The 208,496-nt window shown below is 71.8% G+C and carries 181 protein-coding genes, 5 tRNA genes, 1 pseudogene and 1 riboswitch; of the genes and pseudogenes, 125 read left to right on the top strand and 62 right to left on the bottom strand.

Going from position 1 to position 208,496, the window contains the following annotated elements; genetic code table 11:
- Window positions 1–88: 88 nt before the first annotated feature.
- On the bottom strand, window positions 89–694 hold the full coding sequence (locus AB0946_RS26315; RefSeq protein ID WP_366763111.1) for a YceI family protein: 606 nt from the start codon (window positions 692–694) through the stop codon (window positions 89–91).
- A 223-nt stretch (window positions 695–917) separates the two neighbouring features.
- On the opposite strand from AB0946_RS26315, the gene AB0946_RS26310 reads away from it, so the two are divergent.
- The 4 genes from AB0946_RS26310 (at window position 918) to AB0946_RS26295 (ending at window position 5,741) form a co-directional block, all read left to right on the top strand.
- Window positions 918–1,424, top strand: coding sequence for a hypothetical protein (locus AB0946_RS26310; protein WP_366763109.1), 507 nt, complete (start codon window positions 918–920; stop codon window positions 1,422–1,424).
- Window positions 1,425–1,460: 36 nt separating this feature from the next.
- A complete protein-coding gene (locus AB0946_RS26305) occupies window positions 1,461–3,764 on the top strand; it encodes a polysaccharide lyase 8 family protein (protein WP_366763108.1) in 2,304 nt (767 codons plus the stop codon).
- 154 nt (window positions 3,765–3,918) lie between these two features.
- A complete protein-coding gene (locus tag AB0946_RS26300; protein ID WP_366763107.1) occupies window positions 3,919–5,514 on the top strand; it encodes an acyl-CoA carboxylase subunit beta in 1,596 nt (531 codons plus the stop codon).
- Between the two features lie 35 nt (window positions 5,515–5,549).
- Window positions 5,550–5,741, top strand: a complete 192-nt coding sequence (locus AB0946_RS26295; protein WP_171152512.1) for an acyl-CoA carboxylase subunit epsilon — start codon at window positions 5,550–5,552, stop codon at window positions 5,739–5,741.
- Window positions 5,742–5,894: 153 nt separating this feature from the next.
- On the opposite strand, the gene AB0946_RS26290 is transcribed toward AB0946_RS26295, so the two are convergent.
- The 8 genes from AB0946_RS26290 to AB0946_RS26255 all read right to left on the bottom strand — a co-directional run bounded on the left by AB0946_RS26290 (window position 5,895) and on the right by AB0946_RS26255 (window position 16,577).
- Complete coding sequence (locus AB0946_RS26290) at window positions 5,895–6,476, bottom strand: ATP/GTP-binding protein (protein WP_014675207.1); 582 nt, start codon at window positions 6,474–6,476, stop codon at window positions 5,895–5,897.
- A complete protein-coding gene (locus AB0946_RS26285; protein ID WP_366763106.1) occupies window positions 6,457–7,026 on the bottom strand; it encodes a DUF742 domain-containing protein in 570 nt (189 codons plus the stop codon). The genes AB0946_RS26290 and AB0946_RS26285 overlap by 20 nt, the downstream gene beginning before the upstream one ends.
- Window positions 7,027–7,120: 94 nt before the next feature.
- Complete coding sequence (locus tag AB0946_RS26280) at window positions 7,121–7,534, bottom strand: roadblock/LC7 domain-containing protein (RefSeq protein WP_004983065.1); 414 nt, start codon at window positions 7,532–7,534, stop codon at window positions 7,121–7,123.
- 10 nt (window positions 7,535–7,544) lie between these two features.
- The gene (locus AB0946_RS26275) at window positions 7,545–10,784 is read right to left on the bottom strand and encodes a nitrate- and nitrite sensing domain-containing protein (protein WP_366763105.1); all 3,240 of its coding nucleotides are present in this window, start codon (window positions 10,782–10,784) and stop codon (window positions 7,545–7,547) included.
- A gap of 398 nt (window positions 10,785–11,182) precedes the next feature.
- Window positions 11,183–11,758, bottom strand: coding sequence for an ATP/GTP-binding protein (locus AB0946_RS26270; RefSeq protein WP_014675211.1), 576 nt, complete (start codon window positions 11,756–11,758; stop codon window positions 11,183–11,185).
- Entirely contained in the window at window positions 11,739–12,137 is a 399-nt protein-coding gene (locus AB0946_RS26265) for a DUF742 domain-containing protein (protein ID WP_009190816.1), read from the bottom strand. The genes AB0946_RS26270 and AB0946_RS26265 overlap by 20 nt, the downstream gene beginning before the upstream one ends.
- Window positions 12,138–12,248: 111 nt before the next feature.
- Window positions 12,249–12,662 carry a roadblock/LC7 domain-containing protein gene (locus tag AB0946_RS26260; RefSeq protein ID WP_014675212.1) on the bottom strand — a complete coding sequence of 138 codons (414 nt, stop codon included), beginning with the start codon at window positions 12,660–12,662 and terminating at the stop codon, window positions 12,249–12,251.
- A 9-nt stretch (window positions 12,663–12,671) separates the two neighbouring features.
- Window positions 12,672–16,577, bottom strand: a complete 3,906-nt coding sequence (locus AB0946_RS26255; RefSeq protein ID WP_366763104.1) for a nitrate- and nitrite sensing domain-containing protein — start codon at window positions 16,575–16,577, stop codon at window positions 12,672–12,674.
- Between the two features lie 566 nt (window positions 16,578–17,143).
- On the opposite strand from AB0946_RS26255, the gene AB0946_RS26250 reads away from it, so the two are divergent.
- From AB0946_RS26250 to AB0946_RS26205, 10 genes are all read left to right on the top strand, one after another.
- Complete coding sequence (locus tag AB0946_RS26250) at window positions 17,144–17,338, top strand: hypothetical protein (RefSeq protein ID WP_366763103.1); 195 nt, start codon at window positions 17,144–17,146, stop codon at window positions 17,336–17,338.
- A gap of 219 nt (window positions 17,339–17,557) precedes the next feature.
- A complete protein-coding gene (locus tag AB0946_RS26245; RefSeq protein WP_366763102.1) occupies window positions 17,558–18,343 on the top strand; it encodes a fumarylacetoacetate hydrolase family protein in 786 nt (261 codons plus the stop codon).
- Window positions 18,336–19,817 carry a glutamate--tRNA ligase gene (gene gltX, locus AB0946_RS26240; RefSeq protein WP_366763101.1) on the top strand — a complete coding sequence of 494 codons (1,482 nt, stop codon included), beginning with the start codon at window positions 18,336–18,338 and terminating at the stop codon, window positions 19,815–19,817. The genes AB0946_RS26245 and gltX overlap by 8 nt, the downstream gene beginning before the upstream one ends.
- Window positions 19,818–19,942: 125 nt before the next feature.
- Window positions 19,943–20,617 (top strand): DUF4241 domain-containing protein, encoded by a 675-nt coding sequence (locus tag AB0946_RS26235; protein WP_366763100.1) that lies wholly within the window; start codon window positions 19,943–19,945, stop codon window positions 20,615–20,617.
- Between the two features lie 66 nt (window positions 20,618–20,683).
- On the top strand, window positions 20,684–21,415 hold the full coding sequence (locus tag AB0946_RS26230) for an HAD family hydrolase (protein WP_366763099.1): 732 nt from the start codon (window positions 20,684–20,686) through the stop codon (window positions 21,413–21,415).
- A 90-nt stretch (window positions 21,416–21,505) separates the two neighbouring features.
- A tRNA-Gln gene (locus tag AB0946_RS26225) sits at window positions 21,506–21,577 on the top strand.
- A gap of 21 nt (window positions 21,578–21,598) precedes the next feature.
- Window positions 21,599–21,671, top strand: a tRNA-Glu gene (locus AB0946_RS26220).
- A 29-nt stretch (window positions 21,672–21,700) separates the two neighbouring features.
- Window positions 21,701–21,773 (top strand) — tRNA-Glu (locus AB0946_RS26215).
- Between the two features lie 21 nt (window positions 21,774–21,794).
- Window positions 21,795–21,866: transfer RNA gene (locus AB0946_RS26210), tRNA-Gln, on the top strand.
- 28 nt (window positions 21,867–21,894) lie between these two features.
- Window positions 21,895–21,967: transfer RNA gene (locus AB0946_RS26205), tRNA-Glu, on the top strand.
- Between the two features lie 51 nt (window positions 21,968–22,018).
- Here AB0946_RS26205 and AB0946_RS26200 read toward each other — a convergent pair.
- Complete coding sequence (locus tag AB0946_RS26200; RefSeq protein WP_366763098.1) at window positions 22,019–22,663, bottom strand: MerR family transcriptional regulator; 645 nt, start codon at window positions 22,661–22,663, stop codon at window positions 22,019–22,021.
- 80 nt (window positions 22,664–22,743) lie between these two features.
- On the opposite strand from AB0946_RS26200, the gene AB0946_RS26195 reads away from it, so the two are divergent.
- Entirely contained in the window at window positions 22,744–23,283 is a 540-nt protein-coding gene (locus tag AB0946_RS26195) for a DUF4188 domain-containing protein (RefSeq protein ID WP_366763117.1), read from the top strand.
- A 36-nt stretch (window positions 23,284–23,319) separates the two neighbouring features.
- On the opposite strand, the gene ndgR is transcribed toward AB0946_RS26195, so the two are convergent.
- Window positions 23,320–24,036 (bottom strand): IclR family transcriptional regulator NdgR, encoded by a 717-nt coding sequence (gene ndgR / locus AB0946_RS26190; RefSeq protein ID WP_014675221.1) that lies wholly within the window; start codon window positions 24,034–24,036, stop codon window positions 23,320–23,322.
- 208 nt (window positions 24,037–24,244) lie between these two features.
- Between ndgR and leuC the strand changes: the two genes are divergently transcribed.
- The 4 genes from leuC to AB0946_RS26170 all read left to right on the top strand — a co-directional run bounded on the left by leuC (window position 24,245) and on the right by AB0946_RS26170 (window position 27,565).
- Window positions 24,245–25,663 (top strand): 3-isopropylmalate dehydratase large subunit, encoded by a 1,419-nt coding sequence (gene leuC / locus AB0946_RS26185; RefSeq protein ID WP_366763097.1) that lies wholly within the window; start codon window positions 24,245–24,247, stop codon window positions 25,661–25,663.
- Window positions 25,664–25,668: 5 nt separating this feature from the next.
- Window positions 25,669–26,262 carry a 3-isopropylmalate dehydratase small subunit gene (leuD, locus tag AB0946_RS26180; protein ID WP_366763096.1) on the top strand — a complete coding sequence of 198 codons (594 nt, stop codon included), beginning with the start codon at window positions 25,669–25,671 and terminating at the stop codon, window positions 26,260–26,262.
- A 273-nt stretch (window positions 26,263–26,535) separates the two neighbouring features.
- The gene (locus tag AB0946_RS26175) at window positions 26,536–26,766 is read left to right on the top strand and encodes a hypothetical protein (protein ID WP_171152489.1); all 231 of its coding nucleotides are present in this window, start codon (window positions 26,536–26,538) and stop codon (window positions 26,764–26,766) included.
- Between the two features lie 136 nt (window positions 26,767–26,902).
- On the top strand, window positions 26,903–27,565 hold the full coding sequence (locus AB0946_RS26170) for an HU family DNA-binding protein (protein ID WP_366751074.1): 663 nt from the start codon (window positions 26,903–26,905) through the stop codon (window positions 27,563–27,565).
- 71 nt (window positions 27,566–27,636) lie between these two features.
- Here the strand turns inward: AB0946_RS26170 and AB0946_RS26165 are convergent, their stop codons facing one another.
- Entirely contained in the window at window positions 27,637–27,840 is a 204-nt protein-coding gene (locus AB0946_RS26165) for a hypothetical protein (protein ID WP_014675226.1), read from the bottom strand.
- A 136-nt stretch (window positions 27,841–27,976) separates the two neighbouring features.
- Window positions 27,977–28,615, bottom strand: a complete 639-nt coding sequence (gene cofC / locus AB0946_RS26160; RefSeq protein ID WP_366763095.1) for a 2-phospho-L-lactate guanylyltransferase — start codon at window positions 28,613–28,615, stop codon at window positions 27,977–27,979.
- A gap of 153 nt (window positions 28,616–28,768) precedes the next feature.
- Here cofC and AB0946_RS26155 point away from each other — a divergent pair, with 153 nt between their 5' ends.
- The 3 genes from AB0946_RS26155 (at window position 28,769) to AB0946_RS26145 (ending at window position 32,260) form a co-directional block, all read left to right on the top strand.
- Window positions 28,769–29,539, top strand: coding sequence for a lysophospholipid acyltransferase family protein (locus tag AB0946_RS26155; RefSeq protein ID WP_366763094.1), 771 nt, complete (start codon window positions 28,769–28,771; stop codon window positions 29,537–29,539).
- Window positions 29,536–30,546, top strand: coding sequence for an NAD(P)H-dependent glycerol-3-phosphate dehydrogenase (locus AB0946_RS26150; RefSeq protein WP_366763093.1), 1,011 nt, complete (start codon window positions 29,536–29,538; stop codon window positions 30,544–30,546). Before AB0946_RS26155 ends, AB0946_RS26150 begins: the two co-directional genes overlap by 4 nt.
- Before the next feature lie 556 nt (window positions 30,547–31,102).
- Complete coding sequence (locus tag AB0946_RS26145; protein WP_366763092.1) at window positions 31,103–32,260, top strand: D-alanine--D-alanine ligase family protein; 1,158 nt, start codon at window positions 31,103–31,105, stop codon at window positions 32,258–32,260.
- Window positions 32,261–32,272: 12 nt separating this feature from the next.
- On the opposite strand, the gene AB0946_RS26140 is transcribed toward AB0946_RS26145, so the two are convergent.
- Window positions 32,273–32,794, bottom strand: coding sequence for a DUF3515 domain-containing protein (locus AB0946_RS26140; RefSeq protein WP_366763091.1), 522 nt, complete (start codon window positions 32,792–32,794; stop codon window positions 32,273–32,275).
- A gap of 20 nt (window positions 32,795–32,814) precedes the next feature.
- The gene (locus AB0946_RS26135) at window positions 32,815–33,048 is read right to left on the bottom strand and encodes an Lrp/AsnC ligand binding domain-containing protein (protein WP_030649166.1); all 234 of its coding nucleotides are present in this window, start codon (window positions 33,046–33,048) and stop codon (window positions 32,815–32,817) included.
- A 204-nt stretch (window positions 33,049–33,252) separates the two neighbouring features.
- Here AB0946_RS26135 and AB0946_RS26130 point away from each other — a divergent pair, with 204 nt between their 5' ends.
- Together AB0946_RS26130 and thiD are read left to right on the top strand one after the other, a co-directional pair.
- A complete protein-coding gene (locus tag AB0946_RS26130; RefSeq protein ID WP_366763090.1) occupies window positions 33,253–34,218 on the top strand; it encodes a thiamine-phosphate kinase in 966 nt (321 codons plus the stop codon).
- Complete coding sequence (gene thiD / locus AB0946_RS26125) at window positions 34,215–35,009, top strand: bifunctional hydroxymethylpyrimidine kinase/phosphomethylpyrimidine kinase (protein WP_366763088.1); 795 nt, start codon at window positions 34,215–34,217, stop codon at window positions 35,007–35,009. The genes AB0946_RS26130 and thiD overlap by 4 nt, the downstream gene beginning before the upstream one ends.
- Before the next feature lie 352 nt (window positions 35,010–35,361).
- On the opposite strand, the gene rpmB is transcribed toward thiD, so the two are convergent.
- A complete protein-coding gene (rpmB, locus tag AB0946_RS26120; protein ID WP_004924906.1) occupies window positions 35,362–35,547 on the bottom strand; it encodes a 50S ribosomal protein L28 in 186 nt (61 codons plus the stop codon).
- Between the two features lie 258 nt (window positions 35,548–35,805).
- Between rpmB and AB0946_RS26115 the strand changes: the two genes are divergently transcribed.
- A complete protein-coding gene (locus tag AB0946_RS26115; protein WP_366763086.1) occupies window positions 35,806–37,581 on the top strand; it encodes a DAK2 domain-containing protein in 1,776 nt (591 codons plus the stop codon).
- 13 nt (window positions 37,582–37,594) lie between these two features.
- On the opposite strand, the gene AB0946_RS26110 is transcribed toward AB0946_RS26115, so the two are convergent.
- Both AB0946_RS26110 and AB0946_RS26105 read right to left on the bottom strand, forming a co-directional pair.
- Window positions 37,595–40,813, bottom strand: coding sequence for a tetratricopeptide repeat protein (locus tag AB0946_RS26110; protein ID WP_366763085.1), 3,219 nt, complete (start codon window positions 40,811–40,813; stop codon window positions 37,595–37,597).
- Window positions 40,810–42,648, bottom strand: coding sequence for an HSP90 family protein (locus AB0946_RS26105; RefSeq protein ID WP_366763084.1), 1,839 nt, complete (start codon window positions 42,646–42,648; stop codon window positions 40,810–40,812). Before AB0946_RS26105 ends, AB0946_RS26110 begins: the two co-directional genes overlap by 4 nt.
- A 198-nt stretch (window positions 42,649–42,846) precedes the next feature.
- Here AB0946_RS26105 and recG point away from each other — a divergent pair, with 198 nt between their 5' ends.
- The 8 genes from recG (at window position 42,847) to mutM (ending at window position 50,263) form a co-directional block, all read left to right on the top strand.
- A complete protein-coding gene (gene recG, locus AB0946_RS26100) occupies window positions 42,847–45,069 on the top strand; it encodes an ATP-dependent DNA helicase RecG (protein ID WP_366763083.1) in 2,223 nt (740 codons plus the stop codon).
- Between the two features lie 110 nt (window positions 45,070–45,179).
- Window positions 45,180–45,767, top strand: a complete 588-nt coding sequence (gene rsmD / locus AB0946_RS26095; RefSeq protein ID WP_366763082.1) for a 16S rRNA (guanine(966)-N(2))-methyltransferase RsmD — start codon at window positions 45,180–45,182, stop codon at window positions 45,765–45,767.
- Window positions 45,768–45,793: 26 nt separating this feature from the next.
- Entirely contained in the window at window positions 45,794–46,273 is a 480-nt protein-coding gene (coaD, locus tag AB0946_RS26090) for a pantetheine-phosphate adenylyltransferase (RefSeq protein WP_366751087.1), read from the top strand.
- A gap of 57 nt (window positions 46,274–46,330) precedes the next feature.
- On the top strand, window positions 46,331–47,449 hold the full coding sequence (locus AB0946_RS26085) for a cell division initiation protein (protein ID WP_366763081.1): 1,119 nt from the start codon (window positions 46,331–46,333) through the stop codon (window positions 47,447–47,449).
- A gap of 130 nt (window positions 47,450–47,579) precedes the next feature.
- Window positions 47,580–48,224 carry a DUF177 domain-containing protein gene (locus AB0946_RS26080; RefSeq protein ID WP_366763116.1) on the top strand — a complete coding sequence of 215 codons (645 nt, stop codon included), beginning with the start codon at window positions 47,580–47,582 and terminating at the stop codon, window positions 48,222–48,224.
- 2 nt (window positions 48,225–48,226) lie between these two features.
- Window positions 48,227–48,400: a 50S ribosomal protein L32 gene (rpmF, locus tag AB0946_RS26075; RefSeq protein WP_007493396.1), complete on the top strand. Its 174-nt coding sequence runs from the start codon at window positions 48,227–48,229 to the stop codon at window positions 48,398–48,400.
- A gap of 20 nt (window positions 48,401–48,420) precedes the next feature.
- On the top strand, window positions 48,421–49,245 hold the full coding sequence (gene rnc, locus AB0946_RS26070) for a ribonuclease III (RefSeq protein WP_366763080.1): 825 nt from the start codon (window positions 48,421–48,423) through the stop codon (window positions 49,243–49,245).
- 157 nt (window positions 49,246–49,402) lie between these two features.
- Window positions 49,403–50,263 carry a bifunctional DNA-formamidopyrimidine glycosylase/DNA-(apurinic or apyrimidinic site) lyase gene (mutM, locus tag AB0946_RS26065; RefSeq protein WP_366763079.1) on the top strand — a complete coding sequence of 287 codons (861 nt, stop codon included), beginning with the start codon at window positions 49,403–49,405 and terminating at the stop codon, window positions 50,261–50,263.
- Here mutM and AB0946_RS26060 read toward each other — a convergent pair.
- Window positions 50,236–50,631 (bottom strand): helix-turn-helix domain-containing protein, encoded by a 396-nt coding sequence (locus tag AB0946_RS26060; RefSeq protein WP_366763078.1) that lies wholly within the window; start codon window positions 50,629–50,631, stop codon window positions 50,236–50,238. The two genes, mutM and AB0946_RS26060, sit on opposite strands and share 28 nt — an antisense overlap.
- 138 nt (window positions 50,632–50,769) lie before the next feature.
- Here AB0946_RS26060 and AB0946_RS26055 point away from each other — a divergent pair, with 138 nt between their 5' ends.
- Complete coding sequence (locus AB0946_RS26055; RefSeq protein ID WP_366763076.1) at window positions 50,770–51,354, top strand: flavodoxin family protein; 585 nt, start codon at window positions 50,770–50,772, stop codon at window positions 51,352–51,354.
- A gap of 172 nt (window positions 51,355–51,526) precedes the next feature.
- Here the strand turns inward: AB0946_RS26055 and AB0946_RS26050 are convergent, their stop codons facing one another.
- Together AB0946_RS26050 and AB0946_RS26045 are read right to left on the bottom strand one after the other, a co-directional pair.
- Window positions 51,527–51,766, bottom strand: coding sequence for a hypothetical protein (locus tag AB0946_RS26050; RefSeq protein ID WP_366763075.1), 240 nt, complete (start codon window positions 51,764–51,766; stop codon window positions 51,527–51,529).
- Window positions 51,767–52,088: 322 nt separating this feature from the next.
- Window positions 52,089–53,531 carry a CAP domain-containing protein gene (locus tag AB0946_RS26045; protein ID WP_366763074.1) on the bottom strand — a complete coding sequence of 481 codons (1,443 nt, stop codon included), beginning with the start codon at window positions 53,529–53,531 and terminating at the stop codon, window positions 52,089–52,091.
- Window positions 53,532–53,726: 195 nt separating this feature from the next.
- Here AB0946_RS26045 and AB0946_RS26040 point away from each other — a divergent pair, with 195 nt between their 5' ends.
- The 4 genes from AB0946_RS26040 to AB0946_RS26025 all read left to right on the top strand — a co-directional run bounded on the left by AB0946_RS26040 (window position 53,727) and on the right by AB0946_RS26025 (window position 60,098).
- Window positions 53,727–54,008, top strand: a complete 282-nt coding sequence (locus AB0946_RS26040; protein ID WP_366763073.1) for an acylphosphatase — start codon at window positions 53,727–53,729, stop codon at window positions 54,006–54,008.
- 380 nt (window positions 54,009–54,388) lie between these two features.
- Window positions 54,389–54,592, top strand: coding sequence for a hypothetical protein (locus AB0946_RS26035; protein ID WP_030346494.1), 204 nt, complete (start codon window positions 54,389–54,391; stop codon window positions 54,590–54,592).
- A gap of 271 nt (window positions 54,593–54,863) precedes the next feature.
- Window positions 54,864–58,481 (top strand): chromosome segregation protein SMC, encoded by a 3,618-nt coding sequence (smc, locus tag AB0946_RS26030; protein WP_366763072.1) that lies wholly within the window; start codon window positions 54,864–54,866, stop codon window positions 58,479–58,481.
- A 198-nt stretch (window positions 58,482–58,679) separates the two neighbouring features.
- Complete coding sequence (locus AB0946_RS26025) at window positions 58,680–60,098, top strand: sugar porter family MFS transporter (protein ID WP_366763071.1); 1,419 nt, start codon at window positions 58,680–58,682, stop codon at window positions 60,096–60,098.
- 136 nt (window positions 60,099–60,234) lie between these two features.
- Here AB0946_RS26025 and AB0946_RS26020 read toward each other — a convergent pair whose 3' ends face one another.
- Together AB0946_RS26020 and AB0946_RS26015 are read right to left on the bottom strand one after the other, a co-directional pair.
- Complete coding sequence (locus AB0946_RS26020) at window positions 60,235–61,206, bottom strand: LLM class flavin-dependent oxidoreductase (RefSeq protein ID WP_366763070.1); 972 nt, start codon at window positions 61,204–61,206, stop codon at window positions 60,235–60,237.
- A gap of 239 nt (window positions 61,207–61,445) precedes the next feature.
- Entirely contained in the window at window positions 61,446–62,897 is a 1,452-nt protein-coding gene (locus AB0946_RS26015) for a cytosine permease (RefSeq protein ID WP_366763069.1), read from the bottom strand.
- Between the two features lie 168 nt (window positions 62,898–63,065).
- Here AB0946_RS26015 and ftsY point away from each other — a divergent pair, with 168 nt between their 5' ends.
- Window positions 63,066–64,268, top strand: a complete 1,203-nt coding sequence (gene ftsY / locus AB0946_RS26010; protein WP_366763068.1) for a signal recognition particle-docking protein FtsY — start codon at window positions 63,066–63,068, stop codon at window positions 64,266–64,268.
- Between the two features lie 94 nt (window positions 64,269–64,362).
- Here the strand turns inward: ftsY and AB0946_RS26005 are convergent, their stop codons facing one another.
- Window positions 64,363–65,025 (bottom strand): bifunctional DNA primase/polymerase, encoded by a 663-nt coding sequence (locus AB0946_RS26005; RefSeq protein ID WP_366763067.1) that lies wholly within the window; start codon window positions 65,023–65,025, stop codon window positions 64,363–64,365.
- Between the two features lie 458 nt (window positions 65,026–65,483).
- On the opposite strand from AB0946_RS26005, the gene AB0946_RS26000 reads away from it, so the two are divergent.
- From AB0946_RS26000 to ftsH, 6 genes are all read left to right on the top strand, one after another.
- On the top strand, window positions 65,484–66,962 hold the full coding sequence (locus AB0946_RS26000; RefSeq protein ID WP_366763066.1) for a hypothetical protein: 1,479 nt from the start codon (window positions 65,484–65,486) through the stop codon (window positions 66,960–66,962).
- A 343-nt stretch (window positions 66,963–67,305) separates the two neighbouring features.
- Window positions 67,306–68,646: an ammonium transporter gene (locus AB0946_RS25995; RefSeq protein WP_366763065.1), complete on the top strand. Its 1,341-nt coding sequence runs from the start codon at window positions 67,306–67,308 to the stop codon at window positions 68,644–68,646.
- Complete coding sequence (locus AB0946_RS25990) at window positions 68,643–68,981, top strand: P-II family nitrogen regulator (protein WP_171152440.1); 339 nt, start codon at window positions 68,643–68,645, stop codon at window positions 68,979–68,981. Before AB0946_RS25995 ends, AB0946_RS25990 begins: the two co-directional genes overlap by 4 nt.
- Before the next feature lie 55 nt (window positions 68,982–69,036).
- Window positions 69,037–71,487, top strand: coding sequence for a [protein-PII] uridylyltransferase (locus tag AB0946_RS25985; protein ID WP_366763064.1), 2,451 nt, complete (start codon window positions 69,037–69,039; stop codon window positions 71,485–71,487).
- A gap of 81 nt (window positions 71,488–71,568) precedes the next feature.
- Window positions 71,569–73,116, top strand: a complete 1,548-nt coding sequence (gene ffh / locus AB0946_RS25980; protein ID WP_366763063.1) for a signal recognition particle protein — start codon at window positions 71,569–71,571, stop codon at window positions 73,114–73,116.
- 110 nt (window positions 73,117–73,226) lie between these two features.
- The gene (gene ftsH, locus AB0946_RS25975) at window positions 73,227–75,161 is read left to right on the top strand and encodes an ATP-dependent zinc metalloprotease FtsH (RefSeq protein ID WP_366763062.1); all 1,935 of its coding nucleotides are present in this window, start codon (window positions 73,227–73,229) and stop codon (window positions 75,159–75,161) included.
- A gap of 46 nt (window positions 75,162–75,207) precedes the next feature.
- Here ftsH and AB0946_RS25970 read toward each other — a convergent pair whose 3' ends face one another.
- Window positions 75,208–76,092: an SAM-dependent methyltransferase gene (locus AB0946_RS25970; RefSeq protein ID WP_366763061.1), complete on the bottom strand. Its 885-nt coding sequence runs from the start codon at window positions 76,090–76,092 to the stop codon at window positions 75,208–75,210.
- A 521-nt stretch (window positions 76,093–76,613) separates the two neighbouring features.
- Here AB0946_RS25970 and AB0946_RS25965 point away from each other — a divergent pair.
- From AB0946_RS25965 to AB0946_RS25885, 17 genes are all read left to right on the top strand, one after another.
- Entirely contained in the window at window positions 76,614–77,210 is a 597-nt protein-coding gene (locus tag AB0946_RS25965; RefSeq protein WP_132788833.1) for a hypothetical protein, read from the top strand.
- Window positions 77,211–77,503: 293 nt separating this feature from the next.
- On the top strand, window positions 77,504–77,923 hold the full coding sequence (gene rpsP, locus AB0946_RS25960) for a 30S ribosomal protein S16 (RefSeq protein WP_171152431.1): 420 nt from the start codon (window positions 77,504–77,506) through the stop codon (window positions 77,921–77,923).
- A gap of 5 nt (window positions 77,924–77,928) precedes the next feature.
- Complete coding sequence (locus AB0946_RS25955; RefSeq protein WP_003973401.1) at window positions 77,929–78,168, top strand: RNA-binding protein; 240 nt, start codon at window positions 77,929–77,931, stop codon at window positions 78,166–78,168.
- An 82-nt stretch (window positions 78,169–78,250) separates the two neighbouring features.
- The gene (rimM, locus tag AB0946_RS25950) at window positions 78,251–78,820 is read left to right on the top strand and encodes a ribosome maturation factor RimM (protein WP_366763059.1); all 570 of its coding nucleotides are present in this window, start codon (window positions 78,251–78,253) and stop codon (window positions 78,818–78,820) included.
- Window positions 78,817–79,650, top strand: a complete 834-nt coding sequence (gene trmD / locus AB0946_RS25945; protein WP_366763057.1) for a tRNA (guanosine(37)-N1)-methyltransferase TrmD — start codon at window positions 78,817–78,819, stop codon at window positions 79,648–79,650. The genes rimM and trmD overlap by 4 nt, the downstream gene beginning before the upstream one ends.
- Window positions 79,651–79,784: 134 nt before the next feature.
- The gene (gene rplS, locus AB0946_RS25940; protein ID WP_055704359.1) at window positions 79,785–80,135 is read left to right on the top strand and encodes a 50S ribosomal protein L19; all 351 of its coding nucleotides are present in this window, start codon (window positions 79,785–79,787) and stop codon (window positions 80,133–80,135) included.
- 45 nt (window positions 80,136–80,180) lie between these two features.
- Window positions 80,181–80,882 (top strand): signal peptidase I, encoded by a 702-nt coding sequence (lepB, locus tag AB0946_RS25935; RefSeq protein WP_366763056.1) that lies wholly within the window; start codon window positions 80,181–80,183, stop codon window positions 80,880–80,882.
- Window positions 80,875–81,966: a signal peptidase I gene (gene lepB / locus AB0946_RS25930; protein WP_366763055.1), complete on the top strand. Its 1,092-nt coding sequence runs from the start codon at window positions 80,875–80,877 to the stop codon at window positions 81,964–81,966. Before lepB (AB0946_RS25935) ends, lepB (AB0946_RS25930) begins: the two co-directional genes overlap by 8 nt.
- A complete protein-coding gene (lepB, locus tag AB0946_RS25925; protein WP_366763054.1) occupies window positions 81,854–82,873 on the top strand; it encodes a signal peptidase I in 1,020 nt (339 codons plus the stop codon). The genes lepB (AB0946_RS25930) and lepB (AB0946_RS25925) overlap by 113 nt, the downstream gene beginning before the upstream one ends.
- Window positions 82,874–82,938: 65 nt before the next feature.
- A complete protein-coding gene (gene lepB / locus AB0946_RS25920) occupies window positions 82,939–83,727 on the top strand; it encodes a signal peptidase I (RefSeq protein ID WP_366763053.1) in 789 nt (262 codons plus the stop codon).
- Window positions 83,717–84,253: an NUDIX hydrolase gene (locus AB0946_RS25915; RefSeq protein WP_366763052.1), complete on the top strand. Its 537-nt coding sequence runs from the start codon at window positions 83,717–83,719 to the stop codon at window positions 84,251–84,253. The genes lepB (AB0946_RS25920) and AB0946_RS25915 overlap by 11 nt, the downstream gene beginning before the upstream one ends.
- Window positions 84,254–84,309: 56 nt before the next feature.
- Window positions 84,310–84,618: a DUF2469 domain-containing protein gene (locus AB0946_RS25910; protein WP_014675276.1), complete on the top strand. Its 309-nt coding sequence runs from the start codon at window positions 84,310–84,312 to the stop codon at window positions 84,616–84,618.
- A gap of 83 nt (window positions 84,619–84,701) precedes the next feature.
- Complete coding sequence (locus AB0946_RS25905) at window positions 84,702–85,097, top strand: YraN family protein (protein ID WP_366763051.1); 396 nt, start codon at window positions 84,702–84,704, stop codon at window positions 85,095–85,097.
- A complete protein-coding gene (locus AB0946_RS25900; protein ID WP_366763050.1) occupies window positions 85,098–86,723 on the top strand; it encodes a YifB family Mg chelatase-like AAA ATPase in 1,626 nt (541 codons plus the stop codon).
- Window positions 86,720–87,880: a DNA-processing protein DprA gene (gene dprA / locus AB0946_RS25895; protein ID WP_366763049.1), complete on the top strand. Its 1,161-nt coding sequence runs from the start codon at window positions 86,720–86,722 to the stop codon at window positions 87,878–87,880. Before AB0946_RS25900 ends, dprA begins: the two co-directional genes overlap by 4 nt.
- Window positions 87,881–88,203: 323 nt before the next feature.
- Entirely contained in the window at window positions 88,204–89,046 is an 843-nt protein-coding gene (gene whiG / locus AB0946_RS25890; protein WP_366763048.1) for an RNA polymerase sigma factor WhiG, read from the top strand.
- 64 nt (window positions 89,047–89,110) lie between these two features.
- The gene (locus AB0946_RS25885) at window positions 89,111–89,668 is read left to right on the top strand and encodes a helix-turn-helix domain-containing protein (RefSeq protein ID WP_366763115.1); all 558 of its coding nucleotides are present in this window, start codon (window positions 89,111–89,113) and stop codon (window positions 89,666–89,668) included.
- 81 nt (window positions 89,669–89,749) lie between these two features.
- On the opposite strand, the gene AB0946_RS25880 is transcribed toward AB0946_RS25885, so the two are convergent.
- On the bottom strand, window positions 89,750–90,400 hold the full coding sequence (locus tag AB0946_RS25880) for a M23 family metallopeptidase (protein ID WP_366763047.1): 651 nt from the start codon (window positions 90,398–90,400) through the stop codon (window positions 89,750–89,752).
- Between the two features lie 274 nt (window positions 90,401–90,674).
- Here AB0946_RS25880 and rpsB point away from each other — a divergent pair, with 274 nt between their 5' ends.
- From rpsB to AB0946_RS25825, 11 genes are all read left to right on the top strand, one after another.
- Window positions 90,675–91,562: a 30S ribosomal protein S2 gene (gene rpsB / locus AB0946_RS25875; RefSeq protein ID WP_366763046.1), complete on the top strand. Its 888-nt coding sequence runs from the start codon at window positions 90,675–90,677 to the stop codon at window positions 91,560–91,562.
- 150 nt (window positions 91,563–91,712) lie between these two features.
- Window positions 91,713–92,549, top strand: coding sequence for a translation elongation factor Ts (gene tsf / locus AB0946_RS25870; RefSeq protein WP_103811156.1), 837 nt, complete (start codon window positions 91,713–91,715; stop codon window positions 92,547–92,549).
- A 215-nt stretch (window positions 92,550–92,764) separates the two neighbouring features.
- The gene (pyrH, locus tag AB0946_RS25865) at window positions 92,765–93,523 is read left to right on the top strand and encodes a UMP kinase (RefSeq protein ID WP_171152412.1); all 759 of its coding nucleotides are present in this window, start codon (window positions 92,765–92,767) and stop codon (window positions 93,521–93,523) included.
- Between the two features lie 175 nt (window positions 93,524–93,698).
- Entirely contained in the window at window positions 93,699–94,256 is a 558-nt protein-coding gene (gene frr, locus AB0946_RS25860) for a ribosome recycling factor (protein WP_014675285.1), read from the top strand.
- A complete protein-coding gene (locus AB0946_RS25855; RefSeq protein ID WP_366763045.1) occupies window positions 94,256–95,401 on the top strand; it encodes a phosphatidate cytidylyltransferase in 1,146 nt (381 codons plus the stop codon). The genes frr and AB0946_RS25855 overlap by 1 nt, the downstream gene beginning before the upstream one ends.
- Before the next feature lie 469 nt (window positions 95,402–95,870).
- Window positions 95,871–97,082 carry a cytochrome P450 gene (locus AB0946_RS25850; RefSeq protein WP_366763044.1) on the top strand — a complete coding sequence of 404 codons (1,212 nt, stop codon included), beginning with the start codon at window positions 95,871–95,873 and terminating at the stop codon, window positions 97,080–97,082.
- 41 nt (window positions 97,083–97,123) lie between these two features.
- A complete protein-coding gene (locus AB0946_RS25845; protein ID WP_366763043.1) occupies window positions 97,124–97,312 on the top strand; it encodes a hypothetical protein in 189 nt (62 codons plus the stop codon).
- A 96-nt stretch (window positions 97,313–97,408) separates the two neighbouring features.
- Window positions 97,409–98,515 (top strand): 23S rRNA (adenine(2503)-C(2))-methyltransferase RlmN, encoded by a 1,107-nt coding sequence (gene rlmN, locus AB0946_RS25840; RefSeq protein WP_366763042.1) that lies wholly within the window; start codon window positions 97,409–97,411, stop codon window positions 98,513–98,515.
- 23 nt (window positions 98,516–98,538) lie between these two features.
- Window positions 98,539–98,645: riboswitch (TPP riboswitch) on the top strand.
- 81 nt (window positions 98,646–98,726) lie between these two features.
- The gene (locus AB0946_RS25835; RefSeq protein WP_366763041.1) at window positions 98,727–99,800 is read left to right on the top strand and encodes a thiamine ABC transporter substrate-binding protein; all 1,074 of its coding nucleotides are present in this window, start codon (window positions 98,727–98,729) and stop codon (window positions 99,798–99,800) included.
- A gap of 47 nt (window positions 99,801–99,847) precedes the next feature.
- Window positions 99,848–101,449, top strand: coding sequence for an iron ABC transporter permease (locus AB0946_RS25830; RefSeq protein ID WP_366763040.1), 1,602 nt, complete (start codon window positions 99,848–99,850; stop codon window positions 101,447–101,449).
- Complete coding sequence (locus AB0946_RS25825) at window positions 101,450–102,469, top strand: ABC transporter ATP-binding protein (RefSeq protein ID WP_366763039.1); 1,020 nt, start codon at window positions 101,450–101,452, stop codon at window positions 102,467–102,469.
- A gap of 46 nt (window positions 102,470–102,515) precedes the next feature.
- Here AB0946_RS25825 and AB0946_RS25820 read toward each other — a convergent pair whose 3' ends face one another.
- From AB0946_RS25820 to AB0946_RS25785, 8 genes are all read right to left on the bottom strand, one after another.
- Complete coding sequence (locus tag AB0946_RS25820; RefSeq protein ID WP_366763038.1) at window positions 102,516–102,950, bottom strand: hypothetical protein; 435 nt, start codon at window positions 102,948–102,950, stop codon at window positions 102,516–102,518.
- Between the two features lie 399 nt (window positions 102,951–103,349).
- Complete coding sequence (locus AB0946_RS25815; RefSeq protein WP_366763037.1) at window positions 103,350–104,054, bottom strand: LAETG motif-containing sortase-dependent surface protein; 705 nt, start codon at window positions 104,052–104,054, stop codon at window positions 103,350–103,352.
- A gap of 177 nt (window positions 104,055–104,231) precedes the next feature.
- Window positions 104,232–105,356: a Rossmann fold nucleotide-binding protein gene (locus tag AB0946_RS25810; protein ID WP_366763036.1), complete on the bottom strand. Its 1,125-nt coding sequence runs from the start codon at window positions 105,354–105,356 to the stop codon at window positions 104,232–104,234.
- A gap of 35 nt (window positions 105,357–105,391) precedes the next feature.
- Window positions 105,392–105,799 carry a VOC family protein gene (locus AB0946_RS25805; RefSeq protein WP_366763035.1) on the bottom strand — a complete coding sequence of 136 codons (408 nt, stop codon included), beginning with the start codon at window positions 105,797–105,799 and terminating at the stop codon, window positions 105,392–105,394.
- Between the two features lie 95 nt (window positions 105,800–105,894).
- Window positions 105,895–107,238: a hypothetical protein gene (locus AB0946_RS25800; protein WP_366763034.1), complete on the bottom strand. Its 1,344-nt coding sequence runs from the start codon at window positions 107,236–107,238 to the stop codon at window positions 105,895–105,897.
- Window positions 107,220–107,960 carry an ATP-binding cassette domain-containing protein gene (locus tag AB0946_RS25795; protein WP_366763033.1) on the bottom strand — a complete coding sequence of 247 codons (741 nt, stop codon included), beginning with the start codon at window positions 107,958–107,960 and terminating at the stop codon, window positions 107,220–107,222. The genes AB0946_RS25800 and AB0946_RS25795 overlap by 19 nt, the downstream gene beginning before the upstream one ends.
- Window positions 107,961–108,151: 191 nt before the next feature.
- Entirely contained in the window at window positions 108,152–109,516 is a 1,365-nt protein-coding gene (locus tag AB0946_RS25790; RefSeq protein ID WP_171152395.1) for an aspartate aminotransferase family protein, read from the bottom strand.
- A gap of 19 nt (window positions 109,517–109,535) precedes the next feature.
- Entirely contained in the window at window positions 109,536–110,057 is a 522-nt protein-coding gene (locus AB0946_RS25785) for an Lrp/AsnC family transcriptional regulator (RefSeq protein ID WP_132788813.1), read from the bottom strand.
- Window positions 110,058–110,227: 170 nt separating this feature from the next.
- On the opposite strand from AB0946_RS25785, the gene AB0946_RS25780 reads away from it, so the two are divergent.
- Window positions 110,228–111,667 carry a gamma-aminobutyraldehyde dehydrogenase gene (locus AB0946_RS25780; RefSeq protein ID WP_366763032.1) on the top strand — a complete coding sequence of 480 codons (1,440 nt, stop codon included), beginning with the start codon at window positions 110,228–110,230 and terminating at the stop codon, window positions 111,665–111,667.
- 52 nt (window positions 111,668–111,719) lie between these two features.
- Window positions 111,720–112,913 carry a spermidine/putrescine ABC transporter substrate-binding protein gene (locus AB0946_RS25775; protein ID WP_366763031.1) on the top strand — a complete coding sequence of 398 codons (1,194 nt, stop codon included), beginning with the start codon at window positions 111,720–111,722 and terminating at the stop codon, window positions 112,911–112,913.
- Between the two features lie 29 nt (window positions 112,914–112,942).
- On the opposite strand, the gene AB0946_RS25770 is transcribed toward AB0946_RS25775, so the two are convergent.
- The 6 genes from AB0946_RS25770 to AB0946_RS25745 all read right to left on the bottom strand — a co-directional run bounded on the left by AB0946_RS25770 (window position 112,943) and on the right by AB0946_RS25745 (window position 119,613).
- Window positions 112,943–113,830 (bottom strand): carbohydrate ABC transporter permease, encoded by an 888-nt coding sequence (locus AB0946_RS25770; protein ID WP_366763030.1) that lies wholly within the window; start codon window positions 113,828–113,830, stop codon window positions 112,943–112,945.
- Window positions 113,827–114,786 carry a sugar ABC transporter permease gene (locus tag AB0946_RS25765; RefSeq protein ID WP_366763029.1) on the bottom strand — a complete coding sequence of 320 codons (960 nt, stop codon included), beginning with the start codon at window positions 114,784–114,786 and terminating at the stop codon, window positions 113,827–113,829. Before AB0946_RS25765 ends, AB0946_RS25770 begins: the two co-directional genes overlap by 4 nt.
- On the bottom strand, window positions 114,780–116,165 hold the full coding sequence (locus AB0946_RS25760; protein ID WP_366763028.1) for an extracellular solute-binding protein: 1,386 nt from the start codon (window positions 116,163–116,165) through the stop codon (window positions 114,780–114,782). Before AB0946_RS25760 ends, AB0946_RS25765 begins: the two co-directional genes overlap by 7 nt.
- Entirely contained in the window at window positions 116,162–117,142 is a 981-nt protein-coding gene (locus tag AB0946_RS25755) for a GNAT family N-acetyltransferase (RefSeq protein WP_366763027.1), read from the bottom strand. Before AB0946_RS25755 ends, AB0946_RS25760 begins: the two co-directional genes overlap by 4 nt.
- A 102-nt stretch (window positions 117,143–117,244) precedes the next feature.
- Window positions 117,245–118,447, bottom strand: a complete 1,203-nt coding sequence (locus AB0946_RS25750; protein WP_366763026.1) for a DUF1343 domain-containing protein — start codon at window positions 118,445–118,447, stop codon at window positions 117,245–117,247.
- 410 nt (window positions 118,448–118,857) lie between these two features.
- A complete protein-coding gene (locus tag AB0946_RS25745; protein WP_366763025.1) occupies window positions 118,858–119,613 on the bottom strand; it encodes an IclR family transcriptional regulator C-terminal domain-containing protein in 756 nt (251 codons plus the stop codon).
- An 87-nt stretch (window positions 119,614–119,700) separates the two neighbouring features.
- On the opposite strand from AB0946_RS25745, the gene AB0946_RS25740 reads away from it, so the two are divergent.
- Complete coding sequence (locus AB0946_RS25740) at window positions 119,701–120,345, top strand: nitroreductase family protein (RefSeq protein ID WP_366763024.1); 645 nt, start codon at window positions 119,701–119,703, stop codon at window positions 120,343–120,345.
- Between the two features lie 31 nt (window positions 120,346–120,376).
- On the top strand, window positions 120,377–120,910 hold the full coding sequence (locus tag AB0946_RS25735; protein WP_366763023.1) for a hypothetical protein: 534 nt from the start codon (window positions 120,377–120,379) through the stop codon (window positions 120,908–120,910).
- Window positions 120,911–120,941: 31 nt separating this feature from the next.
- Here AB0946_RS25735 and AB0946_RS25730 read toward each other — a convergent pair whose 3' ends face one another.
- From AB0946_RS25730 to AB0946_RS25720, 3 genes are all read right to left on the bottom strand, one after another.
- Window positions 120,942–122,102: a serine hydrolase domain-containing protein gene (locus tag AB0946_RS25730; RefSeq protein ID WP_366763022.1), complete on the bottom strand. Its 1,161-nt coding sequence runs from the start codon at window positions 122,100–122,102 to the stop codon at window positions 120,942–120,944.
- A 187-nt stretch (window positions 122,103–122,289) separates the two neighbouring features.
- Window positions 122,290–123,033, bottom strand: coding sequence for a glycerophosphodiester phosphodiesterase (locus AB0946_RS25725; protein WP_366763021.1), 744 nt, complete (start codon window positions 123,031–123,033; stop codon window positions 122,290–122,292).
- Window positions 123,034–123,053: 20 nt separating this feature from the next.
- Window positions 123,054–124,121, bottom strand: a complete 1,068-nt coding sequence (locus tag AB0946_RS25720; RefSeq protein ID WP_366763020.1) for an adenosine deaminase — start codon at window positions 124,119–124,121, stop codon at window positions 123,054–123,056.
- 185 nt (window positions 124,122–124,306) lie between these two features.
- Between AB0946_RS25720 and AB0946_RS25715 the strand changes: the two genes are divergently transcribed.
- Window positions 124,307–125,131 (top strand): DUF4190 domain-containing protein, encoded by an 825-nt coding sequence (locus tag AB0946_RS25715; RefSeq protein WP_366763019.1) that lies wholly within the window; start codon window positions 124,307–124,309, stop codon window positions 125,129–125,131.
- 609 nt (window positions 125,132–125,740) lie between these two features.
- Here the strand turns inward: AB0946_RS25715 and AB0946_RS25710 are convergent.
- Window positions 125,741–126,304 (bottom strand): NADAR family protein, encoded by a 564-nt coding sequence (locus tag AB0946_RS25710; RefSeq protein WP_366763018.1) that lies wholly within the window; start codon window positions 126,302–126,304, stop codon window positions 125,741–125,743.
- Window positions 126,305–126,512: 208 nt separating this feature from the next.
- On the opposite strand from AB0946_RS25710, the gene AB0946_RS25705 reads away from it, so the two are divergent.
- From AB0946_RS25705 to AB0946_RS25670, 8 genes are all read left to right on the top strand, one after another.
- Window positions 126,513–128,048 carry a gamma-aminobutyraldehyde dehydrogenase gene (locus AB0946_RS25705; protein WP_366763016.1) on the top strand — a complete coding sequence of 512 codons (1,536 nt, stop codon included), beginning with the start codon at window positions 126,513–126,515 and terminating at the stop codon, window positions 128,046–128,048.
- Window positions 128,049–128,098: 50 nt separating this feature from the next.
- Window positions 128,099–129,346 (top strand): spermidine/putrescine ABC transporter substrate-binding protein, encoded by a 1,248-nt coding sequence (locus AB0946_RS25700; protein ID WP_366763015.1) that lies wholly within the window; start codon window positions 128,099–128,101, stop codon window positions 129,344–129,346.
- 2 nt (window positions 129,347–129,348) lie between these two features.
- On the top strand, window positions 129,349–130,500 hold the full coding sequence (locus AB0946_RS25695; protein ID WP_366763014.1) for an ABC transporter ATP-binding protein: 1,152 nt from the start codon (window positions 129,349–129,351) through the stop codon (window positions 130,498–130,500).
- The gene (locus AB0946_RS25690; protein ID WP_366763013.1) at window positions 130,500–131,429 is read left to right on the top strand and encodes an ABC transporter permease; all 930 of its coding nucleotides are present in this window, start codon (window positions 130,500–130,502) and stop codon (window positions 131,427–131,429) included. Before AB0946_RS25695 ends, AB0946_RS25690 begins: the two co-directional genes overlap by 1 nt.
- Complete coding sequence (locus tag AB0946_RS25685) at window positions 131,430–132,230, top strand: ABC transporter permease (protein ID WP_366763012.1); 801 nt, start codon at window positions 131,430–131,432, stop codon at window positions 132,228–132,230.
- Between the two features lie 38 nt (window positions 132,231–132,268).
- A complete protein-coding gene (locus AB0946_RS25680) occupies window positions 132,269–133,699 on the top strand; it encodes an FAD-dependent oxidoreductase (protein WP_366763011.1) in 1,431 nt (476 codons plus the stop codon).
- Between the two features lie 192 nt (window positions 133,700–133,891).
- Window positions 133,892–134,350, top strand: coding sequence for a hypothetical protein (locus tag AB0946_RS25675; protein ID WP_366763010.1), 459 nt, complete (start codon window positions 133,892–133,894; stop codon window positions 134,348–134,350).
- Between the two features lie 84 nt (window positions 134,351–134,434).
- Window positions 134,435–136,243 carry a glycoside hydrolase family 18 protein gene (locus tag AB0946_RS25670; RefSeq protein ID WP_366763009.1) on the top strand — a complete coding sequence of 603 codons (1,809 nt, stop codon included), beginning with the start codon at window positions 134,435–134,437 and terminating at the stop codon, window positions 136,241–136,243.
- 52 nt (window positions 136,244–136,295) lie between these two features.
- On the opposite strand, the pseudogene AB0946_RS25665 reads toward AB0946_RS25670, so the two are convergent.
- Both AB0946_RS25665 and gabT read right to left on the bottom strand, forming a co-directional pair.
- Window positions 136,296–136,559: pseudogene (locus tag AB0946_RS25665) on the bottom strand (phosphatase PAP2 family protein); the annotation flags it as partial.
- A 661-nt stretch (window positions 136,560–137,220) separates the two neighbouring features.
- Window positions 137,221–138,555 carry a 4-aminobutyrate--2-oxoglutarate transaminase gene (gene gabT, locus AB0946_RS25660; protein WP_366763008.1) on the bottom strand — a complete coding sequence of 445 codons (1,335 nt, stop codon included), beginning with the start codon at window positions 138,553–138,555 and terminating at the stop codon, window positions 137,221–137,223.
- A gap of 279 nt (window positions 138,556–138,834) precedes the next feature.
- Here gabT and AB0946_RS25655 point away from each other — a divergent pair, with 279 nt between their 5' ends.
- The 4 genes from AB0946_RS25655 (at window position 138,835) to AB0946_RS25640 (ending at window position 145,088) form a co-directional block, all read left to right on the top strand.
- Entirely contained in the window at window positions 138,835–141,327 is a 2,493-nt protein-coding gene (locus tag AB0946_RS25655) for an ATP/GTP-binding protein (RefSeq protein ID WP_366763007.1), read from the top strand.
- Window positions 141,328–141,434: 107 nt separating this feature from the next.
- A complete protein-coding gene (locus AB0946_RS25650) occupies window positions 141,435–143,012 on the top strand; it encodes a PucR family transcriptional regulator (protein WP_366763006.1) in 1,578 nt (525 codons plus the stop codon).
- Between the two features lie 166 nt (window positions 143,013–143,178).
- Complete coding sequence (locus tag AB0946_RS25645) at window positions 143,179–144,624, top strand: aldehyde dehydrogenase family protein (RefSeq protein WP_366763005.1); 1,446 nt, start codon at window positions 143,179–143,181, stop codon at window positions 144,622–144,624.
- 152 nt (window positions 144,625–144,776) lie between these two features.
- Window positions 144,777–145,088, top strand: coding sequence for a hypothetical protein (locus AB0946_RS25640; protein ID WP_366763004.1), 312 nt, complete (start codon window positions 144,777–144,779; stop codon window positions 145,086–145,088).
- 167 nt (window positions 145,089–145,255) lie between these two features.
- On the opposite strand, the gene AB0946_RS25635 is transcribed toward AB0946_RS25640, so the two are convergent.
- Window positions 145,256–146,269: a LacI family DNA-binding transcriptional regulator gene (locus AB0946_RS25635; RefSeq protein WP_366763003.1), complete on the bottom strand. Its 1,014-nt coding sequence runs from the start codon at window positions 146,267–146,269 to the stop codon at window positions 145,256–145,258.
- 256 nt (window positions 146,270–146,525) lie between these two features.
- On the opposite strand from AB0946_RS25635, the gene AB0946_RS25630 reads away from it, so the two are divergent.
- Window positions 146,526–148,463: an acyl-CoA dehydrogenase family protein gene (locus AB0946_RS25630; protein ID WP_366763002.1), complete on the top strand. Its 1,938-nt coding sequence runs from the start codon at window positions 146,526–146,528 to the stop codon at window positions 148,461–148,463.
- A 28-nt stretch (window positions 148,464–148,491) separates the two neighbouring features.
- Here the strand turns inward: AB0946_RS25630 and AB0946_RS25625 are convergent, their stop codons facing one another.
- Window positions 148,492–148,950 (bottom strand): lamin tail domain-containing protein, encoded by a 459-nt coding sequence (locus AB0946_RS25625; RefSeq protein WP_366763001.1) that lies wholly within the window; start codon window positions 148,948–148,950, stop codon window positions 148,492–148,494.
- A 172-nt stretch (window positions 148,951–149,122) separates the two neighbouring features.
- Here AB0946_RS25625 and dxr point away from each other — a divergent pair, with 172 nt between their 5' ends.
- The 6 genes from dxr to AB0946_RS25595 all read left to right on the top strand — a co-directional run bounded on the left by dxr (window position 149,123) and on the right by AB0946_RS25595 (window position 156,479).
- Window positions 149,123–150,394, top strand: a complete 1,272-nt coding sequence (gene dxr, locus AB0946_RS25620; RefSeq protein WP_366763000.1) for a 1-deoxy-D-xylulose-5-phosphate reductoisomerase — start codon at window positions 149,123–149,125, stop codon at window positions 150,392–150,394.
- Window positions 150,391–151,692, top strand: a complete 1,302-nt coding sequence (locus AB0946_RS25615; RefSeq protein ID WP_366762999.1) for a site-2 protease family protein — start codon at window positions 150,391–150,393, stop codon at window positions 151,690–151,692. Before dxr ends, AB0946_RS25615 begins: the two co-directional genes overlap by 4 nt.
- A 251-nt stretch (window positions 151,693–151,943) precedes the next feature.
- Window positions 151,944–153,101 (top strand): flavodoxin-dependent (E)-4-hydroxy-3-methylbut-2-enyl-diphosphate synthase, encoded by a 1,158-nt coding sequence (gene ispG, locus AB0946_RS25610; protein ID WP_171152349.1) that lies wholly within the window; start codon window positions 151,944–151,946, stop codon window positions 153,099–153,101.
- Between the two features lie 198 nt (window positions 153,102–153,299).
- On the top strand, window positions 153,300–154,148 hold the full coding sequence (locus tag AB0946_RS25605; RefSeq protein ID WP_366762997.1) for a GNAT family N-acetyltransferase: 849 nt from the start codon (window positions 153,300–153,302) through the stop codon (window positions 154,146–154,148).
- A gap of 20 nt (window positions 154,149–154,168) precedes the next feature.
- Window positions 154,169–154,699, top strand: a complete 531-nt coding sequence (locus AB0946_RS25600) for a GNAT family N-acetyltransferase (RefSeq protein ID WP_366762996.1) — start codon at window positions 154,169–154,171, stop codon at window positions 154,697–154,699.
- 73 nt (window positions 154,700–154,772) lie between these two features.
- Window positions 154,773–156,479, top strand: coding sequence for a proline--tRNA ligase (locus AB0946_RS25595; protein WP_366762994.1), 1,707 nt, complete (start codon window positions 154,773–154,775; stop codon window positions 156,477–156,479).
- 187 nt (window positions 156,480–156,666) lie between these two features.
- On the opposite strand, the gene AB0946_RS25590 is transcribed toward AB0946_RS25595, so the two are convergent.
- The 3 genes from AB0946_RS25590 to AB0946_RS25580 all read right to left on the bottom strand — a co-directional run bounded on the left by AB0946_RS25590 (window position 156,667) and on the right by AB0946_RS25580 (window position 158,678).
- Window positions 156,667–157,566 (bottom strand): aminoglycoside phosphotransferase family protein, encoded by a 900-nt coding sequence (locus tag AB0946_RS25590; protein WP_366762993.1) that lies wholly within the window; start codon window positions 157,564–157,566, stop codon window positions 156,667–156,669.
- A gap of 114 nt (window positions 157,567–157,680) precedes the next feature.
- Window positions 157,681–158,181 carry a ferritin-like domain-containing protein gene (locus tag AB0946_RS25585; protein WP_366762992.1) on the bottom strand — a complete coding sequence of 167 codons (501 nt, stop codon included), beginning with the start codon at window positions 158,179–158,181 and terminating at the stop codon, window positions 157,681–157,683.
- Complete coding sequence (locus tag AB0946_RS25580) at window positions 158,178–158,678, bottom strand: hypothetical protein (RefSeq protein ID WP_366762991.1); 501 nt, start codon at window positions 158,676–158,678, stop codon at window positions 158,178–158,180. The genes AB0946_RS25585 and AB0946_RS25580 overlap by 4 nt, the downstream gene beginning before the upstream one ends.
- A gap of 230 nt (window positions 158,679–158,908) precedes the next feature.
- Between AB0946_RS25580 and rimP the strand changes: the two genes are divergently transcribed.
- The 9 genes from rimP (at window position 158,909) to AB0946_RS25535 (ending at window position 171,531) form a co-directional block, all read left to right on the top strand.
- A complete protein-coding gene (rimP, locus tag AB0946_RS25575) occupies window positions 158,909–159,436 on the top strand; it encodes a ribosome maturation factor RimP (RefSeq protein WP_366762990.1) in 528 nt (175 codons plus the stop codon).
- A 2-nt stretch (window positions 159,437–159,438) separates the two neighbouring features.
- A complete protein-coding gene (gene nusA, locus AB0946_RS25570) occupies window positions 159,439–160,425 on the top strand; it encodes a transcription termination factor NusA (protein WP_103811098.1) in 987 nt (328 codons plus the stop codon).
- Between the two features lie 122 nt (window positions 160,426–160,547).
- Window positions 160,548–160,844 (top strand): YlxR family protein, encoded by a 297-nt coding sequence (locus tag AB0946_RS25565; RefSeq protein ID WP_366762989.1) that lies wholly within the window; start codon window positions 160,548–160,550, stop codon window positions 160,842–160,844.
- A 145-nt stretch (window positions 160,845–160,989) separates the two neighbouring features.
- Window positions 160,990–164,061, top strand: a complete 3,072-nt coding sequence (gene infB / locus AB0946_RS25560) for a translation initiation factor IF-2 (protein WP_366762988.1) — start codon at window positions 160,990–160,992, stop codon at window positions 164,059–164,061.
- A gap of 195 nt (window positions 164,062–164,256) precedes the next feature.
- Window positions 164,257–164,550, top strand: a complete 294-nt coding sequence (locus AB0946_RS25555; RefSeq protein ID WP_014675350.1) for a DUF503 domain-containing protein — start codon at window positions 164,257–164,259, stop codon at window positions 164,548–164,550.
- Window positions 164,551–164,590: 40 nt separating this feature from the next.
- Window positions 164,591–165,049 carry a 30S ribosome-binding factor RbfA gene (gene rbfA / locus AB0946_RS25550; protein ID WP_366762987.1) on the top strand — a complete coding sequence of 153 codons (459 nt, stop codon included), beginning with the start codon at window positions 164,591–164,593 and terminating at the stop codon, window positions 165,047–165,049.
- Window positions 165,046–165,951 (top strand): tRNA pseudouridine(55) synthase TruB, encoded by a 906-nt coding sequence (gene truB / locus AB0946_RS25545; protein WP_366762986.1) that lies wholly within the window; start codon window positions 165,046–165,048, stop codon window positions 165,949–165,951. Before rbfA ends, truB begins: the two co-directional genes overlap by 4 nt.
- 290 nt (window positions 165,952–166,241) lie before the next feature.
- Window positions 166,242–170,453 carry a trypsin-like peptidase domain-containing protein gene (locus AB0946_RS25540; protein WP_366762985.1) on the top strand — a complete coding sequence of 1,404 codons (4,212 nt, stop codon included), beginning with the start codon at window positions 166,242–166,244 and terminating at the stop codon, window positions 170,451–170,453.
- Window positions 170,454–170,583: 130 nt separating this feature from the next.
- Window positions 170,584–171,531, top strand: a complete 948-nt coding sequence (locus tag AB0946_RS25535) for a bifunctional riboflavin kinase/FAD synthetase (protein ID WP_366762984.1) — start codon at window positions 170,584–170,586, stop codon at window positions 171,529–171,531.
- 91 nt (window positions 171,532–171,622) lie between these two features.
- Here the strand turns inward: AB0946_RS25535 and AB0946_RS25530 are convergent, their stop codons facing one another.
- The 3 genes from AB0946_RS25530 to eccE all read right to left on the bottom strand — a co-directional run bounded on the left by AB0946_RS25530 (window position 171,623) and on the right by eccE (window position 177,601).
- Complete coding sequence (locus AB0946_RS25530; protein ID WP_366762983.1) at window positions 171,623–175,183, bottom strand: SCO5717 family growth-regulating ATPase; 3,561 nt, start codon at window positions 175,181–175,183, stop codon at window positions 171,623–171,625.
- Between the two features lie 301 nt (window positions 175,184–175,484).
- Window positions 175,485–176,231, bottom strand: coding sequence for a hypothetical protein (locus AB0946_RS25525; protein ID WP_366763114.1), 747 nt, complete (start codon window positions 176,229–176,231; stop codon window positions 175,485–175,487).
- 32 nt (window positions 176,232–176,263) lie between these two features.
- Entirely contained in the window at window positions 176,264–177,601 is a 1,338-nt protein-coding gene (eccE, locus tag AB0946_RS25520; RefSeq protein ID WP_366762982.1) for a type VII secretion protein EccE, read from the bottom strand.
- Between the two features lie 197 nt (window positions 177,602–177,798).
- Between eccE and eccB the strand changes: the two genes are divergently transcribed.
- The 3 genes from eccB to AB0946_RS25505 are packed head-to-tail and all read left to right on the top strand — an operon-like array spanning window position 177,799 to window position 181,177.
- Window positions 177,799–179,328: a type VII secretion protein EccB gene (gene eccB, locus AB0946_RS25515; protein ID WP_366762981.1), complete on the top strand. Its 1,530-nt coding sequence runs from the start codon at window positions 177,799–177,801 to the stop codon at window positions 179,326–179,328.
- An 11-nt stretch (window positions 179,329–179,339) separates the two neighbouring features.
- Complete coding sequence (gene mycP, locus AB0946_RS25510; RefSeq protein WP_366762980.1) at window positions 179,340–180,581, top strand: type VII secretion-associated serine protease mycosin; 1,242 nt, start codon at window positions 179,340–179,342, stop codon at window positions 180,579–180,581.
- Window positions 180,578–181,177: a hypothetical protein gene (locus AB0946_RS25505; RefSeq protein WP_366762979.1), complete on the top strand. Its 600-nt coding sequence runs from the start codon at window positions 180,578–180,580 to the stop codon at window positions 181,175–181,177. The genes mycP and AB0946_RS25505 overlap by 4 nt, the downstream gene beginning before the upstream one ends.
- Before the next feature lie 108 nt (window positions 181,178–181,285).
- On the opposite strand, the gene AB0946_RS25500 is transcribed toward AB0946_RS25505, so the two are convergent.
- The 4 genes from AB0946_RS25500 to AB0946_RS25485 all read right to left on the bottom strand — a co-directional run bounded on the left by AB0946_RS25500 (window position 181,286) and on the right by AB0946_RS25485 (window position 185,322).
- The gene (locus AB0946_RS25500; protein ID WP_366762978.1) at window positions 181,286–181,900 is read right to left on the bottom strand and encodes a hypothetical protein; all 615 of its coding nucleotides are present in this window, start codon (window positions 181,898–181,900) and stop codon (window positions 181,286–181,288) included.
- Entirely contained in the window at window positions 181,887–182,444 is a 558-nt protein-coding gene (locus AB0946_RS25495) for a hypothetical protein (protein WP_366762977.1), read from the bottom strand. The genes AB0946_RS25500 and AB0946_RS25495 overlap by 14 nt, the downstream gene beginning before the upstream one ends.
- Complete coding sequence (locus tag AB0946_RS25490) at window positions 182,444–184,738, bottom strand: hypothetical protein (protein WP_366762976.1); 2,295 nt, start codon at window positions 184,736–184,738, stop codon at window positions 182,444–182,446. Before AB0946_RS25490 ends, AB0946_RS25495 begins: the two co-directional genes overlap by 1 nt.
- A gap of 68 nt (window positions 184,739–184,806) precedes the next feature.
- Window positions 184,807–185,322, bottom strand: coding sequence for a hypothetical protein (locus AB0946_RS25485; RefSeq protein ID WP_366762975.1), 516 nt, complete (start codon window positions 185,320–185,322; stop codon window positions 184,807–184,809).
- A 536-nt stretch (window positions 185,323–185,858) separates the two neighbouring features.
- Between AB0946_RS25485 and AB0946_RS25480 the strand changes: the two genes are divergently transcribed.
- The 7 genes from AB0946_RS25480 to AB0946_RS25450 all read left to right on the top strand — a co-directional run bounded on the left by AB0946_RS25480 (window position 185,859) and on the right by AB0946_RS25450 (window position 191,292).
- Entirely contained in the window at window positions 185,859–186,302 is a 444-nt protein-coding gene (locus tag AB0946_RS25480) for a hypothetical protein (protein ID WP_366762974.1), read from the top strand.
- Window positions 186,265–188,130 (top strand): hypothetical protein, encoded by a 1,866-nt coding sequence (locus tag AB0946_RS25475; protein ID WP_366762973.1) that lies wholly within the window; start codon window positions 186,265–186,267, stop codon window positions 188,128–188,130. The genes AB0946_RS25480 and AB0946_RS25475 overlap by 38 nt, the downstream gene beginning before the upstream one ends.
- A gap of 155 nt (window positions 188,131–188,285) precedes the next feature.
- Entirely contained in the window at window positions 188,286–189,449 is a 1,164-nt protein-coding gene (locus AB0946_RS25470; protein WP_366763113.1) for a S8 family serine peptidase, read from the top strand.
- Between the two features lie 118 nt (window positions 189,450–189,567).
- Window positions 189,568–189,909: a WXG100 family type VII secretion target gene (locus AB0946_RS25465; protein WP_356130778.1), complete on the top strand. Its 342-nt coding sequence runs from the start codon at window positions 189,568–189,570 to the stop codon at window positions 189,907–189,909.
- 38 nt (window positions 189,910–189,947) lie between these two features.
- The gene (locus AB0946_RS25460) at window positions 189,948–190,250 is read left to right on the top strand and encodes a WXG100 family type VII secretion target (RefSeq protein ID WP_356130780.1); all 303 of its coding nucleotides are present in this window, start codon (window positions 189,948–189,950) and stop codon (window positions 190,248–190,250) included.
- A 125-nt stretch (window positions 190,251–190,375) separates the two neighbouring features.
- On the top strand, window positions 190,376–190,687 hold the full coding sequence (locus tag AB0946_RS25455; protein WP_366762972.1) for a hypothetical protein: 312 nt from the start codon (window positions 190,376–190,378) through the stop codon (window positions 190,685–190,687).
- Between the two features lie 23 nt (window positions 190,688–190,710).
- Window positions 190,711–191,292, top strand: a complete 582-nt coding sequence (locus tag AB0946_RS25450) for a PQQ-binding-like beta-propeller repeat protein (protein ID WP_366762971.1) — start codon at window positions 190,711–190,713, stop codon at window positions 191,290–191,292.
- Window positions 191,293–191,365: 73 nt separating this feature from the next.
- On the opposite strand, the gene eccCa is transcribed toward AB0946_RS25450, so the two are convergent.
- Window positions 191,366–195,331, bottom strand: a complete 3,966-nt coding sequence (gene eccCa, locus AB0946_RS25445; protein ID WP_366762970.1) for a type VII secretion protein EccCa — start codon at window positions 195,329–195,331, stop codon at window positions 191,366–191,368.
- A 300-nt stretch (window positions 195,332–195,631) separates the two neighbouring features.
- On the opposite strand from eccCa, the gene eccD reads away from it, so the two are divergent.
- Window positions 195,632–197,140: a type VII secretion integral membrane protein EccD gene (gene eccD, locus AB0946_RS25440; protein WP_366763112.1), complete on the top strand. Its 1,509-nt coding sequence runs from the start codon at window positions 195,632–195,634 to the stop codon at window positions 197,138–197,140.
- Window positions 197,141–197,232: 92 nt separating this feature from the next.
- On the opposite strand, the gene AB0946_RS25435 is transcribed toward eccD, so the two are convergent.
- Entirely contained in the window at window positions 197,233–197,523 is a 291-nt protein-coding gene (locus AB0946_RS25435) for a DUF397 domain-containing protein (protein ID WP_014675376.1), read from the bottom strand.
- 273 nt (window positions 197,524–197,796) lie between these two features.
- Between AB0946_RS25435 and rpsO the strand changes: the two genes are divergently transcribed.
- From rpsO to AB0946_RS25410, 5 genes are all read left to right on the top strand, one after another.
- Entirely contained in the window at window positions 197,797–198,084 is a 288-nt protein-coding gene (gene rpsO / locus AB0946_RS25430) for a 30S ribosomal protein S15 (RefSeq protein WP_171152312.1), read from the top strand.
- A 378-nt stretch (window positions 198,085–198,462) separates the two neighbouring features.
- Window positions 198,463–200,682, top strand: coding sequence for a polyribonucleotide nucleotidyltransferase (locus AB0946_RS25425; protein ID WP_366762969.1), 2,220 nt, complete (start codon window positions 198,463–198,465; stop codon window positions 200,680–200,682).
- Window positions 200,679–202,058, top strand: a complete 1,380-nt coding sequence (locus AB0946_RS25420) for a pitrilysin family protein (RefSeq protein WP_366762968.1) — start codon at window positions 200,679–200,681, stop codon at window positions 202,056–202,058. The genes AB0946_RS25425 and AB0946_RS25420 overlap by 4 nt, the downstream gene beginning before the upstream one ends.
- A 26-nt stretch (window positions 202,059–202,084) precedes the next feature.
- On the top strand, window positions 202,085–202,837 hold the full coding sequence (dapB, locus tag AB0946_RS25415; protein WP_366762966.1) for a 4-hydroxy-tetrahydrodipicolinate reductase: 753 nt from the start codon (window positions 202,085–202,087) through the stop codon (window positions 202,835–202,837).
- A 27-nt stretch (window positions 202,838–202,864) separates the two neighbouring features.
- Window positions 202,865–203,320, top strand: a complete 456-nt coding sequence (locus AB0946_RS25410; protein ID WP_366762965.1) for a tetratricopeptide repeat protein — start codon at window positions 202,865–202,867, stop codon at window positions 203,318–203,320.
- A 36-nt stretch (window positions 203,321–203,356) separates the two neighbouring features.
- On the opposite strand, the gene AB0946_RS25405 is transcribed toward AB0946_RS25410, so the two are convergent.
- Together AB0946_RS25405 and AB0946_RS25400 are read right to left on the bottom strand one after the other, a co-directional pair.
- Window positions 203,357–203,911, bottom strand: a complete 555-nt coding sequence (locus AB0946_RS25405) for a hypothetical protein (RefSeq protein WP_366762964.1) — start codon at window positions 203,909–203,911, stop codon at window positions 203,357–203,359.
- 102 nt (window positions 203,912–204,013) lie between these two features.
- The gene (locus AB0946_RS25400) at window positions 204,014–204,274 is read right to left on the bottom strand and encodes a hypothetical protein (RefSeq protein ID WP_366762963.1); all 261 of its coding nucleotides are present in this window, start codon (window positions 204,272–204,274) and stop codon (window positions 204,014–204,016) included.
- Window positions 204,275–204,449: 175 nt separating this feature from the next.
- Here AB0946_RS25400 and thyX point away from each other — a divergent pair, with 175 nt between their 5' ends.
- From thyX to AB0946_RS25385, 3 genes are all read left to right on the top strand, one after another.
- Complete coding sequence (thyX, locus tag AB0946_RS25395) at window positions 204,450–205,199, top strand: FAD-dependent thymidylate synthase (protein WP_366762962.1); 750 nt, start codon at window positions 204,450–204,452, stop codon at window positions 205,197–205,199.
- A 211-nt stretch (window positions 205,200–205,410) separates the two neighbouring features.
- Entirely contained in the window at window positions 205,411–206,310 is a 900-nt protein-coding gene (gene dapA / locus AB0946_RS25390; protein ID WP_366762961.1) for a 4-hydroxy-tetrahydrodipicolinate synthase, read from the top strand.
- Between the two features lie 155 nt (window positions 206,311–206,465).
- A complete protein-coding gene (locus AB0946_RS25385; RefSeq protein ID WP_366762960.1) occupies window positions 206,466–208,151 on the top strand; it encodes a ribonuclease J in 1,686 nt (561 codons plus the stop codon).
- The last annotated feature ends 345 nt before the right edge of the window (window positions 208,152–208,496 follow it).

The following is a 208,496-nucleotide window of genomic DNA, read 5'->3' as shown; positions in this document are numbered from 1 at the left end:
GTTCGGTGACGGACTCACCGAACGACCGGACCGACGGTCACCTGTGGCCGACGGGCCCCGTGCCCTCCCCCCGTCGGCTGCCGGAGGCTCACGCGTTCTTGATCGCCGAGATGTCGAAGACCAGCTTGATCTTGTCGGAGACCAGGACGCCGCCCGTCTCCAGCGCCGCGTTCCAGGTCAGGCCCCACTCCGAGCGCAGGATCTCGGCCTTGCCCTCGAAGCCGACGCGCTCGTTGCCGAACGGGTCCTTCGCGGCGCCGTTGAACTCCAGGTCGATGGTGAGCGGCTTGGTGACGCCGAGCAGGGACAGCTCGCCGGTGATGCGGTAGTCGTCGCCGCCCAGGGACTCGGCCTTGGTGGAGCGGAACGTCATGACCGGGTGCTCGTCGATCTTGAAGAAGTCGGACGACTTCAGGTGGCCGTCACGGTCGGCGTTGCCGGTCTCGATGCTGGCCATCTGGACGTCGAGCGTGGCGGTGGACCTGGTGGGGTCGGCACCGTCGAGGTGGAGCGTGCCCGTGAAGTCCTGGAAGCCGCCCTTGACGTTGGTGACCATGGCGTGCCGGGCGACGAAACCGATCGTGCTGTGGGACGGGTCGATCGTGTAGTCGCCGGTCAGCGCGGTCAGGTCGGGGCCGGCGGTGGCCTGCGCGGCGGGGGCGGGGGTGGTGTCCTTGCGGCTGAAGATTCCCATGGCGTGCTCCTTGCGATCCTTGTTGAACGTTAAACCAACCTGCGACTCAGACAGTAGACCCATTCGGTTCGGTTTTCAACATCATCCGCAGCGTGTTTCCGTGAACGCTCCGAGTAATCGATTCCGCCCTCTGGCGCACCGGCCGGGCGCTCGGGCACCATCTGGCTGCACCACCTGCACAGCCGACCCACAGGACGCACGGCCCACCGCAGGAAAGGTCCCCATGAAGCCGCTCACGACCCGCTCGCTGCTCACCGCGCTCGCCCTCGTCGTCGCCCCCGGCGTCGCCGTCCTCGGCACCGCCACCGACGCCTTCGCCGTCACCAAGATCAGCCACGCGACCGCCACCCAGATGTTCCGCGACGTCGGCATCACCTGGTCCTCCTCGGGCAACTGCTCCGACCGCTACAACTCCACCTGTACCTCCTTCGAGCAGCTCAACCTCGCCACCGCCCAGGGCGCCCAGACCCTCAAGCGGGCCAGCGGCTGCGCCCTCAACATCACCGGCGGCACCGAGACCGGCCACGCCTCCGGCACCTACTCCCACTGGAACGGCTACAAGCTCGACTACGGCAAGAACACCTGCGTGACGTCGTACATCAAGAACAACTTCGGCTACATCGGCCTGCGCGGCGACGGCGCCCCGCAGTACCAGTCCGGCTCCGGCAACATCTACGCCGACGAGGGCAGCCACTGGGACGTCCTCTACTACAACTGCGGCGGCTGCTGAGCCGGGAGCCGGCAGGAGAGGGCGGTGACCGGGCCCATGCGCACGACCCGACGCGCACTGCTGCTGGCCGCCGCCCTCGCCGCCGTCCCGGCGCCGGGCGCGCGGGCGGCCGGCGATCCGTACGACGCGCTGCGCCGCCGCTGGCTCGGCATCGCCCTGGGCGCCGGGTACGACCCGGCCGCCGAGCCGTACGCCTCCCGGCTCGCCCGACTCGGGCAGGACGCGCGGGAGTTCCAGGCCGGAATGGACCCCGCTCCCGGCTCGCTCTGGCCCGGGCACCCCTTCGACCCGCCCTCCGGGATCACCTTCAGCTACGGCCGCCTGTGGACCATGGCCCAGGCGTACGTCCAGGCCGGCACCGGTTCCACCGGCGATCCCGGTCTCCTCGCCGGCGTACTGCGCGGGCTCGACCACGTCTCCGCCACCGTCTACAGCCCCGCCACCACCCCCTACGGCAACTGGTGGGAGTGGCAGATCGGCAGCCCCCGGCTGCTGACGGACATCACGGCCGCCCTGTACGAGCAGGCAGGCCCCGCCCGGGTGGCGGCGGCCTGCGCGGCCGTCGACCACTTCGTCCCGGACACCGTGCTCACCGACTACTCGGGCACCTCCACCGGCGCCAACCGCGTCGACCTGTGCCGCTCGGTCGCCCTGCGCGGCATCCTGGGCCGCAGTCCGCAGAAGATCTCCCTGGCCCGTGACGCCCTCTCGCCCGTCTTCCCGTACGTGACGCGGGGCGACGGCCTCTACGCCGACGGCTCCTTCGTCCAGCACACCTGGGTCGCCTACTCCGGTACGTACGGCCAGGTCCTGCTCGACGGCCTCGGCCGGCTGTTCGCGCTGCTCGCCGGGTCCGAGTGGGAGGTCACCGACCCCGCCCGGCAGAACATCCTGGACAGCGTCGAGCACGCCTACGCGCCCCTGATCCACGACGGACTGGTGATGGACTGCGTCAACGGCCGTGCCATCAGCCGCGGTTACCTGCGCGGTGACGACCAGCACGTGCTGCGCGGCGACCACTACCACGGGCAGGCCCTCATCGCCGCCATCGCCCTCCTCGCGGGCGGCGCGAGCGCGGCCGAGCGGGAGCGGTGGCACGGCCGGATCAAAGGCTGGATCGAACGGGACACCGTCGTACCCGTGCTGACGTCGCCTCAGTTCGGTGTCGCCGACCTGGCGCGGCTGCACGCCATCGCCGCCTCGCCCGGACCCGCCGCCCCGGAACCCCTCGGCCACCGCCTCTTCCCGGCCATGGACCGCGCCGTCCACCGCACCCCCCGCTTCACCGCCGCCCTCGCGATGGCCAGCGACCGCATCGCCCACTACGAGTGCGGCAACGGCGAGAACCCGCGCGGCTGGCACACCGGGTCCGGCATGCTCTCCTGGTGGCCCCGGGGCCGCAGCGACCAGTACACCGACTGGTACTGGCCCACCGTCGACTGGTACCGGCTGCCGGGCACCACCGTCTCCACGAAGCGGCTGTCCGACCGGGCCGGCGGCGAGTGGGGCGCCCCCAAGCCGGACGTCCGCTGGGTCGGCGGGACCACCGACGGCACGTACGCGGCGGTCGGCCAGCACCTCAGGGGCCTCGGCTCCACCCTCCAGGCCCACACGTCCTGGTTCTTCCTCGACGACGCCGTGGTCTGCCTCGGCGCCGGGATCTCCTGCGCCGACGGCGTCCCCGTGGAGACGGTGGTGGACAGCCGCAACCTGGGCGAGAACGGCACCCAGGGCTTCGTACGCGGGCGGAACTGGGCCCACCTGGAGGAGCACGGCGGCTGGGTCCTGCCGCACGGCGGCGAGCTGCGCACCCTCCGCGAGGACCGCACCGGCGCCTGGTCGGACATCAACACCACCAGCACGGACGAGCGGCGCACCCGGCGATGGCAGACCCTCTGGCTCGACCACGGCACCGACCCCGAGGCCGCCCGCTACGCCTACGTCCTGCTGCCCGGCGCCTCCCGCGCCGAGACCGCCGCCCGGGCCGCCGACCGGCACTGGCTGTCCGTCCTCGCCAACGACGCCGGCCACCAGGCCGTCGCCGTCCCCCGGCTGGGCCTGGTGGCGTGCACCTTCTGGCGGGCCGGTACGGTGGGGGACCTGACCGTCTCGGCCGGCGCGAGCGTGCTCGTCGTACGCCGGGGCCGGACGGCCACCCTCTGTGTGAGCGAGCCGCCCCGCACCGGAGCCCCGCTGGAGCTGGTCTGGAACCGTCCGGTGCGTGCGGTGACCCGGGCCGGCGACGGCGTCGAGGTCCTTTCGGCTGACCGCCGTCTGAGGCTCCGTGTCACTCCGGGGATGGCATGTGCCACCTATGAATGTGAGCTGGCTCTCGGCTGACGGCTTTGTGGTCTCCCTACAACGGGACGCCCTCCTGAGCAGTCGGAATGCCTGCATGCCGCCATGGTTCTGTTCACTGGCACCAGGAAAACGGGCCGGAGACTGTACGGAGTCGACGGCTCGCTTTTCTTCGGGTCCTTCGTAAGGTCGCTACATGACCGTTTTGGAAGAGACGACGGGTGAGCCGACCGGTGAGCCGACGGACGCGCGCGGACGGGTCGCCGAACTGCACGAGATCCGTGCCCGGGCCCTGGCGGGCCCGAGCGAGAAGGCGACCGAGGCGCAGCACGCCAAGGGCAAGCTGACGGCGCGGGAGCGGATCGAGCTGCTCCTCGACCCCGGGTCCTTCCAGGAGGTCGAGCAGCTGCGCCGGCACCGGGCGACCGGCTTCGGCCTGGAGGCCAAGAAGCCGTACTCCGACGGTGTCATCACCGGCTGGGGCACGGTGGAGGGCCGTACGGTCTTCGTCTACGCCCACGACTTCCGGATCTTCGGCGGCGCCCTCGGCGAGGCCCACGCCACCAAGATCCACAAGATCATGGACATGGCCATCGCGGCCGGGGCCCCGCTGGTGTCGCTCAACGACGGCGCCGGCGCCCGCATCCAGGAGGGCGTCTCCGCCCTCGCCGGCTACGGCGGCATCTTCCAGCGCAACACCAAGGCGAGCGGTGTCATCCCGCAGATCTCCGTGATGCTCGGCCCGTGCGCGGGCGGCGCGGCGTACTCCCCGGCGCTGACGGACTTCGTCTTCATGGTCCGCGACACGTCCCAGATGTTCATCACGGGCCCCGACGTGGTCAAGGCCGTCACGGGCGAGGAGATCACCCAGAACGGCCTGGGCGGCGCGGACGTCCACGCCGAGACGAGCGGCGTCTGCCACTTCGCGTACGACGACGAGGAGACGTGCATCGCCGAGGTGCGCTACCTCCTGTCGCTGCTCCCGCAGAACAACCGCGAGAACCCGCCGCGGGTCGACTCCGCGGACCCGGCGGACCGCCGCGGCGACGTGCTGCTGGACCTGGTCCCGGCCGACGGCAACCGGCCCTACGACATGGCCAAGGTCATCGAGGAGATCGTCGACGACGGCGAGTACCTGGAGGTCCACGAGCGCTGGGCGCGCAACATCATCTGCGCTCTCGCCCGTCTGGACGGCCAGGTGGTCGGCATCATCGCCAACCAGCCGCAGGTCCTGGCGGGTGTGCTGGACATCGAGGCGAGCGAAAAAGCTGCGCGCTTTGTCCAGATGTGTGACGCTTTCAATATCCCGATCGTCACGTTCCTGGACGTCCCCGGGTTCCTCCCCGGTGTCGACCAGGAGCACGGCGGAATCATCCGGCACGGCGCGAAGCTGCTGTACGCGTACTGCAACGCGACCGTGCCGAGGATTTCGCTCATCCTGCGCAAGGCGTACGGAGGTGCCTACATCGTCATGGACTCCCAGTCGATCGGCGCCGACCTCACCTACGCCTGGCCGACGAACGAGATCGCCGTGATGGGCGCGGAGGGCGCGGCCAACGTCATCTTCCGCCGGCAGATCGCCGAGGCCGAGGACCCCGAGGCCATGCGGGCACGGATGGTCAAGGAGTACAAGTCCGAGCTGATGCACCCCTACTACGCGGCCGAGCGGGGCCTGGTCGACGACGTCATCGACCCCGCCGAGACCCGTGAGGTGCTGATCAAGTCCCTGGCGATGCTGCACACCAAGCACGCCGACCTGCCCTCCCGCAAGCACGGCAACCCTCCGCAGTAACCCGGCGGACACCTCTCCCAGGGAGACCGACACCCATGAGCACTGCTGACATCCGCGTCGAGAAGGGCCACGCCGAGCCCGAGGAAGTCGCCGCCATCACGGCGATCCTCCTGGCCCGCGCCGCCGCCCGCCCCGAGCCCACCGCGACCCACCGCGCCCGCCCGAAGGCAGGCTGGCGCCGCCTGGAGCGCGAGCCCGGCTTCCGGGCCCCGCACAGCTGGCACTGAGCCCCGGCACGCGACCGCAGCCCCGCCGCCCCTTGTGGGAGGCGGGGCTGCGGTGTGTCCGGCTCCCGGTCGCGCGCCAGGGGTCGCCGTACGGACCACGGGGTACGGCAAAGGGGCCCTCTCCGGACGGAAAGGGCCCCTCGCGGAGAACCGCTAGCGCAGGCGGGCCATCAGGGCGTGTTCCACCAGGGTGATCAGCGCGCTCTTGGCGTCCGCGCGGTGGCGGGCGTCCGTGGTGATGATCGGGGTGTCCGGGCCGATCTGGAGCGCCTCGCGGACCTCGTCCGGGGTGTAGGGCTGCTGGCCGTCGAAGCCGTTGAGGGCGATGACGAAGGGCAGGCCGCTGTTCTCGAAGTAGTCGACCGCGGGGAAGCAGTCGGCGAGGCGGCGGGTGTCGACGAGGACGATCGCGCCGATGGCGCCGCGGACCAGGTCGTCCCACATGAACCAGAAGCGGTCCTGGCCGGGGGTGCCGAACAGGTACAGGATCAGGTCCTGGTCCAGGGTGATGCGGCCGAAGTCCATGGCCACCGTGGTGGTGGTCTTGTCCCCGGTGTGGGTGAGGTCGTCGATGCCGGCCGAAGCGGACGTCATGACGGCCTCTGTGCGCAGCGGGTTGATCTCCGAGACGGCGCCGACGAACGTGGTCTTGCCCACGCCGAAGCCGCCCGCCACCACGATCTTCGCGGAGGTGGTGGAGCGGGAAGGACCGCCGCTAGAGCTTGCGAAGTCCACTGAGCACCCTTTCGAGCAGTGTCACGTCTGGCTGGCCACCGGCGTTCTCGTCGCCGCCGGGCTGATGGATGGCGACCAGGCCCGCCTCCGCCAAGTCGGCGACGAGGATCCTGGCCACGCCGAGAGGGATCGTGAGAAGGGCCGAGATCTCGGCCACCGACTTGATCTCCCGGCAGAGGTTGCAGATCCGCTGATGCTCGGGCAGCTGACCCTGCATCTGGTGCGGAGCGGCGGTGGTGTGCACCAGCGCCTCGATGGCGAGCTGGTAGCGCGGGCGGGTCCGGCCGCCGGTCATGGCGTACGGACGCACCAAGGGGTTGTTGGACGCCGAGGCCGGTGCCGGCTCGGGACGGCGCTGCGGCTGGACCGGCTGGATACGCGGCGCCGGAGGCTGGTCGTACGGCGACGGGCCCGGACCCTGGGGGGCGTACGGCTGCCGGTGACGGGGAGCGGAGGGGTAGGCGTACGGGTTCGCCGAGCCGTCGCCCGGGCCCTGTGCAGGGCCGTACGACCAGTTGCCCGAAGACGAACTGCCTGGGGGTGTTGCCACTTTCTCCTCCTCCGACTGCGCCGGGCACCCATTCCTGGGGAACCGCGTCCCGAAACCTTACGGCCCCGGGACGCGAATACGCACCGTCCGATTATTAGTTGAGAAGGCTTCCCTGGAGTTCCGCACGGAGATCCGGGGTGAGGACCGTGCCCGCGCGGTCCACCAGAAGGGCCATCTCGTACCCGATGAGGCCGATGTCCGCCTCCGGGTGGGCCAGGACCGCGAGCGAGGAACCGTCGGAGATGGACATGATGAAGAGGAATCCCCGCTCCATCTCCACAACCGTCTGATTCACGCTGCCCCCCTCGAAGATCCGGGAGGCGCCTGCCGTCAGAGACGTCAGACCGGAGGCGACGGCCGCGAGCTGGTCGGCGCGGTCGCGGGGAAAGCCTTCGGACATCGCCAGAAGGAGTCCGTCGGCGGAGACCACCACCGTGTGGGACACCCCCGGGGTGTTGTCCACGAAGTTGGTGATCAACCAGTTCAGGTTCTGTGCCGCCTGGCTCATCGGGCTCACACTAACGCTCCTGGTTGTAGGTGCTGTCAGGACCGAAGCCCTGGCCGTTCGTTTCACTGCCTGCGCTGCGTCCGCGCTGGACGCCCCGGCGCAGGTTGCTCAGCCTGCCCCGGACGTCCTCCGGGGCGCGGGAGACCTGTGGGCCTCCCTGGGGGGTGGTCTCGGCGGAACCCTCGACCAGATTGGCCTTGGGCACCCGCCGCGGCAGGCCCGAGGCGGTGACCCCGCCTGCCTTGGGCTTCCGGAGCTGTGCGGCCTGCTGCCACCGCTCGTCGTTCGCCGAACGCCAGTCGCTCTGGCCGCCCGTCCCCGGAGCGTTCCCCGGTGCGGGAGCCGGCGCTTCCTGCTGCACGCGGGCCGTGCCGTTGGCGGAGCCGGTGCCGTGGGAGCCGCCGCTCGCGGCACCACCGCGGCGGGGCAGCCCGGCGTCGGTCAGCGCCTGTGCGGCGGGAGAGGCCGTTCCCGGACGGTCGAAGCCTACGCGGTTCCGCTCACTCGCGTCAGCGGCCTGCGAGGATTCCGTTTCCGGAGCGTACTGGGCCGGATAGCCGTTCTGGTAGCCGTCCTGCTGGGGCCAGTCGTCCTGGTAGGACGGCGTCTGGGCAGGCTCCGCATAGGCTGCCGCGGACTCCGGGTAGCCGCCGCCCGCGGAGAAGCCGTCGTGCTGCGGCACCTCGCCGTTCGGCGCGTAGTACTGCTCGTCGTAGGGCTGCTCGTACTGCTGCCCGTACGACGCGTGCTGCGGCTGCTCCCCGTACGACTGCTGAGACTGCTCCTCGTACGCCGGAGCCTCGTACGACTGCTGCTGTTCCTGGTACGCCTGCTGCTGCCCGGTGAAGGGGTCCGTGTACCCGGCGGAGGTCTCGGCGGCCTCCTGCTGCGGCTCGGCGGGCTGCTGGCCGTGGTTCTGGGCCTCCAGGGCGGCGCGGCGCTCCTCGCGCATCAGCGAGCGGCCCACGGGGTCCAGATCGCGGATGTCGTCGGGGACCTGCGGGTACTGGCTGTCGTCGAAGCCCAGCTCGGCGGCGGTGCGCATCGGCTGCTGCTGGGCGAAGCTCTCACCCTGGAACTGCTGCTCCGGGATGATCTGCGAGACGGTGAACTCCTCGCGGTCCAGCGGGGCCTCGCCGCCACCGCCGTGCGTGATCGCGTCCGGCAGCATGACCAGGGACGTCGTGCCGGCCTGCTCGCCCGAGGGGCGCAGCTGGACCCGGATGCCGTGCCGGTCGGACAGCCGGCCGACCACGAACAGGCCCATGCGCTGCGAGATCGCGGCGTCCACGGTCGGCGGGTTGGCCAGCTTGTGGTTGATGTCCGCGAAGTCCTCGGCGGTCAGACCGATGCCCTTGTCGTGGATCTCGATCATCACGCGGCCGTCGGGGAGACGGGTCGCGGTGACGCGGACCTTGGTCTGCGGGGAGGAGAACGTGGTGGCGTTCTCCAGCAGCTCGGCCAGCAGGTGCACGAGGTCGGTGACCGCGCGGCCGTGGATCTCGGCCTCCGGCACGCCCGACAGCTCGATGCGCTCGTACTGCTCCACCTCGGAGGAGGCGGCGCGCAGCACGTCGATGAGCGGCACGGGCTGGTCCCAGCGGCGGCCGGGCTCCTCGCCCGCGAGGACCAGGAGGTTCTCGCCGTTGCGGCGCATACGGGTGGCCAGGTGGTCCAGCTTGAAGAGGTTCTCCAGCTGGTCCGGGTCGGCCTCGTTGTTCTCCAGGTCGGTGATGAGGGTCAGCTGGCCCTCGATCAGCGACTGGTTGCGGCGCGAGAGGTTGGTGAAGATCGCGTTGATGTTGCCCCGCAGCAGGGCCTGCTCGGAGGCCAGCCGGACCGCCTCGCGGTGGACCTGGTCGAAGGCGCGGGCGACCTCGCCGATCTCGTCCTTGGTGGTGATCGGGATCGGCGCGACCCGGGTGTCGACCCGGCCGGGGTCGGTGCGGGAGAGCTGGTCGACCAGCATCGGCAGCCGCTGCTCGGCGATGCCGAAGGCGGCGTTGCGGAGCTGGCGCATCGAGCGGCTCATCTGGCGCGCCACCGCACCGGCCAGGATGAAGGCCAGCAGCAGGGCGATCACGACGACGGCACCGGTGATGAACGCCGAGGTCTTGGCGTCGCCGGCGATGGCCGAGGCCTCGCTCACCGCCTTGTCGGCCATGTCCGACTCGATCTGGCGGTACGCCTTGTACTTCAGCGTGTTGACCGCCCACCAGTTGTCGGCGGTGATGCCGCCCGCGGCCAGCTGGTCACGGGTGGCGGTGCTGGTGTCCTTCATGGTGGCGACCGCGGTGACGATCCGGGTCGGGTCGGACGGCGGGGCGACGTACTGCGGGTTGCTCGCCTTGGCCTTCTGCACCAGGCCGGCGGCGTCCGTCTTGATCTTCTGTTCCGCGTCGCTCAGCTTCTGCGCGTCGGCCTCGGTGCCACCGCCGAGGTACTCCTCCCGGGCGATGCGCTCCAGGTAGGCGTACGAGGACAGGGAGACCCGCTGGGTCGCGAGGTTCGGGGCGTCCGGGCCGGGCTTGACCAGCAGGTGGGTGCCGATCGAACGCTCCAGCGACAGCGCCGCCTTGGTCAGCGAGATGGCGTAGACGGTACGGCCGTAGGAGGTGATGTTTCCGGTGCCCAGACCGAGTTCGTTGGCGAACTCCATCAGGGGGTGGCTGACCTCGACGTAGCCCTCTTCGGTCTGTACGCCGGTCACCTTGGAGGTGTAGGCGACCTGCCGCAGCTGCGCCAGCTTGGGCTCGGCCTCGCGGAACAGCTTCAGCCGGCGCTGGAGGCCCGACGTGGCGGGCATGCTCTTCGTCGCCTCGTCGAAGGCGTCGGCGGCCTGGTCCGTGGCCTTGCGGGCGTTGTCGACGACCGCCTTGCTGCCGGCGTCCTTCTTGTTCAGCAGCAGCGGTGCGGCGGTGACGTCGCGCTCGCTCTCCAGCGCGTCGGCGTAGGTGAGGGCGGCGCGCACCAGACGGGCGGTGTTCTCGGCGTCGCGGGCCTGCTGCCAGGTGTCGATCGAGCTCTTCACCTGGAAGCCGCCCATGACGAGGCCGACGGCCACGGGTATGAGCAGGATCGCGTTCAGCCGGGTCGGCACCCGCCAGTTCCGGGGGGAGAGGCGACCGCCGCTGGGCGCGGGAGTGGCCGCCGGTTCCGCAGCGGGAACGGGGGTGGGCGCCGCAGCGCGCGGCGGCGGGGTGAAGTTGCCCCGCGCCGACGGCTCGGGACCGTTCTTGCTTCGCCTCACTCGACCAACAACCTCTCGGCGGTCGGCACCTACGTCGTGCCGCAGTCTCTCAGAGCCCGGTTCGCCATCGACCACCAGTACGTACTCGGTACGTATGCAGTACGTCTTCGACCATTGGGCAGTTCAGGCATTCCAGCACGTGGACCAGTGCACTTCCAAACAGTGGGAACCCGGTGACGGAGCGGTTGTAAGCGCCAGATAAAACGGTCATAAAGAGCGAGCCCCGCCAAAAGGCGGGGCGTTCGTGCGCGCAGCGGCACCACGCGACCGCGTCGCGTGGTGATGCCGGGCGATTCCTCTGCCGAACTGTTATGAACACCGGAGCCGACCGTGTCAAAGGCCACAGTCGGCTCCGCACCCCGTACGGCAACTGCCGTACGGACCGTCGTACTTGGGTGCTACTTCAGCCGTGCCATCAGGGCGTGTTCCACCAGGGTGATCAGCGCGCTCTTGGCGTCCGCGCGGTGGCGGGCGTCCGTGGTGATGATCGGGGTGTCCGGGCCGATCTGGAGCGCCTCGCGGACCTCGTCCGGGGTGTAGGGCTGCTGGCCGTCGAAGCCGTTGAGGGCGATGACGAAGGGCAGGCCCGAGTTCTCGAAGTAGTCGACCGCGGGGAAGCAGTCGGCGAGGCGGCGGGTGTCGACGAGGACGACGGCGCCGATGGCGCCGCGGACCAGGTCGTCCCACATGAACCAGAAGCGGTCCTGGCCGGGGGTGCCGAACAGGTACAGGATCAGGTCCTGGTCCAGGGTGATGCGGCCGAAGTCCATGGCGACGGTGGTCGTCGTCTTGTCCCCGGTGTGGGTGAGGTCGTCGATGCCGGCCGAAGCGGACGTCATGACGGCCTCTGTGCGCAGCGGGTTGATCTCCGAGACGGCGCCGACGAACGTGGTCTTGCCCACGCCGAAGCCGCCCGCCACCACGATCTTCGCGGAGGTGGTGGCCCGGCCACCGTCAGAGCTTGCGAAGTCCACTGAGCACCCTTTCGAGCAGCGTCACGTCCGGAGCGCCGCCGTTGTTCTCGTCCCCACCCGGCTGGTGGATGGCGACCAGGCCGGCCTCGGCGAGGTCGGCCACCAGGATCCGGGCCACACCGAGCGGCATGGCCAGCAGCGCGGAGACCTCCGCGACCGACTTGACCTCGCGGCACAGGTGGCAGATGCGCTGGTGCTCCGGGAGCAGCCCCATGAGCGCTGCCGGGTCGGCCGTGGTGCTGATCAGCGCCTCGATGGCGAGCTGGTAGCGAGGCCTGGTCCGGCCGCCGGTCATGGCGTACGGCCTCACCAGCGGCTGGTCGCCCTCGTCCCCGTACGGCTCCGCGTACGGATCATGATGGGCGGTGGGCGGGGTCATGAATCCTCCGGGCGGGACAGCAAGTCGGTCAGTCAAGCCGTCTGAAGGGGCCGGTGGGGGGATTGTGGCGGCCGGACGGTGTTTTCGTGAGGTGGGTGGTGCCGGGGGCGGTCAGTGAAGCAGACTTCCCTGGAGTTCGGCGCGCAGGTCCGGGGTGAGGACCGCCCCTGCACGGTCGACGAGCAGTGCCATCTCGTAGCCGACGAGACCGATGTCCGCCTCGGGATGGGCCAGGACCGCGAGGGACGACCCGTCCGAGATGGACATCAGGAACAGGAACCCGCGTTCCATCTCGACGACCGTCTGTGCCACGGTGCCGCCCTCGAAGATCCGGGACGCCCCGGCCGTCAGCGAGGTCAGACCGGACGCGACGGCCGCCAGCTGGTCGGCGCGGTCCCGCGGGAAGCCTTCGGACATCGCCAGCAGAAGGCCGTCGGCGGAGACCACCACGGTGTGGGACACCCCAGGGGTGTTGTCCACGAAGTTGGTGATCAACCAGTTCAGGTTCTGTGCCGCCTGGCTCATCGGACTCAACTAACGCTCCTGCTGGTGAGTGGGGCTCGGGAAGCTGCCGGTCTGGCCGCTGCCGGCCTGACGGCCCTGAGCGATGCCCCGACGGAGATTGGTCAGCCGTCCGCGCACGTCGTCAGGCGCGCGCGAGACCTGCGGACCGCTTTGGTGCTGTTGCTGCTGTGCCGTGCCCGGGACGAGGTTCGCCCGGGGGACGCGACGCGGCAGGCCGGAGGTGGTGACCCCGCCGGCCGCGGGCTGACGGACGCGTTCGGCCTGCCGGACGAGTTCGTCGTTCGGCGAGGTACGCCAGGAACCGTTGGCGTTGGCGCCGCCGTTGTTGCCGGCGGGCGCGGGACGCTGCGCAGCGGGCGCCTGCGGCTGCCGCTGCGCGGGCGCGTTCTCCTGCTGCTGACCGTGGAACCAGTTGGTCTCCAGCGTGTCGTACAGCGGGGTACGGCCGTCACCCGGGCCGCTGGCCGGCGGCAGGGCCCATCCGTCACCCGGCGCCTGGGCGGCGCCCCGGTTGCCGGGATCCTGCTGGACCGGACGCTGCTGCGGGGCCTGCGGACGGGGGGCGCCGAAGTCGGCGCGGGCCGGCTGCGGGCGCTCGAACTGACCGGTGTGACCGGGGTTCTGGCGGCCGGGCAGAGCGTGCTGCCCGGTGGAGCCTCCGTCGTAGCCGGTGTCGTACCCCTGCGGGGACTGCTGGACCGGGAACTGACCGGTGTGCTGAGCGCCGTCGTCCTGCCGCCCGGGCGCCGGCGTGCCGAACACGTCGGAGCGGACGTACGAGCCGGTGCCCTGCTGGTCGCCGCCGTCGAAACGGCCCTGCTGCCGGCCGTCGTCGGGGAGCCCGAACTGGCCGGTGTCCTGGGGGTTCTCGGGCCGCGCGAACTGGCCGGTCTGCTGGAGGTTGTCGGGACGCGCGAACTGGCCGGTCTGCTGGAAGCTGTCGGGACGCGCGAACTGGCCCGTGTTCTGGGCGTCTTCCGGACGCCCGAACTGGCCGTTCTGCTGGGCGGAGTCCGGACGGGCGAACTGGCCCGTGTGCGAGCCGCCGTTCAGCTCGGCGCGCGGGAACTCGCCGGTCGCGGCCGGTCCCTGGGCGTCGATCCGAGGCATCTCCGCGGTCGAGCCCGGGCCCTGGCGGTCGTCCACGCGCGGCATGTGCGCGGTCTGCGCCGGGTCCTGCTGCTCGTCGTGGCCGCGCGGGGTGTCCAGCGAGGCACGCGACAGCGGGGCCTGGGCGTCGCCCCAGTCCGGCGTGCGGGACTGCGGGTCACCGCCGGGCAGTTCGGCGCGCGGGCCGCCGCGCGGCGGGAGCTGGGGCTGACGGCCCTGGTCGGGGGCGCCGCCGGACCGCTTCCGGCCGCGACCGCCGAAGAGGTCCTGCTGCGGCCCGCCCGGGTTCGCGGCCTGGAGGCCCTGCGGGGCGCCCGGCGCCTGGCCGCCGAAGCCGCCCGCACCGGCACCGGCCGGCGCCGGCCGGCCTCCCTGGGGACCGCGGGCGCCGGGGGCACCGGGACGGCCGCCCTGGCCCGTGCCGGGCAGCGCGGCCCGGGGACCCTGGGCGGAGCCGACCTGGCCACGCGGGCCCTGACCGGCACCGAGCAGACCGCCACCGCCCGGGGCGCCGCCGTTGCCGGCGGTCTGCCGCCGGGCCGCGGCCGCACCGGCGGCGGCCTGCGCGGCGGCGGGGCCACCGGTCGAGACGGGGGCACCGGGCTTGCCCGGAGCGGGCTTCTTGCCGCCCTGCGCGACGTCCACGGGCAGCATGACCAGCGCGGTCGTACCGCCGGAGTCGGACGGGCGGAGCTGGATGCGGATGCCGTGCCGCTGGGACAGCCGGCCGACCACGAACAGACCCATGCGGCGGGAGACGGAGACGTCCACGGTGGGCGGCGACGCGAGCCGCTCGTTGATCGCCGCGAGGTCCTCGGGGGAGAGGCCGATACCGGTGTCGTGGATCTCGATCAGGACGCGGCCGTCGGGCAGCGCGTGACCGGTGACCTTGACCTTGGTCTGCGGCGAGGAGAACGAGGTCGCGTTCTCCAGCAGCTCGGCGAGCAGGTGCACGAGGTCGTTGACGACCCGGCCGGCCACCTCGGTGGTGGGTACGGCGGCCAGCTCGATGCGCTCGTACTGCTCCACCTCGGACGCGGCGGCGCGCAGCACGTCGACCAGCGGGACCGGGCGGGTCCAGCGACGGCCGGGCTCCTCACCCGCGAGGACGAGGAGGTTCTCACCGTTACGGCGCATACGCGTCGCGAGGTGGTCGAGCTTGAAGAGCGAGGACAGCTGGTCCGGGTCGGCCTCGCGGGACTCCAGCTCGGAGATGAGCGAGAGCTGGCGCTGGATCAGACCCTGGGAGCGGCGCGAGAGGTTGGTGAACATCGCGTTGACGTTGCCCCGCAGCAGGGCCTGCTCGGCGGCGAGGCGGACCGCCTCGCGGTGCACGTGGTCGAAGGCCGCGGCCACCTGGCCGATCTCGTCCCGGGAGTGCACACCGACCGACTCGACCGAGGTGTCGACGTCCTGCGGGTCCGACTCCGACAGCTCCTTGACCAGCTCGGGCAGGCGGTCCTGGGCGACCCTGGTCGCGGTCTCCTGGAGCCGGCGCAGCGAGCGGATCATGGACCGGGCGACGACGAACGCGCCGACCAGCGAGACACCGAGCACGAGCAGGATCAGCGCACCGGAGATGATCGCGTCACGCTGGGTGGCGCTCTTGAGCTCGCGCGCCTTCTGCTCCATCTCCTCCAGGAGCGTGCGCTCGATCTTCTTCATCTGCTCGATCTTGGTCGAGCTGTCGTCCACCCAGTCCTTGTAGGACCGCGCCGGGAGCTGCTGGAGACCGTCCGGGGACTCGAACGAGCGCTTGGCGTAGGTGTCGGCGGACTCGATCGTCGGGTTGCCCTCGTCGATCGGCTTGAGCAGTTCCTCGGCGTTCTGGCTGGCGTAGATCTTCCGGAAGATCGCCAGCTCGGAGCCCTCGCTCTCGTACGCCGACTGGCCGTAGAGGCGGTCGTTCTCGGTGAGGTCGCCCTTGGTGCTGGTGGTCGCCGGCAGCGCGGCGGCGATCATCGCGCGCTGCACGGAGGCGTACTCCTTGGCGGTGGAGAAGGCCGCCAGGGCGCGGGTGCGCGAGATCATCTCCGGGTTGCTGGACGCCTCGGCCATGTCCTGGGAGAGGCCGATCAGCTGGGTGATGAGCCGGTGGTAGGACTCGACGGTCTGGGTCGCGTTGTCCTTGGACGCGTAGGCCGACTTGCGGATCTTGGCGAGGTCGTCCAGCTGGTTGGCGAGGCCGACCAGCGCGTCGCGGACGCCCTGGAGATTGCCGTCCTTGCTGGCCGCGTCGATCTGCTCGGAGGAGTCGAGGAAGTTCTCGCGGGCCCGGTCGGTCTTCTGCTGGTAGGCCTTGATCTGGTAGTCGTTCGCCTTCAGGCCGCCGTGCGACAGGGGACCGGCGGACTGGTCGCGCTCCTCCTGGAGCGCGTGGGCCAGCTCGGTGGCCTGCTTGGTCATCTCCGTCAGCAGCTTCATGTTGTCGAGCTGCTGGATGTCCTCGACGGACTGGTCGATGCGCAGCGCGCCGAGCGAGGTGGCCGCGACCACCGGCAGCGCGAGCAGCGACACCAGGCGGGTGGAGATGCGCCAGTTGCGCAGGGCGAGCCGCGAACCGGTGCCGGTCGGGCCCTGGGCGGGCTTCACCGGCGGCGCCGGGTCGCCCGAGGGCGTCGCGGTCGCGGAGGCCGACGAGGCCGACGCGCCCGGACGCCCGCCGCGCTCACCGCCGTCCGCGGCCTGGCCCGGGCCCGGGTTCTGGGCGTGCTGGGGCGAGGAGCTGACGGCCCTGGGGCCAGTCCCGCCGTGCGGCTCCGGCTCCGCCGAAGCGCTGCCATCCCTCTTGAAACGTCCCTGCACTAGCGTCGCAACCTCTGGACCAGGCGCCCCTCCGCGTGAACGGAGGGACACGGTGTCGGCGTTGTGGAGAGCGCCCTGAATACGCCCCCCGGTGGTCTTGAGTGACCGGCGCTGGTTCCCCCCTGTCTCGCCGCCGCTCGGCGCTGTGCGCGCCCCCTGCGCCGGTTCGTCCCGCGGCGGTCCGTGGAATTCCAGCACAGTGCAGGATCTCCAACAAGGGCAGTGAGCCGAGCTGTGACCTCCGTGACGGCCAGTGAGTGCCGGGTTACCAGCAGTGGAACCGGATCTTGGGCATAACGGACGTACCCGTGCGAGTCACCGCGCGGCGCCCTCTGTCCCAGTCGCCATGATCAGGAGCGGAATGGTGGCTTCAGTGGGTCAATGTCCGTTTCTCCAGGGCGGGTTGCGGGTCGGAATTGACCGGTTTGCCCGCGACTTCGTGAGCAAACTCACACGCGGCTCGTAGGGAGTTGGCGCCTTCGTCGGGGAATCGGATGTTTAGCCTGACGCTTTACAAGAGGGACGACTCTGCCAACCACTCGACCAGAGGGCACAGGACGACAACGGTGAAGACGACGATGATGTTCCGCAAGATCGCCAACCCGCGGCGCACGACGCTGGCGCACCTGAAGGACACCGGCGAACTCCACACGCCCGAGCTGCCGGAGCACTCCGTCGACCTGCCCGCCCAGACCGCCAACCCCAGGCGCACCGTCCTGATGGAGATCCCGGCCGGCGCGGGCGCCCCGGCCGGCGAGTGACCGACGGCTCCGCCGGGCGCGGCCGGAAGGACCACGACGGTCCCTTCCGGCCGCGTCCGTTTGCGGGCCCGGCGCACGGGCCGCGGCGGTCACGGCCACGCCCGCCCCGGTGACCCGCCTCTGACCTGCGGCGATGCCCCCGGAAGCGAACAACTTCGCATAGCTCCGATAACCTGAGGCGTCAGTACGCCGGTTCTCAGTGAGGGGCGCAAGGATCCCGTGCGCATCGCCAGGTTCTCCATCGACGGGAACGTAGCCTTCGGCGCGGTCGAGGGCGACAAGCAGGACGAACTCGTCCTCGACATCATCAAGGGCATCCCGTTCGCGGACTTCGAGCTGTCCGGGACGAAGGTGCCGCTGAGCAAGGTCAGGCTGCTCCCGCCGGTGCTCCCCAACAAGGTCGTGGCGTTCGGCCGCAACTACGCCGAGCACGCCCGCGAACTGGGCAACGACGTGCCCGAGGCACCCTTCGCCTTCTTCAAGCCGTCCACCTCCGTGATCGGCCCCGGCGACGACATCCAGTACCCCTCGTTCTCGCGGGAACTGCACCACGAGGCCGAGCTGGCCGTCGTCATCGGCCGCCTGTGCCGCGAGGTCCCGCGCGACCGCGTCAAGGACGTGGTCTTCGGCTACACCTGCGCCAACGACGTCACCGCCCGCGACGTGCAGAAGCGGGAGAAGCAGTGGGCCCGGGCCAAGGGCTTCGACACCTCCTGCCCGCTCGGCCCCTGGGTGGAGACCGACCTCACGGTGGACGCCGCGAACGACCTCACCGTCCAGCTCACGGTCAACGGCGAACAACGCCAGCTCGGCCGCACGAGCGAGATGATCCACCCCATCGAGGACCTGATCGTCAACATCTCCGAGGCCATGACGCTGCTCCCCGGCGACGTCATCCTCACCGGCACCCCCGCGGGGGTCGGCCCCCTGAGCGTCGGCGACGAGGTCGCCGTCACCATCGAAGGCATCGGCACTCTCACCAACAAGGTTGTCAAGCGTGGCTAGCGCACCCGGCTCCGTACGCGTCCGTTTCTGCCCCTCGCCCACCGGTAACCCCCACGTGGGCCTGGTCCGCACCGCCCTGTTCAACTGGGCGTTCGCCCGGCACCACCAGGGCACCCTGGTCTTCCGCATCGAGGACACCGACGCGGCCCGCGACTCCGAGGAGTCGTACAACCAGCTGCTCGACGCGATGCGCTGGCTCGGCTTCGACTGGGACGAGGGCCCCGAGGTCGGCGGCCCGCACGCGCCGTACCGCCAGTCGCAGCGCATGGACGTCTACGCCGACGTCGCGCAGAAGCTGCTGGACGGCGGCCACGCCTACCACTGCTACTGCTCCCAGGAGGAGCTGGACAGCCGCCGCGAGGCCGCCCGCGCCGCCGGCCGGCCCTCCGGCTACGACGGCCACTGCCGCGACCTGAGTGCCGAGCAGGTCGAGGAGTACAAGGCCCAGGGCCGCACCCCGATCGTCCGCTTCCGGATGCCCGACGAGACGATCACCTTCACCGACCTGGTCCGCGGCGAGCTGACCTTCACCCCGGAGAACGTGCCCGACTACGGCATCGTCCGCGCGAACGGCGCCCCGCTGTACACGCTGGTGAACCCGGTCGACGACGCGCTGATGGAGATCACCCACGTCCTGCGCGGCGAGGACCTGCTCTCCTCCACCCCGCGCCAGATCGCGCTGTACAAGGCACTGATCGAGCTGGGCATCGCGCAGCAGATCCCGCGGTTCGGCCACCTGCCGTACGTGATGGGCGAGGGCAACAAGAAGCTCTCCAAGCGCGACCCCCAGTCGTCCCTCAACCTCTACCGCGAGCGGGGCTTCCTGCCCGAGGGCCTGCTCAACTACCTCTCCCTGCTGGGCTGGTCGCTCTCGGCCGACCAGGACATCTTCTCGGTCGAGGAGATGGTCCGGGCCTTCGACATCGCCGATGTGAACCCCAACCCGGCGCGCTTCGACCTGAAGAAGTGCGAGGCGATCAACGCCGACCACATCCGCATGCTGGACGTGAAGGAGTTCACCGAGCGCTGCCGTCCCTGGCTGAAGGCACCGTTCGCGCCCTGGGCGCCGGAGGACTTCGACGAGGCCAAGTGGCAGGCGATCGCCCCGCACGCCCAGACCCGCCTGAAGGTCCTGTCCGAGATCACCGACAACGTCGACTTCCTGTTCCTGCCGGAGCCGGTCTTCGACGAGGCCTCGTGGACCAAGGCGATGAAGGAGGGCTCCGACGCCCTGCTGCGCACCGCCCGCGAGAAGCTTCAGGCGGCGGACTGGACCTCGGCCGAGTCGCTCAAGGAGGCCGTCCTGGCCGCGGGCGAGGCGCACGGCCTCAAGCTCGGCAAGGCCCAGGCCCCGGTCCGGGTGGCCGTCACCGGCCGCACCGTCGGCCTGCCGCTCTTCGAGTCCCTTCAGATCCTGGGCAAGGAGAAGACCCTGGCCCGCGTCGACGCGGCGCTGGCCAGGCTGACGGCGTAGGCGCGCGCGTTCCGAGGGGCGGTGGCCGTACGGCTGCCGCCCCTCGGGCGTTGCTGTCAGCGGGTCGCACTAGTGTTCCGGCTCACACGGCTCGCGCAGCGAGCGGGATCGAGGAGGGCGCCGCCATGCCGATGAGTCCGCGGGACTACACCTGGCTGTTCACCCCGGGCAGCACATTCGCCTACGAGTCCGGGACCACGGGTGTCATCCACGTGGCCGACGGCGGCGAGCTGGACCTGCCCACCGGCCGGGTCGTCGCGAGCGACCCGTTCGTCTACCTCGGCAGCGGCGACGTCGAGCCCTTCACGGCCACCGTCGAACCCGGCCGCTACCGCGTCGACGCGGCCGTCGCGACCCTCACCCGGCCCGGCGAGCCCCCGTCCGGCACACCCCACCTGCGCGTCGCCGCCGCCCGCCTCGTCATCCGCGACGAGCCGGCCGTCACCTGGGAACTGGCCCTGCTCCCCGGCCAGGACCCCGCCGGACTGGGGGACGACGAGTTCTACGGGTACGGCGTCGACGCCGGCACGGGCTGCTTCTACGACGCCTCGGCCGAGGAGGCGTTCCCGGGGACCCAGGAGGAGGAAGGGCCGCTGTGGGACGCGTTCGAGACCAGCGACTGGTCGGCGGGACCGCACCTGGTCAGGTCGGCGGACGGCGGACACACCCTGGCCGCGTTCACCTCCGGCTGGGGCGACGGCTGCTACCCCACCTGGACGGGCCGCTCGGCGTCGGGTGAGGTCACCTGCTTCGTGACGGACTTCTTCGTGGCCCCGGACCCGGTCTCCGAGCAGGCCTGACGGCGCCCGGCGGGCAACGGTCCGGTTCCCCGGCGCCCCGGCCGGCGCGGCGGTACCGTCGGTCGTATGACGATCAGAGCCGTGGTCTGGGACGTGGACGACACCCTGTTCGACTACACCACCGCCGACCGGGAGGGCATGCGGGCCCACCTCGCGGTGGAGGGGCTGCTCGCCGGACACGGCAGCGCCGAGGCCGCGCTGGCCCGGTGGCGGGAGATCACCGAGCAGCAGTGGGCGCGCTACGCGGCCGGCGAGACCACCTTCCAGGACCAGCGGCGCGACCGGGTCCGGGTCTTCCTGGACAAGGACCTGACCGACGCGGAGGCCGACGACTGGTTCGGGCGGTACGTCGGGCACTACGAGGCCGCCTGGAGCGTCTTCCCGGACGTCCTGCCCGCCCTGGAGGCCCTCGCGGCCAGCCACCGGCACGCGGTGCTGTCCAACTCCAGCGTCGCCGTCCAGGAGCACAAACTGCGCAGGCTCGGCCTGCTCCACCGGTTCGAGTCCGTGCTGTGCGCCGCCGAGCTGGGCGTCTCCAAGCCCCGGCCGGGCGCCTTCCTGGCCTCCTGCGAGGCGCTGGGGCTGCCTCCGCACGAGGTGGCGTACGTCGGCGACCACCCCGAGATCGACGGGCGGGGTGCCGCCGAGGCCGGGTTGCTGTCGGTGTGGATCGACCGCGGGACGGCCCATGCGCGGGCCGCCGGGGAGGTCGTGGCGCACCGGATCTCGACCCTCGCCGAACTTCCGGCGCTCGTCCGCGCGGATACCCGTTTTGGAGCCCCGTCCACCTTCGGGTAATGTTCTTCCTGCGCCGAGGGGAGCGGGCCGGAAGGCCGGAGCCCCGCGGAGCAAGCTAGAACGAGAACCCCGTAGGGGCTTGAGTTCCAGTGGCCTATGGTGTAATTGGCAGCACGACTGATTCTGGTTCAGTTAGTCTTGGTTCGAGTCCAGGTAGGCCAGCTCGCAGAGCTTATCTGCAAAGCCCCCGTTGTGTAGCGGCCTAGCACGCTGCCCTCTCAAGGCAGTAGCGCCGGTTCGAATCCGGTCGGGGGTACTGATCTCGGCCTCGTCGGGATCGCTAGGGCCCCCGTTGTGTAGCGGCCTAGCACGCCGCCCTCTCAAGGCGGTAGCGCCGGTTCGAATCCGGTCGGGGGTACTGACTGGTCTAAACCATCATTGGTCTATGGTGTAATTGGCAGCACGACTGATTCTGGTTCAGTTAGTCTTGGTTCGAGTCCAGGTAGACCAGCTCGGACCTGCGGAAACGCAGGGTCCACGCCCCCGTTGTGTAGCGGCCTAGCACGCCGCCCTCTCAAGGCGGTAGCGCCGGTTCGAATCCGGTCGGGGGTACGCACAGGGAAGGCCCTCCACTTCGGTGGGGGGCCTTCGCCGTGCCGGGCGCTACTCGAAGCCGTACCGCCGGGCCGACTCCTCCTCCTGGGCCAGCCGGCGCAGGGCCTGCAGGATCGGTTCGGTCAGCACCGCGCCGAGGACCGCCGTCTCGGCCTTCTCCGCCTCCGACGGACGGGTCTCCACGAAGTCCAGATCGAGTCCGGCCGTCCGGTGCATCAACTCGGCGTACGAGACGAGCAGTTCGCCGTCCCAGTCGTAACCGAGCCGGCGGAACGCGGCGACCGCCACCACCAGGGAGCGGTACGCGGGGGAGATCGTCGTCAGCAGCCTCGCGTTCGACCAGCCCAGCCGGTCCAGCAGCTCGTCCGCCTCCCGTCGCGCGGCCCGGACGTACTCGTCGTCCTCGTCCGGCTCCGGCACCTGCGGCAGCGCCCACAGGGCCGCGCCCAGCCGGATCGTGCGGCCCAGGGAGTCGTCGTCGACGTTGCGCAGCACCTCCCGGACCGTGGCCACCGGGAGCCCGCCGACCTGGATCATCGCGCGGACCAGCCGCAGCCGGCGCAGGTGCGTCTCGTCGTAGTCGGCCGTCGTCGTGTTGATCTGGCGGCCCGGCGGCAACAGGCCTTCGCGCAGGTAGTACTTGATCGTCGCGGTGGCCACACCGCTGCGTCTGCTCAGTTCGGCGAGCCGCATCTCTTGCGCTCCTCTTTGGATACCGCCACTATCCAAGCATCTGCCGTTGGATAGTGGCGCTCACCGACGAGGGGGCCGTCATGGTGTCCCGTACGACCGCCGACGCGAAGGGCGACGTCGTCGTCCTGCTGATCGGCATGCGCGTCAACCGCTTCCGGGCCGTCCACCTGTGGCTGCCGGTGATGCTCGCGATGCTGCGCATGCTGCGGGAACTGGAGAAGGACCCCGCGCGCGGGCTGCTCTCCAAGGTGCTGCTGACCGCGTCACCGCGCACGTACTACGTCGTGCAGTACTGGGAGTCCAAGGACAAGCTGTACGCCTACGCGACCGCGCCGGACGCCTTCCACCACGAGGTCTGGGCACGGATCAACCGCAAGGAGCGGGCCGGGAAGCTGCGCGGGCAGGTCGGGATCTGGCACGAGGCGTACGTCGTGCCGGAGGGGTCCTACGAGGCGGTCTACGCGGACATGCCGGCGTTCGGACTGGCCGCCGCACACGGGCAGGTGCCGCTGGAGAAGCGGGGACGGTACGCGAAGGACCGGTTCGCGTACCGGTCGGGCGGTGACGCGACCCAGGGTCTTTCGTCCGCTCCCGTCGGGAGGAAGCCGCCGCGGCGTTGAGGCGGCCCCTTCCCGGCCGGAGCGGTTCCGCCGCCCTCAGCCCGAGCGGCGCAGGGCCTCCGAGAGGCGGCCCGCCGCGTCGATGACCGCCTGGGCGTGCATGCGGCCCGGGTGGCGGGTCAGGCGCTCGATGGGACCCGAGACGGAGACGGCGGCCACCACCCGGTTGGAGGGCCCGCGCACGGGCGCGGAGACGGACGCGACGCCCGGCTCGCGTTCGCCGATGGACTGGGCCCAGCCGCGCCGCCGTACGCCCGACAGGGCCGTCGCCGTGAAGCGGGCGCCCTGCAGGCCCCGGTGCAGGCGCTCGGGCTCCTCCCAGGCGAGCAGGATCTGCGCCGAGGAGCCCGCCTTCATCGTGAGCGTGGAGCCGACCGGGACGGTGTCCCGCAGGCCGGACAGGCGTTCCGCAGCGGCCACACAGATCCGCATGTCGCCCTGGCGGCGGTAGAGCTGCGCGCTCTCGCCGGTGACATCACGGAGGTGGGTGAGCACGGGGCCCGCCGTCGCGAGCAGGCGGTCCTCGCCGGCCGCCGCCGCGAGCTCCGCGAGACGCGGGCCGAGGATGAACCGGCCCTGCATGTCGCGTGCCACCATGCGGTGGTGTTCCAGGGCCACGGCCAGGCGGTGGGCCGTGGGTCGTGCCAGTCCGGTCGCGCCGACCAGACCCGCGAGGGTGGCCGGACCGGACTCCAGAGCGCTCAGGACGAGGGCCGCCTTGTCCAGAACGCCGACGCCGCTACTGTTGTCCATGCAACGATACTCGCGTCTCACTCTGTGAAACGCAAGTTCAATTTTCCGTGGAACGCGCCACCCTTGAATCACACAGCGGCCCGCAGACAAACGGGCCTGGCGGTGGACGCCCGGAATCACGACGTTCAGGGGCCCCGAGACGGGCAGGCCACCGCTCCTCAAGATCTCTAGTTGGGTCGGTGAACGCTTGCCGGCCGGAGGGAAAGCGATGGGTAGGACACTCGCGGAGAAGGTCTGGGACGACCACGTCGTCCGGCGCGCCGAGGGCGAGCCCGACCTCCTCTACATCGATCTGCACCTGCTGCACGAGGTGACCAGCCCGCAGGCCTTCGACGGGCTCCGCAAGAACGGCCGCCGGGTGCGCCGCCTCGACCTCACCATCGCGACCGAGGACCACAACACCCCGACCCTCGACATCGACAAGCCCATCGCGGACCCCGTCTCGCGGGCCCAGCTGGAGACGCTGCGCAAGAACTGCGCCGAGTTCGGGGTGCGGCTGCACCCGCTGGGCGACGTCGAGCAGGGCGTCGTCCACGTCGTCGGCCCGCAGCTGGGTCTGACCCAGCCCGGCACCACCGTGGTCTGCGGTGACTCGCACACCTCCACGCACGGCGCGTTCGGCGCGCTGGCGTTCGGCATCGGCACCTCGCAGGTCGAGCACGTGCTGGCCACGCAGACGCTGCCGCTGGCCCGCCCGAAGACCATGGCGATCACGGTCGACGGCGAGCTGCCCGAGGGCGTCACCGCCAAGGACCTGATCCTGGCCATCATCGCGAAGATCGGCACCGGCGGCGGTCAGGGCTACATCCTGGAGTACCGCGGCTCCGCCATCGAGAAGCTCTCGATGGAGGCCCGGATGACCATCTGCAACATGTCGATCGAGGCCGGCGCCCGCGCGGGCATGATCGCCCCCGACGAGACCACCTTCGCCTACCTCAAGGGCCGCCCGCACGCCCCCGAGGGCGCCGACTGGGACGCGGCGGTCGCGTACTGGGAGACGCTGCGCACCGACGAGGACGCCGTCTTCGACGCCGAGGTCGTCATCGACGCCGCCGAGCTGTCGCCGTTCGTGACCTGGGGCACCAACCCCGGCCAGGGCGCGCCGCTTTCGGCGCACGTCCCCGACCCGGCTTCGTACGAAGACGCCTCGGAGCGCCTGGCCGCCGAAAAGGCCCTGGAATACATGGGGTTGGAGGCTGGGCAGCCGCTGCGGTCCATCACCGTGGACACCGTCTTCGTAGGCTCGTGCACCAACGGCCGCATCGAGGACCTGCGCGCCGCCGCCGACCTGCTGCGGGGCCGCAAAGTCGCCGACGGCGTACGGATGCTGGTCGTGCCCGGCTCGGCGCGGGTGGGCCTCCAGGCCGTCTCCGAGGGCCTGGACGTGGTCTTCAAGGAGGCCGGCGCCGAATGGCGGCACGCGGGCTGCTCGATGTGCCTGGGCATGAACCCCGACCAGCTGGCCCCCGGCGAGCGCTCCGCCTCCACCTCCAACCGCAACTTCGAGGGCCGGCAGGGCAAGGGCGGCCGTACCCACCTGGTGTCACCGCAGGTCGCGGCCGCCACCGCCGTCCTGGGCCACCTGGCGTCCCCGGCCGACCTGACCGACGTCCCCGCTGGAGTCTGAGAATCATGGAAGCCTTCACCACCCACACCGGCCGGGCCGTCCCGCTGCGCCGCGGCAACGTCGACACCGACCAGATCATCCCCGCTCACTGGCTCAAGAAGGTCACCCGGGACGGCTTCGAGGACGGGCTGTTCGAGGCCTGGCGCAAGGACCCGGAGTTCGTCCTCAACCGCCCCGAGCGCCAGGGCGCCACCGTCCTGGTCGCCGGCCCCGACTTCGGCACCGGCTCCTCCCGCGAGCACGCCGTCTGGGCGCTGCAGAACTACGGCTTCAAGGCCGTGATCTCCTCCCGCTTCGCCGACATCTTCCGCGGCAACTCGCTGAAGAACGGCCTGCTCACCGTCGTCCTGGACCAGAAGACCGTCGACGCGCTGTGGGAGCTCACCGAAGCGGATCCCACGGCTGAGGTCACTGTGGACCTTGAGGCGCGTGAGGTGCGGGCCGCGGGCATCACCGCCCCCTTCGAGCTGGACGAGAACTCCCGCTGGCGGCTGCTCAACGGCCTGGACGACATCTCCCTCACCCTCCGCAACGAGGACGAGATCGCCGCCTACGAGGCCGGACGGCCCGCCTACAAGCCGCGGACGCTCCAGGTCTGATCCGAGGCCGGCCGGCCTCCGCGAAGGTCGGCTTTCGGCCACCTCAACACCCCGCCTGTACCCCCGATCGCCACGATTGGGGGTACAGCCATGTCTGCACCCGAACGGCCCTGCGGGTCTGCCCAGGTCCGCTCAACTTCCCACGTTACGAGGGCTGTTGTCCGGGTAGGTGAGTGCTGTGTTCGCGTCTTCCGCAAGTGCCTGGAAGGCCAATTGAGGCGGTAGTTGCACCCTGCGCAGGCGACAACTCGCCCCAGATGGCACAATCTGTGCATGGAACACGACGGCCAACTGCAGCTCTATACGGCGGTCGCGAACCAGCTCAAGGAAGCGCACGCAAGGGTGCGCGCACTGCAAGTCCCGGAGGGCGTACGGATGGCGCTGACCCGGAAGCTGCTGGTCATTACGGCCGCGGCCAAGCACGATCTCGCCGACGCGGCAAGGCGGCTCGATCGGTTCACGGCGGATCTCGACGCGGGCCGGGTCCCCGAAGAGGACCGCTGAACCGTCCGGGACAGCCGAGTCCGTTGCGGCACAAGGGTGATAAGCCCGTTTCGTGTTTGATTTGCGGTATATATCTGCCTAACGTGCGAAAAAGCTTGAACACTTTCGTTCTGGCGATGTCTCCGAAGGGGAAGACGTGAACAAGGCGCAGCTCGTAGAAGCGATTGCCGACAAGTTGGGCGGCCGCCAGCAGGCCGCTGACGCTGTCGATCATGTTCTGGACGCCATCGTCCGCGCGGTCGTCGCGGGCGAGCGGGTCTCTGTCACCGGCTTCGGGTCCTTCGAGAAGGTGGACCGCCCCGCCCGCTACGCGCGCAACCCTCAGACGGGCGAGCGGGTTCGGGTCAAGAAGACCTCCGTGCCCCGCTTCCGCGCCGGTCAGGGCTTCAAGGACCTGGTGAGCGGTTCGAAGAAGCTCCCCCGCGGGGGCGAGGTCGCGGTGAAGAAGGCGCCGAAGGGCAGCCTGTCCGGCCCGCCGCCCACCATCGCGAAGGCCGTCGGCAAGAAGGCCGCCGCGAAGAAGACGGCGGGCGCGGCGAAGAAGACCGCGGGCACCGCGGCGAAGAAGACGGCGGCGAAGAAGACCACCGCCGCCGCGAAGAAGACCACGGCGAAGAAGGCTCCCGCCAAGAAGACCACGGCGACCGCCAAGACCGCCGCGACGAAGACCGCCGCCAAGAAGACGACGGCCCAGAAGGCTCCGGCGAAGAAGGTCACCGCCAAGAAGGCCCCGGCGAAGAAGTCGACGGCCCGCAAGACCACCGCCAAGAAGACCACCGCCCGCAAGGCGACGTCGTAAGGCCGCCAGGGCATTCACGCGCCGGGCCGGACTCCCCAGGGGAGCCCGGCCCGCGGTGTGTGTAAGGACGGTCAGAGGGTCTGGAGGGTTACGAGGGTGATCCGCAGGGCGCCGCCCTCGGACTCCGTCTCGATCCGCACCCGCTGTCCCGGCCGCAGCAGCCGCAGTCCGCCCCGGTCGAACGCCGCCGCGTCGAAGGGCACCGGGGTGCCGTCGTCGAGGAGCACCTGGCCGCTGCGGGTCTCGGGGTCGTAGGTGTACGCGGTCGCTTGCATGGCGGCCAGCGTAGTGCCTGCGGCGGCCTGCCGCCGGGGCGCCGGACGCCTGTCGGGGGCGGGCACGTTGTGGCTGGTCGCGCCCACCCGGCCGAGCCGCACGTCGATACGGCCCCCGCGCCCTTTCGGGAGCGCTTCAAGGACCCGGGATCAGCAAGCCCGCCGACGCCGCCGACGTGTGGCGGCCCACGCCCAGTGCGAGTGCAGCTCGCAGGTCCGCGGCCGTGTCGACGTCCTGGCGCACCGAATCCACCCCCGTGAGCGCGAGTTCCACCGCGCCGGAGGCCCGGTGGCGGGCACGCGAATCGATGCCGAACGACGGCCGCAATTCACGGTCACCCCCCGCGGCCAGCAAAGTCGTGCCCACTGCCGCCGCGTCCGCGAGAAAAGCGCGCGGGAATTGCGAGGCCGCCGCCAGCACCCGGGACAGTTCCGCCGGACGCAGGGCCGGCAGATCGGCGTTCAGGGCCGCCACCGCGGCGCCCGGACGGGCCGCGCGCACGACGGCCGCGCCGTGCGCCAGCGCCGCGTTCAGGCCGCTGCCGGGGGTGTCCGGCACGATCCGCGCGCCCAGCGCGGCCAGCTCCCGGCCGGCCAGCTCGTCGTCCGTGACGACCGCCACATCCGACACCGCCGCACAGGCCACCGCCGCGGCCACCGTGTCCTGCGCGAACGCCAGCGCCAGGCCCGGCCGCACCCCGTCGTCGGCGGTGTCCGCGAGCCTGCTCTTGGCCAGCGCCAGGGGCTTCAGGGGGATGACCAAGGTCCACTGCACCGGCGTACCGTCCCTCTCTAGTCGCGCTCATTGTCCCCCGCGCCCTCCGGCGCCGCCGGAGGCGGGGCGTACGGTGTTCTCGACAGACCGGCGGCCCGGGGCCACACTTGTGCGGCCCCCGCCGGGGTTGCAGCCCTAGAGGAAGGTGTCCTTGTGTCCCGCCGCAGAATCGGCTTCTGGTACCGCTTCGCCGCGGTGATCTGCAAACCGCCGCTGGTGGTTCTGATCAAGCGGGACTGGCGTGGAATGGAGCACATTCCGGCCGAGGGCGGATTTATCACCGCGGTGAACCACAATTCCCACGTGGACCCCTTCGCGTACGCGCACTATCAGTACAACACCGGGCGGGTTCCGCGATTCCTGGCGAAGAGCGGGCTTTTCAAGAAGGGATTCGTGGGCGCCGCCATGCGCGGCACCGGGCAGATCCCCGTCTACCGCGAGTCCACGGACGCCCTCAGCGCCTTCCGGGCCGCGATCGACGCCGTGGAGCGCGGCGAGTGCGTCGCGTTCTACCCCGAGGGCACCCTCACCCGCGACCCGAACGGCTGGCCCATGACCGGCAAGACCGGCGCCGCCCGGGTCGCCCTGCAGACCAAGTGCCCGGTCATCCCCGTCGCGCAGTGGGGCGCCAACGAACTGCTGCCGCCCTACGCCAAGAAGCCGAACCTCTTCCCGCGCAAGACGCACCACGTGCTCGCGGGACCCCCCGTGGACCTCTCCCGTTTCTACGACCAGGAGATGACCCCCGAGGTGCTGAAGGAGGCCACCGAGGTCATCATGGCGGCCATCACCCGCCAGCTGGAGGTGATCCGCGGCGAGAAGGCGCCCGAGACGCCCTACGACCCGCGCCGCGAGCGGATCGAGCAGCGCCGCCGCACCCAGGCGCAGACGGAGGGCCGGCAAGTGGAAGGGCAGAGCAAGTGAGCGCACCGGTAAGGGTGGCGGTCTTCAGCGCCGGCTCGTGGGGCACCGCCTTCGGCATGGTGCTCGCCGACGCCGGCTGCGAGGTCACCCTGTGGGCCCGCCGGCCGGAGGTCGCGGAGGCGATCAACACCACCCGGATCAACCCCGACTACCTGCCGGGCGTCGAACTCCCCGAGAACGTCAGGGCCACCACCGACCCGGCCGAGGCCGCGGCCGGCGCCGACTTCACGGTCCTGTCCATCCCCTCCCAGACCCTGCGCGCCAATCTCGCCGAGTGGGCCCCGCTGCTCGCTCCGGACACCGTCCTCGTCTCCTTGATGAAGGGCGTCGAACTCGGCTCCACCATGCGGATGAGCGAGGTCGTCGAGGACGTCGCCAAGGTCGGCGCGGACCGGATCGCGGTCGTCACCGGACCCAACCTGGCCCGCGAGATCGCCGCCCGCATGCCCGCCCTGGCCGTCGTGGCCTGCACCGACGAGCGGGTCGCCCAGCGGCTCCAGGCGGCCTGCCACACGCCGTACTTCCGGCCGTACACCAACACCGACGTGGTCGGCTGCGAACTCGCCGGCGCGGTCAAGAACGTCATCGGGCTCGCGGTGGGCATCGCCGACGGCATGGGGCTCGGCGACAACGCCAAGGGCTCGCTCATCACGCGCGGCCTCGCCGAGACCACCCGGCTCGGCCTCGCGATGGGCGCCGACCCGCTGACCTTCTCGGGACTCGCGGGCCTGGGCGACCTGGTGGCCACCTGCTCCTCGCCGCTGTCCCGCAACCACACCTTCGGCACCAACCTCGGCAAGGGCATGACGCTGGAGGAGACCATCGCGGTCACCAAGCAGACCGCCGAGGGCGTCAAGTCCTGCGAGTCCGTGCTGGATCTGGCCCGCCGGCACGGTGTCGACATGCCCATCACCGAGACGGTCGTCAGCATCGTGCACGAGGGCAAGTCGCCGGTCGTCGCGCTCAAGGAACTGATGGCCCGCAGCGCCAAGCCCGAGCGACGCTGAGCCTGCCCCGAACATGCGCCGGCGCCGGAAGGTGCCGGGCCCTGAACAGGCGCTGACGCCGGGATGCGTGGGGGCGGGCAGATGCTGCCGGGCCCGAGGGGGTGTCGAGACCGGAGGCCCTGCCTGGGGAAGCGGTAGGTCCGGGAGGCGTTGGGCGCTGGGGACGTGCCGGCGCCGGGATGCATCGGGCCCGGGAGGTGCCGAGGCCCGGAGGCGTTGCCTGGGGAGGCGGTCAGCCCAGGGGTGTCGAGGCCGTGAGGCGTTGTCCGGGGATGCGGGACGATGCGCCCCGTGGACGCGCCGGCGCCGGGAGACGCGGAGGTTCGGAGACGTCGGGCCCCGTAGACGTCGCGGCCTTGGGACGCGTCGCGCCGGGAGGGGCCGGAAGCGCGTGTCCGAGGAGGCGTCGGGACCGGGGCGCCGGACCCCGAGCACGCCCCCATGCCGGCTCGGGAGGCGTCGGGCACGACACTGAGCGACCGTCCGTGCGACGCTGAGCGACGGCCCGGGAGCGCGCGCTGACTTGGGCGCTACCTACAGGTACTCTCAACGCGATATGAGCACCGAGAACCTTCCCCAGAGCCCTGAGCAGCCGTCGCGCAAGCCGCGCGTGGCCGTCGTGTTCGGCGGGCGCAGTTCCGAACACGGGATCTCCGTGGTCACCGCCGGCGCCGTCCTCAAGGCCATCGACCGGACGAAGTACGACGTCCTGCCGATCGGCATCACCACGGACGGCCGCTGGGCGCTGACGGCCGACGAGCCGGAGCGGATGGCCATCACCGACCGCCGCACCCCCAGCGTGGCCGAGCTGGCGGAATCGCACGAGGGCGGCGTGGTGCTCCCCGTCGACCCGTCGAACCGCGAGGTCGTCTACAGCGAGCCCGGCTCCGTGCCCAAGGCGCTCGGCGAGGTCGACGTGGTCTTCCCGGTGCTCCACGGCCCCTACGGCGAGGACGGCACGCTCCAGGGCCTGCTGGAGCTGTCCGGGGTGCCGTACGTCGGCTCCGGCGTGCTCGCCTCGGCCGTCGGCCAGGACAAGGAGTACATGAAGCGGATCTTCACCTCCTACGGGCTCAAGGTCGGCCCGTACCTGGTGATCCGGCCCCGCGAGTGGGCCCAGGACGAGTCCGCCGCCCGCAAGCGGATCGTCGACTTCGCCGGCGAGCACGGCTGGCCGCTGTTCGTGAAGCCCGCGCGCGCGGGCTCGTCCATCGGCATCACGAAGGTCGACGACCTGTCCGGCCTGGACGAGGCGATCGCCGAGGCGCAGTCCCACGACCCGAAGATCCTGGTCGAGGCGGCCGTGCGCGGCCGTGAGATCGAGTGCGGCGTCCTGGAGTTCGAGGACGGCCCGCGTGCCTCCGTCCCGGCCGAGATCCCGCCGCCGGACGCGCACGCGTACTACGACTTCGAGGCCAAGTACATCGACTCCACGCCCGGCATCGTCCCGGCCCCGCTCACCGAGGAGCAGACCGCCGAGGTGCGCGGGCTCGCCGTCGAGGCGTTCGAGGCGGCCTCCTGCGAGGGCCTGGTCCGCGCGGACTTCTTCCTCACCGAGGACGGCGAGTTCGTGATCAACGAGATCAACACCATGCCCGGCTTCACGCCGATCTCGATGTACCCGCAGATGTGGCAGGCGAGCGGGATCAGCTATCCCGAGCTGGTGGACCGCCTGGTGCAGGCGGCGCTGCGCCGCTCGACGGGGCTGCGCTGACCCCCTCGGCTCTCATCCGCGCATGGAGGCGATCCCCTTCGGGATCGCCTTCTTCACGGCCGGCGCCAGGTCCGTCATCACCTGGGCGCTGTCGTCCGGCCCGGACAGCCTCTTCGGCAGGGTCACCTGCACGTACGCCCGGCGATTGGCCGTGGTGAACCGCCAGCTGCCGTCGCCCTGCTTCTCCATCAGCCACTCGACGCCGTTCACCCCGCCGGCGATCGCGTTCGGGTCCTCGCCCTGCGCCACCTTGGCATCGACCATCTTCGGCGGCCGGACGATGCCGCAGCGCAGTATGATCGCCGGGCTTCCCCAGCCCGCCGTGTAGGCGGACCGGGGCTCGGGGTCGGCGCGCGGCTGCCCGTCCACCCTCTGCGGCAGGACCTTGTCCAGGTCCCGGCAGAGCGGGGCGGTCCGCGCGTCAGGGGTGGGAACCGCCACGGTGCCGCTGTCGTCTGCCGTGGAACAGCCCGCGACCGCGACGAGCAGGGCCGGCGCGAACAGGGCGAGGGGCCGGTGACGGAAGATGTTCACCGGCCAAGCGTAGACGGGGGCTACAGATGCACCACCGGACAGGTCAGGGTGCGCGTGATGCCGTCCACTTGCTGGACCTTCGCGACCACCATGCGGCCGAGCTCGTCGACCGTCTCGGCCTGGGCCCGCACGATGACGTCGTACGGGCCGGTCACGTCCTCGGCCTGGAGCACTCCGGGAATCTTGCTGATCGTCTCGGCGACGGTCGACGCCTTGCCGACCTCCGTCTGGATCAGGATGTACGCCTGTACCACGGAACCTCCAGGGCGGCCACGAGGATCATGTGGGGAAAAGGAACGCCACGGTATCGCGTCGCCGCTCCCCGAGGGGAGACCTGCGGGAACCGGGCTTGCGCGCCAGGGTGCAGGCACGACGGAAGTTGACGGTCATCTCGACCGTATCGGGGACACTGGTGACGCGCGACCGGGCGTGGCAAGGCACAGAAGGGGCTTGAGGCAATGAAGGGCACAGTGGGTGAGCTAGGTGAGTTCGGGCTCATCCGGGAGCTGACCTCCCGTCTCACCACCACCCCGGCGGTCCGGGTCGGCCCCGGCGACGACGCCGCGGTGGTCGCCGCGCCCGACCGGCGGGTGGTGGCGAGCACCGACATCCTGCTGGAGGGCCGGCACTTCCGCCGCGACTGGTCCACGGCCTACGACGTCGGCCGCAAGGCCGCCGCGCAGAACCTCGCGGACATCGCCGCCATGGGCGCCGTGCCGACCGCGCTCCTGCTCGGTCTGGTCGTCCCCGCTGAACTGCCGGTCACCTGGCCGACCGAGCTGATGGACGGCCTGCGCGACGAGTGCCAGGTCGCCGGCGCCTCCGTGGTCGGCGGGGACGTCGTACGCGGCGACACGATCATGGTGTCGATCACCGCGCTCGGCGATCTGCGCAACCACGAACCCGTCACGCGCGCGGGTGCCCAGCCCGGCGACCTCGTGGCCGTCACCGGCTGGCTGGGCTGGTCCGCGGCCGGGTACGCGGTGCTCGCCCGCGGTTTCCGCTCGCCCCGCGCCTTCGTCGAGGCCCACCGGCGCCCCGAGCCGCCGTACCACGCGGGCCCGGCCGCCGCCGCGCTCGGCGCCACCGCGATGTGCGACGTCAGCGACGGCCTGATCGCCGACCTCGGGCACATCGCCGAGGCCAGCAAGGTCCGCATCGACATCCGCTCCGGCGCGATCGACATCCCGACGCAGATGAACGACATCGGGCAGGCCGTCGGCGTCGACCCGCTCCAGTGGGTGCTGAGCGGGGGAGAGGACCACGCGATCGTGGCGACCTTCCCGCCGGACGCCAAGCTCCCGGCCCGCTGGAAGGTCATCGGTGAGGTCCTCAACCCCTCCGCGCTGCCCCAGGTGACCGTCGACGGCGCCCCCTGGACCAGCAAGGGCGGCTGGGACCACTTCGGGGACATCGAGTCATGATCCCCCGGGTGCTCACCGTGGCCGGCTCGGACTCCGGCGGCGGCGCCGGCGTCCAGGCCGACCTGAAGACGATGCTCGCGCTCGGCGTGCACGGCATGAGCGTGCTCACCGCGGTGACCGCGCAGAACTCCGTGGGGGTGCAGGGCGCCTGGGAGCTGCCCGTGGAGGCGGTCCGGGCCCAGTACCGCAGCGTCGTGGACGACATCGGCGTCCAGGCCGTGAAGACCGGCATGCTGGCCTCCGCCGAACTGGTCGAGGCGGTCGCCGAGTTGATCTCCGGCACGGACGCACCGGCCGTGGTCGACCCGGTCGGCGTCTCCAAGCACGGCGACCCGCTGCTGGCCGCCTCCGCCCTGGAGTCCGTACGGACGAAGCTGCTGCCGGTGGCGACCGTGGCCACCCCGAACCTGGACGAGGTGGCCCAACTCACCGGCGTCCGCGTCACGTCGGAGGGCGATCTGCGACGGGCCGCCGCGGCCGTGCTGGAGTTCGGTCCCCGCTGGGTGCTGATCAAGGGCGGACACCTGGCGGGCGACGCCGTGGACCTGCTCACCGACGGCTCCGAGGTCCACCTGCTGCGGGCCCCCCGCCACGACAACCGGCACACGCACGGCACCGGCTGCACCCTCGCCTCCGCCATCGCCTGCGGCCTGGCCAGGGGCCGGTCCGTGCCGGAGGCCGTCGCCGCGGCCAAGGAGTACGTCACCGGGGCCATCGCCGCCGGGTTCGCGCTCGGCGCCGGGATCGGGCCCGTGGACCACGGGTGGGCGCTGCGGCGGGACACCCGCTGAGGGCTCGGGCGGGGTAGCCCGGCACCGCGACGGCGGTCGCCGCCTTCTCCGTCAGCCGTTCGAAGAAGCCGGCCGGCGGCCGGGAGCCGAGCAGCCCGGTACATCCGGTCCCGGTTGCGGACGCGCCGCTCGGTGGCCGGCGCGACCCGGTGATCGCCGCCCGCCAGGCCGGCTCACCGGCGAGGACATGGGCGCCGACGATCGCCACACCCGTGCCCGTGCCGCCCGTCGGGTACGGCAAAAAGCCGGCCCACCCGGAGGTGGACCGGCTCAGTGCAGCGAACCAGACAGTGGCCGCGCGCGGATGGGGGTCCCCCTCGCTCGAGCGGAGTCGAGAGTGGGGGAGGTTGCGTCAGCGCGAGACCTTGCCGGCCTTGATGCACGAGGTGCAAGCGTTCACGCGCTTCGGCGTCCCGCCGACCACGGTACGCACACGCTGGATGTTCGGGTTCCAGCGGCGCGGCGTACGGCGGTGCGAGTGCGAGATGTTGTTGCCGAAGCCCGGCCCCTTGCCGCAGACGTCGCAGTTGGCAGCCACGGGTCACTCCAAAGACTTCAGATGCACTTACGGTTGATCCCGGCATGCCGGGATCGAGATCCTATAAGACCTGAATCTTGAGTGGCGCTGCCAGGGGAATGGCCCGATCGGATCGGGCAACCGGAGCAGCATACAACGGCTGCGTCCGTACAACGAAACTACCATGGCAGCGCGGGCCCCCGGCCCGGCCCTCTTCCGGAGGGCACCGGTCCGGGGTCTACGCTGCGTCCCACGTCGAGCCAGCTCAAGGAGGCGCAGGTGACGCAGGTGCCGCAGACATTCCTCGATGCTCTCGCGGTGCGCACCTGGTGCGGTCTGGCGCTGCGGGCCCTTGGGAGGGCCCGGGAGGAGATCGACGCGATCAACGTCTATCCGGTGGCGGACGGCGACACCGGGACCAACCTGTACCTGACCGTGGAGTCGGCGGCGACGGCCGTCGAGGCGGTGTTCGCCGGGTACGAGACCGGCTCGGGGGAGCCCGCGCTGGCGGACGCCGTCCGGGCCATGGCCCACGGCGCGCTGATCGGGGCCCGGGGCAACTCGGGGACGATCCTCGCGCAGCTGCTGCGCGGGATGGCGCAGGTGCTCGCCGACGACGGTGACGCCTCTCACATCGACGGCCAGGGACTGCGGCTGGCCCTGCGCCGGGCCGCCGACTCCGCCCGGCAGGCCGTGGCCCGCCCCGTCGAGGGCACGGTGCTCACGGTCGCCTCGGCCGCCGCCGACGCCGCCGAGGGGGCCGACGGGGACTGCCGGACGGTCGCGCGGGCCGCCTACGAGGGAGCGCGGACGGCTCTCGCGGCGACCCCGGCCCAGCTGGCCGTGCTGGAGCGGGCCGGCGTGGTCGACGCGGGCGGCCGGGGGCTGGTGGCGGTGCTGGGGGCGCTGGTGGAGGCGTTCACGGGGGAGGCGGTACGGGAGCCGGTGCGCGAGCTTCCGCTCCGTGACGTTCCGGCCCGTGAGCTTGCGGCTCCCGACTCCCTGCTGCGGGAGATCCCGCAGCCCCACGGAGCCGTGTCCGTACCCGTGTCCGTGTCCGCTCCCGACGGCCACGCGCCCGCGCCCGCGCGCGTGGCGGCCCCCGAGCGGTGCGCCGACGCCGCCGCGCCCGGCGGACCGGCCTTCGAGGTGATCTATCTCCTGGAGGCCGACGACGCGGCCGTGACCCGGCTGCGCGCGCGGCTCGACGCCCTCGGGGACTCCCTGGTCGTGGTCGGCGGCGACGGGCTGTGGAACGTTCATGTGCACGTCGACGACGCCGGCGCCGCCGTGGAGGCCGGCGTGGAGGCCGGGCGGCCGTACCGGATCCGGATCACCCACTTCGGGCTCGGCGACGTGCGCACCGGCCGCGAGCGCCCGCCGCGCGAGCGGACCCAGCGGGCGGTCGTCGCCGTCGTACCGGGCGAGGGGCTGGCCGCGCTGTACGCCGAGTCGGGCGCCACCACCGTCCTCGCGCGCCCCGGCGAGCCGCCCGCCAGCGGAGAGCTGGTGCAGGCGGTACGGCGGGCCCACGCACGGGAGGTCGTGCTGCTGCCCAACGACGCCGACCTGCGGCACACGGCCGCCGCCGCGGCCGAACAGGCCCGCGCCGAGGGCATCCGCGTGGCCCTCATCCCGACCCGCTCGGCGGTCCAGGGCATCGCCGCGCTCGCGGTGCACGAGCCGGGGCGCCGGTTCGACGAGGACGTCGTCCAGATGACCTCGGCGGCGGGCGCCACCCGGTACGCCGAGGTCGTCGTGGCCGAGCGCCAGTCCTGGACGACGGCCGGCGTCTGCCAGGCAGGGGACGTGCTCGGCCTGATCGACGGCGACGTCGCGGTGATCGGCACGGACGTCACCGCCACCGCCCGCACCGTCCTCGACCGCATGCTCCAGGCCGGCGGCGAACTCGTCACGCTCGTCGTCGGCGACGAGGCGCCCGAGACCGCCGCCGCACAGCTGGAGGCACGGGTACGGGAGTCCTACCTGGCCGTGGACACGGTGGTGTACCGGGGCGGCCGGCAGGGGACCCTGCTGCTCATCGGCGTCGAGTGACGGCGGGGACGGCTCAGCCCCGTCCGGTGTCCTCCCCTTCCGGCTCTCGTGCCGCCTCCAGCAACTCGGCCGCCTCCTCCCGCCGGGCCCGGGCCGTCTCGTCCCCCTCGGCCGCGCCCTCGTAGACCGCGAGCACCTCACGCGCGCGTGCCGCCGCCCGCGCCGGACGGCCGAGGCCCGCCTCCAGCCGGCCCGCGGCCAGTTCTGCGCCGGTACGGTCGTGCAGTCCGGCCGCGCCGAGCGTCGCGAACACCGCCACGGCCCGGGTCATCTGCTCCAGCGCCGCCTCGAACGCGTCCCCGACCGCCGGATCCCCGGCGTCCCCGGCTGCCGAACGGGCCAGCAGCTCCGCGAACTGCCGGTACGTGCCGCCCAGTTCGGTGGCCAGCTCCTCCCGCTGCGCCGCCCCCTCGGCCGCCGCCAGCGCGGTCTCGCACTCCCGTACCGCCTGGCTCATCAGCGCGCGGGCGTCCGCGGCCCCCGGCCCGTCGTCGAGGGCGAGCCAGGCGCGGGCGCGCAGCGAGCGGACCAGGAACGGGGTGTTGCCGAGCGCGCGCCACAGGTCGCCCGCGCGCGCGTACGCACGGTCGGCCTCCGCCGCCAGCCCGGCGTTGCCCAGCGACTCGGCGGCGAGGTGGGCGAGCGTGGCGTGGTCCTGCTGCTCGGGCCAGTGCCGGGCGAGGTCGGCGGCCTTGAGCCGCTGTTCGGCGGCGGCCCGGTGCTCGCCCAGCTCGCCCAGGCAGTCCCCGAGCCACCAGCGGGCCTGGACGACCGCCCCGTCGCCGTGGGTGTCGGCGCCGAGGTCGGCCAGTGCGGACTCCAGCACCTCGGCTGCCTCCGCGTACCGGCCCCGGCGCAGCAGGAAACCGCCGAGCTGCTGCCGTGCCCAGGCCCCCAGGGTGCCGCTCTCACCGGCCTCGTCGGCCCAGTGCGCGGCCTCCAGCGCGTGCCCGGCCGCCTCACCGGGCGCGTCCCGGCCACCGAGCACCTCGGCGAGCTGAAGGTGCAACTGGGCCCGGCCGACCGGCTCCACGTACGGCGCGCCGTGCTCCAGGGCCGCCCGCAGCGCCCGCTCGGCCCCGGCCAGGTCACCGGCCTGGTGGGCCAGGGCGGCGACCTGCACCTGGTACTCCACCGCGAACCAGGCGAGCCCGGCGGCCACGTACGCGTCGGCGGCCCGCCGGAACGACTCCGCCGCCCGCCCGGCGTCGCCGGTCACCCCGGCCAACTCGCCGAGCATGGCCCACGCCTCCGCGCCCCGCGCAGCCAATCGCACGTCGTCGCCGCCACGCCCGTCGACGAGCGCCAGCACCTCCCGCACGGCGACCTCGGCCTCCGCGACGGCCCGCCCGACACCGACGGCGGCCGGCACCCGCCCGGCACCGGTCACCCCGGAGCCCGCGCCGGCGACGGCCTGCCGGCCGTCGGTGGCGTCCCGCGCCTCGCCGGCGACGGTCCGCCCGGCGTCCGCGATGCCGTCACCCCCGGTCTCCGCCCCGTTCCTCCCGGCCTCGCCGGCGTCCGCCCGGGTCTGCGTGCCACCCGCCCGGAAGTCCGCGACGGCCTGCCCGGCCTCTCCGGAGCCCGTCCCGGTGGGCTCCTCGAACTCCCCGCCGGCCCCGGCGCCGCCGCCCACCGCCTCGTGCACCCGGCGCATCAGTACCCGGGCCCGGCTCATCGCCACGGACGCCGCCTGGCGTACTCCGGTCGCCTCGCCGGCGTACAGGGCGAGCGCCTCGTCGTACAGGGACGTGACCGTGGTGAGGGCCGCGTCCAGCTCGCCCGTCAGGGCGCGGATGTGGGCCCCACGCGCGCGGGCCGCCAGGGCCTCGCCGGGGTCGCCCGCCTCCGCGTACAGCGCCGCGGCCCGCTCGAACAGCCCGATTCCCTCCGGCCCCCGGGCCATCGCCTCGTGGTCGGCGATCTCCGCCCGGTCGCGTGCCGTGAGGGCGGCGCCGTCCCCCGCGGCCCGTGCGACCGCCGCCCAAGCCTCCAGGGCCTGCGGCCGCAGGGTGTCCGACAGGAGCCGCGCCTCGGCGAGCAGGGCGGGCAGGTCCGGTTCGCCGGGGGCCGCCGGCGCCGAGGGGGCGACCGCGGGCGTCGGCGCCGGCGCGGTACGCACCGTGCGCACGCCCAGCGGGAGGCGGTCCACCAGCGGGCGCTGGGCCATCCGCGCGCGGACGCGGTCGCCGACGGCGGACGTGCCGTTGCGCCGGTCGAACCGCTCGGCGAGCTCCGTCGCCTCCGTGCGCGCGTGCACCGCAAGCTCCCGTGCCGTCCAGGTCCGCCCGGCCGGCCCCGGCACCCGCTGCCCGCCGTGCCCCAGCACGGTCAGCCGGTCCATCAGCAGCGTCACCACGGCCAGGAAGTCCAGCCGGCTGCGTGGCTGCCCGGTGTCCGTGAAGTACGCCGGCCGCTCCGCCAGCAGCTCCAGACCGCGCGCCTCGTTCCCGGTCAGCGCGCAGAACTCCACGTGGTCGGCGTACGCGCCCCGCATGCTCTCCATGGACCGCACCAGCCGGAAGCCCCGCAGATGGTGCGCGCGGGCCTCCTCGACGCGCCCCAGCCGCAGCAGCGGGGCCAGCGAGGAGGCGAGCACGTTGTGCGGCTCGTGGGCACACGCGAACTCGCCCTCCTGCACCGGCCGCCACAGTTCGAGCGCCTCGGCGTCGCGCCCGCACCGCACCTGCCAGACGCCCTGCCCGTGCAGCTCGCAGGCGTGACAGTCGGCCATCCGGTCCCGGTCGGCGGCCAGCCACGCCGTGTACGCCCGCTCCGCGCGCGCGAGGTCCCCGATGTGCGCGGCCACGCTGAACTCGGCGCTGCGCACGGCCCGTTCGGAGTGCCCCGCGAGCCGGTAGCGGTGCTCCATCTCGCCGAGCCACTTCTCCACCGACGCGAGCGGGACGTGCGGCTGGTCCAGCATGCCCGCCGACACCCACTTGAAGACCCAGTACAGCGAGTGCGTCTCGTACGCGTCGAAGTCCTCGGGCCGCTCGTCCCACATGCGCAGCAGCCGCGCGAACGGGACGAACATCTTGTCCTTCTCGGAGCTGTAGTTGTAGACCTTCAGCTGGTGCCCGAGCGCCTCGATCACGGCGAGCGGGACGTCCAGCTTCTCGGCCTCGGCGAGCAGCTGCTCCGCGCGCGCGTTGCGGGCCGGGCCCTCCGGCTGCTCGGAGTTCTCCGCCAGCGCCCGGCGCAGCGCGTCGAAGTCGGTGATCCCGCTCATCGTCCGTCCCCCTCTCCGTGGGTCGCCCATTCGAGCAGCCCGATGAACGCCCGGTTGAGCAGCGCCGAGTCGGCCGGCCTGAGCGGGCGCTGCGCCATCAGCAGGGCCTGCCCGTACAGCGACTCGGTCGCGGTGCCGATCAGCTCCGGGTCGCCGAGCGAACCGATCCGCCGGACCAGCGGGTTGAGATGGTTGAGCACCAGACGCGCGCGCGGGGCGCTGCCGCGCAGCGAGCCCAGGATGCCCGCCCACAGGTCGTCGGCCTGCTCCTCGGCCGCCGCGCGGGCCTGCTCGTGCCGGGCGGCCCGGTCGTCCAGGTGCAGCGCGGGCACGGTCAGCGGGTGGAAGGCCCGCAGGACGACGTCACAGCCGAGCGGGTCGAGCCGGTCCCGCGCGGCGGCCAGGAACCCGGACAGCGCCAGCTCCTCGGCCGGGTCCACCGCGTCCAGGTGCGCGGTCACGGTGTCCGCGTCCAGCTCGGCGACCACCGTCCCCGGCCGCACCCGCGGCAGCGCCTCGACCAGCTCGCTGTCGTACGTGTAACCGCCGTTGACCACGCCGACGCCCTGGGCGGCCGCGATCGGCGCGACCTGCCGGTACTCCTCGACCGTCCGCGTGAAGTGCACCACCGGGTGCCGCCGTGCGAACTCCTCCAGGGACAGCTGCCCGTCGGTCGTCTCGAACGGCAGCCACGGCAGCATCGTGCGCAGCATGTCGGCGTCGTGCCGGGCGAGGGACTTCACGCCCAGGTGGTGCACGGCGAGGAAGGCCGCGAGCCGCTCGGGATCACCGGCCGCGAGCCCGGTCAGCCAGGACCGGATCCGCGTCCCGAGCGCGTCCCGCACCGCGGCCAGCGTCTCGTCCTCGTACAGCGACTCGCGCGAGGCGGTCGGCCGCAGGCTGTCGGTGTCCAGCACGCAGCGCACGAAGAACGCCCAGTCCGGCAGCAGCTGTTCGGCCCGCTCGGTGAGCAGCATGCCCTTCAGGTGCACACGGTGGGTCGCCCGCTGGGCCGGGCTGACCGCCGACGGCAGCACGTACGCCACCCCGCGGACCCCGGCCACCGGCACGTCCAGGTCGATGGAGTCCAGCGGGGTGAACCCGAACAGCTCACGGCAGTGCCGGGCCAGCGCGACCCGGCGGGCGGCCGGACCGGGATGAGCGCGGTCCCAGGGCGCGGGCAGCTCGGTGACGGGCTCGTCGCCGACCCGGACGTCGTACGGCAGCAGGGAGCCGAAGTCCCGGGCCAGGTCGCGGACCCGCTCCGGGGCCAGCCACTCGGCCGCACCGGCCCGCGCGGTCAGGTACACGGTCGTGCCCGGCTCGGGCCGCTCGGCGTCGGGCAACGTGCGCACGGTGTACGAGCCGTCGTCCCGGGCGGTCCACTCCACCGGCGGGGCCCCGGGCGTCCGGGCGCTGCGGCTGACCACCCGGATCCGCTCGGCGACCACGAAACAGGCCAGCAGCCCGATGCCGAACTGCCCGAGGAAGTCCGACCGGGCCTCCTCCAGGCCCTCGGCCCGCTTGGAGCTGCGCCCGATGGTCGCCAGCAGGCCGTGCACGTCCGGTTCGGTGAGCCCGACACCGGTGTCCTCCACCCGCAGCCCGCCGTCCGCCGTATACAGCCGGATCCGCGCCGGGGCGTCCGGGTCGGCGGCCCGGCGGGCGGTGACGGCGTCCACGGCGTTCTGCAGCAGCTCGCGCAGATAGACCTTGGGGCTGGAGTAGAGGTGATGGGAGAGCAGGTCCACCAGACCACGCAGGTCGACCTGGAAGCTGTGAGGCGGACGGGGTGACTGGGATGGCTGGGATGCCGGAGAGGTCTGGGAGTCCATCGTCACTGCGCCGGAGGGGGCGTGCGTGCGGCGCGGGGTCGGGCGGTCCCGGCGGGGCGGTGACCGCGAAGGATGGCCGGAGCGCGCCATCCTAGGGCCGGAACAGCCCGCCTGACCAGGAGTTTCCCGGATGTTTACGGCATCCGGCCGGTAATCCGCGGGGCGGGGTGTACGGCATTGTCAGTGGCGTGGTGTGCAATGGATCTCGTGCCCGCACTGCAAGAACCGCTCAAGAAGGTGCTCGGCCCCGCCACCGCGAAGGTGATGGCCGAGCACCTCGGCCTGCACACCGTCGGCGACCTGCTCCACCACTACCCGCGCAGATACGAGGAGCGCGGCCAGCTCACGCACCTCGCGGACCTCCCCATGGACGAGCACGTCACGGTGGTCGCCCAGGTCGCCGACGCCCGGCTGCACACCTTCGCCTCGGCCAAGGCGCCCCGCGGCAAGGGCCAGCGCCTCGAGGTCACCATCACCGACGGCAGCGGCCGGCTCCAGCTCGTCTTCTTCGGCAACGGCGTGCACAAGCCCCACAAGGAGCTGCTGCCGGGCACCCGCGCGATGTTCGCCGGCAAGGTCTCCGTCTTCAACCGCCGCCTCCAGCTGGCCCACCCCGCCTACGAACTGCTGCGAGGCGACAGCGAGGAGGCCGTCGAGACCTGGGCGGGCACCCTGATCCCCATCTACCCGGCCACCGCCAAGTTGGAGTCCTGGAAGATCGGCAAAGCCGTGCAGACGGTGCTCCCGAGCGCCCAGGAAGCCCTCGACCCCCTGCCCGGCGCCCTCCGTGAGGGCCGCGGCCTGCTCCCGCTCCCCGAGGCCCTGCTCAAGATCCACCGCCCGCACACCAAGGCCGACATCGCCGACGCCCGCGCCCGCCTGAAGTGGGACGAGGCCTTCGTCCTCCAGGTCGCCCTGGCCCGCCGCCGGCACGCCGAGACCCAGCTCCCGGCCGTCCCCCGCGTCCCCGGCCCGGACGGCATCCTCGCGGCCTTCGACGACCGCCTCCCCTTCACCCTCACCGAGGGCCAGCGCAAGGTCACCGAGGAGATCTTCGCCGACCTCGCCACCGCCCACCCGATGCACCGCCTGCTGCAGGGCGAGGTCGGATCCGGCAAGACCCTGGTCGCCCTGCGCGCCATGCTCGCCGTGGTCGACGCCGGGGGCCAGGCGGCCATGCTCGCGCCCACCGAGGTCCTCGCCCAGCAGCACCACCGCTCGGTCACCGAGATGATGGGCGAACTGGCGGAGGGAGGGATGCTGGGCGGCGCCGAGCACGCCACCAAGGTCGTCCTGCTCACCGGCTCCATGGGCACGGCCGCCCGCCGTCAGGCGCTGCTGGACCTGGCCACCGGCGAGGCCGGGATCGTCATCGGCACCCACGCCCTGATCGAGGACAAGGTCCAGTTCCACGACCTCGGCCTGGTCGTGGTGGACGAACAGCACCGCTTCGGCGTGGAACAGCGCGACGCACTGCGCGGCAAGGCGCACTCCCAGGGGGAGAGGCGGTCCCCGCACCTCCTCGTCATGACCGCCACCCCCATCCCGCGCACGGTCGCCATGACGGTCTTCGGCGACCTGGAGACCTCCGTCCTCGACCAGCTCCCGGCCGGCCGCTCCCCGATCGCCAGCCATGTCGTCCCGGCCGCCGACAAGCCCCACTTCCTGGCCCGTGCCTGGGAACGGGTCCGCGAGGAGGTCGCAGGCGGCCACCAGGCGTACGTGGTCTGCCCGCGGATCGGGGACGAGGAGGACGACCCGGGGAAGTCCGGCAAGAAGAAGCCCCCGCAGGACGAGGCGGACAAACGCCCCCCGCTGGCCGTGCTCGACGTGGCCGACCAGCTCGCCCGCGGCCCCCTGAAGGGCCTGAAGGTGGAGGTGCTGCACGGCCGGATGCACCCCGACGAGAAGGACGCCGTGATGCGCCGCTTCGCCGCGGGCGAGACGGACGTCCTGGTCGCCACCACCGTCATCGAGGTCGGCGTCAACGTCCCCAACGCCACGGCCATGGTCATCATGGACGCCGACCGCTTCGGCGTCTCCCAGCTCCACCAGCTGCGCGGCCGGGTCGGCCGCGGCTCCGCCCCCGGCCTGTGCCTCCTGGTCACCGAGATGCCCGAGGCCAGCCCGGCCCGCCAGCGCCTGGGCGCCGTCGCCTCCACCCTCGACGGCTTCGAACTCTCCCGCATCGACCTCGAACAGCGCCGCGAGGGCGACGTCCTCGGCCAGGCCCAGTCCGGCGCCCGCTCCAGCCTGCGGGTCCTGGCGGTCATCGAGGACGAGGAGGTCATCGCCGAGGCGAGGCAGGAGGCGGCGGCGGTGGTCGCGGCCGACCCGGAGCTGCACCGGCTGCCCGGCCTGCGCACCGCGCTGGACGCCCTCCTGGACGAGGAGAGGGAGCAGTACCTGGAGAAGGGCTGAGACGGGAACGCCCCGGAGGGGCGCGGCCCCGTCGTCCGTATGCGGCTACCACCGCGCGGGCGCGACCAGCCACAATGAACCGTAAAGCCGCCCACGGAGAAGGACCCCCCATGACCCGCGTGATCGCCGGCGCCGCCGGCGGACGGCGCCTCTCGGTACCGCCCGGCACCGGAACCCGGCCGACCTCCGACCGCGCACGCGAGGGCCTCCTCTCCACCTGGCAGTCCCTCCTCGGCGGCCCCCTGGACGGCGAACGGGTCCTGGACCTCTACGCCGGCTCGGGCGCCGTGGGCCTGGAGGCCCTGTCCCGCGGCGCGCGCCACGTCCTGCTGGTCGAGGCGGACACCCGGGCCGCGCGGACCGTCCGGGAGAACGTGAGAAACCTGGGCCTGCCCGGCGCCGAGGTCAGAACGGGCAAAGCGGAACAGGTCATCAGGCAGGCCGCACCGGAAGAGCCCTACGACCTCGTCTTCCTCGACCCCCCGTACGCCGTCACGGATGACGATCTTCGGGAGATTCTGCTCACACTCCGCTCGGAACGCTGGCTCGCCGAAGAAGCCCTCGTCACCGTGGAGCGCAGCACCAGAGGCGGCGAATTCCACTGGCCGGACGGCTTCGAGGCCATTCGGTCCCGGCGTTACGGCGAGGGAACGTTTTGGTACGGTCGCGCCGCCTCTACGTGCGAAGACGCACGATGACCGGACCGGAGAGCGAGGGATCACAAGTGCGCCGCGCCGTCTGTCCCGGGTCGTTCGACCCGATCACCAACGGACACCTCGACATCATCGCCCGAGCCTCCCGTCTCTACGACGAGGTCTACGTCGCGGTGATGATCAACAAGTCCAAGAAGGGCCTGTTCGGGATCGAGGAGCGGATCGAGCTGATCCGCCAGGTCACCGCCGAGTACGCCAACGTCCGGGTGGAGGCGTTCCACGGCCTCCTCGTCGACTTCTGCAAGCAGCGCGACATCCCCGCCATCGTCAAGGGCCTGCGGGCCGTCAGCGACTTCGACTACGAACTGCAGATGGCGCAGATGAACAACGGGCTCACCGGTGTGGAGACGCTGTTCGTGCCCACCAACCCCACCTACAGCTTCCTCTCCTCCTCCCTCGTCAAGGAGGTCGCGGCCTGGGGCGGCGACGTCTCCCACCTGGTGCCGGCGGAGGTCCTCGAGGCGCTGAACAAGCGCCTCGCCAAGGGATGATGGGGCTACAGTCGTCCCGTCCGTCTCCAACCCGGCTGTAGAGAGTGGCGAGCACAGGTGGACGTGCAGAAGAAGCTCGACGAGATCGTCTCCGCGGTCTCCAGTGCCCGGGCCATGCCCATGTCGGCGTCGTGCGTGATCAACCGTGCCGATCTGCTCGCGATGCTCGAAGAGGTGCGCCAGGCGCTGCCCGGTTCCCTGGCCCAGGCCCAGGAGCTGATCGGCGACCGTGAGCAGATGGTCGAGCAGGCACGGCTGGAGGCCGAGCGGATCATCGAGAACGCGCACGCCGAGCGCGGCTCGCTGATCTCCGACACCGAGATCGCCCGCCGTTCCCAGGCCGAGGCCGACCGGATCCTCGCCGAGGCCCGCAAGGAGGCCGAGGAGATCCGCGCCGAGGCCGACGACTACGTCGACTCCAAGCTCGCCAACTTCGAGGTCGTGCTCACCAAGACCCTCGGCTCCGTCGGACGGGGCCGTGAGAAGCTCCTCGGCACCGGCCCGGGCCTGGACGAGAACGGCTACGAGGACGAGGACGCCCCCGAGCGCAGCCAGGACCCGGAGACCCTGCGCCACAACGCCGACGCCTACGTGGACGCCAAGCTCGGCGCCTTCGAGGCGGTCCTCGCCAAGACCCTGGAGGCCGTCGGCCGAGGCCGGCAGAAGCTGCACGGGCGGATCGCCACGGACGACCTCGGCGCCCTCGCCGACGACACCACGACCTTCCAGCACTCCAGCGACGCCGACTACCTCGCCGACCTCGCGGCCCTCGCGGACAGCGACCGCGCGGCACAGCGGCAGCCCGAGCCGCCCCAGCCGCCCCAGCCGTCGTACGAGCCGCAGCCGGCCTACGGCTACGAGCAGCAGCCGGACCCGTACGCGGGCTTCCCGCAGCAGCCGGAGTACGCCCCGCAACAGGACCCGTACGGCTACCAGCAGGCTGATCCGTACTCCGCCCCCTCCGGCTACGCTCCGGCGGGAGGTGACCCCTTCCAGGGCTACGACGCCCAGCAGGGCGGCTACGACCCCCAGCAGGCCCCGCACCCGCACCAGGCCCAGCAGCAGGCGCCCCACCAGGACCAGCAGGGTTACGCCCTCGACGAGACCAGCCTCTTCGACACAAGCATGATCAGCGCGGAGCAGCTCAGGGCGTACGAGCAGGGCCGGGGCCTGTAGCCCGGGGCGGATTGGGCGCTGAGCGAAAGGTCCAGTATCCTGGCTCTTCGGTCGCGCGTATGTCCGCGATCACCGCTGCCCGGAACACCGACGGGTGGCGTCCCTTCGAGTTCGAAGACCGAAAGCAGGAATGGCTCCCAACGCCCGCCTCGACCACCGCAACCCCCTCGTGTTCGACACGCACGAGCTGGGCCGGCGTCCTGGCGCGTTGCAGCGCCTGACCCGCCGGATCGACGCTCCCCGGGATCTCGGCATCCAGGGAGTCATCGGAGTGCCGGAAGGCACCCCGGTGGAACTCGAACTCCGTCTCGAGTCGGTCATGGAAGGTGTGCTTGTCACAGGCACCGCCCGTGCAACGGCCGAGGGGGAGTGCGTAAGGTGTCTTGAGCCGGTCGAGCTTGAGCTCGAAGCGGACTTCCAGGAACTGTTCTCGTACCCTGACGCCGACGACCGGGGCCGTGTGATCGCGGAACCGGGCGACGACGCCGAGGACGACGAGGACAGGTTCTTCCTCGAGGACGGCCTGTTCGACCTCGAACCCGTGCTGCGCGATGCGGTGGTGCTCGCACTGCCGATGCAGCCGGTGTGCCAGGACGACTGCCCGGGCCTGTGTTCCGAGTGCGGAGCACGGCTCGCGGACGACCCGGACCACCACCATGACGCCGTCGACATCCGTTGGGCGGCTTTGCAGGGACTCGCCGGTTCGACGACGGACGGCGAGAAGGACGAGATGAGCGGCGCCGAAGCGGGCGTCGACGAGAAGCAGGAGAAGTAGCCGTGGCTGTTCCGAAGCGGAAGATGTCGCGCAGCAACACGCGCCACCGCCGGTCGCAGTGGAAGGCTGCGGTCCCCACCCTGGTTGCGTGCGAGCGCTGCCACGAGCCCAAGCTGCAGCACATCGCGTGCCCGTCTTGCGGCACCTACAACAAGCGCCAGGTCCTCGAAGTCTGAGCGGGCTGGTGAGAGGCACTGTGTCCACACCGAAGAAAACCTCTGCGGACAACCAGGCCTCGTCCCATACGCTTCTGGAAGGGCGGCTCGGCTACCAGGTCGAGTCCGCCCTTCTGGTGCGAGCGCTGACCCACCGTTCCTACGCGTACGAGAACGGCGGTCTGCCGACGAACGAGCGCCTGGAGTTCCTCGGGGACTCCGTGCTGGGCCTCGTCGTCACGGACACGCTGTACCGCACCCACCCCGACCTGCCCGAAGGCCAGCTGGCCAAGCTGCGGGCCGCGGTGGTCAACTCGCGTGCGTTGGCGGAGGTCGGCCGCGGCCTCGACCTGGGCGCCTTCATCCGGCTCGGCCGGGGTGAAGAGGGCACGGGCGGCAGGGACAAGGCATCCATTCTCGCCGACACCCTCGAAGCGGTGATCGGCGCGGTCTATCTCGACCAGGGCCTCGACGCGGCCTCCGAACTGGTGCACCGCCTGTTCGACCCGCTGATCGAGAAGTCCTCCAACCTCGGTGCCGGCCTGGACTGGAAGACGTCCCTCCAGGAGCTCACCGCGATCGAGGGGCTCGGCGTGCCCGAGTACCTGGTCACGGAGACCGGCCCCGACCACGAGAAGACCTTCACTGCTGCCGCCCGCGTCGGGGGCGTCTCGTACGGCACCGGCACCGGCCGCAGCAAGAAGGAGGCGGAGCAGCAGGCCGCCGAGTCCGCCTGGCGGGCCATCCGGGCCGCCGCGGACGAGCGGGCCGAGGTGGCGAAGGAGCCCATCAAGGAGACGGCCGACGAGGCCGTCAAGGGCAGCCGGGCCGCCAAGGACGGCGACGCGTCGTCCGCCACCGCCTGACCGGAACAGCAGCACCACCCGAGCGCCCGTCCCGCCTCCCGCGGGCCGGGCGCTCGGCCGTCCGCGGCGGCTCCGGCGCGGGGGACCGGCCCGGTGGGCCGGCCGGGTGCCGGGATACCCTGCCCTCAGCTCTTCCGCAGTCGCCCGAAGGAGTGCCGTGCCCGAGTTGCCCGAGGTCGAAGTCGTCCGCAGGGGCCTGGAGCGCTGGGTCGCCCACCGGACCGTCGCCGAGACCGAGGTGCTGCACCCGCGGGCCGTACGCCGGCACGTCGCCGGGCCCGACGACTTCGCGCACCGGCTCAAGGGCCACCACATCGGCACGCCCCGGCGCCGCGGCAAGTACCTGTGGCTGCCGCTGGAGGAGACGAACCAGTCCGTCCTCGCCCACCTCGGCATGAGCGGCCAGCTGCTGGTCCAGCCGCATGACGCGGCGGACGAGAAGCACCTGCGCATCCGCGTGCGGTTCGCCGACTCCCTCGGCACCGAACTCCGCTTCGTCGACCAGCGCACCTTCGGCGGGCTGTCGTTGCACGACAACACCCCCGACGGCCTGCCCGACGTCATCGCGCACATCGCCCGCGACCCGCTGGACCCGCTCTTCGACGACGAGGCCTTCCACCAGGCGCTGCGCCGCAAGCGGACCACCATCAAACGGGCCCTGCTCGACCAGTCGCTGATCAGCGGCGTCGGCAACATCTACGCGGACGAGGCGCTGTGGCGCGCCCGCATCCACTACGAACGCCCCACGGCGAACTTCACCCGCCCGGTCACGGCGGAACTCCTCGGTCACATCCGCGACGTGATGAACGCGGCCCTCGCCGTCGGCGGCACCAGCTTCGACAGCCTGTACGTCAACGTCAACGGCGAGTCCGGCTACTTCGACCGCTCCCTGGACGCCTACGGCCGCGAGAACGAGCCCTGCCGCCGCTGCGGCACCCCCATGCGCCGGCGCGCCTGGATGAACCGGTCCAGCTACTTCTGCCCCAGGTGTCAGAGGGCGCCGCGCGTCTCGTCGTAACGCGCGCGGGACGCCAGGACGTCGTCCATCGCGCCCTCCACACAGTGGATGAGCGCCAGCAGCCGCTCGGCGACCTGGCGTCCCAGGGCCGTCAGTTCGTAGTCCACGCGCGGCGGATTCGTGGGCTGGGCCTCGCGGTGCACCAGGCCGTCGCGTTCCAGCGCGTGCAGCGTCTGGGACAGCATCTTCTCGCTCACCCCGTCCACACGCCGGCGCAGTTCGTTGAAGCGCAGCGGACCCTCGTACAGCGCGCCGAGCGTCAGTCCGCCCCAGCGGCCGGTGACGTGCTCCAGCGTGCCCCGTGACGGGCAGGCCTTGGCGAAGACGTTGTACGCGAGGTCCTCGTGGCCCTGGGTGGTGACGGTCATACCGGCAAGGGTACGCCCGCGCAGCGCTCTCCACCAGGTTGCACTAACTGATGGTTAGTGCTTTCCTTTGGTTATTGCTCGCGAGCTGCTCTCTTCCTTGAGCTGCCGCTTGACGCTGTCCCTTTTCGAGGAGTCCCCATGACCACACCCGTCGTTTCCATCGCCTACCACTCCGGCTACGGCCACACCGCCGTCCTCGCCGAGGCCGTCCGCGCCGGCGCCCGGGACGCCGGCGCCGAGGTCCACCTGATCAAGGTGGACGGGATCACCGACGAGCAGTGGGAGACGCTGGACCGCTCCGACGTGATCGTCTTCGGCTCGCCCACCTACATGGGCACCGCTTCCGGCGCCTTCCACGTCTTCGCCGAGGCGACCTCCAGCCGCTGGTCCGGCCAGGACTGGAAGGACAAGCTGGCCGCCGGCTTCACCAACTCCGCCTCCAAGAGCGGCGACAAGCTGCACACCCTGCAGTTCTTCCAGACGCTCGCCGCCCAGCACGGCATGCACTGGGTCAACCTCGGCCTGCTCCCCGGCTGGAACAGCAGCACCGCGTCCGAGAACGACCTCAACCGCCTCGGCTTCTTCGCCGGCGCCGCCGCCCAGAGCAACAACGACCAGGGCCCCGAGGGCGTCCACAAGGCCGACCTGGCCACCGCCGAACACCTGGGACGCCGGGTGACGGAGACGGCGAGGACCTTCACCCGCGGACGCGTCGCCGCGTAGCGCCTCCCTGGGGTCGGCGGGCTCTGTTCAGTAGAGGGCTGAGACAAGGACGACTGTGGGCCACTTAGCGTGCCCGACGGGTCGGCACGGTCCCTGCGACTCTCCCGGCTACGCTCGCGCGGGAACGCCCCGCAGCGTGTGGCTGCGGGGCGTGCCTGGCGCCTAGTGGGGTTTAGTCGACTGCCTGCCCGTTGCCCGTGCCGCCCCTACAGGTCCCGGTGTGGGGGTTGGCCGGGGTGGAGGTCCAATCGACCGTTCCGCCGCCGTCGATGCACTCACCCGGGGTGAGGGCGGCGCCGAAGCCCTGACTCGGGGTGAGGCTGGCGGCGGTGGCGGTGGCGGCACCTGTGAGGCCGAGTCCGGCGAGAGCTGCCGTGGCGATGCCGGCGGCGAGGATGCGTCGAATGCGCATTCGGTTCCCCTTTCACGGATTGCCTTGATTGGGGCACTAATCAGCTTGATGTTCACCCACGTGGGTGGCACGTCACGTTGGGCCGTTCGGGTGACATGGCTGTCGGGCGCGGGGTCGGTGGACGCGGGGGAGAGCATCAAAGCCCTGAGCGAGTACCTGGGCCACCATGATCCCGGCTTCACGCTGCGGACGTACACGCACCTGATGCCGTCGAGCGGGACCCGGACCCGGGCCGCCGTGGATCGCGTCTTCGCGGACGAGGGAGCCACGGCTGACGGCCCCGACACGGCCCGGGTGCCTAGCCGTCTGACCTGCGGTTATCTCAATAGCCGAAGTCCTGCGTCCACCAGGGTCCGCCCGGGCCGAAGTGGACGCCTACACCGAGGGTCTTGAAGCCGCAGTTCAGGATGTTGGCGCGGTCGCCGGGGCTGTGCATCCAGGCCGCCATCACGGCCGCGGCGCCGGCCTGGCCGCGGGCAATGTTCTCGCCGCCGAGACCGGTGACGCCGGCCGCCGCCGCCCGGTCCCACGGGGTCCTGCCGTCCGGGTCGGTGTGGTCGAAGTAGCCACGCGCCACCATGTCGTCACTGAAGACCTCGGCCAGCTTGGTCAGCGAGGAGTTCGCCGCCAGCGGGCTGCAGCCGACCTTCGCGCGTTCGTCGTTGACGAGATTCAGCACCTGCGCCTCGGCGACGGCCTCCCGCGACACCGTCACCGGTGCGGAGGTCCGCGTCGGCGTCTTGGTGGCCGTGGGGGACGGTGTGGCCTTCGGGCTCGCGGGTGCGGACGGTGCGCTCGGCTTGGACGGTGCGCTCGGCTTGGACGGTGCGCTCGGCTTGGACGGTGCGCTCGGCTTGGACGGTGCCGTCGGCTTGGGCGGCGCGGGGGGCACGGGCGGCTTGGCCGGTGAGGAGGGCGTGTTCCTCGGTGCCGTCCTGGTCGGGGCCGGCTTCTCGGGCGCCGGCTTCGAGGGGATGGCCGTGCTGGAGGGCGTCGCCGTCCTGGAGGGGGTCGCCCTCTTCGAGGGGCTCTTCGTCGGGGCCGCTGTCCTGGCCGGGGCCGCGGTCTTCGAGGGGGCCGCCGTCTTGGGGGACGCCTCCGGCTTCGAGGGAACCTTCGGCTTCGCGGCAGGCGGGGCCGCGGAGGGGGAGTGCGTGGGGGAGGAGTGCGTGGAGGAGGCGCGCGGGGCGGACGACGACGGTGCCGGCGACGGGCTCGTGGAGCCACCGCGCGTGCCGCCCGACGTGCCGCCCTGCTCGCCGGCCGTGTTGACGGGCGCGGCCGTGGTTCGCACCCGGTCCCCACCGGAGATGTGCGTACTGCCGCCGAGCTGGTACTGCTCCAGGCCCGGTACGGAACCCGTGGCCACCGCGATCGCGCCGAGGCCGACGACCAGGGACGCGCCGAGCAGACCCGCGCGCACCGGCCGCCCGAGCCTGTTCCACCGCTGGTGCTCCCCGGACGGCCCGCCGGACGGGGTGAAGCCGTCGCCCGCCGAGCCGGCGCCGCCGGATCCGGGGCCCTGCCCGGGCGTGCCCGGCACCGGCCCGTCGTCCGTCGCGAACAGGTACTCCTGGGCCTTCGCCGTGGCGTCGGCGTAGGCCTCCGGGTTCAGGTAGGGCGCGATGCCCCGCGGCACCCGCCGTTCCCCCGCGGACGAGTGCTCGGGTCCCTCGCCGCCCGGTCCCGGGTGCTGCGTGTGGTCGGTCCCCGTGGCGCGGCCCGTGGCGGCGCGGCCGGCGGCGGAGCGTCGGTGGCGTCCCATGTCCTTGCCCTCTTCCTCGTGCCCGCGGTCGACCGGCGCCTGCACGGCGAGTGAGTCCCTGGAGCGTGACTCCCTCTGGCCAACCAAATCACTCGATCGAGTGAGTTTCATATGAAATGCATCGGGTTCGGACGGTACCCCATGCCGCTCGGGGACGCTGTGTCCCGGCCGACGCCGGCCGGTTAGGTTGCACCCATGAACGAGGAAGTGCGACTGATCGCCTGGGTGCGTGGACACGTGCAGGGCGTGGGATTCCGCTGGTTCACGCGCGCCAAGGCGCTGGAGATCGGCGGGCTGAGTGGTTTTGCTCTCAATCTGGCCGACGGCCGGGTCCAGGTGGTCGCGGAGGGGCCGCGGGAGGGCTGCGAGGGGCTCCTGGACTGGCTCCAGGGCAGCGACACGCCCGGGCGTGTGGACGGTGTCACCGAGATCTGGGACACACCGCGGGGCGGCTACGACGGCTTCGCCATCCGCTGATCCGGAGCGGCTCCGTCCCGCGCGCCGGAGCGTGGCAAGCTGCCGGGGGCACATGCGCGGACGGAAACGCCCTGGTGGTTGCCAAGACGGGCGCGGCGTGGCAGGCTCCGCACTTACTGCTGGTCGCCACGCCCTGAGGGTCCGGAGGAGTCCCAGCGCCGCCGCTTCACCGGCCGCGCGCCCCGGTTCGCCCGCCAATACAGGGCGTGATCGTGTTGACCGTCAAACTTTTTGGTGAGACGCTGAAAGCCCCGCGCACCTTAGCTGTTTGGCATGGAGCAACACCAGAGCAACACCCGGATGTGCCAAGCACCACGGGTGCGAATCCCTCACGACCCACACCGCATCGGTCGGTCACTCATTGTGGAGGACCATCCATCATGGCAAAGGCGCTTCTCGGTTACGTCGGCGGCTCCGACCCTCGACTCCTCGCCGAGATGCGACGGCTGCAGCAGCGAGTCCAGGACCTGGAGTCCGAGCTCGGACGGATCCAGGCGGAGAACGAAGCGCTGACGGCTGCCGCCTCTCAGGACAGGATCATGGAGAGCATCGACGCACACCAGGCGGAGCCTGCGCTCACCTGATCGCTGCATCGCTCCACGACAGCAGTCGCAACGATCGGGCTGCCCGTATCAACCGCTCAGTTGATCGGACGGCTGAGATCCAGCCGTCAGAGTTGCAAGGGACGCTTCGGCGTCCCTTCGTTCTTTCCCCCGCCTTCCCCCCGACGGCTCTTGGCCCCCGCATCCTTTCAGCCTCTTCAACATCTGGTGTGCCCTGCATGGTCACGAGCGAAACCGCGCGGTCCCGAGGGTTCATGGAGTGAGATGGCGGCGGCGGGTAGAGTCCAGCGGCGTGCACCTCAAGGCCCTGACCCTCCGCGGGTTCAAGTCGTTCGCCTCGGCGACCACACTCCGGTTCGAACCGGGCATCACGTGTGTCGTCGGACCGAACGGCTCGGGCAAGTCCAACGTCGTGGACGCGCTCAGCTGGGTCATGGGCGAACAGGGCGCGAAGTCGCTGCGCGGCGGCAAGATGGAGGACGTCATCTTCGCCGGCACCACCGGCCGCCCGCCGCTGGGCCGCGCCGAGGTGTCCCTGACCATCGACAACTCCGACGGCGCGCTGCCCATCGAGTACGCCGAGGTCACCATCACGCGGATCATGTTCCGCAACGGCGGCAGCGAGTACCAGATCAACGGCGACACCTGCCGGCTCCTCGACATCCAGGAGCTCCTCTCCGACTCCGGCATCGGCCGCGAGATGCACGTCATCGTCGGCCAGGGCCAGCTCGACTCCGTCCTGCACGCCGACCCCATGGGCCGCCGCGCCTTCATCGAGGAGGCGGCCGGGGTCCTCAAGCACCGCAAGCGCAAGGAGAAGGCGCTGCGCAAGCTGGACGCGATGCAGGCCAACCTCGCACGCGTGCAGGACCTGACGGACGAGCTGCGGCGCCAGCTCAAGCCCCTCGGCCGGCAGGCCGCCGTCGCCCGCAGGGCCGCCGTCATCCAGGCCGACCTCCGCGACGCCCGCCTGCGCCTCCTCGCCGACGACCTCGTCCGCCTGCGTGAAGCCCTCCAGGCCGAGATCGCCGACGAGGCCGCCCTGAAGGAGCGCAAGGAGACCGCCGAGCAGGAGCTGAAGAAGGCCCTCCACCGCGAGGCCCTGCTGGAGGACGAGGTGCGCCGGCTCACCCCGCGCCTCCAGCGCGCCCAGCAGACCTGGTACGAGCTGTCCCAGCTGGCCGAACGCGTGCGCGGCACGATCTCGCTGGCCGACGCCCGGGTCAAGAGCGCCACCTCCGCGCCCCCGGACGAGCGGCGCGGCCGTGACCCGGAGGACCTGGAGCGCGAGGCCGCCCGCATCCGTGAGCAGGAGGCCGAGCTGGAGGCCGCCCTCGAAGCCGCCCAGCGCGCGCTGGACGACACCGTCGCCCACCGTGCCGAACTGGAGCGCGAGCTGGCCGTCGAGGAACGCCGGCTGAGGGACGTCGCCCGCGCCATCGCGGACCGCCGCGAAGGGCTGGCGCGCCTGTCCGGGCAGGTCAACGCGGCCCGCTCGCGCGCCGCCTCCGCCCAGGCCGAGATCGACCGGCTGGCCACGGCCCGCGACGAGGCACAGGAACGGGCCGTCCGCGCCCAGGAGGAGTACGAAGCCCTCCAGGCCGAGGTCGACGGCCTGGACGCCGGCGACGCCGACCTGGCCGAACAGCACGAGACGGCCAAACGCCGGCTTGCGGAGGCCGAGGCCGCGCTGGCCACGGCCCGCGAGGCACTGACCGCCGCCGAGCGCAGCCGTGCCGCGACCCAGGCCCGCCACGAAGCGCTGGCGCTCGGCCTGCGCCGTAAGGACGGCACCGGCATACTGCTCGCCGCCCGGGACCGCCTCACCGGACTCCTCGGGCCCGCGGCGGAGCTGCTGACGATCACACCGGGTTACGAGATCCCGCTGGCGGCGGCCCTGGGCACAGCGGCGGACGCCCTCGCCGTGACGACCCCCGCGGCGGCGACCGAGGCCATCGGCCTCCTGCGCAAACAGGACGGCGGCCGAGCGACCTTCCTCCTCTCGGGAGCCCCGGAGCCGGCGCCCGCCAGGGGCGCGGGGAACGGCGTGGGTGACCACGACGGTCCCGCGCCCGGCCGGCGGCCCACGGCCCCCCTCGTCGCAGCCGGCCGGCGACCCGCCGCCGACCTCGTCCGCGGACCCGCCGAGCTGATGCCCGCCGTCCGCCGCCTCCTGGCCGGCATCGTCGTGGTCGACACCCTCGACGACGCCGAGGCCCTGGTCCACGCACACCCGGAGCTGACCGCCGTCACCGCCGAGGGCGACCTCCTCGGCGCCCACTTCGCCCACGGCGGTTCGGCGGGCGCGCCCAGTCTGCTGGAGGTGCAGGCGTCCGTCGACGAGGCCGCGGCCGAACTGGCCGAGCTGGAGGTGCGCTGCCGGGAGCTGACCGAGGCCCAGCGGGCCGCGGCCGGGCACCGCGAGCGGGCCGCCGCCCTGGTGGAGGAACTGGGGGAGCGGCGACGGGCCGCCGACCGGGAGAAGTCGGCCGTGGCCCAGCAGCTCGGCCGGCTCGCCGGACAGGCGCGCGGCGCCGCCGGGGAGGCCGAGCGGTCGGCCGCGGCGGCGGCTCGTGCGCAGGAGGCGCTGGAGAAGGCCGTACAGGAGGCCGAGGAACTGGCCGAGCGGCTGGCCGTGGCCGAGGAGATGCCGGTGGAGGAGGAGCCGGACACCTCGGTGCGCGACCGGCTCGCCGCCGACGGGGCCAACGCCCGGCAGACCGAGATGGAGGCCCGCCTCCAGGTCCGTACGCACGAGGAGCGGGTCAAGGGGCTCGCCGGACGCGCCGACTCGCTCGACCGGGCGGCCCGTGCCGAACGCGAGGCACGCGCGCGTGCCGAGCAGCGCCGGGCCCGGCTGCGGCACGAGGCGGCGGTCGCGGAAGCCGTGGCCTCCGGGGCCCGGCAGCTGCTCGCGCACGTCGAGGTGTCCCTCGCCCGGGCGGAGCAGGAGCGTTCCGCCGCGGAGGCCGCCAAGGCCCAAGGCGAGCAGGAGCTGGCCGCCGCCCGTACGGCGGGCCGTGAACTGAAGGCCGAGCTCGACAAGTTGACGGATTCAGTTCACCGGGGCGAGGTACTCGGTGCGGAGAAGCGGCTGCGCATCGAGCAGCTGGAGACCAAGGCGCTGGAGGAGCTGGGTGTCGAGCCGGAGGGTCTGGTGGCGGAGTACGGGCCGCGCCAGCTCGTGCCGCCCTCGCCCCCCGCCGACGGCGAGCAGCTGCCCGAGGACCCGGAGCACCCCCGCAACCAGCCGCGCCCCTTCGTGCGGGCCGAGCAGGAGAAGCGGCTCAGGGCGGCCGAGCGGGCGTACCAGCAGCTGGGCAAGGTCAACCCGCTGGCGCTGGAGGAGTTCGCGGCGCTGGAGGAGCGGCACAAGTTCCTCAGCGAGCAGCTGGAGGACCTGAAGAAGACCCGCGCCGACCTGTTGCAGGTGGTGAAGGAGGTCGACGAGCGCGTCGAGCAGGTCTTCACCGAGGCCTACCGGGACACCGCCCGGGAGTTCGAGGGGGTCTTCGGCCGCCTCTTCCCCGGTGGCGAGGGCCGGCTGATCCTGACGGACCCCGACAACATGCTCACCACGGGCGTGGACGTCGAGGCGCGTCCGCCGGGCAAGAAGGTCAAGCGGCTCTCCCTGCTGTCGGGTGGCGAGCGCTCGCTGACGGCCGTCGCGCTGCTGGTGTCGATCTTCAAGGCCCGGCCGAGCCCCTTCTACGTCATGGACGAGGTCGAGGCCGCGCTGGACGACACCAACCTCCAGCGGCTGATCCGGATCATGCAGGAGTTGCAGGAGACCTCGCAGCTGATCGTGATCACGCACCAGAAGCGCACGATGGAGGTGGCCGACGCGCTCTACGGCGTCTCCATGCAGGGCGACGGCGTCTCGAAGGTCATCTCCCAGCGACTCCGGTAGCAATCGCTCAGTCAACTGACTCTGTGTTCAAGAAGTGAACACAGAGGGCAGTGGCATATCTAAAAACTCACAGCAGCTGAACTATTGACTTCGAAACTTGAAGGCATAGTCTCTGCAACGTTGCTTTTACCTTCAGGTCCTACCTGTAAGGGCTCGCCCCCACCCGCGGCAGCGCTGCCGTGGCCCGAGGAGTTACACGTGACCAGCACAGCGCAGGCACCTCAGTCAGGAGCCAGGACGGCTCACCCCGATCATCTCGGGCACGTCATCTTCATCGCGGCGGCTGCCGCCATGGGCGGCTTCCTCTTCGGCTACGACAGCTCCGTCATCAACGGCGCCGTCGAGGCCATCCGCGACCGTTACGACATCGGGTCCGCCGCCCTCGCCCAGGTCATCGCGATCGCCCTGATCGGCTGTGCCATCGGCGCCGCCACCGCCGGCCGCATCGCCGACCGCATCGGCCGCATCCGCTGCATGCAGATCGCCGCCGTCCTCTTCACCATAAGCGCCGTCGGCTCCGCGCTGCCCTTCGCGCTGTGGGACCTCGCCTTCTGGCGCATCGTCGGCGGCTTCGCCATCGGCATGGCGTCCGTCATCGGCCCGGCCTACATCGCCGAGGTCGCCCCGCCTGCCTACCGCGGCCGGCTCGGCTCCTTCCAGCAGGCCGCGATCGTCGTCGGCATCGCCATCTCGCAGCTGGTCAACTGGGGCCTGCTCAACGCCGCCGGCGGCGACCAGCGCGGCAAGCTGATGGGCCTGGAGGCCTGGCAGGTCATGCTCGGCGTGATGGTCGTTCCGGCCGTCCTCTACGGGCTGCTGTCCCTCGCGATCCCCGAGTCCCCGCGCTTCCTGCTCTCCGTCGGCAAGCGTGAGCGTGCCAAGGAGATCCTCGCCGAGGTCGAGGGCAAGGACGTCGACCTGAACGCCCGCGTCGCCGAGATCGAGCACGCGATGAAGAGCGAGCACAAGTCCACGTTCAAGGACCTGCTCGGCGGCGGTTTCTTCTTCAAGCCGATCGTCTGGATCGGTATCGGCCTGTCGGTCTTCCAGCAGTTCGTCGGCATCAACGTCGCGTTCTACTACTCCTCGACGCTGTGGCAGTCGGTCGGTGTCGACCCGACGGACTCGTTCTTCTACTCCTTCACGACCTCGATCATCAACATCATCGGCACCGTGATCGCGATGATCTTCGTGGACCGCGTCGGCCGCAAGCCGCTCGCCCTCATCGGCTCGGTCGGCATGGTCGTCGGCCTGGCCCTGGAGGCCTGGGCGTTCAGCTACCACCTGGTCGACGGCAAGCTGCCGAACACCCAGGGCTGGGTCGCCCTGGTCGCCGCCCACGTCTTCGTCCTCTTCTTCGCCCTCTCCTGGGGCGTGGTCGTCTGGGTCTTCCTCGGCGAGATGTTCCCGAACAAGATCCGTGCCGCCGCCCTGGGCGTGGCCGCCGCCGCGCAGTGGATCGCCAACTGGGCCATCACCGCGAGCTTCCCGTCGCTGGCCGACTGGAACCTCTCCGGCACCTACGTGATCTACACCGTCTTCGCCGCGCTCTCCATCCCGTTCGTCCTGAAGTTCGTCAAGGAGACGAAGGGCAAGTCCCTGGAGGAGATGGGCTGAGCCTCGTAGCGAGGCCCCCCGAACTCGGGGGGAAGGGCCAAGTCCCCGCTGCCCCTCTCCTCGAACCGTCCGCCGCCCCCGGCCCGGCCACTGCCCGGACCGGGGGCGGCGGTGCCGTACGGCGGGACGGCCCGGCTCAGTGCGCCAGCGCCGGAAGGACCCGCCGCGCGAACAGCCGGAGGCTGCGCCAGCCCTCCTCCACCGGCATGCCGCCCGCCAGCGGATGCAGCACCAGGGTGTCCAGGCCCAGCACCACGCACTGCTCCGGCCTGAGGATCCGGTACACGCCCTCGGCGCGCAGCTCCGCCACCGTCGTGGCCGCCGACCTCACCGCCGAGCGGACCCCGCCCGACTGCCAGGAGGCGTACGTCCGCGCCTCGTGCAGGAAGTGCCCGCCGTACTCGGCCCACGCGCGGTCCGGATCCTCGGCGAGGTGCAGCAGCGGGGTCCCGGCCGCCGGCATCATGGTCCAGCCCTCGGTGCCGTACTCGGTGAGTTTCTCCTCGTAGTACGTCCGCAGCTCCGGCAGGTGCGCACTCGGGAAGAACGGCAGGCCGAGCCGGGCGGCCCGGCGGGCGGCGGCCCTGGAGGAACCGCCGACCAGCAGCAGTGGATGCGGATCGGTGCAGGGGCGCGGGGTGAGCCGTACCCGTCGGCCCCGGTAGGTGAACTCCTCGCCGGTCCACGCCGCCAGCAGCGTCTGGAGCAGTTCGTCCTGGAGCCGGCCGCGCCGGTGCCAGTCCACGCCGAACAGGGCGTACTCCTGCGGGCGGTATCCGATCCCGGCCACCGTCACCAGCCGGCCGCCGCTGAGCAGGTCCAGCACGGCGATCTCCTCCGCCAGCCGCAGCGGGTCGTGCAGCGGGCCGATGAACGCCGCCACCGTCACCGTGATCCGGCGGGTCGCCCCGAACACCGCGCCCGCGAAGGCGAACGGCGACGGCAGCCAGTTGTCGTCGGCGCCGTGGTGCTCCTCGGTCTGCACGGTGCCGATCCCGTGCTCGTCCGCGTACGCGGCCATCTCCAGGGCGGCCCGGTAGCGGGCGTGGAGGGCGGCGGGACCGGCACCGGGGGCGACGAGGTTGAAACGGACGACCGTGACGGGCATGGGAAGGTCCCCCTCCGGTGCGCTGCGGTGGAGGGGGACCTCAGCTGACGATACGTCAGATATCCAGGACCGGGGAGACGGGGGCGCGGGACCGCCGGACCCGTGCCCGCGGGCCCTCAAACCGGGTTCGGGCGCGGCCTGCCGCGCTTCCGGGCGAGTGCCAGCCGCGCACGAGCGCGGTCTGTCCGGGGGGCAAGGGTCCCTCCGGGCGGGGGAGCGCACCGCCCGGCGAAGGCGCCTCACACGCCGGCGGTCTCCCGCTCCCGGGCCTGCTCGGCCGTCCCGGCCGGGCGGGCCGTCGCCGGCTTCGGCAGCAGCAGGTACAGCCCGCCGGAGATCACGATCGTCGCGACCCAGCCGAGGCCGTACTCGCCGATCACGTTGTTCGTCGCGAGCGGGCCGGTGAACCAGTCCGAGGTGCTGAACATCAGGCCCGACACCAGCCCGGCCGCCCAGGCGGCCACGGCCGCGGGGGAGAAGCCGCCCCGGTACCAGTAGGCGCTGGTGCGGGTGGTGTCGGCCATGGCCCGGCCGTCGTACTCCGTGCGGTGGAACATGTCCGCGCCGAACACGCCGACCCAGGCCGAGAAGGCGACCGCCAGCAGCGACAGGAAGGCGATGAACGAGCCCATGAAGCTCGTCGCCACCAGCATCAGCACCCCGCCGAAGACCAGCGAGATCACGGCGTTGACGGAGACCGCCCAGTGCCGCGGCACCTTGAAGCCCAGGGTCTGCGCTGTGAAGCCCGCCGAGTACATCGACATCGAGTTGATCAGCAGCATGCCGATCAGCGCGATGAACAGGTACGGCACGGCGATCCAGGTCGGCAGGATCTCGCCGAGGAAGGACACCGGGTCGCTCGCCGAGGCCAGGTCCGGCGTGGCGACGGCCATCACCGCGCCCATCAGGACCATGGGCAGCACGACGACACCGGCGCCGCCCACCGCCGTACCGACGATCGCCCTGGACGAGGCCGTGCGCGGCAGGTAGCGGGTGAAGTCGGGGGCGGACGGGATCCAGCTCACACCACCCGCGGCGATCATGCCGATGCCGGTGATCACCGCGGCCATGGAACCGGCGCCGTGGTCCATCACCTCGGACCAGTCGGTGTTCGCCACGAGATAGGCCAGGACCAGCACCGAGAAGACGCCGAAGAGGTAGGTCGCGTACTTGTTGCACCGCTGTACGGCGTTGATGCCGAGCCCGGAGATCGCGAAGGTCGCGACGACGAACACCAGCAGCGTCACCAGGTCCAGCACGCTGTTCGCCCTGATGCCGAACAGGATGTCCAGGATGGTGAGCATCGCGTAGGCGCCGGTCACCGCGTTGATCGTCTCCCAGCCCCAGCGCGCGACCCAGATCAGTGAACCGGGCAGCAGGTTGCCGCGCTGCCCGAAGACCGCCCGCGACAGCGCCATCCCGGGCGCTCCGCCCCGCTTGCCCGCGATGCCGATCAGCCCCACGAGGCCGTACGACACGACCGGCGCCGCCACCGCGACGACCAGCGCCTGCCAGATGTTCAGGTGGTACGCGACGACCAGGCTCGCGCCCATCGTCAGCAACAGCACGCTGATGTTCGCACCGACCCAGGTGGGGAACAGTTCCCGGGTCTTCGCCGTGCGCTCGTGGTCGGGGACCTGTTCGATACCGCGCGTTTCGAGAGCGCCTTCGGTCTCGACGGTGTTCGTCATGAAAGAGGTGCCAGACGTGGGGGGACGGGGACGAGGGGACTCTACGCGCGTCAACAGCGCGCCCACCATCGTACTTTGCTCCCACTCCTAGCGATACGTGGTGTTTGTCTCTCGGAGGAAGCCACAAACGGGGTCCGCGGACACCCCATGGCCGATACTGGACGCGTTATGGAAACCGTCATCCTTGCTGTAGTCATCGCCGTGGTCGTGCTCGGCGCGCTCGGCGGGCTGATCGTGGGCAGCCGGCGCCGGAAGCCGCTGCCCCCGCCGCCCCCCCAAGCGCCCGACATCACCGCGCCCCCGGCCGAGCCGCATGTCGGCGACGAGGCCGAGACGCCGCGCGACGAACCGCGCCGGACGATCGAGGAGGTGGATCTTCCCGGCGGCCCCGCACCGGTCGTCGTCGAGGAGCCTCCCGTGGTCGAGGCTCCCGGGATCGAGATCCCGGAGCCCACGGCAGGCCGGCTGGTCCGCCTGCGCACCCGCCTGTCCCGCTCGCAGAACGCCCTCGGCAAGGGCCTGCTCACGCTGCTCTCCCGCGAGCACCTGGACGAGGACACCTGGGAGGAGATCGAGGACACGCTGCTCACCGCCGACGTCGGCGTGCAGCCCACCCAGGAACTGGTCGAGCGCCTGCGCGAACGCGTCCGGGTGCTCGGCACCCGCACCCCCGAGGAACTGCGCGCCCTGCTCCGCGAGGAGCTGCTCAAGCTGATCGGCACCGACGTCGACCGCACGGTCAGGACCGAGCCCGAGGACCGCAAGCCGGGCATCGTGATGGTCGTCGGCGTCAACGGCACCGGCAAGACCACCACCACGGGCAAGCTCGCCCGCGTGCTCGTCGCGGACGGCCGCAGTGTGGTGCTCGGCGCCGCCGACACCTTCCGCGCCGCCGCCGCCGACCAGCTCCAGACCTGGGGCGAGCGCGTCGGCGCCTACACCGTGCGCGGCCCCGAGGCCGGCGACCCCGCCTCCGTCGCCTTCGACGCGGTCAAGGAGGGCAAGGAGATGGGGGTCGACGTCGTCCTCATCGACACCGCCGGCCGCCTGCACACCAAGACCGGCCTCATGGACGAGCTGGGCAAGGTCAAGCGCGTGGTCGAGAAGCACGCGCCGCTGGACGAGGTGCTGCTCGTCCTGGACGCCACCACCGGCCAGAACGGCCTGGTGCAGGCCCGCGTGTTCGCCGAGGTCGTGGACATCACCGGCATCGTGCTGACCAAGCTGGACGGCACGGCCAAGGGAGGCATCGTCGTCGCGGTCCAGCGCGAGCTGGGCGTGCCGGTCAAGCTGGTCGGGCTCGGCGAGGGCGCGGACGATCTCGCGCCGTTCGAGCCGGAGGCGTTCGTGGACGCGCTCATCGGAGAGTGACCCACCCGCGGACACCGACAGGTGGCCGCGCGGCCACCAGGAAGCTCCCGCCCCGAGGTGCAGTCGGGGACGGGAGCTTCGTCCTGGAGGGGGTCTATGCCCTGGCCCGCGACCGGTGGGCCACGTACGCCAGCGTGCCGAGCAGCAGCCGGGCCGCCGGGGGCCGTGTCGCCGAGTCCAGCGCGGGCGGGCGCAGCCAGCGCACCGGGCCCAGCCCGCCCCGGTCGGAGGGCGGCGCGGTGATGTGTGTGCCGGGGCCGAGGCCGCGCAGGTCCAGCGCGCCCGGGTCGTCCCAGCCCATGCGGTAGAGCAGCCGGGGCAGGTCGGCGGCGGCGCCGGGCGCGACGAAGAAGTGGGCGCGGCCGTCGGGGGTCGCGGTCACCGGGCCGAGGGGGAGGCCCATCCGCTCCAGGCGGACCAGGGCGCGGCGGCCGGCCGGCTCCGAGACCTCGATGACGTCGAAGGCCCGGCCCACCGGCAGCATCACCGAGGCGCCCGGGAACTCCGACCAGGCCCTGCCCACCTCGTCCAGCGTGGCCCCGGCCGGGACGGGCGGGGCGAAGCCCAGCGGATGCGCTCCCGGCGCCGGGCAGTCCGGCCGCCCGCACGAGCAGGCGCCGCCCGCGGCCCGCGCCCCCGGCACCACGTCCCAGCCCCACAGCCCTGTGAACTCGGCGACGGCGGTGCACTCCGCGGACCGGCCGCGCCGACGCGTGCCGGAGCGGATCTCACGGATGCCGCCGATCGTGAAGCCCATGCCCCCTCCAACGGGTCCAGCGCGCCGGTGGTTACGCCACGGAGCGAGACGGAAGCGGAACGTAACGTTACGGCTCCGCCTCCCCGTGGCGACGCGGCGCCAAGGCGGCGCCTTGGGGTACGGAGGGTGGCGCACCGGGGGGGCATGCGCCCCTGGGTGCATCACTCCGCCCACTTCCGGCCGTCCTATGTCAAGTGAATCGCGCCCCGGCCACCGTGAGTTCATTCGAAGGGGTGGCGAATGGTGGCGTTTCAGGGATCCCTGTGGTTGGACGGGTGATCGTAGGATTACTGTGAGTGTGCGAGTCCCCGGGGCACATGCACTCGCGGGTATGCCGGAGGCAAGTCGTCAAACCGTTCGAAGGGTGAGAACCGGCGGACGGGAGGCCGTATTTACCGGCATTCTGATAGGGCTTGGCGCATCGGGCGACAAGTGGTCTCAGGGATGGGGGCGTTCCAGTGGGCGGCAATGGCGGAAGCGGGACACACGCTGACAAGCGCCCCAACGAGCTGCTCGGTTCGTGGTTCGTGCGCAGCGGCTGGTCCAAGGGCGAGCTGGCCCGCCAAGTGAACCGCCGGGCGCGCCAGTTGGGCGCCAACCACATCTCCACCGACACCTCGCGGGTGCGCCGCTGGCTGGACGGCGAGAACCCGCGCGAACCGATCCCGCGCATCCTCTCGGAGCTGTTCTCCGAGCGCTTCGGCTGTGTCGTCTCCATCGAGGACCTCGGCCTGCGCGCCGCCCGTCAGTCGCCCGCCGCCTCCGGGGTCGACCTGCCCTGGACGGGCCCGCAGACGGTCGCCCTGCTCGGCGAGTTCTCCCGCAGCGACCTGATGCTCGCCCGGCGCGGCTTCCTCGGGACCTCGCTCGCGCTGTCCGCCGGTCCCTCCCTCGTCGAGCCCATGCAGCGCTGGCTGGTGCCCACCCCGGCCTCCCCGGCCCCGCCCGAGCCGCAGACCGCCCTCGACGCGCGCAGGCCGGGCCGGCTGTCCCGGCCGGAGCTGGAGCTGCTGGAGTCCACCACGCGCATGTTCCGCCAGTGGGACGCCCAGTGCGGCGGCGGCCTGCGCCGCAAGGCGGTCGTCGGCCAGCTGCACGAGGTCACCGACCTGCTCCAGGAGCCCCAGCCCGAGGCCACCACCCGCAAGTTGTTCAAGGTCGCCGCCGAACTGGCCGAGCTGGCCGGCTGGATGTCGTACGACGTCGGCCTCCAGCCCACCGCCCAGAAGTACTTCGTGCTCGCCCTGCACGCGGCCAAGGAAGCCGGGGACAAGCCGCTCGGCTCGTACATCCTCTCCAGCATGAGCCGCCAGATGATCCATCTGGGCCGGCCCGAGGACGCCCTGGAGCTGATCCACCTCGCCCAGTACGGCAGCCGCGACTGCGCCAGCCCGCGCACCCAGTCGATGCTGTATGCGATGGAGGCCCGCGCCTACGCCAACATGGGCCAGCCCGGCAAGACCAAGCGCGCCGTCCGCATGGCCGAGGACACCTTCGCCGAGGTGGACGAGTGGGACGAGCCGGACCCCGACTGGATCCGCTTCTTCTCCGAGGCCGAGCTCTACGGGGAGAACTCCCACTCCTACCGCGACCTCGCCTACGTGGCCGGGCGCAGCCCCACCTACGCCTCCCTCGCCGAGCCGCTGATGCGGCGGGCCGTGGAGCTGTTCGCCGACGACTCCGAGCACCAGCGGTCGTACGCGCTCAACCTCATCGGCATGGCCACCGTGCACCTGCTCCAACGCGAGCCCGAGGAGAGCACGACCTACGCCACGCGCGCCATGGGGATCGCCAAGAAGGTCCGCTCCGAGCGTGTGAACACTCGTATCCGAAAGACGGTCGACACGGCCGTCCGCGACTACGGCGACCTCGCCGCCGTCATCGACCTCAGCGACCAGCTCGCCGTCGACCTCCCGGAGAACGCCGAAGCCGTCTGACCACCACAGCACCCCGGTCCCCGGCCGCGGCCGGTCCTCCCGAACTGCCCGACTCGGCTCCCCCATGCCAGGTCATCGGAAGGCCCGCCGCGGCCGGCTCGTGTCCGCGAACGGGTCCCGCGCGGAAGGTCGCGCCACGATAACGATCGCGCGGCCCCGGCATCCGGCACTTCATCGACGCGTAACACAGAGGGCGCCTTCGTCACCCCGGCGAAACAACGAGGGGCTTCGACCGAAACCGCGCTGCGTCAGTCTCGTGGCGCATAACCGGCCCACCCCTCACCTGACCGGACCGCTCAGGCACCGCCCGCACGGGGCCGTACCAACCGACGAGGAGACGCCGATGGCACCAGCCATCATGCTTGCGGCGGACGCACCCAAACTGTCGTCCGCGAACACAGGCTTCATGCTGATCTGTTCCGCCCTGGTGATGCTGATGACCCCGGGACTGGCCTTCTTCTACGGAGGCATGGTCCGGGTCAAGAGCACCCTGAACATGCTGATGATGAGCTTCATCAGCCTCGGGATCGTCACCATCCTGTGGGTCCTCTACGGCTTCTCCCTCGCCTTCGGCACGGGCAGCAGCCTGCTCGGCTGGAACGCCGACTGGATCGGCCTCAGCAACGTCGGCCTGACGCAGCTCTGGGACGGCTACACCATCCCGGTCTTCGTGTTCATGGTCTTCCAGCTGATGTTCGCGATCATCACCCCGGCCCTGATCAGCGGCGCCCTCGCCGACCGGGTCAAGTTCTCCGCCTGGGCGCTCTTCGTCGCCCTGTGGGCCACGATCGTCTACGTCCCGGTCGCCCACTGGGTCTGGGGCGCCGACGGCTGGGCCTACAAGCTCGGCGTGATCGACTTCGCGGGCGGTACGGCGGTCCACATCAACGCCGGTGCGGCGGCGCTCGGTGTCATCCTCGTCATCGGCAAGCGCGTCGGCTTCAAGCGCGACCCCATGCGCCCGCACAGCCTCCCGCTGGTCATGCTCGGTGCCGGCCTGCTCTGGTTCGGCTGGTTCGGCTTCAACGCCGGCTCCTGGCTCGGCAACGACGACGGCGTCGGCGCGCTGATGTTCGTCAACACGCAGGTGGCGACGGCCGCCGCCATGCTGGCCTGGCTCGCCTACGAGAAGATCCGGCACGGCGCGTTCACCACGCTCGGCGCCGCCTCCGGCGCGGTCGCCGGCCTCGTCGCCATCACCCCGTCCGGCGGCGCGGTCTCCCCGCTCGGCGCGATCGCCGTGGGCGCCATCGCCGGTGTCGCCTGCGCCGCGGCCGTCGGCCTGAAGTTCAAGTGGGGCTACGACGACTCCCTCGACGTGGTCGGCGTCCACATGGTCGGCGGCATCATCGGCTCCCTGCTCATCGGCTTCTTCGCCACCGGCAAGGGCCAGTCCACCGCCACGGGCGTCTTCTACGGCGACCACACCTTCACCCAGCTGTGGAAGCAGTGCGCCGGTGTCTTCGCGGTACTCGCCTACTCCCTGATCGTCTCCGCCGTCCTCGCCTTCCTCCTCGACCGGACCCTCGGCATGCGCGTCACCGAGGACGAGGAGATCTCCGGCATCGACCAGGCCCAGCACGCCGAGACCGCATACGACTTCGCCGGCGCCGGCGGTGGCGTCGCCGGGTCCCTCTCCGCCCCGGCCCTGGCCGCCGCGCAGAACAAGAAGGTGGACGCATGAAGCTCATCACCGCCGTCGTGAAGCCCCACCGGCTCGACGAGATCAAGGAAGCCCTCCAGGCCTTCGGCGTCCACGGACTCACGGTCACCGAGGCCAGCGGCTACGGCAGGCAGCGCGGCCACACCGAGGTCTACCGCGGCGCCGAGTACACCGTCGATCTCGTGCCCAAGATCCGCGTCGAGGTGCTGGCCGAGGACGACGACGCCGAGCAGCTGATCGAGGTCATCGTCAAGGCGGCCCGCACCGGCAAGATCGGGGACGGCAAGGTCTGGTCCCTGCCCGTCGAGACCGCCGTACGGGTCCGCACGGGCGAACGCGGGCCGGACGCGCTCTGACACAGCACAATCCAGGTCAGGGGAAGGCCGCGGGAAACGGAACAGGAGTCGCTGGGTGACCGGTACGGATGTGCGCGAAGAGACGGAAGACCCGGGATCCGGCGGCTACGCGGCGGCCCGGCTGCGCCTCCTCACGGAGGGGGCGCGGTCCGGGCCGCAGCGCCGTGCCGCCCTCTCCGGCCTGACCGACGACTGGCTCGCCGGACTGTTCGGCGCGGCCTCGGGCGCGGCGCACGGCGTCTCGCTCGTCGCCGTCGGCGGCTACGGCCGCGGGGAACTGTCCCCGCGCAGCGACCTCGACCTCGTCCTGCTCCACGACGGCTCCGACCCCGGCGCGGTCGCCGCCCTCGCCGACCGGATCTGGTACCCCGTCTGGGACCTCGGCATCGCCCTCGACCACTCCGTGCGCACCCCCGCCGAGGCCCGCAAGACGGCCGGCGAGGACCTCAAGGTCCACCTGGGCCTGCTGGACGCCCGCCACCTCGCGGGCGACGCCGGGCTCACCGCCGGCCTGCGCACCGCCGTCCTCACCGACTGGCGCAACCAGGCCCCCAAGCGCCTCCCCGAACTCCAGGAGCTGTGCGCCGAACGCGCCGCACGCCAGGGCGAACTGCAGTACCTGCTGGAACCCGACCTCAAGGAGGCCCGCGGCGGCCTGCGCGACGCCACCGCCCTGCGCGCCGTCGCCGCCTCCTGGCTCGCCGACGCTCCCCGCGAGGGACTGGCCGACGCCCGCCGCCGCCTCCTCGACGTCCGGGACGCCCTCCACCTGGCCACCGGCCGCGCCACCGACCGGCTCGCCCTCCAGGAACAGGACCAGGTGGCCGCCGAGCTGGGGCTGCTCGACGCCGACACCCTGCTGCGGCAGGTCTACGAAGCGGCGCGGGTGATCGCCTACGCCAGTGACGTGACCTGGCGCGAAGTGGGGCGCGTGCTGCGTTCGCGCGCCGTCCGGCCGCGTCTGCGCGCCATGCTCGGCGGGGGCAAGCCGGTCACGGAACGGTCGCCGCTGGCCGAAGGCGTGGTGGAACAGGACGGTGAGGTGGTCCTCGCCCGCGCCGCACGCCCCGAGCGCGACCCCGTGCTCCCGCTGCGCGCTGCGGCCGCCGCCGCCCAGGCCGGTCTTCCGCTCTCCCTGCACGCCGTACGGCGTATGGCCGCCACCGCGCGCCCCCTGCCCACGCCCTGGCCCGCCGAGGCCCGCGAGCAGCTGGTCACCCTGCTCGGCTCCGGCCGCCCGACGATCGAGGTGTGGGAGGCGCTGGAGGCCGAGGGCCTGATCACCCGTCTGCTGCCCGACTGGGAGCGGGTCCGCTGCCGGCCGCAGCGCAACGCCGTGCACGTGTGGACGGTGGACCGCCACCTGATCGAGACGGCCGTGCGCGCCTCCGAGTTCGCCCGCCGCGTCAGCCGCCCCGACCTGCTGCTGGTCGCCGCCCTGCTGCACGACGTCGGCAAGGGCTGGCCCGGCGACCACTCGGTGGCCGGCGAGATCATCGCCAAGGACGTCGCCGCGCGGATCGGCTTCGACCGCGCGGACGTGGCCGTGCTGTCCCTGCTGGTGCGCCACCACCTGCTGCTCATCGAGACCGCCACCCGCCGCGACCTGGACGACCCCGCGACCGTGCGCTCGGTCGCCGAGGCCGTCGGCAGCCAGAGCACCCTGGAGCTGCTGCACGCCCTCACCGAGGCGGACGCCCTCGCGACCGGCCCGGCCGCCTGGTCCTCCTGGCGCGGCTCCCTCGTCGCCGACCTCGTCCGGCGCGTCCGCGCCGTCCTCGCCGGGGACGGCCCCGACGAGCCCGAGCCGGCCGCGCCCACCGCCGAGCAGGAACGCCTCGCCATCGAGGCCTACCGCACCGGCGGCCCCGTCCTCGCCCTGCGCGCCCAGACCGAACCGGTCACCGGCGAGGACCTGGCCGGCGACCCGGAACCCCTGGGCGTGGAGCTGCTGATCGCCGTACCCGACCAGCCCGGTGTCCTCCCCGCGGTCGCGGGCGTCCTCGCCGTGCACCGCCTCACCGTCCGTACGGCGGAGCTGCGCGCGCTGCGCCTGCCGGACGACGTCGACGACGGCACCGTCCTCCTCCTGAACTGGCGGGTCGCCGCCGAGTACGGCTCCCTGCCCCAGGCGGCCCGGCTGCGCACCGACCTGGTCCGCGCCCTGGACGCCACCCTCGACATCGCCGGCCGCCTCGCCGAACGCGACGCCGCCTACCCGCGCCGCCGCGGCTGGACCGCCCCGCCGCCCCGGGTGACGGTCGCCCCGGCCGCCTCCCACCACGCCACGGTGATCGAGGTCCGCGCCCAGGACGCGCCGGGCCTGCTGTACCGCATCGGCATGGCCCTGGAGAAGGCCGGCGTACGGGTCCGGAGCATGCACGTGAGCACGCTGGGCTCCAACGCGGTGGACGCGTTCTACGTCACGACGGGGGCGGGCGCGCCGCTGCCCGCCGGGGACGCGGCGTCACTGGCGGGGGTGCTGGAGGAGACGCTGCGCGGATGACCTGACCCGGTGCTTGCGGCGCCGGGATACCCTGGAGGGCGACCTTCAAGACCGTCACCGACCCCGAGGACCGCGAGCGCCGTGTTCGACACTCTCTCCGATCGCCTGTCAGCGACTTTCAAGAACCTGCGCGGCAAGGGACGGCTCTCCGAGGCGGACATCGACGCCACGGCGCGCGAGATCCGCATCGCGCTCCTCGAAGCCGACGTGGCGCTGCCCGTCGTGCGGGCGTTCATCAAGAACGTCAAGGAGCGCGCGAGCGGCGCCGAGGTCTCCCGGGCGCTCAACCCCGCCCAGCAGGTCCTCAAGATCGTCAACGAGGAACTGGTCACCATCCTCGGCGGCGAGACCCGGCGTCTGCGTTTCGCCAAGCAGCCGCCCACCGTGATCATGCTGGCCGGTCTCCAGGGTGCCGGCAAGACCACCCTCGCGGGCAAGCTCGGCAAGTGGCTCAAGGAGCAGGGCCACTCCCCGCTGCTGGTCGCCGCCGACCTCCAGCGCCCCAACGCCGTCAACCAGCTGAGCGTCGTCGCCGAGCGCGCCGGTGTCGCGGTGTACGCGCCGGAGCCGGGCAACGGCGTCGGCGACCCGGTGAAGGTCGCCAAGGACTCCATCGACTTCGCGAAGTCCAAGGTCCACGACATCGTGATCGTGGACACCGCCGGCCGCCTCGGCATCGACGCCGAGATGATGCAGCAGGCCGCGGACATCCGCGACGCCGTGTCCCCGGACGAGATCCTGTTCGTCGTCGACGCGATGATCGGCCAGGACGCCGTCAACACCGCCGAGGCCTTCCGCGACGGCGTCGGCTTCGACGGCGTGGTCCTCTCCAAGCTCGACGGTGACGCCCGCGGTGGCGCGGCCCTGTCCATCCGGCAGATCACCGGCAAGCCGATCATGTTCGCGTCGAACGGCGAGAAGCTGGACGACTTCGACGCGTTCCACCCGGACCGGATGGCCTCCCGCATCCTCGACATGGGTGACCTGCTCACCCTGATCGAGCAGGCGGAGAAGACGTTCAGCCAGGAAGAGGCCGCCAAGATGGCCTCCAAGCTGGCGTCGAAGAAGGGCCAGGACTTCACCCTGGACGACTTCCTGTCCCAGATGGAGCAGGTCAGGAAGATGGGCAGCATCAGCAAGCTGCTCGGCATGCTCCCGGGCATGGGCCAGATCAAGGACCAGATCGCCAACCTGGACGAGCGGGACGTCGACCGCACCGCCGCGATCATCAAGTCGATGACCCCGGCCGAGCGCCAGGACCCGACGATCATCAACGGCTCCCGCCGCGCCCGTATCGCGCGGGGTTCCGGCGTCGAGGTCAGCGCGGTGAAGAGCCTGGTCGAGCGGTTCTTCGAGGCCCGCAAGATGATGTCCCGCATGGCCCAGGGCGGGATGCCGGGCATGCCGGGGATCCCGGGCATGGGCGGCGGCCCCGGCCGGCAGAAGAAGCAGCAGAAGAAGGCCAAGGGCAAGCAGCGCTCCGGCAACCCGATGAAGCGCAGGCAGCAGGAACTGGAGGCCGCGCAGCGCCGCGAGGCCGCCGCGCAGGGCGGGAACGCCTTCGGGCTGCCGCAGCAGGGCGGCCAGGACTTCGAGCTGCCGGACGAGTTCAAGAAGTTCATGGGCTGAGTCCGCGAAGCGGGGCCGAGGCCCGCTCGCGCGAGACGCCGGGGCGCCTCCTGCACAGGGGGCGCCCCGTTGCGCGTGCCGAGGCCCGTGGGGTGTCGTAACGTCCAGATATGAGTGATGCGGCGCCGCCCCGCAAGGCGCCTGATCAGCCGTGGCGCGCCGAGGGCACACCGGAGGAGCCTCCCCGGCGGTCCGGCCGGCTCCGGGGCGGCAGATGGTGGGGCCTGCTCGCCACCGCGGTGGTCGTCTTCGTGCTGGCCTACGTCGGGCTGCACTACTTCGGCCAGGGCAACGAGCCGACGATCTCGTACACGGAGTTCAGCAGGCAGGTCGGCGAGGGCAACGTCGCCACGATCTACGCCAAGGGCGACGCGATCCAGGGCCGGCTCAAGACCCCCCGCTCCGATCCCGAGGGCGGCGGCGAGTACACCAAGTTCAAGACACAGCGACCGGCCTTCGCGGCCGACCGGCTGTGGCAGAACCTGAGCAGCCACGGGGTCACCGTGACCGCGCGGCCGGTCGTGCAGGAACGCAGCCTGGCGGCCAACCTGCTGATGTCCCTGATCCCCATCGCGGTCCTGGTCGTGGTCTGGCTCCTCGTCCAGCGCCGGCTCGGCGGGACGCTGCCCGGCGGGGGCGGCCTCTTCGGCCGCCGGTCGCCGCCCAGACCGGTCGGGCTGCGACCGGGCACCGAGCGCACGACCTTCGCGGACGTGGCCGGCATCGACGAGGTCAAGGGCGAACTCGACGACGTGGTCGACTTCCTGGAGCACCCCGACGTCTACCGCAGGATGGGCGCGAAGCTGCCCCGCGGGGTACTGCTCTCCGGACCGCCCGGCACCGGCAAGACCCTGCTCGCACGGGCGGTCGCGGGCGAGGCCGGCGTGCCGTTCTTCTCGGCCTCGGCGTCCGAGTTCATCGAGATGATCGTGGGCGTCGGCGCGTCCCGCGTCCGCGAGCTGTTCTCCGAGGCCCGCAAGGTGGCACCGTCGATCATCTTCATCGACGAGATCGACACCATCGGACGCGCGCGCAGCGGCAGCGCGTCGATGAGCGGCCACGACGAGCGCGAGCAGACACTGAACCAGATCCTCACGGAGATGGACGGCTTCTCCGGCGCCGAGGGCGTGATCGTCATCGCGGCGACCAACCGCGCGGACATCCTGGACCCGGCGCTGACCAGGCCGGGCCGCTTCGACCGGGTGGTCACCGTGTCCCCGCCGGACCGCGGCGGCCGCGAGTCGATCCTGCGGATCCACACCCGCCAGATCCCCCTCGGGCCCGACGTGGACCTGACGCGGCTGGCCCGCGTCACCCCGGGCATGACGGGAGCGGATCTGGCCAATCTCGCCAACGAGGCCGCCCTGCTCGCCGTCAAGCGCAAACAGGAGCAGGTGACCGGCGCCGACCTGTCCGAGGCGCTGGAGAAGGTGCAGCTGGGCGCCGAGCGCACCCTGATCATGCCGGAGGAGGACCGCCGGCGCACCGCGTACCACGAGAGCGGCCATGCCCTGCTCGGCATGCTCCAGCCCGGCGCCGACCCCGTCCGCAAGATCACCATCGTGCCGCGCGGCCGGGCGCTGGGGGTGACCATGTCCACGCCCGAGGTGGAGCGGTACGCGCACTCCGAGGAGTACCTGCGCGGGCGCATCATCGGCGCCCTGGGCGGCATGGCGGCGGAAGAGGTCGTCTACGGGGTCGTCACGACGGGTGCCGAGAACGACCTGGAACAGGTCACCAACATCGCGCGCGGGATGGTGGGCCGCTGGGGCATGAGCGAGCGCGTCGGCCGGCTGTCCGCCCTGCCGAGCGACGCCCAGCAGGCGTACGGACTGTCGGCCGCCCCGCAGACCCTCGACGTCATCGACTCCGAGATGCGGCGGATCGTGGACGAGTGCTACGAGGAGGCGTGCCGCAAGCTCCGCGACCACCGGGGCCGGCTGGACGCGCTCGCGCGGGCGCTGCTGGAGAACGAGACCCTGGAGGAGGCGGACGCCTACCGGATCGCCGGGATCACACGTCTGACCAAGCAGAGCGAGGACTGACCCGGACGAAGGACCCCAGGGCCTCTCGTTCGGATCACGAAAGACCCTAGGGCACGCGCGCGATGAGGTAGCGGAAGACGTTCGGCATCCACACCGTGCCGTCCGGGCGCCGGTGCGGGTGCAGGGCCTCCGTCAGCTCCTTGTCGACCTGTTTGGCGTCCGTCGCCGAGACCGCCGCGTCGAACAGGCCGGTGGACAGCAGCCCCCGTACGGCGCTGTCGAGGTCGGCGTACCCGAACGGGCAGGCCACCCGGCCCGAGCCGTCCGGCTTCAGCCCGGCCCGCCCGGCGACCTCCTCCAGGTCGTCGCGCCGCGCGGGCGGGCGGCTGCGCGCGCCGCGCAGCGGATCGGCCAGCTTGGCGGCCACCCGCAGCACCGAGGAGGTGGCGCAGCGCTCCGGCGGCCCCCAGCCGGCCAGCACCACGGCCGCCCCCCGCCCAGCCAGCGGCAGCACACCGGCGAGCAGGTCGCCCAGCCCCTCGGCGTCGCCCGCGAGGCCGCCGACCGGCTCGAAGACGGTCACCAGGGTGTACGCGTCCGTCCGCGTGCCGTCCGGCGCCGAGGGCGGGCCGTCGAGGAGTTCCGCGGGCGTACGCGCGCGCGTGCCCGCCCCGCCGTCGCCGCCCCGGCCGGGCGGGGCGTCCGGCAGCAGGCGCTCGCGCGCGAGGGCGAGCCGTTCGGGGGAGGCGGAGTCGACACCGGTGACCGCCGCGCCCCTGGAGGCCGCCATCAGCAGGGCGAGCCCGGAACCGCAGTTCAGGCCCAGCAGCCGGGTGGCGGGGCCCACTTCGAGTCGGTCGTACACGGCTTCGTAGAGCGGTACGAGCATCCGCTCCTGGATCTCGGACCAGTCACGCGCGCGTGCGCCCGGGTCCACGCGGGGTGCGGACTCCGCGTGGGACGTGTGCTGCCGCACGAGCGTAGGTGTCATAGGTAAGCGCCCCAATCCGCCGACAGTTCGCCGCCGCGCCCGGTTGCGTGCCCCCGTGCCGTGCGCGCGCCCTTCCCACCTATGCCAGGTAACTCCCGGCTCGCGGTGGCGTCCAGGGGTCGTGGGGCCCGGCTTGGGATGTGGACGCCGGTGTGGCGAGATTTCACATCCCGGCAACCTGGACCGCCCCGCGGTGCCGGCCCCCGGAAGGCGGGCCGGTGACGGAGGTCGCGGCGGTACGCGGTAACGTCACGGTGGCCGTGGACGCTGACCGGGATGAGGGTGCGCGCCGAGAGCGGCCGAAACCCCCCTTGCGCGGCGGCCCGCGCCCGTCGCCTCAGGGCTCACCGGCGGTGCGTAGTGCGGACTACGCACCAGCTTGGTAGGAGCTGTGACGCTTCTCCGCAGATCAGCGCACCCGCCCTCGTCAGGACGCATCAGTGGCAACTGACGGGTACGTGCAAATTATTTGGGATGCCCCGGAATAGGAACACAGCGGCACTCCCGCTCGTTGTCATTACGTGAGCACGACACAGACACCACCTGTTCTCGCCGCAGAGCTGGCGCAGGCGTGGGCCGACATTCAGCGGTACCACCCCGAGCTGCCTGACCTTGCCGCGCCTGAATCCCTGATCGGGGAGTCGTCGTCCGCGTGCGGTCACGAACTCTCCTTCGAGAGGCTGCTCCACGAGGCAGTGCACGGCATCGCCGCCGCCCGCGGCGTCCGCGACACCTCCCGGGCCGGCCGCTACCACAACCGCCGTTTCCTCGCGATCGCCGAGGAACTGGGCCTGGACCACCCCGAGGAGCCGCACCCGAGCAGCGGTTTCTCGCTGGTCACGCTCAACACCGAGGCGAAGCGGCGCTACCGCCCGACCATCGAGCGGCTCCAGCGCGCCCTGAAGGCCCACACCGCGGCCACCTCGGCCGACACCTCCCGCACCTTCCGCGGCCCGGCCGCCCGGCACGGCTCCTCCGGCGGCGGCGTCCGCGTCAAGGCGGTGTGCGACTGCGGACGCAACGTCCGGGTGGTGCCCTCGGTCCTCGCCCAGGCCCCGATCGTCTGCGGCGGCTGCGGCAAGCCGTTCAGGATCCCGGAGGTCGTGGGAGCGGCGTAGCGGTCACGGCTGCTCGTGGCAGCCGTGGCCGACGGCGACCTCATCGCACCGGGCGGCGCACCCGACGTGACCTCACCTCCACGCCGGGTGCCTCCCCGGCATGCCCGGACGGGGCCCGCGCACCCTCGGCCCGGAGCGGCCCGCGGGGTATGGCAGAATGGCTAGCTGTACTCGACAGCCGCACAGGACCCCTCTCTCCTCCGGCTGACGCGTCCATCGGGCACTCGGGTACCGCAACCCCACGCGGCAACTCGCCGTGCCCAACCACGTCAATTCCAGGAGAACCCACTCCCGTGGCAGTCAAGATCAAGCTGAAGCGTCTGGGCAAGATCCGTTCGCCTCACTACCGCATCGTCGTCGCCGACTCCCGTACCCGCCGTGACGGCCGGGCCATCGAGGAGATCGGCAAGTACCACCCGACCTACAACCCGTCGGTCATCGAGGTGGACGCCGAGCGTGTGGCGTACTGGCTCGGCGTCGGCGCCCAGCCGACCGAGCCCGTGCTCGCCATCCTGAAGAAGACCGGCGACTGGCAGAAGTTCAAGGGCGAGCCGGCTCCCGCGCCGCTGCTCGTCGCCGAGCCGAAGGCCGCCCGCCCGTCGTTCGAGGCTCTCGGCGGTGACGACGAGGGCAAGGGTGAGGCGATCACCCAGAAGAAGAAGGCTGAGAAGAAGGACGAGGCCGCTGCCGAGTCCGAGTCCACCGAGGCCTGAGCAGCATGCTCGAAGAGGCGCTTGAGCACCTCGTGAAGGGCATCGTCGACAACCCTGACGATGTGCAGGTCGCCTCGCGCAACCTGCGCCGCGGGCGCGTGCTGGAGGTCCGGGTCCACCCGGACGACCTCGGCAAGGTGATCGGCCGCAACGGCCGCACCGCGCGCGCCCTGCGCACCGTCGTGGGCGCCATCGGCGGCCGCGGTGTCCGCGTCGACCTGGTCGACGTGGACCACGTCCGCTGACGCTTCATCGCAACCGGCTCGGGCCGGGGAGGGCCACAGGGCCGTCCCCGGCCCGCAGTCGTACGACAGGAGATTGGGACACGTGCAGCTGGTAGTCGCACGGATCGGCCGTGCCCACGGCATCAAGGGCGAGGTCACCGTCGAGGTACGTACCGACGAGCCGGAACTCAGGCTCGCGCCCGGCGCCGTACTCGCCACGGATCCCGCCTCGGCGGGACCGCTCACCATCGAGACGGGCCGCGTCCACAGCGGCCGCCTCCTGCTGCGCTTCGCGGGCGTCACCGACCGCAGCGCCGCCGAGGCCCTGCGCAACACCCTGCTGATCGCCGACGTGGACCCCGAGGAACTGCCCGAGGGCGAGGACGAGTACTACGACCACCAGCTCATCGACCTCGACGTCGTCACCGAGGACGGCACGGAGGTCGGCCGGATCACCGAGATCTCGCACCTGCCCACGCAGGACCTGTTCATCGTCGAGCGCCCCGACGGCACCGAGGTGCTGATCCCCTTCGTGGAGGAGATCGTCACCGAGATCGACCTGGCGGAGCAGAAGGCGGTCGTCGCGCCCCCGCCCGGCCTGATCGACGACCGCGCCGTGATCGCCTCCTCCAGGGACGAGTCCGAGGCGGAGTCCGGGGAAGACAGCGCATGAGGCTCGACGTCGTCACGATCTTCCCGGAGTACCTGGAGCCGCTGAACGTCTCCCTCGTGGGCAAGGCACGCGCGCGCGGCCGGCTGAACGTCCAGGTGCACGACCTGCGCGCGTGGACGTACGACCGGCACAACACGGTGGACGACACGCCGTACGGCGGCGGCCCCGGCATGGTCATGAAGACCGACCCCTGGGGAGACGCCCTGGACACGGTCCTCGCCGACGGTTACGAGACGGGCGCCCGGGCGCCCGCGCTGATCGTGCCCACGCCCAGCGGCCGCCCCTTCACCCAGGAACTGGCCGTCGAACTGTCCGAGCGCCCCTGGCTGATCTTCACCCCGGCGCGCTACGAGGGCATCGACCGGCGCGTCATGGACGAGTACGCGACCCGGATGCCGGTTCACGAGGTCTCCATCGGCGACTACGTCCTCGCCGGCGGCGAGGCGGCCGTCCTGGTCATCACCGAGGCCGTCGCCCGGCTGCTGCCCGGCGTCCTCGGCAACGCCGAGTCGCACCGCGACGACTCCTTCGCGCCCGGGGCGATGGCCGGCCTCCTGGAAGGCCCCGTCTACACCAAGCCCCCCGTCTGGCGCGGCCGGGACATCCCCGAGGTGCTGCTCAGCGGCCACCACGGGAAGATCGCCCGCTGGCGCCGTGACGAGGCCCTGCGGCGCACGACCCTGAACCGCCCCGACCTGATCGAGCGCTGCGACCCCAAGGCCTTCGACAAGAAGGACCGGGAGATGCTCTCCATCCTCGGCTGGGAACCGGACCCGGACGGGGAGCCGTACGGCCGATTTTGGCGCCGGGCCGAGGGCGTGGAACAATAGGCCGCTGTTGTGCGCCCGTCCGGCGTGCGCCCCTGCCACAGGGGGACACGACGCCCGCCCCGACCCGCACGGCAGCCTCCTGTACACCTAGCTCCCGTTGATGACCTGTGGCATCAGCGAAGAAAGCAGACGAAATGTCTCACCTGCTCGACTCCGTCGACGCCGCGTCGCTGCGCAGCGACATCCCGGCCTTCCGCCCGGGTGACACCGTCAACGTCCACGTGCGCGTCATCGAGGGCAACCGCTCCCGTGTGCAGCAGTTCAAGGGCGTTGTGATCCGTCGCCAGGGCTCCGGTGTCCGCGAGACCTTCACGGTCCGCAAGGTCTCGTTCTCCGTCGGCGTCGAGCGCACCTTCCCGGTGCACACCCCGATCGTCGAGAAGATCGAGCTGGTCACCCGTGGTGACGTGCGCCGCGCCAAGCTGTACTACCTCCGTGACCTGCGCGGCAAGGCCGCGAAGATCAAGGAGAAGCGCGAGAGCTGAGCGCTTTCCCGGAGTCACAGCGGAGCCGGATAGCATCTGGCTCCGATGGACACCGAAGCACAGCCGACGGAACGCGACCGCTCCTCCCACCCCGGTACTCCGGGGCCGGAGGGCCGGTCGCGTTTCGCGTTGGTGTCGCGGGTCGCCGAGTGGCTGCCCGGCGGCAGGATCACCCTCACGCTCTTCCTCTGCCTGGCGTTCCTGCTGGTCCTGAACGCGTTCGTGGCGCAGCCGTTCCAGATTCCGAGTGGATCGATGGAGCAGGGATTGAGGATCGGCGACCGCGTTCTCGTAAACAAGTTGGCGTACCGTTTCGGTGCCCAGCCGCACCGCGGCGACGTGATCGTGTTCGACGGCACCGGGTATTTCGGGGACGCGGACTACATCAAGCGCGTGGCCGGTGTGGCGGGAGACCATGTGGTCTGCTGCGACAAGAAGGGGAGGATCGAGGTGAACGGCCGACCGGTCGACGAGACGGCGTTCCTCTATCCCGGGGACAGCGCCTCCAGCGTGCCCTTCGACGTCGCCGTGCCCCCGGGCCGCCTCTTCGTCCTCGGCGACCACCGCAGCGACTCCAGCGACTCCCGCGACCACCTCGGCTCGCCCGGCGGCGGCATGATCCCCGTCGGGGACGTCATCGGCCGGGCCGACTGGATCGTATGGCCGTACCGCCACTGGACGCGTCTGACCCGGCCGTCCGCCTACGCGCGCGTGCCCGCCGCCCCGACGGGAGGCGCCCATGGGTAACCGCGGCAAACCGCGCGGGGTGCCCAGCACGCCCGCCGACAACCTGCTGCCCACCGGGGTACGCCGCACCTCCGCGCCCGGCGGTGGCCGCACGCGCGCGGAGCGCCGGCAGCTGCAGCGCAAGGTCAAGCGCAAGCGCAGACGGTCGGCCGTCCGGGAGATCCCCCTCCTGGTCGGTGTCGCCGTCCTCATCGCGCTCGTCCTGAAGACGTTCCTCGTGCAGGCGTTCGTGATCCCGTCCGGGTCCATGGAGGACACGATCCGGATCGGCGACCGGGTCCTGGTCGACAAGTTCACCCCGTGGTTCGGCTCCGAGCCGCGGCGCGGGGACGTCGTGGTGTTCCACGACCCGGGCGGCTGGCTCCAGGACGAGCAGACCGCCAAGAAGCACGACCCCGTCGTCGTCAAGCAGTTCAAGGAGGGCCTCACCTTCATCGGCCTGCTCCCCTCCGACAACGAGAAGGACCTGATCAAACGGGTCATCGGGGTCGGCGGCGACCACGTCAAGTGCTGCGACGCCCAGGGCCGCGTCACCGTCAACGGCGTCCCGCTCACCGAGGGCGACTACCTCTATCCCGGGGACGTGCCCTCCACCATGCCCTTCGACATCACCGTCCCCAAGGGCCGGCTGTGGGTGATGGGCGACCACCGCGGCAACTCCGCGGACTCCCGCTCCCACCAGGACACGGCCTACGGCGGCACCGTCTCGCTGGACTCCGTGGTCGGCCGGGCCATGGTCATCGGCTGGCCGGTCGGTCACTGGACGCGTCTGGAAGAACCTAAAACCTTCGCAAGCGTCACCGACTCGGCGTCGGGTACGACCGCTGGTCCCCAGGCGTCGCATAGGGTTGCTTCCGAGAATCCGAACGGAATGACCCAGCTCCCGACCCCTGCGGAACTCCCGCTCGTTATGGGAGTGGTGGGCCTGCGCCGGGTGCGGCGCGGGCGGCGGCACAGAGTGAGGAGTTGGCGTGGGGGATGTGGCGGTTGGCGCACGGTCGGGACACGACGGCGAGGAGCACCGCGGGCACCCTGTGGAACCGGACGTTCCCGTACCGGGCAGCGCCATGAGCTCCGGGAATGACGCGCCGGCGGGCGACGAGGGCACGCCGGAGGGCGAACCGGAGCCGCGCGGTGACGGCGCGGGCGCGGGAGCGTCGGCCGTGCGGCCGAGGCAGTCGCGCTCCTTCTGGAAGGAGCTGCCGATCCTGGTCGGCATCGCGCTGGTCCTGGCGCTGCTGATCAAGACGTTCCTGGTGCAGGCGTTCTCGATTCCGTCCGACTCGATGCAGAACACCCTCCAGCAGGGCGACCGGGTGCTGGTCGACAAGCTCACGCCGTGGTTCGGCTCCAAGCCCGAGCGCGGTGAGGTCGTCGTCTTCCACGACCCGGACAACTGGCTGGCGGGCGAGCCGACGCCGACGCCGAACCCGGTGCAGAAGGTCCTCAGCTGGATCGGCCTGATGCCGTCGGCGGAGGAGAAGGACCTGATCAAGCGCGTGATCGGGGTCGGCGGCGACACGGTCGAGTGCAAGGGCAGTGGCCCGCTGAAGGTCAACGGCAAGGCGCTGAACGAGCCGTACGTCTACCCCGGCAACACGCCGTGCAGCGTGGACGACCAGGGCGGCCAGTTCAAGGTGAAGGTGCCGAAGGGCTTCATCTGGGTGATGGGCGACCACCGCCAGAACTCCCGTGACTCCCGGTACAACCAGTCCGACAAGAACCACGGCATGGTCCCCGTCGACAAGGTCGTCGGCCGCGCGATCGTGAAGGCCTGGCCGATCAACCGCTGGGGCACCCTGCCGGTCCCGGACACCTTCGACCAGCCCGGCCTGAACGAGCAGTCCTCCGCCGCCGCGTCCCTGACGGCGGCTCCCGAGGGCATCGCCGTCGCGGCGGTCCTGCCGGCGGTGCTGTGGCGGCGCAGGCGAGCTGACGGCCAGGAGTCCGGGACGGCGGAGCTCCGGCCCGCGGAGTCCGGGAAGCGGTAAGCGGCCGCCCCGGCCGGGCGGGAGGGGCTGCCCCTGCTCGGTACCGCCGGGTAGGGTGCGCTTCCATGGGTGGCGAGAGCATGACGCGTACGGCCCCTCGGGGCGGCGGCACCGGCACGGCACGGGCCGGCGGCGGCAGCCGGCTCGGGCAGCGGCTGTCCGGACTGGCCGTGGCGCTGGGTCTGGTGCTGTTCCTCGGCGGCTTCGTCTGGGGAGCGCTGGTCTACCGGCCGTACACCGTGCCCACCAGCTCGATGACCCCCACCATCGACGCCGGCGACCGGGTGCTGGCCCAGCGCGTCGACGGTGACGAGGTGCGGCGCGGTGACGTGGTCGTCTTCGAGGACAAGACCTGGGTCAGCAACGCCAAGGTGGTCAAGCGCGTGGTCGCCGTGGGCGGGGACACCGTCTCCTGCTGCACGAACGGCAAGCTGACCGTCAACGGCAAGCAGATCGACGAGCCGTACCTGCCCGAGGGCAGCCTCGCCGAGATCAAGAACTTCGCCACGGTGACCGTCCCGGAGGGCCGGCTGTTCCTCCTCGGCGACGAGCGCCAGGGTTCCCTGGACTCCACCGCCCACCTCACCGACGCCGCCCAGGGCACCGTGGCCCGTGGCGCCGTGTCCGCCCGTGTGGAAGCCGTGGTCTGGCCCTGGAAGGGCACGCTCAAGCGCCCCACCGGCTTCGAGACGCTCGGCGCCCTCTCCCGGCCCGGCCCGCTGCGCACGATCGAGCTGCTGATCGCGGCCGGCGCCGTCCTGGTCCTCGGCGGCGGCGCCTACGGCCCGATCGCCGGCCGCGTGAGCCGCTCCCGCGCCCGCACGGCTTCCGCGGAGACGGCCGGTGTGCGCTGAGGCCACGCGGCCGGCGGGGGAGTCGTACGAGGGCGAAGGCGGGACCGGCGTGCGGAAGGTGGCCCGGGTCGTCCTCCTCGACCCCGAGGACCGCATCCTGCTCCTGCACGGCCACGAACCGGACGACCCGGCCGACGACTGGTGGTTCACGCCCGGTGGCGGCCTGGAGGGCGCCGAGACGCGCGAGGAGGCCGCGCTGCGGGAACTCGCGGAGGAGACCGGCATCACCGACGTCGCCCTCGGGCCCGTGCTCTGGCGGCGGCGGTGCTCGTTCCCGTTCGCGGGCCGCCGCTGGGACCAGGACGAGTGGTACTACCTGGCCCGTACGACCCAGACGGCCACCGTGGCGACGGGGCTGACGGAGCTGGAACGGCGCAGCGTCGCCGGAGCGCGCTGGTGGACGTGTCAGGAACTGACCCGGGCACATGAGACGGTGTATCCGACCAGACTCGCCGAGCTGCTGCGCACGCTGCTCGTCGAAGGTCCCCCCGCCCGGCCCGTGACCCTCGACACGGAAATCGTCTGAGGGTGCGCGGGACTGGCGCACAATGGGGGGATCGCACGGCTGAAGGGGAACATGCCATGAGCGCCGAGGACCTCGAGAAGTACGAGACCGAGATGGAGCTGAAGCTCTACCGGGAGTACCGAGATGTCGTCGGTCTGTTCAAATACGTGATCGAGACCGAGCGACGGTTCTATCTCACCAACGACTACGAGATGCAGGTGCACTCGGTACAGGGCGAAGTCTTCTTCGAGGTCACCATGGCTGATGCCTGGGTCTGGGACATGTACCGGCCGGCTCGCTTCGTGAAGCAGGTCCGGGTGTTGACGTTCAAGGACGTGAACATCGAGGAGCTGAACAAGAGCGATCTGGAGCTGCCGGGCGGGTGACCGGGCGGCCGGCGCGGACGGGTGACGGAGTTGTCCACAACCGCTGAGTAGTCCACCAAGATCAACACCGCTGGGCCGGATGCGTGACCGTTGGCGCCGGAGGTGGTGCCGACATGAGCAAGGCACGCAACGGACTCGGCAAGTACGGCGAGGACCTGGCCGCCCGGCGGCTGACGGAACAGGGAATGACGATCCTGGAGCGCAACTGGCGCTCCGGCAGGTCCGGCGAGATCGACATCGTGGCCAGGGACGGCGACGCCCTGGTCCTCTGCGAGGTGAAGACCCGCAGGGGCGGCGGCTACGAACACCCGATGGCCGCGGTGACCCCCGCGAAGGCCGCCCGGCTGCGTGCCCTCGCCGAGCACTGGCTCCAGGCCCACGGAGGAGCCCCGCCGGGTGGCGTCCGCATCGATCTCGTCGGCGTCCTGCTGCCCCGCCGGGGCGCCCCGTTCGTCGAGCACGCGCGGGGGGTGGCCTGAATGGCGTTCGCCCGTACGTGCTCGGTCGCCCTGGTCGGCGTCGAGGGCGTGGTCGTCGAGGTCCAGGCCGACCTCGAACCCGGAGTCGCGGCCTTCACCCTGGTCGGCCTCCCGGACAAGAGCCTGACGGAGAGCCGGGACCGGGTGCGGGCGGCGGTGGTGAACTCGGGCGGCGAATGGCCGCAGAAGAAGCTCACCGTCGGACTCAGCCCGGCCTCCGTCCCGAAGGCCGGATCGGGCTTCGACCTGGCCGTCGCCTGCGCGGTGCTCGGTGCCGCCGAACGGATCGATCCCCGGGTCCTCGCCGACATCGTCATGATCGGAGAGCTGGGCCTGGACGGCCGGGTGCGCCCGGTCCGCGGCATCCTGCCGGCCGTCCTCGCGGCGGCCGACGCCGGGTACGAGCAGGTGGTCGTACCCGAGTGCGCCGCCGCCGAGGCCTCGCTGGTCCCCGGCGTGTCCGTGCTGGGCGTCCGCAGTCTGCGGCAGCTCGTCGCGGTCCTGACCGAGGAGCCCGTCCCCGACGAGACACCGGACGAGCAGGGACGGCCCGACCCTCTCCTGGCAGGACTGCGCGTACCGGGCGCGGGCGCCGCCACCGGCATGCACGGCATCGGGGCCACCCACCAGGACCAGGAGCACGACCTGGCCGATGTCGTCGGGCAGATCTCCGCCCGCACGGCCGTGGAGGTGGCCGCGGCCGGCGGACACCACCTCTTCCTGGAGGGACCGCCCGGCGCGGGCAAGACCATGCTCGCGGAGCGCCTGCCCGCCGTGCTCCCCCGCCTCGCAAGGGAGGAGTCGCTGGAGGTCACGGCCGTGCACTCGGTCGCCGGGCTGCTGCCGCCGGGCAAGCCGCTCATCGACGTCGCCCCCTACTGCGCCCCGCACCACTCGGCGACGATGCAGTCACTCGTCGGCGGCGGACCGGGCATCGCCCGGCCGGGCGCCGTGTCCCTCGCCCACCGCGGCGTGCTGTTCCTGGACGAGGCGCCCGAGTTCCACAGCCAGACCCTGGACGCCCTGCGGCAGCCGCTGGAGTCGGGGCACGTCGTCATCGCGCGGAGCGCGGGCGTGGTCCGGTTCCCGGCGCGGTTCCTGATGGTCCTGGCGGCCAACCCCTGTCCCTGCGGACGCTTCTCACTGCGCGACTCGCTGTGCGAGTGCCCGCCGTCGGCGATCCGCCGCTACCAGTCCCGGCTGTCCGGTCCGCTGCTGGACCGGGTGGATCTGCGCGTCGAGGTCGACCCGGTCACCCGGGCCCAGCTGACCGAGCCCGGCGCCCGCGGAGAGTCCACGGCGACCGTGGCCGACCGGGTGCGGCAGGCCCGGCAGCGGACGGCGGCCCGCCTGGCCGGCACCCCGTGGCGCACCAACAGCGAGGTGCCGGGCCGCGAACTGCGCAGCCGGTACCACGCCGCCCCCGGGGCCATGGACGACGCCGAACGCGGCCTGGAGCGGGGTGTGCTCACCGCCCGTGGGATCGACCGTGTCCTGCGCGTCGCCTGGACGGTCGCCGACCTCGTCGGACACGACCGCCCCGACGCCGCCGACGTCGCCCTGGCCCTGCAACTGCGCACCGGTGTCCCCCGCGGGGTACCGGTGGCCATCGGGGCGCTGGCATGACCGGAGAGCGGGACCCCGGTGCCGAACTGCTCGGGCGGGTGTTCCTCGGGCGGGTCGTGGAGGCGGGGGACGAGGTCGGCGGGCGGTGGGTGCGGGAGTTCGGGGTGGGGGAGGTGGTACGGCGGCTGCGGTGCGGCAAGGACGCGTTGCCGGGCGTCAGCGGGAACCGGTGGGAGGGGCTCGTCGCACGGGCCCGGCGGGCCGAGCCGGAGCGGGACCTCGAGGCGGCCCGGGCGGCCGGGGCGCGGTTCGTCTGCCCGGGGGACGCCGAGTGGCCCCGCCAGCTCGACGACCTCGGGGACGCGCGGCCCCTCGGGCTGTGGGTGCGCGGCCGGCCGAACCTGCGGATGTGGGCGCTGCGGTCCGTGGCCGTGGTCGGCGCCCGGGCCTGCACCGAGTACGGCACCCACGCCGCCGCCACCCTGTCCTCCGGTCTCGCCGAGCGCGGCTGGGTCGTCGTCTCGGGCGGCGCGTACGGCATCGACGGCGCCGCCCACCGCGGCGCCCTCGCCACCCACGGCGCCACCGTCGCCGTCCTGGCCTGCGGTGTCGACCAGGCCTATCCCCGCGGCCACGCCGCGCTGATCGCCCGTATCGCGGAGCGGGGGCTGGTGGTGGGGGAACTGCCGCCGGGCGATCATCCGACCCCCAGCCGGTTCATCCTGCGCAACCGCGTCATCGCCGCACTGACCCGGGGCACCGTCGTCGTGGAGGCGGCCTGCCGCAGCGGCTCGCTGGCCACCGCGCGGGCCGCCCAGCGCCTCGGCCGGTTCACCATGGGCGTCCCCGGCCCGGTCACCAGCTCCCTCTCCGCCGGCGTGCACGAACTGCTGCGCGCGGAGGCCACCCTGGTCACCGATGCCGCGGAGGTGATCGAACTCGTGGGTGACATGGGTGAGCTCGCACCGGCCCGGCGTGGTCCCGTACTCCCGCGTGACCTGCTGCAGCCCGCCGCCCGGACCGTGCTCGCCGCGCTCCCCGGCGACCGCGCGGCCCCGGCCGACGAGATCGCGCTCGGCGCGCGCACCACGCGGGACGACGCGATCGCGAGACTGTACGAACTCCGAGCACTTGGTTACGTCGAACGACACGGCGACGGCTGGAAGTTGACACGCCAGGCGGTGATCTCGGTCCGGAACGGTCACCGTCCGTGCTGACCGCCCGTGTTCGGCCGTCCGGGGGAACCCCCGACGCCCTTGGCGTTTCCCGGAGTTGGCGCCTTCGGCCGGTCACACAGAGCGAGCCCCGGCAGGGGGTCACCCGACCGGCGCGAGCGCCCCGCGCACGGGTGGCGCAGCCCTGTTCGCACACCGCGACTCCTCAGTCACGCTACGCTCACGAAGGCGGTGGCGCAGATCGCGCCAACCCCACATCAGACCGTCAGCTCACCCATGCAGCCCCACTTCACCCCAGGAAACCCACCCACACCCACTCCACGGCACTTCACAGCACTTCACGGCAGAACGGCACAAGGCGACGAATGCCCCAGCACACCTCCGGGTCCGACCGGGCGGCGATCCCCCCAGCCGCCCGCGACGGTGGCAGCGTGCGACCGCCCGCTCCCTCGACACTCGACGAGCTGTGGCGGTCGTACAAGGCGACGGGGGACGACCGGCTGCGGGAGCAGCTGATCCTGCACTACTCGCCGCTGGTCAAGTACGTGGCCGGCCGGGTCAGCGTCGGGCTGCCGCCCAATGTGGAGCAGGCGGACTTCGTCTCCTCGGGTGTGTTCGGGCTGATCGACGCGATCGAGAAGTTCGACATCGACCGGGAGATCAAGTTCGAGACGTACGCGATCACCCGGATCCGCGGCGCCATGATCGACGAGCTGCGGGCGCTGGACTGGATCCCCCGCTCGGTCCGGCAGAAGGCGCGCAACGTCGAACGTGCCTACGCCACCCTGGAGGCGCGGCTGCGCCGGACGCCGTCGGAGGGGGAGGTGGCCGCCGAGCTGGGCATGGAGGTCGACGAACTGCACGCCGTTTTCAGCCAGTTGTCGCTGGCCAACGTCGTCGCCCTGGAGGAGCTGCTGCACGTCGGCGGCGAGGGCGGGGACCGGCTCAGCCTGATGGACACGCTGGAGGACACCGCCGCCGACAACCCGGTGGAGGTGGCCGAGGACCGCGAACTGCGGCGGTTCCTGGCGCGGGCGATCAACACGCTGCCCGAGCGCGAGAAGACCGTCGTCACCCTGTACTACTACGAGGGGCTCACCCTCGCCGAGATCGGCAACGTGCTCGGGGTCACCGAGAGCCGGGTCAGCCAGATCCACACCAAGTCGGTGCTCCAGCTCCGGGCCAAGCTGGCGAGCTTCGGGCGCTGACTCCTCCCTTCCGGCAGGGCGTGTCCGTACAGTGGTCGACGTGCCAAGGATTCGAGCGGCCTCCGTGGCCGAACACCGGTCGATGCAGCGAGCCGCCCTGCTGGACGCGGCTCGGTCCCTGCTGTCCGAGGGCGGGACGGAGGCGCTGACCTTTCCCGCGCTGGCCGAGCGGACGGGGCTGGCGCGGTCCTCCGTGTACGAGTACTTCCGCTCCCGGGCCGCCGTGGTCGAGGAGCTGTGCGAGGCCGACTTCCCGGTGTGGGCGGCGGAGGTCGCGGCGGCGATGGAGCGGGCCGGGACGGCCGAGGGCAAGGTCGAGGCGTATGTGCGGCAGCAGCTGGCGCTGGTGGGGGACCGGCGGCACCGGGCGGTGGTCGCCATCTCCGCGAGCGAGCTGGACGCCGGGGCCCGGGAGAAGATCCGGGCGGCCCACGGGGGCCTGGTCGCGATGATCGTCGAGGCGCTTCGGGAACTGGGACACGAGCAGCCCCGGCTGGCGGCGATGCTGTTGCAGGGGGTCGTGGACGCGGCGGTCCGGCGCATCGAGCTGGGCGCGGCCGAGGATCCCACGGTGGTGACGAACGCGGCCGTGGCCATGGCGCTGGGAGGAGTGAAGGGCTGACCCCGCCGACGCCGGCCGGGGGAGCGCCCCGAAGGGGGCGCGGTCAACCGCGCGAACGACCACGACGGACCCGCGCCCGACTCACGACCGCAGCGTCCTTCCCCCCACCCGCCCCGCAGGCGGGGCGCAGCCGGCTCCGCAGCCACGGGTTGACCCGTCCCGCCGGGACACGACCGGCAGCAACCTCGACGGCCCCCCGCGCAGCAGCCACGGCGGCAGTACGGACAGCGGGTCCACGTACGCGTCACCCCGCAGCAGACCCCAGTGCACGCACGTCCGTGTCCCGCAGTGGGACCCCGTCGGCTCCACCACCCCGACCACCGCCCCCGCCCCCACCTCCTCCCCCTTGCGGACCGACGCCCGCACCGGCTCGTACGTCGTCCGCAGATCCGTCCCCCGCAGTTCCACCGAGACCACACCCCGCCCCGCCACCCGGCCCGCGAACAGCACCCGGCCCGGTGCGATCGCCCGTACGGGCGCCCCGGCCGGCGCTCCCAGATCCACCCCCCGGTGCCCGGGGCCGTACACCGTCACCGGTGGTTCCCAGCCACGCAGGACCGGCGGGCGGACACCGACCGGCCAGGCCCGGGCCACGGGCGGCACGGGCACCGCCGGAGGGGCCGGCGGAACCCCGGGAGGCGTGTCCGCCCAGGCCAGGGGCGTGAGCAAGGCCGCCGCCAGCCCCAGGACCAGTACCGGCCACACCAGCGCGCATCGCATCGTTCGTCGCATGCCGACACCGTCCCGCACACCCGCCGGCCGAGGCCCGGCCCTGTGGACCACTCGCCGCTTGTGGACAGCGGCGTCACCCGGTACCCCGTCGGTCCCGTACACTTCTTCTGGCGATCCGGGTCACCGGGTCGACTTCGCACGCCCGGGTACGGCAGCCGGCAACGGTTCGTACCAAGCGCCCCTCGGTCCTTCGCGGCACGGCGCATCGCGGGCGTCAGGCGCCTCCGCCGTCCGGTGGAAGCGGCACAACCGAGAACACCAAGGAGAAACGGCCATGGCCGTCGTCACGATGCGGGAGCTGCTGGAGAGCGGCGTCCACTTCGGTCACCAGACCCGTCGCTGGAACCCGAAGATGAAGCGCTTCATCTTCACCGAGCGCAACGGCATCTACATCATCGACCTGCTCCAGTCGCTGTCGTACATCGACCGCGCCTACGAGTTCGTCAAGGAGACCGTCGCCCACGGCGGCACGGTCATGTTCGTCGGCACGAAGAAGCAGGCGCAGGAGGCCATCGCCGAGCAGGCCACCCGCGTCGGCATGCCCTACGTCAACCAGCGCTGGCTGGGCGGCATGCTCACCAACTTCTCGACCGTCTACAAGCGTCTGCAGCGCCTCAAGGAGCTCGAGCAGATCGACTTCGAGGACGTCGCCGCGTCCGGTCTGACCAAGAAGGAGCTTCTCGTGCTCTCGCGCGAGAAGGCCAAGCTGGAGAAGACCCTCGGCGGTATCCGCGAGATGCAGAAGGTGCCCAGCGCCGTCTGGATCGTGGACACCAAGAAGGAGCACATCGCCGTTGGTGAGGCCCGGAAGCTGAACATCCCGGTCGTCGCGATCCTCGACACCAACTGCGACCCCGACGAGGTCGACTACAAGATCCCGGGCAACGACGACGCGATCCGCTCCGTCACCCTGCTCACCCGCGTGATCGCCGACGCCGTCGCCGAGGGCCTCATCAGCCGCTCGCGCGTCGCCACCGGCGACAAGGGCGAGAAGGCCGCGGGCGAGCCGCTCGCCGAGTGGGAGCGTGACCTGCTCGAGGGTGAGAAGAAGGACGAGGCTCCGGCCGCCGAGGCCGAGAAGCCGGCCGAGGCCGCTGCCGAGGCCCCGGCCGCCGAGGCTCCGGCCGCCGAGGCCCCGGCTGCCGAGGCCGAGCAGGCCTGACGCCATCCGTCAGCGTTCGACGGCGGGGGCGGGACATGACTCCGCCCCCGCTGTTCACCCGTAGGTCGGCACGACGTACGCGGTCCGCGACTACATGTGGGTCGCGACCGTGCGGATCTAAACCAGACTTCGAGAAAGACTCACAGACTCATGGCGAACTACACCGCCGCCGACGTCAAGAAGCTCCGTGAGCTGACCGGCGCCGGCATGATGGACTGCAAGAAGGCGCTGGACGAGGCCGAGGGCAACGTCGAGAAGGCCGTCGAGGCGCTGCGCATCAAGGGCCAGAAGGGCGTCGCCAAGCGCGAGGGCCGCTCCGCCGAGAACGGCGCCGTGGTCTCCATCATCGCCGACGACAACTCCTCCGGTGTCCTGGTCGAGCTGAAGTGCGAGACGGACTTCGTCGCCAAGGGCGAGAAGTTCCAGGCCGTGGCCAACGCCATCGCCGAGCACGTCGCCAAGACGAACCCGGCCGACCTCCAGGCCCTGCTGGCCTCCGAGATCGAGCCCGGCAAGACCGTCCAGGCGTACGTCGACGAGGCCAACGCCAACCTCGGCGAGAAGATCGTCCTGGACCGCTTCGCGCAGTTCTCCGACGGCTACGTCACCGCCTACATGCACCGCACCATGCCCGACCTGCCCCCGCAGATCGGTGTCCTGGTCGAGCTCGACAAGCCGAACGCCGAGGTCGCCAAGGGCGTCGCCCAGCACATCGCCGCCTTCGCGCCGAAGTACCTCTCCAAGGAGGACGTGCCGGCCGACGTCGTCGAGTCCGAGCGCCGCATCGCCGAGGAGACCACCCGCGCCGAGGGCAAGCCCGAGGCCGCGATCGGCAAGATCGTCGAGGGTCGTCTCAACGGCTTCTTCAAGGACGCCACGCTGCTCGGCCAGCCGTACGCGCTCGACAACAAGAAGTCGGTCCAGAAGGTGCTGGACGAGGCCGGTGTCACCCTGAAGCGCTTCTCGCGCATCAAGGTCGGCATCTGAGTCCGTACCGCGATCGACGCGCGACCCCCGGAGAAATCCACGAGGAAATCCCGATAGGGTCGACCGCAGTCGTCCGCGCACACCGCCACACCCCGGCGTGGGGCGGACGGCAGCAGATCTGACGAGGAGGCCATTGCCGCGCATGGGAGCGAAAAGCAACCCCATCGGCAATGGCCTTCTTCGTATGTGCAACACGTGAAAGAGTTGGGATCCCCATGACCACCAAGGCCCAGAAGAGCGACGACGGCAAAGTACGCGGCCGGTTTCTGCTGAAGCTGTCCGGAGAGGCCTTCTCCGGTGGCGGGGGACTGGGCGTCGACCCGGACGTGGTGCACAAGATCGCACGTGAGATCGCGGCCGTCGTGCGTGACGGCGCCCAGATCGCGGTCGTCATCGGCGGCGGCAACTTCTTCCGCGGCGCCGAACTCCAGCAGCGCGGCATGGACCGTGCCCGCTCCGACTACATGGGCATGCTCGGCACCGTGATGAACTGCCTCGCCCTCCAGGACTTCCTGGAGAAGGAGGGCATCCAGTCCCGCGTGCAGACCGCCATCACGATGGGCCAGGTCGCCGAGCCGTACATCCCGCTGCGCGCCGTGCGCCACCTGGAGAAGGGGCGCGTGGTCATCTTCGGCGCCGGTATGGGCATGCCCTACTTCTCCACCGACACCACCGCCGCCCAGCGCGCCCTGGAGATCGACGCCGAGGCGCTGCTCATGGGCAAGAACGGCGTGGACGGGGTCTACGACTCCGACCCCAAGACCAACCCCGACGCCGTCAAGTTCGACGCCCTCGGCTACGGCGAGGTCATCACCCGCGACCTGAAGGTCGCCGACGCCACCGCCATCACGCTGTGCCGCGACAACAAGCTCCCGATCCTCGTCTTCGAGCTTCTCGCGGAGGGCAATATCGCCCGCGCCGTCAAGGGTGAGAAGATCGGCACGCTGGTGGGTGACCAGGACAGCCGGGACTGACCTGGACCAACCCGGCCGGTGATGTGCGGCCCTGTGAGGGGGCCGGACCCCGGCTGGGGGATGGACAATGTCCTGCCGGTCGGGAACCGTGCAGGAAGAAGACGCGACGCAGCCGGCCGCCGACCGACTTCAGGAACCGCAGCCGGGCCTTACTCAAGACACGCAGGAGCAAGTGGTGATCGAAGAGACCCTCCTCGAAGCCGAGGAGAAGATGGAGAAGGCCGTCGTGGTCGCCAAGGAGGACTTCGCCGCGATCCGCACCGGCCGTGCGCACCCGGCGATGTTCAACAAGATCGTGGCCGACTACTACGGTGCCCCGACGCCGATCAACCAGCTGGCCTCGTTCTCCGTGCCGGAGCCGCGTATGGCGGTCGTGACCCCGTTCGACAAGAGCGCGCTGCGCAACATCGAGCAGGCCATCCGCGACTCCGACCTGGGCGTCAACCCCAGCAACGACGGCAACATCATCCGAGTGGTGTTCCCCGAGCTGACCGAGGAGCGCCGCCGCGAGTACATCAAGGTCGCCAAGGGCAAGGGCGAGGACGCCAAGGTCTCGATCCGCTCGGTGCGCCGCAAGGCCAAGGACGCCATCGACAAGCTGATCAAGGACGGCGAGGTCGGCGAGGACGAGGGCCGTCGTGCGGAGAAGGAGCTCGACGACACCACGGCGAAGTACGTCGCCCAGGTGGACGAGCTCCTCAAGCACAAGGAAGCGGAGCTGCTCGAAGTCTGATGAGCGACTCTTCCTGGGGGGCGCCGCCATCGGCGGGCCAGGCCGGGTACTGGGGACCCACCGCAGGTGGGCCCGCCCAGCCTGTCCCGGGGGCCGGCCCGGCGGGTCCCGCATACGATGCGCCTGAGGCGCAGCAGACCCGCCCCATGCCCGTTGTGCCCGACGCCCCCGCGTACGGCGGAGGAGACCAGGACGACGACCGGGGGGCCGCTCGGCTGAGCGGCCCCTTGTTCCGAGACGAGACGTATCAGGCCCGGGAACTCCCGGCCGAGACCCAGAACCCGGAGCCCATGCCCGACGTCCCGCAGCCGGCGCCAGCGCCGCAGAAGAAGAGCGCGGGCCGTGACCTGAGCGCGGCCATAGGCGTCGGCGTCGGGCTCGGTGTGGTGATCATCGCGTCCCTGTTCATCGTCAAGGCCGTGTTCGTCGGCGTGGTCGCTGTCGCCGTCGTCGTCGGACTGTGGGAGCTGACCAGCAGGCTGCAGGAGCGCAAGGGCATCAAGGCGCCACTGGTGCCGCTCGCGGTCGGCGGCGCGGCGATGGTCGTCGCCGGGTATGTGCGGGGGGCCGAGGGCGCGTGGGTCGCCATGGCGCTGACCGCGCTGGCCGCGCTGGTCTGGCGGATGACGGAGCCGCCGGAGAACTACCTCAGGGACGTCACGGCCGGTCTCTTCGCCGCGTTCTACGTGCCGTTCCTGGCCACGTTCGTCGCGATGATGCTCACCGCCGACGACGGTCCCTGGCGGGTGCTCACGTTCCTGCTGCTGACGGTCGTGAGCGACACCGGCGCCTACGCGGTCGGGTGGCGCTTCGGCAAGCACAAGCTCGCGCCGCGCATCAGCCCCGGCAAGACCCGTGAGGGGCTGCTGGGCGCGGTGCTGTTCGCGATGGTCGCCGGCGCGCTGTGCATGCAGTTCCTCATCGACGGCGGCAGCTGGTGGCAGGGCCTGCTGCTGGGCCTCGCGGTCGCGGCCAGCGCCACGCTGGGCGACCTCGGCGAATCCATGATCAAGCGGGACCTGGGCATCAAGGACATGGGCACCCTGCTCCCCGGGCACGGCGGCATCATGGACCGCCTCGACTCGCTGCTGCCCACGGCCCCGGTGGTGTGGCTGCTGATGGTGATCTTCGTCGGCTCCGCGTGAGCGGGGGCGCCGGCGGTAGCGGTACGTCTTCCTCGGCCCCCGTCCTGGAACAGGGCGGGGGCTGTTGCCGTACCCGGACCTCTCGGTGGCCCCGGGAGCGATGACGGCGGTCCGCGGCCGGGGTCGTGCCGGGGTCCCTCCCCTCGCGGCACCCGGATGCCGCATCACGAATCGGCGGCCGGCGCGGGCGCGCGGCAGACTCCTGCAGAGGACGGCCGTTCCACCGCCGCCCGGCGACGCAGCAGGGAGTGAGCCGATGCCCCTCGACCCGACGCCCACCCCGTACGACCCGGCGTCCGCTCCGGCCGACGCCGCCCGTACGCCTGCCGTGCCCGCCGCCTCAACCGCTACCGAGTCCGCTGGCCCTGCCTCTGCGGGCCTCTCGTCAGCCCCAGCCGGCCGGGCCGCCGCCCGTACACCCGCGGGCCCGGCCCCCGCCTCCGCTGTCCCCGGCCCCGCCCCTGACCTCATGGCCGGCACACCACCCCCGCCCGTCCGGTACTGGCCCGTCGAGGATCTGCCCGCGCTGGTCCCCGATCCCTTCCTGGACGTGTTGCTGCGCGAGGAACCGGTCGCGCGGATCAGGCTGCCGTACGGCGAGGGGTGCGCCTGGCTGGTCACGCGGTACGAGGACGTCCGGTTCGTCACCTCGGACCCGCGCTTCTCCCGGGCAGGGGTCGTCGGCCGAGCCGTCACCACCATGCGCCCGGTGCCGGTGGCCTCGCAGACGGCGGGCCTGCAGTACATCGATCCGCCCCGGCACGCCCGGCTGCGCCGGGTCGTCGCCCGCGCGTTCACCGGGCGGAGCATGCGGCGGCTGCGACCGCTCGCGGAGCGCAGGGCCGCCGGCCTGCTGGAGGGGATGGAACGCGCCGGAGCCCCGGCCGACCTCGTGGAACATCTGCACGGTCCCTTCCCGATCGCCGTGCTCCGCGACTTCCTCGGCGTCGAGGAGAAGGACTGGCACCGCTGGGCCGCGACCGGCGAGGCCCTGCTGTCCGCGGGAGCCGATGCGCAGGAGCGGGCCAGAGAGGCGGCCCTGATCACCCGGGCCCGGGTCACCGAACTGCTCCGCAGCCGCCGAGAGGACCCCCGAGACGATCTGGCAGGGGTGCTGGCACGGGCCGCCGAGGCCGGCGAGATCACCGACGACGAGGCGACGTCCCTGGCCATCGCCGTCCAGGTCAGCGGGGGCCACGCGGTCCGCAACAACAGCGCGTCGATGATGTACGCGCTGCTCACCCACCCAGGGCACCTGGACCGGCTGCGCCGGGAGCCGGAGCTGCTGCCCCGGGCCGTGGAGGAACTGTTCCGCTACGTCCCGCACCGCAACGGCGTCGGCATCCCACGGGTCGCCACCGAGGACGTGGAGGTCGGCGGGCGGCTGATACGGGCCGGTGACGTCGTCTACAACGCCTACCTGGCCGCCAACCGCGATCCCGAGGTCTTCCCCGACCCGGACGCCCTGGACTTCGACCGCGACAACCTCGCCCATGTGGCCTTCGGGCACGGCCCGCACCACTGCCTGGCCGCCGTCATGGCCCGCATGGAGGCCGAGGTCATGATCGGCGCCGTACTGACCCGCTTCCCCGGCATCCGCCTGGCCGTGCCGCCCGGGGAAGTCGGGTTCCAGACGCGGGGTCTGATCCGCGGGCCGAGGACCCTGCCCGTGACGTGGTGACACCTCGCATGGCAAGGTACGCAGGAACACAGGGGGGAAACATGATCTTTCCACTGCTCGGCATCCTGGCCCTCGCCGTCGGCGGCTGCGTCTGCGTGGTGTGGGCGGAGCGCGGCGGCCCGCGCTGGGTCCGGATCGTGGCGGCCCTCACACGCGGCGCGGGCGAACTGCTGAGCAGCGCCCAGAAGAGCCGGAGACGAGGCCTAAGCGGCAACACCGACGGCGACTGACGACGACCGCGCCACGGACCCGCCGGGCCCTTGGTCCCGATCCGCGACGGTGACAGCCCCAGGTCACCCGTTTGGATCTGCGACACTGGATGCACCATGCCCAAGCCCGGAGAACTCACTTTCGTCGCGCCGCGCGGAGCCAAGAAGCCGCCGCGGCATCTCGCCGACCTCACGCCCGCCGAGCGCAAGGACGCCGTGGCCGGGATCGGTGAGAAGCCGTTCCGTGCCAAGCAGCTCTCGCAGCACTACTTCGCGCGGTACGCGCACGACCCGGAGCAGTGGACCGACATCCCCGCCGGTTCCCGCGCCAAGCTCCAGGAAGCGCTGTTCCCTGAGCTGATGACCGTCGTCCGGCACCTGTCCACCGACCAGGGGACCACGCGCAAGACGCTGTGGCGGCTGTTCGACGGGACGCTGGTCGAGTCCGTGCTGATGCGGTACCCGGACCGGGTCACCATGTGCATCAGCTCGCAGGCCGGGTGCGGCATGAACTGCCCGTTCTGCGCGACCGGACAGGCCGGGCTGGACCGGAACCTGTCCACCGCGGAGATCGTCCACCAGATCGTGGACGGCATGCGGGCGCTGCGGGACGGTGAGGTGCCCGGCGGCCCCGCGCGGCTGTCCAACATCGTCTTCATGGGGATGGGCGAGCCCCTCGCCAACTACAAGCGGGTCGTCGGCGCCATCCGGGCGCTCACCGATCCCGCCCCGGACGGGCTCGGCCTCTCGCAGCGCGGGATCACCGTCTCCACCGTCGGGCTCGTGCCGGCCATCCACCGGTTCGCCGACGAGGGCCTGAAGTGCCGGCTCGCGATCTCCCTGCACGCCCCGGACGACGAGCTGCGCGACACCCTCGTCCCCGTGAACACGCGGTGGAAGGTGCGCGAGGTGCTGGACGCCGGGTTCGAGTACACCGAGAAGTCCGGGCGCCGGCTGTCCATCGAGTACGCGCTCATCCGCGACATCAACGACCAGGCGTGGCGGGGCGACCGGCTCGGACGGCTGCTGAAGGGCAGGCCCGTGCACGTCAACCTCATCCCGCTGAACCCGACGCCGGGGTCGAAGTGGACCGCGTCGCGGCCGGAGGACGAGAAGGCGTTCGTGGAGGCCATCGCCGCGCACGGCGTGCCCGTCACCGTCCGGGACACCCGCGGGCAGGAGATCGACGGGGCCTGCGGTCAGCTCGCGGCCACCGAGCGGTAATCTGACCCGGTCCACATATCTTCATATTCCGACAGGGGAGCGCCACAGCGCTGAGAGTGCGGCACCGGGCCGCAGACCCTCTGAACCTCGCCCAGGTCATTCTGGGTAGGAAGTTCGGTCATCACTCAAGCTGTTGCGCCCTGCCCGGGTCTCCCCAGCGGAGCCCGGGCAGGGCCGCGCCTCTTCCTGGTCAACCCCAGGAGGACATCCAGTGCACAACAAGACCTTCGTGGCCGTGGCGGTCGGGCTCGGCCTGATCGGCCTGTCCGCGTGCGGTTCCGGCAAGAGCGAACCGGCCGCCGATTCCAAGACCGTGACGCTGGTCAGCCACGACTCGTGGGCCGTCTCCAAGAACGTGCTGAAGGACTTCGAGAAGCAGTCCGGGTACAAGGTCAGGGTCCTCAAGGACGGCGACGCCGGGCAGGCCGTCAACAAGGCCGTGCTGACCAAGGACAACCCGCAGGGCGACGTCTTCTTCGGCGTCGACAACACGCTGCTCTCCCGAGCCCTGGACAACGGGCTGTTCCAGCCGTACCGGGCCAAGGGCTACGACACGGTCCGGCCCGAGTTCCGCGTCGACCAGGACAAACACCGCGTCACGCCCGTCGACACCGGCGACATCTGCGTCAACTACGACAAGGCCTGGTTCAGCGCGCACAAGCTGACCCCGCCGCAGTCCTTCGCCGACCTCGCCGAGCCCGCGTACAAGAACCTCCTCGTCACCGAGAACGCGGCGACCTCCTCGCCGGGCCTCGGTTTCCTGCTCGGCAGCGCCGCGCGGTTCGGGGACGACGGCTGGCAGGACTACTGGAAGAAGCTCAAGGCCAACGGCGTCAAGGTCGTCGACGGCTGGGAGCAGGCCTACTACCAGGAGTTCTCCGGTTCCTCCGAGGGGAAGAAGGCGGGCGGCGACCGGCCGCTGGTGGTGTCGTACGCCTCCTCCCCGCCCGCCGAGGTGATCTACGCCAAGAAGAGGCCCGCCACCGCCCCGACCGGGGTGTCGTACGGCACCTGCTTCCGGCAGACCGAGTACGCCGGGCTGCTGAGCCACGCGAAGAACACCAAGGGCGGCAAGGCGTTCCTCGACTTCCTGCTGACCAAGGAGTTCCAGCAGGACATGCCGCTGAACATGTTCGTCTACCCGGTCGTGGAGGGGGCGGCCGTCCCCGCCGACTTCACGAAGTACGGGCCGGCCGCCAAGGACCCCGCCACCGTGGCGCCGGACAGGATCGCCGCCAACCGCGACCAGTGGGTCAAGTCGTGGACGTCACTCGTACTGAAGTGACCGCCCGCGTCAGGGACAGGCGCGGGAGCGCGGCGCGGCTCGGCCTCATGGCCCTGCCCGTCGCGTTCTTCGCGTTGTTCTTCGCCTGGCCCGTGGCCGCGATCGTCGCGCGCGGGCTGGAGACGGACGGCGCCTGGCACCTCGGCCGGATCGCGGACGTCGTCACCCGGCCGGACATCCGGCACGTGCTGTGGTTCACCACCTGGCAGGCACTCGCCTCCACCGCGCTCACCCTGCTGCTCGCACTGCCCGCCGGCTACGTCTTCGCCCGCCTCGACTTCCCGGGCAAGCAGCTGCTGCGGGCCGTCGTCACCGTCCCGTTCGTGCTGCCGACCGTCGTCGCGGGCAGCGCCTTCCTGGCGCTGCTCGGCCGGGGCGGGCTGCTGGACGAGCTGTGGGGGATACGGCTGGACACCACGGTGTGGGCGATCCTGCTGGCCCACGTCTTCTTCAACTTCGCGGTCGTCGTCCGTACCGTGGGCGGCCTGTGGGCGCAGCTCGACCCCCGGCAGGAGGAGGCCGCCCGGATGCTGGGCGCCTCCCCGCTGACGGCCTGGCGCAAGGTCACCCTGCCCGCGCTCGCGCCCGCCGTGGCCGCCGCCGCCCTGATGGTGTTCCTGTTCACCTTCACCTCCTTCGGTGTGGTGCAGATCCTCGGCGGCCCCACCTTCTCCACCCTCGAAGTGGAGATCTACCGGCAGACCTCCGAGGTCTTCGACCTGTCCACGGCCGCCGTCCTCACCCTGGTCCAGTTCGCGGCGGTCGGCGCGGTCCTCGCCGTGCACGCCTGGACGGTACGGCGCCGGGAGACGGCGCTGCGGCTCGTGGACCCGACGGTGACGGCCCGGCGCCCGCGCGGCGCCGGACAGTGGGCCCTGCTCGCCTCGGTCCTCGCCGTCGTCGCGCTGCTGCTGGTCCTGCCGCTCGCCGTCCTCGTCCGCCGCTCCCTGGACGCGCCCGGTCTCGGCTACTACCGGGCGCTGATGCGCGCGGACGGCGGTACGTTCCTGGTGGCGCCCGTGCACGCGGTGTGGACCTCGTTGCAGTACGCGGTCGCGGCCACCGCCATCGCCGTGGTGATCGGGGCTCTCGCCGCCGCCGCGCTGGCCCGGCGGGACGCGGGACGGCTGGTGCGGGGCTTCGACGCCCTGCTCATGCTGCCGCTCGGCGTCTCCGCCGTGACCGTCGGCTTCGGCTTCCTGATCGCCCTCGACAGGCCGCCGCTGGACCTGCGCCAGTCCTGGATCCTGGTGCCGCTCGCCCAGGCGCTGGTCGGCGCCCCCTTCGTCGTACGGACCATGGTGCCCGTGCTGCGCGCGGTGGACGTCCGGCTCAGGGAGGCGGCGGCCGTGCTCGGCGCCTCGCCCTGGCGGGTGTGGCGGGAGGTGGATCTGCCGCTGGTGGGGCGGGCGCTGCTGGTCGCGTCCGGGTTCGCGTTCGCCGTGTCGCTGGGCGAGTTCGGGGCGACCGTGTTCATCGCCCGGCCCGACAACCCGACGCTCCCGGTCGCGGTGGCCCGGCTGCTCAGCCGTCCCGGCGAACTCAACTACGGCCAGGCGATGGCTCTTTCGACGATTCTGATGGTGGTGTGCGCCGCCGCGCTGCTCATTCTGGAGCGGCTGCGGACCGACCGGACGGGGGAGTTCTAGATGCTGTTGAGCCTGGATGCCGCGACCGTGCGCTTCGGCGGGCGGGCCGTGCTCGACGCCGTCGCCCTCGATGTCGCCGAACACGAGGTGGTGTGCGTCCTCGGCCCCAGCGGCAGCGGCAAGTCCACCCTGCTGCGGGCCGTGGCCGGGCTCCAGCCGCTGTCCGGCGGCCGTGTCCTGCTCGGGGGACGGGACCAGGCGGGCGTACCCGCGCACCGCCGGGGCGTCGGACTGATGTTCCAGGACCACCAGTTGTTCCCGCAGCGGGACGTCGGCGCGAACGTGGCGTTCGGTCTGCGCATGCACGGCGTCGCCAAGGGCGAACGGGACGCCGAGGTGGGCCGGTTGCTGGAGCTGGTCGGGCTGCCCGGCGCCGCCCGGCGGGCGGTGGCCTCGCTGTCCGGCGGCGAGCAGCAGCGCGTGGCCCTCGCCCGGGCGCTGGCGCCCCGGCCCCGGCTGCTGATGCTGGACGAGCCGCTGGGCCAGCTGGACCGTTCGCTGCGGGAGCGGCTGGTGGTCGAACTGCGGGAGCTGTTCGGCCGGTTGGGGACGACCGTGCTCGCCGTGACCCACGACCAGGCAGAGGCGTTCGCGCTGGCCGACCGGGTGGTGGTGATGCGGGACGGGCGGATCGCCCAGTCCGGGACGCCGCTCGAGGTGTGGCAGCGGCCCGCCGACGCGTTCGTGGCCCGCTTCCTCGGCTTCGAGAACGTGGTCCCGGCGACCGTCGCCGGCACGGCCGCCGACAGCCCGTGGGGCAAGCTGCCGGTCCCCGACGGGTCCGCGCAGGGCCACCGCACGGTCCTCGTCCGCCCGGCCGGCGTCCGGCTCGGGCCCGCCGACCAGGGCCTGGTGTGCACGGTGACCGCCCGCACCTTCAAGGGCACCCATGTGGCCGTCCGCCTCCAGCCGGCGGACGGCCCCCGGCTGGAGGCGGCCTGCCCGCTCCGGGACGCGCCGGAGCCCGGCGCGTCGGTCGGCGTGGAGTTCGACGTGGCCGAGACGGTCGTGCTCGACTGATCGACGCACCTTGGGGTGAGGCCATGCCTCCGCTCACGCGTGACCGTCACTGTGACGAGATCGCCCAGCGGGTCGGGCAGTCGAGAGCCGTGGTGACCTCGGGCGCCGACCTGTCCGCCACCGTGCCGACCTGTCCCGACTGGTCGCTGGAAGACCTCGTACCCATACGGGGGAGCGCCCTGCGCTGGGTGGACGCCCTGGTGCGCACCCGGGCGCGGGACAACATCCCGTCGGAACAGGGGCCGCTGGGCGCCGGTCCGCAGGAGCGCGGGGACGCGGTGGCCCGGGACCGGTGGCTCGCCGACACCGGCGAGCTGGTCGTCGGCGCGCTGCGCGAGGCCGGCCCCGACACCGGGGTGTGGGCGGGGTCCGGGGCGCCGAACACCGGTTTCCGGTCCCGCCGCATGGCCTGCGAGATCACCGTGCGCCGGGCCGACGCCACGCTCGCCGCCGGGCTGCCCTGCCAAGTGGCGCCGGACATCGCGGCGGACGCGCTGGACGAGTGGCTCCCGCTCGTGGAGTGGGTGCAGGGCGACACGCCCCACGAGGCGGCGCGGTATCCGCGCGGCCCGCGGTGCTCGATCCGTCCGCACGCCAGCGACACCGACCCGGCCCTGAACGCCGAGTGGATCGTCGAGCTGGGCGAGGAGGGGAGGGGCCGGCGGCGGGGGCACGAGAAGGCGACGGCCGCCCTGCGCGGCCCGCTCACCGAGGTGCCGCTCGTCTCTACCGCCGGCTGCCGCCGGACACACCGGGGCTGGAGGTGCCCGGCGACCGCGAGGTGCTGGAGTTCTGGCTGGAGCGGACCTCGTTCGGCTGACGCGGACCGGCCCGTCCCCCGGGTGCGGGGGACGGGCCGGGACGTGGCGCGGAGGTGCGGTCAGCCGTTGCGGCTCGCCCCGCGGCGGCGCATGCCGAACCAGACGGCGCCACCGCCGGCGACGACCAGGAGCGCCGCGACGCCGGCTATCAGACCGGTGTTGGAGTTCGCACCGGTCTCGGCGAGGTTGGACTCGCCGGCGGCCGGGGACGGCGCGTTCTCGGAGGTGCCCGCCGGGGCGGAGCTCGACCCGGAGGCCGACGGGGCCGGGGTCGCCGGCTGGGCCGGGGCGGACTTGCTCGGCGACGACGACGGCGACGACGAGGGCGACGGGGTCGCGCTGTCCGTGGGCTTCGGGTTCTCGCTCTCGGTCTTGCAGGCGGTGGACGGGGTCACCAGGTCCGGCTGGATGTCCTCGTCGACGATGTTCCCGGCCTTGACGTGGATCCGGTAGGTGGCGCTCGGCTTCCAGTCCTCGGAGAAGGTGATCCGGGTGCCCTCCTTGGACCCCTTCACCGGCTGCTCGCCGACCTTCGTCTCGACGCCGCCGACACCCTTGAGGAAGACGCTGACGGTGGCGTCCTTGGCGGACGCGTCCGTGTCGGTGACGGCGATGACGCCCTTGTCACCGTCGCACCCGGCCTCGGCGGAGAAGTCCTTGATGTTGCACGCGAGGGCGGAGCCGGCCAGTCCGAGCACCAGCGCCGCCGACCCGGAGGCGACAGCCAGAACGTGTGCGGAACGGCGTACGCCGCGGAGAGTCATGGACAACGTTTGTCCTTTACAGAGTGCAATTGCGGGGGGTGAAGGGGGAGTTGGGGCGTCGGAGGAGACGACGGACAGCTGAGGCCCCAGCAACCCCGGGAGGCTCCCAGGTTTATAAGCGCTCCATAAGAAGTGTCAACGCGCAGGCCGTCAACGGCCGTTGACTTTGCCCGCTTATTAACCACCCAGACGTTTGAGCGCGTCCGGAGCCTGCTCGATCCGGTCAACGAGGGCGATACGGGACTCCATGGCCCGCCCCCGCGCCAGCGACCGGAGCAACGGCCAGACCGGCAGCTCCCGCGTCCAGTGCCCGCTGTCCACGAGCACCATCGGGGTCGGCTCGCCGCGCGACTCGTAGTAGTTGGGCGTCGCGTTGTCGAAGACCTCCTGCACGGTACCGGCGGCGCCCGGCAGGAAGACGACCCCGGCGGTGGAGCGGGCCAGCAGGCCGTCCTCGCGGGTGGCGTTGGCGAAGTACTTGGCGATGTGCGCGGCGAAGGCGTTCGGCGGCTCGTGGCCGTAGAACCAGGTGGGGATGCCCACCGAGTCCCCGCCGCCCGGCCAGCGCTCGCGCACCTCGAACGCGGCGCGCGCCCACTCGCTGACCGACGGGCGGAACGAGGGCGCCTTGGCGAGCAGCCGCAGCGCGTCGTCCAGCATGCCGTCGCCGAACGGGGCGGCGTAGGCGCCGAGGTTGGCGGCCTCCATCGCGCCCGGTCCGCCGCCGGTGGCGACCGTGTAGCCGGCGCGGGCGAGTGCGCGGCCGAGCCGGGCGGCACCGGCGTACGCGTCGGTCCCACGGGCCATCGCGTGGCCGCCCATGACGCCCACCACCCGGGCGCCGGCGAGGAGTTCGTCCAGGGCGTCGGAGACGGCGTCGTCGTGGATCGCGCGGAGCATCGAGGAGAAGACGTCGCCGTCGGCCTTCGTGCGCTGGAACCAGGCGTAGGCGCGCGCGTCCGGCGTCACCTCGTACCCCGTGTCCAGTGACTCGAACAGTTCCCCGGGCGTGTAGACGAAGGCGCGGTACGGGTCGAACGGGAGCCCGGGCACCGGCGGGAACACCAGGGCCCCGGACGCCCGGACCCGGGCGGCGGCCTCCGGGTCCATGGGACAGCCGAGGAAGACGGCTCCCGTGGTGTCGAGGCGGAGCAGGACGTCCGTACGGCTGGTCAGGTCGACGGCCTGGACCCGGAACCGGGCGAGCGAGCCGTGCTCGGCGACGGCCTCGTCGAACTCGGCGAGCGACTCTATCTCGCGGTCGTGGGCGGCGCGGTGCGGCTGGGCGGGTGTCGGTTGCACCCGCCCATGCTGGCACGGATGTTCGGGCCGCGGGGTCAGCCCTGGACGGCCGCCGGGTCCATCCACACGACCTCCCAGGTGTGGCCGTCGAGGTCGTCGAAGGCGCGGCCGTACATGAAGCCGTGGTCCTGGGCCTGGCCGCTCGCCGTGCCACCGGCCGCGATGGCCCTGTCGACCAGCTCGTCCACCTTCTCGCGGCTCTCGGCGCTCAGACACAGCAGCATCTCGCTGGTCGTCGTCGCGTCGGCGATCTCCTTCTTGGTGAAGGTCGCGTAGAACGGCTTGGTCAGCAGCATCGCGACGATGCTGTCGCTGATCACCACGGAGGCCGCCTTGTCGTCACTGAACCGCGGGTCGATCGAGTAGCCGAGTTCCGTGAAGAACTTCTTGGAGGCGTCCAGGTCGTTCACGGGCAGGTTCACGAAGATCATCTGCTGGTACATGCGGGCCTCTCCCGTCCGGGTGGTGCGCGTTCGTCGCGTTCGGTGGGTGGACCGGCGGCCCGCGCGGAACTCATCGGCGACCGCCGAGGTTCCTCTCAGCCGAGCGGCAGCGCCGACAGCGCGGCGATCCCGAGGGTGAGCGGGCCGAACAGGGCCAGCAGGGCGGCCGCGCGGAGGGCGGCGGCGCCGCGCAGCATCCCGGCGGGCGCGCCGAGACGCAGCAGCGCGGCGACGGTGTCGGCACGGCACTGCCGGGCCTCCACGGCCGCGGTGAGGAGGGTGGCGAGCGTGGCGCCGGCGACGACGAGCGCGCCGAGGGCGGACAGCGGGCCGGAGGCGGGGGCCGGGCCGGCGCCGTCGTACAGGGCGGTCAGGGCGTAGCCGGCGGACGCCACCGCGCACACCACGCCCAGCGGGCGGCCGATCCGGGCGGCCTCCGCCATGAGGACCCGGCCGGCGAGCAGCCTCAGCGCCCCCGGGCGGGTGGACTGAAGGAGCCGTCCGCACAGGTGGGTGAGGCCGGGGGCGGCCAGGACGAGACCGGTGGCGGTCAGGAGCCAGCCGAGGAGCACGGCGAGGGCGGGAGCGGGCGTGGTGCGGCCGGCGTAGGCCTGCACGGCGAGTCCGGCGGTGACGAGGGCCACGCCCCAGGGCAGGCCGGCCGGGGGCTGGACCTCGGTGTCCGGTGCGGGTGCGGGTGCGGGGGGCTCGGGGTCGGCTCCGGCACCCGGCGCCGGCGCGTCGTCGTCCGTGACCGTCGTTCCGGCGGCCCGACCGCCCGTGGCGGACGGGGTCGCCGTGGCCGGCGTCCTGGAGGGCGCCGCCCGTCCCCTGAAGCGTCCCGCCGCTCCGAACGTCTCCTTCCTCGGCGACCCCCCGTAGGCGCCGAAGCGGCCGAAGCCCCGGCCGGTCCGGGGTGGCGGGACCGGGTCCCTCGGGCGCAGGGCCAGGGCCACCGCCGTCGTCGCCGTGGCCGGGAGCAGGGCGAGGAGGGTCAGGGCCGCCGGGAGGGGGAGGGAGCGGTCCGCCGCCAGCATGTCCGCGGCCGCGCCGTCGAACGGCATGCCCGTCAGGTCGCCGCGCAGATGGAGGAAGACCAGCAGGGCCAGCAGCGAGCCCAGGGTGCAGGACAGGGCCGTCGTCAGCGCGGAGACGGCCATGAGGCGGGCCGGGCCCAGGCCCACGGCGGACAGGCCGGGGCGCGGCCGGGTGCCGGGGTCGGTGCGGGCGACCGCGAGCGCCAGGTGCACCGTGGCGGCGAGCGGCACGGCGCACCAGGCCAGGCGCAGAGCGGAGGCGTTCGCGGCCTCCGGGTGCTTCAGGGCGTGCGCGAGGCAGGACAGCAGCAGGAAACCGGTGCCCGCCGAGGCCGCGGCCACCAGCAGGCGGCGCAGCTGGACGGCGGGCCGGGCGGCACGGGTCAGGCGGAGAGCGAGCACGCGGCCCGGCCTTCCGTGTCGGGGCTGTCCGGCAGGTGCACGGTGTGCACGCGCCGCCCGTCCAGCAGGGCCACCGTACGGTCGGCGAGGGCGGCGGTCTCCGCGTCGTGCGTGGCGAGGACGACGGTGATGCCGTGCGAGCGGGCGGCCGCGATGAGCGTGCGCAGGACGTGGGCGCGGTCGGCGCGGTGCAGCGGGGCCGTGGGCTCGTCGGCGAAGAGGACCGTGGGTCCGGGGGCGAGCGCGCGGGCGATGGCGACGCGCTGGCGTTCGGCGTGCTGGAGGTCGCGGGGGCGGCTGCGGGCCTTCTCGCCGACGTCCAGCCGCTCCAGCCACTCCAGCGCGGCCACCTTGGCCCGGCGGCGCCCGGCGCCGCGCAGCATCAGCGGGAGCGCGGCGTTCTCCCAGACGTTCAGCTCGGGGACGAGGAACGGTTCCGGGTCGATCCAGCCGAAGCGGTCCCGGCGCAGCCGCTCGCGGGCCATCGGGCCTAGCGTGTGCACGGGGGAGCTGTTGAACCAGACCTCGCCGCACCGCACCGGCTCCAGGCCGGACAGGCAGCGCAGCAGGGTCGTCTTGCCGCTGCCGCGGGGGCCGCTGACGGCGAGGATCTCGCCCTGCCGTACGCCGAGCGAGATCCCGGCGAGTCCGGGGGAGCCGTCGCGGTGGCTGAAGTGCAGGGAGCGTGCCCAGAGCACGTCGTTGTCCGGCGGAGCCTCCATGGGCGTACACCTCGGTTCAGATCCGTTTTCCCGTGCCTGTTCCTCCGTCCGGGGGAACGAAGGCAGGGCCGATCGGTCACTGGCACGCTAGGCAGGTCCCGGACGGGAGCCCGGACAGCACACGGCCCCGGGCCGCCGTTCTCACTCGAACGGAGGGCGCCGGGGCCGGGTTCGGTCATCCCGTCGGATGATCAGAGCTTGGTCCACGCCTCCGTGAGGGTGGCCCGCAGGATCTGCTCGATCTCGTCGAAGGTCCCCTGGTCGGAGATCAGCGGCGGGGCGAGCTGGACGACCGGGTCGCCGCGGTCGTCGGCACGGCAGTACAGGCCGTTGTCGAACAGCGCCTTGGAGAGGAAGCCGTACAGGACGCGCTCGGTCTCCTCCTCGTTGAAGGACTCCTTGGTGTTCTTGTCCTTCACCAGCTCGATGCCGTAGAAGAAGCCGTTGCCGCGGACGTCGCCGACGATGGGCAGGTCGTGCAGCTTCTGCAGGGTCCGCAGGAAGGCGCCCTCGTTGTCCAGCACGTGCTGGGTGAGGTTCTCGCGCTCGAACAGGTCGAGGTTGGCGAGGCCCACCGCGGCCGACACGGGGTGGCCGCCGAAGGTGTAGCCGTGCAGGAAGGTGTTGTCGCCCTTGTAGAACGGCTCGGCGATCCGGTCGGAGACGATGCACGCGCCGATCGGGGAGTAGCCCGAGGTCATGCCCTTGGCGCAGGTGATCATGTCCGGGACGTAGCCGAACTTGTCGCAGGCGAACATCGTGCCGAGGCGGCCGAAGGCACAGATGACCTCGTCCGACACGAGCAGCACGTCGTACTGGTCGCAGATCTCGCGCACGCGCTGGAAGTAGCCGGGCGGCGGCGGGAAGCAGCCGCCGGCGTTCTGCACCGGCTCCAGGAAGACTGCGGCGACGGTCTCCGGGCCCTCGAAGAGGATCTGCTGCTCGATCTGGTCGGCGGCCCAGCGGCCGAAGGCCTCCGGGTCGTCACCGTGGATCGGGGCGCGGTAGATGTTGGTGTTCGGCACCTTGTGCGCGCCCGGGACGAGCGGCTCGAAGGGGGCCTTCAGGGCCGGCAGGCCGGTGATCGACAGGGCGCCCTGCGGGGTGCCGTGGTAGGCGACCGCGCGGGAGATGACCTTGTACTTGGTCGGCTTGCCCTGGAGCTTGAAGTACTGCTTGGCGAGCTTCCAGGCGGTCTCGACGGCCTCGCCGCCGCCGGTGGTGAAGAAGACCTTGTTCAGGTCGCCCGGGGCGTAGTCGGCGAGGCGCTCGGCCAGCTCGACGGCCTTGGGGTGGGCGTAGGACCACACCGGGAAGAAGGCGAGCTCCTGGGCCTGCTTGAAGGCGGTCTCGGCGAGCTCCGTGCGGCCGTGTCCGGCCTGGACCACGAACAGACCCGCGAGACCGTCGAGGTAGCGCTTGCCCTTGTCGTCGTAGATGTAGGTGCCCTCGCCCCGGACGATGGTCGGGACCGGGGAGTTCTCGTACGAGGACATGCGGGTGAAGTGCATCCACAGGTGGTCGTACGCGGTGCGGCTGAGGTCCTTGCTGCTCACGGTTATCGGGTCCTCACGGTTATCGGGTTCCCCACATGTAGGTCTGCTTCTTGAGCTTCAGGTAGACGAAGCTCTCGGTGGAGCGCACTCCGGGCAGGGACCGGATGCGTTTGTTGATGACGTCCAGCAGGTGGTCGTCGTCCTCGCAGACGATCTCGGCGAGGATGTCGAACGAGCCCGCGGTCATCACCACGTACTCGACTTCCGACATGTCAGTCAGCGCGTCCGCGATCTTCTCGACGTCGCCCTCGGCGTTGATCCCGACCATCGCCTGCCGGCGGAAGCCCACGGTGAGCGGGTCCGTGACGGCGACGATCTGCATCACGCCCTGGTCCAGCAGCTTCTGCACGCGCTGCCGCACGGCCGCCTCGGACAGGCCGACGGCCTTGCCGATCGCGGCGTACGGCCGGCGGCCGTCCTCCTGGAGCTGCTGGATGATGGCGAGGGAGACGGCGTCCAGCTGGGGACTGCCGCCGTTCCTGGACTCGCGGGACGGGTCCCTCTGGTCTGCGCTTCGACTGGCCACGGCCTCACTGTGCACGACGTCTCGACAGTTTCGCAAGGCCCGATCAATGAAATTCGTTGTTTACGAGACCCCACCTTGCGGATTTCGCAGAACTGGTCGCGGTGGGGGTGTTGAAAACGTCGGCACGCCGACTAGGGTGGGTGTCTCAGAGATCGGACAGCTTGAACCAGATCAGGAGGCCGGCAGTGAGCACCGAGCTGCGTCGTCTGCGCAACTACATCGACGGTGAGTTCCGGGACGCCGCCGACGGACGGACCACCGAGGTGGTCAACCCCGCGACGGGCGAGGCGTACGCCACCGCGCCGCTGTCCGGGCAGGCGGACGTGGACGCCGCCATGGAGGCCGCCGCCCGTGCCTTCCCGGGCTGGCGCGACACCACGCCGGCCGAGCGGCAGAAGGCCCTCCTGAAGATCGCCGACGCCTTCGAGGAGCGCGCCGAGGAGCTGATCGCGGCCGAGGTGGAGAACACCGGCAAGCCGGTCGGGCTCACCCGCTCCGAGGAGATCCCGCCGATGGTCGACCAGATCCGCTTCTTCGCGGGCGCGGCCCGGATGCTGGAGGGCCGCTCGGCCGGAGAGTACATGGACGGGATGACCTCGATCATCCGCCGTGAGCCGGTCGGCGTCTGCGCGCAGGTCGCGCCGTGGAACTACCCGATGATGATGGCGGTGTGGAAGTTCGCCCCGGCCATCGCCGCCGGCAACACCGTCGTCCTGAAGCCGTCGGACACCACCCCGGCCTCCACCGTCCTGATCGCCGACATCATCGGCTCGATCCTGCCCAAGGGCGTCTTCAACGTCATCTGCGGCGACCGCGACACCGGCCGCATGATGGTCGAGCACGACATCCCGGCCATGGCCTCCATCACCGGTTCCGTGCGCGCCGGCATGTCCGTCGCCGAGTCCGCCTCCAAGGACCTCAAGCGGGTCCACCTGGAGCTGGGCGGCAAGGCCCCGGTCGTCGTCTTCGAGGACACCGACATCGCCAAGGCCGTCGAGGACATCTCCGTGGCGGGCTTCTTCAACGCCGGCCAGGACTGTACGGCCGCCACCCGCGTCCTCGTGCAGGAGTCCATCCACGACGAGTTCGTGGCCGCGCTCGCCAAGGCCGCGTCCGAGACGAAGACCGGCCAGCCGGACGACGAGGACGTGCTGTTCGGCCCGCTGAACAACCCCAACCAGCTCAAGCAGGTCTCCGGCTTCATCGAGCGCCTCCCCGCCCACGCCAAGGTCGAGGCGGGCGGCCAGCAGGTCGGCGACAAGGGCTACTTCTACGCCCCGACCGTCGTCTCCGGCCTGAAGCAGGACGACGAGATCATCCAGAACGAGGTCTTCGGCCCGGTCATCACCGTCCAGTCCTTCACCGACGAGGAGCAGGCCGTCGAGTGGGCCAACGGCGTCGAGTACGCCCTGGCGTCCTCGGTGTGGACCAAGGACCACGCCCGCGCGATGCGCATGTCCAAGAAGCTCGACTTCGGCTGCGTGTGGATCAACACCCACATCCCGCTGGTCGCCGAGATGCCGCACGGCGGCTTCAAGAAGTCCGGCTACGGCAAGGACCTGTCGGCCTACGGCTTCGAGGACTACACGCGCATCAAGCACGTGATGACGTCGCTGGACGGCTGACGGCCGCTGGGGCGGATCGTCCGTGGACACGGTGGGACGGCATGCTTCCGGGGTGTTCCAGACCGCTTCCCGCAAGCCCCCGCCGTCCCGCCGTTCCCTGCTCGCCGCCCTCGGGGGCACCGCCGCGCTCGGTGCCCTCGCCGGCTGCGGGGTGCCCGCGGCGTACGTGGCACCCGGTGACCGGGCCGTGGCCGACGAGTCCGCCCGCGACAACAGGCTGACCTGGGCGAACTGGCCGCTCTACATCGACACCGACGACGACGACCCCGGCCGGCGGCCCACGCTGGAGGGGTTCGGGAAACGCACCGGGATCTCCGTCGACTACGTCGAGGAGATCAACGACAACGACGAGTTCTTCGGCAAGATCAGCCCCGCGCTGACGAGCCACCGGTCCACCGGCCGCGATCTGATCGTCATCAGCGACTGGATGTGCGCCCGGTACGTCCGGCTCGGCTGGGTCCAGGAGATGGACCGCGCCCACCAGCCGAACGTGGCGCGGTACCTGGACCCGCTGCTGCGCTCGCCCGCCTTCGACGAGGGCCGCCGGTTCACCGTGCCCTGGCAGTCCGGCATCACCGGCATCGCCTACAACCGCCGCGCGCTCGGCCGCGAGATACGCGCCGTCTCCGACCTGTGGGCCGAGGACCTCAAGGGCCGCGTGACCCTGCTGTCCGGCCTGGACGAGTCGTTCGCGCTGCTCATGCAGGGCAACGGCGTCGACGTCACCCGGTGGACAGCGGACGACTTCCACCAGGTCTGCGACCAGGTGGAGCGGCAGGTCCACCGGGGCCAGATACGCCGGTTCACCGGCAACGACTACACCAAGGACCTGGTCAGCGGGGACGTCCTCGCCTGCCAGGCGTACTCCGGCGACGTCATCCAGCTCAAGGCGGACAACCCCGACATCCGCTTCGTCGTCCCCGAGGAGGGCGCCGAACTGTGGTCGGACTCCCTGATGATCCCCGACCGGGCCCGCCACAAGGCCAACGCCGAGCGCCTGATCGACTACTACTACGCCCCCGAGGTCGCCGCCCGGCTCGCCGCCTGGGTGAACTACGTCTGCCCGGTTCCGGCGGCCCGCGAGGTCCTCGCCGCCGCCGAGGACGAGGACACGGCAGCGCTCGCCGGGAACCCCCTGATCTTCCCGGACTCCGGCATGCGCCGCCGCCTCGCCGTCGCCCGCGACATCACCTCCGCCGAACGCCCGGAGTTCACCCGGCGGTGGAACGGGATCGTGGGGCTCTAGCGCGTGGCCGGCCGGCGGCGGAGCCGGGGTCACTTCAGGCCGCTGAGCATGACGCCCCTGACGTAGTACTTCTGGAGCAGCAGGAACAGGAGCAGGACCGGCAGGACGCTCAGCACGAGGCCGGCCATGACGATGGGCGTCGTGCGGGCCGGGTCGACGTGGTCCTGGAGCAGCTGGATGCCGACGGGCAGGGTCATCACGTCCGGGTTGGCGGTCGAGACGAGCAGCGCCCAGATGTACTCGTTCCACGCGTCGACGAAGGTCAGCAGCCCGAGCGTGACCAGGACCGGCTTGGTCTGCGGCACCACGATCCGCCACCACACGGCGAACTCCCCGGCCCCGTCGATGCGCGCCGCCTCCAGGACCTCGTCCGGGATCGCGACCATGAACTGGCGGGTCAGGAAGATCCCGAAGCCGTTGACGAGGAACGGCACGGCGAGCGCGGCGACGCTGACGGTCAGGCCGGCGCCGCCGCGCCCGGACAGGTCGTTGCCGCCCGCCAGCGGCCAGTGCACCAGGATCAGGAAGTGCGGGACGAAGAAGAGGAACGGCGGGAACATCATCGTGGACAGCACGAGGCGGAAGACGAAGTCCCGGCCGGGAAAACGCAGTTTGGCGAGCGCGTAGCCCGCGAGGGACGACGTGAGCAGCACCGAACCGGTGATCAGCGCGGTGGCGACCACGCTGTTGCGGAAGAGCACCGGCAGGTCCAACTGGCGGATCGCCGCCCGGTAGTTGGAAAGGTCGAACGCCTGGGGCAGGAAGCGGTACGGCAGCGTGCCGGCCTCTTCGGGGCCCTTGAAGGACGTCATCACCATGTCGAGGAACGGCACCACGGTGAGCACGGCGCCGGTCACGACCACCAGGTACGACAGCCACGGCACACCACGGCGGCCGGCGCCCCTTCCCCGCGTCACGCGTCCTCCCCCGAGCGCCGGAACCACCACAACTGCGCCAGCGTCACCGCGAGGACCACCGCGAACAGCACGAACGCGGCGGCGCTCGCGGTGCCCCAGTCGCCGTAGCCGAAGGCCAGCCGGTACATCTCCAGCGCGGCCACGTCGGTCGCGTCACCGGGTCCGCCCCTGGTCATCACGGTGATCAGCGCGAACGACTGCAGACCGGTGAGGAACTGGGTGACGCACACGAACAGCAGGGACGGCCGCAACAGCGGCAGGGTGATCTTCCGGAAGACGGTGACCGGACCGGCGCCGTCCAGCGCGGCGGCCTCGTAGTACGACTCCGGGACGGACTTCAGCCCGGCGGTCAGCACGAGGACCGCCGAGCCGAGCGAGGCCCAGGCCTGGACGACCACGACCGAGGGCAGCGCGGTGTCCGGGTCCGCGAGGAACGCCACCGAGTCCAGTCCGACGGCGTTGAGGACGCCGTTGACCAGACCGCCCGGCTCGTACATGTACTTCCACACGTTGCCGACGGCGACGACGGTCGTGACGATCGGCAGGAAGTACAGGGTGCGCCACACCCCCTGGAACCGCAGCCTGTCGATGCAGGTCGCGACGAGCACCGAGCCCGTGAGGGCGAGGGCGACGGTGCCCAGGGCGAACAGCAGCGTGTTGGTGAGGATCGGCGTCAGGAACGTCGACCCGTCCGCGAACAGGCGGGTGAAGTTGTCCAGGCCGGCCGGCTCGATGTCGCCGAGGGCGAACCCGGACCAGCGGGACGTCGACAGCAGCAGCGCGAACCCCAGCGGCAGGACCAGGAAGACCGCGAAGAACAGCAGCACCGGCGCCAGGAAGAGGTAGGCGACGACGGTCTGGCGGCGCCGGTGGCGGACGCGGCCGTCGACGGCGGGCCGGACGGCCCGAGCCCGGGGGGCCCGTTCGGCCGTCTCCGGTACCAGGGCGTTCACCATGCGCGCGCCACCTCCTGATCGACCTGACGGCGGGTGAGGCGCAGCGCCTCCTCGACCGACCGCCGGCCGGTCCACAGCGCTTCGACGTTCGTGCGCAGCAGCGACTTGGCCTGCTGCGCGCCCGGCACGTTCGGCTCCGGCACCGCGTAGGCCAGCGCGTCCAGGAACGGCCGCAGGTTCGGATCGCCGGCCGCGCCCTTCCGGCCGCCCGCGCCCAGGAGCGCCCGCATGTCGTCGGCGCGGCCGGTCAGGGAGCCGACCGACACCTGGAGGGCGCTCATCCGGGTCGCCACCACACCCTTCTCGGCGGTCGTCCGCTCGGCGTTGAGCCAGCGCAGGAACTCCCAGGCCTCGCGCGGGTGCGCACTGGCCGTGTTGACCCCGAGCATGAACCCGGTGCAGAGCGTGGCGCGTGTGCCGCCCGCCTCGGGCAGCGGCAGCGGCGCGACGCCGACATCGCGGTAGTCCGCGCCCATCTCGCTCTTCAGGCTGCCGGTCCACCAGCCCGCGCTGATCACCATGGCCACCTGTCCGGACGGGAACGCGCGGTAGACGTTGACCCCGGGGGAGCTCGCCCCCCTGGCGACGAGGCGGTCCTCCAGGCCGAACACGGCCCGGCCGGCCGGCGAGTCGATGCCGGTGCTCCTGCCGTCCGCCGAGACGAACGCTCCGCCGGCCGCGTTGAGCAGCGCGAGCGTCTGGCCGACGGTGGTGGAGTCGTCGTAGGTCGACAGGCCGAAACCCTGGACGAGCGTGTTGCCGTACCGGTCCCGCCTGGTGGTGCGGTAGGCGGTCTCCTCCAGCTCCCGCCAGGTGCGCGGCGGCCCGTCGACGCCGGCCGCGCGCAGCAGCCGCTTGTTGTAGTACAGGGCGTACGTCTGGAGCTCGGTGGGGTAGCCGTACACCCTGCCGCCCACCGACGCGGCGCCGACCGCGGCGGCACTGTAGCCGCGCCGGATCTCCTCCGCGTGCTCGGCCGGGGCGGGCCGCAGGACGCCGGCCCGGACGAGCTGGCCGTTCCACAGACAGTACGGGTGGAGGATGTCGGCGCCCTGGCCGGCGGCCTGCCGGACCATGAACGTGGTCAGCAGGTCCGTGAACTCCACCGCCGTCGTGCGCACCTTGACCCGGTCGTGCGTGGCGTTCCACTCGTCCACCGGGCCGCGCAGCGCCTCCTTGAGCTCCCCGCTCGCGTAGTGGGAGAGCAGGGTGAGGACGATGGGATCACCGGGCCGCCCGGTGCCCCGGTGCGGCGCCGCGCAGCCGGTGGCGAGCAGCGCCGAGGGGAGCGCGAGCGCGAAGTGACGGCGGCTCAGGCGTGGGGTGCGGCGCGGTGGCTGACGGTCGGGCGGGCCGTCGGTGCGGCGGGGCCGGGTCATCGGGTGGCCTCCCGGCGCAGCACACGGAACACCCGGGTCGTGGTGAAGCCCGCCGCGCGGTACAGCCGGCCCGCCGGTGACCGCTCGCCGGTCCACAGGAACCACGCGGAGTGCGCGCCGCGCGCCCGCATCCGCTCCAGGACCAGGTGGAGCAGGACCGTGCCGAGCCCGGTGCCGCGCATCTCCTCCAGCACGCCGAACGGCCCGAACCGCTCGTCCGCCGACGCGTACGCGCCGTGCATCGCCCAGCCGGTCAGGCGGCCCGACGGGTCCCGGGCGACGACGATCCGGTCCAGCGGCGTGCCCGCGGCCAGGCACTCCCGGATCGCCCGCGCCCAGTCAGGGTTGAAGTGCCCCCCGGCGAGCGCGAGCAGGTCCACCAGGTCGTCGTCGGACGGGGTGGCGAACCGGTGGCCGCGGGCCGTCAGCTCGTCCCGGCGGCGCGCGGCCACGTCGGGGAAGCGGTAGCCGACCAGGCGGCGGTCCATCGCCGCCGCCTCGTACAGGGTCCGGAAGCCCAGCGCATCGAGGAGCTGCACCGCCTCCGGGTACGTCTCGGCGTCCAGCCCGGGGAGGAGATAGTTCGGGGTGTACGAGGAGAAGTCCACGCGGGTGCGGCCGTGACCGCGCAGCCAGTCGAGGGCCTCGGTCAGCAGCCGGCGGCCCAGGCCGCGCCCACGGGCGGCCGGGTCGACGAAGAAGAACGGGATCCAGCCCTGCTCCGGCTCCAGGTCGGTGCCGCTCATCGGCGTCAGACGGCGCACCGCGTAGGCCGCGCCGACGACCCGGTCGCCGTCGACGGCGACCCGGAGCCCCTCCGGATCGAAGTTGGCGTCGAGCAGCACCAGGGACCGGAAGCGGTCCGGGGTGAGGGGATCGGCCGGCGCGCTCCGCCGCCACGCCTCCACCAGCCCGGGCCCGTCACCCACGCGGAAGCCGCGCGTCCGCGCCCCGGATGTCGTCGTGCGGTCGGTCATCGACGGAGGTGTCCTTCCCTGCGCGGGTGCGGGGCAGTGGGCGGCGAGGGCGGTCGGTACGGCCTCGGTGCCGGGGCGGGGCGTACGCCGGTGGCCGTGGGCTCAGGGGTAGAGCAGGACGTCGGCGCCGGCCCAGTCGGCGGGCGGTGCCGGTGGGGCGCACAGCGGCAGCGGGTCGTCGCCCGCGTCGACGGCGCGCCGCAACCGGTCGGAGCCCCACAGCAGGTCGATGAGGGGACGGCCGGTCCCCCCGGTTCCCTCCGCGCCGCCGTCCGCGGTGTGCCAGGCGAAGTCGTCCGGGTACAGCCGCCGCAGCGTCGCGAGCATCGCGACCGCGGTGCGTACGGGAGCGAACGCCACGGGGTCGGTGAGGTGGAGCTGGACCCCGCGCAGCGGCCGTCCGGCGTGCTTGTGGAAGGTCGGTACGAAGCGCAGGTCACGGAAGTGCACTCCCGGAAGGGCGAGTTCGGCGAGCGCGGGCGCGAACCGCGCGTCGAGGTACGGCGCCCCGACGATCTCGAAGGGCTGTGTGGTGCCCCGGCCCTCGGAGAGGTTCGTCCCCTCGAACAGACAGGTGCCGGGGTAGACGGCGGCCGTGGCGGGCGTCGGGATGTTCGGCGAGGGCGCGATCCACGGCAGGCCGGTGGCCGCCGCGTCCATGGCGCGCCGCCAGCCGGCCGCCTCGATCACGGTCAGGTCGGCGGACCGGCCCGCGACGTGGGGAACGGCGCAGGCGTTGAGGTGCCGGGCGAGTTCACCGCAGGTGAGGCCGTGCCGGACCGGCAGCGGGGCACGCCCGAGGAAGCTGGCCCACGCCGGGTCGAGCAGCGGCCCCTCGCTGACGAGGCCGCCGAGTGGATTCGGCCGGTCGGCGACCACGAACCGTACGCCCGTACGGGCCGCCGAGACCATCAGATCGAACATCGTCCAGACGTAGGTGTAGAACCGGGCCCCGATGTCCTGGAGGTCGAACACCAGGGCGTCGACGCCGCTGTCGAGCAGCAGGGTGTCGAGGTGCTCGCCGTCGCACCGGTAGGTGTCGTGGACCGGCAGCCCGGTGGCGGGGTCCCGCCGGCTGGTCCCGCCCTCCCCGGCCTGGGCCGTCCCGTGCAGCCCGTGCTCGGGTCCGAACAGGGCGACCAGCGGCGCGCCTGCCGCGAGCAGCGCGGGCGCGGCGGGGCGCAGATCGGGGAGGACGCCGGTGTGGTTGGTCACCAGCCCCAGCCGGCCGGGCCCGGCGAGCCCGGGAGACGCGTGCAGCCGTGCGATCCCGGTCGTCACCGCGACGCGGTCGTCCGTGCTCATCCGTTGCCCCGTCTGCCGGTGACGTCTCGAAGGGTGGGGCGCAATTTACTGGTATGTCCAGGAACTTTGCAATGATTCAGAGCGGTACGCGCCGAGACGGCATGTTCGTTCAGCAACGAGGCTTTCGCGCTGAAGCGTTCCCCCCGGACACGACGGCGGCGCCACGGACCCCGACTTCACCGGAGGCGCCATCCCTACCGGCGCCGGCACCGTCCCCGGGTTCCTGTTCGGCTCGCGCCCCGCGCTCGGCCCCTGTTCCATCACCCTGCCCGGTGTCTTCTCCTGTGCCGCCGCCACCTCGCCGGGCCCCGGCTCCCACGGCGTGTGCGGCGCCGGGGCGGCGGCCTCGGCCCTGCGTCACCTCGGTACGACACCGGACTGGTGACGCGGGCAGGCGCGCCGCGGGCACGTCAGCCGCCCAGCGCCCGGCCCACCGTCGCCGCCGCCTGGCGTACGGCGGGGGCCAGCCGGTCGGGACGGGCGGTCGTCGCAGCCGTCACCGACACGGCAGCCACGGCGAAGCCGTTCCGGAACACCGGGGCGGCCAGGGAGAGTTCACCCAGGCGGTACTCCTGGTGCGCCTCGGCCAGTCCGGTCGCGCGCACCCGGGCCAACTGGGCACCGAGGGCGCCGGGGGCGGTGACGGTGTAGGGGGTGTGACGGAGGGCGCTCGGGGACGGGCCGGGCGCGGTACGGGGGCCGTGGCCGGCGATCTGGCCGGGCGCGCCGCCGTCGCCGTTCCCGTGCCCGCCGCCGAACCCGGACCCGACCCCGTAGGCCAGCAGCACCTTGCCCGCCGCCGTGGCGTGCAGCGGCAGCCGTTCGCCGGTGACCAGGCAGAGGGCCGCGCCGTCGGCCCGGATCGTCACGTCGGCGTGGCCGCCGGTGCGGGCGGTGAGGGTGCGCAGGGCCGGCAGGGCCGCGGTGAGGAGCCCGCGGGGACAGGGCGCGGCGGCGCCGAGGGTGCGGATACGGGTGCCGAGGCGGTAGGAGCCGTCGGCCGCCCGCTCCAGCCCGCCCCAGGCCACCAGTTCGCGCACCATGCGCAGCGCGGTCGGCGCGGGGAGCCCCGTGCGGCGGGCGATGTCCGTCAGGCGCAGGGTGTCCGGCGCGTCCCCGAACGCGTCCAGTACGGAGAGGACCCGCCCGGCCACGCTCTCGGCCATACCGCTCCTCCGCTTCCGCAGCCTTCGTTTTCGCCCAGTGAAACCCGGGCGTTGGCGCCGTACGCCCCTGCCCGTCATGGTCAACACATGACTCTCGGCCTCTCTTCCGACCAGCTCCTGTCCACCACGCGCGCCGTCCGCCACCGTCTCGACCTGACCCGGCCGGTGCCCCGCCGGCTGCTGGAGGAATGCGTCGACCTGGCGGTCCAGGCGCCGACCGGACGCAACCGGCAGCGCTGGCACTTCGTCATCGTCACCGACCCGGACCGGCGGGCCGCCCTGGCGGAGGTGTGGCGGGCCGGTGTGAGCGCGCCGGGCGCCAGCGAGCCGCTGCCGGCACGCGATGTGCGGCGCGCGAGCGTGGCCCGGATGGACCGGGTCTACTCCGGTACCGCGCACCTCTACGAGCATCTCCACGAGGTCCCGGCGCTCGTCGTCCCGTGCGTGGAGGGCCGTACCGACGACGCGCCCGTGCTGCGCCAGGCCGGCACCTGGGGGTCCATCCTCCCGGCCGTCTGGAGCTTCATGCTCGCCGCCCGCGCCAGGGGCCTCGGCACCTGCTGGACCACCGGGAACCTCGTCCACGAGCGGGAGTCGGCCCGAGTGCTCGGCATCCCGTACGAGGACGTCATGCAGGCCGCCCTCATCCCCGTCGCGTACACCCTCGGCACCGACTTCCGCCCGGCCGGCCGCATTCCGCGGGAGCGGGTGCTGCACTGGGAAGAGTTTTGAACATGTTCAATTCCAGGCGTACGCTGCTGCCATGAGCGACAGAGCCGCCCTGCTCAAGGGCATCCGCGTCTGGCTGGCCCTCTTCGTCGTGTGCCTCGCCCTCAGCGGGGCGACCGCCTTCCCGCTGGTGCACGAACTGCGCTGGACCGAGAGCGCGTTGCGCGCGCTGTCCGTGCCGGAGCACCTGCCCGGGCTGATGGCGTGGATCTCCCGGGTGCGGGACGGGCTGGACACCGTCGACGCCGACCAGCCCTTCGTCCTGTACGGCACCGACTGGCTCGCCTTCGCCCACCTCGTCATCGCGGTCGCGTTCTACGGCCCCTACCGCGATCCCGTCCGCAACATCTGGGTGGTCGAGTTCGGGATGATCGCCTGTGCCGGGATCATCCCGCTCGCCCTCGTGTGCGGACCGGTCCGCGGGATCCCCTTCTGGTGGAGCGTCCTCGACATGTCGTTCGGGGTCTTCGGGATCGTCCCGCTGTACGTCGTACGGAAGAAGATCAGGCGGCTGGAGGCGCTCGGCGGCGCGCCGTCCGGGTTCCCGGCCGCCACCGCCGCGGGCTGAACCGGGTCACCGGCGAACGGTCCGGTCCCGGTCAGCGGTTGAACGCCGGGAACGCGAAGCGCTGGGCGACGGCCAGACCGTCGCCCTTCGCGTCCGTGGAGTTGACCGAGTAGACCAGGGTGCGGGACAGGTCCGGGGCCGCGGCGATCACCGTCGCGTACCCGGGGCGCGAACCGGTCTTGCCCCAGATCACCCTCCCGTTCACCTCGAACCGCTCCAGGGCCGCGCCGTACCGCGCCCCGGGCACGTCCGGCAGCGTGAACATCTCCTTCAGCTGCGGGCGCGGCACCACCCGGCCGCGGAACAGCCCGACCAGCAGCCGTTCCAGATCGGCGGTCGTGGAGATCATGTCGCCGGCCGCGAACCGGTCGGACATGTTCCAGTCGGTCACGTCGACCAGTTCGCCGTCGATCCAGTCGTAGCCCCGGTTGTGCGGGCCGTGGATCCGGGGGTCCGCGCCGACCGGGAAGGAGCTGTGCCGCATGCCGAGCGGCCGGAAGACCCGCACCTCGGCCTGGTGCGCGTACGAGTCGCCGGTCACCTTCTCGATGAGCAGGCCGAGCACGGTGTAGTGGATGTTGCCGTAGGTCTGCCGCGTGCCCGGCGCGTACGCCGGACCCCCCGATACGGCGTCCGCCACCACCTCACGGGGTGTCAGCGTCTCGAAGCGGTGCGGGTAGCCCTCCTCGACCGTGTCACCGAGGGACGCACCCGGGCGCAGTCCGCTGGTGTAGTTCAGCAACTGCCGTACGGTGACCGGCGCGAAGTCCGCGGTGAGCAGGCCCGGCAGATAGTGCTGCACGGTCCCGTCGAGGTCGATCCGGCCCTCCGCGGCCAGTTGCAGCACGATCGACGCGGTCACCACCTTCGTCACCGAACCGGCCCGGAAGCGGGCGTCCTCCAGGGCCGGCGCTCCGGTGCGCACGTCCCGCACCCCGGCCGTCCCGCGCCAGGTCCCGTCACCGCCGACGCGGAGCAGCGCGGCGGTGGCGTCGTGGTCGGGCAGCCCGGCGATGGCGGCGGCGAGGGCCTCGGTGTCGGGGCCGGCCGTGCCGGGGGCGGTCGCGGCGGGGCCCGTCGCGGTACGGGCGGACTGCGCGGGCGCGGCGAAGGCGGGGGCCGCCAGCGGGCCGGCGGCCACCGCGGTGACCAGGGCGGCGGCCAGGAGGACGGAACGGCTGGTGCGGGGCATGCGGGGACTCCTTCGGGGGGCCGGACGTCGGGCACCGGAAGACGGTGCGTGATCATCCTCGGGCGCCGGGCCGGGCGGCGGATCCTCACCGAGGAGGTCCTGCGACCCTTGCTCGTCCCCGATCAACCAGCCGCTCCTCTAGGGGAGTTGCCCGGGATCACCCCTACGGTCCGCCCCCGCGCGGCCGTCACCTCGTCGCTGTGCTCGAAGGCCCGCGCCCCCGGGACGATCCGGACGAAGGACCCTGGTCCGCGGTGCGCAGGGCGTGCAGGACGTCGATCCGGTTCGTCGTGACCGAGTCGGCGCCCAGGTCCAGCAGGCGGCTCATGGAACGGCGGGTGTCCGGGGTCCAGACCGACAGCAGCAGACCGTCGCGGTGCACCCGGGCCGCGAGCTCGCGGCTGACCAGGGAGAAGCGGTAGTTGAGCCAGCGCGGGCGGATCGCGGCCAGCAGCGCGGGCCGGGGCGGCGCCAGGCTCGTCCAGGTCAGGGCGATCTCGGCGGCCGGGTCGGCGGCGCGGACGGCGAGCATCGCCTCGGCGTGCGCGCTGTAGTAGACCCGCTCCCCGGCCCCGCACTGCCGGACCACGTCCAGGACCCGCGCCACCGTCCGACGGCCGACCGGTCCGCACAGGTCCACCATCACCCTGCTGTCCCCGGTCGCGGCCAGCGCATCCGCCAGCGTCGGCACACCGCCCGCCGTGAGCCCGCGCAGCTCGTCGGCGGACAGCGCGGCCAGCGGCCGGTCGACCTCCCACAGCCGCCGCAGCGTGTCGTCGTGCAGCAGCACGGGGACGCCGTCGCGGGTGAGCCGTACGTCGACCTCCACGGCGTCCGCGCCCCGGTCGAGCGCGGACCGCAGGGAGGCGAGGGTGTTCTCACGGAAACGGTAGGGGTCGCCGCGGTGGGCCACGGCGGTCAGCGTCTGCATGGCCCCCATTGTGGCCGGTGTCAGGAGGCCGGCCAGGCCGCGGTGTACGTGTCGATCTCCGCCGTGATCCGCGCCTTGCCCGCCGCGTCCAGGAAGGAGGCCTCCACGGCGTTCTTCGCCAGCTCCGCCACACCCCGCTCGTCGAGATCCAGGAGCCGGGCGGCCACCGCGTACTCGTTGTTCAGGTCGGTGCCGAACATCGGCGGGTCGTCGGAGTTGATCGTGACCAGCACCCCGGCCCGCGTGAACTCCTTGATCGGGTGCTCCTCCAGCGTGCGGACCGCGCGGGTGGCGATGTTGGAGGTCGGGCACACCTCCAGCGGGACGCGGTGCTCGGCGAGGTGGGCGAGCAGCTTCGGGTCCCGCGCCGAGCTGGTGCCGTGCCCGATCCGCTCGGCGCGCAGCTCGGTCAGCGCGTCCCACACCGTCTGCGGACCGGTCGTCTCCCCGGCGTGCGGGACGGAGTGCAGACCGGCCGCGATGGCCCGGTCGAAGTACGGCTTGAACTGCGGCCGGGGCACGCCGATCTCCGGCCCGCCGAGCCCGAACGACACCAGGCCCTCCGGGCGCAACCGGTCGTCGGTGGCCAGCCGCACCGTCTCCTCGGCCGACTCCAGACCGGCCTCGCCGGGGATGTCGAAGCACCAGCGCAGCACGGTCCCGAACTCCGCCTCGGCGGTCTTCCGGGCGTCCTCGATCGCGTCCATGAACGCCCGCGGGTCGATACCGCGCCGGGTGGAGGAGAACGGGGTGATCGTCAGCTCGGCGTACCGCACCTGCTGCCGGGCCATGTCACGGGCCACCTCGTAGGTGAGCAGCCGGACGTCCTCCGGGGTGCGGATGAGGTCCACGACCGACAGGTACACCTCGATGAAGTGCGCGAAGTCGGTGAAGGTGAAGTAGTCGGCCAGGGCCTCGGGATCGCTGGGGACCCTGGAGTCGGGGTGCCGGGCGGCCAGTTCGGAGACGATGCGGGGGGAGGCGGAGCCGACGTGGTGGACGTGCAGTTCCGCCTTGGGCAGTCCGGCTATGAAGGCGCGCAGATCGCGGTCGGCGGTGCCGGTGGCGGGTACGGAGCTGTCGGTCAAGGGGTCCTCCCCGGGACGGGCGCCCGCGGCACGTGGTCCCCGGCACGTCGTGCGGTGGACGCGGTCCGTGGTGCGGGCGCGGTGATCGGCTGATCGGGTTGCGCCGCATCATCGTAGGCCCCGGGCCGCGGTGCCCCGCGCTGCCCGTAGCATGACGGGACGTCCAGCCGAGGGGTGTGCCGATCATGTCCGACGAGGTGCCGCAGTCCACGCCGGGGGAGCGGATCGACGGACACCACTCCGCGGCCCCCCGGGTCTCCTTCGACAAGGGGCCGGAGCGGACGGCCCCGGTCCCCCGGGAAGCGGACGGGGCACGGGTCCAGGACGCCGCCCCCGCTCCCGGTCCCGCGCACGACCGGCAGACGGTGACGTCGCTGCCGGCGTTCCCGGCCCCGGCCACGCCCGCCGGCGCCGTACCCGCGCCGTGGGCCGCCCCGGCCGAGGGTCCCGCCTCCACGGCCCCGGCCCCCCAGCCGAACCCGTTCGCCCCGCCGCCGGGCTCCTACCCGCCCCCGGCGAACCCCTTCGCCCCGCCGGCGCCGCCCGCGGGCCCGCACGGGGGAGCGGAGCCGGTGCCGCCGCCTCCCATCGCCCCCGACGGCCCCGGCCAGGTGCCGTACGGCTATCCGGGTGCGGCGCCGGCCTACGGCTACCCGGGTGCCGGGCCCGCGTACGGCTACCCGGGCCCGCGGCACGCCCCGTACGGTGGCCCCGCTCCCTACCCCGCCGCGCACGGCTACGCCTGGCCCGGCATGCAGCCGCCGCCCAGCAACGGCCTGGGTACGGCCTCGCTGGTGCTGGGGATCGTCGCGACGGTCGGCTTCGTCCTGTGGCCGATCGCCCTGGCCATGGGCATCCTGGCCGTGATCCTCGGCGGGCTGGGGCGGGGCAGGGCCAACCGGGGCGAGGCGACGAACCCGGGTGTGGCCCTGGCCGGCGTCATCTGCGGCGCCGCCGGGATCGTCCTGGTGCTGGTCCTGTTCGCCCTGTTGATAGCGACGCGCACCTGACGCACCGGCCGGCACGCCCGACCTTGCACCGCCGACCCGGCACCGCCCAGCAGACGCCGCCCCGCCGAAGTGGCCCGCAGGCGCCGTCCCGCGGAAGTACTCCGGCATGCGCCGTTCCCCTGAAGCGCCCCGTACACGCTGCCTCGCCGAGGTGGCCCGGTACACGCTGCCTCGCCGACGCGCCCTGGCCACACGCCGCCCCGCCGAAGCGCTCCGGCACATGCCGCCCCGCCGAAGTGGCTCGCACGCGCCGTCCCGCGGAAGTACTCCGGCATGCGCCGTTCCCCTGGAGCGCCCCGGTACACGCCGCGTCGCCGAGGTGGTCCGGTACACGCTGCCGCGCCGAAGCGCTCCGGCACGCGCTGCCGCGCCGACGCGCCCTGGCACACGCCGCCCCGCCGAGGCGCCCCGCACGCGCCGTCCCGCGGAAGTACTCCGGCATACGCCGCCGCGACGAAGCGCCCCCGTACACGCCGCCCCGCCGAAGCGCTCCGGCACACGCCGCCCCGCCGAAGTGCCCTGGCACACGCGGCCCCGCCGAAGCGCCCCGGCAGACGCCGCCCCTTCGAAGCCTCCGCAGGCCGACGACCCCGCCGAAGCGCCGCAGGCCTACGCGCCGGCGCCCGCGAGCCGCTCCCGGGCCTCCATCAGGGCGAAGCCCAGGAGGTTCAGGCCGCGCCAGCGCTCCGGGTCGGAGGCCGCCTCGTCGTCCGCCGACAGTCCGATGCCCCATATCCGGTCCACGGGGCTCGCCTCCACCAGCACCCGTTCACCGGTCCCCAGCAGGAACATCCCGAGGTCGTCGTCGGCGGCGAACTTGTGCACGCTGCCCTCGACCACCAGCCGGAAGCGTTCCCGTTCCCACACCGCCGCGTCGAAGTCCCGCACCAGCCGGCCCACCTTCTTCGCCTCCGCCGGATGCTCCGCGGCCAGCACCCGTCGCTCGGCCTCCGCGTCCCCGAACAGCCGGGCCTTGCCCGCCATCATCCAGTGCTCGGCCGTCGCGTACCGCACGCCGTCCACCACGAACGGTGACGGCCACCACTGGCTCAGACAGCTCGCGCCGACCCGGCCGTCCGGGCGCGGCCGGTGCCCCCAGAAGTGCAGATACCTGATCCGGGACCCCGCCTGGACCTCTCTGATCAGGGCGTCCACCCCGTCGATCTTCCCCATGCACGTGAGTGTGGCACGCACCACTGACACTCCGTCCGTCCTTTTCCGCCCCGACTCGACACCTGGTCGACAGATTCCGTCGCGTAACCAAAAGGCAACAACGGAATCACTTGTTGGTGTCCGGTCCCTCTGTCAGGATCGGCACTCAAATCGAGCTGGAGCCACGCCCCCCGCCCCTCGGGACGGGCGCACGGCGGAGGAGAGCGACATGCACAACCCGGGCACCGCCACCCCGGAACGATTCCCCGCACAGGACCGCCTCGCGGACGGCGCGCAGTTCATCGCCGGCCGGCCCGCCCGGGGCACCTCGGGCCGTACGCACTCCGTGGTCGACCCGGCCACCGGCGCCGAGGTGTACACCTACGAGCTGGCCGGTACCGAGGACGTCGACGCGGCCGTCGCCGCCGCGCGCGCCGCCTTCCCCGGCTGGGCCGCCGCCACCCCGGGCGAGCGCTCGGACGCGCTGCACCGGTTCGCCGCCGTGCTCGCCGACCGCGCCGAGGAGTTCGCCCGCGCGGAGTCCCTCCAGTGCGGCAAGCCGCTCAAGCTCACCCGCGAGTTCGACGTGCCGGGGACCATCGACAACACCGCGTTCTTCGCGGGGGCGGCCCGGCACCTGCAGGGGCAGTCCGCCGGTGAGTACTCCGGCGACCACACGTCATACGTCCGGCGCGAGCCCATCGGGGTCGTCGGCTCCGTCGCACCCTGGAACTACCCGCTCCAGATGGCCGCCTGGAAGATCCTCCCGGCGATCGCCGCGGGCAACACCATCGTGCTGAAGCCCGCCGAGCTGACCCCGCTGACCTCGCTGCTGTTCGCGCGGGCCGCCACGGACGCCGGCATCCCGGAGGGCGTGGTCAACATCGTCACCGGGACCGGGAAGGAGGCCGGTGAGCACCTCGTCGGGCACCCCGACGTGGCCATGACCTCCTTCACCGGCTCCACCGCCGTCGGCAAACGCGTCGCCGAGATCGCCACCGCCACCGTCAAGCGGCTGCACCTGGAGCTGGGCGGCAAGGCGCCCTTCGTGGTCTTCGACGACGCCGACCTGGAGGCCGCCGCGCACGGCGCGGTCGCCGGCGCGCTCATCAACACCGGGCAGGACTGCACGGCCGCCACGCGCGCGTACGTGCAGCGCCCGCTGTACGAGGCGTTCGTGGAACGGACCGCCGCGCTGATGGAGACCGTGCGGCTCGGCGACCCGTTCGCGCCCGGAACCGACCTGGGGCCACTGATCTCGCACGTCCAGCGTGACCGGGTCGCCGGATTCGTGGACCGCGCGCGGGGCTACGCACGCGTGGTGACCGGCGGCGAGGCCCCCGGAGACGACCTAAAGGACGGCGCCTACTACCGGCCCACCCTGATCGCCGACGCGGCACAGGACAGCGAGATCGTCCAGTCGGAGATCTTCGGTCCGGTACTGGTCGTACTGCCGTTCGACAGTGATGATGAGGGCATCCGGCTGGCCAACGACACCCCGTACGGTCTGGCCGCCTCCGCGTGGAGCCGCGACGTCTACCGCGCGAACCGGGCCACCCGCGAGATCAAGGCGGGCTGCGTCTGGGTCAACGACCACATCCCGATCATCAGCGAGATGCCGCACGGGGGTTACAAGGCCTCCGGCTTCGGCAAGGACATGTCGGTGTACTCGTTCGAGGAGTACACGCAGGTCAAACACGTAATGTTCGACAACACCGCGGTGGCCGCGAAGGACTGGCACCGCACGATCTTCGGGGACCGCTAGCGACGACCAGGCCACCGACCAGGCCGATCCTCCGAAAGGGCACCACGCGCATGGAGCAGTACGAGCCCGACCGCCTCACTCCGCCCCAGGTGGCCGCCGTGCGGCGCAGCCTGCTGGGCGGCAGGGCCGCTCTGACCCGCCGGTCGCTGCTGCGGGCGTCCGCGGGCGGCGCGCTCGCCGCCGGCGGCCTCGGGGCGCTGAGCGGCTGCGGGATCCCCGCCGCGGGCAAGACCCAGGGCGGCACCTCCGCCCAGGACCACTCGGCCCGGGAGAAGGTCGTGAACTTCTCCAACTGGACCGAGTACATCGACGTCGACGACAGCGGCAAGCACCACCCCACCCTGGAGACCTTCCGCCGGCGGACCGGGATCACGGTCAACTACAGCGAGGACATCAACGACAACAACGAGTTCTTCGGCAAGATCAAGCCGCAGCTCGCCGCGGGCCAGGACACCGGCCGCGACATCATCGTCCTCACCGACTGGCTGGCCGCCCGGCTGATCCGCCTGGGCTGGGTGCAGAAGCTCGACCCGTCGAACCTCCCGCACGCGTACACCAACCTCTCGCCCCAGTTCCGCAACCCGGACTGGGACCCCGGGCGGGCGTACTCATACCCCTGGCAGGGCATCTCCACCGTGATCGCCTACAACAAGAAGGCGCTCGACGGCATCGAGGTGAAGTCGGTCTCCGACCTGCTCGACAACCCCAGGCTGAAGGGGCGCGTCGGCTTCCTGTCGGAGATGCGGGACTCCATCGGCATGACCCTGCTGGACATGGGCAAGGACCCGGCGAAGTTCACCGACGACGACTTCGACGCGGCGATCGCCCGCCTCCAGAAGGCCGTCGACAAGGGCCAGATCCGCCGCTTCACCGGCAACGACTACACCTCCGACCTCACCAAGGGCGACTTCGCGGCCTGCGTCGCCTGGGCGGGCGACGTGGTCCAGCTCAAGGCGGACAGCCCAGACGTCGACTTCGTCATCCCCGACACCGGCTACATGACGTCGACCGACAACCTGTGCGTCCCCAACAAGGCGCGGCACAAGACGAACGCCGAGCGGCTCATCGACTTCTACTACGAGCCCGAGCAGGCCGCGGCGCTCGCCGCGTACATCAACTACGTGACGCCGGTCGACGGTGTGAAGCCCTACCTTGCGAAGATCGACAAGGACGCGGCGGACAACCCGCTGATCGTCCCCGACAAGGCCATGCAGGCGAAGTCCCACGCCTTCCGCTCCCTGAGCCAGAAGGAAGAGACGGCCTACGAAGAGAAGTTCGCGAAGCTCACAGGGGCGTGACGATGAAGACGACACCAGACAACAGCGGCGACGTCCGCCTCTCCGGCATCTCCAAGACGTACGGCTCCTTCACCGCCGTGCACCCGCTGGACCTGACCGTGCCCGAGGGCTCCTTCTTCGCCCTGCTCGGCGCCTCCGGCTGCGGCAAGACCACCACCCTGCGCATGATCGCCGGCCTGGAGGAGCCCACGACGGGCACCGTCCGGCTCGGCGACCAGGACGTCACGCATCTGCCGCCGTACAAACGGCCGGTGAACACGGTCTTCCAGTCCTACGCCCTCTTCCCGCACCTCGACATCTTCGAGAACGTCGCCTTCGGTCTGCGCCGGCGCGGCATCAAGAGCGTGAAGAAGCAGGTGGAGGACATGCTGGAGCTGGTCCAGCTCGGCGAGCAGGCGCGCAAGAAGCCGCACCAGCTCTCCGGCGGCCAGCAGCAGCGCGTCGCCGTGGCCCGCGCGCTGATCAACCACCCCAAGGTGCTCCTGCTGGACGAGCCGCTGGGCGCCCTGGACCTCAAGCTGCGCCGCCAGATGCAGCTGGAGCTCAAGCGCATCCAGACCGAGGTCGGCATCACCTTCGTCCACGTCACGCACGACCAGGAGGAGGCCATGACCATGGCCGACACGGTCGCCGTGATGAACGGCGGCCGGGTCGAGCAGCTCGGCTCGCCGGCCGACCTGTACGAGAACCCGCGCAGCACCTTCGTCGCGAACTTCCTCGGGACCTCCAACCTCATCGAGGCCGAGGTCGACACGAAGAACGGCGACGACATCGTGCTCAAGGCGGGCGGCGGCAAGCTGGTGCTGCCCGAGGCGCGGTGTTCCGCCCCGACGACGGCCGGCGGCAAGGTGCTGGTGGGCATCCGCCCGGAGAAGATCTCGCTCACGCACGCCGACGACGCGGGGGAGATCCCGCAGGGCCGCAACCGCCTGACCGGCACGATCGCCGACGCCAGCTTCATCGGCGTCTCCACGCAGTACGTCATCGACAGCCCGGTCTGCGACGAGCTGGCGGTGTACGTGCAGAACGTCGAGCGGGACGGCCGGCTCGTCCCCGGCGCCGAGGTCGTCCTGCACTGGAACCCGGCCCACACGTTCGGCCTGGACGCCGCTCAGGACATCGACGCGGGCACCGAGGAAGAGGTCGCCGCCTGATGTCCACCCTCACCGAGGCGCCCCCGCCTCTCGCGCCCGCGGCCCCGGAGAAGAAGCCCCCGCGCAGGCGCGGCCGGTTCACCCCGTACTGGCTGCTGCTGCCCGGCATCCTGTGGCTGGTCGTCTTCTTCGCGCTGCCGATGCTCTACCAGGCCTCCACCTCCGTGCAGCAGGGCTCCCTGGAGGAGGGCTACAAGGTCACCTGGCACTTCGCCACCTACTGGGACGCCCTGTCCGCGTACTGGCCGCAGTTCCTGCGGTCCGTGTTCTACGCCGCCGCCGCGACCGTGCTGTGCCTGCTGCTCGGTTACCCGCTGGCCTATCTCATCGCCTTCCGCGCGGGCCGCTGGAAGAACCTGATCATGATCCTGGTGATCGCGCCGTTCTTCACCAGCTTCCTGATCCGCACCCTGGCCTGGAAGACGATCCTCGCCGACAACGGCGTGGTCGTGCACACGCTGAACTCGCTGCACGTCCTGGACCTCACCGACTGGCTCGGCTGGACGGCCGGCGACCGGGTCCTCGCCACCCCGCTCGCGGTCGTGTGCGGCCTGACGTACAACTTCCTGCCGTTCATGATCCTGCCGCTGTACACCTCGCTGGAGCGGATCGACGGCCGGCTGCACGAGGCGGCCGGCGACCTGTACGCCAGGCCGTGGACCACCTTCCGCAAGGTCACCTTCCCGCTGTCCATGCCGGGCGTGGTCTCCGGGACGCTCCTGACCTTCATCCCGGCGGCCGGTGACTACGTCAACGCCGAACTCCTCGGCTCCACCGACACCCGCATGATCGGCAACGTCATCCAGACGCAGTTCCTGCGCATCCTGGACTACCCGACGGCCGCGGCCCTCTCCTTCATCCTCATGGCCGCGATCCTGGCCATGGTCACGCTCTACATCCGCCGGTCCGGGACGGAGGACCTGGTCTAAATGCCCTTCGTCACCTGGCTCAAGCGCCGTCTCGTCGTCATCGCCGGACTGCTGACGCTCGCCTATCTCCTGCTGCCGAACGTCATCGTCACGGTGTTCTCCTTCAACAAACCGAAGGGGCGCTTCAACTACGAATGGCAGCGGTTCTCCACGGACGCCTGGAAGGACCCCTGCGGTGTCGCCGACATGTGCGGCTCGCTGTCCATCAGCCTCCAGATCGCCGTGTGGGCGACGGTCGGCGCCACGATCCTCGGCACGATGATCTCCTTCGCGCTGGTCCGCTACCGCTTCCGCGCGCGCGGCGCCGTCAACTCGCTGATCTTCCTGCCGATGGCGATGCCCGAGGTCGTCATGGCCGCCTCGCTGCTCACCCTGTTCCTGAACATGGGCGCCCAGCTGGGCTTCTGGACGATCCTCATCGCCCACATCATGTTCTGCCTGAGCTTCGTCGTCACCGCGGTCAAGGCCCGCGTGATGTCGATGGACCCGCGCCTGGAGGAGGCCGCCCGGGACCTGTACGCCGGCCCCGCGCAGACCTTCCTGCGGGTCACCCTGCCCATCGCGGCACCCGGGATCGCCGCGGGCGCGCTGCTGTCGTTCGCCCTGTCCTTCGACGACTTCATCATCACCAACTTCAACGCGGGCTCGACCGTCACCTTCCCCATGTTCGTGTGGGGCTCGGCCCAGCGTGGAACACCCGTCCAGATCAACGTGATCGGCACGGCCATGTTCCTGATCGCCGTCCTCTTCGTGCTGACGTCGATGGTCATCAGCAATCGCCGGAACAAGCAAAAGGCATAAGCCCTTTCGCTGAACGTCCTCTGTAGGGAGTTGAAATCATGGCCCCGAGCGCCATGAGCCGTGGCAAAGACAACTGGATCGCCTCTCTCTCCGAAACCCAGCCGGTCCCGTACTGGCTGGAAGACCCCGGCAAGCCACCCGCCGAGCCCGCCCTCACCGGCACCGAGACCTGCGACCTGCTCGTCGTGGGCGGCGGCTACAGCGGGCTGTGGACCGCGCTGAACGCCAAGGAGCGCGACCCGCGGCGCGATGTGGTGCTGCTGGAAGGCCGCGAGGCGGGCTGGGCCGCCTCCGGCCGCAACGGCGGCTTCTGCGCCGCCTCCCTCACGCACGGCCTGCCCAACGGCCTGGCCCGCTGGCCCGACGAGATCCACCGGCTTCAGGAGCTGGGCCGGCGCAACCTCGACGGGATCGAGGCGGCGATCGCCCGGCACGGCATCGACTGCGACTTCGAACGCACCGGCGAGATCGACGTCGCCACCGAGACCTACCAGGCCCGGGAACTGCGCGACTGGCACCGGAAACTCCAGGAGAAGGGCCTCGCGGACGGCATCGAGTTCCTGGACGCCGACGCGGTGCGCGAGCAGGTGAACTCGCCCACCTTCGAGGCCGGCCTGTGGGACCGCCGGGGCGTGGCCATGCTCCACCCGGCCAAGCTGGCGTGGGGCCTGAAGAAGGCCTGCCTGAAGCTCGGGGTGCGGGTGTACGAGCACACGCCCGCCCTGACCCTCAGGAGCTACGGCGCCGGGATGGCCGTACGCACCCCGTACGGCGCCGTCCGCGCCCGCAAGGTCGCGCTCGGCACGAACATCTTCCCGAGCCTGCTGCGCCGCGTGCGCTCGTACACCGTCCCCGTCTACGACTACGCCCTGATGACCGAGCCGCTGACCGCCGAGCAGCTCGCCTCGATCGGCTGGAAGAACAGACAGGGCCTCGGGGACTCGGCGAACCAGTTCCACTACTTCCGGCTGTCCGCCGACAACCGCGTCCTGTGGGGCGGCTACGACGCGATCTACCCCTACGGCGGCCGGGTCCGTGCCGAGTACGACGACCGGCCCGAGACGTACGCCAAGCTCGCGGGCCACTTCTTCACGTGCTTCCCGCAGCTGGAGGGCGTCCGCTTCACCCACGCCTGGGGCGGCGCGATCGACACCTGCTCCCGCTTCTCGGCGTTCTTCGGCACCGCCCACCAGGGCCGCGTGGCCTACGCGGCGGGCTACACCGGCCTCGGCGTCGGCGCGACCCGGTTCGGCGCGGACGTGATGCTCGACCTGCTGGACGGGGAGCGCACCGAGCGGACCGAGCTGGAGATGGTCCGCAGGAAGCCGCTGCCGTTCCCGCCGGAGCCCTTCGCCTGGACGGGCATCGCCCTGACCAGGTGGTCGCTGGCCCGCGCGGACGCCCACGGGGGCCGCCGGAACCTGTGGCTGCGGACGATGGACCGGCTGGGACTGGGCTTCGACAGTTAGGGCCTCTCGTTCGGATCATGCCGGGCTCGCGGGGTCCGGCCTGATCCACACGAAAGACCCTGGCCCGGGTCCACACCGGGCCGCCGCAACAAGTCGGCCGAACCCGCGTAATGCTCCCCGGAGGACCTCCCTCTCCCTCGTGACGGACGCGACCGCGTCCACGTGAACCACGGGAGAAAGGGAGGCCCTCTCATGACTGGGGCGAAGACGGCGGTCGCATGGCTGGCATCCGTCGCACCGGACCCCGAGGCCTGCCGCAGGGAGTGGGAGCGCAACCCCCTCGGGGTCGCGCTGCTGCCCGCCGGCAAGGCGTGGGACGTCCTGATCCTTCCGGGTGCCCTCGGCTACCCGACCCTCGACGTGCTCACCCGCGTCCTCGACCAACTCGGCCCGGTGCTCGTCGACTTCGGCGACGACCGGGTCGGGTTCCTCGTACCCCCGGGCACCGCGGCCCGCTGGCTCGGCACCGGGATCAGGACCGCGGGAGCCGGCACCTGGATCGTCGTGCCGCACCCGGGCCGGGCGACCCGGGGCGTGCGCTGGCTGGTGCCGCCGGACGGCTCGGGCACGCTGACCGACCCGGCGCTGCTGGAACTGGCGATGCACGAGGCGGCGGCGGGGGCGGCGAGGGAGAGGGGCGGGGGCGGGTAGAGCCCGGCACCTTGACAACACGATTGGTCTGGACCAAGTTGTGTGCGCTCCTCCCCTCCAACTCCCCGCCACCCGGAGGCCCTTGTGGACCGCGCCAGACGCCCCAGATCCGTCCTCGCCGCGCTCACGGCCGCACTGCTGGCCGTGCCCGGCATCACCGCGCTCTCGTCGGCCGCCCGCGCGGCCGACGCGGACGTCGCGGTCAACGGCGGCTTCGAGTCCGGCCTGACCGGCTGGACCTGCACCGCCGGCACCACCGTCACCTCACCCGTGCACAGCGGGAGCGCGGCGCTCCAGGCCACCCCGGCCGGCAGCGACAACGCCCAGTGCTCCCAGACGGTGACCGTCCAGCCGAACGCGCAGTACACCCTGTCCGGGTACGTCCGCGGCTCCTACGTCTACCTCGGTGCGAGCGGCACCGGCACCACCGACGTCTCCGCCTGGACCCAGTCCGCCCCCGACTGGCAGAAGCTCAGCACCACCTTCCGTACCGGGGCGGCCACCACCAGGGTCACGATCTACACCCACGGCTGGTACGGCACCGGCGCCTACCACGCCGACGACCTCACCCTCGTCGGCCCCGGCGGCAGCGGCACCACACAGCCGCCCGCCGCCCCCACCGGTCTGCGGACCACCACCGTGACCTCGTCCTCCGTCGGACTGTCCTGGTCCGCGGTGACCGGCGCGACCGGCTACGCGGTCTACCGCGACGGCACCAGGGTGCAGACGGTGACCGGCACCTCGGCCACCGTCTCCGGCCTCGCGGCCTCGACGGCGTACAGCTTCCAGGTCACCGCGGTGAACGACGCCGGCGAGTCCGCGAAGTCCGCGGTCGTCACCGCGACGACCGGCACCGGCGGCGGGGGCGGCCCGTCCGACCTGCCCGCCCACGCCCTCGTCGGCTACCTGCACGCCAGCTTCGCCAACGGCGCCGGCTACACCCGCCTCGCCGACGTCCCCGACAGCTGGGACGTCATCGACCTGGCCTTCGGCGAGCCCACCTCGGTCACCTCCGGGGACATCCGCTTCAACCGCTGCCCGGTCACCGAGTGCCCGAACGTGGAGAGCGACGCCGACTTCAAGGCGGCCGTCAAGGCCAAGCAGGCCGCCGGCAAGAAGGTACTGATCTCGATCGGCGGCCAGAACGGCCAGGTGCAGCTCACCACGACCGCGGCCCGCGACACCTTCGTCTCCTCCGTCTCGAAGATCATCGACACCTACGGCCTCGACGGCCTGGACATCGACTTCGAGGGCCACTCGCTGTCCCTGAACGCGAACGACACGGACTTCAGGAACCCGACCACTCCCGTGATCGTGAACCTCATCTCCGCCCTGAAGACCCTGAAGGCCAGGTACGGCGCGAAGTTCGTCCTCACCATGGCCCCGGAGACCTTCTTCGTGCAGAACGGCTACCAGTACTACGGCACCGGCAAGTGGGGCGGTCAGGACCCCCGCTGCGGCGCCTACCTCCCGGTCATCCACGCCCTGCGCGACGACCTCACGCTCCTGCACGTCCAGGACTACAACTCCGGCCCGATCATGGGCCTGGACAACCAGTACCACTCCATGGGCGGCGCCGACTTCCACATCGCCATGACCGACATGCTCCTCACCGGCTTCCCGGTCGCCGGCGACCCGAACAACGTCTTCCCGCCGCTGCGCCCGGACCAGGTCGCGATCGGCATGCCGGCGTCGGCCAACGCGGGCAACGGCTACGTCTCCCCGTCCGAGGTCACCAAGACCCTGGACTGCCTGACGAGGAGGACGAACTGCGGCTCGTACGCCACGCACGGGACCTGGCCCGCGCTGCGGGGTCTGATGACGTGGTCGGTGAACTGGGACCGCTACGCGAACTGGGAGTTCCAGAAGAACTTCGACGCGTACTTCGGCTGAGCACGCGGGACAGGGTGGCCAGCAGCACCGTGCCCAGGCACCAGCCGGCCACCACGTCCAGCGGCCAGTGCCAGCCGTGGCGGACCAGCCCGTACGACACCCCGAGGACCAGGGCCGCACACCCCGCGACCAGGACACGGCGGGCGGCGGGGGAGCGGAGCCAGGGGAGGAGGAGCAGGGTCGCGGAACCGTACGCGACCGCCGCCGTCGTCGTGTGACCGGACGGGAAGTACCCGGTCCCCGGGGGCACCACCGGTGTCCCCGGCCGGGCCGTCCACACCTTCAGCGGGACCACGACCGCCGGGACCAGCGCCATCAGCACGGCCGCGGCGAGCGGCGGCAGCCACCACCGCCCGGCACCGGCGGCCCGGCCCCGCCAGGCCACGTACCCGAGGGCCGCGGCGAGCACGGGCAGGGCGACCTGGACGTTGCCGAGGTCGGAGAGCAGCTGGGAGAACCGGTCAGGGTGCACGAGGGCCCGGCTGGCGTCCGCGTCCAGCCGCAGCAGCGGCCCGTCGGCGACGACCTGCCAGGTGACGAGGGCGAAGACGACCGCCGGGAGGACCAGGAGCAGCATGGGCCCAGCTTGGCAGACGACCGCGGGGAAGGAGGTCGGCCGCCCCGGAACAGGGGGGGTGGTTCCGAGGCGGCCGTCCGGACCGGAACGTCGCGCGCCCCGGGGGGTTTGGGGCGGCGACCGTCCGATCGGTGAGGAGATCCCGGAGCCGTCAGGCGCCGGTTGTGTGCGCGAGGGCACGACCAGGTCGAAGCTGGGGAGGCCCCGGCCCGGTGTCCGCCCGCAGTCCCCTGTGGGCGGGTGTATCTCTCATCTGAGGAGAACCTACGGCAGGCGGCGGCGCTTGGGCAGACGGAATCCGCTCCCGTCATCCACCCCGCACACCTTCTTCACACGGCCTGCCGCAGGCGCCTTCAGCGGTGCGGACCGCCCGCTCATATGCGCGGGTCCGCAGGGCCGCTCAGATGCGGGCGAACGCCTGCTCGATGATGTCGAGGCCCTCGTTCAGCAGGTCCTCGCCGATGACCAGCGGCGGCAGGAAGCGCAGCACGTTGCCGTAGGTGCCGCAGGTCAGGACCAGCAGGCCCTCGGCGTGGCAGGCCTTGGCGAGCGCGGCGGTGGCCTCCGGGTTCGGCTCCTTGGTGGCGCGGTCCTTGACCAGCTCGATCGCGATCATGGCACCACGTCCACGCACGTCACCGATGACGTCGAACTTCTCGGCCATGGCGGTGAGGCGACCCTTCATGATCTCCTCGATGCGCTTGGCCTTGCCGTTGAGGTCCTGCTCCTTCATCGTCTCGATGGCACCGAGCGCACCGGCGCACGCGACCGGGTTGCCGCCGTAGGTGCCACCGAGGCCGCCGGCGTGCGCGGCGTCCATGATCTCCGCGCGGCCGGTGACGGCGGCGAGCGGCAGACCACCGGCGATGCCCTTGGCGGTCGTGATCAGGTCGGGCACGATCCCCTCGTCCTCGCACGCGAACCACTGTCCGGTCCGGCAGAAGCCGGACTGGATCTCGTCGGCGACGAAGACGATGCCGTTGTCGGCGGCGAACTGGCGGATGGCCGGCAGGAAGCCCTTGGCCGGCTCGATGAAGCCGCCCTCGCCGAGCACCGGCTCGATGATGATCGCGGCCACGTTGTCCGGGCCGACCTGCTTGGTGATCTGGTCGATGGCCTGCGCGGCGGCCTCCGGGCCGGCGTTCTCCGGGCCGGTCGGCCAGCGGTACGCGTACGCGACGGGCACGCGGTACACCTCGGGCGCGAACGGTCCGAAGCCGTGCTTGTACGGCATGTTCTTCGCCGTCAGCGCCATGGTGAGGTTGGTCCGCCCGTGGTAGCCGTGGTCGAACACCACCACGGCCTGCCGCTTGGTGTAGGCACGCGCGATCTTGACGGCGTTCTCGACGGCCTCGGCGCCCGAGTTGAACAGCGCGGACTTCTTGGCGTGGTCGCCCGGGGTCAGCTCGGCGAGCGCCTCGGCGACCTCCACGTAGCCCTCGTACGGGGTGACCATGAAACAGGTGTGGGTGAAGTCGGCGAGCTGGGCGCTCGCGCGGCGCACCACGGCCTCGGCGGAGGCGCCGACGCTCGTCACGGCGATGCCGGACCCGAAGTCGATCAGCCGGTTGCCGTCGACGTCCTCGATGATGCCGCCGCCCGCGCGCGCGGTGAACACGGGCAGCACGGAGCCCACGCCCTGGGCGACCGCGGCGGTACGGCGGGCCTGCAGCTCCTGCGACTTCGGGCCGGGGATGGCGGTGACGACGCGGCGCTCCTGCGGAAGTGCGGTCATGGGGGGCTCCCTGATGATCTTGCGTACCGGGCGGTCCCGGGCGGTCCCGGGCGGTGCGTTTTCGGACGCATACCTTCTTTTCCCGCAGGCTAAGACCGGTTCCGGCGAGTGGGCATGCTCCATGTGGGAGTTTTCGGCGACCCCCCTTGTCCGCCGTGGACATAGCCCGGCCGGGCGGGTACGGCTCCTTCCGGCCGCGTAAGCGGTGAACTCCCCCTGCCGGGGCGTTAGATTGACTCGCTGACGACGGACGGAACGGCTGGTCAGGGGGCAAGGTCGATGGACAGTGACGCGCCGCGCGACACCCGCGGCACCCACGCGAACCCGCTACCGCGGCCTATGGCGGCGCCGGACACGCCCGCGCCACCCCAGGGCGGGCCATCCGCCCCTCATGGCAGCGGCTTCCCACCTCACCCTGGTCCCACCGTGCCGCCACGGCCGACGCGCGCACCGGACGTGTCGGGCGCCGGCGGCCGTCCCTCGTACGCCCCGCCCGCTCAGCCCCACCGCTCGCCCGTCGCCGACTGGGTCGACGAGCCGCGGCCAGAGGCCGAACCCGGTATCTGGCGTCACGGCTACCGCCTGCCCAAGGTCGCGCGCGAAGGGCAGCGCCTCGCCCCGGTCACCATCGTCGGCTTCCTCGTCCCACTGGTGGCGGGGCTCCTGCTGTGGTCACTGTGGCGGCACGGCAGCGTCCCCTACCAGTGGGCCGTCCTGAAGCTGTTCACCCCCGACGACTGGTGGTGGGCCGGAACCACGTCACCGAAGGGTTACCAGGGCGCGGAGGCCATCACGGTCGCCGACGGCGTGTTCTTCGCGATCCTCGTCTTCGCCATGGCGCGCCTGGGCAGCTGGTCCGATCTGATCCGGCATGTCGTCACCCGCCGTCCGCAGCCGGCGCGCGCCCTGATCGCGGCCCTCGGCGCGCTCATCGCGCTCGCCTTCGTCTTCCCCAGCGCCTTCGGCGTCGGCTGGAACGCCCTGCCGGTGCAGGACCCGTTGTTCTCCCTGATCGTCCTGATCACGGGTGACTACACGGTGTTCGGGTCCAAGCTGCTGACGGACGGGCTCTACACGCTCATCACGCTGCTCGTGCTGTGGCCCTTCGCCCGGGTCGGCGGCTGGTGGTCATTCGCCACGGAGACGATCGCGGCGCGCGGCCGGGCGAAGGCTGCCGCCGCCCAGGCGGCCGAGCCGGCCGTCGACCGGCGCCCGTCGTCCTGGCCGGAGCTGCGGGAGGCCGGTCAGCACCAGGCCGCGGACACACTCACCGCGGAACTGCGCGACGGCCGGATGAACGACGTGGACTGCGCCCGGATCAGTCACATGTGGACGGTGTCCCGGGCCCGGGCGCGGCTCTCCTCCTTCACCGAGACGGTCCTGCGCGACGGCGCCGCCGCCTGGACCCACCCCTCCGGCGACCGCGATCTGTCGGGCCGCTCCGCCCGGCACGACCTGCTGGCCGGGCAGGTTCGCATCGGGCGATGGGCGACCGGCGACCGCACGCCCCCGGCCTACGGCGGAGCGGGGGCGGCGCTCGGGCCTGACACCCTCGGGACCTCGCTGTTGGCTGTGGGCCCTTCCGGTTCCGGGAAGACGCGCCATCTGATCGGGCCCGTCGTCGAGTCGCTCGCCCTGCAGGCCCTCGCCGGGCAGTGCGCGGTCGTCGCCGTCTGCGCGGCCGGGACCCCGCTGGGCCCGGACTCCGCCTACGACGTCGTCGTACGCCTCGGCGACCCCGCGTCCGTGTACGACCTGGACCCGTACGCGGACTCCCACGACCCGGACGAGGCGGCGGCCTTCCTGGCGGAGGGACTGGCCGGTGATCTGGACACGGTCAGCACCCAGCGAGCCGCCACCGCACTGGCCCAGCTCCTCGGTCCGTACCGGGCGGCGTACGGACGCTTCCCGACGCTGCCGCTGCTCCGGGAACTACTGGAAGGCGAGCCCTCGGTCCTCAGCGCACTGCGCGCCGCGCTCCCGGGCGACGAGCACACCGCGATGCGCCGCGAGCTCGACGCGCGTGTCCGGCAGTCGGGCAGCGCCGGCGATCCCGGCCCGGTCCTGGCCGACCGCCTGGCCGTACTGGACCGGCCGGCGTTCGCCGAATTCCTCGGTGCTGACCGAACAGCGGCCCGGCCGTTCTCGCTGCGCGCCATCGCCCACCATCCGCTGCGGGTCCGGATCGACCTGCCCGACCGCGGACACGACGAGGCGGCCCGGCTCATCACCCGGCTGCTTCTCGCGCAGTTCGGCGCCGTGGCGATGGCGGGCGAACGCACCCACTTCGCCTGCCTGGTCCTGGACGACGCCACCGGCGCCGTGACAGCGGAATCGGTCCGGCGCGTCCAGCGTCTGCGGTCCCGCAACGCGGGTGTGGTGCTTGCCCTGCGTACCGTCGGGGACGTCCCCGAGACGCTGCACGGCCCGCTGTACGCGGCCGTCGGCTGTCGCATGGCCTTCTCCGGAGTCACCACCTGGGACGGCAGCCGGTTCGCGGACGCCTGGGGCACGCAGTGGGTCGAGACACGGGACGTGGCCCGGCACACCGTCTTCGCGGACCAGCCGATGACCCGAGCGATCCATGCCTTGCGCAAGCTGGTGACCGGCAAGGCGGTGACGACCGAGGCCGTCACCGTGCGGCAGGTCGAGCGGGAGCGGTGGTCGGCTTCCGAGTTGGCCCACGGGGTGCCGCCGGGGCATGCCGTGTTGTCGCTGACCACCGTCGAGGGGGAGCACGCGCCGCCGTTGCTGGTGGACCTGCGGGGGTGAGAGGCCAGCGCGGCCTCGTACGGTGAGGCAGAATCGGGGTGGGCCGTTCATACACGGCGGCCAAAAGATCACCGGGATCGACGGATCTCCCTCACCGTGAAGGCCCCATGCCCCCGACTCTCGCCTCGCTCGTCCACCATTCCGCGCTCAAGCTGACCGTGCGCGCGGGCGAGGACCGTCTGGACGTGCCCGTCCGCTGGGCGCACGTCAGCGAGCTGGCCGACCCCGTCCCCTACATGGAGGGCGGCGAGCTGCTGCTGATCACCGCGCTCAAGCTGGACGCGGAGGACCCCGAGGCCATGCGGCGGTACGTGCGGCGGCTCGTCGGCGCGGGCGTGGTCGGACTCGGCTTCGCCGTCGGGGTCAACTACGAGGAGATCCCGGACGCCCTCGTCGACGCCTGCGCGCAGGAGGGGCTGCCGCTGCTGGAGGTGCCGCGCCGCACCCCCTTCCTCGCCATCAGCAAGGCCGTCTCCGCGGCGATAGCCGCCGACCAGTACCGGGCCGTCACCGCGGGCTTCGCCGCCCAGCGCGAACTGACCAGACAGGCGCTGAACGCCGGCCCGGAAGGGGTGCTCACCGCGCTGTCCGCCCAGGTGGACGGCTGGGCCGCGCTGTACGACGCCTCGGGCGCCGTCGTCGCCGCCGCGCCGGAGTGGGCCGGCCGCCGCGCCGCCCGGCTCACCGCCGAGGTGGAACGGCTGCGGGAGCGGCCCGCGCCCGCGTCCTCCGTCGTCGGCGGCCCCGAGCACGAGGACCGGGTGGAGCTGCACAGCCTCGGCACCGGCCGTCGCCCGCGCGCCGCGCTCGCCGTGGGGACGGCCGCCGCGCTCGGCACCGCCGAACGGTACGCCGTCCACTCCGCCATCGCCCTGCTCACCCTCACCACCGAACGTTCCCGCTCGCTGCACGCGGCGGAGCAGCGCGTCGGCGCGGCGGTGCTGCGCATGCTCCTCGCGGGCGAGCCCGACCATGCCCGGGCGGTCGCCGGTGACCTGTACGGCGAGCTGCTGGACGCCCCGTTCCGGATGATCGTCGCCGAGTCCGGCTCCGGTCCGGCGGGCGAACCGCTGGGCGAGCTCGCGGAGACCGTGGAGAGCGCGGCGGCGCGGGCCGGGGAGGCCGTGCTGGTCGTTCCCGAGGGGGAGCGGCTGGTGGTGCTGGCCGCCGACCGGGGTGCGGCGGTGGCCGCGTGCGTCGATCACGCGGCGGCGCGGGAGGCCGACCGGGCGGCGGCCGAGCAGGGACGGGCGGAGGAGGACCCGCTGGTCGTCGGCCTGTCCGCGCCCGCCGGGCCGATCGCGGCGGCGGCGGCCTACAAGCAGGCCGAGCAGGCGCTGTCGGTGGCGCGGCGGCGGGGGCGGGTGTTCGTGGAGCACGAGCAGCTGGCCGCCGGGTCCGTTCTCCCGCTGCTGGCGGACGACGCGGTGAAGGCGTTCGCCGACGGGTTGCTGCGGGCGCTGCACGAGCACGACGCCACCGGCCGGGGTGACCTGGTCGCCTCGCTGCGGGCGTGGTTGTCGCGGCACGGGCAGTGGGACGCGGCGGCGGCCGACCTGGGGGTGCACCGGCACACCCTGCGGTACCGGATGCGCAGGGTCGAGGAGATCCTGGGGCGCAGCCTGGACGATCCCGATGTGCGGATGGAGCTGTGGCTCGCCCTGAAGGCGACGTCCACGGAGTAGTGCGGAAGCGGCCCGCGGTGATGCGGAGCGCCGAGTAGTCCAATCAGTAGTGCCCGGTCCGCCCACTGCTACGACTCGGACAAACGCCCCCCGGCCGCCCCCGCCCTACCGTGGAGCACGCAAGCCAAGCGACACACCTCCAACGCGGAAGGGCCGGGACTCGTACATGACTTCCACCCATGCCTTCTGGCTCGCCGGCCGCCAGGCCACCGGCGAGGACACCTTCGACGTCACGTCCCCGTGGGACGGCCGGCTCGTCGGCAAGGTCAGCGTGCCGACCGATGCCCAGGTCGAGGAGGCCGTGGCCGCCGCGTACGCCGTCCGCGATGACTTCGCCGCCACCCCGGCGCACGTCCGCGCCGCCGCTCTGGACCACGTCAGCAAGCGGCTGGCCGAGCGCACCGAGGAGATCGCCCAGCTGATCTCCGCCGAGAACGGCAAGCCGGTCAAGTGGGCCCGGGGCGAGGTCGGCCGTGCCGTCTCCGTGTTCCGGTTCGCGGCCGAGGAGGCTCGCCGGTTCAACGGCGGCGAGGCCCAGCGGCTGGACACCGACGCCGGCGGCCAGGGGCGGCTGGCGCTCACCCGCCGCTTCCCGAAGGGTGTCGTGCTCGGCATCGCGCCGTTCAACTTCCCGCTGAACCTGTGCGCCCACAAGGTCGCCCCGGCGATCGCCGCCGGCACCCCGATCATCCTCAAGCCGGCCCCGGCCACCCCGCTGTCCGGCCTGATCATCGGCGACCTGCTCGCCGAGACCGACCTGCCGGCCGGGTCGTGGAGCATCCTGCCGGTGCCGAACGACAAGATGCCCGCCCTGGTCCAGGACGAGCGCCTGCCCGTCATCTCCTTCACCGGTTCCGAGAAGGTCGGTTACGCGATCATGGACTCGGTGCCGCGCAAGCACTGCACGCTGGAGCTGGGCGGCAACGGGGCCGCGGTCGTTCTCGGCGACTACGCCTCCGACGCCGATCTGGACTGGGCCGCCACCCGCATCGCGACCTTCTCCAACTACCAGGGCGGCCAGTCCTGCATCTCGGTGCAGCGCGTGATCGCCGACGCCTCCGTGTACGACCGGCTGCTGCCGCGGATCGTCGCCGCCGTCGAGGCCCAGGTCACCGGTGACCCGTCCGACCCGAAGACCGACGTCGGCCCGCTGGTCAGCGAGGACGCGGCCAAGCGCGTCGAGTCCTGGGTCAAGGAGGCGGTCGAGGCCGGCGCCACCCTGCTCACCGGCGGTGACCGTGACGGCGCCTCCTACGCGCCGACCGTGCTCACCGACGTACCGGCCGGTGCGACCCTCTCCTGCGAGGAGGTCTTCGGGCCCGTCCTCACCGTGCAGAAGGTCGACGGCGAGGCCGAGGCGTTCGCCGCGGTCAACGACTCCAAGTACGGCCTCCAGGCGGGCGTGTTCACCCACGACCTCCAGGCCGCCTTCCGGGCCCACCGCGCCCTGGAGGTCGGCGGTGTGGTGATCGGCGACGTCCCGTCCTACCGCGCCGACCAGATGCCGTACGGCGGCGTCAAGCAGTCCGGTGTGGGCCGCGAGGGCGTGCGGTTCGCGATGGAGGACTACACCTACGAGCGCGTGCTGGTCCTCACCGGTCTCGCGCTCTGACCTGCCACGGACAGGTCGGGAACGGAACGGCCGCAGCCCACTGTGCGGGGGCTGCGGCCGTTCGCCGTTCTGCCTCGCCGAGGCAATCCGGAAGGGCCGCGCCGACGTACACGAACTAGGGCCGCATCCCTGAGGGAGGAAGGAGGGCCACCATGCGAGCATCACGCGCGAGGCGCCTCTTCGCGGCGTCCGCGGCCGGCCTGGTGATGGCCGGCGGCGCCGCGATCGGTGCAGCAGGCACGGCTTCGGCGGCAGCCCCCGCCGTGCCCACCCGGGTCACCGACGACTGGTGCTGGGGCAACAACGGCTGGAACTGCTTCGACCACCGCTTCGACCACGGCTTCGGTCATCGCTTCGACCACGGCTTCGATCACGGCTTCGGTCATCGCTTCGACCACGGCTTCGACCACGGCTTCGATCACCGTTTCGGCAACGGAGGCACCGTGATCGTCGTGGTCCGCTAGCGGTGACGGGGCACGTCCCCGCACCCCGCCACCCCGAAGGGGCCCGGCACCGCTGTCTTCCGGTGCCGGGCCCCTTCCTGGTGCCGGGGTTCTGCGGAGCCTCAACCGGCGTTCGGGCAGGAGGGCGGGCGAAGGCGTCCCCCGCAGGGGCCGGGCCCGGCGGGTGGTCAGGGCGCGGCCGGCGCCGGTCCCGAACTCGCCCGTGCGGTCAGCTCGGGGGTGAGCAGGACGACCTCGTCGCCGCCCCGCCCGTCCAGCTTGGCCACCAGGTGCTCCACCGCCTGCCGGCCCATTTCCTGGGCGGGGATGGCGACCGAGGTCAGCCGTACCGAGGCCTGGACAGCGACCTGGTCCGGGCAGATCGCGACCACGGACACGTCCTCGGGCACGGCCCGGCCCTGCTGGCGCAGCAGCGCGAGCAGCGGTTCCACCGCCGACTCGTTCTGCACCACGAACCCGGTCGTCCCCGGACGCTCGTCGAGGATCCGGCCCACGGTCAGCGCGAGGGCGTCGTAGCCGCCCTCGCACGGCCGGTGCAGCACCCGTACGCCCGTCTCCCGGGCCCGGGAGCGCAGGCCGTCCAGGGTGCGCTCGGCGAAGCCGGTGTGCCGCTCGTAGACCGCCGGGGCCTCGCCTATGACGGCGATGTCGCGGTGGCCGAGACCCGCCAGATGCTCCACGCACAGCGCGCCGGTCGCGCTCCAGTCCAGGTCCACGCAGGTCAGCCCGGCGGTGTCGGCGGGCAGGCCGATGAGGACCGAGGGCTGGCCGGTCCCCCGCAGAAGCGGCAGCCGCTCGTCCTCCAGCTGGACGTCCATCAGGATCATCGCGTCGGCGAGACCGCTGCCGGTCACCCGGCGCACCGCGTCGGGCCCCTCCTCGCCGGTGAGCAGCAGGACGTCGTAGCCGTGCGCCCGGGCCGTGGTGGCCACCGCGATGGCGATCTCCATCATCACCGGCACGTACATGTCGGTGCGCAGGGGGACCATCAGCGCGATGATGCTGGACCGTTTGCCGGCCAGGGCGCGGGCACCCGCGTTCGGGTGGTAGCCCAGCTCCCGGATGCTCTGCTCGACCCGCTGCCGGGTGGTCGCGGAGATGGACCGCTTGCCGCTGAGGACGTAGCTCACCGTGCTCGCCGAGACCCCGGCGTGCTGAGCGACCTCGGCGAGGGTGACCATCCGGCTCTCCAGATTTTGTGAAGCGCTTCGACACGGCGCATTGCGGACAAGGTGGGTAAGGGTAAGACAGACACTAGCTCCAGGCAGGGTGGGGTGTCCATAGGCTGTCGAAGCGCTTCGACTCGCCCGGTGGGCCTTTCGGCCGTTCGCGCGCGAGGGGTGGTGGCGTCGGCCCGTTTCGGGTACCAACGATCCAGTAGCACTGGTCGGTAACGAACGGTCCCATTCGTCCCTCTTCGCGGCGAGGTGAGCCTGTATGTCCGCCACCACCACCCCACGCACCACCGTCACCGAGCGCGAGGCCCGCCAGGTGGCGGAGGCCGCCCGGCAGCAGGACTGGCACAAGCCCAGCTTCGCCAAGGAGCTCTTCCTCGGGCGCTTCCGGCTCGACCTCATCCATCCCCACCCGCTGCCCGACGACGAGTCCGTGCGGCGCGGCGAGGAGTTCCTGGCGAAGCTGCGCGCGTTCTGCGAGACCGCGATCGACCCCGCCCGGATCGAGCGCGAGGCCCGCATCCCCGACGAGGTCGTGGCGGGCCTGAAGGAACTCGGCGCCCTCGGCATGAAGATCGACCCCAAGTACGGCGGCCTCGGCCTCACCCAGTTGTACTACAACAAGGCCCTCGCCCTGGTCGGCTCCGTCAGCCCCGCCGTCGGCGCGCTGCTCTCCGCCCATCAGTCGATCGGCGTACCGCAGCCGCTCAAGATGTTCGGCACCCAGGAGCAGAAGGACGCCTTCCTGCCCCGCTGCGCCCGCACCGACATCTCCGCCTTCCTGCTCACCGAGCCGGACGTCGGCTCCGACCCGGCCCGCCTCGCCACCACCGCCGTACCCGACGGCGACCACTACGTGCTCGACGGGGTGAAGCTGTGGACCACCAACGGGGTGGTCGCCGACCTGCTCGTCGTCATGGCGCGCGTGCCGAAGTCCGAGGGGCACAAGGGCGGCATCACCGCCTTCGTCGTGGAGGCGGCGTCCGAGGGCGTCACCGTCGAGAACCGCAACGCCTTCATGGGGCTGCGCGGCATCGAGAACGGCGTCACCCGCTTCCACCGGGTGCGGGTCCCGGCGGCCAACCGCATCGGCCCCGAGGGCGCCGGGCTGAAGATCGCCCTCACCACCCTGAACACCGGCCGGCTGTCGCTGCCCGCCATGTGCGCTGGAGCCGGCAAGTGGTGTCTGAAGATCGCCCGCGAGTGGGCGGCCGAACGCGAGCAGTGGGGCAAGCCGGTCGCGCTGCACGAGGCGGTCGGCGCCAAGATCAGCTTCATCGCGGCCACCACCTTCGCCCTGGAGGCCGTGCTCGACCTGTCCTCGCAGATGGCCGACGAGGACCGCAACGACATCCGCATCGAGGCCGCCCTCGCCAAGCTCTACGGCTCCGAGATGGCCTGGAGGATGGCCGACGAACTGGTCCAGATCCGGGGCGGGCGCGGCTACGAGACGGCCGAGTCGCTGCGGGCGCGCGGCGAGCGTGCGGTGCCGGCCGAGCAGATCCTGCGCGACCTGCGGATCAACCGCATCTTCGAGGGCTCCACGGAGATCATGCACCTGCTCATCGCACGGGAGGCCGTCGACGCCCATCTCTCGGTCGCCGGTGACCTGATCGACCCCGACAAACCGCTGTCCGCCAAGGCGAGGGCGGGCGCGAACGCGGGCGTGTTCTACGCCAAGTGGCTGCCGAGGCTGGTCGCCGGGCCGGGGCAGCTGCCGACGGCGTACGGCGAGTTCAAGCACGGCATCGACCTCTCCGGACACCTGCGCTACGTCGAGCGCACGGCCCGCAAGCTGGCCCGGTCCACCTTCTACGCCATGTCCCGCTGGCAGGGCCGGATGGAGACCAAGCAGGGCTTCCTCGGCCGGATCGTGGACATCGGCGCCGAGCTGTTCGCGATGAGCGCGGCCTGCGTCCGCGCCGAGCGGCTGTGGCGCGAGGGCGAGCACGGGCGCGAGGCCTACCAGCTCGCCGACGCCTTCTGCCGGCAGGCCCGCATCCGGGTGGACGAACTCTTCGCCCGGCTGTGGACCAACACCGACGACCTGGACCGCAAGGTGGTCAAGCACGTCCTCGCGGGTTCCTACACCTGGCTGGAGGAGGGCATCCTCGACCCGTCGGGGGAGGGGCCGTGGATCGCGGACGCGACCCCCGGCCCCTCGGCCCGCGAGAACGCCCGCCGTCCCTTCGGGAGCTAGGGCCTCTCGTTTGGATCAGGCCGGATGCCTAGCAGTACTTGTCGCTCGGGTCCCGCGTCGTCCAGGAGCAGGTGTCCACCTTGCTGCCGCTCGCCTTGGTCAGGGTCGCCGTGTCCTTGTCGTTGTTCCAGACGTAGGCACGGCGGTCCTGGTACTTGTCCGACGCGGTGTCCGAGCCGCTGCCGGTGTGCACCTTCAGGTACTTCCCGGCGCCGATCCTGACGTTGCCGAAGACGTACTTGTGGTTGGAGGCGTCCTTCAGCACCCACCCCTTGAGCGAGACCGCCGAGCCACTGGTGTTCTTCAGCTGCACCCACTCGGCGTTCAGGCTCTTGTTCGAGCGGTTGTCCGTGCCGGGGCTGTCGAACCACACGTGGTGGATCCGCACGCCGCCGGCGGCCTCGGCCGGGGTGCTGAGCAGGGTGCCGGTGAGCAGGGCCGCGCCGGCGAGGGCGGGCAGGGCGGCGCGTATGCGCACAGTACGCATGGAGAGATCCCCCCAGGATGTCGTCCGCGAAGTGGTGGCCGGGCCGGTCGGCGACCGGCCAGGACTGAAGTGTTATCACATGATCTTCACCACGTGTTCACAGTTCCGCTGAACGCGCCCGCCCGGGGGACGCGCTGTCCGGGCCGTCACCGCGTGCCGCCACAATGGGGGGATGACCGACAGTCCCGCCCGTCCGGCCCCCCTCGCCGACCCGCACCTCGTCTACGACCCCGCCCCCGGCGGCGGCCCCAAGGACGTGGTGATCCTCGGCTCCACCGGATCCATCGGCACCCAGGCCATCGACCTCGTGCTGCGCAACCCCGACCGCTTCCGGGTCACCGCCCTGTCCGCGAACGGCGGCCGGGTGGCGCTCCTCGCCGAGCAGGCGCGCCGGCTGCGGGTGCGGACCGTGGCGGTCGCCCGCGAGGACGTCGTCCCCGCGCTGCGCGAGGCGCTCGCGGCCGAGTACGGCGGCGGGGAGCCGCTGCCCGAGATCCTCGCCGGAGCGGACGCGGCGACCGAGGTCGCCGCCTCCGAGTGCCACACGGTGCTCAACGGCATCACCGGCTCCATCGGCCTCGCGCCCACCCTCGCCGCGCTGGAGGCGGGCCGCACCCTCGCGCTCGCCAACAAGGAGTCGCTGATCGTCGGCGGCCCGCTGGTCACCGCGCTGGCGAAGCCGGGCCAGATCATCCCGGTGGACTCCGAGCACGCGGCCCTCTTCCAGGCGCTCGCGGCCGGCAGCCGGGCCGACGTCCGCAAGCTGGTCGTCACCGCCTCCGGCGGCCCCTTCCGCGGCCGGACCAGGGACGAACTGGCACACGTCACCGTCGCGGACGCCCTCGCCCACCCCACGTGGGCCATGGGCCCGGTCATCACCGTCAACTCCGCGACCCTGGTCAACAAGGGACTGGAGGTCATCGAGGCCCACCTCCTCTACGACCTTCCCTTCGACCGCATTGAGGTGGTCGTGCACCCGCAGTCGTATGTCCACTCGATGGTCGAGTTCACCGACGGATCCACGATCGCCCAGGCGACGCCCCCCGACATGCGCGGGCCCATCGCCATCGGACTGGGCTGGCCCGAACGGGTCCCGGACGCGGCCCCCGCGTTCGACTGGACCAAGGCGTCCACCTGGGAGTTCTTCCCGCTGGACGACGAGGCCTTCCCCTCGGTGAACCTCGCCCGGCACGTGGGGCGGCTCGCGGGCACGGCCCCGGCGGTGTTCAATGCCGCCAACGAGGAGTGCGTCGCGGCCTTCCTGAGCGGCGCGCTGCCCTTCAACGGGATCATGGATACCGTCACCCGGGTGGTGGAGGAGCACGGCACCCCGGTCACGGGAACCTCGCTCACGGTGTCGGACGTCCTCGAAGCGGAGACCTGGGCGAGGGCCCGGGCCCGCGAACTCACAGCCACGACGGCGACCGCGGAGGCGCGTGCATGACGACCTTGATGTTCATCCTCGGCATAGTGGTCTTCGCGGTCGGCCTGCTCGTCTCGATCGCCTGGCACGAGCTGGGGCACCTGTCCACGGCCAAGCTCTTCGGCATTCGCGTGCCGCAGTACATGGTCGGCTTCGGCCCGACCATCTGGTCGCGCAGGAAGGGCGACACCGAGTACGGCATCAAGGCGATCCCGCTCGGCGGCTACATCCGCATGATCGGCATGTTCCCGCCGGACGACCAGGGCCGGGTCTCCGCCCGCTCCACCTCCCCGTGGCGCGGCATGATCGAGGACGCGCGCTCGGCGGCCTTCGAGGAGCTCCAGCCCGGCGACGAGACGCGCATGTTCTACACGCGCAAGCCGTGGAAGCGGGTCATCGTCATGTTCGCCGGCCCCTTCATGAACCTGGTGCTCGCGGTCGCCCTCTTCCTCACGGTGCTGATGGGCTTCGGCATCCAGAAGGAGACCACCGTCGTGGAATCCGTCTCGCCCTGCGTCATCGCGCAGAGCCAGCACCGCGACAGCTGCAAGAAGTCCGACCCGTCGTCACCGGCCGCGCAGGCCGGCATGAAGGCGGGCGACAGGATCGTCTCCTTCGACGGCAGGCCGACCGAGGACTGGAACACGCTCTCGGACCTCATCCGGGACAGCGCCGGGAAGGACGTCTCCTTCGTCGTCGACCGTGACGGCCGGGACGTGACCCTGCACGCGAAGATCGCCACCAACCAGGTCGCCAAGAAGGACGCCGGCGGCAACTACGTCGACGGCTACGTCAAGGCCGGCTTCCTCGGCTTCAGCCCCGCCACCGGCGTGGTCAAACAGGACTTCGGCGAGTCCGTGACCTGGATGACCGACCGGGTCGGCGACGCCGTCGACTCCCTCGTCGCCCTGCCCGGCAAGATCCCGGCCCTGTGGGACGCGGCCTTCGGCGACGGCCCGCGCGAGCAGGACTCCCCGATGGGCATCGTCGGCGCGGCCCGGGTCACCGGCGAGATCGCCACCCTGGACATCCCCGCCTCACAGCAGCTGGCCATGTTCGTCTTCGTGCTGGCCGGCTTCAACCTCTCCCTGTTCCTGTTCAACATGCTCCCGCTGCTCCCGCTCGACGGCGGGCACATCGCGGGCGCCCTGTGGGAGTCGCTGCGGCGCAACCTGGCCCGGGTGCTGCGCCGCCCGGACCCCGGACCGTTCGACGTCGCCAAGCTGATGCCGGTGGCGTACGTGGTCGCCGGGATCTTCGTCTGCTTCACCGTCCTGGTGCTGATCGCCGACGTCGTGAACCCGGTGAAGATCTCCTAGGGCCTCTCGTTTGGATCATGCCGGGCTCGCGGGCCCTGGCACCGCTCCCTGATCCGGCCTGATCCAAACGAAAGACCCTAGCCGCCCGTTGTCCACCGCGGCCCGGACCCCTCGGGTTCCGGGCCGCATTCCATCGGGTGGGTTTACGGGTGGGATGTGCTGACGCGGGACCCGGTGCCGTAATCTCAAAGCCTGGAGCCCGCCGTTGCACGGGACCGGACCTTGATCCACGACTTGGGGTTGCACAGCAGATGACTGCGATTTCTCTCGGCATGCCGTCCGTTCCGACCAAGCTCGCCGAGCGCCGGAAGAGCCGGCAGATCCAGGTCGGAAGCGTGGCGGTCGGCGGAGACGCGCCCGTCTCGGTCCAGTCGATGACCACGACCCGCACGTCCGACATCGGCGCGACCCTCCAGCAGATCGCCGAGCTGACCGCGTCCGGCTGCCAGATCGTCCGGGTGGCCTGTCCCACCCAGGACGACGCCGACGCCCTCGCCACCATCGCGAAGAAGTCCCAGATCCCGGTGATCGCGGACATCCACTTCCAGCCCAAGTACGTCTTCGCCGCCATCGAGGCCGGCTGCGCCGCCGTCCGCGTCAACCCCGGCAACATCAAGCAGTTCGACGACAAGGTCAAGGAGATCGCCAAGGCCGCCAAGGACCACGGCACCCCGATCCGCATCGGTGTCAACGCCGGCTCCCTGGACAGGCGCCTGCTCCAGAAGTACGGCAAGGCCACCCCCGAGGCCCTGGTCGAGTCGGCGCTGTGGGAGGCGTCCCTCTTCGAGGAGCACGACTTCCGCGACATCAAGATCTCCGTCAAGCACAACGACCCTGTCGTGATGATCGAGGCCTACCGGCAGCTCGCCGAACAGTGCGACTACCCCCTCCACCTCGGCGTCACCGAGGCCGGCCCCGCCTTCCAGGGCACCATCAAGTCGGCCGTCGCCTTCGGCGCCCTGCTCTCCCAGGGCATCGGCGACACGATCCGGGTCTCCCTCTCGGCCCCGCCGGTCGAGGAGGTCAAGGTCGGCCTGCAGATCCTCCAGTCGCTCGGCCTGCGCCAGCGCGGCCTGGAGATCGTCTCCTGCCCGTCCTGCGGCCGCGCCCAGGTCGACGTCTACAAGCTCGCCGAAGAGGTCACCGCCGGCCTGACCGGCATGGAGGTCCCGCTCCGCGTCGCCGTCATGGGCTGCGTCGTCAACGGCCCCGGCGAGGCCCGCGAGGCCGACCTCGGCGTCGCCTCCGGCAACGGCAAGGGCCAGATCTTCGTCAAGGGCGAGGTCATCAAGACCGTCCCCGAGTCCAAGATCGTGGAGACCCTCATCGAGGAGGCCATGAAGCTGGCGGAGCAGATGGAGGCCGAGGGCGTCGCCTCCGGCGAACCGTCGGTGTCGGTGGCGGGCTGAGCTCTCCGGCGCCGGTCGGACCGCGCCCCGGAAGGGGCGCGGGGCCGTGCCCGATGTGCGGCTCCGCCGCGTGGACGCGAGCCGCCACGGCCGGCCCGCGGTCGCCGGTGATCCCGGCCTCCGGCCTCGGAGGCGCACCGCAAAGCAGGCGCGGCTATAGTGCGGAGATCAGCAGACCCCCAGCGTGAGGCCCCGCACGTGTTGACCCAGACCACCTCACGAGTGCTCGAACCCGGCGACCTGGACGCCGCGCTCGCCGTCCTGGACCGCGAGCCGGTCGCGAACGCCTTCGTGACCTCGCGGGTCCAGGTCGCGGGCCTCGACCCCTGGCGGCTCGGCGGGGAGATGTGGGGCTGGTACGAGGACGGCATGCTCACGTCCCTGTGCTATGCGGGCGCCAACCTCGTGCCGATCTGCGCCACCCCCCGCGCCGTCCGCGCCTTCGCCGACCGCGCCCGCCGGGCCGGCCGGCGCTGCTCCTCCATCGTCGGCCCCGCCGAATCCACCGCCGCACTGTGGCGGCTGCTGGAGCCGCACTGGGGCCCGGCCCGCGAGGTCCGCGCCCACCAGCCGCTGATGGTCACCGACCGCATGCCGGCCGACATCACCCCGGACCCGTACGTCCGCCGCGTCCGCAAGGACGAGATGGAGACGATCATGCCGGCGTGCGTGGCGATGTTCACCGAGGAGGTCGGCGTCTCGCCCCTCGCCGGCGACGGCGGCCTGCTCTACCAGGCCCGGGTCGCCGAACTCGTCGGCTCCGGCCGCTCCTTCGCCCGCGTCGACGACCAGGGCCGGGTCGTGTTCAAGGCGGAGATCGGCGCGGCGACCCCCCTGGCCTGCCAGATCCAGGGCGTGTGGGTGGCCCCCGAGTACCGGGGCAGGGGCCTGGCGGCCCCCGGCATGGCGGCCGTACTGCGCTACGCCCTGGCCGATGTGGCCCCCGTGGTCAGCCTGTACGTGAACGACTTCAACACCGCGGCGCGCAGGGCGTACCGCAGGGTGGGCTTCCGTGAGGTGGGAGCCTTCATGAGCGTGCTCTTCTGACCGCCCTGTACGCTCCCCGCATGGACCTCGTGATCGGCCCCCTGGACCTCACCGCCCACGTGGACGAGGCCCTCGCCGTCCAAGCCCTCGCCTTCGGGCTCGGCCCGGACGAGGTCGCCGTGCGCCGGCAGATCGTCCAGCGGCACATGCAGTACCGCGGCGCGCGCGCCTACGGGGCCACCGTCCGGGGGCGGCTCGTCGGTTTCGTCTACGGCATGCCCAACAGCCGTACCCACTGGTGGTCCACCGTCGTCGAGCCCTACCTGCGCGCGGGCGGCAACGACTTCTGGCTGGACGACTCCTTCGTCATCACCGAACTGCACGTCCACCCCGACCGCCAGAACCGCGGCATCGGCCGGCGTCTGATCACGACCATCACGGACACCGCCGACGAACCCCGCTCGATCCTCTCCGCGATCGACACCGACAGCCCCGCCCGCGGCCTCTACCACTCCCTCGGCTACGTCGACCTCGCCCGCCAGGTCCACTTCCCGAGCGCGCCGAGGCCGTACGCCGTGATGGGCGCCCCGCTGCCGCTGCGCAGGCGTTAACCGATTTCCACCGGCACGGGCGGCCCGGCTAACCTCCATGCCATCACCTTTACCCGGCAGGAGTACGAGAACCATGGCCAACGCACCGGTCCAGCGCATGTCCCAGTTGATGGCGAAGACGCTGCGCGACGACCCGGCGGACGCCGAGGTCCTCAGCCACAAGCTCCTCGTCCGCGCCGGCTACGTCCGCCGCACCGCCGCCGGCATCTGGAGCTGGCTGCCCCTCGGCAAGAAGGTCCTCGCCAACGTCGAGCGCGTCGTCCGCGAGGAGATGGACGCCATCGGCGCCCAGGAGGTCACGCTGCCCGCCTTGCTGCCGCGTGAGCCCTACGAGGCCACCGGCCGCTGGGACGAGTACGGCCAGGAGCTGTTCCGGCTCAAGGACCGCAAGGGCGGCGACTACCTCCTCGGCCCCACCCACGAGGAGATCTTCACCCTCCTGGTCAAGGACCAGTGCACGTCCTACAAGGACCTGCCGGTGATCCTGTACCAGATCCAGACCAAGTTCCGTGACGAGGCCCGCCCCCGCGCCGGCATCCTGCGCGGCCGCGAGTTCCTGATGAAGGACTCGTACTCCTTCGACCTGGACGACGAGGGCCTCGCCCGGTCCTACGCCCTGCACCGCGAGGCCTACCGGCGCGTCTTCGCGCGCCTCGGCCTCGACTACCGCATCGTCGCGGCCACCGCCGGCGCCATGGGCGGCTCGAAGTCCGAGGAGTTCCTCGCCCCGGCCGAGGCCGGCGAGGACACCTTCGCCGACTGCCCCAACTGCGACTTCGCCGCCAACACCGAGGCGATCACGTACGAGCTGAAGCCGGTGGACGCCTCCGGCGTGCCCGCCGCCGAGGACATCCCGACCCCCGACACCCCGACCATCGAGACGCTGGCCGCCTCGCTCGGCGTCCCGGCCTCCGCCACGCTGAAGAACCTGCTGGTCAAGGTGGACGGAGAGATCGTCGCCGTCGGCGTGCCCGGGGACCGCGAGGTGGACCTGGGCAAGGTCGAGGCGCACTTCGCCCCGGCCGCCGTCGAGATGGTCACCGAGGCGGACTTCGCCGAGCGCGCCGACCTGGTCCGTGGCTACGTGGGCCCGCAGGGCCTGGGCGAGAAGGTGAAGTACATCGCCGACCCGCGCGTGGCCCCCGGCACCGCCTGGATCACCGGCGCCAACAAGGAGCACACGCACGCCAAGAACGTCGTCGCCGGCCGGGACTTCGAGGTCGACGAGTACGTGGACGTCGTGGTGGTCCAGGAGGGCGACCCCTGCCCGAGGTGCGGCACCGGCCTGAAGCTGGACCGCGCCATCGAGATCGGCCACATCTTCCAGCTGGGCCGCAAGTACACCGACGCCCTCAAGCTGGACGTCCTCGGCCAGAACGGCAAGCCGGTCCGCGTCACCATGGGCTCCTACGGCATCGGCGTCTCCCGTGCCGTCGCCGCGCTCGCCGAGCAGACCGCCGACGAGCACGGCCTGGTCTGGCCCAAGGAGATCGCCCCGGCCGACGTGCACGTCGTCGCCGCCGGCAAGGCGCTCCAGACCGAGCTGGCCCTCGAGGTCTCCGACAAGCTCGCCGCCGCGGGCGTCCGCGTCCTGGTGGACGACCGCGCCGGGGTCTCCCCGGGCGTGAAGTTCACCGACGCGGAGCTGATCGGCGTCCCGCAGATCCTGGTCGCCGGCCGCCGCTCCGGCGAGGGCGTCCTGGAGCTGAAGGACCGCAGGACCGGCGAGCGCGAGGAACTGACGGTCGAAGAAGCGATCGCCCGCCTGACCGCGCGGTAGGCGGCAGCGGCAGTAGTGAGGGACACCCCGGGTTCCGCCCGGGGTGTCCCGTGGGCCCTGCGCTCGCACGGGGCCCCTCGCGTCGGCGCCCTCCGCCGCCGGCACGGCCCGCGCGGGCCGGGCGCCGCCCGGCTCGGCTCGATGGCGCCGCGCCGCGCAGCCGGCCGATCCCGGTGCCGCGGCCCGGCTAGAGCCAGCTCGCGAACTCCAGCAGGAGTTCCGCGTCCTTCTCGCGGCCGACCCGGCGGGCCCGTACCCCGGACTCCACCGCCCGGAACAGCGTCCAGCCCCGCAGCCGTTCCTGGTCGACCTCCAGCGACTCGGCGAGCCGCTTGATGCGGCGCCGGGTGGTGGACGGCCCGGACGACGCCGCGATCAGGTCCTCCACCCGGTCCCGCACCAGCCGCGCCAGATCGAAGGCGCTCTCGCCGACCACCGGGTCCGGGCCCACCGCGAGCCAGGGCATCCGCTCCCCGGAGAGCACCTTGCTCTGCCGGAACGTGCCGTGCAGCAGCAGGTGCTCGGGCGGCGCGGCCAGCAGCTCGGCACGGGCGGCGAGGGCCGCCGCCACCAGCGGGGCCGCCTCCGGGTCGGTCTCGGCGCCCGCCCGCATCGCCACCGCCTGGCGCCCGGTCCGCTCGGCGACGGTCTCGAAGACATGCCCGGCCGGCGGCGCGACCCACAGCCTGCGCAGCGTCCCCGCCGCCTCCAGCAGCGCCCTGGCCTCCGGCAACGACCGCACCGACACGTCCGGATGCAGCCGCTCCAGCAGCAGCGCCCCGTCCTCCGCCTCCGCTTCCAGCAGCTGTACGGCGCCCAGCCCGCCCCAGTGGGCCAGCGCCGCGCGCTCGCTCTCCGGGCGGGCCCGGGGCGGCGCGAGCTTCAGCACGGCCGGGGTACCGTCAGCCCGCCGCACCAGCACCACCAGGCTGCTGCGCCCGCCCGGCACCTGCACCCGCTCGACGGTCAACTCGCGCCGGGCGACGGCCCGCTCGGCCGCCGTGGGCAGCCCCGCCAGCCAGTCGTCCCCGGCCGGTGCCGTCTCACCGAGCGCCCGCACCAGGCGCTGCGGCGGTTCGAAAGCCATGCGCGAGTCGTTCCCTTCGTCTCCTGTGCTGCCGGGACCCCGCCCGAGTCTCCCGTCCTGATCCCGTTCCGATCGTGCCCGGTGCCGTCCTGCCGTCCGCCGCCGTGCCGGCGGTCAGCGGGCCGGCGACCCGGACGGCGACGGTGCCGTGCCGGCCGCGCCCGTCCGCTCGCCGGACCGCTCGGCCAGACCAGGGAAGGCTACGCTCCCCCCGCTCCAGCGCACCGCCCGCACCGCGGCCTCCCGCAGCGCTCCGGCCGCGTCGGCCCGACGTGCGCCGCTCGTGGCCCGCACCAGGTCCGAGTAGACGCCGGCCACCCGCTCCTCCAGCCGCGCGGCCAGCCGCAGCGCGGCCGGCCCGTCCTCGACCGGGAACGGCAGCGCGTACGCGGCGCTCGCGGCGACCGGTGCGCCGCCCAGGTCGCGCACGGCGCGCACCAGCGCGTCCCGGCGCGCGCGGTGGGCGTCGTACGCCGACCGCGCCTCCGCCCGGCGCGGCTCGCCGATCCGTCCGCCCACGACGCCGTACCCGTACACCGCCGCGTGCTCCGCGGCCAGCGCGGCCTGCAACGCGGTCAGCTCGGCGTTCCCGGTCTGCCCGGTCCCGTCGCTCACCTGGCCCCCTCCGTCAGCAGGTACGCGTGCGCGGCCCCGGCCGCCGCGACCGACGCCAGCAGCCGCGCCAGCTCGCCCGGCACCTCCAGCAGGTCTTTGGCGCGCCGGTCGGCGAGGGCGCGCTCGGCGGCGGCCAGCCCGGCCACCGCGTCCTTCTCGCCGGCCGGGACGGGAGCGGGCGAGGCGGTGGCCGTGGCGGAGGCCGTGGGCGCCTTGCCGTCCGTGAAGGCCGTCGCGTGCGCCGCCACCTGGGCCCGCAGCGGGCGCAGCCGCTCCGCCAGCCCGGGATGCGCGGCGAGCACGGCGTCGTACCGCGCCAGCAGCTCCCGGCTGTCCCGCGCCGCACGCGCGCGTGCCCGCTGCGTGGCCGACGGACCGTCGTCGCCGGACCCGGGTCCGGACGAGCAGCCCACCAGCAGGGCGCCGCCGGCGGCCGAGGCGAGCAGGGTTCTTCTGCGCGGCCCAGGGGGCACACGCGGAGGCGGGGGGTACGGCACGGCTGACGTCCTCGGGGGCTCGTACGAACAGACGGGCGGGAACGCCGGCCCGCCGTTGATCACGGTACCCGCGAGGCCCCCCGCCCCGCGTCACCGGCTCGGCGGCCGACCGCACCCGCCCGCGAACCGCCCCGGACCGGCCTGCGAACCGGCCCCCGCCGGAGGCAGTACGCTTTGATCAGACACGCGACCCAACCCACAACAGCACACGCGGCCGAGGAGTCACCCGGATGAGCACCACCCAGAGCGAGAGGCTGCGAGAGCTGCTGGAACCGCTCGTCACCTCCCAGGGGCTGGATCTCGAAGAGATCGCCGTGGACTCCGTCGGACGCAAGCGGGTGCTGCGCGTGGTCGTCGACTCCGACACCGGGGCGGATCTGGACGCCATCGCCGATGTGAGCCGCGCGCTCTCGGCGAAGCTGGACGAGACGAACGCGATGGGTGACGCGGCGTACGACCTGGAGGTCGGAACCCCCGGCGCGGAGCGCCTCCTCACCGAGCACCGGCACTTCGTGCGCGCCGTCGACCGGCTCGTGAAGTTCCAGCTCACGGAGGGCGGCGAGCTGGTCGCGCGGATCCTGGAGGTCGACGACGAGGGCGTCGACGTCGAGGTGCCCGGTGTGAAGGGCCGCAAGGCCACCGCCCGCAGACTCGGCTTCCCGGAGATCGCCAGGGCGCGCGTGCAGGTCGAGTTCAACCGCAAGGACAGCGCCGGCACGGCCGGCGAGAAGAACATGAAGGAAGAGGAGGAGGCGTAGCCGTGGACATCGACATGAGCGCCCTGCGGGGCTTGGTTCGGGAGAAGGAGATCTCCTTCGACCTGCTGGTCGAGGCGATCGAGTCGGCCCTCCTCATCGCCTACCACCGCACCGAGGGAAGCCGCCGGCACGCGCGCGTGGAGCTCAACCGGGAGACCGGGCATGTGACCGTGTGGGCGAAGGAGGACCCCGAGGACCTCGCCGAGGGGCAGGAGCCCCGGGAGTTCGACGACACCCCGTCCGGCTTCGGCCGCATCGCCGCCACCACCGCCAAGCAGGTGATCCTCCAGCGGCTGCGCGACGCGGAGGACGACGCGACGCTCGGCGAGTACGCCGGCCGCGAGGGCGACATCGTCACCGGTGTCGTCCAGCAGGGCCGCGACCCGAAGAACGTGCTGGTGGACATCGGCAAGCTGGAGGCCATCCTGCCGGTGCAGGAGCAGGTGCCCGGCGAGACCTACCCGCACGGCATGCGCCTGCGGTCGTACGTCGTCCGGGTGGCCAAGGGTGTGCGCGGGCCGTCCGTCACCCTCTCCCGTACGCACCCGAACCTGGTGAAGAAGCTCTTCGCCCTGGAGGTGCCGGAGATCGCCGACGGATCCGTGGAGATCGCCGCGATCGCCCGTGAGGCCGGTCACCGCACCAAGATCGCCGTACGGTCCACCCGTTCGGGCCTGAACGCCAAGGGTGCCTGCATCGGCCCCATGGGCGGCCGGGTGCGCAACGTGATGGGCGAGCTGAACGGTGAGAAGATCGACATCGTCGACTGGTCGGACGACCCGGCGGAGATGGTCGCGAACGCCCTGTCACCCGCTCGGGTGAGCAAGGTGGAGGTCGTGGACATGGCCGCCCGGTCCGCGCGGGTGACCGTGCCGGACTACCAGCTGTCGCTGGCGATCGGCAAGGAGGGCCAGAACGCCCGCCTGGCGGCCCGGCTGACCGGCTGGCGGATCGACATCCGGCCCGACACCGAGCAGGCCGGGGAGTAGACCGGGCAGCAGCCCGGGGCGCCGGGGAATAGATCCAAGCCGCCCGGCGCTGAGATCACGACAACAGCCGTTCGATTTTTGCCCCGAAGGGGTGAGGTCGGTACGGGGAGGTAGACTTAACTGTGTCTGGCCGGACGCACGCCGGAGCATGCCCTGAACGCACCTGTGTGGGGTGCCGGGAGCGGGCGGCCAAGAACGATCTCCTGCGGATCGTGAAGACCGGGGACGCATGCGTCCCCGATCCTCGCGGTACGCTGCCCGGCCGGGGTGCGTACGTACACCCCGCCATGGTCTGTCTCGACCAGGCGGTACGCCGCCGGGCGTTCCCGCGGGCACTGCGCGTCCCGGGACCGCTCGACACAAAGGCGTTGCGCCGATACGTCGAGCAGACAACAGTTGCCGAGCAGGCAACGCCGTAAGACAAGCCGCACGGAACCCCGTGCGGTCTGGTACCTCGCGAGTCGAAAGCAGGTCGAGATTGCGATGAGCACTCGATGAGTACGCGATGAGTACGCCCATGAACTAGCGACGGTCCGGCTTCAACCCGGACCTCAAAGGAGCGAAGTGGCTAAGGTCCGGGTCTACGAACTCGCCAAGGAGTTCGGTGTCGAGAGCAAGGTCGTCATGGCCAAGCTCCAGGAACTCGGTGAATTCGTCCGTTCGGCGTCTTCGACCATCGAAGCGCCGGTTGTACGCAAGCTGACCGACGCCTTCCAGGGCGGTGGCAACGGCAAGTCCGCCGGCAAGCCCGCCCCGCGCAAGGCCGCCCCCAGGCCCGCCGCGCCCTCTCCGGCGCAGGCGGCCCGTCCGGCTGCTCCGGCCCCGAGGCCGGCGGCCCCCAAGCCTCCGACGGCGCCCGCTGCCCAGCAGCCGGCCGCCCCGTCGGCCCCCTCGGCGCCCGCCCAGGCACCGGCCCCGGGCCCGCGCCCGGTGCCGGGTCCCAAGCCCGCGCCGCGTCCGGCCCCGGCCGCCCCGGAGTTCACCGCTCCGCCGGCCCCGGCCGCGCAGACCCCGCAGGCTCCGGCCGCCCAGGGTCCGCGTCCCGGCGCCCGTCCCGGTGCCCCGAAGCCCGGTGGCGCCCGTCCGGCCTCCGGCCAGGGCCAGGGTGCCCGTCCGGGTCAGGGCGGTGGCCGCCCCGGTGGCCAGGCCGCGCGTCCCGGTGCCCGTCCGGCCGGTCCGCGCCCGGGCAACAACCCCTTCACCTCCGGCGGCAACGCCGGCATGGCCCGTCCGCAGGCCCCGCGCCCGCAGGGCGGCCCGCGTCCCGGCCCCGGCGGTGCCCCCGGCGCCGGTCCCCGTCCGCAGACGCCCGGCGCCCAGGGCGGCGGTCCGCGTCCGCAGGCTCCGGGCGGTCCCCGGCCGTCGCCGGCCGGCATGCCCCGGCCGCAGGGCGGTCCGCGTCCCGGCCCGGCCGGTCCGCGTCCGAACCCCGGCATGATGCCGCAGCGTCCCGCTGCCGGCCCGCGTCCCGGCCCCGGCGGCGGTCGCGGCCCGGCCGGTGCCGGTCGTCCCGGTGGCGGCGGCGGTCGTCCCGGCGGCGGCGGCTTCGCCGGCCGTCCCGGTGGCGGCGGCGGTGCCCGTCCGGGCGGTGGCGGCGGCTTCGCCGGCCGTCCCGGTGGCGGCGGCGGCTTCGGCGGCGGTCCCGGCGGTGGCGGCGGTGGCCGTCCCGGCTTCGGCGGTCGTCCCGGCGGTCCCGGTGGCCGCGGTGGCACGCAGGGCGCCTTCGGCCGTCCCGGCGGTCCGGCGCGTCGTGGCCGCAAGTCGAAGCGGCAGCGTCGCCAGGAGTACGAGGCCATGCAGGCCCCGAGCGTCGGCGGCGTGATGCTGCCGCGCGGCAACGGCGAGACCATCCGTCTCTCCCGCGGCGCGTCGCTCACCGACTTCGCGGAGAAGATCAACGCCAACCCGGCGTCCCTCGTCGCGGTCATGATGAACCTCGGCGAGATGGTCACCGCGACCCAGTCCGTCTCCGACGAGACCCTCCAGCTCCTCGCCGACGAGATGAACTACACGGTTCAGATCGTCAGCCCGGAGGAGGAGGACCGCGAGCTGCTCGAGTCCTTCGACATCGAGTTCGGCGAGGACGAGGGCTCCGACGAGGACCTGGTGGTCCGTCCGCCGGTCGTGACCGTCATGGGTCACGTCGACCACGGTAAGACCCGACTGCTCGACGCCATCCGCAAGACGAACGTCATCGCGGGCGAGGCCGGCGGCATCACCCAGCACATCGGTGCCTACCAGGTCGCGACGCAGGTCAACGACGAAGAGCGCAAGATCACCTTCATCGACACCCCGGGTCACGAGGCGTTCACCGCCATGCGTGCCCGTGGTGCGAAGTCGACCGACATCGCGATCCTGGTCGTCGCGGCCAACGACGGCGTCATGCCGCAGACGGTCGAGGCGCTCAACCACGCCAAGGCGGCCGACGTGCCGATCGTCGTCGCGGTCAACAAGATCGACGTCGAGGGCGCGGACCCGACCAAGGTGCGCGGTCAGCTGACCGAGTACGGCCTGGTGGCCGAGGAGTACGGCGGCGACACCATGTTCGTCGACATCTCCGCCAAGCAGGGTCTGCACATCGACTCGCTGCTGGAGGCCGTGATCCTCACGGCGGACGCCTCGCTCGACCTGCGGGCCAACCCGAACCAGGACGCGCAGGGCATCTCGATCGAGTCCCGTCTCGACCGCGGCCGCGGTGCCGTGGCGACGGTCCTCGTCCAGCGAGGCACGCTGCGGGTCGGCGACACGATGGTCGTGGGCGACGCCTACGGTCGCGTGCGCGCCATGCTCGACGACAACGGCAACAACGTGGCCGAGGCCGGCCCGTCGACGCCGGTCCAGGTCCTGGGCCTGACCAACGTCCCGGGTGCGGGCGACAACTTCCTGGTGGTCGACGAGGACCGTACGGCCCGTCAGATCGCCGAGAAGCGCGCCGCCCGCGAGCGCAACGCGGCCTTCGCCAAGCGCACGCGCCGCGTCTCGCTGGAGGACCTGGACAAGGTGCTCAAGGCCGGCGAGGTCCAGCAGCTGAACCTGATCATCAAGGGTGACGCTTCTGGTTCGGTCGAGGCCCTGGAGTCCTCCCTGCTCCAGCTGGACGTCGGCGAAGAGGTCGACATCCGCGTCCTGCACCGCGGCGTCGGTGCGGTCACGGAGTCCGACATCGACCTGGCGATGGGCTCGGACGCCATCGTGATCGGCTTCAACGTCCGCGCGGCCGGCCGCGCGGCGCAGATGGCCGAGCGCGAGGGCGTGGACGTCCGGTACTACTCGGTCATCTACCAGGCGATCGAGGAGATCGAGGCGGCCCTCAAGGGCATGCTCAAGCCGGAGTACGAAGAGGTCGAGCTCGGTACGGCGGAGATCCGCGAGGTCTTCCGCTCGTCCAAGCTGGGCAACATCGCGGGTGTCCTCATCCGCTCCGGCGAGGTCAGGCGCAACACCAAGGCGCGCCTCATCCGCGACGGCAAGGTCATCGCGGAGAACCTCAACATCGAGGGACTGCGCCGCTTCAAGGACGACGTCACCGAGATCCGCGAAGGCTACGAGGGTGGTATCAACCTCGGAAACTTCAACGACATCAAGGTCGACGACGTCATCGCGACGTACGAGATGCGGGAGAAGCCGCGGGCGTGACGCCTGGGGTTCGCGCTGGCCGGCGGGACTGCGGTCCCGTCGGCCAGCGCGCCGTTTTCCGCCGGACGCCCGTCCGGCCAGCCGCACCGAAACCCTGTCGAGCCACCGTCGGGCACGCGGTACGGTTCTTGATGTCCCCGGCCACACGGACCCGGGGCCATCGATCCCGTACCGGCGGGTGAACCGGTTGCACACATGTACGTGGGGACTCTGTCCTTCGACCTCCTCCTCGGCGACGTCCACTCGCTGAAGGAGAAGCGCTCCGTCGTCCGCCCGATCGTCGCCGAACTCCAGCGGAAGTACGCCGTGAGCGCGGCCGAGGTGGACCACATGAACCTCCACCGTCGGGCGGTCATCGGCCTCGCCGCGGTCTCCGGCGACGCGGCGCACCTCACCGACGTCCTGGACCGGTGCGAGCGGCTGGTCGCCGGCCGCCCCGAGGTGGAACTGCTGTCCGTGCGACGGCGCTTCCACGGCGACGACGACTGACCACGAAACGCAAGCAAGAGAAAGAACGGGAGACGGACCAGTGGCCGACAACGCGCGGGCTAAGAGGCTGGCGGACCTCATCCGGGAGGTGGTGGCCCAGAAGCTGCAGCGCGGGATCAAGGACCCGCGGCTCGGCTCACACGTCACCATCACGGACACCCGGGTCACGGGTGACCTCCGGGAGGCGACCGTCTTCTACACGGTCTACGGCGACGAGGAGGAGCGGAAGGCGGCTGCCGCCGGCCTGGAGAGCGCCAAGGGCATCCTGCGCTCCGAGGTGGGCCGCGCGGCCGGGGTGAAGTTCACGCCCACCCTGACCTTCGTCGCGGACGCCCTGCCGGACACCGCCCGGACCATCGAGGACCTCCTCGACAAGGCCCGGCAGTCCGACGAGAAGGTGCGCGAGGCGGCCACGGGCGCCACGTACGCCGCCGGCGCCGACCCGTACCGCAAGCCGGCGGACGACGACACCGACACGGACGGCGACGCCACCGAATGACCCCCAAGCACACCACGCCCGACGGCCTCGTCATCGTCGACAAGCCGTCGGGCTTCACTTCGCACGACGTGGTCGCCAAGATGCGCGGGATCGCCAGGACCCGCCGCGTCGGCCACGCCGGCACCCTCGACCCGATGGCGACCGGCGTCCTGGTCCTCGGGGTCGAGCGCGCCACCAAGCTCCTCGGGCACCTCGCGCTCACCGAGAAGGAGTACCTGGGCACGGTCCGCCTGGGCCAGAACACCCTCACCGACGACGCCGAGGGCGACATCACCTCGTCCGCCGACGCCTCCAAGGTGACCCGGGACGCCATCGACGCGGGCATCGCCAAGCTGACCGGCGACATCATGCAGGTGCCGTCCAAGGTCAGCGCCATCAAGATCGACGGCGTACGGTCGTACAAGCGGGCCCGTGAGGGCGAGGACTTCGAGATCCCCGCCCGGCCGGTGACCATCTCCTCCTTCGCGGTGTACGACGTCCGGGACGCGGTCGCCGAGGACGGCACGCCCGTGCTCGACCTGGTGGTGTCGGTGGTCTGCTCCTCCGGCACCTACATCCGCGCCCTCGCCCGTGACCTGGGCGCCGACCTCGGCGTCGGCGGCCACCTCACCGCGCTGCGCCGCACCCGCGTCGGCCCGTACCGGCTGGACGCGGCGAAGACACTGGACCAGCTCCAGCAGGAGCTGACCGTGATGCCGATCGCCGAGGCCGCCACCGCCGCGTTCCCGCGCTGGGAGGTCGACGCCAAGCGGTCCCGGCTGCTGCTGAACGGCGTCCGGCTGGAGATCCCCGACGAGTACGCGGGCGCGGGTCCCGTCGCCGTGTTCGACCCCGAGGGCCGTTTCCTGGCGCTGGTCGAGGAGCACCGGGGGAAGGCGAAGAGCCTGGCCGTGTTCGGCTGAGGTGCCGGGGTCCGAGCCTCGGATGCCGGGTGGTCTCCCGTGGAGCGGTGGTCTGCCGTGGAGCGGCGGCCGGCCACACGGGGTCGGTCCTGCCGCCGCTCCACGGTCCCCCCTCGGTTCCCCCACCCCTAGGGTTATCCAGCGGCATCCGCCTATTCACCCGTCCGGGCAGGCGCTCGGAGTGAACCGGGGGAGCGGAAGGGGGCGCGTTCTTCGCGCGATCTTCCCGGCCGATCATCCCGCGCCTACCGTCGGAACCAGGTCACGGGGACGGGCGGGGAGGTACGGGCATGACGGAACGGGGCCCGCGGGGCGGAAGCGGGCGCCGGGGGCACGGGAGCGAGGAGCGACCCTTCGAGCAGCGCGCGGAGGGGGACGGCGCGTGCGGGGAGCGGCTGTCCGGAGCGGGCGCGGACGAGGACCCCGCGGGAGGCGCGCCGGGTGCGGTTCCGGGTGACCCGGCCGTCGCCCTCGTACGCGTCCGGGACCTGGCAGGGCGCCCGCGCGGACTCGGCTTCCTCGCCGATCACGAGGGCACCCTCCTCACCAGCCACGAGGCCGTCGACGGGCTGTCCCGGCTGGTGCTGCACGCCGGTGCGGACCGTACCTGCGTGGTCGGCCCCGACGCGGTCACCGAACTGCCCGGTCTCGGCCTCGCCCTGGTGCGCACCGAGGGCCTCGGCGTGGAACCACTGCCGCTGACCGTGCGGGAGCGCATCGACGCCGGCACCTATGTGCGGGTCGCCGCCGGCTGCTGGCGCGAAGCGCGGGTGCTGGCCGCCACGCAGGTGACGTACACCGCCACGGACCGCTTCCACCTCCTGGACGACGCGCTGGAACTCGCCATCGGCACGGCCGGCCGGGACGCGCTGCGGCTGGGCGGCGGCGCGGCCGGCGGACCGGTGCTCGACGCGCACACCGGCGCGGTCGTCGGCGTCCTCGGCACCGCCCTGCACAGCGCCCAGCGCGACGCCGGCTTCGCGGTGCCGCTGCGGCCGCACGACGGCGCCCTCGCCGGCCTGCTCGCCCGCAACGCGGCCACCGTGCCCGCGTACGGCGCCGACCTCAACCTCGCCGGCATCCTCCAGCTGACCATGACCTCAACCGGGCACGACGGCCTTCCGGGCGCCGTGGAGCCGGTCGAACGCCCCGGCATCGCCGACGGGTTGGCCGCCTTCACCACCGGTGAGCGGCCCGTGCTCGGCCTCGTCGGCGCGCCGGGCTGCGGGCGTACGACGGAACTCGCGGCGCTCACCGCCCGCCGTGCCCGGGGTGAGCGGCCGGCCCCCACGCTCTGGCTGCGCGGTGCCGATCTGAGGGACACGGACGACTCGGTGGCCGACGTGGCCCGCCGCACCTTGGCGCGTGCCGCCCGGGTCGTCGCCGCGTCCCGCTCCGGCCGGCCCGACGACCTGGGCGACGTCACGCCCGAACGCGTGGCCCGCCTCGCCGTCCGGGCCGGCCGCCCGCTGCTGCTCGTCCTGGACTGCCCCGAGGAGATGCCCCCCGCCCTCGCCGACCGCCTGTCCGCCTGGGCCGGGAGCACGGCCACCTGGCTGACCGGGACGGGAACCCGCCTGGTGGTGGCCTGCCGGGAGGAACACTGGGAACGCACCGGCCGCGCCTTCCCACCGGACGTCCTCCACGTGCCGGGCGACCCGGAGCAGCGGGACCACAGGGGCGCGGCGGAGAACGGCGAGCCGCGGGGCGCGCAGCCCGGAGCCGGGCCGGACGGTGCGCCGGCCGCGGACTGTGCCGGAGCGGAGAGCGCGTCGGCCGGGCCTGCGGTCGAGGCGGACGGTGCCGGTGCGGGGCGGGGGCCGGCCGGCTCCGTGGTGGGGGCGGACGGTGCCGGTGCGGAGCGCGGCCCGGCCGGGCCTGCCGCCCTGGCGTGCGGCGGTGAGCCGCCGCGCACCGCACCGGCCGGGCCTCCGGCTGCGCCCCCGGGCTCGGCCGGACCGGCCGGGCCGCCGCACGGTCTCGCCGGTCGCCCGCCCTCGGCCGGCGGCGCCTCGACCGACGGCACCGCACCGCGGGTCCCCCTGCCCCGGTTCGCCTTCTCGGCGGGCAGCTCCGAGCCGCATCACCTCCCGGCGGCTCTCGCCTCCCTGAAGGACAGCCCCGAGCCGCATCACACCCCGGTCCGCCTCACCTCCCCGGCGGGCGGCCCCGAGCCGAACCTCCCTCCGGGCCGCCTCGCCCTCCCGTCCGACAGCCCCGCACCGGACCGCACCGCCCGCACCTCCGAGACCCCGCCCCGCAACCGCCCCGCACCCACCGGGCCGGCCCCCGGCGAAGCCCCCCGCACCCCCGCCACCGATCCCCTTCCGCCCTGTCTGCGCATCGGGGACTTCACGGTCGAGGAGGCGCGGTGGGCCCGGGCGCGGTACGGGATCCCGGAGGGCGTGCTCGGTGAGCGGGACGCGCGGCATCCGCTCGTGCTGCGGCTGCTGTCCGAGGTGCGGGCCGCCGTACCCGACGCGGCGGTCGCCGGGCCCGTCGACCGGCACGACGTGTTCGCCGCCTACCTGGATCTGATGTGCCTGCGCATCGCGGTCCGCCTCGCCGCCGCCGGCGGTCCGCGCGGAACGGCCGTGCGGCGGCTCGCGGCACGGGTGGCCGGGCAGGTGCACGAGGCCGCCCGGCGCAGCCTCGGACCGGGGCAGGGGGAGCTGGACCGGGAGTCGTTCGAGACGCTGTTCCCCCACGGTCCCGCCCCGGTCCGGCTCGGCGGCGGTACCGGCTGGGCTTCCGCCGTGCTGGCCGAGGGCCTCCTCGTGCCGGCCGGTACCGGCTACCGCTTCGCCCACGAGGAGCTGGCCGACTGGATCCAGGGCACTCACCTGGACCTGGACGCGGCGCTGCTGGCCCTGGTGCACCGCGTCGGCGAGCCGGGCGCGGCCCGCCCGGTTCCGGTCCCGCACCACCGCGTCGGCCCCGTCGTCCAGGCGCTGCTGCTCCTCGCCCGCCAGCAGGGTCCCGGACGACTCGCCTTGCGGTTGCGGGAGTTGGCCGACGCTCTGGACCAGGACACCGGCTCCTGGTGGGCGGCGCGGCTGCTCGCCCGGACCCTGCTCCAGGTCCCCGACGCGACGCCGTACACCGAGGTGCTGCGCCTGCTCGCGGACCGTGTGGCCGCCTGGCACGGCGACGGGCGGCCCGTACCGGCCGACTTCCGCCCCGCCTTCTGGACCGGCCTGCCCCTCCCCGACACCGAACGCGTCGACCTGCTGCGCCGCCTCGTCCTGGCGGACCCGGCGCCGCCCGCGGCAGGCGACCGGTACCTGGACGCCGTCGCCGGACTGCTCGCCGCCGCACCCGCCGCCGTACAGCCCCTGCTCACCCGGTGGTTCACGGACGAGCGGCCGCTGCCCGCGACCCCGCACGCCACCGTCGCCACCGCCGCGCAGGCGCTGCTGCACACCCACCGGCACGGTGCCCTGGACGATCTCACCGAGGTGCTGGTGGGGTGCGCGCACCGGCGTGCCGACGAACTGCTCGCCGTCCTCGCCGAGGAGGAGCCGTCTGCCCTGTGCCGGGCGGTGGACCGCTGGGCGCACGACGAGCGCCCCGCCCGCCGGGTCGCGGCCGTGGCCTTCGCCCTGCGCGCGGCCCCCCATGCCCGTTCGGACGCCGACCGCGAGCTGCTGCGCTACGCCGCCCTCACCCTGCTCGCCCGCCCCGCCGACCGCAGTCTGCACGGCGCCGCGCTGGCCCTGCTGGTCCGCGATCCGCGCAGCCGGGACCGGCACCTGCCCGCGGCCCTGCGCCACTTCACCGACGGTGACCCGCAGTTCCCGCCCAGCGCCCTCGTTCCCGCCCTCACCACGCACCCGGAACCGGTCCTGGCGGCCTTCCACGCCCGCCTGTGCGCTCCGGGCGCCGGTGGCCCGGACACCGGAGCGGTCCTGCGCGGTCTCACCCAGGTCCCCACCGCGGCCCTGGCCCGCCGGGCGGCCGCCCTCGTCCGGGAGGCGCTGCTGCGGCGGCCGGAGACCGCCGGACCCGTCGCCGGGCAGGTCGCCGTCCAGGTCGAGCGCCGCCTCGAACAGGGCCCCACCGCCCGTCCCGTCCTGCTGCCCCTCGTCACCGGCCTGCTCGACGGCGGCCCCGAACCGCTCCGCGCGGCCCTCGCCACCGTCCTCGCCGCCCCCGGCACCCCCGCCTCCCACCCGCTCCGCCGCGAGCTGCTGGAGTTCCTGCTCGCCCGGGAGGAGGACCCGTCCGTCCTGCTCGCCGTCCTGCACGGGGCCACGGAACACGGCGGCCGGGCGGAGGAGGCCCGCGGCCTGGTCCACCGCACCGGCCTGCTCCTCGTCCGCACACCCGAGGGAGCCACCCGTTTCGACCGCGCCCTGGTCGACATCGGCCGGCACGTGCCCGGCTTCGCCGCCCGCATGGCACGCTGGCTGACCGAGGCCCCGGACGACTGGGCGGCCGTGGTCGGCCCCAGCGCCCGCCGCACGATCGAGAACCTGTCGGGCGTGCGCGTACCGGCCTGAGCGGCGGCGGGAGCGTGCGCCCCGTCACAGCCCCCATGCCGATGCTGGAGCGGAGCACCCGGCATGGCACCCTTAGACCTGCACGACGAGGTCAAGGTAGACACGGACACGGGTTCGAGGAGCGGTCACAGTGCAGCGCTGGCGTGGCTTGGAGGACATCCCCCAGGACTGGGGGCGCAGCGTCGTCACCATCGGTTCCTACGACGGCGTCCACCGCGGCCACCAGCTGATCATCAAGCACGCCGTCGACCGGGCCCGCGAGCTCGGCGTCCCGGCCGTCGTGGTCACCTTCGACCCGCACCCCAGCGAGGTCGTCCGCCCGGGCAGCCACCCGCCGCTGCTCGCCGCGCACCACCGCCGTGCGGAACTGATGGCCGAGCTGGGCGTCGACGCGTGCCTCATCCTGCCCTTCACCACCGAGTTCTCCAAGCTCTCGCCCGCCGACTTCGTGGTGAAGGTCCTGGTGGACAAGCTGCACGCCAAGGCGGTCGTGGAGGGCCCGAACTTCCGCTTCGGCCACAAGGCGGCCGGCAATGTCGAGTTCCTGATCGGGCAGGGCAAGATCTACGACTTCGACGTCGAGGTCGTCGACCTGTACGTCACCGGTGAGGCGGGCGGCGGCGAACCGTTCTCCTCCACGCTGACCCGCCGCCTGGTCGCCGAGGGCGACGTCGCGGGCGCCCGCGAGATCCTCGGCCGCCCGCACCGCGTGGAGGGCGTCGTCGTTCGCGGCGCCCAGCGCGGCCGGGAACTGGGCTTCCCGACCGCCAACGTCGAGACGCTCCCGCACACCGCCATCCCCGCCGACGGCGTGTACGCCGGGTACCTGCACGCCCAGGGCGAGGTCATGCCGGCCGCGATCTCCGTCGGCACGAACCCGCAGTTCGACGGCACCGAGCGCACGGTGGAGGCGTACGCGATCGACCGCGTCGGCCTCGATCTGTACGGCCTGCACGTCGCGGTCGACTTCCTCGCCTACGTGCGCGGGCAGGCGAAGTTCGACTCGCTGGAGGCCCTGCTGGAGCAGATGGCCGCGGATGTGAAGCGGTGCCGCGAGATCGTGGCGGCTCAGGAGTAGCCGCTCGTTCCGGCGGGAGTCGTTCGGCGGCCCTCGTCACAACGAGAAGGGCGGCCGGTGCGGTGAGCACCGGCCGCCCTTTTCCGTGGCCTTACTGCTGGGGCGGGGCCGGGGGCGCCTGCGGAGGCTGCTGCGCCTGCTGCCCCGGCTGGGGCTGCGGTTCCGGCTGCGGTTGCGGCGGTGACGGGGGCTGGGGCTGCGGCTGTCCGGCCTGCGGGTAGCCCGGCTGCTGCGGTGTCCCCGGGTAGGGCTGCGGCTGGCCCGGCTGAGGCGGGTACGGCTGCTGCGCCGGGGCGTACGGCTGACCGGGGGACGGGGCGTACGGCTGACCGGGGGCCGGGGGATACGGCTGGTTCGTCGCCGGGGGGTACGGCTGGCCGGGGGGCTGGGGGTACGGGTGCCCGGCGCCGTACAGCTGTTCCGGCGTGGGCTGTCCGGGCGTGGGCTGTCCGGGCGTGGGCGCCCCCGGCATGGGCGCCCCGGGCATGGGCCCTCCCGGCATGGGCGGGGCGGCCACCGGGGGCGGGTTGCCGTCGCTCGTCCACAGGCCGTGTGCCTGCTGGTGGCGGGTGAAGTCCTCGGCGACCATCGCGGCGAGGTTGAAGTACGCCTCACGCGTCTTCGGCCGCATCATGTCGAGGTCGACCTCGGCGCCGGCCGCCAGGTGCTCGTCGAACGGCACGACGACGACCCCGCGGGTGCGGGTCTCGAAGTGCGCCACGATGTCCTCGACCTTGATCATCTTGCCGGTCTCGCGCACCCCGGAGATCACGGTCAGCGACCGCGACACCAGGTCGGCGTAGCCGTGCGCGGACAGCCAGTCCAGCGTCGTGCTGGCGCTGCTCGCGCCGTCGACGGACGGCGTGGAGATGATGATGAGCTGGTCGGCGAGGTCCAGCACTCCGCGCATGGCGCTGTACAGCAGCCCGGTGCCCGAGTCGGTCAGGATGACCGGGTACTGCCGGCCGAGCACGTCGATCGCGCGCCGGTAGTCCTCGTCGTTGAACGTGGTCGAGACGGCCGGGTCCACGTCGTTGGCGATGATCTCCAGACCGGACGGCGCCTGGGAGGTGAACCGCCGGATGTCCATGTACGAGTTCAGGTACGGGATGGCCTGGACGAGGTCACGGATGGTGGCCCCGGTCTCCCGGCGCACCCGCCGCCCGAGCGTACCGGCGTCCGGGTTCGCGTCGATGGCGAGGATCTTGTCCTGCCGCTCGGTGGCGAGGGTGGAGCCGAGCGCGGTGGTGGTCGTGGTCTTCCCGACGCCGCCCTTGAGGCTGATGACCGCGATCCGGTAGCAGGACAGCACCGGCGTACGGATCAGCTCCAGCTTGCGCTGCCGCTCGGCCTCCTCCTTCTTGCCCCCGAGCTTGAACCGGCCGCCCGCCGCCGCGGGCCGCCCGCTCTTCGCCTTCTGCCTCTTGTTGTTGAGCAGCCGGTCCGAGGACAGCTCCACGGCGGCCGTGTAACCCAGCGGCGCGGCACCGGGGTTGATCGGCTGCCGCTGATCATGCTGAACGGGCTGCGGCCACGATGCGCCGGAGCGGGGGTCGACCGGCGCGTGCGGTGCCTGTGGAGCGGCGGGGATGCCGTCCGGGTTCTGAGGCGGCTGCGGGAAGCCGTAACCACCGGGCTGCGCCGGGGGGTTGGGCGCCGGCTGCGGGAAGCCGTAGCCGCTCGGCGGGGTGGGGCCATGAGGGTGCGGCTGGGAAGCGGGAGGCTGCGGGAACCCGTAACCGCCGGGCTGGCCGGGAGGATTGCCGACGCCGGGCTGGGCCGGCGGGTTGGGAACGCCGGGCGTCGGGGCGCCGGGCTGGGGGAAGCCGTAGCCGCTCGGCGGGGTGGGGCCGCCCGTCGGTCCGTTGGGGACCGGCGTGCCGGCCGCGCCCGGTTGGTCCGGTCGCTGGGCGGGGTTGACCTGGTCCGCGGTGTGGTCGGGCTGGTTCCACGCGGCGGGCGCGGGCTGCGGGGCCTGCGGATGGAACGGCGGCTGCTGACCGGGTACGCCGGCGGGACCCTGCTGACCGGGCATGGGACCGGGCTGCTGCGGGGCGGCGCCGGGCTGTGCGGGCCACTGCGCGGCGGTGGCGGGGGCGGCGGGCTGGTACGACGGCGGCAGCGGGGGCAGCCCGCCGTGCGACGCGGGCGGCGTCCAGCCGGGCTGGGCGCCCTGCGGGGCCGGGGGAGCGGGCGGTACGGCGGCGTAGGGGACGCCGGGGGCGGGCTGAGCCGCGTGGGGCTGGGCGCCGGGAAGGGCGGCGCCCGGCTGGGGGAAGCCGTACCCGCCGGGCTGGCCGGGGGCGGGCTGGGGCGCGTTGGCCGGCGGAGCACCGGGTCCGGGGGTGCCGGGGTGGGCGGCGTCGGCCTGCTGGGCCGGGCTGTCCGAGGCACCGTTGCCGGCAGCCTCACCACCCGGCAGGGCGCCGTCTTCCGCCGCACCCGGCTGAGGCGCACCGTCCGGGGCCGTCACGCCCGCTGCCCCGGCGGCCGAGGGCTCCGGCACGTCGGACTGCGCCGAGTCGGAGCCCTCCGACGGGGCGGGACGCACGGCGTCGACCGCGCCCTCGTCGGCACCACCCTGCTCGGCGCCACTCGCTTCGGAGCCGTCCGTCTCACCGGCGGCCTTCTCACCGGCGGCCTGCTCGGCGACGCTCTCTTCCGCCGCGGTCTTCTCGCCGGCGCCGGTTCCGTCGGACGCGGAACCCCCGGAAATGGCGGCCTCCGCCACCGGACCGTCCTGCCCGGCAGCCTCGCCACCGGATCCCTCGGCGCCGTCCTGGCCACCGGACTTCCCGGCACGGCCGTCGTCGCCCTCGGTTTCGACGACCCCGTCGGCGCCGGGGGCACCGAGACCCTCCGAAGCGCCGGAGCCATCCGCACCGGCGGCCCCTTCGACACCAGCGGTGTCCGCCGAACCACCGGAACCGGTGGCGCCCTCCTCACCGGAGGAATCCTCACCCCTGGCCGGCTCTCCGGCGGCACCGGTCCGCTCGGCGATCTCCGCCATCTGCCGCTTCAGGGCGACGGCGGAGAACCGCATGGTCGCCCCGCTCTCCAGATCCCCGTTGTCGGTCTCCGGCTCGACCACGCCGGAAGCGGCCGACGCCTCCGGCTGGGCGGGCTGGGCCTGCTGCGGCTCGAAGCCCTCGGGCAGCCGCGGCATCGGAACGGGATCACCGGTCGGCGGCGCGGGCTGCGCGGGTCCGGCCGGGTGAGCGTGGGCAGCGCCCTGCGGCGGAGTGAACGGGGCGCCCTGCGCCGGACCGTAGGGAGCCCCCTCCGCCGGACGGTACGAGACCCCCTGCCCCGGAATGAACGGTGTTCCCTGCGGCGGAGTGCCCGCCGGCGGGGTGGCCGGCGGAGGCGGTGTCGGACCCGGAACCGGCGTGCCCGTGGGGAACGGCAGCCCGGGAGCCGCCGGAGTGACCGGCTCGCCGGCGGCCGCGGACCCGGTGGACGGAGCGAAAGCGCCCGCACCGCCCGCGCCACCGGTGCCCGTACCGCCCGCTCCGGACGCGTTCTGCGTGTACCAGGCGGGGGGAGCGTAGTCGATGGTGAACTCGCCGGTGGTCTCGACGGCCTCCGCGTCGGGCTGGTCATCGCCGGGTGTGTCCCAGCCCCCGCGCATCCCGTCCCGATCGCTGCTCACAGTTCCTCCTGGTGTGGTCGAGCACCCTCATGCCGTGCCGGGGCGACCATGTCGTGTCGTACCGAGTCGTCCGTAGTCGTTCGGGGCGGTCCGAAGCACCGGCTCTCCCCCCGGGACACCGACGCCGGTTCACGGGTCCTGCCATCGCGCCCGCTCCCAGCCTAATCACCAGGAGCCACCCCTCGGCAGGGCCGCCCGCCCCTCCGCGCCCGCGCACCAGGTCACGGCACCCGCGCAGACACCCGCCCGCCGCGCGCGACCACGTACGACACCCTGAACAAAAGGGAGAGAAAAGGGCAGTTCAGTCCATCCGGCGGGGCGTGCCCAACAATCCGATCTCCGCGTCGGTGGGTTGCGTCAGCACGTACTGCCGGTCGCGGTCGGTACACCACAGGGTGACGCCGTCGGGCAGCCCCGGCAGGGACTCCACCTCGGTCCGCGACAGGCCCATCGTGCGCCCCAGTTCGGCCGCCTCGTCCGGCGAGACCCGCTGGATACCGGCGAGCCGCGCCTGCCGCAGCAGCCGGGGCGCGACAGGACTGAGATACGGCAGCAGGGTCAGCACCGACTGCCAGGGCCCGGACACCACCCGCCCGCGCGGAGGCCGCATACCGCAGTCCCGCACCACCAGCACCGGCGTACCGGCGGAGGCACCCTGCGGCGGCACCCGCCCGACGTCGTACACGGACAACCCGTTCTGCCCACCGCCCATGGCATGCACCATCTGCATCCATGCCTGAGGCCGCCCGGTCTCCACCGCGACCCGGGCACCGGTGGCGGCGGAGCGCAGAGCGAGGACCTGGGCCGTCCACAGACCGCCGATCAGGACGACGTCGTACGGCGTGGGCCGGTTGATGCCCAGCACGGCCGGCTGTCCCTCGGCGTCGACACCGGCCACCACCCCGTCGTCCCCGATGGGCAGGGCGAGCGCGTCCAACTGCTGGGCGGGCAGTCCGTGCCGGCCGTGCCGCGGCCCGATCAGGCCGAGCCCGTTGCGCAGCCGTGCCACGGCCCGCCGTGGCACGGACGGCTCCTGCGCCACCCGCATACCCGGCGCCGGGGAAGCCGTCGGAGTCGTCGTCACCGCGCACCTCCGAGCGGCAGAGTGGCCAGCATGCCGGGCAGTTGCTCGCGGTCGAGGCGGGTCAGGCCGGCACCGGACTGACGGGCCGCGTCCTCGAGGGCGCGCCGCGCCGCCACGAGTTCGTCGTCACTGCGTCCGGTCACCCGCAGATGCCCGCACAGCGACCACTCTTGCCGCTCCCCGCGTGCGAGGGTGAGGCTGAAGGTGGTGGCCAGCGCGGGTACGGCGGTCACCCGGGCGACGAACTGCGGCAGTGACTCGGACCGGTCACCCCCCAGTTGGGGCCAGCGCCGGATCCAGTACGTCGTGTGTCGTCGGTTGTCGCAGCGCCAGCTGCGTCCGGACTCCTCCGTCCGCCGCTCCCGGGTCTCGCTGCGTCCCGCCTCGGCGGTGACCAGCGGGTTGGCACAGGCGGAGGTGGCGAGTGCGGCGACCAGTTCCTCCTCGTCCAGCACCCGGGCCCGGAATCCCGCACCGGTCAGCCGGCTCGCCAGGTGGTCCGCGGCCCGCACCACGCACTTCTGCGCGCCCGTCAGCCCGCCTCCACGCGCCGCCACGGCCTCCGTGCACAGCTCGGGGTCGAGCTTCAGCGCGATCCAGGTGATGCGTACGGCAGGGGCGCCGGTCTGCTCCTGCAGCGGGAGGTAGTTGGCGACGGCCACGGACTGCTGAGGCAGGTGCAGCGCGGGTGCCGGCTGGGTGTGCAGCACGATCTGCGCCGACTCCAGGCGGATTCCGTCCACCTCCAGCGCGTCCCGCACGAGCCGCAGGGGCAGCGGCTGACGGCTCCGTTCGGCCCGCAGCGCGGTCGCGTCGGCCTCCACCTGGAGGACGGCCGTGACGAACGTCCCGTCGCCGACGATCCCGACCGGCCGCCGGTCACGCGCGCCGTAGGAGTACGTCCGCAGAGCGGGCTCGCACTCCACCGCCGGGACCATGCCCGGCTCCGTACCCGGTGGTATCGGGGTGCCGGCGGCACGCTTCTGCCGCGCCCGCAGTTCCCGCGCGGTGGCCAGCCACTCCGGCAGGGAGCGGCCCCGCCGCCGTACGAAGGCCAGCAGTACCAAGACCAGTGCGATCACTGCGGCCGGTACCAGCGCCGCCATCCCGACAGCCCAGCCGACGAGCAGAACGGCCGCCGCCAGCTCCACCAGCACGAGCCGTTGCAAACGGAACGAGCCTGCCTGGCCCGGCCGTTGTCTGAGCCCGAGCGTGACCTGCTGTCGCTCCGTGTCGCGCTGGGCGGACGTTCCACGTGGCGGTGTCCCGGATCCGGCCGCGCGGCCTGGTGCCGCCGACCGGCCGCGCGCTCGCGTCCGCGTTCCGGAAGCCATCACTCCATCCCCCCGTTTTGCTCACAACTCGCTGGAACCAGGCCACTGAACAAGGCCCTTGAGGGCCCAGGTACCCTACCCGCTCCACAGGACCGGCTCTTTACCAGGCATAGTAGGGGCCGGGTCCGACAACGGAGGGCGGGGGAACGTGGCCCCCGGTCGCGCTCCGCGGGAGACACGGGGAGAAACGGGCACAGATGGCATCTCGGCGGGATCAACTCAACGCCTACACCTTCGCGAAGCGCCGCATGCTCGCGTCGTTCGTGCAGTCGTCACCGGATGCCTCCGACGAGGGGGCGCCCCGGCCGCTGCGCGCCATCCTGCCCGGCGCGATCGTCGGCGCGGTCGTCCTCGCCGCGTTCGGTGCCTGGGGCATGTTCAAGCCGACTGCTCCGCAGGGCTGGGACGACCCGGGGCAGAAGGTGATCATCGCCAGCAAGTCCACCACCCGGTACGTGGTGCTGAAGACCAAGGGCAAGACCCAGCTCCACCCCGTTCTGAACATGGCGTCCGCCAAGCTTGTCCTCGACACCCAGAGCGATGTCGATGTCGTCACCGTGGACGAGTCGATCCTCGACAACGGCAAGATCCCGCACGGCGTCACCATCGGCATCCCCTACGCCCCGGACCGGCTGCCCTCGGGGAAGGAGGCCGGCACGGCCAAGCAGTGGGCCGTGTGCGAGCGCCCGAGCGGCAGCGGCAGCTCGATCCAGAAGGCCGCCTTCGTCCTGGCCGAGCGCGACCAGGACAAGCTCACCGACACCAAGGAGAAGCTGCACGGCGGCCAACTCCTCTACGTCGCCGCCCCGGACAAGAAGCAGTACGTGGTGGACGCATACGGCCGGGCCTATCCGGTGGACGCCTCCGACAGCCTGCTGCTGCAGACACTCGTGGGCGCGGACCGCACACCGCAGCGGGTGACCAAGGAATGGATCGCGACCCTGCACCCGGGTGATCCCATCAGCTTCCCGCCGATCGACGGCGTGCCGGGCGCGGCCGCAGGTGCCCCCGGTCAGCTGGACGCCCGGGCCAACCGCGTCGGCATGGTCCTGAGGGCGCCGGTCAACGGGCAGGAGCAGTACTTCGTGGTGCTCCCCGGCCGGGTCGCCCCCGTCTCCGACTTCGTCGCCCAGCTCCTCCTCGTGAGCAAGAACCTGGTGAAGCTCGGCCAGGCCGGACACCCCCAAGAGGTCAGTGCCGGCGCCATCACCCGGGGCGAGCCGTTCGCCGCCGAGCACAAGTGGCCCACCCGGAAGCCCACCGCGGTCAACGACCCTTCCACGGCCGACGGCAGCCGCAACACCGTCTGCAACGTGCTGAACGACGTCGACCCCGACAACGGCGAGACCACCCTGAGCACCTGGGCGGGAACCGACTTCCCGGCGGTCCTGCCCACCGGCTCCTCCAGCGCGTACGTCACCGCGGGCTCCGGACAGCTCTACCGCCAGTTCCAGGGCAGCGAGACCAAGGCCGGCCCGGTGTTCCTGGTCACCGACACCGGCCTGCGCTACGCCCTGCAGTCCAACGACGACAGCGCCGCCGGCGACAAGGGGATCGGGATCTCCGCCAAGCAGCGCAAGCAGCTCCAGCAGGAGGCCAAACTGGCGCAGACCCGCCTCGGCTATGCCGAGGTGAACCCCGCGCCCGTCCCAGCCCCCTGGTCGGAGTTCCTGCCGACCGGCCCCCGTCTGTCCACCGCGGCGGCCCGCCAGCCGCAGGGCTCCTGAGGGGTACGACGATGACGTCCACGCTCCGCACCCGTACGACCCTGGTGACGACCACGGCCGTGGCCGCGACCCTGCTGGCGGCGCCGATGGCCACGGCGGACTCCGCCTCCGACCAGTGCACGTTCTCCAGGACGAACCACAAGTACGCCGGTACGCCCTGGTCCCTGCAACGCGTCAACCTCGACGAGCTGTGGAGCCAGTCGAAGGGCAAGAACGTCAAGGTCGCCGTCATCGACACGGGCGTCGACACGGCCAACCCCCAGCTGACCCGTGCCGTCGACAAGTCCCTGGGCCACAACTTCCTGCCGCGCAAGGACAGCAAGGGAGAGCCGATCGACCGGGGCAACAACACGGGCACGACGGACACGGTGGGCCACGGCACGCGCGTGGCGGGCATCATCGCCGCCCGCCCCATGAAGGGCACGGGCTTCGTCGGGCTCGCCCCCGAGGCCACCATCATCCCGATCAAACAGAACGACGCGGAGGGAAACGGCACGGCCGGCACCCTCGCCCAGGCGATCCGGCACGCGATCAGGGTCAAGGCCGACGTCATCAACATCTCGCAGGACACGTCGAACGCCATCGCCCCGGACGAGGACCTGCACCGGGCAGTGGACGAAGCACTGGCGGCCGGCATCGTCGTGGTCGCCTCCGCGGGCAACGACGGCCTGGGGGGCAACCAGAAGAGGACCTACCCCGCCTCTTACGACGGCGTGCTCGCCGTGGCCGCGTCCGACCGCAACAACGAACGCGCGGCCTTCTCCCAGTCGGGCGATTTCGTCGGTGTGGCGGCCCCGGGCGTCGACATGATCTCCACCGTTCCGAAGGGCGGCCACTGCCCGGACAACGGCACCAGCTTCTCCGCCCCGTTCGTGGCCGGCGTGGCCGCGCTGATCAAGGCCAAGCACGCCGACTGGACGCCCCGTGAGATCGTGGCCCAGATCGAGCAGACAGCCGAACGGTCCATCGCCGGCCACGACATCCGGGTCGGCTGGGGCGTGGTGGATCCGGTGCGCGCCCTCACGGAGGACGATCACCCGATCGAGTCCCCCCGCCCCGACGCCGGCCTCACCCGTGCGGAGGCACCCGCCCCCGCCACACTCACCCTGGGCGAAACTCCACAGGAACGCACGGCCCGCGTCGCGACGTACGTCGCGATCGGCGTGGCGGTAGTGGTGGTGGGACTGGGCGGAGGAGCGGTGGCCGTGCGGGACGCGCGGCGCAGGCGTCGTGCCATGGTTAGCCGGCCATGACGTCCATGACGGTCCTGCTGTTCGCCCTGGCCACTGTCCTCATAGCCATGACCTGTGTCCGGGCGAACCGCGTACGTGCCTGGCGGGAGGCCGTAAACCCTTCGGCTCCGGAGATCCCCGACAGTTCCTTCACCGTGGCCCGCGTTCTCCTGCTCACGATGGCCGCGTTCGGCATCTACTACGGATTCCAGAGCATTGCCCTGACCGACGATGCCGAGTGGAGCTCCGAGGAACTGACCAGTGCGGTCAGAGGCGCCACGGACGACCTGGACGGCGACACTCTCTATGTCGGTCCGCACGAGGCTCCGTCGGTGGACTCCGGCGGCGACTACGCCCTGAAGGTCGAGGACACGGTAGCCGAACACGGCGGCGGCGACTCCCCGCGCTTCGGCGTGGACGCCGAGGCGACCGGCCCGGACGCGTCCGACGAGGCTTACTACACCGTCACGGCGGATGGCACACCGTCGGTGTTCTGCCTGCACGTCCGCCTGAGGCGCGACAAGAGCGGCGACTACGAGGCTCCGGGGATCGCCGGCAAGTCATACCCGCAATACAGATACGTCTTGAGGGTGACGAGCCGCGCGGGGGAGTGCTGAGCCACCGTGGCGCCGCGGCCGCTGCCGTGGACAGCCAGGCATGCTCACGGCGTCACCTTGGACGGCGCGTCACACTTCGCTTCTGCTGTGCGTGCCTGCGACGGCTTCTTACCCCGCCTGCACCCGCGTGGCCCGCTGCGCGAAAACATGCGCGAAGCGGTTCAGGAATGAGTCCGCCATGTCGACCTGCGGGCCAGCCGTCGCCATCGACAGCATGATGACGCTGCCCACCCGCACCTGGATCAGCGCACCCTTCGATCCCTCGATCATCGATGCATCTCGACCGATGACACCGTCCCGCTGATCGCCGAGTTCCCCAGTCGACACGGCCCGCGCTGCCGGTACCTGATGCTTCCACGCCTGCCAGACAGTTCCGTAAGCGGCTCGCGCTGAGGCGTCGTCGCGATAGGCCTGGACGATGAAAGAGATCTCCGGTTTCCCCTGCTGGTGAAAGGCCGAACTTCCGAAGAAGCGAACCTGCGCACAGGAGTCCTGTCGCGTGCCCTCGTAACACCGACCGACTCCCAGGGCCTTGGCCTTCTTGAGCGAGTAGGCGACCGGCTCCGCGGATGCTTTCCATCCCGGCAGGGACGCGGCATCAGGCAGCACTGCTTCCGCCTGACTGGCGTCGAGTGGGGTCGATTCGCCTGAGTGCTCGCCGCCGCATCCGCTCAGCAGGGCAAGGGATGCCATGACAGCCAGAGCCGTCTTACGAGCATGCATCGGACCGTCCTACGGCGTCGGTGTATGCGGTCGCCAACTTCTTCATGGCTGGAGTGTCGCCGAGGTCCGCGTTGGAGATCTGCAACGAGGTGTACAGCAACTGCCGGGAGTGGGCCGAGCTCTTACAGCCCTTGACCAGCTTCACGGAACCCGTCGCACTGTAGTAGTCGCCATCGGGAGACAACTGCGCCTTTCTGAGCTGTGCGTTGGCGGACGCGACCGTGCTGCTGGACACGTCCTCTCGCCACCATTCCGTATTGGCCATCAGCACCCACCTGCCGTCGACGTCCACCCGGCAGATCGTCCTGGAAGGTACCGGGTGCGTCTCCCTGACCTTGATCTCCTTACCTGAAGGCAGGAAGGGGGAAACCAGGTCGGGATTCACCGGAGTACCGCAGAGCGCCCTGGGCGCGTCGTACTCCGTCTTGGCATGTGGCTCCGAGCATCCGGTGATCGTGCCCAACGCCACCACTGCCGCCGTGGCTGCCAGAGTTCGCCAAGCCATTGAGTACCCAGCCTTCTTCGCTCGGTTCGCCTCGGGCATCAGATGTCCGTGACCAGCTCGGCGCCGACTCGCTCCATGTAACCGCCGCCTTCCAGGAAGCCCTGGGAAGAAGACTGTTCCGCCCATGTGGCCACATCGCCGCTCAGGTGGTATTGCTTGGCCGCATTGAAGGCGGCTGCACTGGTGTACTTCATGTTGGCCTGGTTGCCGTTCTCCCAATCCTTGCCGATCTTGGCACCGGCATCATCCTTGGCGCTGCCTTCGGCGTCCTTGAAAAGCTCCTCAAGCATCATGCTGGTCGCGGTTCCGGCGGCGCCGCCCACGCCGGCCCCGACCGCTGGCGAAGCAATGAAGGAGGTTCCGACACCGACGCCGGTTCCGACCGTCCCGGACAGGAAGTTCTTCCACTGGGCCACCGAGTGGTCGAAATCCTTGTCCTTGACGTCGGCTGGTCCCGCTACGGCCTCATTACGCCCCATCGCCAGGGTTCCTGACACCTGGCCGGAGTGGCGGGCGATGTCCCGGACCGTGAGTTCCACATCTCGATCGGGTCGTTGACTCTCCGGCAGGTCCGGGTTCAGGTGGTACTCCATCAACTTCCCCATGTACGCCTTCTGGCCCACCTCGACCGCGGCATAACCGTGGGGGTCCTGGCCGACGGCGAAGAGGAACCGTGAGACATCGCTGTGGCTCACCTCGGCGGCCGTGCCCTGAACGGGGTACAGCTTCTGGAGGCGTTCCCATGCGGCTTGGCCGGCCGCGTCGGTCTTCCCCGGGTGCCTGTCCACATCAGTTGTGGCACGGTCGATGTCGGGAAGGTACTCCGAGGCGATCTGGCCGATGCTGTCCGACATGTAACTGTGGTCCGTGAGGCGCCCGTTGTCGTCCGAGATCGAAGACACGATGTCCTCGAACAGCTTGGCCTGACCTGGATTGTGCGCTGGCGTGTCACCGGTGGGCAGTTCACCCGCGGGGTGTCCCGTGGCGGCGGCCTCCAGCGCCGATGCAAGGTTGTTACGGCCGTCCGTGCTCTCGCCGTGGCTCAGGTCACTGTTGCTCTCGTGGGGCCAGTGACGTTCCTCGAAGAGGTACTTGAAGTTGGAGACGGCGTGTTTGTGATCGCCGTCCTTCGAGATGAAGTCGTCGTTGAAGAAGTCGGTCGCGGCTGCGGGGCTGTTGGAGAGGCCCTTCAGATAGCCCGACATGGGGTCGAAGCCGGAGTCACCGGCCATGTGGTTGAGGTACGGATCGAACCCAAGCCGCTGCCAGGCCGCGTGCTTGCCGTCGCTCGTGAACTTGCGCTCCGTCTCCATGAGGCTCTTGCCGTACTGCTTCATGAAGTCGTCGTCGTAGTCACCGGCCCGCATGAGGTTGCTCATGACCTGGAAGCCGAGGATGTTGCCGCGCTTGCCCTGCACTGGTTGGTCGCCGATGTCGACCATGTGCCGCTTCCATTCGGACATGTCGGCTGTGTCGCTCTGGCTGGCGCTGGCGAGGGTGAGGCCGAGGTTCTTCTGCAACTCACCCAGTTGCTCGCGTCGTGCATGGAAGATCTCGGGTGTGACCTGGGCGTCGCTGACGTTGGCCCAGAAAGACAGAGTATTCTCCGGACCCAGACCTTTCGCGAACCGCTCCGAGAACAGCGGATCGTCGTGGTATTTCTTCAGCCCCGCGTTGAGTCGGTCGAAGTCCTTCACGGACAGGTCGTCTGGGTCCTTCTTCGCGAGCTTCGCCAGCTCGTCGGCCTCCTTGACGGCGGCGGCCGCCGCATCCCGGTCCTTGTAGCTGGCGTCGGAGAAGCCCATCTTCGCCTGGTCGACGAGCGTCATGAGGACGTCCTTCGCCGTGTTGTCGCTCTCCGTGGCCTTGCTGAGGATGCTCTGGATCTCGTTCCGGAGTTCGTCGGCATCCTTTTGGCTGGTTGCGCTCTTGTTGCCGCTCGGGTCGGAAGCCCAGTCGGGGCGGGTGGTGCCGGTGACCGTGAAGCTGCCCTTGCCGGTGTCCGTGACGATCAGGTGCTTCTTCTGGCCGCGGGAGACGGCATCGGTCAGCTGCTGATGATAGTTCTTCAGCTCGTCCCGGGTGTCGAGCAGGATCTTGTAGATGGTGTCGGCCTGCGTGTGGGCATCGGCGAACTCGCCGGCCGTCTTGCCGATGAACTCTTTGGAGACCTGGGCGTTCACACCGGCCCAGTCAGCCTTGATCGCGGCCTTGTGCAGGCCGTCCTCGGCGTCCTTTTTCAGGTCTGCAAGGTGCCTGACGAGCGTCGACCAGTCGGTGACAGCGTCATCGAGCAGCTTGAAGTTGGCGTGGTACAGGGCGTTGAAGTCCATTGGTGGTCGTCCCAGGGTCAGCGGTGCCTGATGATGTGATCGTCTGCGCCGTGATCAGGCGGACGCCGCTACTCCTTCTTCTTGGCCTTGCCGTCGTCCCCGTAGTCGTTCCTCTCGCCCGGCGCCCCCACCCGCTCGTCGAACCCGTCGTCCAAGGCGTCGATGCTGCTCATCTGCCGCTGGATGTAGCTCTCGTCGTTGGCGTGCACCGTCTTGGTGACCTGCATGTGGTTGGAGATCTGGGCGCAGGCGTCCATCAGGGACTTCAGCTGCTCCTCCCAGCGATTCGACACATGCTGGAGTCCGGCACCGAGGGCGAACCCCTGCTTGGAGAGGTCACCGGCCGCGCTGTCGCTGCTGGGGGTGGCCACGCGGGCCTTGTCCCAGAGCTGGTCGTAGAGGCGGTGGGCCGCGCTACCGATCTTGACCAGATCGCCGTGGCCCACCTTGAGGTCACCGGTCTTGCTCGGGAGGACGTAGGGGCCGTAGGTACCACCGCCCCCGTCGACATGGTTGAGCTGCATGTGCGCCGACTGCCCCTGGGCAGCCTCTGCCTTGAGCTGCTCCCATTCGTCCCATGCCATGGAAGGGCCCCTTCCCCCGTGGTCGCTCCGATGCCGGGGTCAAGCTAGCAACCCGCGCTGAGGAAAATTTGCACCATGTCCGCTATGAGCTGTATGTCGGCTGTGAAAATTCGACGGAGGTACGCTTCGCGGCTCCCTGGCGGGGTATGTCTGGCGGGTCGTCACCCGAGTCGGCGGTCGAACTGTTCGGCAAGGTCAGGTCGCCTGCTCCCGGGTGAGTTTTGTGATTGCAAAGTTGCCCGACGGCTTCCTTCGACGCCTCTCCGACCCTCACTGCCTGTGAAGCTTCTGCGTAGATGTTCCGACTCATTCCGTCAGTATTGGACACATTGTCGGTTTCGGTTGGTGCTGAGTCGGTCTCTTCGGGACATGACCGCAACTGAACTGTCGCAGAGTTCAGTTGGCCGCCATGTGCACAGTGACTACAGTGGTCAGCGATAGATCGGAAGGTGCGGCCGTGTGCCGCTTGGTCTGTCCAGCTGTACAAAACGGGGAACGGGGAAGGGGTCGCGGTGAGTGGCGGTAGCGGCTCGGGTATGAGGCGTGGCATCGATGCGCTGGCGAAGTTCAAGAGGAAGGTGGACGACGCGCTGACGGCGTTCGAAGGCGCTCCGGGCAGTCCGTCCAGACTGGCACAGCACACGCTCAGCGCCGCCTCGTTCAGTGGCTCGAACATCCCCTTCCATGAGGCGACCGAGTTGCACGGCAAGTACGAGCAGGTGCACGAACGCCTCACCTCGCTGTCGAAGAACCTGGGCCTGCAGATCGAGGCTCTTACACTCGCGGCGCACGCGGCCGACGTCACGTACGACGGTACGGAGGACGAGGTGCGGCGTCGGTTCTGGGAGATTCGCTCGCACCTCGACGAGGAGCACCACAAGGCGACGCAGTCGAAGGACGAGCACGCCGGGGAGAAGCCTGGCAAGGCCGCTGAGCACGCCGGTGACGACAAGTCTGCGGGGGCAGGTTCCATTGGCTGACAACTGGCAGCAGAAGCCCGAGTACAAGACCGACGTCGAGCAGGCCAACCGCCAGGTCGGCTTCGTCAACGCGCTCAGTCGTCTGCAGAACGGGTTCCGGGGCACGCCGATCGGGGCGGCTCTGTCCGCGGGCAAGACCGACTTCGAGAACCACAAGCTCAACGCGATGCTCGACCTGGTCCATCACGCCAACCCCGAGCACTTGGAGACGGCGAGCAAGGTCCTGTGGGATGCCCGCACGGCCATCCACGACGCGGCGACGGACCTGGAGACCCACCTCAAGGGCGTCGACTGGGAGGGCGAGGGCGCGGAGCAGTTCCGCTCCTGGACCGACGGCCTCATCGCCTGGACAAAGAGCCTCGCGACCTTCGCCGACGTCGCGGCCACCGAGATCTCCACCGCCGCGACCGGGCTTGCCTCGGTGCGCAGTTCCATGCCCAAGGAACGGGACCCCCGGCCCGCGCACGAGCAGAAGCTCCCCACGGAACTCCCCAAGGCGAAGCAGGTCGACAGCAATCCCGACTACGCCACCGCGCTCAAGGTCGAGAAGAACCGGCAAGAGGCGATCAACCAGATGAACCGGTTGGCGTCGTTCTACTCGGTGTCCGCGACCGCGCTGGGAATGGCGCTGGAGGCCGACCCGAAGCCGTATACGCCCATTCCGGATGTGGGGGTGCCCAGGCCGACGGGGCTTGAAAAGCCTGTCCACTCGGGATCGTCCACGCCTGCCTCCCTCGGTGGCGGCGTGAGGACGAGCCACGGAAGCATCGCGGGAAGTCACGCCGAGCCGGCAACCTCGACCGGAACCGGTGGTAGTGCTCACGTACCGCCCTTGAGGGAAGTACACGAGCCGCCCAGCACTCCTTCCGGCCACCAGGTCGGCACGGAGATCAACACCACGACCACCCTGCCGCCCCAGGTGCCCGCCGCACCGCCCGGCACTCCGGTTCCCACGGTCCCGTCCACCAGCGGTGGCGGCCCGGTGCCTCCGCTGCCTACGGGACCGATGGCGCCTCCCGTCGCGCCAACCGCCGGTCGTACTCCCGGCTACGGGCCAAGCGGCCGGTTGCCCGTCTCCGCACAAGGGCGATCCGGTCCTTCGGCTACCGGAAGCGGCCGTGTGACGCAAGGGCCCGTGGGCCAGCAGGGACGTGCCGTTTCCAGCGGTCGTGTACAGCAGGGTCCGCTGGGACAGACGGGACGCCAGGGCGCCGGCGGCCGAGCGCCGCAAAGCCCGCTGGGACAGGCTTCTCGCGCTACGGGGCGCGCCACACCGGCGGGCCAGCCCGGCGCACGGGGGCCCGTCCAGTCCGGGCGTGCGCCCATGGGGCGGCCTGTCACCGGCGGAACGCCGAGGACGACCAACACGCCTGGCGGACGAACGGGAGCGACCGGCCCCGCCGGCCCCGCGCGGAACGGCGTCGTGGGCGGCAAGCCCGTCACGGGCCGTGCGCCCGGAGGTGCGGCGAACAACCGGGTCCCGCGCGGTACGGTCGTCGGCGCCGAGGAACAGGCCTCCTCCACTCCTGCCAAGGGTGCTCTCGGTCAGCGAGGGGTCGTCGGTTCCCCTGCGGCCAAGGCGGACCCCGGTGCGGGCCAGGCGGTACTGCGCTCGGCGGCCAACCCCCAGGGTGTCATCGGCGCGTCGCGCAACAGCGCCGGTTCCTCGCCCAGGGGATCCGAGGCCGGCGCAACAGGGCTCGGTCGCGGAGCGGTGGGCGGTCGACAGGGTTCGACCAGTGAGACCGGCCGTGCCGGTGGGTCCGCCCGGACGGAACAGCACCGCCCGTCGCAGCAGCGGCGTGATGTGCCCCAGAAGAGCGACTGAACACGAGCGAGGACTACACAGGCATGAAGCCAGGGACCGGCCGACGCGGTACGAGGACTGCCCTCCTGACGAAGCGCGGTGGGAGACGGTTGTCCGCCGTCTGCGCGGCACTGGGCGCGCTGGCCATCGCATCGGTGGGACTGGCCCCGGGAGCCGTGGCCGCGGACGATGTTCAGTCCAAGCAGTGGTACCTCGACGCGATGGGCGCCAAGCAGATATGGAAGTACAGCACCGGCGAGGGGGTGAAGGTCGCCGTCATTGACAGTGGAGTGAATCCGCGGACGCCTTCACTCAAGGGGCAGGTACTTGTCGACGAGGTGCCCGAAGTCGCGAAGTACCACGTCACCCAGGACTACGACGGCCATGGCACCGCGATGGCCGAACTGATCGCTGGTACTGGAGCCGGTGGTGGCATCAAGGGGCTTGCTCCCGGGGCGAAGATCATCCCGATTCGGGTGGGCACAGATCGGCTGAAGGACGAGGACGAGCGGGCGAAAACCCTCACCTCCGCAAAAGCGATCAGGGCTGCCGCTGACAGCGACGCCAAGATCATCAACATGTCCTACGGAAGCCAGTATTACGACTCGGAGGAAGAGGAAGCTCTCAAGTACGCGGCTTCCAAGGGAAAGTTGCTCTTCGCGTCCACGGGTAACGACGGGGACAAGGGAAACAAGCGGAACTATCCGTCCATGGATCCGTACGCTGTCGGCGTCGCCGCCATCGACAAGAACGGAACCGTGGGCAAGTTCTCCTCCTACGGGAACCACGCGGACCTCGCAGCGCCGGGCCTCGACATCCCGGGCTGGTGCGACAACACCTTCACGAAGTACTGCACCTCTGAGGGCACGAGTAACGCCTCCGCCATCGCCTCAGCCTCCGCAGCCCTCGTCTGGTCCGCTCACCCCGACTGGACGGCCAACCAGGTGCTCCGCTCGTTCATCGACACCGCCGGCCGCACCTGGCCCAGGAGCAAGCCCAGCAAGTACCTCGGTTACGGGATCATCCGTCCGCGCCGAGTGCTGATCAAGAAGGACATCGATCCGGGCCCGGCGAACAGGGATCCCCTGGCCGCCGAGAACGGAACAGCCCCGGACGAGGACATCACGGCCGCCGGGGGTTCCTCCGCCGCACCCTCTTCCGGGGCGTCGGCGAAGCCGACCAAGGAGGCCGGTTCCGCCGGCGGTCCCACGTCCGCCGCCGCCGAGGACACCGACTCCGGCAGCGACACCCAGACCTGGGTGATCATCGGCGCCGTGGCCGCCGTACTACTCGTCGGAGGCGCCGGTTTCGCCGTGCTGCGCGCACGCCGTAACGCCTGAGCGGTCTCCCGCGCACCTGCTCATTCGCCGAGTGAGCAGCAGCCCGCTTGCCATCGGCGCTGAAGCGTGACGCACGCTCAGCGCTCGGCAAGGTCATTCCACAGAGAAAGGCACGGACATGGCGACGCAGCGCCAGAAGGTAAGTGACAAGGACATCATCCTCCTCGAAAAGGAGCTTCTGCACCGTTTCGAGGGCATCAAGGGCCAGCTCAAGGAGCTCCAGGCCATCATCGACAGCCTCGAAGGCCACTGGAAGGGCATCGGCGCCGGCGCCTTCAACGCCAAGCAGACCGAGATCAACGAACGCATGGTCCGGATCGGCAACATCCTCGCCAAGTTCATCGAGGCCATGAGCACCACTCGGAAGATCAAGGACGGCACGGAGGACGAGATCCGCTCGCAGGTCCAGAGCATCGACGTCGACCTCGGCGGCTCGCACTCGGCGCTGTCCAGCTACTGATCCCCAGCAGACCAACACTTCTCAGCAACGGAGCAATCATGGGCGTAAACAACAGCGGCGAGCTCGAAGTCACTTACGGCAGCCTCGATGACACCGCCACTCAGCTGGCCAACCACGCGCAGCGGCTGGAAGAGAGCCTGGAGGCCATCAAGCGCAAGGTCGCCGGCGTCGCCAGCATGTGGGAGGGCGAGGCTCACAACGCGTACACCGAGCAGCAGGCCGCCTGGGACCGTGAGGCCAACGGCATCCACGAGGCCCTGAAGGCCATCGGCAGGGTCGTGCACGCGGCCGGCGGTGACTACCAGGGCGGCGACCGGAAGGCCGCCAGCTACTTCATGTAAGCCGGCTTCACGCGTCGGTCGGACCGACCGGCACGTCCGGGCAGCGGGGTGGGCACGCACGGGAGGTGCCCACCCCTCTGTCGTGCCGGTGGGCCTCGGCGGAACGACCAACACGGGGACGGGACATGCATGCGACAGAGGCGCCACGGGCGTGGCCGCCGGGGGAGGAGCGGGCAGAGCCGCGGGGAGCACGGAGGCGGATCGGCCCGTACGCCCTGATCACTTCCCTGGACGACCCCCGTAGCAGGGTGCCCGTCCCCGAGCGGCGGTACATCGCCCGCAGCGCCGACGGCCGGCACACCGTCCTGCTGTCCCTGCCGCACCAAGGCAGTGATCCGCAGCGTTTCCTCGCGGAAGCCGACGCGTCCCGTTACCTCCTCGGCCCCTGCTCCGCGCCGGCCACGGCCCTCGCAGCACCCGGCGAGCCCGCCTGGTAAGTCCGCCCCTACCCGCCCGTGCGGTGCTGTGGGGAGCGCATGACGTGACCGTGACGGGCCGTTACCTGTCGCTGTCCGACCGGCTTTTCGTGGCCGCCGACGACCATGGCAGGCTGCACACCTTCTTCCTGGCCACCGGGAAGCCCAAGTGGACGGCACAGGCTGACGCCGAGATGCTGCTGATCGCGGACGCGGAGGCGATCTACCTCCTGACCAAGGACCGCCGGCTGCGTGCGCAGGAGGACTTCGGCAAGACGATCCCGCGCAGGCCGGTCGCCCATCAGGGACGGCCGGTGATGAGCACCTCGACCGGGCACGTCGTGGCTGTGAACAAGGACGGCGGCCGCATGGAATGGACGGCTCACGATCCCGCGAAGGAGCGATCCCCTTCCCCGCCGCACGGAACGGCAAGACAGTGCCCGCGCGCCGCGTCTTCGACGGGAAACAGCTCCGGGCCTACTCGGAGAAGGCGTATTACGACCACGGCAGGAAGGAGTGGGGCAGGCCACGACAACCCCATTCTTCGCCAGGGCCACGGTGTCCGGCTTCTCGACCAAGGGGCCGTGCCCACGGTCTCGGCCACGCGTACCCTGCCGGTTTTCTGACCGCCCACGCTGCTCCCCCATGCCACGGCCGGCACCCTGAACGACCCCAGGTGTGCCGGTTCACCCGGCGCCTTCAGTACTCCACATCCACCAAACCAGTCTGGACCAACGGCTTGCCCCGCTTCCGCGAGACGAAGACCCCGCGTCCCGCGGGCATCGGACGCGGTCGGACGCCGCCGAGGACCTCGCCCTCGCCGGGATCGCCCGCCAGGATGACGCCCTGGGCGCCGAGTTCCTTCATGCGCTGCATGAACGGCTCGTAGGAGGCACGGCCCGCGCCCGCCGACGAGCGGGCGATGATGAAGCGGACGCCGACGTCACGAGCGAAGGGCAGCATCTCCGTCAGGCCGCTCAGCGGGTTGCCGCTGGACGTGGAGACCAGGTCGTAGTCGTCGATGACGACGAACACCTGCGGGCCGCGCCACCAGCTCCGCTCCCTCAGCTGCTGCGCGGTGACATCGGCCGTCGGGGTCCGGCGCTGCATGAGGTCGGCCAGGGCCGCCATGTGGTGGTCCATCTGGCTGGACATCGGGATGTACTCCGCCAGATGGGACGCCGGGGTGGTGTCCAGCAGCGAGCGGCGGTTGTCCACCACGAAGAACTTCGCCTCGTCGCCGCCGTACCGCAGTGACAGCTGCTTGACCAGCAGTCGCAGCAGGTTGGACTTGCCGGACTCGCTCTCGCCGAAGATGAGGAAGAACGGGTCCTGGTCGAAGTCGACGAACACGGGCTCCAAATTGTCCTCGTCCAGGGCGAAGGCGACGCCCCGCTGCGGGAAACGGTCGCCCGACGGCAGCTGGGCCGCCTCCAGCCGGCGCGGCAACAGCCGGACCTTCGGGGCACCCGGTGCCTGCCAGTGGCGGCCGACCTCCGTGGTCAGCGCGGCCGTGGCCTCCGCCAGGTCGGTGTCGGAGGTCAGGCCGTCGATGCGCGGGACCGCCGCCATGAAGTGCAGCTTCTGGGGGGAGAGACCGCGGCCGGGAACGCCCGCGGGGACGTTCGCCGCCACCTTGCGGTCGATCTCCGAGTCCATCACGTCACCCAGGCGGAGCTCCAGGCGGTTCATGAGGTGGTCCTTGAGGTTGGCCCGGACCTCCATCGAACGCGACGCCGTGATGATCAGGTGGATGCCGTAGCCGAGGCCGCGGGCGGCGATGTCCAGGACCGCCGGCTCCAGGCCCTCGTAGTCCGAGCGGAAGTTGCCCCAGCCGTCGATGACCAGGAAGACGTCGCCCCACGGCTGGTCGGTGACCGAGATGTCGCCCCGGGCCCGCCGTGCGCGGTAGTCGGCGATCGAGGCGATGCCGGCCGTACGGAAGTACTCCTCGCGGCGGGTCAGGACGCCGTACACCTCGGAGACCGTACGGCGGACCCGCTCCGGGTCCAGGCGCGAGGCGACGCCTCCGACGTGCGGGAGCCCGTCCACCGCGGCCATACCGCCGCCACCGAAGTCAAGGCCGTAGAACTGCACCTCGTGGGGGGTGTGAGTGAGGGCGAAGGAGCAGATGAGGCTGCGCAGGAGCGTCGACTTGCCGGACTGGGGGCCGCCGATGATCTGCATGTGGCCCGCCGCGCCCGAGAAGTCGAGCATCAGGCGGTCGCGACGCTGCTCGTACGGCTTGTCGACCAGGCCGGCGGGCACGACCAGGCGGCCGGCACCCTCGTAGCTCGGCTGGGTGAGGCCGCGGCCCTGCACCGCCGCCAGGCCCGGCAGCAGCGCGTCCAGCGACGGCGGGCTCTCCAGCGGCGGCAGCCACACCTGGTGTGCCGCCGGGCCCTGCGCCTCGAGCCGGCGCACGATCACATCGAGGACCGTGTCGGCCAGCGCCTCGTCCACCTCGGGCACGGACTCGGCGCGCTGCTGCGGAATCGCGGTGTACTGCACGGGTACCTCGGTGGCCGTGAACAGCACCGGCCGCCGGTCCACCGGCAGCTGCCCACCGGGCAGGGCCGTCCGCTGCGACCCCGTGCGGTACACGCCGGACACGTACGCCGCCTTGAAGCGGACCATCTCGTCCGTGCCGAACTTCAGGAAGCCGGAACCGGGGACGTTCGGGAGCTCGTAGGCGTCGGGGACGCCGAGCGCGGCGCGGGACTCGGCGGCGGAGAAGGTGCGCAGGCCGATCCGGTAGGAGAGGTACGTCTCCAGGCCCCTCAGGCGGCCCTCCTCCAGGCGCTGCGAGGCCAGCAGCAGGTGCACGCCCAGCGAACGGCCGATACGGCCGATCTGCACGAACATCTCGATGAAGTCCGGCTTGGCGGTCAGCAGCTCGCTGAACTCGTCGATCACCAGGACGAGGGACGGGATCGGCTGCAGCGGGGCACCCGCCGCGCGTGCCTTCTCGTAGTCGTGGATGTTGGCGTAGTTGCCCGCGTCGCGCAGCAGTTCCTGGCGGCGGTTCAGTTCGCCGCGGATGGAGTCGCCCATCCGGTCGACCAGGGTCAGATCGTCCGCGAGGTTGGTGATGACGGCCGCCACGTGCGGCATCTGCGACATACCGGCGAAGGTGGCACCACCCTTGAAGTCCGCGAGGACGAAGTTCAGCGTCTCCGAGGAGTGGGTGACGGCGAGCCCGAGGACCAGGGTGCGCAGCAGTTCGGACTTGCCGGAACCCGTCGCACCGACGCACAGGCCGTGCGGGCCCATGCCCTCCTGCGCCGCTTCCTTGAGGTCGAGCATCACGGGCCGGCCGTCCTCGCCGACGCCGATCGGTACCCGCAGCCGTTCGGCGAGCGCGCGCGGCCGCCAGGTCCGCTTGGTGTCGACGGACGCCGCGTCACCGAGGCCCAGCAGGTCGGTGAACTCCAGGTTCGCGAGCAGCGGTTCGTCGTCGTCGCCGCCCGACGCCATCCGCAGCGGCGCCAGCTGCCGGGCCAGAGCCTCGGCCGTCTCGTAGGAGAGGGCGTCCGGACTGCCCTCGTAGACCTCGCCGTGCCCGGACTCCAGGCGCAGCAAGCCGGGCTGCACGACGATGGACAGGTCACCGCCGGCCGTCGTCAGATCGCCCGGTACCACTTCGAGCACCGTGACGCCCTGCAGCCCCTCCGGGTTGGCGAGCACCGAGTCCGGCAGCAAGGACACGTCGTCCAGTACGAGCACGATGTGCGGCTCGTCCAGCAACGGCGCGGCGCCGGGGTGGAAGCGCGGCCGGCCGGTCAGCCGGGAGACGAGCAGGTCCTCCAGCTCGCGCGGGTCGGTGCCGATCAGCCGGCGGGTACCCGCGCCGTCCACGGCGCCGGGCGCCTGCGCGTGCGGCAGCCACTTCGCCCAGTCCCAGTGCGGCAGTGCCTCGCGGCCCGCGGCCACCGCGATGACCAGATCCTCGGGGGAGTGCAGCGAGGCGAGCGAGCCGACCAGGGCGCGGGCCGAGGCCCGTACATACTGTGGTTCACCGCTGACCGTCACGTGGTAGAAGGCGCGCAACGACACCGCCATCGGCAGGTCGCCGACGGTGTTGTGCGCGGCGAGGAACCGCTGCATGGCGCCGGCGGTCAGGGGCTCCAGTTGCTCGACGGGACCCGTCTCCGGGGCGATGAGCGGTGTCGCCAGCGGCTGCGGGCCCAGGCCGACGCGGACGTGCGCGAAGTCCTCGTCGCCGGGCCGCCGTTCCCACACCCGGCTGCCCTCGGCGACGAGCGCCCACAACTGTTCGGGGGAGGGGTGCAGGTAGTACTGCGCGTCCCGCTGCGCCTTCGCCGTCTGAACGGCGGACTTGCGCGCCTGCGACAGGTAGCTGAGGTAGTCGCGGCGCATGTCGGCCAGCTGGCCCTGTGAGCCGCGGCGGAAGCGGACCACCATCGCGATGGACATCGCCACCGTCGAGGCGATCATGATCATGCCCATGATCTTCATGAACGGCTGGCCGTTCGTGAAGAAGAAGACCACCGAACCGCCCATGCCCAGTGTGGGCAGGAGCTGCATCAGAACGCTTTCCTGATGACCCCGCGGCAGTTCGGGCGGTGGCTGGACAACGACCTCTTCCGCGGGCACTTCGGACGGCAGCGCCCTAGGGGGGCGCTTCACGACAATCTGGCTCACTGCTCACCAATTCCCTTGCCCGACCCAGGCGTTCCGCCCACCGCCCCGTGTCCGGCGAGCGCAGGCCGCCGCGTGATCCTACTGAGTTCACGCGACACGGGTGAGCGGTAGGGTGCCGGATGTTCGCGTGAGCACACGCCGAACAGTGCGGACAAACCGGGGCAACCGCCTTGATGCCGAGGCGGCAGCCCCCCGGAACACCGGTGCCCGGCACCCCGGCCGCCGCGCAGCGGGCGAACCGGCACCGGACCTTCACGACATAGACGCACCACCACCACTGAGGGGGAGCAGCAGGTGAGCATGACGGCCGCCGCCACCGGCGGACCCGGGACGGGAGCACCTTCCGGGTCCGGCACCGGACTCGGCTTCTGCCGGGTCACCATCGTCGCGCCGGACAGCCGTATCGACGTGGCACTGCCCGACGACGTTCCGGTCGCCGACCTCTATCCGGAGATCCTGCGCCTGTCCCAGCAGAGTCCCGCGGCGGGCGCCCCGGTCGGCTACCACCTCGTGCGTACCGACGGCACCGTGCTGGAGAGCGCCCGTTCCTTCGCCGCCCAGCGCATCCTCGACGGCGAACTCCTCACGCTGCGCCCGTTCGCGGAGTCCCTGCCCCCGGCCGTCTACGACGACGTCGCCGAGGCCGTCGCCTCCTCCGTCGGCAAGCAGCACAAACTGTGGAGCGGCGACCTGACCCGGGCAGCGGGACTCGTCGGCGGTGGCGTGCTGCCCGCGCTGCTCGCGTTCGTCGCCTGGACCTCCGACCCGCGCCACGACATGCACGGCCTGGCCGGCATCCTCGCCGCCGTCACCGGCGTGCTCCTGGTCGTGCTCTCCGCGGTCCGGGCCCGCGTCTACGACGACCGCGGCTCGTCCGTCGCCCTCGGTCTCGGCGGACTGCCCAACATCGGTGTCGCCGGCAGCGGCCTGCTGCCGTTGACCGGCGGCGAGGGCATCGGCAGACTGCAGTTCCTGCTGGCGTGTGCGGCCGTCCTCGTCGCCGCGCTGATCCTCGCCCTGTGCTCACCCCGCGGCGACGGCCCGTTCGTCGCCTTCGTCTTCGCCTCGGCGGTCGCCCTGGTCGTCGTCTTCGTCGCGACCCTGACCAACTGGTCCGCGACCGAGATGGCCGGCCTGTGCGCGCCCGTCGCCGTCGGCGCCCTTGCCTTCCTGCCCGGCATGTCGATGCGCTTCGCCCGGCTGCCGATCGGCTTCGAGAATCCCAGCAACGGCACCCCCAAGACCCCTCGCCCCGCTTATGGCGCCGATTCCTCCACGCAGGAACCCGTGGACACCGAGCGCATCGAGGCGCAGGCGCGGCGCGGCCACGAACTCCTCGTGGGCCTGGTGGGCGGCTGTGCGCTGCTCACCGTCGGCGCTTCGGCCGTACTCGGCTTCTCCGACGACATCTGGGCCCAGCTGCTCGCGTTCGCCACCGGAGTCGCCATGCTCATGCGTGCGAGCCTCTTCCGGTACACCGCCCAGGTCGCCTCCGTGCTGGCCGCCGGCCTGGCCGCGCTGGTCCTCCTGGGCCTCGGCCTCGCCCTCAACCCGCCGCAGCACATCATGCGCGCGGCGCTGGCCGGCGACCGCGCCGATCTCGACATCCGAACCATCTGGCTGATCGCCGCCATCGCCCTGGCCACCGCCCTGGTGACGGCCCTGGGCCTGATCCTGCCGCGCGGCGGCCTGACCCCCTTCTGGGGCCGCTTCCTGGAGATCTGCGAGGGCTTCGTCCTCCTCACGCTGATCCCGCTGGCCCTGGCCGTCTTCGACGTGTACGCGCAGGCACGGGCCATGACCAGCTAGGCCCCACGACGGAAGCGGGCCGTCACCGGAGAGCAGCGGGACGGCAAAAAGGGCGGCACGTGCACGTGCCGCCCTTTCTCATGCCTGGCCCCCTACCCGTCCAGCCCCCCGTTATGAGCCATAGGCGTCAGATCGAACTCCCCGTCCCGGGCCCCCAGCACGAACGCCCGCCACTCCGCCTCCGTGTAGCGCAGCACCGTGTCCGGGTCGAGCGAGGACCGCATCGCCACCGCCCCGCCGGGCAGGTACGCGATCTCGACCCGCTCCTCGTGCTCCTCCGTGCCCGGCGCGCAGTGCCACTCGACGCCCGAGATGTCGAGGGCGTACAGCTCGTCCCGCTCCCGCTCCTTGCGCGCCTTGATCTCCGCTTCCGTTTCCGCCATCGTGCAGCGACCCCTTCCCGAGGTAGGTACGGTCCGGGCGCTCACCCTAGTGGCCGGGGCCGCCCCACCAGGGCGGTTCGCCGACCGGGCGCAAGGTGCCCGTCATCGCCTGGTACCCTGAGTGACGGCCGTTTGTGTACGCACCCCCGGAACCGCCCCGTGCTCGTTCTGGAGGCCGCGCCCAGCGGATCCCCGCCTCCCGAGTAACGGAAGCTTCCCCGAGACGTAGACCGGGGGCACTCGGTGGCACTCAACAGACTATGAGGAGTACGCGTGTCGCTCGACGCCGCTACGAAGAAGCAGATCATCGGCGAGTTCGGTACCAAGGAGGGTGACACCGGCTCCCCCGAGGTCCAGGTGGCTCTGCTCTCCCGTCGGATCTCCGACCTGACGGAGCACCTCAAGACCCACAAGCACGACCACCACTCCCGCCGTGGCCTGCTGATCCTCGTCGGTCAGCGCCGCCGCCTTCTGCAGTACCTGGCGAAGAAGGACATCCAGCGCTTCCGTGCGCTGGTCGACCGCCTCGGCATCCGCCGCGGTGCGGCGGGCGCCCGGTAAGACGCCATGAGGGGAGCGGTTCCCGAACGTACTCGGGGGCCGCTCCCTTTGCCGTATGCGCGGCCCCGCCGCGCACACGGAACCCTCCGCCGTACGAGCGGAGACGTGCGGAGTGTCACTCACGCTTTGTAGTGTGGTAGCACAACGCAATACGCACGACACGGAACGACGTACGCCACGCATGACGGGGTACGTCACTGAACGAGGAGAAGCGCACCAGCCGCCGCCGGTCCTCGGTAGTGGCCCCCGGGGGGAAGCGAGCCCCGGGTGCTTCGATCGAAGACCGGCCCGCACCGCACGGAGCGCTTCTCCGCCACCGTCCCCCTGCCACACGGGCAGCCAAGGGACGAAAGACGATACGTAACGGAGAAAACGCTAGTGGAGAACGAGACCCACTACGCCGAGGCCGTCATCGACAACGGCTCCTTCGGCACCCGCACCATCCGCTTCGAGACGGGCCGCCTGGCCAAGCAGGCCGCCGGCTCCGCCGTGGCGTACCTGGACGACGACACCATGGTGCTGTCGGCCACCACCGCCTCCAAGAACCCCAAGGACCAGCTCGACTTCTTCCCGCTGACGGTGGACGTCGAGGAGCGGATGTACGCCGCCGGCAAGATCCCCGGCAGCTTCTTCCGCCGTGAGGGCCGGCCGAGCGAGGACGCGATCCTCACCTGCCGCCTCATCGACCGCCCGCTGCGCCCGTCCTTCAGGAAGGGGCTGCGCAACGAGATCCAGGTCGTCGCCACGATCATGGCCCTCAACCCCGACCACCTGTACGACGTCGTGGCGATCAACGCCGCCTCCGCGTCCACGCAGCTGGCCGGTCTGCCCTTCTCCGGCCCGATCGGCGGCGTCCGCGTCGCCCTGATCAACGGCCAGTGGGTTGCCTTCCCGACGCACACCGAGCTCGAGGACGCCGTCTTCGACATGGTCGTCGCCGGTCGCGTCCTGGAGGACGGCGACGTCGCGATCATGATGGTCGAGGCCGAGGCCACCGAGAAGACCATCAAGCTGGTCGAGGGTGGTGCCGAGGCGCCGACCGAGGAGGTCGTCGCCGCCGGTCTGGAGGCCGCCAAGCCCTTCATCAAGGTCCTGTGCCGCGCGCAGGCCGACCTCGCCGCCAAGGCCGCCAAGCCGACCGCCGAGTTCCCGATCTTCCTGGACTACCAGGACGACGTGTTCGAGGCCCTGACCGCGGCCGTCCGCCCCGAGCTGGCCCAGGCGCTCACCATCGCCGGCAAGCAGGAGCGCGAGGCCGAGCTGGACCGCGTCAAGGGTCTGGCCGCCGAGAAGCTCCTGCCGGAGTTCGAGGGCCGCGAGAAGGAGATCTCCGCCGCGTACCGCTCGCTCACCAAGCAGCTGGTCCGTGAGCGCGTGATCAAGGAGAAGAAGCGCATCGACGGCCGCGGTGTCACCGACATCCGCACGCTGGCCGCCGAGGTCGAGGCCATCCCGCGCGTGCACGGTTCCGCGGTGTTCGAGCGCGGCGAGACCCAGATCCTGGGCGTCACCACCCTCAACATGCTCCGCATGGAGCAGCAGCTGGACACCCTTTCCCCGGTGACCCGCAAGCGCTACATGCACAACTACAACTTCCCGCCGTACTCCACCGGCGAGACCGGCCGCGTCGGCTCCCCGAAGCGCCGCGAGATCGGCCACGGCGCCCTCGCCGAGCGCGCCCTCGTGCCGGTGCTGCCGGCGCGCGAGGAGTTCCCCTACGCGATCCGCCAGGTCTCCGAGGCGCTGAGCTCCAACGGCTCGACGTCCATGGGCTCGGTCTGCGCCTCCACCATGTCGCTGCTGAACGCCGGTGTGCCGCTGAAGGCCCCGGTCGCCGGTATCGCCATGGGCCTGATCTCCCAGGAGATCGACGGCGAGACGCACTACGTCACCCTCACCGACATCCTCGGTGCGGAGGACGCCTTCGGCGACATGGACTTCAAGGTCGCCGGCACCAAGGAGTTCGTGACCGCTCTCCAGCTCGACACCAAGCTGGACGGCATCCCGGCCTCCGTCCTGGCCGCGGCCCTCAAGCAGGCCCGCGACGCCCGTCTCCACATCCTCGACGTGATGATGGAGGCCATCGACCGGCCCGACGAGATGTCCCCGAACGCTCCGCGGATCATCACCGTGAAGATCCCGGTCGACAAGATCGGTGAGGTCATCGGCCCCAAGGGCAAGATGATCAACCAGATCCAGGAGGACACGGGCGCCGAGATCACCATCGAGGACGACGGCACGATCTACATCGGTGCCGCCGACGGTCCCTCGGCCGAGGCCGCCCGCGCCACGATCAACGGCATCGCCAACCCGACGATGCCCGAGGTCGGCGAGCGGTACCTGGGTACGGTCGTCAAGACGACCACCTTCGGTGCGTTCGTCTCCCTGCTGCCCGGCAAGGACGGTCTGCTGCACATCTCGCAGATCCGCAAGCTCGCCGGCGGCAAGCGCGTGGAGAACGTCGAGGACGTGCTCGGCGTGGGCCAGAAGGTCCAGGTCGAGATCGCCGAGATCGACTCCCGCGGCAAGCTCTCCCTCGTTCCGGTGATCGAGGGCGAGGAAGGCGACGAGCAGGACAAGGACGACGCCGAGCAGTGACGTCCCGTGGCTCCAAGGTGACGGCCCGCCCCTCTTCGGAGGCGCGGGCCGTCGCCCGTACCCAAACCCTCATCAAGGGCACAGGCGGCATCGGCACGGTCCGCAGGACCACGCTCCCGGGCGGCCTGCGCATCGTCACCGAGACCCTGCCCTCGGTCCGCTCCGCCACCTTCGGCATCTGGGCGCACGTCGGCTCCCGCGACGAGACCCCGTCCCTGAACGGCGCCACGCACTACCTGGAGCACCTGCTCTTCAAGGGCACCGACCGCCGCAGCGCGCTCGACATCTCCTCCGCGCTCGACGCGGTCGGCGGCGAGATGAACGCGTTCACGGCCAAGGAGTACACGTGCTACTACGCGCGCGTGCTCGACACCGACCTGCCCCTCGCCATCGACGTCGTCTGCGACATGCTGACCGGCTCGCTGATCCGTGAGGAGGACGTCGACGTCGAACGCGGCGCGATCCTCGAAGAGATCGCCATGACCGAGGACGACCCGGGCGACTGCGTGCACGACCTGTTCGCGCAGACCATGTTCGGCGACAACGCCCTCGGCCGCCCGGTCCTCGGCACGGTCGACACGGTCAACGCCCTCACCGCCGACCGCATCCGCCGTTTCTACAAGAAGCACTACGACCCGACCCACCTCGTGGTCGCCTGCGCCGGCAACATCGACCACAACAAGGTCGTACGACAGGTCCGCGCGGCCTTCGAGAAGGCGGGCGCCCTGCGCGACCCGGACGCGCGGCCCATCGCCCCGCGCGAGGGCCGCAGGACGATCCGCGCCGCAGGCAAGGTCGAACTGCTCGCCCGCAAGACCGAGCAGGCCCATGTCGTCCTCGGCATGCCCGGCATCGCCCGCGCCGACGACCGCCGCTGGGCCATGGGCGTGCTCAACACCGCCCTCGGCGGTGGCATGTCCTCCCGCCTCTTCCAGGAGGTCCGGGAGAAGCGCGGCCTCGCCTACAGCGTGTACTCGTACACCTCCGCCTTCGCGGACTGCGGCCTGTTCGGCGTCTACGCCGGCTGCCGGCCCAGCCAGGTGCACGACGTCCTGCGCATCTGCCGCGACGAACTCGACCACGTCGCGCAGAACGGACTGACCGACGACGAGATCGCCCGCGCCATCGGCCAGCTGCGGGGCTCCACGGTCCTGGGCCTGGAGGACACCGGCGCGCTGATGAACCGTATCGGCAAGAGCGAACTGTGCTGGGGCGAGCAGATGTCCGTGGACGACATGCTCGCGAAGATGGCGGCGGTCACCCCGGACGAGGTCCGCGAGGTCGCCCGCGACATCCTGGGACAGCGCCCGTCGCTGTCGGTCATCGGCCCGCTCAAGGACAAGCAGGCTTCCCGGCTGCACGACGCGGTCGCCTGAAACACCACCGGTTAGGAAACAGGAACATGAGCAAGCTGCGCGTGGCGGTCCTCGGTGCCAACGGCCGGATCGGGTCGGAGGCCGTCAAGGCGGTCCAGGCCGCCGAGGACATGGAGCTGGTCGCCGCCCTCGGCCGCGGCGACAAGCTGGAGACGCTGGCGGAGACCGGCGCCCAGGTCGCCGTCGAGCTGACCACCCCCGCCTCGGTCATGGGCAACCTGGACTTCTGCGTGCGCCACGGCATCCACGCCGTCGTCGGTACGACGGGCTGGACCGAGGACCGCCTCGCGCAGCTGACGGGCTGGCTCGCCCAGTCCCCGGAGACCGGCGTGCTCATCGCGCCGAACTTCTCCATCGGGGCCGTGCTGACGATGAAGTTCGCGCAGATCGCCGCGCCGTACTTCGAGTCGGTCGAGGTGGTCGAACTGCACCACCCGAACAAGGTGGACGCACCCAGCGGTACGGCCACCCGTACGGCCCAGCTCATCGCCGAGGCCCGCCGGGCGGCCGGGACGGCACCGGCGCCGGACGCCACCGTCACCGCCCTGGACGGCGCGCGGGGCGCCAGCGTCGACGGCGTCCCCGTGCACGCGGTCCGTCTGCGCGGCCTGCTGGCCCACCAGGAGGTGCTGCTCGGCGGCGAGGGCGAGACCCTCACCGTCCGGCACGACTCCCTGCACCACAGCAGCTTCATGCCGGGCATCCTGCTCGGCGCGCGGCGGGTGGTGACCACTCCGGGCCTCACCTTCGGCCTGGAGCACTTCCTGGACCTGAGCTGAGACGACCGAGCCGAGACATCCCCTCCGATGCGCGCGAAGATCACCTACCTCGTCACGGCCGCCGTCCTGGTCTTCTACTTCGTCCTGGTCGGCAGCCGTGGCGTGATGCTCATCCAGTCCGGCACGGTCGTCACCGTCACCTTCGGTGTGGCGGTGCTGATCCTGCCGCTCATCGGCCTGTGGTTCCTCTGGAAGAACACCCAGTTCGTCCGCAAGGCCAACCAGCTGGCCGCCGAACTCGACGCCGAGGGCGGCCTGCCGGTCGACGAGCTCAGGCGCCTGCCCAGCGGCCGGATCGACCGCGACTCGGCCGACGAGGTGTTCGCCAGGCGCAAGGCCGAGACGGAGGTGTCCCCGGACGACTGGCGCTGCTGGTTCCGCCTGGCCGTCGCCTACCACGACGCCCGCGACACCCCCCGCGCCCGCAAGGCGATGCAGAGGGCCATCGCCCTGCACGACGGGAAGCCGGTCCAGGCCGCCTGACCGCGCGTTCTCCCCCGAGAGCCCCGCGGCGCCGGCTCAGCGGCCCCCGTACTCCGCCGCCCACGCCTCCACCGCGTCCGCCGCCCGGTCGAACGCCATCGGCCGGCCGAGGAAGTCCAATCCGTGCGTGGTGAGCAGTGGCGGGGTGTCCTCCGGCCGCCGGTCCTTGCGCACGAACGCCAGCGCCTGTCCCTGCACCGTGCGCGGCAGTCCCAGCCAGCGCACCGGCTGCTGGACGGTCCGCACCGAGACCACCCGCGCCCACGGCACCGTCCGCGTCAGCAGGAAGCCGGTGCGCCGCAGTCCGCGCCGGCTCACCCACACCCCCATGCGCAGCAGCCGCAGCGAGCCGCCGACGATCGCCAGGCCGACGCCGAGGACCCCTCCGGCGTCGGAGAGCGAGCCGGTGACCGCGGTGAGCACGCCGGCGAACAGGACGAAAGAGGCGAGCAGCAGCACCAGCGCGGCCACGCCCACCCGCCAGGGACCGGGCCGATAGGGGCGCCGCCAGCGGTCCGGGTCGTCATACGGGAGCGCACTCTCGGCCGTCGTCTCGAAGGTGCGGTCGGCCGTCAGGAAGGGCAGGGGCACGGCTGGTCCTCACTCGGTCCTCACGGGGGCTGTGCCGGTGAGGCTATCCGGCCCCGTTCCCGCCCACCAGCCTTGAGCGTCCGTAAGGGGCAGTGCCCGTGATCAGTGCCCCTGGGACGCCTGGGACTGCTGAGCCGGCGTATCGGCCGGTGTGGAGAGCGCCGGCATGCCCAGGACCAGGGCACCTATGAGCCCGGCGACGATGGTGAGACCCAGCAGCCAGCGCCCGGCCATCTCGCCGAACGACGCCCGCCGACGGGGCGGGGGAGTGACGTTGCTGCGGAACCTGTCCGCCTCGGCCAGGAAGGCGAAGGGTACGGACTCGCTGGGGGTACCTCCCGGCGACAGCTGGGGGCGCGACATCGTGGGTGCCGTTCCTTTCAGGGTTGATGATCGAATGTACGGACCTCACCGATACAGACGATCGAGTGACACAAAAGGTGCCCATGTCCGAAAAAATCGCGGGTGCGTTTTTTGAGGCGAGGTGGTGCCAGGCTCCGCCGGGTGCCCCCGTAAGGTGGTCGCAACCACCGAAGTGATGGGAAGGACCCCAAGCCCCGTGACCACCCCCGAGTCGCTCACGTTCCGCAGTGACGTCACCGTCGAGCTGGTGAAGTCCAGCGCCTCGGACGCGGACGTGCTCTTCGCCGCCCGTGTCTCCACCGCCGGCGAGCAGTCGCTGGACGAGCTGAAGAAGGACCCCGAGCGCTCCAAGGGCCTGATCAACTTCCTGATGCGCGACCGGCACGGCAGCCCGTTCGAGCACAACTCGATGACCTTCTTCATCAGCGCCCCGATCTTCGTCTTCCGCGAGTTCATGCGGCACCGGGTCGGCTGGTCGTACAACGAGGAGTCGGGCCGCTACCGCGAGCTCCAGCCGGTCTTCTACGTCCCCGGCCCCGACCGCAAGCTGGTCCAGGAGGGACGCCCCGGCAAGTACGTCTTCGTCGAGGGCACCCCGGCCCAGCACGAGGCCGTGAGCGGGGCCCTGCGCGAGTCGTACGAGCAGGCGTACACGGCCTACCAGAAGATGCTCGCCGACGGCGTCGCCCGCGAGGTCGCCCGCGCCGCCCTCCCCGTCGGCCTCTACTCCTCGATGTACGCCACCTGCAACGCGCGCTCCCTGATGCACTTCCTCGGTCTGCGCACCCAGCACGAGCTGGCCAAGGTGCCGTCCTTCCCGCAGCGGGAGATCGAGATGGTGGGCGAGAAGATGGAGGCGGAGTGGGCCGGGCTCATGCCGCTGACGCACGCCGCCTTCAACGCGAACGGGCGTGTGGCCCCGTAACGAAGCCTTGTTCCCCTGTCAGGAACGGATGTACGGGTCAGCCTGGCGAAGTGTCCGTATTGCGGCATTTAGAGAAGTTCATCTAGCCTGATCAAACGGACCCGGCACTGCTTGAACCCCCGAGCAGGCAGTGCCGGGCTCCATCTTTGTCATGACTTTCCCGGCACCCCGAGGACGCACCCCGCATCGAGCACCGAGTAGCGTGTTACCCATGGCTCCGACCTCGACTCCGCAGACCCCCTTCGGGCGGGTCCTCACCGCCATGGTCACGCCCTTCACGGCGGACGGCGCACTCGACCTCGACGGCGCGCAGCGACTCGCCGCCCACCTGGTGGACGCAGGCAACGACGGCCTGATCGTCAACGGCACCACCGGCGAGTCCCCCACCACCAGCGACGCGGAGAAATCGGAGCTCGTACGAGCCGTCCTGGAGGCCGTCGGAGACCGCGCCCACGTCGTCGCCGGAGTCGGCACCAACGACACCCACCACAGCATCGAGCTGGCCCGCGAAGCCGAGCGGATCGGCGCCCACGGCCTCCTGGTCGTCACGCCGTACTACAACAAGCCGCCGCAGGAGGGCCTGTACCGGCACTTCACGGCCGTCGCCGACGCCACCGGCCTGCCGGTCATGCTCTACGACATCCCCGGCCGCAGCGGCGTCCCGATCAGCACCGAGACCCTCGTCCGGCTCGCCGAGCACCCCCGGATCGTCGCCAACAAGGACGCCAAGGGCGACCTCGGCCGCGCCGGCTGGGCCATCGCCCGGTCCGGCCTCGCCTGGTACTCCGGCGACGACATGCTCAACCTCCCGCTGCTCTCCGTGGGCGCCGTCGGCTTCGTCTCCGTCGTCGGCCACCTGGTCACCCCCGACCTGCGCGCCCTGGTGGACGCGTACACCTCGGGAGACGTCGTCAAGGCCACGGAGATCCACCAGAAGCTGCTTCCGGTCTACACCGGCATGTTCCGCACCCAGGGCGTCATGACCACCAAGGCCGCCCTGGCCCTCCAGGGACTGCCGGCCGGGCCTCTGCGCTCGCCGATGGTCGAGTGCTCCCCCGAGGAGATCGAGCAGCTCAAGATCGATCTTGCCGCCGGCGGGGTACAGCTCTGACAACAGACTTTGCACCACAGGGGCTTCACAACTGAAGAACAACAGAACAGGCAGGCCGCCGGTGCCTGCGATCAACAACGACAACTGCTTCCGCACGAACGTCATGCGCGCCACGTGCCGTACCGGTACGTGGCGCGCGTGGTGAGGAGAGTCTTTTGAGTCATCCGCATCCCGAACTCGGCCCGCCGCCTCCGCTGCCGGAGGGCGGCCTTCGGGTCACCCCGCTCGGCGGCCTCGGCGAGATCGGCCGGAACATGACGGTCTTCGAGTACGGCGGTCGCCTGCTGATCGTCGACTGCGGAGTGCTCTTCCCCGAAGAGGAGCAGCCCGGAATCGACCTGATCCTGCCGGACTTCTCGTCCATCCGGGACCGCCTCGAAGACATCGAGGGCATCGTCCTCACGCACGGCCACGAGGACCACATCGGCGGCGTCCCCTTCCTCCTCCGCGAGAAGCCGGACATCCCCCTGATCGGCTCCAAGCTCACCCTCGCGCTGATCGAGGCCAAGCTCCAGGAGCACCGGATCCGCCCGTACACCCTGGAGGTGGCGGAGGGGAACCGCGAGCGCATCGGCCCCTTCGACTGCGAGTTCGTCGCCGTCAACCACTCCATCCCGGACGCCCTGGCCGTCGCCATCCGCACCCCCGCCGGCATGGTGGTGCACACCGGCGACTTCAAGATGGACCAGCTCCCGCTGGACAACCGCCTCACGGACCTGCACGCCTTCGCGCGGCTGAGCGAGGAGGGCATCGACCTCCTCCTCACCGACTCCACGAACGCCGAGGTCCCGGGCTTCACCCCGCACGAGCGGGACATCTCCAACGTCCTGCGGCAGGTCTTCGCCGGCGCCCGCAAGCGGATCATCGTGGCGAGCTTCGCCAGCCACGTCCACCGCATCCAGCAGATTCTGGACGCGGCCAACGAGTACGGCCGCCGGGTCGCCTTCGTCGGCCGCTCCATGGTCCGCAACATGGGCATCGCCCGCGACCTCGGCTACCTGAAGGTGCCGCCGGGCCTGGTCGTCGACGTCAAGACGCTGGACGACCTGCCCGACCACGAGGTGGTCCTCGTCTGCACGGGCTCCCAGGGCGAACCGATGGCGGCCCTGTCCCGCATGGCCAACCGCGACCACCAGATCCGCATCGTCCAGGGCGACACGGTCATCCTCGCGTCCTCGCTGATCCCCGGGAACGAGAACGCGGTCTACCGCGTGATCAACGGCCTGACCCGCTGGGGCGCCAACGTCGTCCACAAGGGCAACGCGAAGGTGCACGTCTCCGGCCACGCCTCCGCGGGCGAGCTGCTGTACTTCTACAACATCTGCCGCCCGAAGAACCTGATGCCCGTCCACGGCGAGTGGCGCCACCTGCGGGCGAACGCGGAGCTGGGTGCCCTGACCGGCGTCCCGCACGACCGGATCGTCATCGCCGAGGACGGCGTGGCCGTCGACCTGGTCGAGGGTAAGGCGAAGATCTCCGGCAAGGTGCAGGCGGGTTACGTCTACGTCGACGGCCTCTCGGTCGGCGACGTCGGCGAGCCGGCACTGAAGGACCGGAAGATCCTCGGCGACGAGGGCATCATCTCGGTCTTCGTGGTCGTGGACGCCTCCACCGGCAAGATCACCGGCGGCCCGCACGTCCAGGCCCGGGGCTCCGGCATCGAGGACTCGGCGTTCGCGGACGTCCTCCCGAGGATCACCGAGGTCCTGGAGCGGTCCGCGCAGGACGGCGTCGTGGAGCCCCACCAGCTCCAGCAGCTCGTCCGCCGGACCCTCGGCAAGTGGGTCTCGGACACCTACCGCCGCAGGCCGATGATCCTGCCGGTGGTCGTGGAGGTCTGACGCCTCGTCGGCCCGGATCAGGAGCGGGGCGCCTCGATTTGCATCGGGGCGCCCCGCTCCAGTACGTTTACGGCTCCGCCCAACCGGGAACCCCAGCACTTCACGCGCTGGACACGGATGCCCGGAGCGGGTGGGAAAACCGACTCAGAACTTCTGATAAAGTCGGAACCGCCGGAAAGGGAAACGCGAGAGCGGGAACCTGGAAAGCACCGAGGAAATCGGATCGAGAAAAGATCTGATAGAGTCGGAGACGCAAGACCGAAGGGAAGCGCCCGGAGGAAAGCCCGAGAGGGTGAGTACAAAGGAAGCGACCGTTCCTTGAGAACTCAACAGCGTGCCAAAAAT

It is taken from the genome of Streptomyces sp. NPDC046870, assembly GCF_040704595.1.
Taxonomy (GTDB): Bacteria; Actinomycetota; Actinomycetes; order Streptomycetales; family Streptomycetaceae; genus Streptomyces; species Streptomyces argyrophylli.
Note: the sequence above shows the minus strand (reverse complement) of the source record. Positions and strands in the feature narration are given on the sequence as shown.

Excerpts from the sequence above, each read along its gene's own strand:
- AB0946_RS26315 (WP_366763111.1), bottom strand. The coding sequence starts at position 694 with ATGGGAATCTTCAGCCGCAAGGACACCACCCCCGCCCCCGCCGCGCAG.
- AB0946_RS26310 (WP_366763109.1), top strand. The coding sequence starts at position 918 with ATGAAGCCGCTCACGACCCGCTCGCTGCTCACCGCGCTCGCCCTCGTC.
- AB0946_RS26305 (WP_366763108.1), top strand. The coding sequence starts at position 1,461 with ATGCGCACGACCCGACGCGCACTGCTGCTGGCCGCCGCCCTCGCCGCC.
- AB0946_RS26300 (WP_366763107.1), top strand. The coding sequence starts at position 3,919 with ATGACCGTTTTGGAAGAGACGACGGGTGAGCCGACCGGTGAGCCGACG.
- AB0946_RS26295 (WP_171152512.1), top strand. The coding sequence starts at position 5,550 with ATGAGCACTGCTGACATCCGCGTCGAGAAGGGCCACGCCGAGCCCGAG.
- AB0946_RS26280 (WP_004983065.1), bottom strand. The coding sequence starts at position 7,534 with ATGAGCCAGGCGGCACAGAACCTGAACTGGTTGATCACCAACTTCGTG.
- AB0946_RS26265 (WP_009190816.1), bottom strand. The coding sequence starts at position 12,137 with ATGACCCCGCCCACCGCCCATCATGATCCGTACGCGGAGCCGTACGGG.
- AB0946_RS26260 (WP_014675212.1), bottom strand. The coding sequence starts at position 12,662 with ATGAGCCAGGCGGCACAGAACCTGAACTGGTTGATCACCAACTTCGTG.
- AB0946_RS26235 (WP_366763100.1), top strand. The coding sequence starts at position 19,943 with ATGCCGATGAGTCCGCGGGACTACACCTGGCTGTTCACCCCGGGCAGC.
- AB0946_RS26230 (WP_366763099.1), top strand. The coding sequence starts at position 20,684 with ATGACGATCAGAGCCGTGGTCTGGGACGTGGACGACACCCTGTTCGAC.
- AB0946_RS26200 (WP_366763098.1), bottom strand. The coding sequence starts at position 22,663 with ATGCGGCTCGCCGAACTGAGCAGACGCAGCGGTGTGGCCACCGCGACG.
- AB0946_RS26195 (WP_366763117.1), top strand. The coding sequence starts at position 22,744 with ATGGTGTCCCGTACGACCGCCGACGCGAAGGGCGACGTCGTCGTCCTG.
- ndgR (WP_014675221.1), bottom strand. The coding sequence starts at position 24,036 with ATGGACAACAGTAGCGGCGTCGGCGTTCTGGACAAGGCGGCCCTCGTC.
- leuC (WP_366763097.1), top strand. The coding sequence starts at position 24,245 with ATGGGTAGGACACTCGCGGAGAAGGTCTGGGACGACCACGTCGTCCGG.
- leuD (WP_366763096.1), top strand. The coding sequence starts at position 25,669 with ATGGAAGCCTTCACCACCCACACCGGCCGGGCCGTCCCGCTGCGCCGC.
- AB0946_RS26175 (WP_171152489.1), top strand. The coding sequence starts at position 26,536 with ATGGAACACGACGGCCAACTGCAGCTCTATACGGCGGTCGCGAACCAG.
- AB0946_RS26165 (WP_014675226.1), bottom strand. The coding sequence starts at position 27,840 with ATGCAAGCGACCGCGTACACCTACGACCCCGAGACCCGCAGCGGCCAG.
- AB0946_RS26145 (WP_366763092.1), top strand. The coding sequence starts at position 31,103 with ATGAGCACCGAGAACCTTCCCCAGAGCCCTGAGCAGCCGTCGCGCAAG.
- AB0946_RS26130 (WP_366763090.1), top strand. The coding sequence starts at position 33,253 with ATGAAGGGCACAGTGGGTGAGCTAGGTGAGTTCGGGCTCATCCGGGAG.
- thiD (WP_366763088.1), top strand. The coding sequence starts at position 34,215 with ATGATCCCCCGGGTGCTCACCGTGGCCGGCTCGGACTCCGGCGGCGGC.
- AB0946_RS26110 (WP_366763085.1), bottom strand. The coding sequence starts at position 40,813 with ATGAGCGGGATCACCGACTTCGACGCGCTGCGCCGGGCGCTGGCGGAG.
- AB0946_RS26105 (WP_366763084.1), bottom strand. The coding sequence starts at position 42,648 with ATGGACTCCCAGACCTCTCCGGCATCCCAGCCATCCCAGTCACCCCGT.
- recG (WP_366763083.1), top strand. The coding sequence starts at position 42,847 with ATGGATCTCGTGCCCGCACTGCAAGAACCGCTCAAGAAGGTGCTCGGC.
- rsmD (WP_366763082.1), top strand. The coding sequence starts at position 45,180 with ATGACCCGCGTGATCGCCGGCGCCGCCGGCGGACGGCGCCTCTCGGTA.
- AB0946_RS26080 (WP_366763116.1), top strand. The coding sequence starts at position 47,580 with ATGGCTCCCAACGCCCGCCTCGACCACCGCAACCCCCTCGTGTTCGAC.
- AB0946_RS26060 (WP_366763078.1), bottom strand. The coding sequence starts at position 50,631 with ATGACCGTCACCACCCAGGGCCACGAGGACCTCGCGTACAACGTCTTC.
- AB0946_RS26055 (WP_366763076.1), top strand. The coding sequence starts at position 50,770 with ATGACCACACCCGTCGTTTCCATCGCCTACCACTCCGGCTACGGCCAC.
- AB0946_RS26050 (WP_366763075.1), bottom strand. The coding sequence starts at position 51,766 with ATGCGCATTCGACGCATCCTCGCCGCCGGCATCGCCACGGCAGCTCTC.
- AB0946_RS26045 (WP_366763074.1), bottom strand. The coding sequence starts at position 53,531 with ATGGGACGCCACCGACGCTCCGCCGCCGGCCGCGCCGCCACGGGCCGC.
- AB0946_RS26040 (WP_366763073.1), top strand. The coding sequence starts at position 53,727 with ATGAACGAGGAAGTGCGACTGATCGCCTGGGTGCGTGGACACGTGCAG.
- AB0946_RS26035 (WP_030346494.1), top strand. The coding sequence starts at position 54,389 with ATGGCAAAGGCGCTTCTCGGTTACGTCGGCGGCTCCGACCCTCGACTC.
- AB0946_RS26020 (WP_366763070.1), bottom strand. The coding sequence starts at position 61,206 with ATGCCCGTCACGGTCGTCCGTTTCAACCTCGTCGCCCCCGGTGCCGGT.
- AB0946_RS26015 (WP_366763069.1), bottom strand. The coding sequence starts at position 62,897 with ATGACGAACACCGTCGAGACCGAAGGCGCTCTCGAAACGCGCGGTATC.
- ftsY (WP_366763068.1), top strand. The coding sequence starts at position 63,066 with ATGGAAACCGTCATCCTTGCTGTAGTCATCGCCGTGGTCGTGCTCGGC.
- AB0946_RS26005 (WP_366763067.1), bottom strand. The coding sequence starts at position 65,025 with ATGGGCTTCACGATCGGCGGCATCCGTGAGATCCGCTCCGGCACGCGT.
- AB0946_RS25995 (WP_366763065.1), top strand. The coding sequence starts at position 67,306 with ATGGCACCAGCCATCATGCTTGCGGCGGACGCACCCAAACTGTCGTCC.
- AB0946_RS25990 (WP_171152440.1), top strand. The coding sequence starts at position 68,643 with ATGAAGCTCATCACCGCCGTCGTGAAGCCCCACCGGCTCGACGAGATC.
- ftsH (WP_366763062.1), top strand. The coding sequence starts at position 73,227 with ATGAGTGATGCGGCGCCGCCCCGCAAGGCGCCTGATCAGCCGTGGCGC.
- AB0946_RS25970 (WP_366763061.1), bottom strand. The coding sequence starts at position 76,092 with ATGACACCTACGCTCGTGCGGCAGCACACGTCCCACGCGGAGTCCGCA.
- AB0946_RS25955 (WP_003973401.1), top strand. The coding sequence starts at position 77,929 with ATGCTCGAAGAGGCGCTTGAGCACCTCGTGAAGGGCATCGTCGACAAC.
- trmD (WP_366763057.1), top strand. The coding sequence starts at position 78,817 with ATGAGGCTCGACGTCGTCACGATCTTCCCGGAGTACCTGGAGCCGCTG.
- rplS (WP_055704359.1), top strand. The coding sequence starts at position 79,785 with ATGTCTCACCTGCTCGACTCCGTCGACGCCGCGTCGCTGCGCAGCGAC.
- lepB (WP_366763056.1), top strand. The coding sequence starts at position 80,181 with ATGGACACCGAAGCACAGCCGACGGAACGCGACCGCTCCTCCCACCCC.
- lepB (WP_366763055.1), top strand. The coding sequence starts at position 80,875 with ATGGGTAACCGCGGCAAACCGCGCGGGGTGCCCAGCACGCCCGCCGAC.
- lepB (WP_366763053.1), top strand. The coding sequence starts at position 82,939 with ATGGGTGGCGAGAGCATGACGCGTACGGCCCCTCGGGGCGGCGGCACC.
- AB0946_RS25910 (WP_014675276.1), top strand. The coding sequence starts at position 84,310 with ATGAGCGCCGAGGACCTCGAGAAGTACGAGACCGAGATGGAGCTGAAG.
- AB0946_RS25900 (WP_366763050.1), top strand. The coding sequence starts at position 85,098 with ATGGCGTTCGCCCGTACGTGCTCGGTCGCCCTGGTCGGCGTCGAGGGC.
- dprA (WP_366763049.1), top strand. The coding sequence starts at position 86,720 with ATGACCGGAGAGCGGGACCCCGGTGCCGAACTGCTCGGGCGGGTGTTC.
- whiG (WP_366763048.1), top strand. The coding sequence starts at position 88,204 with ATGCCCCAGCACACCTCCGGGTCCGACCGGGCGGCGATCCCCCCAGCC.
- AB0946_RS25880 (WP_366763047.1), bottom strand. The coding sequence starts at position 90,400 with ATGCGACGAACGATGCGATGCGCGCTGGTGTGGCCGGTACTGGTCCTG.
- rpsB (WP_366763046.1), top strand. The coding sequence starts at position 90,675 with ATGGCCGTCGTCACGATGCGGGAGCTGCTGGAGAGCGGCGTCCACTTC.
- tsf (WP_103811156.1), top strand. The coding sequence starts at position 91,713 with ATGGCGAACTACACCGCCGCCGACGTCAAGAAGCTCCGTGAGCTGACC.
- pyrH (WP_171152412.1), top strand. The coding sequence starts at position 92,765 with ATGACCACCAAGGCCCAGAAGAGCGACGACGGCAAAGTACGCGGCCGG.
- AB0946_RS25855 (WP_366763045.1), top strand. The coding sequence starts at position 94,256 with ATGAGCGACTCTTCCTGGGGGGCGCCGCCATCGGCGGGCCAGGCCGGG.
- AB0946_RS25850 (WP_366763044.1), top strand. The coding sequence starts at position 95,871 with ATGGCCGGCACACCACCCCCGCCCGTCCGGTACTGGCCCGTCGAGGAT.
- AB0946_RS25845 (WP_366763043.1), top strand. The coding sequence starts at position 97,124 with ATGATCTTTCCACTGCTCGGCATCCTGGCCCTCGCCGTCGGCGGCTGC.
- rlmN (WP_366763042.1), top strand. The coding sequence starts at position 97,409 with ATGCCCAAGCCCGGAGAACTCACTTTCGTCGCGCCGCGCGGAGCCAAG.
- AB0946_RS25830 (WP_366763040.1), top strand. The coding sequence starts at position 99,848 with ATGGCCCTGCCCGTCGCGTTCTTCGCGTTGTTCTTCGCCTGGCCCGTG.
- AB0946_RS25825 (WP_366763039.1), top strand. The coding sequence starts at position 101,450 with ATGCTGTTGAGCCTGGATGCCGCGACCGTGCGCTTCGGCGGGCGGGCC.
- AB0946_RS25820 (WP_366763038.1), bottom strand. The coding sequence starts at position 102,950 with ATGTCCGGCGCCACTTGGCAGGGCAGCCCGGCGGCGAGCGTGGCGTCG.
- AB0946_RS25815 (WP_366763037.1), bottom strand. The coding sequence starts at position 104,054 with ATGACTCTCCGCGGCGTACGCCGTTCCGCACACGTTCTGGCTGTCGCC.
- AB0946_RS25805 (WP_366763035.1), bottom strand. The coding sequence starts at position 105,799 with ATGTACCAGCAGATGATCTTCGTGAACCTGCCCGTGAACGACCTGGAC.
- AB0946_RS25795 (WP_366763033.1), bottom strand. The coding sequence starts at position 107,960 with ATGGAGGCTCCGCCGGACAACGACGTGCTCTGGGCACGCTCCCTGCAC.
- AB0946_RS25765 (WP_366763029.1), bottom strand. The coding sequence starts at position 114,786 with ATGGTGAACGCCCTGGTACCGGAGACGGCCGAACGGGCCCCCCGGGCT.
- AB0946_RS25760 (WP_366763028.1), bottom strand. The coding sequence starts at position 116,165 with ATGACCCGGCCCCGCCGCACCGACGGCCCGCCCGACCGTCAGCCACCG.
- AB0946_RS25755 (WP_366763027.1), bottom strand. The coding sequence starts at position 117,142 with ATGACCGACCGCACGACGACATCCGGGGCGCGGACGCGCGGCTTCCGC.
- AB0946_RS25750 (WP_366763026.1), bottom strand. The coding sequence starts at position 118,447 with ATGAGCACGGACGACCGCGTCGCGGTGACGACCGGGATCGCACGGCTG.
- AB0946_RS25745 (WP_366763025.1), bottom strand. The coding sequence starts at position 119,613 with ATGGCCGAGAGCGTGGCCGGGCGGGTCCTCTCCGTACTGGACGCGTTC.
- AB0946_RS25740 (WP_366763024.1), top strand. The coding sequence starts at position 119,701 with ATGACTCTCGGCCTCTCTTCCGACCAGCTCCTGTCCACCACGCGCGCC.
- AB0946_RS25735 (WP_366763023.1), top strand. The coding sequence starts at position 120,377 with ATGAGCGACAGAGCCGCCCTGCTCAAGGGCATCCGCGTCTGGCTGGCC.
- AB0946_RS25730 (WP_366763022.1), bottom strand. The coding sequence starts at position 122,102 with ATGCCCCGCACCAGCCGTTCCGTCCTCCTGGCCGCCGCCCTGGTCACC.
- AB0946_RS25725 (WP_366763021.1), bottom strand. The coding sequence starts at position 123,033 with ATGCAGACGCTGACCGCCGTGGCCCACCGCGGCGACCCCTACCGTTTC.
- AB0946_RS25715 (WP_366763019.1), top strand. The coding sequence starts at position 124,307 with ATGTCCGACGAGGTGCCGCAGTCCACGCCGGGGGAGCGGATCGACGGA.
- AB0946_RS25710 (WP_366763018.1), bottom strand. The coding sequence starts at position 126,304 with ATGGGGAAGATCGACGGGGTGGACGCCCTGATCAGAGAGGTCCAGGCG.
- AB0946_RS25705 (WP_366763016.1), top strand. The coding sequence starts at position 126,513 with ATGCACAACCCGGGCACCGCCACCCCGGAACGATTCCCCGCACAGGAC.
- AB0946_RS25700 (WP_366763015.1), top strand. The coding sequence starts at position 128,099 with ATGGAGCAGTACGAGCCCGACCGCCTCACTCCGCCCCAGGTGGCCGCC.
- AB0946_RS25695 (WP_366763014.1), top strand. The coding sequence starts at position 129,349 with ATGAAGACGACACCAGACAACAGCGGCGACGTCCGCCTCTCCGGCATC.
- AB0946_RS25690 (WP_366763013.1), top strand. The coding sequence starts at position 130,500 with ATGTCCACCCTCACCGAGGCGCCCCCGCCTCTCGCGCCCGCGGCCCCG.
- AB0946_RS25685 (WP_366763012.1), top strand. The coding sequence starts at position 131,430 with ATGCCCTTCGTCACCTGGCTCAAGCGCCGTCTCGTCGTCATCGCCGGA.
- AB0946_RS25680 (WP_366763011.1), top strand. The coding sequence starts at position 132,269 with ATGGCCCCGAGCGCCATGAGCCGTGGCAAAGACAACTGGATCGCCTCT.
- AB0946_RS25675 (WP_366763010.1), top strand. The coding sequence starts at position 133,892 with ATGACTGGGGCGAAGACGGCGGTCGCATGGCTGGCATCCGTCGCACCG.
- gabT (WP_366763008.1), bottom strand. The coding sequence starts at position 138,555 with ATGACCGCACTTCCGCAGGAGCGCCGCGTCGTCACCGCCATCCCCGGC.
- AB0946_RS25655 (WP_366763007.1), top strand. The coding sequence starts at position 138,835 with ATGGACAGTGACGCGCCGCGCGACACCCGCGGCACCCACGCGAACCCG.
- AB0946_RS25650 (WP_366763006.1), top strand. The coding sequence starts at position 141,435 with ATGCCCCCGACTCTCGCCTCGCTCGTCCACCATTCCGCGCTCAAGCTG.
- AB0946_RS25645 (WP_366763005.1), top strand. The coding sequence starts at position 143,179 with ATGACTTCCACCCATGCCTTCTGGCTCGCCGGCCGCCAGGCCACCGGC.
- AB0946_RS25640 (WP_366763004.1), top strand. The coding sequence starts at position 144,777 with ATGCGAGCATCACGCGCGAGGCGCCTCTTCGCGGCGTCCGCGGCCGGC.
- AB0946_RS25635 (WP_366763003.1), bottom strand. The coding sequence starts at position 146,269 with ATGGTCACCCTCGCCGAGGTCGCTCAGCACGCCGGGGTCTCGGCGAGC.
- AB0946_RS25630 (WP_366763002.1), top strand. The coding sequence starts at position 146,526 with ATGTCCGCCACCACCACCCCACGCACCACCGTCACCGAGCGCGAGGCC.
- AB0946_RS25625 (WP_366763001.1), bottom strand. The coding sequence starts at position 148,950 with ATGCGTACTGTGCGCATACGCGCCGCCCTGCCCGCCCTCGCCGGCGCG.
- dxr (WP_366763000.1), top strand. The coding sequence starts at position 149,123 with ATGACCGACAGTCCCGCCCGTCCGGCCCCCCTCGCCGACCCGCACCTC.
- AB0946_RS25615 (WP_366762999.1), top strand. The coding sequence starts at position 150,391 with ATGACGACCTTGATGTTCATCCTCGGCATAGTGGTCTTCGCGGTCGGC.
- ispG (WP_171152349.1), top strand. The coding sequence starts at position 151,944 with ATGACTGCGATTTCTCTCGGCATGCCGTCCGTTCCGACCAAGCTCGCC.
- AB0946_RS25600 (WP_366762996.1), top strand. The coding sequence starts at position 154,169 with ATGGACCTCGTGATCGGCCCCCTGGACCTCACCGCCCACGTGGACGAG.
- AB0946_RS25595 (WP_366762994.1), top strand. The coding sequence starts at position 154,773 with ATGGCCAACGCACCGGTCCAGCGCATGTCCCAGTTGATGGCGAAGACG.
- AB0946_RS25590 (WP_366762993.1), bottom strand. The coding sequence starts at position 157,566 with ATGGCTTTCGAACCGCCGCAGCGCCTGGTGCGGGCGCTCGGTGAGACG.
- rimP (WP_366762990.1), top strand. The coding sequence starts at position 158,909 with ATGAGCACCACCCAGAGCGAGAGGCTGCGAGAGCTGCTGGAACCGCTC.
- AB0946_RS25555 (WP_014675350.1), top strand. The coding sequence starts at position 164,257 with ATGTACGTGGGGACTCTGTCCTTCGACCTCCTCCTCGGCGACGTCCAC.
- truB (WP_366762986.1), top strand. The coding sequence starts at position 165,046 with ATGACCCCCAAGCACACCACGCCCGACGGCCTCGTCATCGTCGACAAG.
- AB0946_RS25540 (WP_366762985.1), top strand. The coding sequence starts at position 166,242 with ATGACGGAACGGGGCCCGCGGGGCGGAAGCGGGCGCCGGGGGCACGGG.
- AB0946_RS25525 (WP_366763114.1), bottom strand. The coding sequence starts at position 176,231 with ATGCGGGTGGCGCAGGAGCCGTCCGTGCCACGGCGGGCCGTGGCACGG.
- eccE (WP_366762982.1), bottom strand. The coding sequence starts at position 177,601 with ATGGCTTCCGGAACGCGGACGCGAGCGCGCGGCCGGTCGGCGGCACCA.
- eccB (WP_366762981.1), top strand. The coding sequence starts at position 177,799 with ATGGCATCTCGGCGGGATCAACTCAACGCCTACACCTTCGCGAAGCGC.
- mycP (WP_366762980.1), top strand. The coding sequence starts at position 179,340 with ATGACGTCCACGCTCCGCACCCGTACGACCCTGGTGACGACCACGGCC.
- AB0946_RS25505 (WP_366762979.1), top strand. The coding sequence starts at position 180,578 with ATGACGTCCATGACGGTCCTGCTGTTCGCCCTGGCCACTGTCCTCATA.
- AB0946_RS25500 (WP_366762978.1), bottom strand. The coding sequence starts at position 181,900 with ATGCATGCTCGTAAGACGGCTCTGGCTGTCATGGCATCCCTTGCCCTG.
- AB0946_RS25495 (WP_366762977.1), bottom strand. The coding sequence starts at position 182,444 with ATGCCCGAGGCGAACCGAGCGAAGAAGGCTGGGTACTCAATGGCTTGG.
- AB0946_RS25490 (WP_366762976.1), bottom strand. The coding sequence starts at position 184,738 with ATGGACTTCAACGCCCTGTACCACGCCAACTTCAAGCTGCTCGATGAC.
- AB0946_RS25485 (WP_366762975.1), bottom strand. The coding sequence starts at position 185,322 with ATGGCATGGGACGAATGGGAGCAGCTCAAGGCAGAGGCTGCCCAGGGG.
- AB0946_RS25480 (WP_366762974.1), top strand. The coding sequence starts at position 185,859 with ATGAGGCGTGGCATCGATGCGCTGGCGAAGTTCAAGAGGAAGGTGGAC.
- AB0946_RS25465 (WP_356130778.1), top strand. The coding sequence starts at position 189,568 with ATGGCGACGCAGCGCCAGAAGGTAAGTGACAAGGACATCATCCTCCTC.
- AB0946_RS25460 (WP_356130780.1), top strand. The coding sequence starts at position 189,948 with ATGGGCGTAAACAACAGCGGCGAGCTCGAAGTCACTTACGGCAGCCTC.
- AB0946_RS25455 (WP_366762972.1), top strand. The coding sequence starts at position 190,376 with ATGCATGCGACAGAGGCGCCACGGGCGTGGCCGCCGGGGGAGGAGCGG.
- eccD (WP_366763112.1), top strand. The coding sequence starts at position 195,632 with ATGACGGCCGCCGCCACCGGCGGACCCGGGACGGGAGCACCTTCCGGG.
- AB0946_RS25435 (WP_014675376.1), bottom strand. The coding sequence starts at position 197,523 with ATGGCGGAAACGGAAGCGGAGATCAAGGCGCGCAAGGAGCGGGAGCGG.
- dapB (WP_366762966.1), top strand. The coding sequence starts at position 202,085 with ATGAGCAAGCTGCGCGTGGCGGTCCTCGGTGCCAACGGCCGGATCGGG.
- AB0946_RS25410 (WP_366762965.1), top strand. The coding sequence starts at position 202,865 with ATGCGCGCGAAGATCACCTACCTCGTCACGGCCGCCGTCCTGGTCTTC.
- AB0946_RS25400 (WP_366762963.1), bottom strand. The coding sequence starts at position 204,274 with ATGTCGCGCCCCCAGCTGTCGCCGGGAGGTACCCCCAGCGAGTCCGTA.
- thyX (WP_366762962.1), top strand. The coding sequence starts at position 204,450 with ATGGGAAGGACCCCAAGCCCCGTGACCACCCCCGAGTCGCTCACGTTC.
- dapA (WP_366762961.1), top strand. The coding sequence starts at position 205,411 with ATGGCTCCGACCTCGACTCCGCAGACCCCCTTCGGGCGGGTCCTCACC.